Source organism: Janthinobacterium sp. GW822-FHT07A03, assembly GCF_058798815.1.
The window spans coordinates 230,687-459,367 of record NZ_JBXAKW010000003.1; the positions used below are offsets into that span (position 1 = coordinate 230,687).

The following is a 228,681-nucleotide window of genomic DNA, read 5'->3' on the forward strand; positions in this document are numbered from 1 at the left end:
GCCCGTCACCTCTTGCGGCGCGGCCTTGCTCCAGGGTTTATACGGGTCCGGCCCGCGCAGGGTGGAAAACACCTTGACGACGGAATTTTCCAGGGCGGAAGCACTGGCGGTCGCCGTAGCGGCGGTCTCGGCGGCAAGCGCCCGCAGCGTCATCAAGGGGGAAAAAGAAAGGGCCAGCGCCAGGAAGGCGCGGCCCATCAGGGTGATGCACGGACGAGTTTTCATTGAGCTTTTTGGCAATGGAAGGGAAGCAAAATTATATATTGAATAATTGCAACTTCATTACACTTTGTCCATCTTTTCCCGAAGAACTATTCTAATCGGGCAAAGGCGTGACGCCCAAGGCCGGCACGGCCGTCTGCGCCCCATTCATCACCATGGCCAGGAAGGTGTAATAGCCATTGATGCCCATCAAGTCGACCACGCCGTGCTCGCCAAACAGCGCCAGCGCCCGTGCATACGTCGCGTCGCCGACGCGCTTGTTTTGCTGCAACTCGATGCAAAAATCATGCACGGCTTGTTCATCTTCCTTCAGGGCAAGCGGCAGGCGCCGCGCGGCGATGGCGTCCACGGCCGCTTGCGCGATACCGTTCTGCACGGCCAGCGGCGCGTGGATGGCCCACTCGACCTGCTGGTCCCACTGGCGCGCCGTCACCAGGATCGCCAGTTCCGACAGGCGCGTGCCGATGGCACTGCGGTAGCGCAAATATTCGCCCATGCGCTGCGCCGTTTCCATCAGCTCGGGGCTGCGGATCAGGGGCACGAAGGGGCCGTACAGGGCACCGCGCGGACCATCGATGATGGCTTGCGCGGCGGCGCGCTGCTGCGGGTCCAGCCGGTCCAGCGGCAGCGCGGGCAAACGGTCGATATCGCTACCGGCCATCAGGCAGTCCAGGCGACGACGTCCTGCTGCTGTTCGCCCAGGCCGGCGATGCCCAGGCGCAGGCTGTCGCCTTTTTTGAGGAAGCGCTGCGGCTTGCGGCCCTGGCCCACGCCCGGCGGCGTGCCCGTGGCGATCACGTCGCCCGGTTCCAGAGTCATGAATTGCGACAGGTAGCTGACGATCTGCGCCACCGTGAAGATCATGGTTTGCGTATTGCCAGTCTGCATGCGCTTGCCGTTGACTTCCAGGTACAGGTCCAGGTCTTGCTCGTCGATAACTTCATCGCGCGTCACCAGCCACGGGCCGACAGGGCCGAAGGTGTCGCAGCCCTTGCCCTTGTCCCATTGGCCGCCCCGCTCCAGCTGGAACGAGCGCTCGGAAATATCGTTGACGACGCAATAGCCGGCCACGTATTTCAGCGCGTCCTCTTCGCTCACGTACTGCGCGCGCGTGCCGATGATCACGCCCAGCTCGACTTCCCAGTCCGTCTTTTTCGAGCCTTTCGGCAGCACGACATTGTCATCCGGACCGTTCAGGCAAGTGATTGCCTTCATGAACACGATCGGTTCGGCCGGGATCGGCATGCCCGATTCGGCCGCGTGGTCCGCGTAGTTCAGGCCGATGCCGATGAACTTGCCGACCTTGGCCACCGGCACGCCGAAGCGCGGGTTGCCGCGCACCAGGGGCAAGGTCTTTTCGTCGAGCTTGGCCAGCTTGCGCAAGGCCTTGTCGGACAGTTGCGCGCCGTCAATATCGGCAATCACGCCGGACAGGTCGCGCAGTTTGCCTTCTTCATCGATCAGGCCCGGTTTTTCCTTGCCTGGACGTCCATAACGAACGAGTTTCATAGTCTTCCTTGGAGTTGATCATTGCCGCTGTGCAGGCTGCCATTTTACCGGATGGCCCGGCACGCCTGTAGCGGTTGATGAAAAACATCGCAAGTCCCGGCAGTTGCAAGGCCGCCAGCACGCCAAACGCCACCTGATACGCCTGCGGCGGGTACTGCTGCTGGCTATTCAGGGGCCAGCAGCCGAGGATCAGGCCAAAACCCGCCTGCACCAGGAAGGCGCCCGTAAAAATGAGCAAATTCAAACAGGTGGCCGCCCTGCCCGTCAGGCTGGCGGGCATGCTTTGCGCGACGATCGCATACTCGAGACCCGTCACCGTGCCCAGCAAGGTAAACAGCACGGACAGCAAAGGCAGGCCGGGCACCACATTGCACGCCATCGCCACTTGCACGGCGACAAACAGGACGATGCCGGCGGCCGCCACTTGCATGGGTGCAATGCCACGCCGCCCTGCCCATTCCGTCAGCATGCCCATGCCGATGGCGCCGAAGATGACGGCTGCCATGCCCAGGTACAGCAAATACGCCACGTTGTCATCGGACAAGCCGCCCACGTCGGCCAGCCAGCGCCCCACCCACAAGCCCTGCACGCCAAAGAACACCGTGTGCGGCAGCAGGATCAGCGCAATGGTGCGGCGAAAGCCGGGATCGAGGTACACGCTCCAGACGCTGACCTTGCTCACCTTGTGCATGCCTGCGGCAGGCGCGGGCATGGCCGACGACAGCAGGCGGATCAACAAGCCGATGGCCAGCGCCGCCAGCGCCAGCCCCAGGAACACGCCGCGCCAGTCCGTGTAGTGCAGGGCCAGCTTGACGGGCATGGTGGCCGTGGCCGCGCCCAGGCCGCCCACGGCGATCAGGTAGCCATGCACGGAGGGCAGGCGCGACGGCGCGATGGCGCACGAGATCGCTTTCACGGCGGCCATGAAACAGCCGCCCAGCCCGGCGCCCATGATGGCGCGCGCCCACATCAGTTCGGCAAAGCTGTGGCCCCGGCTGAACAGCCACACGCCCAGGGCCGCCAGCGCCAGCAGCCACAGTTGCACCGTGCGGGGGCCGTAACGGTCGAGCGCCATGCCGACTGGCAATTGCACCAGCGCAAAGGCGAGAAAAAAGGCGCTGGTCAGCAGGCCCAGCTGGGCCGGCGTCAGGGCGATGGCGCCCAGCAATTCGGCCGTCAGCACGGCATTCACGCCGCGCAGCAGGCACGACAGGTAATGCCCGAGCGCGAACGGCAGGAACACCAGGCAAAACACGGCCACGCCGGAACGGGCAGGCGCACCGACGGCATGCATGCTCAGGCAGCCTGCGCCAGGCGGATGATTTTGTGCGGCAGCTGCGGCACAGGTTCATCCGTCTCGAAGAAGAATTTATCGTGGCCGAACGCGGGCTTCAAATCGTCCATCCACGTCGCTTCCGCATCGAACTTCGCATAAAACGGCCGGCGCACCCAGTCCGGGTTGCGCGCCTGCAAAAATTGCAGGGCAAACAGTTTTTCGCCATTGATGGTGACGATGCCGTCGATGACGACCTTGCCGGGGAAGGCGCTCATGGACGGCCCCCGTACCGTGCGCGACAGGCCCGACACCATCTGGTAGGCGGCTTGGAAAATCTCGTGCGCCTTCGCCAGGGGCAACTCGAAATAGCCGCGCGGCCCCGTGTCCCGTTCGACAAACATGTAATACGGAATCGCCCCCAGGCGCGTGCCCGTCTGCCACAGCTCGGCCCAGCTTGCCGGGTCTTCGTTGATATGGCGAATCAGCGGCCCCTGCATGCGCAAGGTGGCGCCCGTGGAAACGATGCGTTTCACGGCTTGCTGCGCGATATCCTGGCGCAACTCGACGGCATGGCTGTAATGGCCCATCACGGCCAGGTTCTTGCCCGCCTTGACGATGCGCTCGAACAGGCGCATCAAGTCATCCGCATCGCGGTCCGAGACAAAGCGCTGCGGCCAATACGCCACCGCCTTGGTGCCGATGCGAATGTTCTGGATGTGTTCCAGGCCTGGCGCCAGCAGCGGCTCCAGGTAGGAGGCCAGTTGCCGCGTGTTCATGATCATCGGATCGCCGCCCGTGATCAGCACGTCCGTCACTTCCGGATGCAGTTTCAGGTAGGCGGCCAGCTCGTTCGATTCGCGCGCATCGAACTTCATGTCGTCCATGCCGACGAACTGGGGCCAGCGGAAACAGAAAGTGCAATACGCGTGGCACGTCTGGCCGGCGCTGGGGAAAAACAGCACCGTCTGCGCATATTTATGCTGCAGGCCGCGCACGGGCGCATCGTTGACCCGCGGCACGTTATGCGTCATCTGCCCGGCCGGATGGGGATTCATTCCCAGGCGCAAGCCATGCACATAGGCATCGATGGCGGCCTTGTCCTGCTTGACCAGCACCAAGTCGCGCAGATGCGCGTACTGCTCGGGCGGCAGCATATCGCGGTGGGGAAACACGAGGCGGTAGATGGGGTCGTCAGGGATGTTGTTCCAGTCGATCAGCTGATCGAGCACATATTCATTGGTGCGAAACGGCAAGACGTGCGAGACCACTTGCACGGCTTCGCGCTGCTCTTCCGGCAGCCATTCCCACTGCCGCGCCTGTTGAATGGTTTGCCGCGTATACGGCTTGAACTTGGGTGAAAACGGCTCGGTAATGAGTGCGGACACGATCGGCTCCTTGCCTGTAAATAGCGATAACTTTCATGAAATCAGCCCATGTCGGCCAATTCCAGCCTCTTCCCCCACATGCCATGTCCATCTCGGCATGCTGTGAAAGTCATCATAGTTCTTGCTACCAGGAACCAAATTGCTACATATCAACAAGCCTCCCGATACGTTGCACGCTGCCTACAAGCAACACCTTAGTTTGTTCCATCGCAATTTGATGGCGCCGCCAGCGACGTAAATTACGACTTGGCAACACATCCCTCGATATCACAAGGAGCTTTCATGAAACGCTTATTCACGGGTAGCCTGCTGTGCCTGGCATTTGCCGGCGGCAGCGTCAGTGCCGCGGTCGAACCAACGGAAAAAGACGCCATCGCCATGGCCGAACGGGGTGCCGCCTTCATGAAGGCGCATGGCAAGGAAGAAATGATGAAGAAAATCACGGCGAAAGACCCGGACTTCGTGCAGGGCTCGCTGTATGTGGACATGCGCGACATCAAGACGGGCATCGTGCTGGCCCACCCCATCAATCCTTCCATCGTGGGCAAGGATTTGACGGATGTACCGGATGCGAATGGCAAGAAATATCGGCGTGAAATCATTGAGCTGGCGCAAAAACAGGGCAAGGGCTGGGTCGATTACCAGTACAAGAATCCCACCAGCGGCAAGATCGAACCGAAGACCACGTACATCCTGCGCGTCAACGATGTGGTGCTGGAAGCGGGTATCTACAAAAAATAAGGCAGGGGCGGCGCGCAGGAACGCCGCGCGCCGCCTGCGGTTTGAACAGCCATAGCCAGGAGTCAAGCATGCTCAATCAATTACGCATCGGACCAAAATTATTGCTGGCGCCCACCCTGGTCTTGCTGCTGCTGATACTCAGCTCGACCGGTGCCTGGTATGGCATGGTGCGGCAAAATGCCTCGCTGGAAAACATGGTGCTGGTGCGCATCGCGCATTTGAAGGCGGCCGCCGATGTCGTCGGCGAGGCCAAGCATGTGCATGGCAATATGTACCAGTTGCTGTCGTGGACGAATGGCAGCTTCGCCAAGGCCCGCCTCGATGCGCTGGAGCAACAGATCAAGGCGCGCCACGCGGCCATCGGCACCCAGCTGGCCACGCTGCGCTCCACGGCCACGGGTGCCGAGCGCACCCTGGTCGATGCGGCCATCACGGCCCTGGCCGGTTATCGCAAGGCCGTGCTGGAAACCATGGAAATGGCGCAGATGGACCAGTCGATCGCCACCAATTCCATGCTCAAGGCGGAAACGCAATTCGTCCAGTTCAATACGCAGCTGGCGCAACTGTCTGCCCTGGAAACAAAGCTCAGCAGCCAGGCCCATACGACGGCCAGCGCCGAGTTCCGCAGCCTGGGCTGGAGCCTGCTGCTGACCGTCCTGCTGTCGATCCTCGCCTCCATCGTGGTGACCATGCTGGTACGCCGCGCCATGCTGGTGGAAATCCGCGGCATTGCCGACGCCGTGCAAGACTTGGCGGCGGGCAAGCTGATGGCCGGCGCACCCAAGCAGGGCAATGACGAAATCGCCGCCACGTCGCGCGTGCTGGACCAGACCATCGCCCACCTGAACCAGACCTTGCGCACCATCATGGGCGCCGTGCAATCGATCGACACGGCCTCGCGTGAAATTGCCACCGGCAATCTGGATTTGTCGGCGCGCACGGAAATGCAAGCCAGTTCGCTGGAAGAAACGTCGAGCGCCATGGAAACCTTGACGGAAGCCGTCAACAACAATGCCGACAACGCCCAGCTGGCCTGCGACCTGGCGGGGCAAGCCTCCACCCTGGCCATGCAAGGGGGGGAGTCGATGCAGCAAGCGGTGGCGACGATGGCGACGATACGCGCCAATTCGCGCCAGATCGTGGATATTATCGGCGTGATCGACGGCATTTCCTTCCAGACCAATATCCTCGCGCTGAATGCGGCGGTGGAAGCGGCGCGCGCGGGCGAGCAAGGCCGCGGCTTTGCCGTGGTGGCGTCGGAAGTGCGTACCCTGGCGCAGCGCTCGGCGCAGGCGGCCAAGGAAATCAAGACCCTGATCGCCACCTCCGTCACCACCATCGATGGCGGCAGCGTGGCCGTGCAGCAAGCGGGCGACAGCATGGGCGCCATCGTGGCGTCGGTGCAGCAAGTCAACGAGATCATCCAGCGCGTGAAAGAGGCCAGCGCGGAGCAGGCCTCGGGCATCACGGAAGTCAACCATGCCGTGGCGCAAATGGATGGCGTCACCCAGCAAAACGCGGCCCTGGTGGAGCAGGCGGCGGCAGCGGCGGCCAGTTTGCAGGACCAGGCCGTCAAACTGTCGGCGGCGGTCAACGTCTTTACCCTGGATCAAGCGGCGCCGGCAACGCCCGCCAGCGCGGACGACGACGCCTTTCAAGACCCCGCCAGGATGCCCGCCCAGGAACGGCGCGCACTGCACAGCCCGCTACGCGGCATGCCCGGCATGCGTGGCGCGAAGGATGCGCCCCGGCGCCGGCGCGGCTAGCGAGGTAACTCAATGACAGGCGTGTGCATCGGTTTGCTCAGATAGCGCGAACCGGCCAGCACAAAGCGCCATGGCGTCTCCATCGCCCTGGAAATGCCGATGCGCGGCCCCGCCTGTACGGCAACCTCTTCCTCGCGCGCCAGCAGCATGAAGGGCGGCGCATCGAGCGCCAGGCGGTTCTGCCTATGCGTGACACCGAGCGCCTGGCACACCTTGCCCGGCCCCGAACACAGCAGCCGCGCATCCTCGACACCGCGCCGCTCGCGCATAGCATCGATGCCCGCCAGCGGTTCGATGGCACGGATCAGCACGCCTGCGCCATGCCCCGCTTCGCGGCAGACAAAGTTCAGGCACCAGTGAATGCCGTACGAGCGGTAGACATAGGCGTGCGCGGGCGGGCCGAACATGGCCGCATTGCGCGGCGTCAAGCCGCCATACGTGTGCGAAGCGGGGTCCAGCCGGTCATACGCCTCCGTTTCCACGATGCGCCCGCCCACGCCGTCGACCAGCACGGTCACGCCGATCAGCTGGCGCGCCACGCTGCTGGAATCGTCCGCAAAATCGATACCCGCGAGGATTTTTTTCATCCGGCAATTGTAATGCCACGCGCTCCGCCGCACGCCTTGTCTCGCCTTAAAAACAAATAAAACTTGATGTTTTTATCATTAATATCGGGATGGGCAGCGTCGCAAAATGCGGAAAATAGGGCGTGGACCAGGCCAAAACGGGGATTTTTTCCAGAATAGTTTGCACAGATGAACTATTGCCACGCATAAACAGCGATAATCGTCGGCACCGCGCCGGGCGCTCACGAGGCGGATGGCGGCAGCGCAACAAGATAACAACCAGGCAAGACAATGATGATGAGAGCGGCAGCGCAAAAGCAGGTAGTGCAGGAAGATCCGGTTGACGCCTTGATGCGTTCCATCCGTATCCCGCCGCGTCCCAGCCTGCTGGTCGACCTGCAGCGCGAACTGGCGGAAGACGACCCGTCGCCGCGCCGCATCGCGCGCATCATCGCCGACGATGTCGGCATGTCCGGCGCGCTGCTGAAATTGGCGAATTCGCCGTTCTATGGCGCCGCGCGCAAGGCCAAGTCCGTCGAGCAAGGCATCAACTTTCTCGGCATCAATCAATGCAGCGCCATGATGACGGGCTTGCTGGCGCGCCAGGCGCTGGAAGCGGAAGGCGTGGAACTGACCAACTTCTGGGATGTGTCGGCCAAGCGCGCACGCGCCTTGGTATTTACCTCGCGCAAGCTGCGCATCGCCCCGCCCGATATCGCGCATACCTTCGGCCTGTTCTGCGACATCGGCGTGCCCCTGCTGATGAACCGTTTCCCCGACTACGTCAACACCTATGCGGCGGCGGCCAACGATGCGCACAACTGTTTTACGGCCTTGGAAGACGCGCGCCACCAGACCAACCACGCGGCCATCGGCTGCTTGCTGGCGCGCAACTGGGGCCTGTCCTCCGACGTTTCCTGGGCGATTTTGCACCACCACGACTACAAGGTGCTGGCGGACCCGTCCACGGACGACGCCATCCGCTCGCTCGTCGCCCTGTCGCTGCTGGCCGAAAAGGGCATTCAGCGCTACCATGGCAACAGTACTTCGCTGGAGTGGGACAAGGGCGGCGAACTTGCTTGCCAGCATCTTGGCCTGTCGCAGGAAGAAGCCGCCGACCTACTCGACGAGCTGCACGAGATGTTCGATACCGACCATTGAGGTATCAGGCGGCCGCGTCCGCCTGTATGATCCGTCCCGGCGCCTGGCAAAGCCCTGGCGCCCGTTTCCGTTTGCCTGACCGTATTTCTTAACCTGTTGATCGCCATGCCCAAAAATAAGCGCCCTGTCCCCCGTAAATCCGCCAACACGCCTGAAGACAAGGATGAGTCCGTTACACGCATGCTGTGCACGATGGCCCTGAACCTGGCGGAGCAGGAAGACAGCGAATCGCAGGGCACGGTGCTGGCCGAGCAAGCCGTCGAGTTCGGCCGCCTGATCCGCAAGGCCCTGAATCAAAAGAAGGATGAAATCCTGTACGACGCCATCGAGCGTTCCAAGTACGAGGACGTGGGCGCCTACCAGTACCTGCGCGGCCATATCGAGGAAGCGGCGTCCATTTCCGTGATCCGCCGCGAAAACGCCCCGGCCATGGAAATCAACGCCTTCGTCGTGCCCCTGCTGGTGCAAAGCACGGGCGGCCTGAAGGAAGCGGACAGCTTCCAGGACCAGGACGCTTTCGAAGCGCTGGTGAAGAGTTTCCAGCAGGCACAACTGGAAAGCGCCAAGGCCAAGGTGGTCCTGATGAGCCATGCCTACGACCTCGATGAAATCGACCGCATCACCTACAGCCATTTGCACGATATGGTGCGCGATGCCTACTCGTCGATGACGGACAAGAAGATCGTCGCCACGCCGGGCCTGGAAAGCAGCATCGTCGGCTGGAGCGAGACGGCCTTCGGCCCGCAGGACACGGCCGTCGAACTGCGCTTCCTGCTGGGCTTTGCCCTGAAGCGCGTGGACGACCCTTTCTATGCGGAACCAAAGGATGAAGCGGCGCTCGACGCCTGGTTCGACGCGCGCATGGCCCGCTACCAGCAGTGGACGACGGAAGTGGGCGACCTGGTGAAACGCTGCCTGGCGCCGGCCGGCAGTGCCCTGGAAGTGAGTTTTCTGTACCAGGATCTGTTCCACGGTGGCAAGGAGCAAGGCATGAGCGAGTATGCGATGCTGCAGATGATGTCCGGCATCAACCATGCCTTGGCGGAAAACAACGTGGACGCTGCGGATGTCTCGGTGGTCGTCGGCCCGGCCGATGAGCATGGCGAAATGCTGTTGCGCGTCAACGTCAGCACGGCGGACGGCGCACTGCTGCACAGCGCCGACAAGCCGCTGGACCTGGCCGCCGACCTGCAGGACGAAGTCGACGACATCTGCGACGCGCTGGCCACCATCGGCGTCACCAACTTGTCCGTGGCGCTGAAATTCGATGCCAAGGGGCAGCCGGTGGAAGCGCAGCCGTACGCGCCTGCCTGAGTTTGCCCCTGCCGCCCGCCATCTCGACAGGCGGTAGTTATCAAGATACCATCTCCCGTTAGCGTGCGACCAGCCAGGCGCACCGTCCGGAGATGCGCATGCCCCAGCCGCAACTGATCAATATTGCCACCCATGTGCTGACCGGCAGCGCCGCCATCGGCCTGGGCTTGTTCCTGCTTGCGACCGCCAAGGGCACGCCGCAGCACCGTCGCCGCGGCAGGCTGTTCGCCTGGCTGACCTTGCTGGTCTGCGCCACGGCCGCCCTCGGCAACCTGCTGTTTGACTATCGCCCCGTCTTTGCCGTGCTGACCGTGCTGGTGCTGTACCAGCTGCTGAGCGGCTGGCGCACCGTCTACACGCGCGATGCCGGTCCGCAAGCCGTTGATGGCGCCATGACGGCGCTTGCGCTGATGGCGGGCGGGCTGATCCTGCTGCGCCTGCAGCACGATGCTTCCGGACAACAAGCCATCGTCGTGCTGTCATCGCTGGGCGGCTTGGCCGCCATCCTCGTCTACGACGGCGCGCGCTGGGCCTTTCCCCGCCGCTGGCATGGCGTGCTGTGGCGCTATGAACATATCTACAAACTGCTCGCCTCGCTGTTCGCCATGCTCTCGGCCGCCGCGGGCAACCTGCTGCGCATGGGCCAGCCTTGGACGCAGTTGGCGCCATCCGTGCTGGGCTTGATCTGCATCGCGTGGTTCTGGCGGCGCCAGTACCGGCAGGAGCAGGCGCGGCGCCACATGCTCAAGCTTGCCACCTGACATCAGCGGCGCAAAGACAGCCACGCCTGCAATTTCTGCGCATACGCCAAGGTATAGGCCGGGCTGCTCGACGGCAAGCTGACGATGCGGTAACGCTGCGCGTGTTCGCCCAGCACCTTGACGCCCAGCTTCGCGGCCGTGCCGCCGTTGAAGGCGATCGTGTGCAGCCGCGGCAGGCTGGCGGCCAGGGCCACCAGGTCGTTGTCGTCGCGGGCGCGGATATTGCTGTCCAGGCTGCCCGTGCGCTGCGCCTGCGCCACCACGTCCCACAAGCCCACGCCGTGCGCCAGCAAGCTGGCCAGACGCGCCTCATAGGGCAGGCTGGTCAAATCCACGCCCAGCACTTCTCCCAGCAGCATCCAGAACTTGTTTTGCGGATGCGCATAGTACTGGCTGTCCGCCAGCGATTTTTCGCCGGGCAGGCTGCCCAGTATCAGCAAGCGCGTGCCGGCGTCGACGACGGGATCGAAACAGCGCTTGCGCGCATCGGCAGCATGGTCTGGCAGGAAGGCTGGGCTGTTCAAATCAGATATCCGGAAGGGAAGACGAAGGAGCATTTTACCCGGCCACGCGACGGTGTAGAATTCCCGCACACCCCTCCCTCTACAAGAGACCGCCCATGCGCACCATCGACACCCTGCTGGCCCAGTATGGCGAAAGCCACCGCAACCACGTCAATGAATGGGTGCACATCGTGTGCGTGCCGCTGATCGTTTTCAGCCTGCTGGGGCTGCTGTGGAGCGTGCATCCCAGCGTGGCGCTGCTCGGCAGTATTCTGGCCTTATACTATTACTACAAGCTGTCGCGCCCGTTTGCGGCGGGTATGCTGGCGATGCTGGCCGTCATGCTGGGCCTGCTGCTGCTCATGCCGCCGCTGACTATTTTGCCCGCGTCGCTGGCACTGTTCGTGCTGGCCTGGATAGGCCAGTTCATCGGCCACCAGATCGAAGGCAAGAAACCGTCGTTTCTCGACGACTTGCGCTTTTTGCTGGTGGGTCCGCTGTTCGTGCTGGGATTTTTGTACCGGCGCCTGCGGCTGGCGTATTGAGCGGCAGGTGGTCCCTTGGTCACGCGGGACCGGTAACAGATTTTTACTATTCGCAACTAGTTATATGCGGCAAGTGTCCTTATGATAAGTCATCATCTGCCGGTCGACGCAATCGGCAACCAACTTTTGTCCAAGGGAGTCCTACATGAAAGCACCAATTATTGCAGTGGCATTGCTCGCCACCCTGGCCGGCTGCGCCGTACAACCGAACTCGGCGAATGTGTACAACGCGCGCCAGGCACAGAATGAACAATCGGTTCGCATGGGCACGGTGGAATCCGTGCGCCAGGTAACCATCGACAAGGGCGAAACGGGCACGGGCGTGCTGGCTGGCGCGGCGCTGGGCGGCGTGGCCGGCTCGACAGTCGGAGGCGGCAAGGGCGCCATCGCGGCCAGCATCCTCGGCGCGGTAGCCGGCGGCATGGCCGGCAAGAGCATCGAAGCGAATGCCTCGAACAAGCCCGGCCTGGAAATCACCGTGCGCCTGGACAATGGCGACATGCGCGCCATCGTGCAAGACGCGGACGAACTGTTCCGTCCGGGCGAGCGCGTGCGCCTGCTGTCGGATGGCCGCAAGACCCGCGTCACCCACTGATCTGCTTGCCGGCGCATGCGCTCAGCCGAATGCGCCGGCAGCGATGAGCAAAGTCGAGGGCGACATGCCCTCATGCAGCCAGACGGCAATCCATGTTGCCACGATGACATACACAAGCACGCTCCATATTTTGATCTGCAGTGAGGCTGGCATGGCGGTCTCCGTTCAAAGATGCAATTCAGAAAACATTTACTTGATATTAAAGTAAATATTTTCATAAATTCAACATTCTCCAGAAGCACTGCGCTGGCTCAATACTGGAGTGTCTCCTCCTGCGCATGCCGCCCATCCAGATGGCAAGCTCGACCGGGAGACGCGATGCCCGTATACTTGCGCGATGTCCTCTCCTCTCCTGTTCATCATTGCCTGCCTGATCTGGGGCTCCACTTTCTGGGCCATCACCTTGCAGCTGGGCGATGTCGCCCCCGCCGTGTCCGTCGTCTACCGCTTCGGCCTCGCGTCCGCCACCCTGTTTGCCTGGTGCGCCTTGCGCGGCGACCGCCTGCGCCTGCCCTGGCGCGCGCAAAAATGGATGCTGCTGCAGGGCCTGGCCTCGTTCGCCCTCAGCTATGTGTGCACCTACAGTTCGGAGCAATACCTGGTCTCGGCCCTCGTCAGCGTGCTGTTCGCGCTGATGGTGTTCTGGACGCCCTTGCTCAACCGCATCGCCTTCGGCACCCCCATCACCTGGAGCACCTGCTGCGCCGCGTTTGTCGCCATCTGCGGCATCGTGCTGCTGTTTTACCAGTCCATCGGCGCGGCGCTGCACGATATGCTCGGCGGCGGCAATGGCCATTTCCTGCTCGGTTTCATGCTGGCCCTGGTGGCCACCGTGTCGAGCACGGTGGGCAATGCCCTCGTCATGAAAGTGCGCGAACAATCCGGCAACGTGATGCTGACCATGGCCTGGACCATGCTGTGGGGCACCTTGATGGTCGCCGCCTGGGCCATCGCCACGGGCCAGTCCTGGCAATTGCCTACGCGCACCAGTTACTGGATGGGATTGCTGTACCTGGCCATCTTCGGCTCGGTGATCGCCTTCAGCGCGTATTTCACTTTAATCGCACGCATCGGCACGCAAAAGACCGTGTATATCGGCGTCGTCACGCCCGTCATTTCCGTGCTGCTGTCGGTGCAGTTCGAACATTACCGGCCCGCCCCCATCGAATGGGTAGGCATGGTGCTATGCCTGTCCAGCGTGGCTTGGGCCCTGACGTCGGGCGCGCGCAAGACGGCTGCCGCATCCTCTCTTTCCACCACTCCATCCGCAAAGGCAACATGAGCACCTCTTCCTCCCTCGCCATCCGTCCCGCGACCGCATCCGACGTGGCTGCCATCTTCGGCATGATCCACGAACTGGCCGTGTTTGAAAAACTCGAGCACATGATGATCGCCAAGGAATCCATGCTGCACGACAGCCTGTTCGGCAAGCACCCCGCGTGCGAAGCGCTGGTGGGCGAGGAAGACGGCACGGTCGTGACCTTCGCCTTGTTCTTCCACAACTTTTCCACCTTCCTGTGCCGCAAGGGGCTGTACCTGGAAGACCTGTATGTGAAGCAATCGGTGCGCGGCAAGGGCTATGGCAAGCAGATGCTCGTGGCACTGGCGCAACTGGCCGTCGAACGCGATTGCGGCCGCTTCGAATGGTCGGTGCTGGACTGGAATGACAACGCGATCAACTTCTACAAGGGCATGGGCGCGGACGTGATGCCGGACTGGCGCATCTGCCGCGTGGCTGGCGATGCCTTGACGCAATTGTCGGCGGGCACGCCGAAAGCGGCCTGATTGGAATTGTAGCGAGGCAACTGACAATGTAAGTTCCCCAAAAAAAATCCCCGCGGGCTAGCGGCACCGCGGGGTGAACCCATTGTCAAGTGGGAGGGGGAGAATGCAATCAACGGTTATCAATATAAACGCTACGACTGGTCACCGCGCCGACCTTTACATTTGCTTACCGGGCCTTACATTTTCCTTAAAGCTGACACCTAACTGTCCACCATTTGCGACAGTTTATTTCCGTGGTTCAATCAATGTGCCGTGCAAGCCGATATGTTGTTGCGCAACGCCACTGCCACCCTGCGCATTTTTATAGATTTGGTACACTGTCAGGCAGGCGATGCAGCCAGCAACCACGGCAAAAATGACCATGCGACGCTCCTTGAATATGCTTGAAGGTATCAGGGGGATCCAAGCCTGCGGCCGATGATGGCCAGACAGGGAAGATTCAGTTTGGCATCTTCTGCTGGTGGGGCATTGCGGAATATCAAACGCGTCAAAATGACGGCGCGCTGGCGTTTGATGCGACGCAAAATGGCGGCAATGCGCTCACACACAATGAACGAATCAATGAACGAATCGTTACGCATACGGGAGCCACATCATGAATGTCTCTGCCAAACCGCTCGTCATGAAAATCTACCGCGCCTACCTGCGTTCCCGCCTGGAACGCTACACGCGCGACTTGCAAGCCATCGCCGAACAGCGCGAGAACGACTTCCAGGCTGAACGCATCCTGCACCAGGCCGTCGTCTCGGTGCGCTCGAAACTGCACTCGCTGTAACCGTGATGCGGTCAGTGCTGCCGGCCGGCCACGGCCCAGCGCTCCACCAGCTCGAACAGGCCCTGCGTCAGCAGGGCCAGCACGGCTGCGGGGATCGCGCCGGCCAGCAGCATGTCGTTGTCGTTCAGCGCCAGGCCGATGGTGATGCGTTCGCCATAGCCGCCCGCGCCGATGAAGGCGGCGATGGTGGCCGTGCCCACGCTCATCACGGCCGCCGTTTTCACGCCCGCCAGCATGACGGGCAAGGCCAGCGGCAAGTCCACGTGCAGCAGGCGGTCGCGCCGGCTCAAACCCAGCGCCAGCGCCGCCATGCGCAAGCCTTGCGGCACCTGCAAGATGCCCGTGCACGTGTTGCGCACGATGGGCAGCAAGGCGTACACGAATAGCGCTACCAGCGCCGGCACGGTGCCGATCATGCCCAGCACGGGAATCAATATCGCCAGCAGGGCCAGCGACGGCACCGTCTGCAGCACGCCGACGAAAGCCAGCACCGTTTGCCGCAGCGGCGCCGAAAACGCCGCCAGCACGCCCAGCGGAATGCCGATCAGGCACGCCAGCGCGACCGACAGCAGCACCAGGGTCAGGTGCTGGCGCGTCAGGGTCCACAGATCGTCGCCGATGATTTTATCGAGCAGGGTACTGCGCGCGGCGGCCGGCTTATTTGCCCGCGTGCCGGACGCCAGCCACTGCCGCGCCACGCCGGCAAAGCTCTTGCCGTCGATTTCCACGGCTGCATTCATGGTGATCATGTCGGCCTCGCTGATGCGCCCCTGCAGCGCCTGCAAGGCTTGCCAGGCGGCGGGAAAGCGCTGCGGCACGTCGAGCCGGTACAGCAGCATGGCGTCGTAGCGGGGAAAATACTGCTGCGTGTCGGCCAGCACGCGCAAGCCGTACTGGCGGATCTTCGCATCCGTCGAATAGATGTCGATCACGTCCACCTGGCGCTGCGCCAGCGCTTCATACGCAATGCCGTGATCGAGGCCGCGCGGGCGCTGCGGCAAGCCATAGCGCGCGGCCAGGCCCGGCCAGCCATCGACCCTGCCGATGAATTCATGCGACAGGCCGAATTTCAGGGCCGGGTGCTGGGCCAGCTGCGCCAGGCTGGCGATGGATTGTTCATCGCCGCGCATGGCCAGCGCATAGGTATTGTTAAAGCCCAGCGGCACGGCCACGCCCAGCCCCAGCGCCGCCAGCTCGCGCCGCATCTGATCCAGATCAATCGGTTTGTCGTGCTTGAGGATTTCGCCGGCGATGGTGCCCATGTATTCGGCATACACGTCGATGCTGCCCGCCTGCAGCGCGGCCAGCACGATGGCCGTGTTGCCCAGGCCCTGGCGGTGCTGCGCCGCAACGTGCGGCGCGGCGCTCTGCTGGATGATCTCTCCGAGGATGTACGATTCCGTGAAGCGCTTCGAACCCACCTTCAAGGTGCCGCCATCCATGGCAAGGGAGGACATGGGCGCGGCGGCGAAGACAAGTAACAACAGCAAGTAAAACGGCAAATAAGCAGCACGCACGCGGCGCTCCAGGACGGATGATCAATCCGGCAAGCTTACCACCGGCGCGCGCCAGACACCGCCATGCACCACGCCCGCGCACGGGTTCAGGCCCAGCGCATATGCCAGGTCGGCCGGGCGCGCGATGCGCCACAGGGCGAAATCGGCGCGCTTGCCCACCGCCAGGCTGCCCGTTTCCTGCTGCAGGCCCAGCGCGCGCGCCGCGTGGCACGTGGCACCGGCCAGCGCTTCCTGCGGCGTCAGGCGCCACAGGGTGCACGCCATGTTCATCGCCAGCAGCAATGACGTCATGGGCGAGGTGCCCGGGTTGCAATCGGTGGACACTGCCATCGGCACGCCCGCCGCGCGCAAGGCCGCGACAGGCGGCGGCTGCGTCTCGCGCAAAAAGTAATATGCACCCGGCAGCAGCACGGCCACCGTGCCGTGTTTTGCCATGGCGGCGACGCCCTCCTGCGACAGGAATTCCAAATGGTCGGCCGACAGGCCGCCATGGCGCGCCACCAGCGCCGCGCCGCCCAGGTCCGACAGCTGCTCCGCATGCAGTTTTACAGGTAAACCCAGGCCTTGCGCCGCGTCAAACATGCGCTGCGTTTGCGCCGGCGTAAAGCCGATGCGCTCGCAAAACGCGTCGACGGCGTCCACCAGGCCATCGCCAGCCAGCCGGGGCAGCATCTGCGCGCACAGCAGGTCGATATAAGAGTCGGCCTGGCCCGCGTATTCGGGCGGCAGCGCGTGCGCGCCGAGAAACGTGGTGCGCACGGTGACCGGAAGCTGCTTCCCTATCCTGCGCGCCACGCGCAGCATCTTCGCCTCGCTGTCCGCATCCAGACCGTAGCCGGACTTGATTTCCAGCGTAGTCACGCCTTCGGCCAGCAGCGCCAGCACGCGGGGCAGGCTTTGCCGCAGCAATTCGTCGTCGCTGGCCGCGCGCGTGGCGCGCACGGTGGACATGATGCCGCCGCCGGCGCGGCTGATGTCTTCATAGCTGGCGCCATTCAGGCGCGCCTCGAATTCGTCGCTGCGGTTGCCCGCGTGGACGATGTGCGTATGGCAGTCGATCAGGCCGGGCGTCAGCCAGCAGCCCTGGCCGTCAATCAGCACCGCACCGCTGGCCGGCAGCTCGTCGCCGGGGCCGAACCAGGCGATACGACCATCCTTGACGGCGATGGCCGCGTCCAGCAGTTCGCCATAGCCGTGCTCCATGGTGGCCAGGTGGACGTTGTGGATGACCATGTCCCAGTCTTGCATCGCTTTTCTCTCCTAGATGAACAGGTCGACGCGGAACACGGCCGTGCGCTGCAAGGCGTCGAGCCGCCATTCCTGCGCATCGTCGACGTCCAGCAGCAGCGCGTCATGGCGGGCCAGCGCAAACTGCTGGTCGCCACCGCGCGCCAGCACGGCCCCCTCGCCGGCGACAAACAGCAGGGTGGCCGCGCTGCGCCGTACCAGCTTGCCCGGCGCCGTGATTTTTCCCAGCTGGTGGCGGCAGCGGTCGCGCCGCGTCATCACATTGAAGTCCGTCGTCGGCCCCTTGACTTGCGCCTCCACGGCGGCCTCGCCGGGAAACCACAGCATCGGTTGTGCCGCGTTCAAGGTCACCTTGCGCGTGCCGTCGAGCGTCAGCTGCACGCTGTCGCCATCGACCAGCATCAGGCTGCGGTCGATGCCGGGAAAGCTGGAAAACGGCCCGCTGGCCGTGATCGTCGCCAGGCTGATACGCCAGTCAAAATCGTCGAAACCGGCGCCCGGGGGAGAAATGGCGATTTCCGTCGTGCTGCCGCCGCCGTTTTTCCACGGCGCGGCGCGCAGGTATTCCTGTGGGATGAAGGTCGCCATCAGAGCGCCCTCAGTTGCGCCAGGGTGCGCTTGTAGGCGGTGGCGATGGCATCCTGCGCCACGTGGCGCCCATCGCGCACCTGCCACTGGCCGCCGCACAGCACGTCGCGCACCAGCCTGTCGTTGCCGCAGAAGATAAAACTGCCCAGCACATCGGCGATGGCCACGCCGCACAGGTTCACATGCGCGTCGTCGAGCACCAGCACGTCGGCGCGGCAGCCCGGCGCCAGGGCACCGAGCCTGCGTCCGGACGCCTGCGCGCCCCCCTGCAAGGCCGCCTGCCACAGATAGTCGCCCACATGGCGCTGCTCCGGCGTGGCGGCCACGTTGCGCTGCTGCCGCTGCAGGCGCTGGCCATATTCGAGCCAGCGCAATTCCTCCACCGGCGACTGCGACACGTGGCTGTCGCTGCCGACGCCAAAACGCCCGCCGGCGGCGATGAATTCGGCCAGCGGAAACAGGCCGTCGCCCAGGTTCGCTTCCGTCGTCGGGCACAGGCCCGCCACGGCGCCGCTGGCGGCCATCAGCGCCACTTCATCGGGCTGCACATGCGTGGCATGCACGAGGCACCAGCGCGCATCGACGTCGACCTGGTCGTACAAATACTGCACCGGGCGCCGGCCGCTGTAGTCCAGGCACTGGCGCACCTCGCCCTGCTGCTCGGCGATGTGGATGTGGATCGGGCGGCCCGCAGGCAGCGCTTGCGCCACTTCGCGGATCTGCGCCACACCGGCCGCGCGCAGCGAATGGGGCGCAAAGCCCACTTCCACCTGCCCGCCCCGCTGCGGCGCCAGCGCCTCGACGATGCGCAAGACATCGTCCGCCCCCGTGCGGAAACGCGCCTGCTCGGGTTTGAGGGACTGCTCGCCGAAGCCCGCATGGCTGTACAGCACGGGCAGCATGGTCATGCCGATGCCGCTGACGCGCGCCGCGGCCAGCACCCGTTCGGCCGTTTCGGCGGGACGCGCATACAGCGCGCCGCCCGCATCGCGCTGCAGGTAGTGGAATTCGCAGACGGACGTGTAGCCATGGCGCAGGCATTCGGCAAACAGCTGCGCGGCGATGGCCTCCATCTGCTCCGGCGTGATGTGGCGCGCGAAACGGTACATCAGCTCGCGCCAGGTCCAGAAGCTGTCCGGCGCATCGCCAGCGCCATCGCCGGCGACTTCCGTCATGCCGCCCAGCGCCCGCTGGAAGGCATGCGAATGCAGGTTGACCATGCCGGGCAAGACATATTCGGCCACTTCCACGCCTGACGGCGGCGTGGCGCCCTCCTTGACGTGCGTCAAGTCGCCGGCCGCATCCCATTCCAGCAGCACGTCGCGGCGCCAGCCTTGCGGCAGCAGCGCGTGGCGCGCGAACAGACAGGTACTCAATGCGCCACCCACGCCACGGCCGCTTCCATCATCTGCCGCAGCAGCGGCTGCACCCGGGCTGCCAGGTCGGGCCGGTAGCCGAATGGCGCCGATTCGTCCATGCCAGGTTCATTCATGTACAGGCACTGGCACATCTCCAGCTGGATCGCATGCACGCGGCCTGCCGGCTGGCCGTAATGGCGCGTGATATGCCCGCCCTTGAAGCGGCCGTTGAGCGCCACGGTAAACTGTTCCTGCGCGCGCGCGATATCCACCACGGCGGACGTCAGGCCCGCATCGCAGCTGGCGCCATCGGCCGTGCCGAAGTTCAGGTCGGGCAGCTTGCCGTCGAAGAAGCGCGGCACATGCGAGGCGATGGAATGGGCATCCCACAGCACCACGGCGCCATGCACGCGCAGCAGCCGGTCCAGTTCCGCGCGCAGCTGCGCATGATACGGCGCCCAGTAGCGCTGCAATCGGCGCTGCACGTCGGCCGCATCGGGCTCCTTGCCGGCCAGGTACAGCGGCTCGCGGTGGAAGGTATCGTTGGGCAGCAAGCCCGTCGTATCCTGGCCCGGATACAGATTCGTGTCTTCCCGCGGGCGGTTCAAGTCGATGGTGTAGCGCGACCAGCGCGCCGACAGCACGGACGCATCCATCTCCTGCAAAAAGCCGTACAGCTCGCGCAAATGCCAGTCCGTGTCGGCCTTGACCAGGGCCTGCGGCGTCATGCGCGCGGCGATATCGTCCGGTATGTCGGTGCCCACGTGGGGCATCGACACGAGCAGCGGGATGCTGCCTTCATTAAAGCGGAAATCCATGCCTGTCTCCTTGCGCCCGCTCAAGCGTACAGCGGGGCGAACAAATTCTTGCAGGTGCTGCTCAATTCACCCTGCAGCACCATCTGCTTGGCCGCCTCGATATCGGGCGCAAAAAAGCGGTCGGCGTCGAAGAACGGCACCTTCTGGCGCAGCTGGTGATGCACGTGCTCCAGGTGCGGCGAGGTTTTCAGGGGACGGTGGAAATCGATGCCCTGCGCGGCGGCCAGCAGCTCGATGCCGACGATGACGGCCGTGTTGTGCGCCATGTCGCCCAGGCGGCGCCCGGCGAACGTGGCCATGCTCACGTGGTCTTCCTGGTTGGCGGACGTGGGCAGGCTGTCGACGCTGGCCGGATGGGCGAGCGACTTGTTTTCCGACGCCAGTGCGGCGGCCGTCACGTGGGCGATCATGAAGCCGGAATTGACGCCCGGGTCGCGCACGAGGAACGGTGGCAGGCCGGAGAGCGTCGCATCGATCAGCAGCGCGATGCGGCGCTCGGCCAGCGCGCCGATTTCGGAAATCGCCAGCGCCAGGGTGTCGGCGGCAAACGCCACCGGCTCGGCATGGAAATTGCCCCCCGAGACGATTTCCGCCTGCCCGTTGTGGCCATCCTGGAAAATCAGCGGATTATCCGTGACGGCATTGGCTTCGATCAGCAGGGTGCGGCCAACGTTGCCGATCAAATCGAGGCAGGCGCCCATGACTTGCGGCTGGCAACGCAGGCTGTACGGGTCCTGCACGCGCTCGTCGCCCTCCAGGTGCGAGGCGCGGATGGCGCTGTTGGCCACCAGCTGGCGGTACATCTGTGCGGCCAGGATCTGCCCCGGCTGGCCCCGCACGGCGTGCACGCGCGCGTCGAACGGCGCATCGCTGCCCTTGGCCGCGTCCAGCGACAGCGCGCCCGTGACCATGGCCGCTTCCAGCAGGCGCTCGGCCATGAACAGCCCGTGCAGCGCCAGCGCGTTCGACACCTGCGTGCCGTTGATCAGCGCCAGCCCTTCTTTTGCCGCCAGCACGACGGGCGCGATGCCCGCCTGCGCCAGCGCCTCGGGCGCCGGCATCAGTTCGCCGTTGACGCGCACGTCGCCCACGCCCAGCATGGCCAGGGTCATATGCGACAGGGGCGCCAGGTCGCCCGAGGCACCGACGGAGCCCTTGGCGGGAATGGCCGGCATGATGCCCGCGTTGTACAGGGCGATCAGGGTGTCGACGATCAGCGGACGCACGCCGGAAAAGCCGCGCGCCAGGCTGCCGATCTTCATCAGCATGATCAGGCGCACGACGGCGTCCGACAGCAGCTCTCCCGTGCCGACGGAATGCGACAGGATCAGGTTGCGCTGCAATTGCTCGAGTTTTTCATCGGGGATGCGCGTCTTGGCGAGCAGGCCGAAACCCGTGTTGATGCCGTAGGCCGCATCGCCCTTGGCGACGATGGCTTGCACGGCGGCGGCCGACGCCTCGATGACGGGATAGGCCTCGGCGGCGAGGATCAGTTTCGCGGGCGCGGCCCAGACGGCGCGCAGGTCGCCCAGGGTCATCGCGCCCGGTTTCAGGGTCCAACTTTTGGAGTGCTGTGTCATAGTCATTCGCGTCTAAGTCTCAAGGAAGCATGGGAAGAATCAGGCCGTTGCGCTTGGCGCAGGCGGCCGCGGTTTCATAGCCGGCATCGGCATGGCGCATGACGCCCGAGCCGCTGTCGTTGACCAGCACCCGGGCCAGGCGTTTCGCCGCCGCTTCGCTGCCGTCGGCCACGATGACCATGCCCGCATGCTGAGAATACCCCATTCCCACGCCGCCGCCATGGTGCAGCGAGACCCAGGTGGCGCCGCCGGCCGTGTTGAGCATGGCGTTGAGCAGCGGCCAGTCGGAGACGGCGTCCGTGCCGTCCTTCATGCTTTCCGTCTCGCGGTTCGGGCTGGCGACGGAACCCGTGTCCAGGTGGTCGCGGCCGATGACGATGGGCGCCTTCAGTTCGCCCGTGCGCACCATCTCGTTGAAGGCCAGGCCGGCGATGTGGCGCTCGCCCAGTCCCAGCCAGCAGATGCGCGCCGGCAGGCCCTGGAAGGCAATGCGCTCGCGCGCCATGTCCAGCCAGTGGTGCACCTGCTTGTGGTGCGGGAACAGCTCCTTGATCTTCGCATCCGTTTTATAGATGTCTTCCGGGTCGCCCGACAGGGCCACCCAGCGGAACGGCCCCCGCCCTTCGCAAAATTGCGGGCGAATATACGCGGGCACGAAGCCGGGGAAGTCGAAGGCGTTCTGCACGCCCTGGTCGAACGCCACCTGGCGGATGTTGTTGCCGTAATCGACCGTGTGCACGCCCATGGCGTGGAAATCGAGCATGGCCTGCACGTGGGCGGCGCAGGAATCGGCGGCGGCCACCGTCAGGCGCGCGTGGCGCTGCGGGTCCTGCTGCGCCGCCTTCCAGTCCGACACGCTCCAGCCGCGCGGCAGATAGCCGTTGACCAGGTCGTGCGCGGACGTCTGGTCCGTCACCAGGTCCGGCACCAGGCCGCCCGCCTTGGCGCGGCGCACCAGTTCCGGCAGCACTTCGGCCGCGTTGCCCAGGAGGCCGATGGAAATGGCTTCCTTGCGCTCGGTATGGTATTTGACCAGCGTCAAAGCTTCGTCCAGGCTGGCCGCCTGCTTGTCCAGGTAGCGCGTGCGCAAACGGAAGTCGATGCTGCTTTGCTGGCATTCGATATTGAGCGAAACGGCACCGGCCATGGTGGCGGCCAGCGGCTGCGCGCCACCCATGCCGCCCAGGCCCGCCGTCAGGATCCAGCGCCCGCCCCAGTCGCCGCCGAAATGCTGGCGTCCCGCCTCGGCGAAGGTTTCATACGTGCCCTGCACGATGCCCTGCGTGCCGATGTAGATCCAGCTGCCGGCCGTCATCTGGCCGTACATGAACAGGCCCTGGCGATCGAGTTCGTTGAAGTGTTCCCAGTTGGCCCATTTCGGCACCAGATTGGAGTTCGCGATCAGCACGCGCGGCGCGTCCGCGTGGGTCTGGAACACGCCCACCGGCTTGCCGGACTGGATCAGGAGAGTCTGGTCGTCTTCCAGCTCGCGCAGCGAGGCGAGGATCTGGTCGAAACAGGCCCAGTTGCGGGCGGCGCGGCCGATGCCGCCGTAGACGACCAGGTGCTGCGGATTTTCCGCCACTTCCGGGTCCAGGTTGTTTTGCAACATGCGGTAGGCCGCCTCGGCCTGCCAACTCTTGCAAGCCATGACCGTGCCGCGCGGGGCGCGGATGGTACGGCTGGCATCAAAGCGTGGATCGGTGTCCATTGTGCTGTTCATGCTGTCTCCTCGTAGGGTGCGAGCGGACATGCGTGGTCCGCTCTGGTACTCCCAGCATAGGTTGTCTATACAACCAAGTCAACAGGTTTTTGCAAGCGCAAACTGCCTATTTTTTCTCGAACACGCGCTTGCCCGCCACCCACGTCTGCAGCACCTGCGTCTTGCCGATGGCCGCTGGCGCGACGGTAAACAGGTCCTGGTCGACGACGATAAAATCCGCCCATTTGCCCGCTTCCAGCGTGCCGATGACCTTTTCCTGATGCGCCGCCCAGGCCGCGTCCAAGGTGAAGCAGCGCAGCGCCTCGGTGACCGTCATGGCTTGCTGCGGATACCAGCCGCCGGCCGGGAACCCCTCGCTGTTTTGCCGCGTGACGGCCGCGTGAATGCCCTCGAACGGGTTCGGCGACTCGATGGGGAAGTCGGAGCCGCAGGCGATGCGCGAACCCTGCTTGAGGAAGGTGCGCCACGCATATGCGCCCTTGATGCGTTCGTGGCCCACGCGCTGCTCCGCCATGTTCTGGTCGGACGTCGCGTGCGTGGGCTGCATCGACGGCACGATGCCCAGCGCCTTGAAACGGGGGATGTCGGACAATTGCACCACCTGCGCGTGCTCCATGCGGTGGCGCAGGCCCACGCTATGGTATTGCGCGATCAAGGCCTGGTAGCCGTCGAGGATTTGATGGTTGCCCGCGTCGCCGATGGCGTGCACGTTCACCTGGTAGCCGGCACGCATGGCTTTTTCCATCTTCGCGCGCATGGCGGCGTCCTTGTAGAACAGCAGGCCGCTGGTAGAAGGATCGTCGCTGTACGGCGCCAGCAGGGCCGCGCCGCGGCTGCCCAGGGCGCCGTCGGACAGCAGTTTGACGGCGCGCAAGGCGTACATGTCGCGCGCATAGCTTTTTAATGGGCCGTTTTTCGACAGCGCGTCGAAGTCGTCCGTCGTGTCGGCAATCATGCCGTAGACGCGCACCGTCAGCTTGCCGTGGTCCGCGTAGTCGCGGAACAGCCGGTCCTGCATCTGGCCGATGCCCGCATCGTGCACGCTGGTCAAGCCCGCCTGCGACAGCTGCGCCAGCGCGCCATCGAGGGCGGCGCGGTTTTCCACGTCGCCCGGCTTGGGCAGCACGGCATCCATCAAGTCCATGGCATTGTCGACCAGCACGCCGGTGGCATTGCCGTCCGCATCGCGGACTATCTTGCCGCCGGCCGGATCCGGCGTGGCGGGCGTGATGCCGGCCAGCGCCAGCGCGCGGCTGTTGGCCCAGCCCGCGTGGCCATCGACCCGGCGCAGCCACACGGGCCGCGCGCTTTCCGCCGCATCGAGTTCTGCGGCCGTGGGAAAGCGCCCCAGCTTCCAGATTTCCTGGTTCCAGCCGCTGCCGACGATCCAATTGCGCTCGGGATGCGCGCGGGCGAAGTCGCCCACGGCCTGCACGGCGGCCTGCAGCGACGACGAACCGTACAGCATCACGCCGCTGGCGATCGTCCCCAGGCCGAACACGTGGCCGTGCGCGTCGATCAGGCCCGGCAACACGGTCTTGCCCTGCACGTCGATGTGCGTGGCGCCCCTGGCCGCCTTGCGCTTCACCTGCGCGGCGCTGCCGACGGCGAGCAGCTTGCCCCCGTCGTCAAAGGCCAGCGCCGTGAAGCGGACCACCTTGCCGGCAGCATTGAGCGTGTAGCCGTTGGCATTGTCGATGACGGTATCGGCGTGAACGTGGCCAAGGGCGCCCAGGCAGGCGAGCGTGAGCAGGGTACGGCGCAAGGGCAAGGTCGGCATTTCCATCTCCAGGTCTTTTAATTTAAGTCAATGAGCGAAAAGACGAGTGTATAGAAATTGGCAAAATGGTCAATCAGGCAGCAGCGGGTTGCCGCAGCAGCAGCCAGTAATCGCAGCCCGTGACGGCTTCCGCGTAACGCCCCGCCACCACGAAGCCCAGGCGGGCATAAAACGGCAGGCTGCGCTCATTGTAGGTCTCCAGGAAGCACGCGGCGCCCGCCGCATCGACGGCGGCCAGGCCCGGCGCCAGCACGGATGCACCCAGTCCCCGGCCCTGCGCGTCCGGGGCGATGCCGGCGATCGACAGATACCACGCGTCCTGCAGACCATGCGGCGCCAGCGCGTGCTCCATGTTTTCGACGATGGCCGTGAAATGGGCGTAGCCCTGCTCTCCCAGCAGCACGCGCAAGGCAGCCGCGCGCTGCGCGTAGGCGGCCTGGCGCCGGGCTGCCGGCGTGTCCGTCGTCCAGATGGCGGCGCCATTGCCCGCCTCATTGCACCCATCGCCAGCCAGGTCGACGCGGCCCGCCTGCCAGCCTTCGTCCAGCGCCAGCGCGAAGTACGCTTCCAGCATGGCCAGCCGCGCCGCTTCGTCGTCGCCGCAGGCCACCGTGACGGCGCGGTAGAACGGGTCGCCGATCAGGGCGGCGGCCAGGCTGCGGGCGGCTTGCGATGCTTCATTATGGGGGGCGCTGGACATGGGTTCTCTTTCTTCTCATCGTAACGGGGAAACGCCGGGCATCTTAACGCAAGCGCCCAAGCCTTGCGCTCGGTCAATACCTCCCCGCCACCGCTGGCCTACGCTGGCGTTTTATCGCGGAGGTTCCATGGCCAGGCACCATGTCATCAGCACCACCGCGTGCGACGTGTTCTTCAAGCTCGTGGCCCACCAAAAGAAAAGCCTGGGCGCGCGCTTCGACAGCATGATCGTCACCTTCAGCGCCGACGGCCGATCCGTGCTGGGCGCGACCCTGCGCAACGCGACAAGCGGCTGCGAACTGCACCGCTTGGCCGGCCAGCCCGACGAATGCTGGTGCTGCGGCTACGACGAACAGCTGGAATTCGTCTCGCAAAACAAGGTGCCGCTGGCGCACGCCGACTACCGGCTCACCTTGAGCAATGGCGAAACGTGGACGGGCACGACGGATGCGAAGGGACGCACGGGGCGCGTCACCAGCAAGCGGGAAGAGCAAATTACCCAGGCCGAATTCCTGCCGCACGCGGACAAATCGCCATGCTGCGCCGCCGCGCCCAAACACGCGGCGCCAGCCGTCAAGATCGTCCTGCTGGAAGGCATCAAGACGACCGACAAGGACGTCGGTTCGTCCGTCAAACAGGTGAAAGTGAAGGACAAGGTTCGCCCGCTGACCAGGGGCGAGATCGACATGGCGTGGATGCTGTTCCAGGATGCGATCGACTACGGCAAGGTCAAGGTGCATGGCGAACCATATCTATGGTTTGGTTTGCAACCAAAGGATGTGGCCATGACGCCGGATGGGGAGATTTATTTTCATGAGTCGGAGTATCAAGAGGATTTTTCCATAGCTCAGCCAATAGACAAAAACTGGTTCATGCATGAAATGGTCCATGTCTGGCAGTATCAATTGGGCTATCCGGTTGCATTGCGTGGGGCGATCCGTTTCGGATTGAATTACACGTATTTTTTAAAGCGAGGAAAAAAACTATCTGACTTCAACATGGAGGCACAGGGCAACTTACTGGCAGATTATTTCGGACTAAGGTATTTGAAAACACCAAAAGCTATGAATCAAAAAGAATACCGGAACTCCCTGATTCTCTACGAAGAGGTGATCAATGAATTTCTTAAAAATAGAAAAAGCAAGACCAATCTTCCTGGAAATGACATTGACCATGAGCCTTTGTTTGACATGCCGTGACGCGTACCCGATGTCCCGCATGGCCGAAGCCGAGATTAGCGCTTTCAAAGGCATACCATGCTTTACCATTTCAAAAAAAGAAGAAAGCCGCAATGGAACACCAATGCTGGGCGCACTCATGGTTTACGATATCTCCATAAAGCCGCCTGTAGAGGTCTGGTCCTTCATTCTCCCTGGAGCGACGACCCTACCCATGCATGCAAAAACCTGCTATTTGTATGGCCAAGTACCAGCAGGAGCCGAATCGACTGCCGCGACGATGTTGAAAAAAGGCAGGATGTACAGCGTCTTCTTGAATGGCAGGCCGGATGACCCGTCTGACTCGACCCGTGGCTATAAAGGGAAATTCTGTCTCATCGCGACAGCTAACGGTGGTCAACAGGTCACTCCCATCAAGCGCGATATGCCGGCCTGGATAGATGAAATTTGCCCAGCAAACATCCCAGCACAAAAAGGCCAATAATGCCCATCTGCCACAAGAGCCTATTGGTACCTATGGCTACATGGGAAAGTTTTGCATAGTAGCCACGGCCACTGGTGAACGAAAAATCATCGCCATTGGCAGCGACACGCCAGCGTGGAAACAGGATAGTTGCCCGGAGCATTCGCTCATCAGATAGTGCAAAGATCGCCATGCCATATCGTCACACACTGTTATTCCTGCTTGCCGCCTTGACGAGCATCAATGCCTCGGCGTGGTCGCGCATGGGCACCGCCGCCGTCATGACTGAGGCGGGCCTTCCCTGCTTCAAAATTGCCAGCGAAGAGGAACGCTCAAGGGGGCCAGTCAGCCTGAAGATGCTGACGATCAGCACACCTGGGCCGAATGGCTGGAAAGATGTATGGACGGTCATGTTTCCCAATGCCTCGTTTGGCGATCCCAGCTATCGCCTGCCAAGCAAGGGATGCGTGCGCTATGGCAAGGCACCCGAGGGGGCCGAGAGCAGCGATACCGCGCCGCTGCTTGCGGGAAAAGTGTATGGCGTATCCTTCCTGGGAAGGCCACCTTCCGCATCCGATCCTACTTCGCGCTACTCGGCAGATTTTTGCCTGCTCACGGCACCCGCCGGGGGTTTCCAGGTGATTCAGCTGACAAATGGCAAGAATACCTGCGCTCCCGAAGAAAAACCAAGATAGCGCGTGCCATTGCATACGTCACGCACAGACCACGCCTCGCGCTCAAGACTTGGGCGGAACCACCTCAATCGATTCCTCCCCCCGCTTCGCCGGCGCCCTGAACCATTCACCGGGCGGCACCACGTGCGATTCTTTCGGGTCGTCGATGTAGTGCGGCGAGGTGATCTGCACGTCGAATTCGTTGAAGACGTCGATGATGTTCTGGTGCAAGCGGTTCAGCACTTCGGCGCGCTGGCGGGGGACTTCGGCGCTGGCGTAGGCGACGAGGCGGTATTGCACGTAGTAATCCTGCAGCGCCAGCTGCATCACGTACGGTTTCGGCGCAGTCGACAGCTCCGGCGTGCGGGCAGCGGCCAGTTCCAGCATGGCGTGCACCTGGCGCCAGGGCGTGGCGTAGCCGATGGTGACGGTGGAGTCGAGCACGAAGCCGCCGCCGGGCTGGGCGCGCGAATAGTTCTTTGTCGTTTGCGACATCACCCAGGCGTTCGGCAAGGCAACTTCCTCGCCCAGGCCCGTGCGCAGGCGCGTCTCGAACATGCCGACGTCAACCACCGTGCCCTCGCTGTCGCCCACGCGCACGTATTCTCCCTTGCGCAGGGCGCGCGTGTACATCAGGATCAGGCCGCTGGCGCCCTGGCCCACGATGCTCGACGCGCCGATCGACACCATCAGGCCCACCAGCACGGACAGGCCCTGGAAGGCGGCCGTGTGCGAGCCGGGCAAATACGGGTACGCCATGGCCAGCGCGAACAGCCAGATCACCACGCTGGCGATGCGGCGCGTGGGCAGGGCCGTGTCCTTGTCCAGCCAGCCGATCTGCAATTCGCCGCTTTCCACGCGCTTGAACAGCGAGGCGGCGGTGGCGGCGATCAGGCGCGCGATGGCGAAGATCACGCACACCAGCACCAGCCCCGGCAAAGCGCCGATGATGGCGTGGAAGACGTCGGCCGCCACGTCGAACAGATAGCCGCTCAGGCTTTCGCCCCAGGAACGCGTGTAGGGCAGGCGGCCCAGCACGAAGGCGGCCCACAGATAGGTGGCCATCAGGCGCAAACCCCACAGCACGGCGCTGAGCAGTTGATACGCGAAGGCGATGTAGTGTTCGGCGTCGAGCACGCGCACGTTTTTCAGGCGCACGTCGCGCAGGCGCGAGGCCAGCAGGATGCCGCTGCGGCGCTTGGCCCAGCGGTACAAGCGCGTCAAGCCCATCCACACCAGCCAGAAAACGAGGGTGGCGGCCGCGCACACGGCGGCGGCAATCGACAGGTAGCGCCAGCTGCCCTGTTCGCGATAGTCAAACACGGCCTTGCTCAACTCGCTGGCGGCCGTTTTCGCCACGCTTTCCGTCGTGTCGCCGGCCAGCAAGTTGACGTCGCCAGGCACGACGACGAACAGTTGCACGCCGTCGAGCAGCACCTGCGTGCCCTCGGGAATCATGCGCGTGCTCGCCTGAAGCGGGCCGTTTTTCGCCAGCACGCCTTCCAGGCGGCGCTGCGCGCCGATGGCCCGTTCATCGGGCGGATAGCCGGCCAGCGCGGCGCGGAAGACGAATACCTTGCGGTTGGCAAACATCAGCGGCGCCGTCTTGACAACGGCGACCTGTGACGGCGCGATGGCGGTCGCGGCTTCCGCAACGAGCGAGGATGCGCCCTCGTCCGCGTGGGCTGCGGGCAGCAGGAAGATCGTCAACAGGCACAACAGGCGGAGCAACGCGGACATGGCAGAAATGAAAGAGTGACAAGGAGCAGCCATCATGCCATGTAATTGCGGAAACTCAAGCGCCGCAGCTAGCGTTCAGCTCGCATCATGAAAAATGATGCCCAGGGTATGGCGCAAGCCCGAACGCAGGCGCGACACGCCATGGCGCATGTTGACGCGGTAACTGCCGCGCGTGCCATTCACGGGGCGCTGCGCCACGGGAAAGATGACGGCGTCGCCCTGCGCCAGCGGCACCACCTCGGCACGCGACTGCATGCGCGGGCGCTGCTCCGTCAGCACGAACTCGCCACCCGTGAAATCGTCTTGCGGGCGCGACAGCAGCACGGCCAGCTGCAACGGAAACACGTGCTCGCCATACAGGTCCTGGTGCAGGCAGTTGTAATCGTCCTTGCGGTAGCGCAAGAGCAAGGGAGTGGGCCGCGTCTGCCCCGCCGCATGGCAGCGCGCCAGGAAATCGGCGTGGCGGGACGGAAAGCGCGCTTCCAGGCCCATGCTGGCGTGCCAGCGGTTGGCAATCGCCACCAGCGGCCCGTACAACTGTTCGCGCAAGGCGGCCACCACGTCCGGCAGCGGATGCGCCCAATACTGGTACTCGCCCTGTCCAAAACCGTGGCGCTGCATCACCACCTTGCTGCGAAAGCGCGATGCATCGTCGTATTGCGCTGCCAGCGCCCCGCACTGCGCGGGATTGAGCAAGCCCGGCACGACGGCGCAACCGTATTGATTCAGCTCATCCTCGATCTGCCGCCAGTCCAGCGCCATCATGCCTTCCCTTCGCGTTCGAGCAGCGCCTGCTTGCGTTCCACGCCCCAGCGGTAGCCGGACAGCGCGCCATCGTTGCGCACCACGCGGTGGCAGGGAATGGCGACGGCCAGCGCATTGGCGGCGCAGGCGCCCGCCACGGCGCGCGCGCCTTGCGGGGCGCCGATGCGCCGCGCCAGCTCGGCATAGCTGACCGTGCTGCCGGCAGGAATCTCGCGCAGGGCTTGCCACACGCGTTGCTGGAACACGGTGCCGCGCACGTCGAGCGGCAAGTCCAGGCCGATAGCGGGCGCCTCGACCAGGCCCACCACCTGCGCCACCGTCTGTTCATAGTCAGGCTCGGCGCCGCGCAGCTCGGCTTGCGGAAAGCGGTCCTGCAAGTCGCGCAGCAGCACTTCCGGGTCGTCGTCGATCAGAATCGCGCAGATGCCCTTCTCCGTGCTGGCCACGAGGATGGCGCCCAGCGAACAGGCGCCGATGGCAAAGCGGATCACGGCGCCGCTGCCGCCGGCACGGAATGCGCCCGGCGTCATGCCCAGCAAGCCGGGCGTGGCGGCGTACAGGCGGCCGCTGGAATTGAAGCCGGCCGCATATAACGTTTCCGTGACGTTCGCCGCGCCCTGCAAGCCGGCCTTCAGGCGCTCGCCGCGCCGCGCCGCCGCATAGGCTTTCGGCGTGATGCCCGTGTGCGCCTTGAAGACGCGGTGAAAGTGAAAGCGGCTCATGCCGGCGGCGCTGGCAAGGCTGTCGAGGTCAGGCAGCTCGTCGCTGGCGTCGATCAGCCGGCAGATATCGGCCACGATGGCCGCCTGGCGCTGGGCCAGGGGCGGCAAGTTCGGTTTGCAGCGCAGGCAGGGGCGGAAACCGGCCGCCTCCGCCTGCTCACACGTGGCGTGGAAAGCCACGTTGCGGCGCAAGGCGGGGCGCGCCGCGCAGGAAGGGCGGCAATACACGCCCGTCGTGCGCACCGAGTAATAAAAGACGCCGTCGGCATCGGGCGCGCGCCGCTGCAGGGCATCCCAGCGTTCATCGTCAGTCAGGTAAGCGTGTTCCATGGCGAACTCCGTGCAAGTCAATAGTAAGTCACCAGCATAGCCAGCGCCAGGGCGCGCCACACTCCGGCGCTTGCTTTTGAATTCAAAAAAAGGCTGGCGGCAGGCATCGCGCTCGGTGCTAAAATCGGCCATCGCGCCTCCAGCCGGCGGCGCGTCCTGCCCGCGCCCCGGAGAAACCGCATTGGACGATCATACTACCCAGGAAAATACGCCCATTTTCCAGCGCATCAAGGATTTTCTGCTGGCCGGCATTGCCGCCGGCCGCTGGAAGGAGGGCGATGTGATTCCCTCCGAGCAAGCCCTGGTGAAGCAGTTCGGCGTCTCGCGCATGACGGTCAACCGCGCCGTGCGCGAACTGACCAGCGAACAGGTGCTGACGCGGCGCCAGGGATCGGGCACCTATGTGGCACAGCAAAAATATCAGGCGACTTTGTTGGAAATCAAGAGTATCGCCGATGAAGTGCGCGCGCGCGGGCATATCCACCGCAGCAGCCTGCAATTGCTGGAACGCACCAAAGCCTCGGATTTGCTGGCCAAGCAATTCGGCCTGCCGCCGGAACACCCGCTGTTTCATTCGCTGATCGTGCATTTTGAAAACGGCGTGCCGATCCAGGTGGAAGACCGCTGGGTCAACCCCGAGTGCGCGCCCGACTACATGACGCAGGATTTTTCCAGCATCACGCCGAACGAATACCTGATGGCCGCCGCGCCCCTGCAAGGGGCCACCTACAGCATCGAGGCGCTGTCGGCGCCGCGCGACATCGCCGAAATGCTGGCCATCGACACGAAACAGGCATGCCTGGTGCTGCGCCGCCAGACGCGCTCGGGCGGCAAGATTGCCTCGATCGCCACCATGTGGCATCCCGGACACCGCTATCAGTTTGCCGGCAGTTTCACTTAAAGGCTATCGCCTCGATTGAGTAGCACGATTTCGCGCCAACTTTCTCTCAGATTCTCACCAAATCGCAAAAAAAACAGCCATTCCGGGGCAAAAAAAATCCCGTTCTGGCTGTTTCAGAACTTAACTACTCCGACTAAATATTCGATGCTATAGTTGCCGCCAGAAAGCGCCGCAGGCGTTTATTTGAGCGCGCATCATGCACTGCCAGCCCAGTCCAATCACGCCCCAGAAAGGGATGCATTTGTCGTATTGCAGCCACACGAGTTTCAGCGCACCACGCCGACGGCGCCCTGCGCTGCGCCGGCTCGCTCGTACGATGCTGGCGGCAGGCATGGCATTCTCGCTGCCGGCGCAGGCGGCGGCACACGGCATGGCGCCGGCACTGCTGTGGCCATACGCTGCGGCCAGCGCCACCGCCCTGGCGGGAGTGGCTTGCTGGCAAGCCTGGCGGCTGCGGCAACAGTTGCGCCGCCTGCTGCTGCCCGCGCATGCCCTGGCGGAACAGGATGCCGGGCAAGCCTTGCGCGGCGCGGCCATGGCTGGCTGGACCTGGCGGCGCCAGTCCGACCGGCTGCTGTTCGCCCCCCAGTACCAGGACGTGCTGGGCGACAAGGGCGCCAGGCTCGACCATGCCCTGGCCGACTGGCTGGCCGAAGTGCACCGCGACGACCGCGCGCGCCTGAGCCTGGCCTTTCGCCAGCATCTGGATGGCCAGGCGCCCGGCACCTTCAATTGCGAATTCCGCTTGCGCCACAGCGACGGCCACTGGCGCTGGCTGCTGGCGCGCGGCGCCGTGCTGACACGCGCCTCGGATGGCGCCGCCACGCAGGCCAGCGGCATCGTCTGCGATATCAGCGAGCGCAAGCAGGACGAGCAATCGCGCATGCGCTCGATGCTGGAAGCGGCGCCCGAAGCCATGCTGGTGGCCGACGTCGAGGGCAAGGTGCATTACGCCAACCAGATCGGCGCGCGCTGCTTCGGCTATCCGCTGGCCGAATTAACGGGCATGTCGCTGGAACAATTGGTACCGGAAAGCACGGCCAGCCAGTCCGTGGGTGACCCGCAAGCGCGGCACAGCCTGCCAGGCCGGGTGATGATGGCGCGCCGCCGCGACGGCACGCACTTCCCCGCCAAGGTCAGCCTGTCGCCGCTGCGCATGGCCGGGCAATTGTTTTCCATCGTCTCGCTGCGCGACATGACGCAGCGGCAACGCGCCGAGGAAGCCCTGCACGCCAGCTCGGAACGCTACCGCCTGATCGTACAGACGGCCGCCGAAGGCATCTGGATGACGGATGCGGACGGCAAGACCACCTTCGTCAACCCGAAGATGGCGCACATGCTGGGCTACACGGTGCAGGAAATGCTGGGCCGGCCCCTGCTCGACTTCATGGACCGCGACAGCCAGCTGCTGATGCAGCGCCGCCTGGCCAGCCACGGCAGTGCCGCCAGCCAGCCGGACCAGGTCGATTTCCGCTTCTTCCGCAAGGATCAGTCCAGCCTGTGGGGCTTGCTGTCGAGCACCAGCATCCAGTCGGACAACGGCGAGCCGGGCGGCACCCTGGCGATGATCACCGACATCACGGAACGGCGCCAGGCGTCGATCGCCCTGTCGAATTCGAGCCAGCGCATGGCGTCCGTCTTCGGCGCCGTGACGAATGGCCTGGTGGTGCAGGACAGCCACGGTCACATTCTGGAAAGCAACGCCGCCGCCGAGCGCATGCTGGCGGCCAGCCCGGCCGGCAACAGCCTGTGGCAAGCCATCCGCGAAGACGGCTCCGCCTTCGACCAGCGCAGCCATCCCGTGCACATCACCCTGTCGACGGGCGAGGCCATGCGCGACGTGCTGATGGGCGTGCAGCAACCCGACGGCAGCCTGTCGTGGCTGTCCGTGAATACCGAGGCCATCCGCGATGAATACGGCAAGGTGGGCATGGTGGTGGCCAGCCTGACGGACATCACGTATCACAAGCGCAGCGAGAGCGCCTTGCGCGAACTCAATGAACATCTGGAAGAGCGCGTGGCGCAGCGCACGGAGCAGCTGGACCAGGCCAAGCAGGTGGCCGAAGAAGCCAGCCTGGCGAAGGGACAATTCCTGGCCAACATGAGCCATGAAATCCGCACGCCCATGAATGGCGTGATCGGCATGGCCTATCTGGCCCTGAAAACGGATTTGGAACCGCGCCAGCGCGATTACCTGGAAAAAATCCGTTTTGCCGGAGAGCACTTGCTGGGCATCATCGACGACATTCTCGACATCTCGAAGATCGAGGCGGGCAAGCTGGAAATCGAGCGCGTCAACTTCAGTTTCGACCACGTCGTGCAAACGCTGATGACGGTGGTGGCGCCGCGCGCCGCCGGCAAGAACCTGGAGCTGCTGTTCGAAATCGACCCGCAACTGCCGGCCGTGCTCGTGGGCGACCCGCTGCGCCTGGGACAAGTGCTGATCAACTACGCCAATAACGCCATCAAGTTCAGCGAACAGGGCAGCATCACCGTGAAAGTGCGCAAGGTGGTGGCGGACGCCAGGCACTGCCTGGTGCGCTTCGAAGTGTGCGACCACGGCATCGGCCTGTCACAGGATGAAATGAGCAAACTGTTCCAGTCCTTCCAGCAAGCCGACACCTCCACCACGCGCGAATATGGCGGCACGGGCCTGGGCCTGGCCATCTGCAAGCAGCTGGCCCAGCTGATGGGCGGCGACGTGGGCGTCGACAGCCGTCCCGGCGCCGGCAGCACCTTCTGGTTCACGGCCAACCTGGGCATTTCCGACCAGGCGGCGCCCGCCATGCTCGACAGCATGGTGCAGACGGCGGCGGCCATGCGCGCCAGCGCCGACGCGGCCCTGGTGATGCGCACGCTCAAGCATGCGCGCATCCTGCTGGTGGAAGACAACACGTTTAATCAGCAGGTGGCGCTGGAATTGCTGGAGGAAGCGGGCGCCTCCGTCTGCCTGGCCAACAATGGCGAGGAAGCGCTCGATTTGCTGCGCCAGACCCAGTTCGACTGCGTGCTGATGGACGTGCAGATGCCGCTGATGGATGGCTTGCAGGCGACGCGCCACATCCGCGCCGACCCGCAGCTGGCGCACCTGCGCGTGCTGGCCATGACGGCCACGGCCACCAGCGAAGACCGCGTGCGCTGCCTGGACGCGGGCATGGACGATTTCATTTCCAAGCCCATCCAGCCGGCCATGATGTACCAGACCATCGCCAGCTGGCTGCCGGCGCGCGAAACGCCGCCGCCACCGGCGCGCAGCCGCGCCGCGCCCGCCTTCAAGACCACGCTGGCGGGCGACCCGCAGGTGATCGACCTGTCGATCCTCGCCAAGTTGCTGGGCTACAACCCGGAAAAGGTGCGCAAATTCGCCTTCAAGTTCCTGCAGACGACGCAGGATGGCTTTGGCGACATCGATGCGGCCCTGGCGCGCGGCGACGTGCACCAGGTGCGGGAACTGGGGCACCGCATCAAGTCGTCGGCGCGCACCGTGGGGGCCCTGGGGCTGGCCGAGCTGTGCCACAACCTGGAAACCCTGGCGCCGGGCGAACCGGCCGACGAGGCGGAGCGGGCGCAGCACATCGTCGCGCGCCTGTGGCCCCTGCTGGAACAGATTACCGAACAAATCATGAATAACACCAGCTTTGCCAATGACGATTAGCTACCGCCAAATTCCTTTGAGGCAAGGTATCGGCATCGACAGCGATGCGCATATCAATAGAAAGACAGGACGATGACTACTGTATCAAACCAAGCAAGCCGGGAACACAGCGAAGCAGGCCTGGCGCCATTGCGCGTATTGCTGCTGGACGACGACGTGTTCATGCTCGACGTGCTCAGCGACATGCTCGAGCAGATGGGCCAGTTCGACATCCGCTGCGAGTCGCACAGCGAACAGGCGCTGGCCACCCTGAAGCAGCACCAGCCCGATCTGCTGATCTGCGACCTGTCCATGCCCGACATCGACGGCATCGAATTCTTGCGCATGGCGGCTGAAAACGGCTTCCGCGGCGGCGTGGTCCTGCTGTCGGGCCTGCATTCGGCCGTGCGCCTGGCGGCCGAACGCCTGGCCATGGCCAACGGACTGCATATATTAGGCACCTTCCGCAAGCCGATGGAAAGCGCGGAACTGCAGCTCATGGTGAACTTGCAGCTGCAGCACACGGCGCGTCAGGCCAGCGCGCAAGCCTGATCGCACAGCCAGGCCGGGAGGGCGGACACGGCGCTGCAGGCCAGCAGACATGCGGCTTTGCCGCCCTGCCCGCACGCGCAGGGACGATATGCTGGTGATATGCCTCAAGTTTTTCTGCAATAATCGCCACGCTTTGAAAAAATGGGTTATTATTTCAGCCATCCCCGCCTGCATACCTCTGGTCGCACCTTCCAAGAACATTGAATTTGTGCCCATTGCCCCCATCTTCTCACTGCATTCCAGGAAGCATGGATGGCGAACCAGCGTATGGTTAATTCCAGGCATTATTGATCCCACCCTCATTTGAGGAAAATATGAGCGAAAATATCAAACACATTAGCGATGCATCTTTTGAAGCAGACGTCCTGAAATCCGAGTTGCCAGTACTGGTCGACTTCTGGGCAGAATGGTGCGGTCCCTGCAAGGCCATCGCTCCGATCCTGGAAGAAGTGGCCAAGGAATACGCCGGCCGCATCGTGATCGCCAAGATGGACGTGGACGCCAACCAGGCAGTGCCTGCCAAGTTCGGCATCCGCGGCATCCCGACCCTGATCCTGTTCAAGGATGGTGTTGCAGCTGCTCAAAAAGTGGGCGCCATGGCCAAGGGCCAGTTGACCGCTTTCGTCGACAGCAACATTTAATGTATGATGGGCAGCGCTGCGCCCGCAGCGCCGCCTGACTGGATAGACCGGGAAGCGGCTTTGCCTCATTCGTGCACAGCCTTCCCCAATAATTAATCAACGCCACGCAGTCCCCTCCCCTACCTTTACATCCCGTCTCGGGACACTCAACACATATGCATTTATCCGAACTAAAGGCCCTACACGTATCCGCCCTGCTTGAGATGGCGATCGGTCTTGACATTGACAACGCAGCCCGCTTGCGCAAACAGGAGCTGATGTTCGCTATCCTGAAGAAACGCGCCAAGTCCGGCGAACAGATTTTTGGCGACGGCGCCCTGGAAGTGCTGCCTGACGGCTTCGGCTTCCTGCGCTCGCCTGACGCCAGCTACATGGCGTCCACCGACGATATTTACATCTCCCCTTCGCAAATCCGCCGCTTCAATCTGCACACCGGCGATTCGATCGAAGGCGAGGTACGGACCCCGAAAGATGGCGAACGCTATTTCGCACTGGTCAAAGTCGACAAGGTCAACGGCGAATCGCCGGAGATGTCGAAACACCGCATCCTGTTTGAAAACCTGACGCCGCTGCACCCGAACGAGCCGCTGCGCCTGGAACGTGAAATGAATGGCCAGGAAAACATCACCGGCCGCATCATCGACCTGATCGCCCCGATCGGCAAAGGCCAGCGCGGCTTGCTGGTGGCGTCGCCGAAATCCGGCAAATCCGTGATCCTGCAGCACATCGCGCATGCGATCACGGCCAATCACCCGGACATCACCCTGATCGTGCTGCTGATCGACGAACGTCCGGAAGAAGTTACCGAAATGCAACGTTCGGTCCGCGGCGAAGTCGTCGCCTCGACCTTCGACGAGCCGGCCACGCGCCACGTGCAAGTGGCCGAGATGGTGCTGGAAAAAGCCAAGCGCCTGGTCGAAATGAAAAAAGACGTGGTCATCCTGCTCGACTCGATCACCCGCCTGGCGCGTGCCTACAACACCGTCATCCCTGCCTCGGGCAAGGTCCTGACCGGCGGTGTCGACGCGAACGCGCTGCAACGTCCAAAACGCTTCTTCGGCGCCGCGCGCAATATCGAAGAAGGCGGCTCGCTGACCATCATCGCCACGGCGCTGATCGAAACGGGTTCGCGCATGGATGACGTGATCTTTGAAGAATTCAAGGGTACCGGCAACATGGAAGTGCATCTGGAACGCCGTTTGGCCGAAAAACGTGTCTATCCGGCAATTAACCTGAACAAATCAGGTACCCGCCGCGAAGAACTGCTGATCAAGCCGAACGAGCTGCAGAAAATCTGGATCCTGCGCAAGTTGCTGTACTCGATGGACGAGATCGAGGCGATGGAGTTCATTCTGGACAAGATGAAGGCCACGAAGAACAACGCCGAGTTCTTCGACATGATGCGCCGAGGGGGGTAAACCTACTGCGCGTCCCGCTCTACGGCCTGTGTTGCTCGCTGTACCTTCGTACAGCTGCGCTACTCGGCCGTATATCGGGCCTGCTCGCTACGGTTTCCCTCCCCTCGGTGGCGTCATATCAATGCGCTACCGGCCCAAGCCGCTCCTGGAGCGGCTTTTTTATTGCCGCCGGCCCGAAAGCGCTATATAATCGACGGTTGCATTATTTTAAACCCTGGCAAGTGATCGGCAATCGGGTCAAGAAGCAGGACGACCGACGAAGTGCTGTTTGGCTACCAAACTAGAGAGAAGACCATGAAAGTCGATACCCATCCAGAATACCGCGAAGTTGTTTTCCACGATCTGTCGTGCGATTTCAAATTCGTTACCCGCTCGACCATCCAAACCCGCGAAAAAATCACCCACGACGGTAAAGAATACCCACTGGTGAAGATCGAGGTTTCGGCTGAATCGCACCCATTCTTCACGGGCAAGCACAAAATCGTCGATACCGCTGGTCGCGTCGAGAAGTTCCGTCAGAAGTTCGGTTCGGTTGGTTCGAAAACCGCAGTCGCAGCAGGCTGATTTTTGCCGCTTTGCGGCAAAACAGGGCAGCTTCGGCTGCCAGAGAAAAGGCAGCCACGGCTGCCTTTTTTGTCTTTGGCCGCTTTACTTTATACTCGCGCATACCCGACGCCATTCGTCGCGTCTTGCCACTATTCTGATACCGATTATCGATGAAGCCAGTCCGCCTTCCCGCCGCTGCCACACTCGCGCTGCCACGATGGGCCTTGTTTGCGCTCGGCCTGCTGTACATCCTGCCTGGCCTGATCGGCCGCGAACCGTGGAAGAACGATGACGCCGCCAGTTTCGGCATCATGTGGACCATGGCGCATGGCGGCCTGAACGACTGGCTGTGGCCCAACGTGGCCGGCCTGTCGCTGCCCGATGAAGGCCCGCTGACCTTCTGGCTGGGCGCCATCTTCATCAAGCTGTTCGGCTGGATCGACGGCGACGTCTTCGGCGCGCGCATGTCGACCATCGGCATCTTCGTCGTCAGCACCCTGTCCGTCTGGTACACCGCCTTCAACCTGGGCCGCCGCAACGACGCCCAGCCGCTGCGCCTGGCCTTCGGCGGCCAGCCCGAGCCAGACGATTTCGGCCGCACCCTGGCCGATGCCGCCGTGCTCATCTATCTGGGCTGCCTGGGCCTGCTGCAGCACAGCCACGACATCACGGCCGAAGCGCTGTACGTGTCCCTGATGGCCTATCTGCTGTACCGCGCCGTGCGCTACATGGAAGGCCCGTCCGTGCGCAATGCCGCCCTGCTGGGCCTGGCGCTGGGCGGCCTGACCCTCACGCGCGGCTGGATCACGCCGGCGGCGCTGAGCATCGCCCTGCTGCTGTGCACCGTCTTCCTGCGCCTGCCGCTGCTGCGCAGCGTGCGCCACCTGGCGCTGGCCATCCTGATCGGCGCCGCGCTGACCCTGCTCTGGCTGCTGCCGGGCGAATGGCTGCAGCCGTACGGCCATTCGCCGATGCAGGCATGGATGGAATGGAATTGCCGCCAGTTCAGCGCCCCGAGCCTGAAAAGCGTGCAGTACTTCTTGCGCGTCGGCATCTGGTTCTTCTGGCCCGCGTGGCCGTTCGCCGCCTGGGCCGTGTATGCCTGGCGCCGCCAGCACCACGTGCTGCACATCGTCGTGCCGCTGACCTTTGTTGCCATGCTGGCCATTTTGGGCCTGTGCCATCCCGATCCCGACCCGAGCCAGCTGCTGCCGCTGCTGCCGCCGCTGGCCGTGATGGCCGCGTTCGGCCTGCTGACCATGAAACGGGGCGCCATCAACGCCATCGACTGGTTCTCCGTGATGGTGCTGACCATCTGCGCCCTCGCGCTGTGGCTGTTCTGGTTCGCCATCCTGACCGGCTGGCCGCCGAAACTGTCGCATAATGCTCTGAAACTCATGCCCGGCTTCAAGCCCGAGCTGGACTTGCTGGCCTTCTTCGTCGCCGCCTGCGCCAGCGCGGGCTGGGTGGCGCTGGTGCACTGGCGCATCTCGCGCCAGCCGGCCGTGCTGTGGCGCGCCGTGGTGCTGTCGTCCGGCGGGCTGATCCTGATCTGGGTGCTGATCATGACCCTGTTCCTGCCGCCGCTGAACTACAGCAAGAGCTACGCCAGCGTGGCGCACCAGATTTCAGTCCACCTGCCGCCGGGCACTACTTGCATCAACAGCAATGTCGGCGCCGCCCAGCGCGCCTCGTTCGCCTACTACGGCCACCTGCCGTTTGCCACGGTGGGGCAGCAGCAATGCGATGTGTTCTTGTTGCAAGACAGCATCAAAGTTCCCGACAACAAGGAAAAGCTGCCGGAACACCACGGTGCGGACTGGATCAAGCTGTGGGAAGGGCGCCGCCCCACGGATGACGTGGAACGCTTCCGCCTGTACCAGCGCGTCAGGTAAGCAGCAAAAAAAACCGGGCCAGCCCCGGTTTTTTTACGTCCGGCAGAGAATAATTGCCGCCAGGAAAAGTGTTGTCTTAAAATATAGTTAATTACCTAAATTGAACTAACATTGTTTTTTAGATTATAATAGCGGACTGCGCGATGGCGGTGTCTTGCTTTCCCGCCCGAATCGTCCCCCAATTCACTATGAGATTGTCCATGAAATTATTTACCACACGCACCTTGCCGCTCATCAGCGCCGCCCTGTTCGCCTTCTCCTTCAGCGCTTCGGCGCAAGCGACCGTGGTCGACCTGGGCGTTGCCAATGGCTACTCGGCCTTTATCTTCGGCAACATCGGCAGCAGCGGCTCCAGCGGCTTTACCAGCGTCGGTGGCAGCATTGCCGCTGGCGGCAATATCTACCTGGACAACTACAGCGTTGGCACGAATAAAAAGCCAGGCAGCGCCATCAATTCGGTCGTTGCTGGCGGCAACCTGAACACGGGCTGGGGCACGCTCAGCGGTTCGGCCGTGTACGGCGTCAGCAACCCTAACGCCACCCTGACGGCGCCGCAATGGTTCCCAACGAACAACATCAGCAAAGGCAATGCGTCCACCCTGGACTTCGCGGGCGCCAAGCAGCAACTGACGACCCTGTCGGGCGACGTGGCCAAGCTGCAATCGAACGGTACCGTGATTTCGCAGTACGGCAACATGACCCTGGTGGGCAATGTCAACGCCGACGTGAATATTTTCAACATCGATGCGTCGAACCTGCATAACCTGACCCTGGACCTGTCCTCGCTGAAAAGCACGGCCAGCATCATCATCAACGGCACGGCCACCAACATCACCATGAGCGGCGGCTTCGACAATTTCGCCAGTTTCGCCAACCGCACGTTGTTCAACTTCGCCAACGCCACCACCACCAGCCTGCAGAACGTCGGCATCAACGGCAGCATCCTGGCGCCGAACAGCGCGTTCTCGGGCTCCGGCGACATGAATGGCACCCTGATCGCCAATTCGGTCAGCTCGATCAATTATGGCCATGTTGCGATGAACGGCTCCGGCTTCAACACGGTCAACGTCTCGGCCGTACCTGAGCCAGGCACCTACGCCATGCTGCTGGCCGGCCTGGGCTTGCTGGCCTTCATGCGCCGCCGCACGCCAGCGCGCGCACCGCAAGCCGCGATGGCCTAAGCTTTACGCTACATCAATAAAAAACACCGGGCCGCGCGAGCGTCCCGGTGTTTTTTTATGTGCTGGCGAAAAACTAATCCGCGCTCAGCCCCAGATCCGTCGCCACCTGCTTGCGCAATAAGTATTTCTGGATCTTGCCCGTCACCGTCATGGGGAATTCCTCGACGAAGCGCACATAGCGGGGAATCTTGTAATAGGCGATCTGCCCATCGCAAAAGGCGCGGATATCCTCGCTGGTGGCCTGCGTGCCCGGGCGCAAGATGATGCAGGCGCACAGTTCTTCACCATACTTGGCGTCCGGCACGCCCACGCATTGCACGTCGAGCACGCTCGGGTGGCGGTACAGGAATTCCTCGACTTCGCGCGGGTAGATGTTTTCGCCGCCGCGTATCACCATGTCCTTCGAGCGGCCGACGATGCTGCAAAAGCCGTAGTCGTCGATGACGGCCAGGTCGCCCGTGTGCATCCAGCGCGCCGTGTCGATGGCTTCGCTGGTTTTTTCAGGATCGCCCCAGTAGCCCTGCATCACGGAATAGCCGCGCGTGAGCAATTCGCCCTTTTCGCCGCGCGGCACGATGCGCCCTTCCGCATCGATGATTTTCACTTCCAGGTGCGGGTGGACGCGGCCGATGGACGAGACGCGCATCTCGCGCGGGTCGTCGATCGACGTCTGGAAGCTGACGGGCGACGTTTCCGTCATGCCATACGCAATCGTGATTTCCGCCATGTGCATCAATTCGATGACCCTCGTCATGACTTCCATCGGGCATGGCGAGCCGGCCATGATGCCGGTGCGCAAGTTCGACAGATCGTATTGCTTGAAATCAGGATGGTCGAGGATGGCGATGAACATGGTGGGCACGCCATGCAAGCCCGTGCAGCGCTCGGCCTGCACCGTTTCCAGCACGGCTTTCGGATCGAAGCCTTCGCCAGGGAACACCATGGCCGCGCCATGCGTGACGCAGGCCAGGTTGCCCAGCACCATGCCGAAGCAGTGGTACAGGGGCACGGGGATGCACAAGCGGTCCCGTTGCGTCAGGCGCATGGCTTCGCCGATGAAAAAGCCATTGTTCAGGATATTGTGGTGCGTCAAGGTGGCGCCCTTCGGCGCGCCCGTGGTGCCGGACGTGAACTGAATGTTGACGGCGTCGTCAAACTGCAAGCCAGCGCTCACTTCGGCCAGCTGCGCCAGGTCGGCGTCCGTGATGCCGTCCATCACCGCGTCGAAATTGTGCATGCCCGGCGTGGCGGCCGCGCCCAGGCGGATGACGTGGCGCAATTGCGGCAGGCGCGGCGACTGCAGGGCGCCGGCGCGCGAACGGGCGATTTCCGGCACCACGTCTTGCACGATGGCCAGGTAATCGCTGGACTTGAAGCTGGGCGACAGGATCAGCGCGCTGCATTGCACCTTGTCGAGCACGTATTCGAGTTCCGAGCGGCGGTAGGCGGGGTTGATGTTGACCATGATCAAGCCAGCTTTCGCCGTGGCAAACTGGGTCAGCACCCATTCGGCGCAGTTTTGCGACCAGATGCCGACCCGGTCGCCCGGCTGCAAGCCCAGTTTCAACAGGCCGGCGGCCAGCTTGTGAACGCGCTGCTGGAATTCAAGATACGTCCAGCGCACGTTCTGGTGCGCTACGATCAGGGCATCGTGCTGGCCATAGCGGGCGGCGATGCCGTCCAGGTAGGCGCCTATCGTTTCGCCGATCAACGGCGTCTCGTGGGCGCCGTGTACATAACTCATTGCTTGCATGCTGTCTCCAGGGTGTGTGGCGCGGCGCGCTCTTGTTATCGTCTTCGATGCAGAAAATTATAGCCGCAACCGCCCCCGCCCTGCGTCAGCTTGCTGTAATGTGCAGGCCAGCACAGCAGATACTCACGGCACCATGACAGGCAACGCGCAGCACCCGCCCGAACAGGGCTTCATTTTGACCCGCCACTGGCGCGACACGCCCGCCGGCACGGAGGTCGATTTCTGGCTGGCAACGGATGCCGGGCCCCGCCACGTGCGCCTGCCACTGCAGACGGCCGTCGCCTTCCTTCCCATGGAGCAGCAGGAACAGGCGCAACAGCTGCTGCGCGGCGAGCGCCACGCGGAGCTGCGGCCCCTGTCGCTGTGCGATTTCCACCACCGCCCCGTGCTGGGGCTGTACTGCAAGCAATACCGGCATTTGCTGAAGCTGGAAAAGCAGCTGCGCGCCCACGGCGTCGACGTGTACGAAGCGGACATCCGCCCGCCCGAGCGCTACCTGATGGAGCGCTTCATTACGGCACCCGTATCGTTCAGCGGGGATACGGCGCAGGATGTGCAGCTGAAACCGGCGCCCGGCTACCGGCCAAGCTTGAAACTGGCATCGCTCGATATCGAGACGACGGCGCATGGCGAGCTGTATTCGCTGGCCCTGGAAGGCTGCGGCCAGCGCCAGGTCTACATGCTGGGGCCGCAAAACGGCGGCGATGAGCTACTCGACTTCGACCTCGAATACTGCGACACGCGCGCGCAGATCCTCGAGCGCCTGAACACGTGGATGGAGCGGCACGACCCGGACGCCATCATCGGCTGGAACCTGGTGCAGTTCGACTTGCGCGTGCTCAAGGAACATGCTGAGCGTTATCAAGTGTCCTTGAAACTGGGACGCGGCGGCGCCGTGATGGAATGGCGCGAGCACGGCGGCAAGCAGGAACACTATTTTGCCGCTGCGGCCGGCCGCCTGATCATCGATGGCATCGAAGCGCTCCGGTCGGCGACGTGGAATTTTTCTTCGTTCAGCCTGGAAAACGTGGCACAGACCTTGCTGGGCGAAGGCAAGTCCATCGACAATCCCTACCAGCGCATGGCCGAGATCGACCGGCGCTTCCGCGAAGACAAGCCCGCGCTGGCCCGCTACAACCTCAAGGATTGCGAGCTGGTCACGCGCATCTTCGCGAAAACCGAACTGCTGACCTTCCTGCTGGAGCGGGCCAGCGTGACGGGGCTGGCGGCCGACCGCAGCGGCGGCTCCGTGGCCGCCTTCGAACACCTGTACTTGCCGCTGATGCACCGGCAGGGTTACGTGGCGCCCAACCTGGGCGATATCTCCGGCGAAAACAGCCCGGGCGGCTTCGTCATGGATTCGCAGTCGGGCCTGTACGATTCCGTGCTGGTGCTCGACTATAAAAGCCTGTACCCGTCCATCATCCGCACTTTCCTGATCGACCCCGTGGGGCTGGTGGTGGGCACCAGCGGCGACGAGGCCGATACCGTGCCCGGCTACCGGGGCGCGCAGTTTTCGCGTGTAAAACATTGCCTGCCTGCCATCGTGAAACAGGTGTGGCAAGGGCGCGAGACGGCCAAGCGCGAGCGCAACGCGCCGCTGTCGCAAGCGTTAAAGATCATCATGAACGCGTTCTACGGCGTGCTGGGCTCCAGCGGCTGCCGCTTTTTCGATCCGCGCCTGGCCTCGTCGATCACCCTGCGCGGCCACGACATCATGCACCGCACGCGCGAGCTGATCACCGAGCAGGGTTATCAGGTGATCTATGGCGACACGGATTCCACGTTTGTGTGGCTGAAGACGGCGCATAGCGACGAAGAGGCGGGCAAGATCGGCCGCGCCCTGGTGGCGCATGTGAACGCCTGGTGGGACGCCCATCTGCGCGAGGAATTCGGCCTGGAAAATGCGCTGGAACTGGAATTCGAGACGCATTACCGGCGTTTCCTGATGCCCACCATCCGCGGCTCGGAAGAAGGCAGCAAGAAGCGCTACGCGGGCCTGGTCGGCAAACCCGACGGCAGCGAACAGATGGTCTACAAGGGCTTGGAAACGGTGCGCAGCGACTGGACGCCGCTGGCGCAGCAATTCCAGCAAGCCTTGTACCTGCGCATCTTCCAGCGCGCCGCCTACCAGGACTATGTGCGCGACTACGTGGCGCGCACGGTGCGCGGCGAATTCGACGCTTTATTGGTCTACCGCAAGCGCTTGCGCCGCCCGCTCGACGATTACCAGCGCAACGTGCCGCCCCACGTGCGCGCGGCGCGCACGGCCGACGCCTACAACCTGGCGCAGGGCCGGCCGCTGCAATACCAGAACGGCGGCTGGATCAGCTATGTCATCACGGTGGCGGGGCCGGAACCGCTGGAAACGCAGCGCTCGCCCATCGACTACCAGCATTACCTGACGCGCCAGCTGCAGCCGGTCGCGGACGCCATCTTGCCCTTCCTGGGCGACGATTTTTCGCGCCTCGTGTCCGGTCAGCAGGATTTGTTTTAGATCAATTTTGCTGACCGGCACAGCCAAGCTGAGGTAATATCGGCGCCTGCCGGGCCAGTCCGCGGGCGCTGTGCGCCGGGGCAGCGTAAAATACGCCTTGGCGAAAGAATAAGAGCTGCATGAAGAAGATGCCATTCCAGACGAGAATCATTCGCAAGAAGATTTTCCCCGCTGAAATGGCGCATAATTTCACACTATGTTGAACCAGCGGGCAGCAGCACCAGCCATCTGCCCTGCTAATTTTTGAATGAATTGACACCATGACCGAGATCACGTCCCTGAGAGACATCCCGCAAAAAAATATCTTCCGCAAGGGCGACACCTTTGTGCTGTTCGGCGAGCTGTTCGGCCGCGGCTATGTGAATGGCTTGCTGGACGAAGCGCGCAAGGCGGGCATGAATATCGTCGGCATGACGGTCGGCCGCCGCGATGAAAACATGGCGCTGCGCCCCCTGAACGCGGAAGAGCTGGCGGAAGCCGAAGCCAACCTGGGTGGCCGCATCATCAATGTGCCGCTGATGGCCGGTTTCGACCTCGACGCGCCCGCCGGCGAACCGACGCCGACGGCCCTGCTGGCCGACATGACCCTGAAAAGCTGGCAGGAAGACAAGCTGGACTGGGCGCAGATCGAACGCTGCCGCGAAGCCGGCATCGCCCGCTTCAGCACGTCCGTGGCCAAAGCCATGGCCGAACTGGACAGCCTGATTCCTGACGGCAGCAATGTGTATTTCGCCCACACCATGGCGGGCGGCATTCCAAAGGTCAAGGTCTTCCTGGCGATCGCCAACCGCATCTACAAAGGCCGTGGCGAGCGCTTCATGTCTTCGCGCGCCCTGCTCGACAGCGACCTGGGCAAGTTGATCCTGATGAACTTTGACGAAGTCACGGCCAACACCCTGCAGCACCTGATCGACGGCAGCGCCGCCATCCGCGCCCGCATCGAGCAAACGGGCGGCCAGGTGCGCTACAGCGCCTACGGCTACCACGGTACCGAGATCTTGATCGACGGCAAATACCAGTGGCAAACCTACAGCAACTACACGCAAGGCCTGGCCAAGATGCGCCTGGAAAACGTGGCCAAGGCCGCGTGGGAAAAAGGCATCAAGGCGACCGTCTTCAATTGCCCGGAAATCCGCACGAATTCATCCGACATTTTCGTCGGCGTGGAACTGTCGCTGTTCCCCCTGCTCGACGCGCTGAAAAAAGAAGGCGGCGCTGCCTGGGCCGAAGAGCAATGGGAAACCTGCCAGGGCTTGCTGGAAGACGGCGTGTCGCTGCAAGACTTGCTCGACCGTATCGCCGCCTACAACGGCGACGCCACCAGCGTGCAGTTCCGCAACTTCGCTGCCTGGCCGATGGACAACACGCCGGAGCTGGCCGAAGTCATGATCGGTACCTCGGACGACATCACCAAGCTGCACAAGGACCGCAAGGAACTGATCACCGACCACCTGAGCTCGCTGGTGCTGGAAGGCACGGGCCCGCTGATGTTCCACGCCATGTCGGAGCCGCAAGCGCCCGTCGTCTGGCTCAACCACGACATCATCGCGCGCCAGCTGAACTCGGTTCACAACTGAGCTTGAAACTGAACTTGATGTAGCAACACACCACCGACGGCCCGGCTCATCCCCGGGCCGTCGGCGTTTCTGCGCGTGCCTTATGCGCGCACGATGGACACGCCGCCGTCGGCCAGCAGCGCCGTGCCGGTGGTGAAGCTCGATGCATCGGAGGCCAGGTACAGCGCCGAGCGGGCGATCTCGTCCGGCGTAGCCAGACGTTTCAAGGCATGCAAGCCCGCCACGAAGGCCAGCGCTTCGGGCGTATTCGCCACTGCCCGCCCCATGGGCGTATCGGTGCCGCCCGGCAGCAGGGCATTCACGCGCACGCCCGCCGCGCCATACTCGGCCGCCAGGGCCTTGGTCAAGCCGATCACGCCCGCCTTGCTGGCCGCATACGCGGCCATGCCGGCCATGCCCAGCGTATGCCCGACAAAGGTCGAGGTAAAAATCAGCGAACCGCCGCCGCGCGCCGCCATGGCGGGCAGCTGATATTTTGCCGCCAGGAAGGCACTGGTGAGATTGGTATCGACCGCCGCCCGCCAGTCGTCCAGGGCAAGCTCGGGCGTGGGTCCCATGGGCCCCAGGGTGCCCGCATTATTGAAGGCGATATCGAGGCCGCCAAAGCGTTGCAGCGCCAGCGCCACGGCCCCTTGCGCGCACGCCGCGTCGGCCACATCGCCGGCGCAGGCCACGGCTTGCGCGCCGCCGTCCGCCAGCTGCGCCACCAGCGCCTCGAGCTCCTTCTGCCGCCGCGCCACCAGCACCAGCCGCGCGCCATGGCGGGCAAACAGCCGCGCCGCCGCATGGCCGATGCCCGAGCTGGCACCCGTGATGATGGCGACCTTATTTTCCAGTTGCAACATTTGATTTCCTTTCAAGTGATTGAAAGGAAAAAGATAGGCCGGCAAGCCCGGTGCGGCACTCCGCTTCTTGCGCTGGAATCGCCGCCGTCAACGATTCTGCATGCTTGTGCAAAACACACGCCAAGCATAAAACTTGCCAGATTGTGACAAATCAGTGATAATGCGTCTCGCGTTGCCGGGATGGCGGAATAGGTAGACGCACGGGACTCAAAATCCCGCGCTGGAAACAGCGTGCCGGTTCGATTCCGGCTCCCGGCACCACAGAACACTTTAGTTGTACCTGATCAAACCCGCCCATCGCCAGATGCTGCGGGTTTTTTTATTGGCTGCCCGTCGCTTTACAAATCGCATACATTATTGAATTTAGCGATATGACCCAGTACTTCTTTCTAGAGCGCGGAGCCCCCCCCCCCCCCCGACGGGAAATGGCGATGGCGCAAGCCAACCTCGATGAAGTGTTGGGTGAGCACCTCGACCTCATCGAGCACTAACTGACACATGCAGTCATCGATCCCAACTGGCGGGCCTGCAACCGCACTGGGCCCCTACCGGCCAGAAAGCAAATGATGCAGTGCTGCGAAAATTACTCGAATGAGATACGGAATGGAGTTCCGAGAAAGCCGAGAAATTTGCAGGAATCAAATCCATGATAAAAGAAACTAAAGGGACACGAATTAGCCTCTTGGGCAGTTACTCTCCACTAGAAGTGACGCACGCATCGCTCTGACTCTGTCGCTAGTTATTGCTATGCTGAATCACTGCCTCATTGAACGTACCTCCCTGAAGATCGCATTGCGCCCTTAGCCAGAACGATGAGCTTCCGTGAGTATCAAATAATCCAGTCATCGTCACAATCTCTGAATCACTGAAACTACCTGATGCTTGATTCCAGTTGCGAAGCGTGCCATAGGATGTGTTTCCCGGTGGAGAAATCTTTCTTTGGACATCAACCCGACATAGCTCAAGCAGCTCAGCCTTCTTGAGAGGTCTTGCTAGCTCAACTTGACTAATGACACACTGGCGGGTCCTTTGGATTTCGTCCACAACATCCTTGCGCCCAGTGTCAGACTTCAAATCCGTTTGCTTTAACAGAATACCAATCTGCGTATCCACTGCTTCAGACACCTCGCTACCAAATGAGACAGAGCCTTTTTTGTTTGCGAAATCCACGGCAGCCTTGTATACGTCGGCAGACTTGGTATCAATACCAAGTCCACAAAGCTTCAGCGCTCTGTTTATCGGATCATCAGAAGAAACACGCTGCCCAGCACAGCCGCCGAGAATCGTTCCGAGAAGAAGCAAGACAAGTATTTTACGCATAGACATCCCTTAAAAACTGAATCAAATATTTCCTTGAGGAATAACGAATTTCCATGTGGACTGGTTGACATGATTGATATACAGCAAGAAAAACCTTTCTTTCGGCTTACCTCGAATGCCGTGCGCATAAGCGTGAGGGTTCTGCTACTGCGTAAATTTCTTTACCGTTATGGATCACGCGAATGCCTATGTTATTGCTCGTGATGATCCTCCTGAACCTTGATCCGCTCGTGCGGTGTCCACGCAGATCAACGTTCCTCGCGATAGTAGTCGCAGCCTTCAAACGTGGTGCGCAGCGCCTGTTGCAGCTGGGCGTAGCGCTCAGGGGTCAGGTTGAAACGCACGTCGATCTGGCCGTCGTCATCCATCTGCATGGCCGCCTCGGCATCCATCTGCACGGACAGGCGGTTCGGATGCAGGATCACGGCGTGCATGTGGCCATACCAGGCAAATTCCTGGCCGCAATATTCAATATACGGTTCGTCCATGCCCATGGCCACGTCCTGCTCGTCGTATTCATCGGCGCGCTGCAGCATCAGGTAGACGGGCTCGCCTTTGCCGGCTGGCGCGGCCAGGGTGGTGATCAGGGCGTCGTCTTCATTGATGACGGACAACTCGGTGGCGGTAAATCCTGCGGACATGGCGTGCTTTCAACAAATGATTGGATGACGCCACCATAGCGCAAAAGCGCCGCGGACGACATAGCGCGCGGCGAATAAAGCGTGCCGCCCCCGGCCGCGCTCGCCGCCTATAATGGCCATTCCATCCATATTGCACAGGAGACCGTCTTGACCGCAGCATCGCCCTACACCACCCGCCTGGCCATTCCCTCCATCGCCACCTACCAGCAGCTGCGCGTCGCCGCCGGCCTGAGTGCGAAAAGCACGGCGGCGGCGGCCAAGGGCTTGCCGAATTCCCTGTTTGCCGTGCAAGTGCTGCATGGCGACGAGGTCGTCGGCATGGGCAGGGTCATCGGCGATGGCGGCTGCTTCTTCCAGGTCACCGATATCGCCGTGCTGCCGGCCCACCAAGGCAAGGGCCTGGGCAAGCTGATCATGCGCGAGATCATGCGCTTCATCGAGACGGGCGTGCCGGAAAGCGCGTACGTCAGCCTGATCGCCGATGGCCAGGCGCAAGACCTGTATGTGCAATTCGGTTTCCAGCACACGGCGCCCGCCTCGGTCGGCATGGCGCTGAAGCGCTAGGCGCCCGATGCCTGCCTGGCTGCTATGCAGCATGGCGCTGGCGCTGCTGTTGAGCGCTGCCGCCTGGCGCGCCGAGCGCGCGCGGCAGCGGCGCGGGCGCACGACACGCTGGCTGTGGCTGGCGGCCATCGCCGCGTCCGTCACCTTGCCCCTGGCATGGCTGCCCGGCGTACTGGCGGCCATGCCGGCGGAGCAGGCACAGCTGAAACTGGGCTGGTTTGTCTTATCGAGCGGCATGCTCTTGCTGCTGGCGCTGCGCAGCGTCTGGCTGCTGTCGCACCAGCGGCGCTGGCAGAAAACATCGTTGCTGGGCACGCCCGTGTACTTGAGCGGCGGCATCGGCCCCTGCGTGGCGGGACTGCTGCGGCCGCGCATCGTGATGCCCGTCTGGCTGCAACTGATTCCTCCGCAGCAACAGGCGCTGCTGCTGGCGCACGCACAATGCCGGCTGGCCGCGCGCGACCCGCAGTTGCTGGCCCTGGCCTACACATTGATGATTATCATGCCGTGGAATGTGCCCCTGTGGTGGCAGCTGCACCGGCTGCGCTTTGCCATCGAGGTCGATTGCGATGCGCGCATGCTGGCGCACGGCCACGCGCTGCGCGACTATGCCGCCGTCCTGCGCCGGCACGGCCAGTATTATTCGGGCTTGACGGGCGCCTCGCCCATCGTGCTGAACGATCCGCTGGCATTGCGCCGGCGACGGCGGATCATGGCCAGATTTACCCGGGACCGGGCGGCGAACTTGCTATAGTAGCGGCAACGCCGCGCGGCACGCCCGCGCCCCTGGCTCCCCCCTTAGAAATCAGAGAGATACCATGCTTTACCTGCTTGCCATCGTGATCGTCATCGCCCTGCTGTACTACGTCTTCAGCGGCCGCACGCCCGTCAAACCGCTGCACAAGCCGCTCCTCTCCGTGCGCCAGTACGTGCCGGCGATCCCTGCGGGCGCACCCGCGCACCACTGGAGCGACGAGGGGCGCTTTGCATCGGAAGTGGAAAACGAAGCGATGTACCAGCCCGCCATCGCCAAGCTGGCTGGCGAGCACGGCCCCGGCAACGCGGAAGAAAAATGCCTGGCCCTGCTCGTCTGCGACGATGCCAACCCGTTCCAGGACAAGGCCATCGCCGTCTTCATCGATAGCCTGCTGGTGGGCTACCTGTCGCACAACGACGCCCTGCGCCTGCGCCGCAACCTGGGCCGCCAGGACCTGGTGGGCCAGCTGACCTCGTGCGACGCCGTCATCCGCGGCGGCGGCCTGTGGAACGGCAAGCGCCTGTCGTATGCCGTGTGGCTGGACTTGCAGCCGTACAATTAATGACCGCTATAGCGCGCGCGCCAGCCTGACGGCCCGCGTGGCAATAAAGCTGGGCAGGAATTTTTCAATTTCAAAGCGCGGGTGGGGATGCATTTCCTCGTGGTAACCCGCCAGCACGAAGCCCGCCGCCAGCTGGCCGCCAATCTGGCTGTCCAGGCCGTGGCCGAAGACCAGCGCCTCGCCCTTTTCCATGCGCGCCGCCAGCGCATCGGCATCCATATCCTCCACATCCGAATACGGCAGCACGAAACGGGGGCGTATCAAGCCCTGCTGTGCCCATTGCGGATCGCGGTCGCCGATGAACACGGCCGGGTTGAAGAAACTGCTCAGCAGCACGCCGCCATCGGCCAGCACGCGCGCGCATTCGCGCCACACGGGGGCGATATCGGGCACGTACTGGTTCGACACGGGGTGGATGATGACATCGAAGCTGGCGTCGGCAAAGCGGGCCAGGTCGCGCATGTCGCCCTGGACGGTGGCCAGTTGCAAGCCGTCGCGTTCGGCCACCATGCGGTCTTGCGCCAGTTGCTGTTCAGACAGGTCGAAGACGGTGACGTGCGCGCCGGCGGCAGCCAGCACGGGCGCCTGCTGCCCGCCGGCACCGGCCAGGCACAGGATGCGCTTGCCGCGCACCTCGTCCAGCCAGCCGGCCGGAAAGGGACCTGGTGTCAGATGGATTTGCCACTGCCCGGCACGGGCCGCGGCGATGGTGGCGCTGTCGACGGGCTGCGACCACGGGCTGTTCCGTGCAGCCTGGGCATCCCAGGCTTGCTGATTGTGCCGCAAGAAGTTGTTACCTAAAGGCATCCTCATCCTTTCAGAAAAAAACAGGACACGAATGTAGCATGACTCCAGGCAAGGCGCCGCACTGCGCGTGCTGGCCGAAAAAGAATACGAGAAGGCATGGAAGCCCGAGAAGTGAACTCCCGCCACGGCCAGCGTTGTTGCGTCACACAAGGAAGTGCCGGACAGATGGCGCCGGCGCCGATGCAGACCACTGGAAGGGCAAGGAGTTCGATGCCATTATCGCCTGCAGGGGGCCAGGCATTTTGATGCACATCAAATAGATCGACATTTCCTGGCTTTGGCCTTGCGAAAGGTCATGGCTCGTATTTTTTTGACCCACGTCAAGTTCCGCATAAGAAAACTGCCCGCCGGCACGGCAATGCTGGACTTGCCCGTGTTGCCGTTCTAGCCTTGTTGCCATCCTGACTAGCGAATGACACCATGGCTTACAAATCCATCCTCGTCCACGCCGACCTGTCGCGCCATGCGCCGCAGCGCATCGCCATCGCGGCACGGCTGGCGCACGCGTACCAGGCGCACCTGATCGGCGCCGCCATGACGGGCGTGTCGCGCTTTACCCTGGAAAACAACCGCGGCATGCGCGGCGGCGCCGTGGCGGCGCAGATCAATGCCCTGCACGGGCAGGCGGAACAGGCGCTGGCCCAGTTTGAAACGCTGGCGCGCCAGGCCGGCGCCGTCTCGCTCGAGCGGCGCCTGATCGAAGACGATGAAGATGGCGGCATGGCCGTCAGCGCCCGCTACAGCGACTTGACCGTGCTCAGCCAGCACGACGACAGCGAAGCGCTGCCCGGCGCCATGAGCGACCTGGTGCCCTACGTCATGCTGAACGCGGCCCGGCCCGTGCTGATCGTGCCGCGCAGCGGTCAATTCATGGAACTGAACCACACGGTGGTGGTGGCCTGGGATGGCAGCATGGAAGCGACGCGCGCCATCGGCCACGCCCTGCCCCTGTTGCGCGCGGCGCGCCTGGTGGTGCTGGCCCTGCTGCATCCGCCCGCCGGCCACGCGCAGCCGGCCCGCCATCCGGGCGCCGACATCGCCGCCTACCTGAGCCGCCATGGCGTGCCCGTCGAGGTGCGGCCCGCCATCACCACGGGCGACATCGGCGCAGCGCTGCTGGCCATGGCCGCCGAAGTGCATGCGAACCTGCTCGTGATGGGCGGCTACGGCCACGCGCGCTTCCGCGAAATCCTGCTGGGCGGCGTGACGGAAACCGTGCTGCGCCAGATGACCTTGCCCGTGCTGATGGCGCACTGAGGTCCCGCGCGCCACGTTTTGTTGCACAATGGCTATACTTGCCTGATTTTTCATATCAAGGCAATGTAGATGAAGCAACAACTGATCAATTGGGGCAGCGCCCTGGCGCCGTTCGGCAGCGACCTGCTGTGGACCGTCCTGCCGTGGATGCTGCTGTATGGCGTGATCGGCTTTGTGCTGGCGCTCGGCATCTGCCACCAGCTGGCCAGAAAATGCCTGCTGGTGCGCCGTCCGCCCGCCTGGCACGTGGCGGCCAAGCTCAGCTATGTGTTGATCCTGCTCGCGCTGCCGCTCCTCGGCGGCGGGCTTGGCGCCGTGCACAGCGTGCACCGCGTGGTCAACCAGGCCCTCGAGCGCGACCTGCAGCCGGTGGTCGAAGCGCAGATGCCGGCGCTGCGCGTCTACCTGGAACAGCAGGCCAGGCTGATCGCCCCGGGCCAGCCGGTCAGCATGCGCAGCCTGCTCGAGCCCTTCGTGCAAGACCTGTATTACCGGCCCACCTCGGACGGTTACTGGGAACGCAGCAAGGCGCGCTGGATCAATGAATTCATCCTGCGCCGCGGCAGCGTGCTGCTGACGCAGGTGCTGCAGGAACAGCTGATCGCCAGGGTCGGCCTGCTGGGCGAAGCGCTCAAGGGCGCCAACTTCCGTGGCCAGGCGACGGGCGAGCTGGCCAGCCTGGGCACCGACCTGGCCGTGCGGCTGACCACCGATGTGGCGCGCCAGGCCGACTTCAGCAAACTCGATAAATCCGTGCCGATGATCTTCATCGACGCCATCAAACGCCAGGCCGGCGCGTATTTCAATTCGCTCAAGATCACGCTGGGCCTGTTCGCGCTGCTAACGCTGCTGCTGGTGTGGGGCGAGATCATGCTGTACCGCCACTATTACCTGCGCCGCCAGCCGGCCGCCACGGCCCTGCCCGTGCCACCGACGTAAAAAAAGCCGCCCCTCCTTGCGGACGGGGCGGCTTTTCATGCGCGGCTAACGCTTAGACTTTACGCTGGGCAACTGCGTCGACCACGCACAGGGCCGTCATGTTGACGATGCGGCGCACGGTGGCCGATGGCGTCAGGATGTGCACGGGCTTGGCGCAGCCGAGCAGGATCGGGCCCACGGCGATGCCGTTGCCGGCGGCCGTCTTCACCAGGTTGTAGGCGATGTTGGCCGATTCGATGTTCGGCATGACGAGCAGGTTGGCGTCGTTCTTCAGTGCCGAATTCGGCATGAGTTTTTGACGCAGCTTGCTGTCGAGGGCCGTATCGCCGTGCATTTCGCCGTCGATTTCCAGGTCCGGCGCGCGTTCCTTGATGATGGCCAGCGCGGCGCGCATCTTTTGCGCCGAGGCGCTGTCGCTGGAACCGAAGTTCGAGTGCGACAGCAGGGCCGCGCGCGGCGACAGGCCGAAACGAGTCATCTCTTCGGCGGCCATGATGGTGATCTCGGCCAATTGCTCGGCGTCCGGGTTTTCATTGACGTGCGTGTCGACCATCACCAGCTGGCGTTCAGGCATGATCAGCACGTTCATGGCGGCGTAGACATTGCTGCCGGCGCGCTTGCCCAGCACCTGGTCGATGTATTTCAGGTGCAGCTGGGTGGTGCCGAAGGTGCCGCAGATCATGCCGTCGGCATCGCCCTTGTGGATCATCATCGAACCGATCAGGGTGTGGCGGCGGCGCATTTCCAGTTTAGCGTATTCCTCGGTGACGCCCTTGCGGCTGGTCATGGCGTAGTACGTATTCCAGTAATCGCGATAGCGCTCGTCGAAGTCCGGGTTGATGACGTCGAAATCGACGCCTTGCTTGAGGCGCAGGCCGAACTTCTGGATGCGCGCTTCGAGCACGGGCGGACGGCCCACCAGGATGGGACGCGCCAGTTTTTCATCGACCACCACTTGCACGGCGCGCAGCACGCGCTCTTCTTCGCCTTCGGCGTAGACGATGCGCTTCAGTTCGGCAGGCGTGGATTTGGCCATCAGGAACAGCGGCTTCATGAAGGTGCCGCTGCGGTAGACGAATTGCTGCAGGCTGTCCGCGTACGCCTGCAAGTCCTTGATCGGACGCGTGGCGACGCCCGAATCCTCGGCTGCCTTGGCGACGGCCGGCGCAATCTTGATCAAGAGGCGGGGATCGAACGGCATCGGAATCAGGTATTCAGGGCCGAACGACAGGTTGCTGATGCCGTAGGTGGTGGCGACGATGTCCGACTGCTCGGCATGCGCCAGGTCGGCGATCGCGTGCACGACGGCGATTTCCATCTCGCGCGTGATGGTGGTTGCGCCGCAATCGAGGGCGCCGCGGAAGATGTAGGGGAAGCACAGCACGTTGTTGACCTGGTTCGGATAGTCCGAACGGCCCGTGGCGATGATGGCGTCGCTGCGCACGGCCTTGACTTCTTCCGGCAGGATTTCCGGATTCGGGTTGGCCAGCGCCAAAATCAATGGATTGGGCGCCATCTTGCGCACCATGTCCTGCTTCAGCACGCCGCCGGCGGAAACGCCGAGGAAGATGTCGGCGTCCGGGATGATCTCGGCCAGGGTACGCAGCGGCGTGTCTTGCGCGAAGCGTTCCTTGTCCGGGTCCATCAGTTCCGTGCGGCCCTTGTAGACCACGCCGGCCAGATCGGTGACGTAGATGTTTTTCAGGGGAAAGCCCAGGTCGACGATCAGGTCCAGGCAGGCCAGCGCCGCGGCGCCCGCGCCCGAGACGACCAGCTTGCAGTCCTCGATCTGCTTGCCGACGGCTTTCAGGCCGTTCAGGATGGCCGCGCCGACGATGATGGCGGTGCCGTGCTGGTCGTCATGGAAGACGGGAATCTTCATGCGGTCGCGCAGCTGGCGCTCGATGTAGAAGCACTCGGGCGCCTTGATGTCTTCCAGGTTCACGCCGCCGAAGGTCGGTTCCAGCGACGCGATGATGTCGACCAGTTTATCCGGGTCCGATTCGTTGATTTCGATGTCGAAGACGTCGATGCCGGCGAATTTCTTGAACAGCACGCCCTTGCCTTCCATCACCGGCTTGGCGGCCAGCGGGCCGATATTGCCCAGTCCCAGCACGGCCGTGCCGTTCGTGATGACGGCCACCAGGTTGCCGCGCGCCGTATATTTATAGGCATTGGCCGGATCGATGACGATTTCTTCACAGGGAGCGGCCACGCCTGGCGAGTAGGCCAGCGCCAGGTCGCGCTGGTTGGTCAGTTGTTTGGTCGGCGTCACGCTGATTTTGCCGGGGCGCGGGCACTCGTGATACTCGAGTGCGGCCAAGCGCAATTGTTGACGCAATTCTTCTTTTTTATCAGATGACGAATCCATGCTGTGCTGCCTTCCTGTTTGGTCGATCGGGTGTTCCGGATTTTATCAGACCGATTCTTTCAATTAGCTAGGTATTTTCCGCTAGCCACAGTCTGATATCACGAAAACGCATAACCTAGCATTGTAAGGCCGTCCGGCGGCACAAACGTCCTCAGCAGGAAAAACTATCAAATTTTAGATTTCAATTAGTTTTCATGATGATGCATCAGGGGCACGCCATAGCGGCAGCGCGGCGACGGCGCGCTCGATATCGTCCATCTCGTCGTCGCCCAGGCTGGTGTCGAATGGCGCGGACAGGATGCGGCGCATCAGCGCCAGGCGCGTCGTCGCCTGCTGTGCGTCGATGAAGCACGTCGTCTCCGCGCAATACTGCGCGCGGCGCAGCACATCGGCGCCGTCATCGTCGCCGTCGGGATAAAAATGGCGGCCGATATTATTGAGCGATATCAACAAAAATTCGATCTCGCGCAAGATACGCAGCGCATCCTCGCCGGACAGCACGATGCGGCGGTTGGCGGGCAGCAGGGATGGCGGCGCGGCCCGCTTATTCGAAATTGTCATCGATCAGGAAGCCGTAGTCCTCATCGATCAGCATCTGCAGATACGCATCGAAACTGTCGGCGATGACCTGGTAGTTGTCGGGGTCGTGCAGGAAGCGCACGACCTGCCCCACCTTGCCCGATGCCGTGGGCGTGAAATCGACATACAGCCGCGAGGAGCCGCCATTGTTCATGCAATGCGAAAAACACAGGCGCTGGCCCTGCTGGATGCCCGCGTCGATGCGGGTATCGACGATGCCGGGGTCGTCTTCCAGGTAATGGCCGTAGATATCGGCGATGCTGCGCTGGTTCGCCTGCCGGTCTTCCAGGATATGTTCGACGGAGCTCAGGTAATACGGATATTCGAACACGTCCGAGCCCAGCATGTACACCAGCACCATGCCGCCCGCATATTTCTGGTAATAGGTGCCGTTGTAGCGGCCCAGCAGGCGCAGCAGGCTGTCCGGGCACAGCGGATACGCCTGGCGCAAGCTGTCCAGTTGCGCCGCGCTGGCGCCGCTGGCCAGCGCCAGCTCCGCCAGCGGCTCGGGCGGCATGGCCTGGCGCAAGCCGGCTAAATAGTGGTCGACGATGTTCATGACCGAAATATATCAGCTGGCCGATCCGCCATGCGCACGCTAGCGCGCACCGGCCAGCCGCGCCCCCGGCGCGAAGCGCACGGCGATCAGCAGCAACAGCACCACGCCGCCCGCCATCACCATCCACGCCTGCGCCAGGCTGGACGAATGCTGGCGGATCAGCCCGGCGATGAAAGGCATGCTGCTGGCGATGATGTAGCCGCCGCCCTGCACGAAACCGAGCAAGGCGCCGGCGCCGGCAGGGTCACGCACGTGATCCATGCTGACGATCAGCGACAGGGGAAACAGGGCGCCGATGCCGCAACCGAGCAATATTACGGCGGGAATGGCCAGTTGCGCGGGCGCCACGATCAGGCAAGCCAGGCCGGCCAGCACGGCCAACAGTACCGACAGCAGCAGGATGCGGCGGTCGGGGAAGCGGTGGATGACGCTGGAAATCACCAGCCCCGCCAGCACTTCCACCAGGGTCAGGCCACCGAGCAGCAAGCCGCTGTCGGCCGCGCTCCAGCCCAGTTCCGTGTAAAACGGCGGCAGCCAGGCCAGCACCAGCGTGTACGCCCCCGTGCCGATGCCAAAGAACACCATCAGCAGCCAGGCGCGGCCACTGGCCACGGGCAGGCTGGCGCCCGCGCCGCCGGACACGTCCACGCGCGAGGTGGCGGCGCGGCGCCACAGCAGCGCGGCGGCCACGGCGGGCAGCGCCCACAGGGCCAGCAGCGCGTTCCAGCCCCAGCTTTGCGCCAAGGGTGAGGCGGACGCGGCCGCAATGGCCGCGCCGCCCATGATGCCCGTCGTATAAAAACCCATCAGCTGGCCCGCCCGTTCGGGGAAATGGCGCTTGATGAAGGCCGGCAGCAAGGCTTGCACCAGCGCGATGCCCAGGCCGCCCAGGGCCGCCGTGGCGATCAGGCCGCCGCTGCCGTGCAAGGGCCAGCGCAGCGCGCAGGCGGCAGCGATGATGGCGATGCCGATGCCGATGCCGCGCGCCACGCCCAGCCGGCGCTGCAGCTGCGCGCCCGCCAGCGCGCACACGCCCATGGCGAACACGGGCACAGTGGTCAGCAAGCCCGCGTCGGCATTGCTGAGGCCCGTGCTGGCCTGGATGCTGTCGAGCAAGGGGCCGATGGCGGCCAGGATGGGGCGCAGGTTCAGGCCCAGCAGGATGATGGCGGCCACCAGCAGGGCGGACGAGGGCAGCGGGGAAGATACGGGGCGTTCAACAGGCATGGCAGAGTAGTCCTTGCCTCGCAGGGAGGCACATGGTTTAATGCGTGACATAATCACTTAATGAAAAGTATCTTAGCATAAAGATAGAAATCTATCTTGACGTCGAGATAAATACATACACCATGACAGATACCCCGCAAGAACACACGCGCGCGCAATTTGCGGCAAAACAATGGCAGCGCGAGCTGCCGCAGATGGATACCGCCGCCATGCAGCTGGTGGGCCAGCTGGGCACGGTGGCGCAGCTGATGGCGCGCGACTGGCTCAATCCTCTGTTTGCCGAACACGGTTTGCAGCCGGGCGAATTCGACGTGCTGGCGACCTTGCGCCGCTCGGGCGCGCCCTACAGCCTGACGCCGACGGCCCTGTACGAGGCGGCCATGCTGTCCTCGGGCGGCATGACCAACCGCATCGACCGGCTGGAAGCGGCCGGCCTGATCGAACGGCAGAAGCACCCGACGGACCGGCGCGGCGTGCTGGTGGCCCTCACGCCCCAAGGGCTGGCCCTGATCGAACGGCTGGTGCTGCTGCACGTGGAGAACGAGCGCGCCATGCTGTCGCCGTTGAACGCGGACGAGCAGCGCCAGCTCGACCAGTTGCTGGCCAAGCTGCTGCACGGCATGGCGCAGGCGAAGAAAGTCTAGGAAAGCAGCTGCGCCAGCTCGCGCAACGCCGCACTGCCGCGCCGGGCCAGGCGCTGCAGGTCGGCAGGATCGCGGCTGTCGTACAGGGCCTGGACATGCCCCACGCTGGCGGCGCGCAAGTCGATATCGCTGTCACGGTCCGCAAGCTCGGCGTCGGCCACGTGGCCCTCGACCAGGGTCAGATAGTAATGGCGGGGCTTGCCGCGCAAATTGGCGGCAAACTGCAGCACCAGGCCGCTGTCGAACAGCAGGGCGCCGCTGCGGCCGCCCTGCTCCAGCAGCACGCGAAACGCCGGCAGGGGCTGCCGCGCGGCGCGCAGGAAACCGGCCAGGTGCACCTGGTAACCAAGGTCCAGGCCATTCGCGCCCAGCTGGCCGCGCTGCAGATACGCCTTGAACGACGCCTGCACGGGCCGCTTGCCCCTGCGAAACATACGCTCATCCTCGTACAGGCACAGCTGACCGCCGTCGCTGATGGCGTCGAAGCCGCGCGCCGCCAGCTCCTGCGCCTCGAAGGTGTTCAAGCCGACGGCTTGCGGGTCGCGCAGCCAGCCGTGGTCGAGCCAGGATTGCAGTAAGACGTGAATATCGGAAAGGGGCATGGCAAGTTGCTCGGCAGTGACAAAGGCCTGTATTGTAGGCCAGCCTATAATAGCCGGGCCACACCATCATTCAACGAACAGACCACGCCATGGCCCCACACGACGCGCTTTCCGAATTCGACCTGATCAAACACTATTTCGTGCGCCAGCGCCCCGGCCGCGCCACCCTGGGCATCGGCGACGATTGCGCGCTGATGACGCCAGCGGCCGGCAAGCAGATCGCCATCTCGTCGGACATGCTGGTCGAGGACCGGCACTTCTTTGCCGGCGCCGACGCCCGCATGCTCGGCCACAAAAGCCTGGCCGTGAACCTGTCCGACCTGGCCGCCATGGGCGCGCGCCCCGTGGCATTCACGTTGGCCCTGGCCCTGCCGCAAGCGGAACGCGCCTGGCTGGCCGGCTTTGCCGAAGGCCTGTTCGCGCTGGCCGACGCCTTTGATTGCGAACTGATCGGCGGCGACACCACCAAAGGCCCCCTGAATATCTGCATCACCGTGTTCGGCGAACTGGCGCCGGGCCAGGCCCTGCGCCGCAGCGCGGCCGTGGCGGGCGACGATATCTGGGTCAGCGGCACCCTGGGCGACGCGCGCCTGGCGCTGGCCGGCTACCGCATGGAACAGGAACTGTCCCCCGCCGACCTGCTGACGGCCGCCGTGCACATGCACACGCCGACGCCGCGCGTGGCGCTCGGCTGCGCGCTGGCCGAAGCGGGCCTGGCGCATGCGGCCATCGACATCTCGGACGGCCTGGCGGGCGACCTGGGACACATCTTGAAAGCGTCGCAAGTGGGCGCCACCCTGGACGTCGACGCCCTGCCGGCCGGGCCCGTGCTGGCGCGGCAGGAAACAGGACTGCGCCGCCGCTACACGGCCGCCGGCGGCGACGACTATGAACTGTGCTTCACGGCGCCCGCATCGTCGCGCGAGGCCATCGCCGCGCTGGCGGTCAGCTGCGGCACGCCCGCCACGCGCGTGGGCCGCATCGAGGCGCAAGCAGGCTTGCGGCTGGTGGACGCGCAGGGACAGCCGCTCGATCTGCAGTTATCGTCATTCGACCACTTCAGCGACTGAGCTAGCGCACCGCCACGCGCGCCAATCCCGGCTGGTTCACCATCCAGTAGTGCTGGAAAGCCAGGCGGATATTGTCGCGCAGCTGGGTGTCATCCCACGGTTTCGTATAAAAACGATAGATGGCGCCCCGGTTGATCGAGTCGAGCACCGCTTCCAGGCCCGTGTAGCCGGACAGGATGATGCGGATGGTTTCCGGGTACAGCTCCTTGACCTTGCTCAAGAACTCGGTGCCGCTCATGCTGGGCATGCGCTGGTCGCAGACGATGACATGGACCCTGTGCAGGGCCAGCATCTCGAATCCTTCGGCCGGCGTGCTGGCCGTGAGAATCTGGTAGCCCTCGGGGCGGAACAACCGGTGCAGCGACGACAGCACGTTGACGTCGTCGTCGACGATGAGCAGGGTTTGCGCCGGCTGGGCGGCCGGGTCGTGGCCGGGCGGCAGGCCGGCGCCGGCGGCGATCATCTGCCCCAGTTCCAGCGCCGGCAGGGCGCGGCTGAAATAGAAGCCCTGGATTTCATCGCAGCGGTTGCGCCGCAGGTATTCGAGCTGCGGGCGCGATTCCACGCCCTCGGCCACCACGCTCAGTTTCAGGCTGTGCGCCATGCTGACGATGGCCAGTGCGATGGCCGCGTCGTTCGGGTTGCTGGTGATATTGCGCACGAAGGCGATGTCGATTTTCAGCTTGTCGATGGGGAAGCGCTGCAGATACGCCAGGCTCGAGTAGCCGGTGCCGAAATCGTCGATGGCCACCTTCACGCCGATCTTCTTCAATTTGCCCAGCACGACGATGGTGCGCTCGGCGTTCGACATCAGCGCCGTTTCCGTCAATTCCAGCTCCAGCAATTCCGGCGCCACCCCGTGCTGCGCCAGCGCGCGCGTCACTTCGCCTTCCAGGTCGCCTTCGGCAAACTGGCGGCTCGACACGTTCACGGCCACGTGCACGGGTCCCACCTCGCTGTCGCGCCATTCGGCGATCTGGCGGCAGGCAGCCTGGATCACCCAGGCGCCCACGCGCACGATCAGGCCCGTGTCTTCCAGCACGGGCACGAATTCGGCCGGCGCCACCAGGCCGTAGCCGGGACGGCGCCAGCGCAGCAGCGCTTCCACGCCGCTGATGCGGCCCGTGCGCAAGTCCACCTTCGGCTGGTAGTACAGGATGAACTGCTCGTGTTCCAGTGCATGGCGCAGCGCCAGTTCCAGGTCCAGGCGCGCCAGCACCTGCACGTTCATGCCGGCCGTGAAAAAGCGGTAGCCGTCGCGGCCGGCCTGCTTGGCGCCGCCCATGGCCGTATTCGCGTATTTGATCAGGGTTTCCGGGTCGGTGGCGTCGTCCGGATACATGGCGATGCCGATGCTGGCCGTCAGGGTGGCCGCGTGGCCGCGCAAGTCGAACGGCGCCCTCAAGGCTTCGCGCACCTGGTTGGCCACGGCCACGGCTTCCTGCTGGTTGCGGCTCATGGTGAGTATCAGCGCGAATTCGTCGTTGCCCAGGCGCCCCACCGTGTCGCGCAGGCGCACGCATTCGACCAGGCGGTTGCTGAACTGGCGCAGCAGTTCGTCGCCCAGCGCCGCGCCCAGGGTGTCGTTGATGCTTTTGAAGCGGTCCAGCGCGATGAACAGCACCACGATGCGCCAGCTTTTTTCCTGCGCCAGTTCGACGGCCTGGGCCAGCGTCTGGTAAAACAGGCTGCGGTTCGGCAGTCCCGTCAAGCCGTCGTAATGGGCCAGGTGCTTCAGGCGCTCCTGCGCCTGGCGCCGCTCGCTGATGTCGCGCGCCACGGCGATCAGCAGCAGGCCGCCCGCGCCCTGCCCACCGCCCGCCACGGGCGCCTGCGCATACCAGTGCCAGCCCAGTTCCACGGGTACCAGGCTCAGGTCGCGCCGCACCAGCTCGCATTCCGTCACTTCCGTGGCCAGGTGGGCCGGGCCGCCCGGCAGCGCGGCCAGGGGCGGCGCCGGCGGCGAAGGCAGCAGGGTGCCGGGCGACAGCGCCAGCAGTTCTGCGCGGGCATAGCCGAGCAGGCGGCACGCGCCGTCGTTGACGTCGACCAGGGTCATGCCCAGCACGTCGACGAGGAAGATGGCGTCGGTGGTGGCGTCCATGGCGCCGCGAAAGCGCTGCAGTTCGGCCGTGCGCTGGCCCACCGTGCGTTCGAGCAAGGTGTTGTAGTGGCGCGCGGCGCGGTGCAGCAGCCGCACTTCGAGCATGTTGCGGATGCGCGTGAGCACTTCGAGCGCGTCGAACGGCTTGCTGATGAAGTCGCGCGCGCCCGCTTCCAGTGCCGCCAGCTTGGCGTCCGGGTCGGCGGCGATCACCAGCACGGGCAGGTAGCCTTCCAGTTCCAGCGGGCGCAAGGTATCCATCACCTCATAGCCGCTCATGCCGGGCATCACCAGGTCGAGGATGATCAGGTCGAACTGGTGGCGCTGGTGCAGACCGGCCACGGCGCGCGCGTCGAGGGTGCTGGTGACGGCCGTGTAGCCGCCGCTGTGCAGCAAATGCTCGAGCAGGCGCAAATTGACGTCCTGGTCGTCGACGATGAGGATTTTCGCCGCATAGATATCGGCCTGGCTGATCATGGCGCGCCTGTTCCCTTCTGCCGGCGCTGCTGCGCCACATAGGCCAGGGTGCTGTTGATCGCCTCGGTAAATTCATCGAGGTTGATCGGCTTGGTCAGATAGCGGTAAAAGCCCAGCGCCATGCTGCGCTCGACGTCGCCCGGCATGGCGTTGGCCGTCAGGGCGATGACGGGAATGTGCGCCGTGCGCGGGTCGGCGCGCAGCAGCTTCAGCGCGTCCGTGCCATTCACGTGCGGCAGGTTGATATCCATCAAGATCAGCTGCGGCAGGTGCGTGCGCGCCATTTCCACGCCCAGACGGCCATCCGTGGCCGTCAGCAGCTGCAATTGCGGGCAGTAGCGGACGATTTCCTCGACCAGGGTCAGGTTGGCGGGATTGTCTTCCACGTACAGCAAGGTCACGGGAGCGCTGTGATCGAGCAGCGCGCCGGCCAGGTCCGGCCGAGGCAAGGCCAGCAGGTCGGGGGCGGGCAAGGCGTCGACCACGCGCAGCTCGATCCAGAACGTGCTGCCCTCGCCGGGCGCGCTGGAAACGCCGATGCTGCCATCCATCAGCTCCACCAGGCGCTTGGTGACCACCAGGCCGATGCCGCTGCCTTCTTCCGTGCCGCCCTCCTGCCCCAGCCGGTTGAAGGGCTGGAACAGCAGCGCCACCTGTTCGCCGTCGAGGCCTATGCCCGTGTCGCGCACGCTGATGCGTACCCGGCCGGCCGCCTGCGGCGCGCAATCGATGGTCACCCGCCCCTGCTCGCGGTTGTACTTGAGCGCATTCGACAGCAGGTTCAACAAAATCTGCTTGAGGCGCGTGCGGTCGGCCAGCACGTTCAGGGGGCAGGCGTCGGGGAAGGTCATGCCGATGCCGCGCTGGCTGGCCAGCGGCGCGATCATGTCGCGGCATTCCTGCAGGATGGCGTCCAGGGCCACCGGTTCGAGCGACAGGCTGACCGTGCCCGACTCCACCTTGGCCAGGTCGAGGATTTCATTGATCAATGTCAACAAATGGCGTCCCGATTTCAGGATATGCCCGGCGAACTCCTTCTTTTGCTCCAGGGTCGAGGGCAGGCGGTCGGAACTGAGGATTTGCGCGAAGCCCAGGATGGCGTTCAGGGGCGTGCGCAATTCATGGCTCATCGACGACAGGAAGGCCGATTTGGCATAGTTGGCGCTGCGCGCCTCTTCCATCGCCATGGCCAGTTCGCCGTTCGTCATTTCCAGCTGCATCGTGCGCTCGTGCACGCGCACTTCCAGTTCCTGGTTCAGGCGCATGACTTCCTGCTGCGCCTGGGTGCGCTGCTCGCCCTCGCGCGCCAATTCGCCGTTCGAGCGCTCCAGCGCCTGCGTGCGCAGCTCGATCTCGGCCAGCATCTTGTTGAAGGAATCGACCAGCTGCGCCACTTCGTCGACGCTGAGCTTGCGTGCGCGGCGCGAGTAGTCGCCCGTCTCGATCACTTCGCGCGCCACGTCGGCGATATCGAGGATGGGCTGCGTGATGACGAAATCGAGGCGGCGCAGCAGCAGCAAGGCCACCAGCAGCGCCAGCACCGTCACGCCCAGCGCGATGGCCAGGTAATCGGCCGTGCGGCCGGCCAGCTCGTAATCGGCGCGCAGATACACGGTGCCCAGCAGTTCGCCATTGTCGACGATGGGCTTGAACAGCTCCACCGAGTTGCCCTGGATGGTTTCGCCTTCCTTGCCCACCTTCGCCGGCAGCTCGCCCACGTGCTCGTTCGCGCGGTAACTGGCGAACAGGCTGCCGTCGGCCTTGTACAGGGCGCCGGCCGTCACGCGCGGGCGGATGCGCATCAGGTTGAGGTTTTCCAGCGCCAGGCGTTCGTCGTCGAAGGCCAGCGCGGCCGAACTCATGTGCCCCAGCAGTTCGGCCTGGGTACTGATGTCGGCCACCAGGTTGCGGTGGTAGGCGCGCAAGTCGTAGGCGACGATGGTGCCCAGCGAAATGACGAGCGCCACCAGGGTGGTCAGCAAGACCACCGACATCAGTTTGTGGCGGATGGAACGCAGTCGTATCATCTAGGCGCCTCCCGTCTGCACGCGATAGGCGGCCAGCAGCATGCGCGCGCTGATGCGGATATGCGCCTGCGCCACGGGTTTCAGGGCCACGTCGAAGCGCACCTTGTCTTCAGCCATCACAAAATTGATCATGCTGCCCATCGCGTAGACCTCATCCGAATCGGACACCGTCAGCAACGCCAGGCTACGGCTGGCGGCCAGCATCTCCTGCAGCGCCGTTTTATCCAGCGCGCCCAGGTACAGCACGTGCAGCCCGGCCAGCGCTTCGCCACGGCGCACTTTTTTCACCTGCACGGCGCGGCCGTTGACGCTGTGCCCGGCCACGCTCAGTTCGAGCTGCTCGGCCAGCGCGTCGGCGCCCGCCACGCCGATCACCAGCGGAGAGTCGGACCGGGCAAAGCTGCCGTCAGGCCACTCGACATAGCCGGCAAACTTGTACAGATACGCGGCCTTGACCTGGCGCTCCAGGTCGCCCGGCACCTGCGCCCGCGCCTCGGCGCACAGCGCGCCCAGGAGCAGCAATAGCCAGCCCCAGCGAAGGGAGCGATGGCCGCCGCGCACGGGGCGGCGCAGGGGGCCAGGATGACGCCACCAGGTCCAGTTCAGAATTGCCATGACAACCGAGTAAAGATAATGCATACGAAGGCGCGGCACCATGCCGCTTGCCTGTTCGAGCGATGCGCACCAGGGTAGCGCAGCGACAGAGCGCCTGCCGGCCCGAAGTGGTAGCAAATGTATAAAAGAGTGTACGCATTTTCGCTGTTACCGGGGAAAGTTTCTTTTACCGTGGGCCATGCTACAGTCTTGCCACCATTTTCACCGCACACAGGAGCCATCCATGAGCAAGGAACTCGTCCCCCTCTCCACCGCCGTCGGCCTGGCCTTGCAGGCAAAAGGCCTGCTGCTGGCCACGGCCGAATCGTGCACGGGCGGCGGCGTGGCGCAGGCCGTCACCGATATCTCAGGCTCGAGCGCCTGGTTCGAGCGGGGCTTCGTCACCTATTCCAACGGCGCCAAGAGCGGCATGCTGGGCGTGCCCGCCGGGCTGATCGCCGCCCACGGCGCCGTCAGCGAGGAAGTGGCCGCCGCCATGGCGCAAGGCACCCTGGCCCACAGCGAGGCCCAGGTGGCCGTCTCGACCACGGGCATCGCCGGCCCCACGGGCGGCGTACCGGGCAAGCCCGTCGGCACCGTCTGCTTCGGCTGGGCCATGGACGGGCGCGTGCAGACGCAGCGGCTGGTGTTTGCCGGCGACCGCCAGGCCGTGCGCGAGCAGGCGGTGGCGCACGCCCTGCGCGAGCTGCTGCGCTTTATTCAGTAGCGTCGGCGATGCAGGCCCGGTCGCGTCCTGCCTGCTTGGCCGCGTACAGGGCGCTGTCGGCGCGCATCAGCAATTCGTGGCGGCCGGCGCCGTGGCGCGGATATTCGGCGATGCCGGCGGAAAAGGTGCAGCCGGACAGGCTGTGCGGCGCCTGCTGGATCAGCAACTGGCGGTAGCGCGCGGCGATATCGTCGATCTTGTGCGCGGCGATGACGCTGTCGGCCTCGCGCAACAGCAGGCAGAATTCCTCGCCGCCATAGCGGCACACCATGTCGGTGCCGCGCAGCTGGCCTTCCACCAGGCGGGCGAACTGGATCAGCACTTCGTCGCCAAAATTGTGCCCGTAGGTGTCGTTGACGCGCTTGAAGAAATCCAGGTCGATGATGGCGATGGCCACGGGCGCATCCGCAGCGGCTTCGTGCAGGATGGCATTCAAACAGGTTTCAAAATGGCGGCGGTTGTACAGGCCCGTCAGGTGGTCGCGCATGGCCTGCTCCTTCAGGCTGTCCTGCAGCGAATTGACATGCAGGATCTGGTGCGCCAGTTCGCGGTTCAGGTGTTCGAGCTTGACGTTTTCCGATTCGCGCGCCGCCTGCAGCTCCAGCGCCTTGTCGCGCTCGGCCTTCAGGCTGTGCATTTCCTTTTCCAGGTTGCGCATCAGGCTGCGCGAGGCGCGCGCCGACTTGCTGCTGGCCTCGTACGCGGCCTGGTATTGCTGCAAAAAGCCGTACGCGGCTTGCCATTGGCCCAGCTGGGCATTGATATCGGACAAACCGCGCAGGATCTGCTGCTGATGAAACGGATTGCGCGTCCAGCTCAGCAGGCTGTGCGCCTGCGTCAGCGAGGCCAGCGCCTGCGCCGTCTGGCCCGCGTGCAAGTCCAGCTTGCCGCGCACCAGCCACGCGTGCATCTGCTCTTCCAGGTCCTGGCCGCGGCGCGCATACTCTTCGGCCCGCAACAGCAATTGCAAGGCGCTGTCGGGCCGCTGCAGCAGGATGGCGGCGTGGGCGGCAATGCAGAACAGGAAGGCGCGCACGGCCAGGTCTTCTTCCGGCCACTCGTAAAACGGTTCCACCAGCGCCAGCGCCTCGGCCGGCTTGCCGGTGGCTAATAAACACATGGCCAGGTTGGCCGAAACGATGGTTTGCTGGTATTTGAGCTTTTGCGTGCCGATGATCTCCAGCGCCTCGACCAGCAGGGGAATGGCGTCTTCATCGTTGCCCAGGTCATGCTGCGACGACGCCAGGTTCGACAGGCTGTTGACCCGGTGCGCGGGGCTGCCGAAACGCTCGGCGATGTCGAGCGCCAGCAGGAAGTTGCGCGGGCCGTCCTGCGTATCGCCACGGTTCAGGGCATCGACGCCCAGGCGCGCGTACAGCATGAACTTGTGCAGGGAATCGGGTATCTGCGCGGCCTGGCTGCGTGCCTGCAGGAAATGCTGCTCGGCATCGGCAAAGTCGCCGCGCCGGCTCGCATACGCGCCCTGCAGGGCCGCCACTTCCATGCCCCCTTCCAGGTCGTCGCTGTGCTGGAAATACGCGCGCAGGCGCTCGCACGATGGTTCCGTTTCGCCCGCATAATAGGACAGCCAGCAATGATTGAGTTCCGCATACGCGCCGCCGCGCGCATACTGTTGCCGTTGCGCCGCCGCCAGCGCCATCTGCGCCAGCCGGCGCGCCTGGCGGCGGTTGCCGACCAGGCAAGACAGGGCTTGCTGATTCAAACGGTCAATGTCGGCTTTATCGAGACTGGAGATCGGCACTGCGTCCTCGTTCACACTCTGGGGTGCATTTTCCACACAAAACTTGCTCTGTATCAATGGTATCCTGATTAACATCATAACCAGATTCGCTCCCGCGCATGGCATCTTTGCAAAGGATTGTGGTAAAAATGCCAGTCGTGGCCTGGCCGGGCGCCAGCGCCGCTGTCACGGATCTTTGATTGTCACTGACGCAACAACTTGGAGTAGTCGCAATGCAAAACACGGTACATTTCATCCTGCAGGGCAAGGGCGGCATCGGCAAGACCCTCGTCTCGACCCTGCTGGCCCAGTGGATAGGCGGCAAGGACGACACGCCTTTGCGCTGTTATGACACCGACCAGGAAAACGCCACCTTTTCGCGCTACAAGGCGATGAACGTCAAGCATGTGCCCGTGATGACGGATGCGCGCAACATCGACCCGAAACGCTTCGACGCGCTGATGATCGACATCCTCGACACGGACGGCAACTGCGTGGTCGACAATGGCGCGAACACGTTTTCGCCGCTGATGGGCTACCTGCTGGAAAACGACTGTTTCTCTCTGCTGGAAGAATCGGGCCGCAAGGTGTACATCCACACCATCGTCGGCGGCGGCGACACCCTGCACGACACGGCCACGGGTTTTGTCGCCACGGCCCAAGCGACGAAGGTGCCGCTGGTGCTGTGGCAAAACGAACACTTCGGCCTGCTGCAATCGGCGTCCGGCAAGCAGTTCGTCGAATCGCAATCGTATGCCGACAACCGCGCGCGCGTGAAAGGCAGCATCACCTTGAGCCAGCGCAACCCCGACACCTTCGGCGCCGACGTCAAGAAAATGAACACGGCGCGCCTGACGATGCAGGAAGTGTTGCAGAACGACAAGTTCAACATCATGGAAAAGCAGCGCATCAAGGTCGTCTACCGCGACATCTTCGAACAGCTCGACAAGGTGCAGTGGTAGATGGACCCGCACAAACTGCGCAGCCACGTGTTCGACAAGACGGGCATCAAGGTCGACGTCGACGACCCGATATTCGCCCTGGTGGCCTTGAACGAAGCGGTGCTGGCGGACACCGTCGAGCGCCAGCTGGCCCTGCTGGACGCCGCCACCCTGGCGCTGGCGGCGCAGGCGCGCGCCACGGGCGGCTTGCCGCCCGAACCGGCCGCAGCCATGCCGCAGCCCATGCAGCAAGCGCCCGGGCCTGCCCCCCTTTTTACGCCGCGCGAATGGCGTTTGCTGGGCGCGGCGGCCATCGTCTCGCTCGCCTGCGCGCTGCTGGTGCTGGGCGGCGCAGCCCTGCTGTATAAACTGTAGCACCGACCGTAGCACCATCGCGCTGCGCCAGCCACGAGCGGGCAGCAGCGTCTTCCCTCACCCTAGCCTGGAAGCATGCATGAAACCGATCAAATTGCTGGCCATTCCCGCCCTGATGCTGTCGCTGTACGGCGCCCCGCTCACGCTCGCCCATGCCGCCGGCGCCGCTGCCGCGACGGCAGCCACGGCCGTGCCAAATGTTGCCTACGAAAAATACACGCTGCCGAACGGCCTCGACGTGATCCTCGTGGAAGACCATAAATTGCCCGTCACGGCCGTCAACATCTGGTACCACGTGGGACCGGCAAATGAAGCGCCGGGCTTGACGGGCTTTGCGCATCTGTTCGAGCACATGATGTTTGCCGCCACCAAGCACGTGCCGCGCGGCATGGCCGACCAGCTGCTGGAAGGCGCGGGCGCCACCGATTCGAACGGCAGCACGGATTTCGACCGCACCAATTATTTCGACACGGTGCCGTCGAACCAGCTGGAACTGGCCCTGTGGGCCCATTCGGACCGCATGGGCTATCTGCTGGACGTGCTCGACCAGACGGCGCTGACGAACCAGCAGGACGTGGTGCGCAACGAACGCCGCCAGAGCGTGGAAAACGCACCCTACGGCATCGTGCAGGAAGCCCTGTACCACCAGCTGTTCCCGAAGAGCCACCCGTATTACGCCAGCGTCATCGGTTCGCACGCAGACATCCAGAACGCGAAACTGGCCGACATCAAGGAATTCTTCACCAAATACTATGGTCCCAACAATGCCAGCCTGGTGATCGCGGGCGACATCGACAAGGCCAAGACCAAGGAGCTGGTCAACCAATACTTCGGCAGCTTCAAGAGCGGCCCCGCCGTGGCCAAGCCCGACGTCGTGACGCCGCCCATCACGCAGGAACGCCGCATCGTGGTGCAGGACCGGGTCGAACTGCCGCGCGTCTTCATGGCCTGGCTCACGCCGTCCGCCTACGCCCCTGACGATGCGGAACTGTCGATGGCGGCGCAGATCCTGGCCGGCGGCAAGTCCAGCCGCCTGTATAAGTCCCTCGTGTACGACAAGCAGATCGCGCAGGACGTGGGCGCCAACCAGAGTTCGAACGCCCTTACCTCCGTGTTCACCCTCGACGTGACGGCCCGCCCCGGCCATCAGCCCGAGGAAATCGAGCAAGCCATGCAGGCGGAACTGGAACAGTTGCGCGCCCAGGGGCCCAGCGAGAAGGAACTCGAGCGGGCCCGCAACAGCATCGAGACGAGCATGCTGAGCCAAGTGGAAAAAGTGGGCGGCAATGCCAACATGATGAACCAGTACAACCAGTACCTGGGCGACCCCGGCTACCTGGGCAAGGATATCGAACGCTACCGCCAGGTGACGGCGGCCGGCGTGCAGCGCGCCGTCGACACCTACCTGAAAAACCAGGCGCGCGTGGTCGTGTATGGCGTACCGGGCAAGCCGGACCTGGGTCCGGAAGTGGCGACACCGGCGCCGGGCAAGGTCAAGCCGGCGCCAGGCACGGCCATCAATGCGGACGAGCCATGGCGTAACGCGGTGCCGAAGGCCGGTCCCGCGCCGAAGATCGTGCTGCCGCAAGCGACCTCCTTCACCTTGAGCAATGGCTTGACCGTGATCCACAACTACAACCCGGCCGTGCCGCTCGTGTCCAGCCAGCTGGTCGTCAAAAGCGGTTCGGGTGCCAATCCGCTGGCGCAGCCGGGCTTGTCGGGCTTTACGGCGCAATTGCTGCAGGAAGGGACCAGTACGCGCAGCGCGCCGCAGATCGCCGATGACGTGGCGCAACTCGGCGCTTTCCTCGGCACGGGTTCCGGCGCGGACGCCTCGTTCGCCCAGCTGACGTCGCTGAAAACCACCTTCCCGCAGGCGCTCGACGTGCTGGCCGACGTGGTGCAGCATCCGCAATTCCCGCAAGATGAAGTGGAGCGCCAGCGCGCCAGCCGCATCGGCGAACTGGCGCAGCAGCGCGAAAACGCGGGGGCCGTGGCGGCCCGCGTGGAAGCGGCGGCCCTGTACGGTCCGCAACATCCGTACGGCTATATCCAACTGGGCACGGAAGCGGCCCTGAAAGCCACCAGCCGCGCCGACCTGCAGGCGTTCTGGCAGCAGCATTATGTGCCCAACAATGCGGCCCTGATCGTCTCGGGCGACATCGGCGCGGCGGAATTGAAGAGCCTGGCCGAAGCCAAGTTCGGCAGCTGGAAGGCGGGCGCGGTGGCGCCGTCCGTGACGGCGGCGCCGGCCACGACGAAAGCCAGGCTGATCCTCGTCGACAAGCCGGGCGCGCCGCAGACGGCCGTGCGCCTGTCGACCATCGCCGTGGCCCGCGCGACGCCCGACTATGCGCCGCTGCAAGTGATGAACGCGGCGCTGGGCGGCTTGTTTACGAGTCGGCTGAGCAATAACCTGCGTGAAGAGAAGGGCTACACGTATGGCGTGCGCTCGCAATTCCAGTACCGCAGCCAGCCGGGACCGTTCTCGATTGCCGCCGGCGTGCGCACCGACGTGACGGGCGCGGCCGTGTCGGAAACCTTCAAGGAAATCCGCGCCATGATCGCCAAGCCGTTAAGCGCCAAGGAATTGTCGAATGCGCGCAATTCGCAGGTGCTGTCGCTGCCGGGCCAGTTCGAGACGAATGCCAGCATCAGCGCCAGCATGGCCAACACGTATATCTATGGCCTGGGTCTCGACTACTACGCGACCTTGCCGCAGCGCTTTGCCGGCGTGACGGACAAGCAGGTGCAGCAGGTGGCGAAGAAATACCTGCAGCCGGAAAAGCTGATCGTCATCGGCGTGGGCGACAAGGCGAAGATCGCCCCGCAGTTGAGCAAGCTCAAACTGGCGCCCGTGGAATTGCGCGATGCCGAGGGGAACGTGAAGTAAGGACTAGCGGCGCTTGAACAGCGCCAGCTTGTCGATGAACGCCGCCACGGCCACCCCGGCCGTGTAGGCGATCAAATCGCCCCAGCCGAAGGTGGAACCGAGCACCAGGTGCCCCAGCGGATGCGCGCGCAGCGCGACGAGCCAGGGCGTCTGGAGCAGCTGGCCGAATTCGACGGCAAAGCAGATCAGCAGCGCAGTCAGCGCCAGCTGCCACGTGCGCATGCGCGTGGCGAAGATGCCCAACGCAAAGACGATCATCATGGCCCACAGGGCGTCGCCCGGATACTTGCCGAGCGCGGCGGGGAGGAATTGGGGATAGGCGCGCGAGGCCAGGCCCAGCGCGATGACAGCCACGGTTGCGCCCACCTGCAGCAGGCGGCGGCGTTCAGGTTTTACCAGGAACATATTTCCATTCAAAGGCACAATACGGGCCGAACCATTGCGGCCCGTCCGATATTGTACTGCGCGGCCGCGTCCGGCTGCAGCCTAATCGCCTGAACACGCTCAGTCCAGCGCGACGTGCTGCGCCAGGAAGTCGAGAAAGACGCGCACGCGCAGCGGCACATGCCCGCCCTGCCCCACGAAGACGGCATGCACGTCTTCGCTGTCGCCCGGATTGAACGCTTCCAGCACGGCCTGCAAGCGGCCTGCCGCGATATCGGCGCGCACTTGGAAGGCGGCCAGGCGCGCCAGTCCCAGCCCCGCCAGCGCCAATTGCCGCAAGGCTTCGCCATCGCTGGCCTGCGCATTGCCAACGACAGGCACGACGACATCGCCCTCGGGCAGGCGCAGCGGCCAGCCCGAGCGGGCGCGCGCGTAATTGGCGTCGAGCAGATTGTGCGACGCCAGTTCGGCCGCTGCCAGCGGCGTGCCGCGCCGCGCCAGGTAGGCGGGCGATGCCACGATCGCCATGCGCGTCTGGCCCAGCTTGCGCGCCAGCAAGTTGGAACTTTTCAGGGGGCCGGCCCGCACGGCCACGTCCGTGCGCTGTTCGAGGATATCGACGACTTCATCGGTGAGCACGATGTCGAGCGTCACCTCGGGATAGCATTCCAGGAACAGCGGTGCCAGCGGCAGCAGAAAGTGCTGGCCGAACGGCACGTTCGCATTCACCCTGATCTTGCCGCGCGGGACATCCTGCACGCCCGCGCAGCGCTCGGCCTCGTCCAGCGCCGCCAGCACCTGCCTGCCCCGTTCATACAGGCCGCAGCCTTCGGCCGTCAGTTGCAGCTGGCGCGTGGAGCGGTTCAGCAGGCGCGCGCCCAGGCGCTCTTCCAGCCGAGACACGAGCTTGCTGACGGCCGACGGCGTCATGCCGCAGGCGCGCGCGGCGGCGGAAAAGCCGCCCAGCTCGACTACGCGCACGAACACTTCCAGCTCGCCGGAACGGTTCACTTCCAGTCTGGCCATTGTGAATTCAACTCATAAATGTTCTTCGATGAGATAGTCTAGTGCATAAATGGCTTTGCTTTCATCATGCGCACATTCCCCTTGATAAAGCGAGCCGCCATGCAACGACATTCCCTCCTCCCCGCCGCCCTGCTGAGCCTGGCATTGGCTACCAGCCCTGCCCTGGCCGCCAACGCCGAAGCTGCCCACGGCTGGCTGGCCAGCTGGACGGCCAGTCCGCAAGCCGTATGGGGCAGCGACTTTGTGCTTCCCGCCAACGTGCCCGCCGTGCTGCACGGGCAAACCGTGCGCCAGGTGGCGCGCCTCAGCGTGGGCGGCCCGCGCGTGCGCATCGTACTGTCGAATGCGTATGGCAAGGTACCGCTGCGCATCGGCGCGGCCAGCGTAGCCCTGGCGGCGAACGGCTCGGCCATCGCGCCCGCCAGCCTGCGCACGCTGACGTTTGCCGGCCAGCCCTCGGCCACCATGGCGCCGGGCGCGCCGCTCGTCAGCGACCCCGTCGACCTGTCCGTGCCGGACCTGGCGCGCCTGACGGTGAGCGTCCACCTGCCGCAAGCCAGTCCCGTCGCCACGTTTCACTGGGATGGGCGCGAGACGGCGTGGATCGCGCCGCACGACCAGACGCGGGCAGTGAGCATTGACGAGGCGCAAACGGGCGTGCAGACCGCCACGGCGCGCATCTTGCTCAGCGCCATCGAGGTGGCAGCGGCGCCGGGAGCGCAAGCGGTGGCCATCCTCGGCGATTCGATCACCGATGGCGCCAGCGCCAGCCTGGGGATGGATGCGCGCTGGCCCGATTTCCTGGCACGGCGCCTGGTGCCGCAGGGCGTGGCCGTGATCAATGCGGGCATTTCCGGTGGACGGCTATTGTCCGACGGCATGGGAGAGAGCGCCCTGGACCGTTTCGGGCGCGACGTGCTGGCGCAGCCTGGCGTGCGCACGGTGGTCGTCTTGTTGGGGATCAATGACATCAGCTGGCCCGGCACGGCGTTTGCGCCACAGGCACAAAGACCCACCCTGGAGGAATTAACGGCCGGCTACGCGCAGCTGGTGGCCCAGGCCCACAGCCGCGGCGTGCGCGTCGTCGGCGCCACTTTGACGCCGTTCGCAGGCGCCCTGCCCGGCACGCCCCTGAGCGACTATTATCAAAAGGAAAAAGATGCGCTGCGCCAGCAATTGAATGCATGGATACGCGCCAGCGGCCTGTTTGACGCCGTGCTCGACTTCGACGCACTGGCGCGCGACCCGGCCCATCCGCTGCGCCTGCTGCCCGCCTACGACTCGGGCGACCATCTGCACCCGGGCGACGCAGGCAACCGGGCGCTGGCCGAGGCGATCGACGTGTCCTTACTGTTGCCAGCGCGGCAGCCGTAACTGGCTTTACAACGCCGAACAAAACCGTAGCGAGCGGAAGGAAGTTGTGGTCGAGAAGCGCAACTGTACGAAGGTACAGTGAGCATCGCAGGCCGCAAATTACGACGCGCAGCAGGTTTGGTTCGGCGTTCCTAGTCGCCCAGGCCAGCGTACAAGGCCGTGCTCAGGTAGCGCTCGCCGAACGACGGGATGATGGTGACGATGGTCTTGCCCGCGTTTTCCGGACGGCGCGCCACCTGCAGGGCGGCCCACAGGGCGGCGCCCGACGAGATGCCGACCAACAAGCCTTCGTCGCTGGCGGCCAGGCGCGCGGTGGCAAAGGCATCGTCGTTCTTCACGCAAATAATTTCGTCGTAGATGGCCGTGTTCAGGATCTGCGGCACGAAACCGGCGCCGATGCCCTGGATCGGATGCGGTCCCTTGGTGCCTTTCGACAGCATCGGCGACGCTTCCGGTTCCACGGCGATCACTTGCAGGCCGGGCTTGCGCTCCTTCAACACTTCACCGATGCCGGTAATCGTGCCGCCCGTGCCCACGCCGGCGACGACGATGTCGACTTGCCCATCCGTGTCGCGCCAGATTTCCTCGGCCGTCGTGGCGCGGTGGATGGCGGGATTGGCGGGATTGTTGAATTGCTGCAGCATCAGATAGCGCGGGTCGGCCGCCACCAGCTCTTCGGCCTTGCGGATGGCACCCAGCATGCCTTCGCTGCCCGGCGTAAGCACCAGCTCGGCGCCGTAGGCGCGCAGCAGGATGCGCCGTTCGCGGCTCATGGTGTCGGGCATGACGAGGGTGCAACGGTAGCCGCGCGCGGCGCAGACCATGGCCAGCGCAATGCCCGTGTTGCCGCTGGTGGGCTCGACGATGACGGTATCGGGATGGATCTTGCCTGCGGCTTCCGCGGCGACGATCATGGACAGGCCGATGCGGTCCTTGACGCTGTGCGCGGGATTGTAGAATTCGAGTTTGGCCAGGATGGTGGCCACACTGCCGGCGGCGATGCGGTTGATGCGCACCAGGGGGGTGTTGCCGATCAGTTCAGTGACGTCGTTGGCGATGTTCATGGGAGTCTCCACAGCAATTACAGAAGAATCCAGTCTACCGCGTTTTGGCGGCGGCGCGAGCATGCGCCGCCGCCAAACTGAACAATTACTTAACGTCCAGCAGTTCCACGTCGAAGATCAGTGCCGAGTTCGGCGGAATGTCGCCATTGCCGGCGCCGCGCGGGCCGTAGGCCAGTTCGCCTGGAATGATCAGGGTGCGCTTGCCGCCCACTTTCATGCCAGCCACGCCCTGGTCCCAGCCCTTGATGACCATGCCCTTGCCCAGCGGGAAGTCGAACGGGCCACGGCCCACGGAGCTGTCGAACTTCTTGCCGCGCGAATCTTTCGCCAGGGGACGGTACAGCCAGCCCGTGTAATGCACGGTGACGTTGCTGCCGGCGGACGCTTCCTTGCCCGTGCCGACCTTGTTGTCGATCAGAATCAATTTATCGGCGACAGGGCCAGGGCTCAGCGAGACGGCGGAGGCGGGAACAGGCGCTGGCGCCTGTGCCTGCGCCAGCGACGCGGCGACGGAGCAGATCAGGGCAAACAAAACGGAGCTACGCGTCATGATGTATTCTTTCAGTGAGTTTCGGTGAGATCCCTGCCAATGCAAGAGGCAGGGAACGCCAATCATAGCAAACCGCCGCAACGATAGGAAAAACTTGTCGCCCGATACACACGCTCCCCGCCTGTTTTACGCGCTGTGGCCCGATGCGGCCACGCGCGCGGCGTTGGCCGCCTGGCAGGCGCGCCTGCCAGGCAAGCCCGTGCGCGTGGACAAGCTGCACCTGACCCTGGCCTTCCTGGGCCAGCACCCGGTCAGCGACCTGTCGGCCCTGCTGGCTATCCTGGAACAATTGCCGGCGCGCCCCATGCCCTTGCTGTTCGACCACGCCAGCCACTTCACGCAGCTGGCGCTGGCCTGGGCCGCCCTGGCGCAGCCCTCGCCGGCCCTGCTGGACTTGCGCGCGGCCTGCATGCATGCGCTGGCGCAACAGGGCCTGGCGCCCCGCTTCGAGCACGACCGCTTTACGCCGCACGTGACCCTGGCGCGCCAGGCGCCACCGCCGGCAAGCCAGGACTTCGCGCCCATCGCCTGGCAGGCGGACGAACTGGTGCTGGTGGAATCGCTGAAAAGCAGCGGCGACTACCGCATCCTGGCCAGCCGCAAGCTGACTTAGGCGGTGAACTTAAGCAGCGTCCGGCACTGGCACTGAAGCAAGTTTGTCCTGGCGCAAGCTTTTCAGCGCATGGGCGGCCGCCACCATGCCGAAGCTGGCCGTCACCACCACGCTGGAGCCGAAGCCGGCACAGTTCAGGCCCGTGACGCCGGCGGGCGTGCTGCCATCGATGGCGCACGCTTCCGCGCTCTCTGGCGTGCTCAACGGCTCCATGGAAAACACGGCATCGACATTGAATTTGTTTTTCACGCCACGGGGGAAACCATATTCGGTACGCAACAGTTTGCGCACGCGCTTGAGCAGCGGCTCCTGCTCCGTTTTCGACAGGTCGCGCACGGCGATCAGGGTCGGGTCCGTCTGCCCGCCCGCGCTGCCGATGGTCAACATGGGGATATTGCGCGCGCGGCAATACGCGATCACGGCCGCCTTGGCCTTGGCATTGTCGATGGCGTCGACCAGGTAGTCGAAATCGCGCCCGCCCAGCAACTGCTCCAGATTATCGGGGGTGATGAAATCCTCGATCTGCGTGACCTGGCAAAACGGGTTGATCAGTTCGATGCGTTCGGCCAGGGCCGTGATCTTGGCCTTGCCGATGGTGTCGCTCATGGCCTGGATCTGGCGGTTGATGTTCGATTCGGCAACATTATCGAGGTCGATCAGGGTCAGGCGGCCGACGGCGCTGCGCGCCAGCGCTTCGACGATCCAGGAACCGACGCCGCCCACGCCGATCACACACACGTGGGCCGCGCGAAAGCGTGCCAAAGCGGGGGCGCCGTACAGGCGGGCTATGCCGCCGAAACGCCGTTCAAAATCGATCTCGGTCAAGTCCATGGAAATTAGTTCATTGGTGGAGGTATGCATGGCGCCATTTTAACGGACACTGCGCTGGCGGATATTCTAAAATAGCCGGATTGACACAGCGACAAGCTCCGTTTGTCGCCGCGTCCCCACACCGTTCACCACGAGAACTCGCCATGACCGCTCCCCTGTTCGACTCCGTTCCCGGCTTTGACCAGCCCATCGCCGTGCTCAAGCATTGCCACGACAAGATCCGCAAGCAACTGACGACCCTGCAAAACCTGCTGGCCCACCTGGTGCAGCACGGCAACACGGCGGATGCGCAGCAGGCGGCCAAGGCGGTGTTGCAATACTTCAATAAAGCCGCCCATCTGCACCATGACGATGAAGAGCAAGACCTGATGCCCATGCTGCAGGCCACCGCCACGGGCGACGATGCGGCCCTGCTGGCGACCCTGGTGCCGGAAATCCTGGCCGACCACCAGCGCATGGACCAGGCCTGGCTGGCCCTGCGCCCGGAACTGGACGCCATCGCCGCCGGCACGGGCGTGCAGCTGTCCGCCCATGGCGTGCGCGACTATGTCGCCGCCTACCAGGCCCACATGAGCAAGGAAGAGGGCCAGCTGGCACCGATGGCCAAGCGCCTGTTCAGCGCGCAGCAGATGGAGCAGCTGGGCACGGCCATGCAGCGCCGCCGCGGCATCGCGCCCGAAGCACCCGCCGCAGCCCAGCCGGACGCAGCCGCCGTGCTGGCGGCCATGCGCACCGATTACGTGCAGTCGAGCCTGAGCGAGACCGATGTGCTGGCCGATCCCGTCGCCCAGTTCCAGAAATGGTTTGCCGAGGCCGTCAAGGCCCAGGTGCTGGAACCGAACGCCATGAGCTTGTCCACCGTCAGTCCCGAAGGCAAGCCCAGCTCGCGCATCGTGCTGATCAAGCAGTTCGACGAGCGTGGCTTTACCTGGTACACGAATTATCAGAGCGACAAGGGCCAGCAGCTCGAACACAACCCGCACGCCGCCCTGCTGTTCTTCTGGGGCGAGCTGGAGCGGCAAGTGCGCATCGAGGGCACGGTGGTGAAAACCACTGCCGCCGAGAGCGATGAATATTTCAATGTGCGCCCCGTGCAAAGCCGCTTGTCGGCGATTGCCTCGCAGCAAAGCGCGCCCATCGCCGACCGTGCCGCGCTGGAAAGCAATTACGCGGCCGTGGCCGCCGCCGTCGGCGATGCGCAGCCGCCACGCCCGGCCCACTGGGGCGGCTACCGCTTGCAGCCGGAACGCATCGAATTCTGGCAGGGACGCCGTTCGCGCTTCCACGACCGCATCGTGTTTACACGTGGTGCGGACGGGCAATGGAGCATGCAACGCCTGCAACCTTGAGCGCATAGTCAAGGCGGCGCAAAGCAAGCTGGTCAATATAGGTGTAGGCTATGAGGGTAGAAGTTACTAAATGACATTGTTTCTCAATTTGCGGGCGCAACGGCGGCCGCTTCATTGGAGGCCATTTTGTTTGTACAAAACCAACTCAAGTCCTGGATTGCCAGCATCCGCAGCAAGACCGCCTTGCCGCTGCGCATAGAATTGTGGAATGGCCAGCATGTCGACCTGTCCAGCGAAGCGCCGCGTGTCACCATCCGCCTGCCGACCGTCGCCTCGGCCCGCTATCTGCTGAACCCGTCGCTGGCCAACCTGGGTTCGGCCTATGTGGAAGGCAATATCGAAGTCAAGGGCACGGCCCAGGACATGATTTCCATCTGCAATGCCCTGGCGCGCAACACCTTGAAACCGGAAGGCAAGCTGGCCCGCATCGTGCGCAGCTTTACGCACGACAAGAGCAAGGATGCCGAAGCCATCCGCTATCACTACGATGTGTCGAACGCCTTCTACGAGCAATTCCTCGACCCCGCCCTCGTGTATTCCTGCGCCTATTTCGAACACGGCGATGAAACGCTGGCGCAGGCGCAGGTCAAGAAGATCGACCATATCCTGAAGAAAATCCAGCTGCAGCCGGGCCAGACCCTGCTCGACATCGGCTGCGGCTGGGGCGCGCTCGTCATTCGTGCTGCACAGCAATATGGCGCCCGCTGCGTGGGCGTGACCCTGTCGGAAAACCAGTACGCGCTGGCGCGCGAGCGCGTGGCGGCGGCCGGCCTGGCGCACCTGATCGACATCCGCCTGCAAGACTACCGCGACGTCACGGGCCAGTTCGACCGCATCACCAGCGTGGGCATGTTCGAACACGTGGGCCTCAAGCATTTGCCCGAGTATTTCGGCATCATCAACAAGCTGCTGGCACCGGACGGCATGGCGATGAACCACGGCATCACCTCGACCGACCCGGAGAATGGCGAAACGCCGTATGGGGGCGGGGAATTCATCGAAAAATATGTGTTTCCGCACGGCGAGCTGGCGCACATCGGCAATGTGCTCAAGACCATGCAGCAAGGGGGGCTGGAAGTGCTGGACGTGGAAAACCTGCGGCGCCACTATGCGCGCACCTGCGCCCTGTGGACGGAAAATTTCGAAGCCAACGCCGAGCAGATCCGTCCGCTGGCGGGCGAGCGGCGCTTCCGCATCTGGCACGTCTACCTGGCCGGCTGCGCCTATGCCTTCGAGCAAGATTTGATCAGCCTGTACCAGATCGTCTGCGTGAAGGCGGGCCGGCGCTCTTCCGTCCTGCCCTGGTCGCGCAACTACATGTATGCGCAGGACGCCAGGCCGGCGCCCCTGCTGGCGACCTGATCCTGATGCGCGCACGGGGCGCTTACTTCAGGCGCCCCGCGTACATGGCGCGGAATTTCTCCACCTTGGGCACGACGACGAGGGCGCAATAGCCCTGCAAGGGATGCTGCTCGACGTAATTCTGGTGGTAATCCTCGGCCGGATAAAAGACCGATGCCGGTTCCAGCCGCGTGACGATCGGCGCATCCCACACGCCGGCCATCTCGGCGAGCACCTTGCGCGCCACGGTTTCCTGTTCCGCCGACTGGTAATAGATAACGGAGCGAAATTGCGTGCCGATATCGTTGCCCTGCCGGTTCAGGGTGGTGGGGTCGTGCAGCGTGAAAAAGATTTCCAGCAAGTCGTGATAGCTGATGACGGCGGGATCGAATTCCAGACGCACCACTTCCGCGTGGCCCGTGTCGCCCGTGCACACCTGTTCATAGTTGGGGTTGGGCACGCTGCCGCCCGTGTAGCCAGACTCGACGCGCGTCACGCCGCGCACTTCCCCATACACGGCGGCCAGGCACCAGAAACAGCCGCCGCCCAGTACCGCCACTTCCATCTGTTGATTCATGATGCCCTCCCGCAACGCCTCTGCGACGTATCATTTGATGACTGTAACGCAAAGCGCCATGGCCTGCAGGGCCGCTTGAAACGGCGCGTGGTGCACCGCACATAAGGAGCATGCCGGCCACGATTGCGCTGGCACTGCCGATTTTTGGCATAATGTCAGCAAATAGACAGGTCACCCATGAACACACGCTCTCCCCGCGCGCCAGCGCAAGAATTCGATACGACACATTTCCGCCAGGCATTGTCGCAGTTTGCCACCGGCGTGACGGTCATCACCACGCGCCTGGCCGACGGCAGTTTCCGCGGCTTGACGGCCAGTTCCTTCAATTCCGTCTCGCTGTCGCCGCCCCTGGTGCTGTGGAGCCTCGGTTCCGTGGCGAACAGCATGCCCATCTTCAGTGGCAACTCGCATTACGTCATCAACGTGCTGGGCGCCGAGCAGGCGGAACTGGCGCAGCGCTTCGCGCGCCGTACGCCGAATCCCTTCGACGACGTCGAGTATGAGCTGTCGCGCACGGGCCAGCCCATCCTGAAAGGCGCCTCGGCCTGGTTCGAATGCCACAACCGCAGCCGCTATCCCGAAGGCGACCACGTCATTTTCGTGGGCGAAGTAGAACAATGCGCGTTTACCGCACAGCCGCCCTTGATCTTCCACAATGGAAAGTTCAATACACCGCCAGCCTGAGCGGGACAAAAAAAAATCCGCCGAGGCGGATTTTTTATTTTACAGGGTAAATTTATACCCGATACTGACACTCACGGCGAGCGGGTCGAGCTTGATATCCTGCGTCTGCCCCGTCGAGAATTTCGCCCTGGTTTTCAGGAACGTCTTGACCACGGCCACATCGGCAAACCAGCGCTCGTTGAAGGACAGGGTGCTGCCGACCACCAGGCTGCCTGCCAGCTTGTTATCCATGCGGTAAGTGACGGGCGCTCCACCCGGATCCAGCAAGGCCGTCATCTGGCCCGAACCTTTTTCCTTCTGGAAATAGGCATACGTCAAGCCCGCGCCCACGTAGGGGCGGATCATCGCATTGGGCTGGAAGAAACGGTACTGGATGAAGGCCGTCGGCGGCAAGGCTTCCGCCGTCCCCAGCTTGCCCGTGCCCTTGATGGAGCCATCGCCGATCAAGTCATGCTTGTACGGCACGCCCAGGATCATTTCAGCGGAAATATTGTCCGTGAACATGTATGCAAAGGTCAGGATGGGCTTGGTATCCGCCTTGACGTCGGCCTTCGTGCCCGGCAGTGCCGGCGCGGAAATATCGCCACTGTCCACGTGCGGCGTGATCTTGTTGACGCCGACCTTGGCCATCCAGGTGCCCGCGCTTTGCGCCGAAGCGCCCGTCGCCATGGCCATCGCGGCGGCGGCGGCCAGCACGCGTACAGCGGTATTCAAACGATTTTTCATCTTGTCTCCTGATCATTATGTGCGGATAGCCCAGCTATCCAGTCTTGTCGCAGCCAGCGCCAGCCACGCCCCGGGGACGCGGCTGGCGCGGCGATTCCTTACAGCCAGCCCCGCACGACCATGTCCTTGGCCACATAACGGGCCAGCAACAGGTTGTTGAACGGCGTAGGGTGCACATCGTCGGCATACGAGTAGTGGCTGACGTCGCCCGCTTTCAGGTTCGCGCCATTGCAGACCAGCGAGCTGCCCAGAAAATTCTTCGCTGGCGTCAGGTCGCACGCCGTCTCGCTGACGTTGGTCAAGCCATACGGGCCAGGATTGACGCCCTGGTCATGGCTGACGGCAAACACGTCGACCAGCAAGACTTTCGCATTGCCGCTCAGGCCGCCGCTCAGTTCGCCATTGAAGGCGCTGACCATGGCATTGATGAGCGCCTTGGTATTGGCATCCTTGCTCAGGCCCGATGGCGTACCGGCCACGTCAGGCAGGTTGTTGACCACCACATAATTGGCACCCTTGGCGATGATCTGGTCCTTGACCAGCGCCACCAGTTCGGTGCCAGCTTGTTTCATGGAGGCAACCAGCAACGGTCCCTGGGCCGCGGCATAATCGGCACCGGCCTTGGCGCCGGCAGCATTGCCCGTCACCGTCGCATCGGCTTGCGCCTTGGCGACCAGCGGGCCATATACGGTGGGCGAGGCAACGGCCGTATTGCCCGCGATGACAGCAGCTTGCACGGCGGCACCGACGATGGTCGCCGACGTGGCGCCAGGCGCCGCGCTGGCCGTCTTGATGGCGGCGCCAATGGAGGCGGCCGCCGTGGCGGGATTGGGCGCGCCAGCGGCCAGGGCCATGGTCAGGTTGGTAGCGAAAGCCTGGGCGCCCGCATCGGCACCGGCTTTCGTGCCTGCGGCCGTCGCGCCTGCCTGCAATGCGCCCAGCTGGAACAGCACGTCATTGCCGCCCGCCATCACGAAAACGGCTTCCGTGCCGCTGAACTTGCCGCCGGAAACGGCCAGGTGGTTCGCGATCTGCGTCACCACGGGCACGGTCAGGGCGCCCAGCGCGCTGCCCGTCAACTTGTTGTTCGGACCGACGGGGTTGGTGACGCGCGAACCGCCCATGGCATAGCCGAAGCAGCCGGCGTGCTTGACGCGCGGGGCCTGCAGGGTCGGTACGTTGCCTTCCAGGCCCGTCTCGGCAGCGCATGGCGCCGGCAAGCCGAATTGCGCGGCCAGGTGCTCGGTCCAGTTCTTGCCCGTCAGCTCAGGATTGATCTTGGTATTGTCGCCATTGATGGTGAACTTGCCGCCACCGGCGGCAGCCACGCCGGCCACGGCATATGAACCGACATCGGACAGGCTGTCGCCGAACGACACCTGCGCCGTGTATTTGACTTTCAAGGTTTGATCACCGCCACTGGCGCCGCCGCAACCTGCCAGGACAGCCGCAGCCAGCACGGCCAGCGCGAATTTTGTTTGATGCATTTTGTCTCCTCGGTCTTTTTTCTGGTTTCTAAACGAACGGGCGTGCTATTCGCTACCCAACTAATATGCCATCGTTCCTCAGGCTTGTATAGAAAATATGCTTTAAAAATCAACGAAATAACAACACCGCCAGCGCCCCGTCATGACGGGGCGATCCGCTGAATTATGGAGGATTTAGTATGTTTCGTGGCAAGCATCGCTATTGCGCTGCATCAAGAAAAAGCCCCTTGCGGGGCTTTTTATGATGCGGATAGAAATTGCTGCAAGATACCACTTGAGCCGAACGCGGCACGCCGCAAACGGTCGTTGACGCCCAGCCACGCGGGGCCGGTGGGCGGTGCTTCGACGAGTATCAGCTCGGCGCCGACCTGGTCCATCGTGCGCAGCGAGGCATACAGCGCATGCGCGTAATTTTCCGGGCTGACCGCCAGGCGCACGCTGGCGCTGGCCGGCGGCAGATCCGAGTAGTGGATCAGGGCCACGCGGCGCCCGTCGTTGAGCAGGCGGTTCAAGGTGGCGCGCACGTCGTCGCTGTGCTGCATCGCAACAGGCGTATGTGGCGCGTAGTGCGATTCCAGGGTGCCCGAGGCGCGTGGCGCGGTCGCGTCCGCCACGGCCGGTGCGCGGCCGATGACGGCGGCGATCTGCTCGCTGCTGATATGGCCGGGACGCAAGAGTACGGGACCGTGCGTGGCCAGGCGCGACAGGTCGACGATGGTCGACTCGATGCCCACGTCGCTCTGGCCGCCGTCGAGTACCAGGCCCAGCAGGCCGCTGTCGAGTTCCGCCGCGAATTCATCGCGCACGTGCTGCGCCGTGGTGGGGCTGACGTTGCCGAACTTGTTCGCCGACGGCGCCGCCAGGCCACCGTTGCCGCCCTTGAAAGTGCGTAGCAGTTCGATAGCCACCGGATGCGACGGACAGCGCAAGCCCACCGTATCCTGGCCGCCGGAAACGGCGTCGGGAATGTGCGCGGCGCGCTTGACGATCAGGGTCAGCGGACCGGGCCAGAAGGCGGCCACCAGTTGCTGCGCCTCGACTGGAATATCATCGGACCAGTGCGCCAGGTCGGCGCCGGGCGCCACGTGCACGATCACGGGATGGTCCGAGGGGCGGCCCTTGGCTTCATAGATGCGCGCCACGGCGGCCGGGTTTTCCGCATCGGCGCCCAGGCCGTACACCGTTTCCGTGGGGAAAGCGACGAGGCCGCCCGCTTCCAGCACGGCGGCGGCCGCCGCCAGATCTTGTGCGGGCACGCTCACGGCGCGATTCCCAGGATCAGGCAAGCGTCGCGCAGGCGCTGCTGCGCCTCCGGCAAGGTGGCGGCGATGAAGGTCAAGTGACCCATCTTGCGGCCACGGCGCGGATCGTCCTTGCCATACAGGTGCAAACAGGCGCCCGGCAAGGCCAGGATGCGGTCCCAGGCCGGTTCGCAGGCGACATCGCTGCCGTCGGCAAACCAGGCGTCACCGAGGAGGTTGAGCATCACGGCCGGCGAATGCTGGCGCACCTCGCCCAGCGGCAGCCGCGCCATGGCGCGCACCTGCTGCGCGAACTGGCTGGTGACGCAGGCATCCATCGTGTAGTGGCCGCTGTTGTGCGGACGGGGCGCCATTTCGTTGACCACCAGGCTGCCATCTTCCAGCACGAAAAATTCGATGCACAGCACGCCGACATAGCCGAGCTCGGCAACCATGGCCTGCGCCGCCCGCTGCGCCCTGGCGGCGCAGTCGTCCGACACGTTCGGGCCCGGCACCGTGGTGGTAAACAGCACGCCGTCGCGGTGCACGTTTTCGGCGATCGGATACACGACCGATGCACCGTCCACGCCGCGCGCCGTCAGCACGGATACTTCATACGCCAGCGGCAGCATCTTTTCCAACAGGCAAGTTACTTCGCCCATTTCCGCGAAGGCGGCGCGCACGTCGTCGCGCGTGCGCACGCGGAACTGGCCCTTGCCGTCATAGCCCATGCGCACAGTTTTCAGTATGCCTGGCAGCAAGTCGTCGGCGATGCTGTCGATGTCAAGCTGCGTGGCGATCACCACGTGCGGCGCCGGCAGCACGCCGGATTTCGCGGCACAGGCGACAAAGAAACGCTTTTCCGCGATGCGGTCTTGCGCCACCGACACGCCATGGGCATCGGGCGCCACGAACACGCGTTCGGCCAGGCGCGACAGACTGTCGGCCGGCACATTCTCGAATTCGGTGGTGACGGCCAGGCATTGGGCGGCCAGGGCGTCGAGGCCGGCTGCATCGCTGTAGCCGGCATTGACCAGGCGCTGCGCCACCTGCCCCGCAGGGCAGGCGTCCGATGGTTCCAGCACAGCCACCTGGTAGCCCATGCCTTGGGCGGCCTGGGCAAACATGCGGCCGAGCTGGCCGCCGCCCATCACGCCCAGCCACGCCGGTGGATGGGCGGCGGGCAGCAATGGGGAAGTCGATTTACTATTCATTATTTTTCAAACACATTATTCAGGCAAGACCATGGCCTTGGCGGCGGCCGTTTGCGTGGCACGGAAGGCTTCCAGGCGGTCGGCCAGGCCGTCGTCGTTGGCGGCAAGCATCGCCACCGCCGTCAGCGCCGCATTCGCCGCGCCCGCTTCGCCGATGGCGAAGGTGGCTACGGGCACGCCCTTGGGCATTTGCAGGATGGACAGCATGGAATCTTCGCCGCGCAAGTATTTCGATGGCACGGGCACGCCCAGCACGGGCACGATAGTCATCGCCGCCACCATGCCAGGCAGGTGGGCGGCGCCGCCGGCGCCGGCGATGATGGCGCGCAAGCCGCGCGCGCGCGCGCTTTTCGCATACGCATACATCTCGTCGGGCATGCGGTGCGCGGATATGACTTGCGCTTCGTATGGCACGCCAAACTGTTTCAGCATGGCAACTGCGTTCTGCATCACGTCCCAGTCCGAGGACGAGCCCATGATGACGCCGACCAGCGGCTTATTCTGCTCGCTCATCTCAGGCCTTCAGCTTCTCGCCCGTCAGGCGTTCGATGGCTTCGAAATACTTGGCCTGGGTTTTTTCGATGACGTCGGCCGGCAGCGCAGGCGCCGGTGCGGTTTTGCCCCAGGTCAACGTTTCCAGATAGTCGCGCACGAATTGCTTGTCGAACGACGGCGGCGAAATGCCAGGCTGATACGAATCGGCGGGCCAGAAGCGCGAGGAGTCGGCCGTCAGCACTTCATCCATCAGATGCATGACGCCGTTGTCGTCCAGGCCGAATTCAAACTTGGTGTCAGCGATGATGATGCCGCGCGTGGCCGCGTACTCGGCGGCCGTCTTGTACAGGGCAATGGCGACGTCGCGCATCTTGGCGGCCAGGTCGGCACCGATACGCTCTTCCATTTCCGCAAAGCTGATGTTTTCGTCATGTTCGCCCAGCTCGGCCTTGGCCGCCGGGGTGAAGATCGGTTCCGGCAGCTTTTCCGCCTGTTGCAGGCCGGCTGGCAGCTTGATGCCGCAGATGCTGCCCGTGTCCTGGTAATCTTTCCAGCCCGAACCAATGATGTAGCCGCGCACGACCGCCTCGACCATGATCGGCTTCAGGCGCTTGGCCACCACGGCGCGGCCCTTGACTTGCTCCACTTCCTCGGGCGCCACCACGGATTCCGGCGCCACGCCGGTCAGGTGGTTCGGCACGATATGGCCCAGTTTCTCGAACCAGAAGTCGCTCATCTGGTTGAGGACCTTGCCCTTGCCGGGGATAGGCTCGTTCATGACGACATCGAAGGCCGACAGGCGGTCCGTGGTGACGATCAGGATCTTGTCGTCGCCAACGGCGTAGTTGTCGCGGACCTTGCCGTGGCCCAGCAATGGCAGGGAGTGGATGGAAGTCTGATAGAGGCTGTTCATAGCGGGGGAATAGTTGGATGAAACGAAACCGGCAGGCAGGGAAGGCGCCCGCCGGTCGAGAAAATCGGGCACGGAGATGCGGCTTCCGGCCCGTTCCAGACAGAATTTTACTTCACAATTTGCGACAGCTCGCCGGCCTTGTAACGCTCGGCCATTTTTTCCAGTGGCATGGCCTTGATTTTCGACGCCTGGCCTTCGCAGCCGAATGCCTGCATGCGGGCGCGTACGATTTGCTCTGCAGCAAGACGGGCTGGCTTCAGGTAGTCGCGCGGGTCGAATTTCGATGGATTTTCAAACAGGTACTTGCGGATCGCGGCCGTCATCGCCAGGCGGATATCGGTGTCGATGTTGATCTTGCGCACGCCGTGACGGATGCCTTCCTGGATTTCTTCCACTGGCACGCCGTAGGTTTCCTTCATGTCGCCGCCGAATTCGCGGATGATGGCCAGCAATTCCTGCGGTACCGACGAGGAACCGTGCATCACCAGGTGGGTGTTCGGGATGCGCGCGTGGATTTCCTTGATGCGGTCGATGGCCAGGATGTCGCCCGTCGGCTTGCGCGTGAATTTATAGGCGCCGTGCGAGGTGCCGATGGCGATCGCCAGGGCGTCGCACTGGGTGCGCTGCACGAAGTCGGCCGCTTGCGCCACGTCCGTCAGCAGTTGCTCGCGCGTCATGGTGCCGTCGGCGCCGTGGCCGTCTTCCTTGTCGCCCTTCATGGTTTCCAGCGAACCGAGCACGCCCAGTTCCGCTTCCACCGTCACGCCGATGGCGTGCGAGAATTTCACCACTTCACGCGACACTTCCACGTTGTATTCGTAGGAAGCGACCGACTTGCCGTCCGCTTCCAGCGAACCGTCCATCATCACGGAAGTAAAACCCGAGCGGATGGCGGCCATGCAGACGGCCGGCGACTGGCCGTGATCCTGGTGCATGACGACGGGAATGTGCGGATACGCTTCGACGGCGGCGTCGATCAGGTGGCGCAGGAAGGCTTCACCGGCGTACTTGCGCGCGCCAGCGGATGCCTGCATGATCACCGGGCTGTTGAGCGCATCGGCGGCGGCCATGATGGCCTGCACTTGTTCCAGGTTGTTGACGTTGAAAGCAGGAATGCCATAACCGTTTTCGGCGGCATGGTCCAACAGTTGACGCATGGATACGAGAGACATGGTAATACTCCAGATAACAATAGAAACCGTTGCGGCGCTTCGCGGTCGATGACCGCGCCGGCGCCTGAATTCTTTACCTCAGATCAGCACGGCATCGAGGTCGCCAACCTTGACGATTTTCAATGCATTCGTGCCACCCACCTGGCCCATCGGCTCGCCCCAGGTGACGACGATCATGTCGCCCTTCCTGACGATGCCCTGTTCCACGAGTAAATCTTCCGCCAGCTTCAGCACTTGCGCGCTGGGGGCGTTCTGCATCAGATGATACGCCCGAACATTGCGGTACAGCGCGGCTTTGCGCAAAGTCGTGACGCTCGGCGTGAGCGCATAAATCGGCGTGTCGATGCTGTGGCGGCTCATCCACAAGGCGGTGGAGCCCGATTCCGTCAGCGCCACGATGGCTTTCACGCGCAAATGGTGGGCCGTGAACAGGGCGCCGTAGGCGATCGACTGGTCGATGCGGGTAAACGTGACGTTGAGGAAATCGGCATCGAGCTTGTTGTATTCGGACTGTTCCGCTTCGACGCAGATGGCGGCCATCATTTCCACCGTCTCGATCGGGTACTTGCCCGAGGCCGTCTCGGCCGACGTCATGACGGCATCCGTGCCATCGAGCACGGCATTGGCCACGTCGGACACTTCCGCGCGGGTCGGCACGGCGTTGACGATCATCGATTCCATCATCTGCGTTGCCGTAATAGCAAGTTTATTCGATGCGCGCGCCATCTTGATCATGCGCTTCTGCAGGGCCGGCACGGCTGCATTGCCCACCTCGACGGCCAGGTCGCCGCGCGCCACCATGATGCCGTCGGAGGCGTCGAGGATTTCTTGCAGGGCAGGAATGGCTTCCGCCCGCTCGATCTTGGCGATCATCATCGGCTTGTGGTGGTACGGTTCGCCCGCGATATTGGCCAGCTGGCGCGCCATTTCCATGTCCGTCGCGCATTTCGGGAAGGAAATGGCCAGATAATCGGCCTGGAAACTCATGGCCGTCTTGATATCTTCCATATCCTTGGCCGTCAGCGCGGGCGCGGACAAGCCGCCGCCCTGGCGGTTGATGCCCTTGTTGTTCGACAACTCACCGCCGATCTTGACGGTGGTATGGATTTCGCTGCCGTGGATGCGCTCGACGATCAGCACGATGAGGCCGTCATTCAGCAGCAGCACGTCGCCCTTGTGCAGGTCGCGCGGCAGGGCCTTGTAGTCGAGGCCGACCCGTTCCTGATTGCCCAGCTCGCCGTTTTCTCCCCACTTGGCGTCGAGGATGAAGCGCTCGCCCGCTTCCAGCTGGATGCGGGTGTTTTCAAACTTGCCGACACGAATCTTCGGCCCTTGCATGTCGGCCATGATGGCCACTTCGCGGCCGCACTCGGCTGCCGCCAGGCGCACCAGCGCCGCGCGGTCGATATGGTCCTGCGCCTTGCCGTGGGAAAAATTCAAGCGCACCACGTCAACGCCCGCACGTATCATTTTGACCAGAATATCGAAGTCAGTGGAGGCGGGGCCGATTGTTGCTACGATTTTTGTACCACGTGGCATAGGAATCCTTGTGCGCGAGCGAAGGTGAGCAAGGCCGGTTTGAGACAGCCGCCGGCAAGGTAAAAGCGCAGCGGTCAGGCTGCGCTTGGTCTATTCATCATTCCACAGTCTCGAACATCTGAGAAAACCGTAGCGAGCGGCAATGAGTTGTGGCCGAGACGCGGAGCTGTGCGCATGCACAGTGAGCATCGGAGGCCGCAAATCATGACGCGCAGTAGGTTTAATCAGGTGTTCTTAGCCTGCGCGTTGCATCAGGATCTCTACGGCAGGCAAAGTCTTGCCTTCCAGGAACTCCAGGAAAGCGCCGCCGCCCGTCGAGATATAGCTGATTTTATCGGTAATGTCGTATTTGGCAATCGCCGCCAGGGTGTCGCCACCGCCGGCGATCGAGAATGCTTTCGACTCGGCAATGGCCAGGGCCAGGGTCTTGGTGCCGTTGCCGAACTGGTCGAATTCAAACACGCCAACGGGGCCGTTCCACACGATGGTGCCGGCGGCGGCGATCTGCTGCGCCAGCAGGGCGGCCGTTTTCGGGCCGATATCGAGGATCATGTCGTCGTCCGCCACGTCGGCCACGTCCTTGACGGTGGCGGCGGCTGTCGGCGAAAACTCCTTGGCGCACACGACGTCGACGGGAATCGGCACTTGCGCGCCGCGCTTGGCCATGATGTCGATGATGGCACGGGCTTCGTCGACGAGTTCCGCTTCCACCAGCGACTTGCCGACATTCAAGCCAACGGCCTTCATGAAGGTGTTGGCGATGCCGCCGCCGACGATCAGGTTATCGACCTTGTCGGACAGGGCTTTCAGGATGGTCAGCTTGCTCGATACTTTCGAACCAGCAACAATTGCCAGCAATGGACGGGCCGGCGCGTGCAAGGCTTTGCCCAGTGCATCGAGTTCGGCGGCCAGCAGCGGGCCGGCGCAGGCGACAGGGGCGAACTTGGCGATGCCGTGCGTCGACGCCTCGGCGCGGTGGGCCGTGCCGAACGCGTCATTGACGTAGATATCGCACAATTTCGCCATTTTTTGCGCCAGCTCATCGCTGTTTTTCTTTTCGCCCTTGTTGACGCGCACGTTTTCCAGCAGGACCACCTGGCCGGCGGCCAGGTTTTCCAGGCCGGCGCCATCGACCCAGTTTTGTTTCAGTGCAACTTCTTGGCCCAGCAGCTCGGACAGGCGGGCCGCCACGGGCGCCAGGCTGTCGGCCGGCTTGAACTCGCCTTCCGTCGGACGGCCCAGGTGCGACGTCACCATGACGGCGGCGCCAGCGTCGAGGGCGGCGCGGATGGCCGGCACCGAAGCGCGGATGCGCGTATCTTCGGTGATCTTGCCACTGTCATCTTGCGGGACGTTCAGGTCGGCGCGGATAAACACGCGCTTGCCTTGCAGTGCATTTTGGGCGATCAAATCTTGCAGACGGATGAAGTTGAGAACAGCTGACATGGCGATCCAGATGACGAGTGGAAGGAAGTGCGCTATTTTACCGCAATGACCAGAGCAAATCGCCGATTTGTCCTGCTTTACTGAAAAACGTGCAACAGTCGCAAGCCCGTGAAAACCAGCATGCCGAAGACGATGGTTTGCAGCATATTGCGGCGGATCACGAAAAAGAGCGTGGCGGCAATACCCGACAAGAGTTTCAGATTCGACAACTCCAAGTGGATTTGCTGCCCCTCCATCAGCATGTCGGGCGCGATGATGGCCGCCAGCGCGCAGGCCGGCGCATAGCGCAGCATCTCGCCCACGCGGCGCGGAATGGTGATGTGATGGCCGATCAGCCAGAAGGTGCTGCGCGTGGCGGCTGTCGCCACCACCAGCACGGCGATGGCGATCCACACGTCGCTCCTGCCCCAGGCTATGCCGTCAAACATGGCGTTTTGTCCATTTTTCTGTCAATTCTTCCACGGCCATGGCGCTGACCATGCCCACCACGACGGCCACCAGCAAGCCCAGCTTATAGGGCAGGCTGAAGGCCAGCACGGCCACCGTGCCCGCCACCAGCACGCCGCACAGGGCGGCGCGGCTGAGGATCAGCGGCACCGTCACGCACAGGATCGCCAGGGTGCCCGCAAAACCCAGCCCCCATTCGGCCGGCACGACGGCGCCCAGCACGATGCCGATGAAGGAACCGGTTTGCCAGGCCAGCCAGTTGGGGTAGATCAAGCCTTTCAGGAAAGGCAGCTTGGCCGGGTCCGGCGTTTCATGCGGGTAACGCTGCAGGAACAGGCCCACGGTGATGTCGCCGGCCACATAGCCGAGCGCAAAGCGCTGGCGCCACGGCAGATGCGCGAAATGGGGGGCCAGCAGCACGGAAAAGATGACAAAACGCAAATTGACGACGAGGGCCGTGGCAAAGATCACCCACACGGGCGCTTGCGCGGCCAGCAGGGGCAAGGACGCGAGCTGGGCCGAGCCGGCAAAGACAAACAGGGTCATGGCCCCCGCCTGCGCCACGGTCAGGCCGCTTTTCACCATGGCCACGCCCACCACCATGCCCCAGGCGGCGATGCCCAGCAAGGTGGGCGCGCCCAGGTTCAGGCCGGCGCGCCAGGCATCTTTCAGCAAGGCATCGTCGCTGGTGGCCGGGACGGCGTTCACGCGGCGCTCCGGCAGGCGCACTGTGGTAACTGCACAACAATGGTGCGCGGAGGTCGGCTCCGCAACGGTGATACCGGCAAGGCAAATCCAGTCAGTGTGGCGCTGCAGCTGCCATATTTCCGCGAAAACCCGCGCCGCAGCCGAAGATGATAAAGCCGCCATTTTAGCCATGATTTTTGCTGTCTGCCTGAATCCGTTAAAATCGTGGTTTTGGCAGCAGCCGACTTCCATCCATACAGCCTCACGGAGCATGACAAGATGACAAAAACCACCCAGCCAGCGGTCGAACTCGACGGTAAAGACTTGCCAGCCCACTGCCCTAACCCGGCCATGCCGCTGTGGTCGTCGCATCCGCGCGTGTTTCTGGAATTCAACAAAGACGGTATCGCCAAGTGCCCGTACTGCGGCACGGCCTACACCCTGAAGGAAGGCGCCAGCGCCGGCCATCATTAAACTGCCCAGCGGCGCGCTCCCAGCGCGCCGTTTTTATGTGCACCAGCCCGGAGTCGTCATGAAACGTCTGAAAGAACTCAATGGCAGCGCCGCGGAAGTCGAAGCGGCGTTCTACGATGCCTTGCACCGCGCCGACCTCGAAGCGCTGATGGCGCTATGGGCCGACGATGAAGAGATCGTCTGCATCCACCCGGGCGGCGCGCGCCTGATCGGCCATGCCGCCATCCGCGCCTCGTGGGAAGCCATCCTGGCGGGCGGCGGCCTGCACATCGTGCCCGCACAGCTGCATGAAACGCACAATCTGATGAGCTCAGTGCACACGGTCATCGAAGGCGTGACCCAGGAAGAAGGCGGCCCGGCGCATCTGCTGGCGACGAATGTGTACGTGAAAACGCCGCGCGGCTGGCGCATCGTGCTGCACCACGCCTCCATCGCCCCCGGCGGTGCGCCGGCCGACGCCACGGGAACGCAGATACTGCACTGATGTCTTTGCCTCTTATTGACAACGCCCCCTACACCGCCCCGCTGTGGCTGCCTGGCGGCCACGCGCAGACGATCTATCCCGCCGTGTGCCTCGCCAAGCCGGCCGTGGCCTTCCGCCGCGAACGCTGGCAAGCGCCCGATGGCGACTTCGTCGACGTCGACCTGGTCGACGGCCAGCCGGGCCAGCCCTTCGTGGTGCTGTTCCACGGCCTGGAAGGCTCATCGAACAGCCATTACGCGCGCGCCCTGATGGCCGAGGTGGCCGCGCGCGGCTGGTCGGGCGCCGTGCCGCATTTTCGCGGCTGCTCGGGTGAAGCGAACGTGGCGCCCCGCTTTTACCATTCGGGCGATGCGCAGGAAGTGGACTGGATCGTGCAGCGCCTGCGCCCGCGCGCCACAGGAAAATTCTACGCGGCGGGCGTCTCGCTGGGCGGCAACGCCCTGCTGTGCTGGCTGGGCCAGTCGCAGCACCAGGCCGATTTCATCGATGCGGCCGCCGCCGTGTCGGCTCCTCTTGATCTGGCGCAAGGGGGCAAGGCCCTGTCATCGGGCGCCAACCGGCTCTACACGCGCATGTTCCTGAACACGCTCAAACCGAAATGCCTGGCCAAGCTGGAACAGTTTCCCGGTCTGTTTGCGCGCGACGCCATGCTGGCCGCGCGCGACTTGCACGCCTTCGACGATGTCGTCACGGCGCCCCTGCACGGCTACCGCGACGCCGACGATTACTGGCACCGCGCCAGCGCCAAGCACGTCTTGCAGGACATCACCGTGCCGACCCTGGTGCTGAATGCGCAGAACGACCCTTTCCTGCCCGGGCGCTTCCTGCCGCGCAGCGCCGCGCCGACGGTCACGCTCGAGTATCCGCGCCACGGCGGCCACGTCGGCTTTGCGGCAGGTAAGTTGCCGGGAAGCACACGCTGGCTGCCGCAGCGCCTGCTCCATTTTTTTGAAGGCGGCAACACGGCGCCATCGGCAGCGCAAACCTGTCACGCTGGCGCTGCGCGCACTCATACGGAAAACGCTAAACATGGATGAACTCGTCAAGCAGGCCCTGGCCAAATGGCCGAACGTACCGCACTGCTACGGCTGGCTGGGCCTGGACGCGCGCGGCAACTGGCGCATGCGCGACCAGCAGGCGCAACAGCAACAACTGCCTGGCGACAAGATCGCCCATGTGGCCCTGTTGAGCTTTATCAACCGCAATTACGGCCACGACGAACGCGGCTGCTGGTTCTTCCAGAATGGCCCGCAGCGCGTCTACCTGAACCTGGAGGCGACGCCGTACATCGCCCGCAGCGATCCGCGGCACGGTTTTGTCTTGCAGACGGGCGCGCCGCTGGCAGCCATCGATGCTGCCTGGCTGTGCGACAACGGCGCCTTGATCCTGCGCAACGATCATATCGTGGCGCAGGTCGATGACCGCGACATGGCGCAGGTGCTGGCGTCGCTGCGCCTTGATGGCCAGCTTGCCGGCGACGAGGCCCTGCTGGCCTGGCTGGAAGGGGGACAAGGAAGCTTGACTTTATTGCATGACGACAAGGAAATTGCCGTGCAGCCGTTGCGCTACGATGCCGTGCCGCAGACCTTCGGCTTCCAGCGCGCGCCGCAAGCCGAATAAGGCTTATCCCTTCTGCTCCTTGATCTGTTCGCGGCGCTTTTCCTGCAATTCGCGCTCGCGCGCATCGATCACGGCCTGGTCATAGAAGGTCGCGTCCGTCGATTTGCGGGCGATCGTCAGCTGGTCCAGCGCGGCCATGGTGGCGCCCTGCAGCACGTAGGATTCGGCCAGCGCCATGTGCTGCAAGGTCATCTTGCCCTGGTCCGCATAGGCTTTCGCCAGTAAATCGTACAGTTCCGGCTCTTCCTTGTAGAGCTGCACCTGCTCGCGCAGGTACAAGGTGGCCTGCTCCAGCTTGCCGGCAGCCATCAGCGCTTCCGCATACTGGTGGGCAATGCCGCGCGAGAGGGGAAACTGCTGGCGCGCCGCATCGGCCGCCTTCAAAGCCTGTGGCGCCACTTCCTTCTTTTGCGCCGGCATCAGCAGCACTTCCAGCCCCATCGCCGCCAGCAGGGAATTGGGAGCCTGCGTGCCGCCCGAGGTAAACACATTCGGCCCGGCCGGCTGGTGCAGGGCCGCATTGGCCGCATCGAGTTCCTTTTGCGCCTCCGCCGGCTTGCCCTGCTTGACGGCGACAAAGGACAATCCGTAATGGGCGGCCGTCACCTGGAAGCGGCTTTGCTGCTCCAGCTGCGTCTTGAAGACGGCCTTGGCATTCAGCAGGCCTTGCACGCTTTCATCCTGCAGCACGCGGGCGCGCGCCCGGGCCAGGTGGAAACTCAGGCTGTCCGCACGCTGCTTGTACGGCTGCTCGCGGATGCGCGCCTGGATGTCGGCGATGCGTTCCGTCGTCAGCGGGTGGGTCTGCAGATAGGCGGGCATCAGGTCGCTGTACGAACGGCTGGCCGCCTGCATGCGGCCGAAAAAGGCCACCATGCCGGTGGTGTCGAAACCGGCTTCCCCCATGATCTGGAAACCGATGCGGTCCGCCTCGCGTTCGGCGTCGCGGCCGAAATTGAGCTGGCGCTGGATGGCCAGGCCCTGGCCGGCGGCAAACACGCCCATGGCCACGTCGCCGCCCGCGCGCGAAGCGAGCGCCGCCAGCAGCATGGCCGCCAGCGGCATCAGGGCATCCTGGCGCTGCTGGCCCAGCATGCGCGCGATATGGCGCTGCGCCACGTGGCCGATCTCGTGCGACAGCACGGAAGCGAGTTCCGCCTCCGTTTGCGCCGCCAGCACCAGGGCCGAGTGCACGCCGATGAAGCCGCCCGGCAAGGCAAACGCGTTCAATTGGGGATCGCGCACGGCAAAGAAGAAATAGTCGTAATTCGTTTCGCCGCGCACGCTGGGGCGCGCCGCCACGAGGGCGTTGCCGAAGGTATTCAGGTATTCGAGCAAGGGCGCGTCGTCGAGATAATCGCGGTCGCCGCGGATGCCGCGCATGATTTCCTCGCCGATCTTGCGCTCCATCGCCGGCGACAGGTCTTCGCGCGAGGTATCGCCCAGGTTCGGCAGGTTCGGCGCCGGCGGCACGGCCAGCGGCGTCCAGTTGCCGGCAGGCTTGGCCGCCGCGCCGGCGGCCGGCGCCGCTGGCGCGGACGTATAGGTTTGCGCCAGCGCAAACGGCGCCGCCAGCCACAATGCCGCCAGCATGGATGTGCGCAAAGAGCCGCGCAGCCATGCCGTGCCGGCGTTCTCAGGGACGATCGGAAGGGGGGTTTTTGAATTCACGGGTGCTATCATACCTTGTTAGCGGCGCCCATTCCCACGCGCCATGCCAGTGGCATGGCGTCGTGAATCGGCCTGCCGCGTCCCCGTTCCTCACCTATTTTGACGCCATGACAACAGCAGACAAGCAAGCCCCCGCCGGGGAACTGACCCATTTCGACGCCACGGGCCAGGCCCATATGGTCGACGTGGGCAGCAAGGAAGACACGCGCCGCAGCGCCGTGGCCGCCGGCACCATCCGCATGCAGCCCGCCACCCTGGCATTGATCATTTCCGGCAATGCGAAAAAGGGCGACGTGCTGGGCATCGCCCGCATCGCCGCCATCATGGGCGCCAAGCGCACCAGCGACCTGATTCCCCTGTGCCACCCGCTGGCGCTGACGCGCGTCACCGTCGACTTCGACGTGGATGAAGCGGCCAACAGCGTGCACTGCCGCGCCCAGGTCGACACCACGGGCAAGACGGGCGTGGAGATGGAAGCGCTGACGTCCGTGCAGATCGGCTTGCTGACGATCTACGACATGTGCAAGGCCGTCGACCGGGGCATGGTCATGACCAACGTGCGCGTGCTGGAAAAGCATGGCGGCAAGTCCGGCGATTGGCACGCGGAAGTGTAACTATGCCGCCTGGCGCGCAAGATGGAGCTTGACGCGGCGCAAGTCGCACAGCAGCCAGACGGCGCAGCCCAGGCACAGCACGATGAGGGCCACGGACAGGGGCAAGTGGAACTGTTCCTGCCCTGCCAGTGCAAAGCCCGCGTGGATCAGGCAAGTACCCACGCCGAGCGCGGCGCAGACGCCCGCGTAAAACGGCGCCCGCTCGGTGCCGAGCAGCACGTGCCGGTAGCCTTGCAGCACCACGGCAATCGCCGCCAGGTTAAACACCAGAAAACCCTGCACGCCGCCCGGCACGTGAAACATCTCCCACTCTTTCCAGTAGGCAGCATCGATCTGATGCAGGATCAGGCACAACATGGTCCAGAAGTAGCTGCGCGGCATAAAATTTACATTCGTCAATATTGACGCAATTGTAAAGCCTGTACTGCGCAGCGGGACCTGTCCATGGCATTTTTCAGTGCGAATATGAATTTCATTGATATAAATGCTTTTTCATCAAGAAATCATGCATACTGCGAGTCGACAATATCCAGATGAGTCTCGCATGACAAGCAACAAGCCCGCCGCCGAAAGCAAGCTCCAGGACTTCGAATTCGAAGCCATGAATCTGCAGGTGGGGGGACGCATTCAGTTCATCACGCACCGCACCATCAAGCCCATCCAGCATTTCTCGACCGTGATCGGCTATGTGAAAGACGAGTACCTGATCGTCAAGATTCCCATGGAGAACGGCGCCTCCATCGTGCTCAACGAGGGCGACAAGCTGACCATCCGCGTGTTTTCCGGCGTCACCGTCTGTTCGTTTTCCTGCAGCGTGCTGCGCATCTTTGGCCGGCCGCTCAATTATGTGCACCTGAGCTTTCCCGACACCATCCAAGGCACCAGCCTGCGCACGGCCATGCGCGTGAAAGTGGAGATTCCGGCGCAGCTGAGCTACCGCGACGTGGCGGCCGTGCCCGTGTTCATCGTCAACCTCAGCGTGTCGGGCGCGCTGATCGAGGCACCCGGCATGCTCACGCCCGATGACGAGGGCGTAGCGCTCAGCTTTACCCTGCTGGTGCAGCCGAACAAGCACCAGATGCGCGTCAATACGCGCGCCCGCATCCAGAACGTCAGCGTGGGCAAGCCCTCGAATGGCCACGCCGCCGATGTCGCCGAAATCTATACATATGGCGTGCAATTCATCGACCTGGAACCGACCCACTACACCCTGCTGCAAAATCTTACCTATGAAGCACTGATCGCGGACCGGCAAAAAATCGTCTGATACAGGCGCAGCAGGCGCCGCTCACTGCGTCGCCACCACCTCGGGAATGTTGTTTTTGGTAATCGCTTCCTTCGCCGCCGGATTCGTCACGGTGGTGCTGTTGAACCAGCTCAGGCTGCTGGTTCCCGGCTTCATGGTCATCGTCACGCTTTGTCCACCGATCCCCGTGCCCAGGTCGGCAGCGAGGGTCAGCACGATATTCCCCTTGTCCACTGTGGCGCTCGCCACTTCGCGCGTGGCACTGAACACGGGAATGGAGCTGGGAACGGCCTCGGTGGGGGTGCTGCAGGCGGTAGCCAGCCCACCGTTTTCCTGCACGCACAGGGCCACGGCCGTTTTCAAGGGCGCGGCAGCGGCCAGCACGTTGCTGACCTTGGCCCGCATCGTATAGTCGCCGTACTGGGGAATGGCCACGGCCGCCAGGATGCCGGCGATGGCCACCACGATCATCAGTTCTATCAGGGTAAATCCGCTCTGCGCGCGCATCGCATCCTCCCGGAGTGCAGTTGGTCACGCCCTGCACGGTGCAAGCGCCATGCCAGCGGCATGCCCGGGCAGCGGCGGCACAGGTGGAAAGAAAAGCGACACTTTTTGGCAGCTTCGGACCGGCGTCGTCGGCCCAGGCCGGAAATCGCCGTGTCGCGCGGACACAAAAAAAGGAGCCGAAGCTCCTTTTTTGTCCTGCATCAATACCGGGCTGAAATTACAGCATGGCTTTCAGCAGACGCGCCATTTCCGACGGGTTCTTGGTCACGGTGATGCCGCAAGCTTCCATGATTTCCAGCTTGGCTTGCGCCGTATCGGCACCGCCCGAGATCAGCGCGCCGGCGTGGCCCATGCGCTTGCCTGGAGGAGCGGTCACGCCAGCGATGAAGCCGACGACCGGTTTTTTCATGTTGTCTTTGATCCAATAAGCCGCGTTGGCTTCGTCTGGACCGCCGATTTCGCCGATCATGATGACCGCGTCGGTATCCGGATCGTCATTGAACATCTTCATGATGTCGATGTGCTTCAGACCGTTGATCGGGTCGCCGCCGATGCCGACTGCCGACGATTGGCCCAGGCCCAGTGCGGTCAGCTGACCCACTGCTTCATAGGTCAGGGTACCCGAACGCGAAACGACGCCGATACGGCCCTTCTTGTGGATGTGGCCTGGCATGATGCCGATCTTGATTTCGTCTGGCGTGATCAAGCCTGGGCAGTTAGGGCCCAGCAGCAAGGTTTTGCTGTTGGCTTTAGCCATGCGGTCTTTCAGGGCCATCATGTCACGGACAGGAATGCCTTCGGTGATGCAAATGGCCAGATCCATTTCAGCTTCGACAGCTTCCCAGATCGCCGCTGCCGCGCCTGCTGGCGGCACGTAGATCACGGAAACGTTGGCGCCGGTTTCTTTTTTCGCTTCGGTAACGTTAGCGAAAATAGGAATGCCTTCGAAATCTTCGCCGGCTTTCTTCGGGTTCACGCCTGCCACGAAGGCAGCTTTGCCGTTCGCGTAGTCGCGGCAACCGCGGGTGTGGAACTGGCCGGTCTTGCCGGTAATCCCTTGGGTAACGACTTTGGTATCTTTATTGATCAGAATGGACATGTTGATTCCTTAATTAAGCTTGACCGGCAGCAGCGGCAACGACGCTCTTGGCTGCATCTTCCATGGTGTCGGCTGCGATGATAGGCAGACCGGAATCGGCCAGCATCTTTTTGCCCAGGTCTTCGTTGGTGCCCTTCATGCGCACGACCAGCGGTACGTTCAGCGAAACGGCTTTCACTGCAGCGATCACGCCTTCAGCGATCACGTCGCAACGCATGATGCCGCCGAAAATGTTCACCAGGATGGCTTTCAGGCCTGGGTTTTTCAGCATGATCTTGAACGCTTCGGTCACTTTTTCTGCCGTGGCGCCGCCGCCGACGTCCAGGAAGTTGGCTGGCTCGCCGCCGAACAGCTTGATGGTGTCCATGGTGGCCATGGCCAGGCCGGCGCCGTTCACCAGGCAACCGATGTTGCCGTCGAGCGAAATGTAGGCCAGGTCGAATTTCGACGCTTCGATTTCAGCTGGATCTTCTTCGTCCAGGTCGCGCAGGGCGACGATTTCCGGATGACGGAACAGGGCGTTCGGGTCAAAGTTGAACTTGGCGTCCAGGGCGATGACCTTGCCGCTGCCGGTGACGATCAGCGGGTTGATCTCGGCCAGCGAGCAGTCGGTTTCCCAGTAGGCTTTGTACAGGCCTTGCAGGTTGGCGCGGGCGTCGGCGATGGAACCGGCAGGCACGCCGATTTTGGCGGCGATGTCGTCTGCCTGGGCATCGGTCAGGCCAACGCCCGGATCGATGGTCACGTGGTGGATCTTCTCAGGGTGGCTCTCGGCCACTTCTTCGATGTCCATGCCGCCTTCGGACGATGCCATCAGGACGATTTTCTGGGTAACGCGGTCGGTGACCAGCGAAACGTACAGTTCCTGTTTGATGTCGGCGCCTTCTTCCACCAGCAGGCGGTTGACTTTCTGGCCTTCGGCGCTGGTCTGGTGCGTGATCAGCTGCATGCCCATGATCTGGTCAGCGTATTCCTTGACCTGTTCCATCGATTTGGCCACTTTCACGCCGCCGCCCTTGCCGCGGCCACCTGCGTGGATCTGCGCCTTGACAACCCACACCGGGCCGCCCAGGGTTTCCGCAGCCTTGACGGCTTCTTCGACGGACATGCACGGAATACCGCGTGGTACCGTCACTCCGTGCTGCCGGAGGATTTCTTTGGCTTGATACTCATGGATTTTCATGCTGGCTTCCCTTCTGATACTGATTTGTAAAAATACGGTTAGTGGTGCAAAAAAAACAGGAAAAACAGAGCGCCGGGGTCACGCTTTGGCTACCCAGCGCGGGTAATACTGTGCAACCGCCCCGCCATCGGTGCGCAGGGCGTGGCATTTGTCGAGTTGAAACGGCTTTTCATGCGACACGTCAGCATTCGCACCGTCACGGGTCGACCAGACATCGCCGGCAAATGCCTGAACCGTCGCAGTCGGCAAGACTTGCGCCAGTTCGGTCAAATGGGTACAGCCAGCGATTCCCGCCAGGCGCTGTTTCAAGTCGCGGCGGAAATTCTTCAATAGGTTCAAACCGATCAGCGCCCTGTAGGCGGGGCCGATGGTATCGCAAAAACCGGGATAGGGCACGGCATCGGAGGCGGCTTCGGCCTCGACAATGGTCAGCTCGCGATCGACGGTAATGCGTAAATGGAGGTCATGCAGAGGGGCGCCGGCGGGACGGGGGCCGGAGGCCAGGGTCGCGTCATAGCTTTTGATATCGGTGATATGGGCGTCAATATCCCACAGGCCGTCGTCGCGCATATACGCTTGGACGTCGATAACGCGGGAGTGCCGTAGGGCGCGCCGGGATACGGGAGTTGACAGGGGCATAAGACCGATGCCGCTTGCGCGGCCATAATTTAGTAAGCAGCCATGTGCCTAAAGCACTCTGTTCGCAGCTTCTACGAACAGCAACCGCACCTGCGGCGCCGCAAAAACCCTAAAAGTGTAGCACAGTAGGCGCCGGTTGCGCCGCAACATAATTTTTCATTGCTTTGATAAAAACATTTCAAAGCATAAAGAATTCACATGGAAATTGACGCTGTTATCACGGACGGTGATGATAGATATGGCCGATGAGCGCCACAGAATACATGAAATGACCGCGCCAGCCCGGCCCACGACGGCACGGGCTGGCCCGGCCCCACGCAGCGCAACAATTTGCCTGCCGATCGGCAGGCTGGCAGCGAGGAAAGTGAACTTACCAGTTCAACAATGATCTGGAGCAAGGCTGCCAGTCAGGCAAGGGACAGGGCAGCGACGAACTGTTGCAGAAGGAACACAGCGGGGCCGGGACCAGCGGGACGACCAGCGGCGCGCGCCTAGTCGTCTTCCGGCTCCAGCCCCTTCAAGGCTACCTGCACGGCGCGCTGGGAAAAACCGCGCTGCATCAAAAAACGCATCTGCTTGTTGCGCTGCTCCGCATCCTGCGCCACTTGCCCGAATTTACGGCGCCACACCTCGCAGGCGCGCGCCACTTCCCCTTCGGCCAGGCCCGCCTTGAGTTCCTGCAGCGCTTCGCCGCCTATGCCGTGGCTTTGCAGCTCCGCCATGATGCGGCTGTTGCCGAAGCGGGCCGAGCGGCGGTGGATCAGCGACTCGGAAAAGCGCTCCTGCGACAGCCAGTTGGCCTGCTCCAGGCTGTCGAGCAAGGCTTCCACATCATCGCCCTCCTGCGCATGGCGCTGCAGCTTGCGCCGCAATTCCATGCGGCTGTGTTCGCGCATCGACAAAAAGCGTAGCGCCCTGCCCTTCAGGCTTAGTTGTACTGCGGCCATACCCCCACCTTGTCTTTCATTCCACGATCACATCACCCAAACACAATCGCCGCCCGGCGCAACAGCGCGGGACGGCGATCATGGTCACACCTTGCAGCAAGCCATGCGTAGGTCGGATTAGGCCCCTTGGGCCGTAATCCGACAACATTGTTGACGTCTGTGGTGTTGTCGGATTACGCGCGGCTTTGCCGCGCTAATCCGACCTACTCTGCCTTGGCTTCCGCAGCCTTGGCAGCCTTGTCGGCGGCTTTATCCGCTTTTTCCGGCTTTTCAGCAGCCAGCGGCGGCAGTTCGCGCACGCCCAGCGAAGCGCGGACCTTGTTTTCGATCTCGCGGGCCAACGCCGGACGCTCTTGCAGGAAGGCGCGGGCGTTGTCCTTGCCCTGGCCGATGCGTTCGCCGTTGTAGCTGTACCACGAACCGGATTTTTCCACGATCTTGGCATCCGAACCCAGGTCCAGGATTTCGCCTTCGCGCGAGGTGCCGGCGCCGTACAGGATATCGAAGTGCGCTTCCTTGAACGGCGGCGCGATCTTGTTCTTGACGACCTTGACCTTGGTTTCGTTGCCGATGACTTCATCGCCGGACTTGATCGAGCCCGTACGGCGGATGTCCAGGCGCACGGAGGCGTAGAATTTCAGCGCATTGCCGCCCGTGGTCGTTTCCGGGCTGCCGAACATCACGCCGATCTTCATGCGGATCTGGTTGATGAAGATGACCAGGGTATTCGTGCGGTTGATGGAGCCGGTCAGCTTGCGCAGGGCTTGCGACATCAGACGCGCTTGCAAACCTGGCAGGGAATCGCCCATGTCGCCTTCGATCTCGGCACGTGGCGTCAGTGCGGCCACGGAGTCGATGACGACGAGGTCGACGCTGCCCGAACGCACGAGGGCGTCGCAGATTTCCAGTGCCTGCTCGCCCGTATCCGGTTGCGAGATCAGCAATTCATGCAGGTTCACGCCCAGCTTTTGCGCGTAACCGACGTCCAGCGCGTGCTCGGCATCGATAAAGGCGCAGGTGCCGCCCAGTTTTTGCATTTCAGCAATGGTTTGCAGGGTCAGCGTGGTTTTACCCGACGATTCAGGACCATAGATTTCCACCACGCGGCCGCGCGGCAAGCCGCCCACGCCCAGCGCGATATCGAGGCCGAGCGAACCGGTCGACACGACTTGCACTTCTTCGATCGGTGCGCTGGCATCCATGCGCATGACCGAACCTTTGCCAAACTGCTTCTCGATCTGCGCCAGTGCGGCGGCGAGCGCCTTGGCTTTTTCCGATGCGGGTACTACAGCTTTTTTATCGTCCATATGTTCTTTCAGCCGTTCTACAGTTGCGGACTCAATGGAATCCGGCAGCCTGCGATAGCGCCAGTGGGTTAAATTCTTTACACAGACAGTACTGTATAAAAAAACAGTGATCAATGCAAGCGGAACGTGGATTTGTTTTGAAACAGATCAATACAAGCCTGGTTTCTCACAAAAACTCGCCACCTTGCGGAAAATGAAACACAATACAATCCTCTACCGCCGCAAGCATAGGAAGTGCACCATGCGTATTTTACTTGCCGAAGATGACAGCGTGCTGGCCGATGGCCTGACCCGTTCGCTGCGCCAGTCCGGTTATGCGATCGACTACGTCAAGACCGGGCAGGAAGCCGATACGGCCCTGTCCACCCAGGAATTCGACCTGCTGATCCTCGATCTGGGCCTGCCGAAGATGTCCGGCCTGGAAGTGCTGCGCCGCCTGCGCGCGCGCGCCTCGCTGCTGCCCGTGCTGATCCTGACGGCCGCCGATTCCATCGAACAACGCGTGAATGGCCTCGACCTCGGTGCCGATGATTATATGGCCAAGCCGTTCGCCCTGTCGGAACTGGAGGCAAGAGTGCGCGCCCTGACGCGCCGCGGCGCCGGCGGCGGCGCCACCATCATCAAGCACGGCCCCCTCAGCTACGACCAGGTAGGACGCAGCGCCTACATCAACGACCAGATGCTCGACCTGTCGGCGCGCGAACTGGGCCTGCTGGAAATATTGCTGGGCCGCACCGGCCGCCTCGTCTCGAAAGAACAGCTGGTCGACCACCTGTGCGAATGGGGCGAAGAAGTATCGAACAACGCCATCGAAGTATATGTGCACCGCCTGCGCAAGAAAATCGAGGTAGGCGGCGTGCGCATCGCCACCGTGCGCGGCCTCGGCTATTGCCTGGAAAAATACTCGGAAGCGGCGCGCCTGAATGCCGAAGCGGGCGAGTCGGCAAGCCCGGCCAGCGGGCCCGCCAGCAAGTGAAGGCGCGCGAGGCGCCAGCGGACGAGGCGGACGACGACGACTGGTTCGAGCCGCCCACCACGGAGCAGGATGACACCATCGAGCATTCGCTGTTCGGCGAAATCCTCGACTGGATGCTGGCGCCCCTGCTGCTGCTGTGGCCGATGAGCATCGCCATCACCTATCTGGTGGCCAAAGGCATCGCCAATCAGCCGTTCGACCATGCGCTGGAAGACAGCGTGACGGTGCTGACGCAACAGGTCAAGCAGGCCGATGGCGCGCTGCTGCGCCGCGCGCCGGAAAAGAACAGCAGCGGCCGCGACTTCCTGCGCGGCGACGATATCGACACCCTGTATTACCTGGTGGTGGGTCCGCGCGGCGAATACCTCGACGGCGACCGCGACTTGCCGCCACCGCAAGACCCCGACAAATACCGCAGCGGCATGGTGCTGTTTCGCAACGACACCATCCACGGCACGCCCGTGCGCGTGGCGTTCAGCTATCTCGACATTCCTTCCGGCAACGACGATGAGCCGCACCGCGCGCTGGTGCAGGTGGCCGAAACCCTGGAAAAGCGCGCCCAGCTGGCCAATGAAATCATCAAGGGCGTGATTTTGCCTCAGTTCATCATCCTGCCCGTGATCCTGGCCCTGGTCTGGTTTGCCCTGGCGCGCGGCCTGTCGCCGCTGGCGCAATTGCAGGAACGCATACGCGCCCGGCCGCCCGACGACCTCTCTCCCATCGAATCGGGCCAGGTGCCCGAGGAAATCACGCCGCTGGTCGGTTCGCTCAACGAGATGCTGGCGCGCCTGTCGCTGTCGATCGACATGCAGAAACGCTTCATCGCCGACGCGGCGCACCAGATGAAGACACCGCTGGCCGGCATGCGCATGCAATCGGAGCTGGCCCTGCGCCAGACCGATCACGACGAGATCCACCGCTCGCTGCTGCAGCTGGCGAAAAGCTCGGAAGCGGCCACGCGCCTGGTCAACCAGCTGCTGGCCCTGGCGCGCGCGGAAAACCAGCCGCAGGCGGGCACGGCATTCGAGCCGATCGAACTGAGCGAACTGGCGCGCGGCGTGGTGCAGGACTGGGTGCAAGCCTCGTTTGCCCAGCATATCGACCTGGGCTTCGAACAGCCCGCCTATTCGATCATGATTTCCGGCAATGCCATGATGCTGCGCGAGCTGCTGAGCAATCTGATCGACAATGCCCTGCGCTACACGCCGTCGGGCGGCAGCGTCACGGTGCGCGTGCGCAGCACCCTGGAACTGGCCATCCTGGAAGTGGAAGATACGGGCCCCGGCATTGCGCCGGCCGAGCGGGCGCACGTGTTCGAACGCTTTTACCGCATTCTTGGCAGCAATGTCGACGGCAGCGGCCTGGGCCTGGCCATCGTGCGCGAGATTGCGCAGCAGCACGGCGCCGAAGTCGATATTTTTAACAATCCGCGCGCCACGTCGCCGAAGTTGCCAGGCACCCTGCTGCGCCTGAGCATCGCCCTGCTGTTGCCGGAAGCGCCAGAAGAGGATGACATCACGTATGGATAAGCCCAGCCTTTCCACGGCGCCGCTGCAGCCGGCGCGCACGCCCGGCCCCGAACTGCAGGCGCGCCGCGATGTGCACTGGCGCAAGACGCGGCGCCTGACGGCCATCCTGCTGCTGGTCTGGCTGCTGACGGGCTTCCTGACCGTGTTCTATGCGCGCGAGCTGTTGCATCTGAACCTGTTCGGCTGGCCCCTGCCCTTCTACATGGCGGCCCAGGGCGCCTCGCTCGTGTACCTGGCCATCATCGCCTTCTATGCCTGGCGCATGCGGCGCCTCGACCGGGCTTTTCATGCCGAGGAGCAAGCATGAGCGGCCAGCGCAGCTTCTTTGCGCGCCTGTGCCGCTACTACCTGCTGTTTACCGCCGGTTTCGCCGCCTTCCTGCTGGCCCTGTCGGTGCTGGAACAGGAAGGCATGCCGCGCGCGTGGATCGGCTACCTGTTCATGCTCGTCACCATCACGCTGTACGCCACCATCGGCGTCATCAGCCGCACCTCGAACGTCACCGAATACTATGTGGCGGGGCGCCGGGTGCCGGCCATGTTCAACGGCATGGCCACGGCCGCCGACTGGATTTCGGCCGCCAGCTTCATCAGCCTGGCGGGCGGCCTGTACCTGAACGGCTTCGATGGCCTGGCCTTCATCATGGGCTGGACAGGCGGCTATTGCCTGGTGGCGCTATTGATCGCCCCCTACCTGCGCAAGTTCAGCCAATACACGATTCCCGACTTCCTCGCCGCGCGCTACGGCAGCGGCACCGACAAACGGGGCGCCAGCGTGCGCGTGGTGGCCGTGGCCGCCACCATCATCGTGTCGTTCACCTATGTCGTGGCGCAGATCTACGCCGTCGGCCTGATCGCCTCGCGCTTCACGGGCGTGGATTTTTCCGTCGGCATCTTCCTGGGCCTGGCCAGCATCCTCGTCTGCTCCTTTCTGGGCGGCATGCGCGCCATCACCTGGACGCAGGTGGCGCAGTACATCATCATCCTCGTCGCCTTTCTGATTCCCGCCATGTGGCTGTCGGTCAAGCATGCGGACAATCCCGTGCCGCAGATCGCCTACGGCAAGGTGTTGCCGCAACTGAGCGCGCGCGAACACGTGCTGGAAACGGACCCGAAAGAAAACAAAGTGCGCGCCATCTTCCGCCAGCGCGCGCAAAGCTATCAGGCGCGCATCGACGGCTTGCCTGGTTCCTGGGAGCAAGGCCGCCTGACGGCACAGCGCCAGCTCGATAGTTTGCGCCAGCGCAATACCTCGCTGTTCGATATCCGTAACGCGGAACGCTACCTGATCGCCTATCCCAAGAGCCCGGACGAGGCACGCGTGCTGTGGCAGGCGGCGCAGGCGCAGAATCAGAAACGCGCCGAGCCGATCATTCCGCACGCGCAGCCGTTTCCCGCCGCCGACCGGGAGCAGTCCGACATCAAACGCAACAATTTCCTGGCCCTCGTGTTTTGCATGATGCTGGGCACGGCCGCCCTGCCCCACATCCTCATGCGATCGTACACCACGCCGTCCGTGCACGAAACGCGCGTGTCCGTGTTCTGGACCCTGTTCTTCATCTTGTTGATCTACCTCACGATTCCCGCGCTGGCGGTGCTGGTCAAGTACGATATCTACTCGGCACTGGTGGGCACGCAATACGCGAACCTGCCCACCTGGGTGTCGTACTGGGCCAATGTGGACAAGCTCAGTCCCCTGATCAGCATCGTCGACGTCAACCGCGACGGCATCGTGCAACTGGCGGAAATTTCCATCGACGCCGACGTGCTGGTGCTGGCCACGCCCGAGATCGCCGGCCTGCCCTACGTGATTTCCGGCCTGGTGGCGGCTGGCGGCCTGGCTGCCGCCCTGTCGACGGCCGACGGCTTGCTGCTGGCCATCTCCAACGCCCTGTCGCACGACATCTATTACAAGGTGGTCGATCCCAGCGCCTCGACGCAAAAGCGCGTGACGATTTCCAAACTGCTGCTGCTGGCCGTGGCCTTCATCGCCGCCTATGCGGCCTCGCAAAAGCCGGCCGACATCCTGTCGCTGGTGGGCGTGGCCTTTTCCCTGGCCGCCTCGACCCTGTTCCCGCCGCTGGTGCTCGGCGTCTTCTGGCAACGCGCCAATTACCAGGGCGCGCTGGCCGGCATGCTGACGGGCTTTGGCGTGTGCCTGTACTACATGCTGCACACCAGCACAATGCTGGGCGGAAATGCCAGCGGACAATGGTTTCATATCGCGCCCATTTCCGCCGGCATCTTCGGCGTACCGGCCGGCCTGGCCGCCGCCATCCTGGTCAGCTGGCTGACACCGGCGCCGGGACGGCGCAGCAGGGGACTGGTCGAGCACATCCGGGCGCCGGAATGAGCTTCCATCTTTCAATTTTCTTTCCAGGTTAACCCACACCATGCTTCAGGTTCTCTTGCGTCTGCTCCATATCCTGGCCGCCTGCGCCAGCCTATTGGCCATCTCCGCACAGGCGCACACCGCCGTCGCACCGCCCCTGTCGGCCTTCTTCGCCAACCCGGAATTCAGCGGCCCCCAGCTGTCGCCCGATGCGCGTCACCTGGCCGTGAAAGTGAGCGGCGCGAACAATCGCGAACGGCTGGCCATCGTCAACCTGCTCGATAACAGCATCAAGGTCGTGGCGCAATTCAGCGATGTCGACGTGGGCGACGTCGAATGGGTCAGCAACGAGCGCCTGATCCTGAACACGCGCGACCGTCAGACGGCGCCCGGCGACATGCGTTTCGGGCCGGGCCTGTTTGCCGTCAACCGCGACGGCAGCAACTTTCGCCAGCTGGCCGCCCGCAGCACCATGCCCGATGCCTCCACCTCGATCTATAAACTGCTGCCCTGGCATACCTACCTGACGGGCCAGCGCGGTGCGCAGGATTCGGCTGCCGTGTATGTGCGCAGTACCGTGTACGCCTCGACGGGCGAAGTCGACTATGAGGGCTTGCGGCAGCTCGATACGCTGACGGGCCGCAGCACGAACGTCAAGCCGCCCGGCAAGGTGCGCCGCTGGCTGCTCGACCAGCATGGCGAACCGCGCCTGGCCGTCACCCGGGAGCGCAATATCGAAAGCATCATGTACCGGGAACCTGACGGAGGCGCCTGGCGCACGCTGGCGCAGTTCGACGCCTACCTCGGCGGCTCCAACGCCTTCACCCCGCTATCCTTCGGTCCGGACGGCACCTTGTACGTGAGCGCTCGCATGGGCAGCGATACGCTGTCCGTGCATGCCTACGACCTGGCCAGCAGCAGCATCAGGCCCACGCCCATCATCTCGCTCGACGGTTATGATTTCAGCGGCAATCTGATCGTCCGGCAAGGCAAGCTGCTGGGCGTGCACCACCTCAGCGATGCGCGTGCCACGCGCTGGTTCGATCCCGCCATGACGGCGACCCAGGCGCGCATCGATGCCCTGTTGCCGTCGACCATCAACCTGGTCTCGCTGGCGGCCCGCCCCGCCACGCCCTTCATGCTGGTGACCTCGTATTCCGACCGGCAGCCGGGCAAATTCTCGCTGTTCAATAGCGATACGGGCAAGCTGAGCATCATCGGCGAGACGCAGCCGCTCATCCAGCCGGCGCAGATGAGCGAGCAGCAGCTGGTGCGCTACACGGCGCGCGATGGCCTGGCCATTCCAGCCTGGCTCACCGTGCCCGCCACGAGTTCTGGCAAGCAACTACCGCTTGTCGTACTCGTGCACGGCGGCCCGTATGTGCGCGGCAACTCCTGGCAATGGAATGCCGAAGTGCAATTTCTTGCCTCGCGTGGCTATGCCGTGCTGCAACCGGAATTTCGCGGCAGCACAGGCTTTGGCGCCAAGCATTTTCGGGCTGGCTGGAAACAATGGGGCTTGAAGATGCAGGACGATCTCGCCGACGGCGCGCGCTGGGCCATCGCGGAGGGGATAGCCGATCCGCGCCGCATCTGTATCGCTGGCGCCAGCTATGGCGGCTATGCTGCCCTGATGGGCCTGGTCAACGATCCCGACCTGTTCCGCTGTGCCATCGACTGGGTGGGCGTGACCGACATTAACCTGATGTATAGCGGCCACTGGAGCTTCAAGTCCGACCTCGGCGACGACTGGAAACAGTACGGCATGCCCGAGCTGATTGGCGAACGGACGGCGAACGCGGCGCAATTCCAGGCCACCTCGCCCATCGCCCAGGCGGCGCGCATCACCCAGCCTCTGCTGCTGGCGTACGGCGCTGCCGACCAGCGGGTGCCGCTGTACCACGGCAAACAATTCTACGCGGCCGTCAAACAGCACAACCGCGATGTCGAATGGGTGGTATACGATGAGGAAGGTCATGGCTGGACACTGCCGAAGAACCGCATCGACTTCTGGGGCCGGGTGGAGAAATTCCTCGACAGAAATATCGGAAAAGACAGCGCCCCGCTAAAAAAGGAGTAGGCTGGAGGGCCGCTTTACTTACGAGGAGATCCCATGCCGTCTGGAAAAATTCTTGTTGCCCAGGGAGGCGGCCCCACCGCCGTCATCAACCAGTCGCTGGTGGGCGTGGTGCTCGAATCGCGGCGTTTTCAGCACGTCACGCGCGTATACGGCGCGCTGCACGGCGTGCGCGGCATCATCAATGAAGAGTTTGTTGATCTGACGCAGGAAACCAGCCACAACCTGGAACTGGTGGCCGCCACGCCGTCTTCGGCGCTCGGTTCCACGCGCGACAAACCGGACATCGCCTACTGCCAGCAAATCTTCGAGGTACTGCGCGCGCACGAGATCGAGCATTTCTTTTACATCGGCGGCAATGACTCGTCCGATACGGTGCGCATCGTCAGCGAGGAAGCGCACAAGGCCGGCTATCCGCTGCGCTGCATCCACATCCCGAAAACCATCGACAACGACCTCGTCGGCAGCGACCACACGCCGGGCTTTCCCTCGGCCGCGCGCTTCGTCGCGCAAGCGTTCGCCGGCGCCAACCTCGACAACGCGGCCTTGCCCGGCGTCTATGTGGGCGTGGTGATGGGCCGCCACGCGGGCTTTTTGACGGCCGCCTCGGCGCTGGGCAAGAAGTTCCCTGACGACGGCCCGCATCTGATCTATGTGCCCGAGCGCGTCTTTGCGCTGGATCAATTCCTCGCCGACGTGAAGGCCACCTATGCGAAGTACGGCCGCTGCGTAATCGCCGTCTCGGAAGGCATCCACGACGCGTCGGGCGAGCCGATCGCCAGCCTGCTGGCCAAGGAAGTGGAGCGCGATGCGCATGGCAACGTGCAATTGTCCGGCACGGGCGCGCTGGCCGACCTGCTGTGTGACGAAATCAAGGCCAAGCTCGGCATCAAGCGCGTGCGCGGCGATACCTTCGGCTATCTGCAGCGTTCCTTCATCGGCTGTGTTTCTGATGTAGATCAACGCGAAGCCCGCGAAGTGGGAGAGAAGGCAGTGCAGTTCGCCATGTGGGGCGACCGCGACGGCTCTGTTGCCATCAAGCGCACGGGCTTTTATTCCGTCGATTACGAACTGCTGCCGCTGACCGACGTGGCGGGCAAGACGCGGACAATGGAAGACGAGTTCATCAGCGCCAGCGGCACGGACGTGACCGATGCCTTCCGCCTGTATCTGCGTCCGCTGCTGGGCTCCGGCATGCCCGATGCGTTCCGCCTGCGCGCGGCCAAGGTGGCGAAGGTCCTGAAACCCTAGCTGCTTTCTGCCAGCAGCAGCGGCCGCAGCTTGACGGCCGCTTCTTTTAATTGCGGCACGTGTTGCAGTAGTTGCTCCACGGACTTTCTCGCCACGGGCGCGTGGCAGGCGACGGCCGCCACGATGCGCCCGTCGGCCGCGCAGATGGGCACAGCCACGGCCACCATGCCGTGCACGAATTCCTCGTCGTCAATGCCGATGCCCAGCCGGGCGATGCGCACGATCTCGCGCTCGAGCAGCACGGGGTCGGTGATGCTTTTCGGCGTGCGCGCCTGCAGGGTCAGCATGGCCAGCAAGGCGCGCCGTTCCAGCAAACTCATGTGCGCCAAAAAAAGCTTGCCGCTGGCCGTGCAATGCATGGGCGCGCGCGTGCCCAGCACCAGGTGCAGGCGCAGCGGTTCCTGCGTTTCCACCCGGTCCACGTAGACGACGGCATTGCCCTCGGGAATGGCCAGATTGCAGGTCTCGCCCGTGGCCGCCACCAGGCTGCCCAGGATGCTGCGGCTCACGCGGATCAGGGCATTGTTGCGCAAGGTCGCCAGCGCCAGGTTCGTAGACGCGGCACCCGGCACATAGCCGCGCCCCACGGGCGTGCGCAGCACATAACCGTGTTGCTCCAGGGTATCGAGCAGACGCATCATGCTGGCCTTGGGCACCTGCATGCGCGCGGCCAGCTGCGACAAGGTCAAGGGCTGGCTGGCGCTGGCCAGGTGCTCGATCAGGCGCAGCACGCGCAAACCGCGCGCTTCGTCGCCATGGCTTGCCGCCGTGCCGGCCCCAACCGCACCGCCCGCCGAACTGTCTTCCTCGGCCCCGGCCGGCCGTTTTTGAAACGCATCATGCATGTTCTGTTTCACCTCTCGCGTATGCGGCTATTTCCGCTTGTCCCGGTGCTGCACGTCTTTTATAAATGGAACCAGACGTTCCAAAAATAACCAATAAAGACCAGTGTATCGCAAAAAACGCCCGCCGAGGCAAGCCGATACCGCAACGCAGGAGACAAGCACCATGTTGCAAAAACACTATGATTACATCGTTGTCGGCGCCGGTTCCGCCGGCTGCGTGCTGGCCAACCGCCTGTCGCACGACAGCAACCACCAGGTATTGCTGCTGGAAGCTGGCGGCAAGGACAACAATCCCTGGATACACGTGCCGGTCGGCTATTTCAAGACCATGCACGACCCAAAGCTGGACTGGTGCTACCGCACGGAAGCGGACGCCGGCATCGCCGGGCGCCAGCTGCAATGGCCGCGCGGCAAGGTCTTGGGCGGCTCCAGCTCGCTCAACGGCTTGCTGTACGTGCGTGGACAGAAAGAAGACTACGACCGCTGGTCCGAACTGGGCAACGCAGGCTGGAGCTATGCCGAGGTGCTGCCCTACTTTAAAAAATCGGAAGACCAGGAGCGCGGTGCCAGCGATTACCACGGCGTCGGCGGCCCCTTGAAAGTGTCGGACCTGCGGCTACGCCGTCCCATCGCCGAACATTTTATTGCCGGCGCCACGGAAAGCGGCATCCCCTTCAATGCCGACTACAACGGCGCCACGCAGGAGGGCGTCGGCTACTTCCAGCAGACGGCCAGCAAGGGCCTGCGCTGGAGCACGGCGAAAGCCTTTCTGCGCCCCGCCCGCAAGCGCGCCAACCTGCGCGTGGAAGTGCGCGCGCAAATCACGCGCGTGCTGTTCGAGGGCAAGCGCGCCGTCGGCATCGAATTCCGGCAAGATGGCCAGTTGCGCCAGGCGCGCGCCAGCGGCGAAGTGATTTTATGCGCGGGCGCCATCGGCTCGCCGCAAATCCTGCAATGCTCGGGCGTCGGACCGCGCGCCCTGCTCGCGGAAGTGGGCGTGCCGCTCGTGCACGACTTGCCCGGCGTGGGACAGAACCTGCAAGACCACCTGCAAATCCGCCTCGTCTTCAAGACGCGGCTGAAAACCCTGAACGATGAAGTCAACAGCCTGTGGGGCAAGCTGTGGGTGGGCATGCAATATGTGTTTTCCCGCTCCGGACCACTCACCTTGGCGGCCAGCCAGGTGACGGTGTTTACCAAGTCCTCGCCCGAGGTGGAGCGGCCCGACATCCAGTTCCACATGCAGCCCTTGAGCGCCGACAAGCCGGGCGAAGGCGCGCATCCGTTTTCCGCCTTCACGTCATCCGTGTGCCAGCTGCGCCCGCACAGCCGGGGCCATGTGTCGATCAAGTCCGCCGATCCCCTCGCCTATCCGGGCATCTACCCGAACTACCTGTCCGACACGCGCGATCAGCAGACGGCGATTGCCGCCCTGCGCGTGGCGCGCAGGATCGCCGCCGCGCCGTCGCTGGCGCCGCACATCATTTCAGAGTTCGTGCCCGGCCCGCAGTTCCAGAGCGATGAAGAACTGCTCGATGCGGCGCGGCGCTTCAGCCAGTCCATCTACCACCCCAGCGGCACCTGCAAGATGGGCCACGACGACATGGCCGTCGTCGACGACCGCCTGCGCGTGCACGGCATGCAGAACCTGCGCGTGGTCGACGCGTCGATCATGCCGGAAATCGTCTCGGGCAATACGAACGCGCCCACCATCATGATCGCCGAAAAAGCGGCCGACATGATCCTGGCGGACGCCGTGCGGCTGCCGCAGGCGGCCTGACCCACCCATTCCATTCCCGGCAAGGAGGATGTCAGCGGCGGGCAGACGGCCCCGCCTCCAATGACCCGGCGACAAGCCAGGCATCAAAAAAACACATAATCGATATCGATTGGAGACTAGATATTATGGATAACAATCCGAATCATCCGAAAAAAGCCCAAGAGCTGCGGAAAGTCGTGATGGCCAGCGTGATCGGCGCCACCATCGAGTGGTACGACTTCTTTTTATACGGCGTCGTCGCTGGCATCGTGTTCAGCAAGCTGTATTTCCCGGGCGGCGATCCGCTCGTCTCGACCATGCTGGCCTACGGCACCTTCGCCGTGGGCTTTCTGTCGCGCCCCATCGGCGGCGTGATCTTCGGCCACTTCGGCGACAAGATCGGCCGCAAGAGCATGCTGGTGATGACCCTGATGATCATGGGCATCTCCACTTTCCTGATCGGCGTGCTGCCCACGTATGACCACATCGGCTACTGGGCGCCGGGCCTGCTGCTGTTCCTGCGCGTGCTGCAAGGTATCGGCCTCGGTGGCGAATGGGGCGGCGCTGTGCTGATGGCGTATGAATATGCGCCGCCGAAGGAGCGCGGCTTCTATGCCAGCCTGCCGCAGATCGGCCTGGCCATCGGCCTGTGCCTCGCTTCCGGCGTGGTGGCGATCCTGTCGTACAGCTTGAGCGACGCGCAATTTCTCGCGTGGGGCTGGCGCGTGGCCTTCATCCTGTCGGCGGCCCTCGTCTTCATCGGCATGTGGATACGCCTGAACGTGATGGAAACGCCGGAATTCCAGGCCGTCAAGGAAAAGAACGCGGAGACGCAGATTCCGTTCTTCGACCTCTTGAAACGCTATCCGGGCAATGTCCTGAAGGGCATGGGCGCGCGCTATATCGACGGCGTATTCTTCAATATCTTTGGCGTCTTTTCCATCACTTATCTGACCAACACCATCAAGATAGCCCGCACGGAAGCGCTGATGGGCGTGATGGCGTCGGCCGTCGTGATGTGCTTCTGCATCCCCTTCTTTGGCCGCCTGTCGGACCGCATCGGCCGCACCAAGGTGTTCTTCTGGGGCTCCTTGATCACGGGCGTGTCATCGATTCCCGCCTTCTGGATCATGCTGCACCACGCCGACAATCCGCTGCTGCTGTGGTGTTCCGTGATCATCCCGCTGGGCGTACTGTATTCGGCCGTGTACGGCCCGGAAGCGGCCCTGTTCTGCGACCTGTTCGACGCCAAGGTGCGCTACACGGGCATCTCCTTCGTGTACCAGTTCTCCGGCATCTTCGCCAGCGGCCTGACGCCCATCATCGCCACCTACCTGCTCAAGACGGGCAAGGGCGAGCCATGGCACATCGTCGGCTACATCCTGTTCGCCTCCCTCGTCTCGGCCGTCAGCGTGGCCATGATCGGCAAGGGAGGCTCGCAGCCGGACGGCCGCATGAAGACGGCGCACGCGCGGTAAGACATCCGGGCGTAAAAAAGGCAGGCCTCTCGCGAGCGCCTGCCTTTTCCATGCGTGCTGAAACTTAGATCACGATCGTCTGATGCTCGTCGCCTACGCGGGCGCGGATGGTGCCGATGCGCGAGACGGTTTCGCCGGCCGCCTGCAATTGCGCGATGGCGGCGTCCGCGTTTTCCTGCGAAACGATGACGGTCATGCCGATGCCGCAGTTGAAGACGCGGTGCATTTCGGCGTCAGCCACGCCGCCGTGCTGTTGCAGCCACGTGAACAGCGGCGGCATGGTCCATGCCTTCGAGTCCAGTTCGGCCACCAGGCCAGGCTGCAGCACGCGCGGGATGTTTTCCACCAGGCCGCCGCCGGTGATGTGCACCATGCCCTTGACTTCCATGGCGTCCATCAGCGCCAGCAGCGGCTTGACGTAGATGCGCGTCGGCTGCATCAGCACGTCGGCCAGTTTACGGCCATGGAAGTCGCCTTCCAGGTCCGGCTTCGCCACTTCGATGATCTTGCGCACCAGCGAGTAACCGTTCGAGTGCACGCCCGACGAGGCCAGGCCCAGCACCACGTCGCCCGGGGCGATCTTGGTGCCGTCGATGATTTTCGATTTTTCCACGGCGCCGACGGCAAAACCTGCCAGGTCGTATTCGCCGGCCGGGTACATGCTCGGCATTTCCGCCGTTTCGCCGCCGATCAGCGCACAGCCCGCTTGTTCGCAACCCTGGGCGATGCCCTTGATGACGTCGGTGGCGATGGCCACGTCCAGCTTGCCGCAGGCAAAATAGTCGAGGAAGAACAGCGGTTCGGCGCCTTGCACGAGGATGTCGTTGACGCTCATGGCGACGAGGTCGATGCCGACCGTGTCATGGCGGTTCAGTTCGAACGCCAGGCGCAATTTCGTGCCGACGCCGTCAGTGCCGGAGACCAGCACCGGTTCCTTGTACTTCTTGCTGATTTCAAACATGGCGCCAAAACCGCCCAGGCCGCCCATCACGCCTTCGCGCAGGGTGCGCTTGGCAAACGGCTTGATTGCTTCGACTAAAGCGTCGCCTGCGTCGATATCGACGCCAGCGTCACGGTAGGAAAGGGAAACATTAGAAGTCTGGTTCATGGTGTGGTGGCAGCGGAGGCGGTAAAATAGAAGGCGGATACCCGCCGGCACGCGCGCGCAAGCATGTTCTTCAACATCATGCGGCAGGGCGCCAGCGGGTGAATTCGGTCGATCAAGACGCTATTTTATCAAACTGCCCCGCCATTTCGTAATTAACTGCCTTTTTTTAACGCAACAGCACAAACCACATGCCATTCGCCATCACCGCCGAACAGAAGCAAACAGCATTTTGGATCGCGGTCTGGCTGGCATTCTTGCTGCTGCTCGTCAGCCTGGGCCCCATCCTGACGCCCTTCCTGGCCGCCGCCATCCTCGCCTACGTGCTCAATCCCGGCGTCGACCGCTTGCAGCGCCTGCATTACCGGCGTTTTTACGTGCCCCGTCCGCTGGCCGTGCTGGTCGTCGTAGTGTTGTTTTTCCTCGCCATCACGGCGCTGGTGCTGATCGTCGTGCCTGTGCTGCAAAAGGAAATCCCACTGCTGCAGGCGCAAATCCCGCAGTTTCTCAGCAAGGCGAACGAGTTCCTGGCGCCGAAACTGCGCGACCTGGGCATCCGCGTGCGCCTGGACGGCACGGGCATCAAACGCATGCTGAGCCAGCAGATGGCCACCAGCGGCGATGAAATCTGGAGCACCGTGCTGGCCTCGGCCCGCATCGGCGGTACGGCCGTGCTGGGCTGGCTGGCCACCGTGGTCTTGATTCCCGTGGTGCTGTTCTACCTGTTGCTGGACTGGCATCCGATGCTGGCGCGCATCGCCGCCGCCGTGCCGCGCCGCTGGGTCGGCCGCACGGTGGGCATGGCGCAGGAAGTCGACACCCTGCTGGCGCAATACCTGCGCGGCCAGCTGCTCGTCATGCTGGTGCTGGCCACGTATTACTCGGTGGCGCTGGCCATCGCCGGTTTTGAAGTCGCATTGCCTGTGGGCATCATCACGGGTTTGCTGGTGTTCATCCCCTACCTTGGCTTCGGCCTGGGCCTGATGCTGGCGCTGATCGCCGCCCTGCTGCAGTTTGCCGACTGGAGCGGCGTCATCGCCGTGGCCGTCATCTATGGCTGCGGCCAGGTCATCGAAGGCTTTTTCCTCACGCCGCGCCTGGTCGGCGAGCGCATCGGCCTGAACCCGCTGGCCGTGATCTTCGCCCTATTGGCGTTCGGACAATTGTTCGGTTTCGTCGGCGTTTTGCTCGCTTTACCCGCTTCTGCCGTCCTGATGGTCGCTTTTAAGCATCTAAGACGCCACTACCTGTCCAGCAGCTTCTATAATACCTAGTAAAAGCGGATATCATATCAACCTGGCAATACCACGATGCACATGCAGTAATGAAAAACAGGACAAGGCGTACGCCATGAAACAACTGGTGCTCGATTTAGGCACAGACCAGGCGCACAGCCTCGATACCTTCGAGGTGGGACAGAATGCCGAAGTGGCGCAGCTGATGCGCCAGTTCGCCGCGCGCACTTCGCGCGAACATTTTGCCTACCTATGGGGCGAACTGGCCGCCGGCAAGAGCCACCTGCTCAAGGCCCTGGCCAGCACCGAGCGCGCGCGCTACATTTCGCCGTTCTCGATCGAGTCCGAATTCGTGTATTCGCCTGACGTGGACCTGTACCTGCTCGACGACTGCGAAAAACTGTCGCCGCTGGCGCAGATCGACGCCTTTGCCCTGTTCAATGAAATCCGCGCCAACAAGGCGTTCATGGTCTGCAGCGGCGCCGTGCCGCCCGCCGTGCTGCCCGTGCGCGAAGACTTGCGCACGCGCATGGGCTGGGGCCTGATCTACCAGATCCACGGCTTGACGGACGATGAAAAAATCGCCGCCCTGACCCAGGCGGCCACCACCCGCGGCTTGACCTTGTCGCCGGGCGTGTTACCCTATCTGCTGTCCCATTTCCGGCGCGACATGCGTTCGCTGTCGACGATGCTGGACTCTCTCGACCTCTACTCCCTTGAAACCCAACGCCCGATCACCTTGCCATTGTTGCGCGAGTTGCTGCAGGCGGAAGCGAAAGAATGATGAATCTGGCCCTGTTTGACCTCGACCACACCCTGCTGCCCATCGACTCGGATCACGAGTGGGGCGAATTCCTGGTACGCATCGGTGCCGTGGACGCCGCCGAATTCACCCGCCGCAACGACGAATTTTTCGCGCAATACCAGGCCGGCACGCTCGATCCGGTGGAATACCTGGAATTCTCGCTCGGCACCCTGGCGCAATTCCCGCGCGAACGCCTGGAAGCGCTGCACCGCCAATTCATGGCCGAAGTGGTCTTGCCGGTCATCCGCCCGGAAGTCGTGGCGCTGATCAAGCAGCACCAGGACGCGGGCGACCTGCTGGCCATCGTCACGGCCACCAACCATTTCATCACCAAACCCATCGCCGATGCGCTGGGCGTCGAACACCTGCTGGCCGCCATGCCCGAATATGACGACGAAGGCAATGTCACGGGCAAGCTGGTAGGCACGCCGACCCTGGGCGCGGGCAAGCTGACCCACACCCATGCCTGGCTGGAAAGGATGGGCAAGGAACTGGGGCAGTTCGAGCGCAGCTATTTTTACAGCGATTCGCACAACGACATTCCCCTGCTGTCGGTCGTGACCCACCCGGTCGCGACCAACCCCAACACCGCTTTGAGCGCACACGCATCCCTCCACGGCTGGCCATCACTCCACTTATTCAATGATTAAAAAATTCATCCGCAAGATCCTCGGCGTTAAAAAAGAGGCAGCGCGCGACACCACGGCACCCATTGTGCTCGGTCCTGCGCAACACGGAATCGACCCGAAACTGGTATCGTCGAATGCCATACGCGTCACCAGCAGCCTGCAGGAAGCAGGCTTCGCGGCCTTTGTCGTCGGCGGCGCCGTGCGCGACCTGCTGCTGGGCGTGAAACCCAAGGACTTCGACATCGCCACCAACGCCACGCCGGAACAGGTCAAGCGCTTGTTCCGCCGCGCCTTCATCATCGGCAAGCGCTTCCAGATCGTGCACGTGATGTTCGGCCAGGATTTGCTGGAAGTGACGACCTTCCGCGGCGCCGGCGCCGATTCGGCGCCCAAGGATGAACATGGCCGCGTCCTGCGCGACAACACCTTCGGTTTGCAGCATGAAGACGCGCTGCGCCGCGACTTCACCATCAACGCCATGTACTACAACCCGGCCACGCAGGAAGTGCTCGATTACCACGGCGGCGTGGAAGACATCCGCGCCAAGACCTTGCGCATGATCGGCAAGCCGGAAGAACGCTACCGCGAAGACCCCGTGCGCATGCTGCGCGTGGTGCGCTTCGCCGCCAAGCTGAAATTCACCATCGAACCGCATACGGCCGCGCCGATTCCCGTCATGGCGCCGCTGATCAACAACGTGCCGGCGCCGCGCGTATTTGACGAAATGCTCAAACTGCTGATGAGCGGTCATGCGCTGGCCTGCCTGCAGCAGCTGCGCAAGGAAGGCTTGCATCATGGCCTGCTGCCGCTGCTCGACGTGGTGCTGGAACAGCCGCTGGGCGCGAAATTCGTCACCCTGGCGCTGGATGCGACTGACCAGCGCATCGCCGCCGGCAAGACCGTCTCGCCGGGCTTTTTGTTTGCCTCGCTGCTGTGGCACCAGGTGCTGGAAAAATGGACGGCCTACCGCGCAGCCGGCGAGTCGACCATCCCCGCGCTGCACCTGGCGGCCGACGACGTGCTCGATTCGCAGACGGAAAAACTGGCCTTGCAGCGCAAGATCGGTTCCGACATGCGCGACATCTGGTCGATGCAGCCCCGCTTCGAGCGCCGCGTCGGCAAGGCGCCGTACAAACTGCTCGAGCACCTGCGCTTCCGCGCCGGCTACGATTTCCTGCTGCTGCGCTGCGCCTCGGGCGAAATCGACATGGACATCGGCGAATGGTGGACGGCCTTTTATGAAGGCGACGAGGAAACGCGCGAAGCGCTGCTCGTCAGCGCCAATGCCGCGCCGGGCGCCGTCAAGAAGAAGCGCCCGCCACGCCGCAGCACGCGCAGCAAGACGGGTACAGGCGGCGGAAGCACCACCACCGGCAGCAGCAGCGGCGAATAATGTCAGTGATCGCTTACATCGGCATCGGGGCGAACTTGGGCGACGCGCGCGCCAACGTGCAGGATGCGATCGCGCGCCTGGCGCGCCTGCCCGGCGCCAGCTTGCTGGACGCCTCGGCCAGCTACCGCACGGCGCCCATCGATTCGAGTGGCGACGACTACATCAACGCCGTGGCGCGCATCGCGACCACCCTGCCTGCGGAGGAACTGCTGCAGGCCCTGCACGCCATCGAGGCGGCGCACGGACGCGAACGGCCTTACCGCAATGCCCCGCGCACGCTGGACCTGGACTTGCTGCTGTACGGCGATAAACAGATCGCCAGCGCCACCTTGACGGTGCCCCATCCGCGTCTCACCGAGCGGGCCTTCGTGCTGGTGCCGCTGCTGGCCCTGGCGCCGGCCATTTCGGTGCCCGGACTCGGGCCGGCGCAAGGCTACCTGGCGGGCGTGGCCGACCAGGCGATCAGCCAGCTCTGAGCGCCACGCGGTATTGCTCTACAATGCCGCCCCTGCACGCCGCCATATAAAGTACTACACTAGCGGCGTCGCAATAGCATCACCCCCCATTCACTCTAGAGAATACCTATGTCCGCTTATTTGCAAGGAACAGATCTGGCCGCAAAAGACAACAAGGCCGCCACACCGGCGCCGGCGCCATCCAAGCCTGTCGCCAACAAGGCCGTGACCATCCACACCCTGGCCACGCTGCGCGCCGCCGGCGAAAAGATCACCATGCTGACCTGCTATGACGCCAGCTTCGCGTCGCTGATGGACCGCTGCGGCGTGGAGATCCTGCTGATCGGCGATTCGCTCGGCATGGTCTGCAACGGCCTGAACTCCACCCTGCCCGTCACCGTGGCCGAACTGGCCTACCACACGGCGTCCGTGGCGCGCGGCAGCAAGTCGGCCATGATCCTGTCCGACCTGCCGTTCGGCGCGTACGGCACGCCTGAAACGGCCTATGCCAACGCCGTCATCCTGATGCAGGCGGGCGCGCACATGATCAAGATCGAAGGCGGCGCCTGGCTGGCCGAGACCGTCCGTTTCCTCACCGAGCGCGGCATCCCCATCTGCGCCCACATCGGCCTGACGCCGCAATTCGTGCACCAGCTGGGCGGTTATAAAGTCCAGGGCAAGAGCACGGAAAGCGCCGCAGAATTGAAAAACGACGCGCTGGTGCTGCAAAACGCGGGCGCCGCCATCGTGCTGATGGAAGCCATGCCGTCGCAGCTGGGCAAGGAAGTGACCGACATGCTGACGATCCCCACCATCGGCATCGGCGCCGGTCCCGACTGCTCGGGCCAGGTCCTCGTCATGCACGACATGCTGGGCGTGTTCCCAGGCCGCAAGGCGCGCTTCGTGCGCAACTTCATGGAAGGTGCGGCCAGCATCGACGACGCCGTCACCGGCTATGTGAAGGCCGTCAAGGACGGCAGCTTCCCGGCGCTGGAACACTGCTTCTGATGTAGTTTGTTTTACGTCCAAGTCGGCTTGCGCGCTGCGCGCCAAGCCGACCTACGAGACTTCTGATCGGGGTCAGACCCGACGGGTCTGACCCCAGCCCTACCCCACCTGTATCCACGTCGTCTTCAACTCCGTGTACTTGTCCAGCGCGTGCAATGACTTGTCGCGCCCGTTGCCCGACTGCTTGTAGCCGCCGAACGGCACGGTGATATCGTCGCCGTCGTACTGGTTGACGTGCACGGTGCCCGCGCGCAGGGCGCGCGAGGTCTGGATGGCCTTGCTGATGTCCGAGGTCCACACGGCCGCCTGCAGGCCGTAGGGCGTGGCATTGGCCTGCTTTACCGCCTCGGCGATATCCGTAAAGCCCAGCACGGACAACACGGGGCCGAAGATCTCTTCGCGCGCGATCGTCATGCCGGCATCCACGCCGAAGATGGTGGGCTGCACGTAGTAGCCGCCCGTATCAAGGCGCACGGCCTCGCCGCCGCCGAGCAGCTGCGCGCCTTCGCTCTTGCCGGACGCGATATAGCCCATCACCGTTTGCATTTGCGTGGCGTCGACGATGGCGCCCATGACGGTGGCTTCATCGAGCGGATCGCCCGGCTGGAAGCGGGGCAGCATGGCCAGCGCCTTGGCGACAAATTCTTCCCTGATCGATTCTTCCACGAACAATCGCGAAGGCGCATTGCAGCTTTCGCCCTGGTTGAAGAAGATGGAGCCGACGGCGGCCGCCACGGCCTTGTCCAGGTCCGGGCAATCGGCGCAGACGATGTTGGCGGACTTGCCGCCCAGTTCCGTCCACGCCCGTTTCAGATTCGACTGGCCCGCCATCTGCACGATCAGTTTCCCCGTGCGAGTGGAACCCGTAAAGCCGATGCAATCGACGTCCATGTGCAGCGCCAGCGCGGCGCCCGCCTCGTTGCCGTAGCCGGGCAGCACGTTGAACACGCCCGCCGGCACGCCCGCTTCCAGCGCGATGTCGGCCAGGCGCAGCGCCGTCAATGGCGATTTTTCCGACGGTTTCAATATCACGCTGTTGCCGGCCGCGAGGGCGGGCGCGATCTTCCAGGCAGCCATGATCATCGGGTAATTCCACGGCACGATAGCGGCGACGACGCCCACCGGTTCGCGCGTGATCAAGGCCAGGCTGTTGGCCGGCGTGGGCGCAATCTCATCGTAGACCTTGTCGATCGCCTCGCCGTACCAGCGCAGGCAGTTGGCCGTGGCGCCCACGTCCACGCTCTGGCTGTACTTGATCGGCTTACCCATGTCCAGGGTTTCCAGCAGGGCCAGTTCGGGACCGTATTTCTGCACCAGGTCGGCAAACTTGATCAGTATCCGCTTGCGCTGCGCGGGCGACTTGCCGGCCCAGCGGCGGTCGTCAAAAGCGGCGCGCGCGGCCTGTACGGCAGCCTCCACGTCGGCGCCGTTGCAGCGAGCCACCTGCCCCAGCAGGCGCCCGTCGATGGGCGACAGATTGTCGAAGGTCTGGCCGGACCCGGCCCAGGCGCGCTCGCCGTTGATGAAGGCGCGCCCATCGATCTTGATCTCTGCGGCCCGTGCATGCCAGCTGGTGTTTTCCGTCATGGTCGTCTCCTGTGTCAGTTTACAAGCAGCTTACTCCTGGTCCGCCGAATACGCCGCGGACATCTGTTTGCGGCGTCTGCGGTCGGCGCGCGCCAGCATCACGGCATACGCGATCACGGCGAGCGTCACGACGAGGATGGTCAGCGCGGCGATGGCATTGACGCGCGGATCGAGCCCCAGGCGCGCGCGCGAGAAGATCACCAGCGGCATCGTCGTCGAACCGGGGCCGGACAGGAAAGCGGAGAGCACCACGTCGTCCAGCGACAGGGTGAACGTCAGCAGCCAGGCCGAGGCCAGGGCCTGCGTGATGTTCGGCAGGGTCACGAGGAAGAACACCTGATGCGCGCGGCAGCCCAGGTCCATGGCCGCTTCGGCCAGAGATTTACTCATTTCCTGCAGGCGCGACTGCACCACCACGGCCGCATACGCCATGCCCAGCAGGGTGTGGCCGAGCCAGATGGTCAGCACGCCCCGCTCGGGAAAACCGAAGACCTTTTGCATGGACACCAGCATCAGCAGCAGCGACAGGCCGATGATCACTTCCGGCATCACCAAAGGCGCGCTGACCATGGCGGAAAACACCGTGCGGCCACGGAAGCGCTGGTAGCTGGTCAAGGCGAAGGCGGCAAACGTGCCGAGGATGACGGAAGACGTCGCCGACATGAAGGCGATCTTCAGGGATAAACCGAAGCCCGAGATGATTTCCGCATCGTTCATCAACTCGCTGTACCAGCGCAGCGAAAAGCCGCTCCACACCATGTCCTGGCGCGAGCTGTTGAACGAGAAGACGATCAGCACGATGATGGGCAGGTAGAGGAACAAATAGCCCAGCGAGAGCCAGCCGCGCCCGAACCAGCGCTGCAGGAAGGTACGTCCGTTCATGTGCGCTCCTCCGCGTCCTGGTCGGTCTTGTATTTGTTAAAAATGGCCATCGGCACGAGGATCAGCAGGATCACCAGCACCGTCACCGACGAAGCCATGGCCCAGTCGTTATTGGTGAAGTATTCATCCCACAGCACGCGGCCTATCATCAGGGTTTCCGGTCCGCCCAGCAGCTCGGGAATCACGTATTCGCCGACGGACGGGATGAACACCAGCATGGCGCCGGCGATGATGCCCGACTTCGACAGGGGCACGGTGATGCGCCAGAACGCCTGCAAGGGCGTGGCGCCCAGGTCGGCCGCCGCTTCCAGGAAGCGCACGTCCATTTTGACCAGATTGGCGTACAGGGGCAGGATCATGAACGGCAGATAGGCATACACCATGCCGACGACCAGCGAGAACGAGGTGTTCATCATGTGCAGCGGTTCGCTCACCACGCCCAGCGCGATCAAGAGATCGTTGAGCAAGCCGTGGTTGGCCAGGATGCCCTTCCACGCATATACGCGCAGCAGAAACGAGGTCCAGAACGGCAGCATCACCAGCATCATCAGGACGGGGCGGATGGATGGCCTGGCACGCGCCATGAAGTAGGCGAACGGGTAGCCGATGAACAGGCAAATGGCCGTGGTGATGGCCGCGTATTTGATGGAACTGAGGTAGGTGAGCAGATACAGTTCGTCGGCGGCGATGAACAGGTAGTTGGCGATTTTCACCTTCAGCACGACGATGCCGTCGACATACGACAGCAGGCCGCCGAACGGGCTGCCCGCCGTGTCCATGTCGGACAGGCTGATGCGCAACACGATCAGGAACGGTACCAAAAAGGCGGCCGTCAGGAACAGCGCGGGCACGGCGATGACGGCGTTACGCCCAGTAACCCAACGCAGGGTGACGAGCTTGCGCAGCGATTGCAGAATGGACGTCATGATGGCCTCAGCTGGTCAGCACGACGATGTCGGCGCCATCCCACCACACCCACACGCGCTGTTCGCGCTCGAGGCGCGCGGCGTCGTGGCGGGCCGCGTTGGTGCGCGAGACTTTCACCACCGTGCCGCTGTCGAGGCGCACGTGGTAGCTGGTTTCATTGCCAAAATACGCCATGGCGACGATCACGCCCTGGGCGCAGTTGTAGCCGTGTTCCGCCGGCGAAGCGCGCTCTTCCAAGGCGGGAGGTTCGGTCTGGATGCCGATCTTTTCGGGGCGCACGGCCACCGAGACATCCATGCCCAGGTTGCCCGTGATGCCATGCGCGACATAGTGGCGGCCGTCGGGCGTGTCGATGACCACGTGATCGGGTTCGTCTTCCGTGATGCGGCCGTCGAACAGGTTGACGCTGCCGATGAAGTCGGCGACGAAGCGGCAATTGGGCGTCTCGTAGATTTCACCCGGTGCGCCCACCTGCAGGATGCGCCCTTCGCTCATGACGGCGATGCGTGTGGCCATGCTCATCGCCTCGTCCTGGTCGTGCGTGACCATCACGCACGTGACGCCCACCTGCTCGATGATGTTGACCAGTTCCATCTGCGTGCGTTCGCGCAGTTTTTTATCCAGCGCGCCCAGCGGCTCATCGAGCAGCAGCAATTGCGGACGCTTGGCCAGGCTGCGTGCCAGTGCCACACGCTGCTGCTGGCCGCCCGACAGTTGGTGCGGCTTGCGCTTCGCGTATTGGCCCAGCTGCACCAGCGCCAGCATCTGCTCGACCCGCGCTGCCACTTCCACTTTCGGCAAGCCGTCGCGGCGCAGGCCGAAGGCGATGTTGTCCCACACGGACAGGTGCGGGAACAGCGCGTATGACTGGAACATCATGTTGATGGGCCGCTGGTGCGGCGGCACGTCGACGATGCTGTTACCCGCCAGGGCGATGCGCCCCGAGGTCGGCGTCTCGAAACCGGCCAGCATGCGCAGCAGGGTCGACTTGCCGCAACCTGAACTGCCCAGCAGGGCGAATATCTCACCCTTGTTGATCGTCACGGAAATGCCATCGACGGCGCGCACGCCATCGAATTCCTTGACCAGCTGATCAATCAGCAAGAAAGGCGCTTGGGCGTCGCTGGCCGACGCGGCAGGTGTTGCTATCGTCATGTGTGGGTAGCTTCTGGGTAAAAGGGTGTCAAAATGAAAAACTGGCCACTACAGGAGCGGCCAGGATGGAAGTTTAGCGGAACTGCCGCCATTGCGGTCCAAAAAATGCGCAGATGGCGACAAAATGGAGCAAAAACCTACACCCAGCCCTTCGCTTTCACGTCCGCATACGTCTTGTCCAGGCACAGCCTTATCAAGCCCACCATTTCATCGATCTGCGCCCGCGTCATGACCAGGGGCGGGGCGACGATCATGCGCTCGCCCACGGCGCGCATGATGACGCCGTTATCGAACATGTGGCCGCGGCAGATCATGCCCACGCCCTGGCCCTCGTCGAACAGTTCGTTGTCATGCACGGTGGCGCCCTTCCTGCGCACCAGGTTCAGGCCTGCAACCAGGCCGCAGCTGTCCGCATAGCCGACCAGCGGATGCTCGCCCAGGCTGGCGAAGCACTGCTTCAGATACGGCCCCGTGTCCTCGGCCACTTTCGTCACCAGTTGCTCTTCCTCGATGATGCGGATGTTTTCCAGCGCGGCCGCGCAGGCCACGGGGTGACCGGAATAGGTAAAACCGTGCGTGAATTCGCCGCCCTGCTCGATTAATACCTTGGCCACCCTGTCGCCCACCAGCACGCCGCCCAGGGGCACGTAGCCCGAGGTGACGCCCTTGGCAAAGGTGATCAGGTCGGGCTTGATGCCGAACAGCTCGGAGCCGAACCAGCGCCCCAGTCGGCCGAAGCCGCAGATGACTTCATCGGCGATGAGCAAGATGCCGTATTTGTCGCAGATGCGCTGAATTTCGGGCCAGTAGGTCGAAGGCGGGATGATGACGCCGCCCGCACCCTGCACCGGTTCGCCGATGAAGGCGGCCACCTTGTCGGCGCCGATTTCCAGGATCTTGTCTTCCAGCCAGCCAGCCGCCTTCAAGCCGAAGGCTTCCGGAGACAAGCCATGGCCCGACTCCAGGTAATTGGGCTGGCCGATATGCGCGATGCCCGGGATCGGCAAGCCGCCCTGCGCATGCATGCCGTCCATGCCGCCCAGCGACGCTCCCGCCACCGTGCTGCCGTGATACGCGTTATGGCGGCTGATGATGGTGTGGCGCTCCTTGTAGCCGAGGATATCCCAGTAGCGGCGCACCATGCGCAAATTCGTGTCGTTGCCTTCGGAGCCGGAACTGGTGAAGAACACATGCTGGAACTGCGGCGGCGAGATCTGCGCCAGCTTGGCCGCCAGCTGCGCGGCCGGCACGTTCGTCGTGCCAAAGAAGCTGTTATAGAAGGGCAGCGTCTCCATCTGCCTGTACACGGCTTGCGAAATCGACGTGCGGCCGTAGCCCACGTTGACGCACCACAGGCCCGACATGCCGTCGACGATCTTCTTGCCCTGGCTATCCCAAAGGTAGACGCCGTCGCCGCGCACCATCACCCTGGCGCCCTTGCTTGCCAGGTCCTGGAAATCGGTAAACGGATGCAGGTAGTGCGCCGAGTCCATTTTCTGGATGGCGGCCGTGTCGTACACCTGCGGCGCCGGGTTCTTTTGCGCCACGGACGATACAAAAGCGGCGCTCGGCGCCAGCGGATTGTTTGTTGTGCTCATGCGTATTCCTTTTAAACGTGTAATAACAGGTGTTCGCGCTCCCACGGACTGATGACGGTCATGAATTCCTGGTGCTCGAGGTCCTTGATGGCCGCATACACGTCGATGAAACGCTCGCCCAGCACCGTGCGCAGCTTGTCTTCCGCGCGCAGCAGCTGCAGGGCCTCTGGCAAGCCTTGCGGCAGTTCGAACTTCATGTCGTAGGCGCTGCCCACCATCATCGGCGTCGCTTCCAGCTGCTCCGTCATGCCGAGGTATCCGCAGGCCAGGGTCACGGCCAGGGCCAGGTAGGGATTCGCGTCGGCGCCGATGATGCGGTTTTCCACGCGCCGGTCCTGCACGCCCGACTCTGGCACGCGGAAGCCCACCGTGCGGTTGTCCAGGCCCCACTGGATGTTGATGGGTGCGGCCGTGTGGCGCACGATGCGGCGGTAGGAGTTCACGTAGGGCGCGACGATGGCCATGGCCGACGGCATGTAGCGCTGCAGGCCCGCGATGTAATGCTTGAAGATGGGCGCGGCCGAACCGTCCTCGTTGCTGAAGATGTTCAGGCCCGTCTTCGCATCCGTCACGCTCTGGTGCACATGCATGGCGGAACCCGGCTCACCGGCCATGGGCTTGGCCATGAAGGTTGCGTACATATCGTGTTTTAACGCTGCTTCACGCAGGGTGCGCTTGAAGAAGAAGACCTTGTCGGCCAGGCCCAGCGGATCGCCGTGCAGGAAGTTGATTTCCATCTGCCCCGCGCCGATTTCGTGGATCAGCGTATCGACGTCAAGGTTCATCAGTTCGCAGTAATCGTAGATATCCTCGAACAGCGGGTCGAATTCATTGACGGCGTCGATGCTGTACACCTGGCGGCTCGTCTCGGCCCGGCCGCTGCGCCCGATGGGCGGCTTCAATGGCAAGTCGGGGTCAGTATTTTTCGCCGTCAGGTAGAACTCCAGCTCCGGCGCCACCACGGGTTTCCAGCCCTTGTCCGCATACAGTTTCAGCACGCGCCGCAGCACGGAGCGGGGAGCGAAATCGACCAGCGCGCCATCGGCAAAATAGCAGTCGTGGATGACTTGCGCGGTGGGGTCCGTAGCCCACGGTACCATGGTGATGGTGGTGGGATCGGCCTTTAAAATCATGTCGCGGTCGGTGCTGGAAATGGCGCGGTCATAGCCGCCATCGTCGACCGGGTAATTGCCCGTCACCGTCATGCCCAATACCGCTTCCGGGATGCGCATGCCGCGCTCCTGGGTGAATTTTCCGCGCGGCAGGATCTTCCCCCGCGCCACGCCCGTCAAGTCGGGTACCAGGCATTCGATTTCCGTGACGCGCTTTTCATTGAGCCACAAATCCATATCCGTATAGGTGAAATTTTCGCGTATTGCCATGTTTCCCTCTCGCTGGTCTTGATCAAACACCGCGTACTGCGGGCGGTGCGCCTGTCATTCTGTCTTTCTGTGCTGCTCCTGGTAATCGCGGCAAGCCTGGCCAAAGGCGCCGAACAGCCGCATGGACTGCGGATTGTCCTCGACCTGCCATTCCGGATGCCATTGCACGGCCAGCGCAAAGCCGGCGGCGCTGGCCACCGTGTACGCTTCCACCAGGCCGTCGTCGGCCAGCGCTTCCACCAGCAAGCCATCGGCCAGCCGGGCGATACCCTGGCCATGCAGGGAATTGACCATCATTTCGCTCTCGCCGCCCAGCAACCGTGACAGCACGCCGTCGGGCATCAGCTTGATGCGGTGCGCGGGCGCGTACTGGCGCGCCAACGGATCGAGCACGTTCTCACGGTGATCCATCATGCCCGGCACCGTCTGCACGGCCTGGTGCAAGCTGCCGCCCAGGGCCACGTTGACTTCCTGGAAGCCGCGACAGATGGCCAGCAGCGGCAGCTGGCGCGCCAGTGCGGCGCGGATCAGGGGCAAGGTGGTGGCGTCGCGCGCAGGGTCCTGCGGCAGGTCGGGATGCAGGATCTCTTCGCCATACAGGCGCGCGTCGACGTTCGAGGCGGAACCGGTCAGCATGACGCCGTCGGCGATCTGCAGCGCCGCTTCCAGGTCGGCATCGGCGCCCAGGGCCGGCAGCAGCAGCGGCATGCAGCCGGCGCCGCGCAGCACGGCGTGCAGGTATTTATCCTGTGCCATGTGCCAGGCGTGGCTGCCCAGTTGGCGCTGGCAGGCGGGAACGAGAACGATGGGATGGCGCATGGTGCTACCTCGCTGGCGTGACGATCCAATGACAGCGCTATGACTGCGCTGCCGCTCGCTTCACTGTACAGCAGAGCCGGTAGAGTCGGCCACACCGATGGACGTGGCCACTGGCGGCGCACATCGCCTACACTACGGCTTTGCAATATTGCCTTTATTAAAATCATCATATGCCCGTCCGGCGCCAAACACCAGCGCCGCGGGCACAGTTGCCTACTTTCCCATGCATCCACACCGTTTTCCCGCCCTCCCGAACACCTTTTCCACCGTGCGGGGGCAGCCATGAAGCACATGCCGTGGCGCGACTTCTTCGCCCTCGTGGTCAGCATCGGCGTGGTCGGCCTGGGCCTGGGCGCCACCATGCCGCTCACCGCCCTGACCCTGCACCAGCGCGGCGTGGGCACGGACATCATCGGCATGATCACGGCCGTCAGCGCCCTCGGCATCCTGGCCGCCTCGCCGTTCGTCTCGGGCTGGGTGGGGCGTTTCGGCGCGCGCGCCACCATGCTGGGCGCCGTCTGGGTGGCCTCGCTGGCGACGATCGCCATGCAGTTCAGCGACCACCTGCTGGCGTGGAGCGTGCTGCGCTTCCTGTTCGGCGGCGCCATGGGCGTGCTGTTTACCATCGGCGAAGCGTGGGTCAACCGCCTGGCGCCCGACAATTCGCGCGGCCGCGTGGTGGCCATGTACACCACCAGTTTTACCTTCTTCCAGCTGATCGGCCCCGCCCTCGTGGCCCTCTTCAACGACAAGATTACGTGGAGCTTCGCCGCCTGCGGCCTGCTGTTCTTGCTGGCCGTGCCGGGCCTGATGCTGATCTCGAACAGCGGCCCGGGAAAGGAGCCGGAAGAACACGGCGTGAAATGGACCCTGATCCTGCCGCGCATGCCGATGATCGTGCTCGGTGCCGCCTTCTTCGCCCTGTTCGACACCCTGGCATTGAGTCTCCTGCCCCTGTATGCAATGGAGCACGGCATCGGCACCGACCTGGCCCTGCTGTCGGCCACCGTGGTGCTGGTGGGCGATACGGGCCTGCAATTCGCGCTGGGATGGATGGCCGACCGTTTCGGCCGTGCCAGGGTGCACGCGGGCTGCGGCGTGGCCGTCTGCCTGCTGCTGCCGCTGCTGCCGTTTGCCGTCGGCACGCCGTGGCTGTGGTGGACCTTGCTGCTGTTGCTGGGCGCGGCGGCGGGCGGCATCTACATGCTGGCGCTGGTGGCCTGCGGCGAGCGGTTTACGGGGCTGTCGCTGACCAGCGCCAGCGCCATCGTCAACGCCACCTGGGGCGTGACCAGCGGCGGCGGCCCCCTGCTGACGGGCGTCCTGATGCAATCGGCGGGCGTAAACGCCCTGCCGGCCGTGATATGGGTATGCGCCGCCATTTTCGTCGGCAGCGCCGTGTGGGAGCGCAGGAAGGGGATCGTCTAGCGTCTTTTACTTCTTTTCCAGCCGCTGCCGCAGCTCCTCGGCCACCGGATAGTCGGGATACGCTTGCCGGAACGCCGTCCATTCCTCGCGCGCCAGCGCGCCTTCGCCCGCCTTGAGCAGGGCGTCGATCTTCACCAGCCACACGGAAGCATCGAGCTTTGCCGGCGGCGGCAGCGGAGCGGAGCGGGCCGCCACGGGCGCGGGCATGGCCAGCGCGCGCTGAATGGGTGCCTGGCGCTGCATGCTGGCCTCGACCTGCATGGCGGCTTGCTGCTCCATTGCCGCAGCAGGCGCCGGCGGAGGCGGCGGCGCAGGGGGAGCCACGGGTACTGACACATGTGCTGGTACTGGCTCGGCTTGCGCCGGCGGCCTCGGTGCCGCCTTGGCCATGGCGCGCGGTGCTGGCGGCGGTGGCGCGGACTCCGTCGCAGGGGCAGCGGCCGGTGCGGCTTCCCGCATCACCTCCTGCGTGAGCGGTTCCCCGACCACGGGAAATTGCGCCGGCTTCGAGCCGAACCAGTCCACGCCGATCAGGTTTACCGTCAGCAGCACGGCAGCGGCCAGCCCCAGCGGAACGCGCCAGCGCTGCAGGTAGTCCGGTGATTTCTTGGCCGGCAGAGTGCGCAGCACGCCATCGGCGCTGTCGTTGGCCGCTGCCGGCTGGTGCAAGGCCTTTTCCGCGTCGGCCAGGATGGCCGCATCGAGCGCGCTGGAAGGCGCCGGCTGCGGCAGGCTGGCCAGCAGCGCGTTCAATTCCTCGTCATTCGGTTCGTCGTGATTGTGCGTATTCATGCCTGTCCTCCCGCGCCAGCGGCGCTGTCCAAGCCCGCGCGCAATTTCTGCATGGCGTAGCGCAGCCGGCTCTTGACGGTTTCCGCTTCCGCCCCCGTCACTGCGGCGATCTCGAGAATGCTCATGCCGCTGAACTGCTGCAGCACCAGCGCTTCCTTCTGTTCCGACGGCAGCGCGGCGATGGCCGCATGCAGCCGCGCATGCTGCTGTTTCTGCTCCAGCGACTGCGGCGGCGATGCGCCCTCGTCCGCCAGTTCGCCCGCGTCGCCGTGGTCCTGTCCTTCCCGCTGGCGCAGGAGGTCGATCAGGCGGTTGCGCGCGATCTGGTACAGATAGGTGCGAAACGCCGCCTGCGGCTGGTAGCCGGCGCGCGCCGCATGCAGGCTGGCCCAGGCATCCTGCACGATCTCGTCCACCCACGCGTGGCGCGGCGAACGCCAGGCCACGAAGCGGTACAGGCCCTGGCTGTGGCGCCGGTACAACTCGCGAAACGACGGCAGGTCGCCGGCGCTGTAGCGCAGCATCAGGTCTTCATCCGTCGCGGTCAATAAAGTGTCGGGCATGCGGACCAGTGTAGCCGAACTACGCGAAGGCGACAATTTCCCTGCGCCTTCAGCGTAAAGTGGACGCGATGGGCGCATAGCTGACGCGGCGCACTTCGCGGATCTGTCCCTCCCTGAGCGCCCCTTCCACCAGTTCATAGCCGAGCAGGGCGAAGACGCGGCCCTGCAGGAACAAAGGACGCGCATTGCCGTACCAGTCCACGCAGGACGCGCGGCAGCCATCGTCCGGCGCCGGACCGGGCCGCGCCGCCAGCGCGCCCAGTTCCGTCAACTGCAAGCCGCTGTTGCGCAGATAGAGAACGGAGGCGGCTGGCTTGTTGAGGCCAGGCCGCTCGTCCGCGCCCAGGATGGGCAGGCCGATCAGGCCCTCGCCGGCCGCTTGCGGCTTGTAGAAAAAGCCGTGGCTGCGCGACTCGCCCTGCGCCGCGTCGGCGCGGATGTAGCGCGCGGCGACCGCCGCCTGCGCCCCCAGGCCGATGGTGCTGAAGTGCAGGTCCCTGCCCTGCGCACCGATCACCACGGCGTCATTGCCCAGCACCTCGATGCGCTCCACGCCGTGCGGCAGGGACAATGCTTGCACGCTGCCCGCATCGGCCCAGCGCACGGCATACAGGGGCTGGCGGGGCCAGGCCTGGTCAGCCTTGCGGCGTCCGGGATTGCCCGGATTGCCGTATAGCAGATACGGACCCACGTAGCGGTTCTGCAGGCCGTAGCCGCCACCGCCGGGCAGCGGCTTGTAGCTGCCGGCCGGCGCACTGTCGCGGCCATCGGAAAACGTGGCCAATGGCACGCGCAGCAGGGCCATGTCGCCCCGGCCCCGCGCGCCATCCCACATCGCGTCGCCCTGGCCCTCGGCGCGCAGCAGGACGTTCAGGTGGCCATCGGCGCTTTCCAGGAACGAAAACTGGTCGACGGGCGCCCCCGCCACCTTCAGGGCGCTGGGCGCCGAGCCGTCAAGGGGAATGCGGAACACGCCCGAGTCGCTGCCCCGGCGCGTGGTCCACACGAAAACGGATTCGCCCGACACATAAAACACGCGCCCCTGCGGCCCCATCACGGCCGTCGCTTCGCAGCGCATGTCGCCCTGCGCCAGGTCGCACACGGTGACCGTATGCAGGGTCAGACCAAAGCCTGGTTCGGGTTCTTCATCGGTGCGGTAGATGCGCGTGGCCGGGGCGATGCGCTTGAAGTCGGACGGCACGGCGTCGGGACGCCAGCGGCGCAGCGCGGGAAAGCCGCCGAACGGGTCGCCCCGGCGCAGGTTCAGCGACAGGGGCGAATAGAACACCAGCTTGCTGCCGATCAGGCGGCTGGCGTAATTGCGCGAGGAATAATAATCGTTGGAGCGCAAATGATACGTGGCGCGGTAGGCCAGCTTGCCGTCCGCACCGATGTCGAACAGGCCGATCTCCGTGCCGCCACGGCTGTAGCTGTACCCGATCACCACCACCGTGTCGCCATCGATCAGCATTTCGTCATACCAGCTGCCCGACGGGTCGCTGCCCGGCGCGAACGCGTCGAGCGAGGCGACGGGCTGCAGGGCATTGCCGCCCACCTGCACGGTGAACAGCTTGCCGCGCCGGAGCATCACCAGGTGCTTGCCGTGCAGCTTGACGATGCCGCCTTCGTCCACGCCCGCCGTCTGCACATTGGTGACCGATTCGGCCGCTTCTGCCGATGCCGCCGGCGCCGCTTTCGCCGCCATCGGCGCTGGAGTAGCGGGAGGGGCCGGCGCTGGCACTGCCATGTACTGCGCCGAATACTGCGCCGTGGCGCGCTGCAGTTTCTGCTGCTCCCGCAGCAAGGCCGCCTGGCGCGCCTGCAGCTGCTGCAGGTAGCTGCTCAAGGCTTGCTCGCTGGCGAACGGCGCCAGGGTCTTGCGCGGCGCCGTGCCGGCGGCGTGGCTGCCTGCCGACAGCAGCAGGGACAGTATCAATGTGATCTTGAGGGCGCTGGACATCGCTTCTTCTCCGGTTGGCTGGGGTGTCCAACATGAAACGCAGCGGCGGAGAAAAAAGGGTTAAATATGCGCAAAAATATTCACGCGGCTGCCGCCTTACTCAAAACCCCGTATGCGGTCGCCGTTGAAATTCGGCAGGCGCCACTCGAAGTGCAAGGCCAGGAAGCGGAACAGAAAGCCCGCACCGATGGACGCCAGCTGCGCCACCGAGCTGTCGACCTTGAAGTGCAGCAGGCCGACATACAGGGCGCCCGTGAACAGGGCCACGGTGGCATACACTTCGCGCTGCAGCACGAGGGGAATCTGGTTGCACAGGATATCGCGCAGCAGGCCGCCGAAGACGCCCGTGATCATCCCCGCCAGCACGACGATGGCCGGGTGCATCTTGGCCGACATGGCGATGTCGCAGCCGATCACGCAAAACGCCACCAGGCCCAGGCCGTCGACCAGCAAAAAGATGGCGCGCAGATGGTGCAGATAGCGCGCGACAAAGGCCGTGACGACGGCCGCGCCGATGGTAAACAGCAGGTATTCGGGATGCGCGATCCAGCCCAGCGGATAGTGCCCCAGCAGCACGTCGCGCACGGTGCCGCCACCGAGCGCCGTGACGGTGCCGATCATGCAGATGCCGAACAAGTCCATGCCGCGCCGCATGCCCATGATGGCGCCGGACATCGCTTCGGCGACAATCGCCACCAGGTAGATCGTATATAACAGCATGGTCTTACTCTTCCGAAAATGATTTGAGAATTTGTTCGCGTTCGCGCGCTTCGCTCAGGGTGCGCGCCTCGCTCGTACCCGTGCCGGAGCCGCCATTGCCGCCAGCGCCAGCTTCACCGTGCGCCATGCGCGTATCGGCACCGGCGCTGCCGCAGCCGACGCTGCTGTGGATAAAGGCGAAGTTATCCTTCAGGCAGTCGCCGGCCAGGTATTCGGCATACACGTAGTCGCCGTCGAGCAGGGCCAGGCCAGGCGGTTCGGCCAGCACCTGTTCGCGGCGGCCCTGCACGGCTACCTGCATGTAATCGCGCCAGACGGGCAGCGCCAGGGTGCCCCCGGTGGCGTTGCCCAGGCTTTTCGGCTGGTCGTAGCCTAGCCAGACGACGGACACCAGGCCCGAGGAATAGCCGGCGAACCAAGCGTCGTACGCGTTATTCGATGTCCCCGTCTTGCCGGCCGCGTCGCCCCGTCCCAACGCCAGCGCGCCGCGCCCGGTGCCGCTCTTGACGACGTCGCGCAGCATGCTGTCCATGACGTAGGCGTTGCGCGTGGAGATCACCTGCGTGCCCGGTGCCGGCGCGCCCTTGGCGCGTGGCGCCGCGTCGGAAAACAGCACTTCTCCGCTGCGGCTGCGCACTTCCTTGATCAGTTTTGGCGGCATCTGCATGCCGCCGTTGGCAAACACGGCATACGATTGCGCCAGCTGCAGCGGCGTGACGGCGCCCGCGCCCAGCGCCAGCGGCAGGGAGACGGGATTGCGCGCGCCCTCGAAGCCGAAGCGCGTGGCGTAGTGCTGCACGTAGCCGGGGCCGGCCGCCTGCATCAGGCTGACGGCCACGAGGTTTTTCGAGCGCACCAGGCCGCGCCGCACGCTGATGAAGCCTTCATAGTTGTTGCCGTAATTGCGCGGACGCCACGGCTGCGCGCCCGTTTCCCGCGGCAGCAGCAGGCGCTGCGTGTCGTCCACGGCCGTGCCGGGAAAATATCCCTTTTCCAGCGCCGCCGAATACACGAAGGGCTTGAAGCTGGAACCGGGCTGGCGGTAGGCCTGCATGGCGTGGTTGTAGTGGTTGCGGTAGAAATCGAAGCCGCCCGCCATGGCGACGATTTCGCCGCTGTGCGCCTCGACGGAAATGAGCGCGCCTTCCATCTCGGGCAGCTGGCTCACGAGCCAGCGCTTCTTTGCCGCGTCGTGCACCACGCGGATGACGCTGCCCTCGACGATGGCGCGCTTGCCATCCCACTGCAGTTTGCCGCCCAGGCGCGCATCCGACGCCGCCAAGGTGATCTCATCGCCATTGCGCAGCTGCGCCGTCAGCTGGCGCTTGCCTCCGCTCTCCACCTTGCGCACCAGCGCGGCGCGCAACTCTCCGCTGTCCGGGTAGGCGGCCAGCTGGCGCGCTACGCTGTCTTCCGAGGCGGCCAGGCGCGCTTCCGGGCCGCGGTAGCCGCGCCGCGCCTGCGCGTTCAATAGCCCATCGCGCAGCGACTTGTCGGCCGCGCGTTGCGGCGCCATGCGGATGGTGGTGGTCACGTCCAGGCCCATGCTGTAGGCGCCTTCGGGATAGCTTTGCACGATCAGCTGACGCGCTTCCTCGACCGCATATGCGGCCGCGTGCACGGAGCTGTTGCGGTCCTTGTTCAGGGCCAGTTTTTCCGCCACGGCGGCCGTGTATTCGGCAGGCGTGATGTAGCCGAGTTCGCGCATGCGCTGCAGGATGTAATGCTGACGCACGGCGGCGCGCTGCGGATTGGCGACGGGGTTATAGGCCGACGGCGCTTTCGGCAGGCCGGCCAGCATGGCCGCTTCGGCGATGCTGACGTCGGCCAGCGGCTTGTCGAAATAGATGTTCGAGGCGGCGGAAAAGCCGTAGGAACGCTCGCCCAGGTAAATCTGGTTCATGTACAGTTCCAGCAGCTTGTCCTTGCCGTAGTGCTGTTCCAGCTTGTAGGCGAGCAGCATCTCCGTCAGCTTGCGCTGCACCGTCTTTTCGCGCGACAGGAAAAAGTCGCGCGCCACCTGCATGGTGATGGTGCTGGCGCCCTGCGCGTGGTGACCCGTGACGACGTTGGCCAGGGTGGCGCGCGTCAAGCCGTAAAAATCCACGGCGCCATGCTCGTAGAAGCGGGCATCCTCGATGGCCAGCAGGGCCTGGCGCATGCGCAGCGGGATCTCCTTCAACGGCAGGAACTCGCGGCGCTCTTCGCCGTACTCGGCCAGCAGCTCGCCTTCGCTGGAGAAAATGCGCAGCGGCAGCGCGGGCTTGTACTGGGCCAGGTGCTCGACGGCCGGCAAGTCCTGCCACGCCTGGCGTAGCCACCAGCCGCCCGCCAGGGCTGCGGACAAACCCAGGCCCAGGGTCAATCCCAGGCCGAATTTCAGCTTGCGCGCCAGCTTAGACTGCGGCTTGCGGGGGGTGTGGTCGTTCGCTTGTGCTTCCATGGTGATATTCCCTTGCTGCCAGGAGGCCGCGCGCGGCGCTCCATCAAAGAGGCATTGTGCACTGCAACACACCCATCCTTATGAAAAGTAAGTATTATTTAGTATTGATAAATTTTTCTTATGTTAGGCAGTGGTCATGGATCTCAATCCCAAGCACACGGAAGCGTTCCGCGCCGTCGTCGAAACGGGCAGTTTCGAGCAGGCGGCGCTGCGGCTGCACCTGACGTCGCCCGCCATTTCCCAGAGGGTGCGGGCGCTGGAAAGCCAGCTCGGCAATGCGCTGATCGTGCGCAGCCGTCCCGCGCGCGCCACGCGCATGGGCCAGCGGCTGATGCAGTATCTGAAGCGGGCCAAATTGCTGGAAGCGGACTTGCAGGCGGAACTGGCGGTGCAGCAGGATGCCCCGCTGACCCTGGTGCTGGCGCTGAATGCGGACTCGATGGGCACGTGGTTTTTTCCGGCCCTGTCCGAGGTGCTGATACGCGAACGCGTGCTGCTGGACCTGACCGTGGAAGACCAGGACCACACCTATACTTTGCTGGAGACGGGCATGGCGATCGGCTGCATCAGCACGGAGCCGAAACCCATGCGCGGCTGCACGGCCGAACCGCTGGGCGTGATGCGCTACTGGCTGGTGGCCACACAAGCGTTCCGTCAGCAGTGGTTTGCGCACGGCCTGACGCGCAAGGCGGCGCGCACAGCGCCCGTGGTTGCCTACACGCGCAAGGACACCCTGCAGTCGTCGTTCCTGCAAGAGGCGCTGGGGCTGCCCGAAGGGGCCTACCCCTGCCATTACGTGCCGGGCGCCACCTCGCACTTCAACGCCATCCGTTACGGCCTCGGCTACGGCATGGTGCCGGAATTGTTGCTGAAAGCGAATACGGATGGCGAACTCGTGGAAATGCTCACGCCCAAGACGCCGGCCGACGTGGCCCTGTACTGGCACACGTGGAAGGTGCAGTCGCCGCGCATGGAGCAACTGTCGCGGCAAATCGTCGCGGCGGCGCGCAAGATGTTGAAATAATTATGGTGAGATAACTACCGCTGCATGCCCCAGCGTTTCAAAGTGACGCGCTCCAGGGTGCGAAAGCCGATGTTTTCCACGATTAAACCGATGACGATGACGGCCGCCAGGCCGGCAAACACCTTGTCCGTGTACAGCTCGTTGCGGTTCTGGAAGATGTACCAGCCCAGGCCGCCCTGCCCCGACGTCGTGCCGAACACCAGCTCGGCCGCAATCAGGGTGCGCCAGGCAAACGCCCAGCCTATCTTCAGGCCCGAGACGATGGAGGGCAAGGCACCCGGCACGAGAATGTGCAGCACCAGGCGCAAGCCGCTCAGCCCGTAGTTGCGGCCCGCCATGCGCAGGGTCTCGGGCACGCCCTGGAAGCCCGCATAGGTATTCAGGGCCAGCGGCCACATCACGGAATGGACGATGACAAAGATCAAACTGGCGCGCCCCAGGCCGAACCACAGCAAGGCCAGCGGCAGCAGGGCAATCGCCGGCAAGGGATTGAGCATGGCCGTCAGGGTTTCCAGCAGGTCGCGCCCGATGCGGCTCGACACGGCCAGCAAAGTCAGCACGAAGGCGGCCAGCACGCCCACCGCATAGCCCTGCAGCAACACGACAAGGGAGGCGGCCGTGCGCGTGAGCAATTCTCCGCTGGCTATGCCGCCGATAAACGCCTGCGCCGTCTGGATAAAACTGGGCAACAATAAATCGTTGTGCGTCCAGCGCGACGCCCCTTCCCACAGCAGGGCCAGGCCGAGCAAAATCAAGGCCTTGCGCCACAGCGCGTGCTGGCTCCAGCGCTGCCAGCGCGACAATGGCCGCTCGACGGTGACGCCGGCGGGCGGTGGCGCGGCGTAGACGAATTCCTGGCGGATGGGCGGCTCCAGCAGCGTGCTCATACGGCCTCCCGCTGCGCCGTATCCGCTTGTTGAGCAGGATCAACATCTTCATCGAACAGCAAACCATGGATGCGGCTGCTGGCGGCCTGGAATTCCGCACTGCCCGCGCTGTGCAAACCGAACTGATGGCTGTTGAGTTCGGCGCGCACCCGGCCCGGATGGGGCGACAGCAGCAGGATGCGGTTGCCGACAACCAAGGCTTCCTCGATCGAATGCGTGACGAAGACAAGGGTAAAGCGCAGCTCTTCCCACAGGCGGCTCAGCTCTTCCTGCATCTTGCGCCGCGTCAAGGCGTCGAGGGCGGCAAACGGCTCGTCCATCAGCAGCACTTCCGGCTGCATGGCCAGGGCGCGCGCGATGGCTACCCGCTGCTTCATGCCGCCCGACAAGGTATGCGGATGGGCGTCTTCAAAGCCGGCCAGGCCCACCTTGGCGATCCAGTGATGGGCACGCTCGCGGGCCGCCTGCTTGTCCAGCCGCTTGCTGGCCAGCAAGGGGAACATGACGTTTTCCAGCACGGTCTTCCATGGCGGCAACTGGTCGAATTCCTGGAACACGACGACACGGTCCGGCCCCGGTTGATGAATGGGCTGGCCCTGCGTGGCGATGCTGCCGGCACGCGGCGCGACGAAGCCGGCCACGGCTTTCAGCAAGGACGACTTGCCGCAGCCCGATGGCCCCAGCAGCACGAAACGGTCGCCGCGGAACACGTCGAAACTGACATCGTGCGTGGCGCGCACGGTGCGCTGTTCCGTGCGGTATTCCAGGCTGACATGTTTGACGCTGAGCAATGGCTCCAGCGCAACCGGAGCGCGTACCAGATGAAAAGCGGGCGCGTTCATGTCAGCCTCCTTGCGTGATGGCAGGGTCGTCAAAAAAGTAATCGCGCCAGCTGTCGGGCAAGTTGCGGATGGCGTTCACACGGTGCAGGAATTGCGCCAGGCCATAGGTATTTTGCGGCGCGATCTTGAATTGCACTTGCGGATTGGCAAAGATTTTCAGCAGCAGATTGCGGTCCACCTTGCTCTTGTTCACCTTGATGTAGATGTCGGCCGCGCCCTGCGGATTGCTGCTCGCGTACTGCGCCGCTTCGGCCAGGGCGGCGATGAAGGCGCGGTAGGTTTTCGGATTGTCCTTGCGGTACTTTTCCGTCGCATACAGCAGGGTCGACGAACTGGGTCCGCCTTGCACGTCATACGAGTTCAGGATGATGTGGGCGTTCGGATTCTGCGCCAGTTCCTGCTCCTGGAACGGCGAATTGCCGAAATGGCCGCTCAATTCCGTGCCGCCGGCGATGATGGCCGCCGCCGCATCCGGATGCGGCAGGGTTTGCGTGATTTTATCGAGACGGGCAAATTCCTTGTCGCCCCACTGCTTCGCCACGGCCATCTGCAATATCCTCGCCTGGACGGAAACGGAGACGGCGGGCAAGGCGATGCGGTCCTTGTCCGTCAAGTCGGCCAGGGTTTTCACCTTGGGGTTGTTGCTGATCAAGTAGTAGGGAAAATTACCGAGCGAAGCCACGCCGCGCACGTTCTGCCGTCCCTTGGTGCGGTCCCAGATCGTCAGCAGCGGCCCCAGGCCCGCGCCCGCGATATCGATATTGCCCGACAACAAAGCGTCATTGATGGCCGGGCCGCCGGACAGGGTGATCCACTCGACTTTGACGTCGACGCCCTGCTGCTTGCCATGCTTTTCGATCAGCTTTTGTTCTTGCGCAATGTTGAGCAGCAAGAAGGTGATGCCATGCTGGCCCGCGATGCGGATCTGGCCTTCGGCCCGGGCCATGGGCGCGGTCATGCATGCGGCACACAACATGGCGATGGCAGCAAGAAAACGGCGCGGGCGGGAAAAGGTAAAGATCGGCAACATGGACACTCCTTGAGTCAGATCAACAGTCAAAAATCAGTACGGCGCATCGCCTTCGATGGTGGTGCGGTACAGTTTGCGGCGCTGCTCGGGCGGGCACCCCGTCGCCAGGTGCATCAGGGAACGGTTGTCCCAGAACACCAGGTCGTGCGGCTGCCAGCAGTGCACATACAGGTGTTCCGGGCGCACGCTGTGGGCGAACAGTTCGTCGAGCAGGGCGCGGCTTTCATCCTCGGGCAAGCCGACGATGCGCGTGGTGAAGTGCTCGCTGACAAACAGGGCACGGTGTCCCGTTTCCGGATGCACGCGTACCACGGGGTGCGTCACGGGTGTGACTTCATCGATCTGCGCCTGCGTCAGCGCGGGGCGCCATGGGTTGCGCCGGCGCAACTCCTCATACTGGCTCAAATAGCTGTGTTCGGCGCGGGCGCCGCGCACGGCGTGGCGCAGCGCGGCCGGCAAGCTTTCCCACGCCAGGTGCATGTTGGCAAACACGGTATCCCCGCCCTCGTCCGGCAACTCTTGCGCGTGCAGCATGGAACCGAGGCTGGGCACTTCCTTGTACGACAGGTCGGAATGCCAGAAATGACCCGCGTCGCCCAGGCCGATGGGCTGGCCGTCTTCGACGATGTTCGAGATGATCAGCACTTCCGGCTGCGTGGGCAGCTGGAACTGGCGCAGCACGTGGATTTGCAGGGGACCGAAGCGGCGGCTGAAATCGACTTGCTGCTGCGGCGTGATGCGCTGGTCGCGGAACACCAGCACATGATGGTCGAGGTGGGCGTGGTGCAGGCGCTGGAAGTCGCCCAGCGACAGCGGCTGCGCCAGGTCCAGCCCCAGCACTTGCGCGCCCAGCGGCGCGTCGAACGTTTCGATACGGAAATGACTAGCGGAATGCGCGGGTTTCAGGACGGCCGACATGATGGCTTCATCAGTGAACAAGGGAAGTCCACTGTATGCCGGCCTGCGTTCCTTGCAAACGAAGCATTTACTATATGGATATGCGCGGCGCGTTGCGCCACGGGGCAACAGGCACTGTCACGTAATGCCGCAGTAACAGCGCGCTGGCCCCTGTGCAGGGCTAGCACGAAACTTGCTTATCTACCAATTTTCAACGCATAGACAGGAACGCCATGCCCACCCTCGCCCTCTTGCTCGCTCTGCTGCTCGCTGCACCCTCCCATGCCCAGGATAGCCAGGATGAAGGCGATCTCAGCTACAAAGCCTATGTACACAGCGACAAGCGCATCAAGTGCTTGTACGGCTATGCGGCCGACAAGACGGGCGACCATGCGGCAGCCGTCGCCATCTTTGAAGACTGCATCCGGCGCTGGAACGATGTGTATTCGATGATTTGGCTGGCCCAGCTGTATGAAACGGGCATCGGCGTCCCCAGGGACCTGGAGCAGGCGACGGCGCTGATGCGGCGCGGCGCCCATACCAACGATGACGCCGCGTATGCGCGGCTGGCGCGCTATCACTATGGCGTGGCGCTGGCCGAAGGCCGGGGCACGCCGCAGGACATTCCCCAGGCCAAAACCTGGCTGCGCCAGGCGGCGCAGGAAGGCGTGCGGGAGGCGGCCGATTACCTGGACCGCCTGGAAGGCGCCGCGCCATAGACGCGGCGCCAGCGCCGCTTACGCGATTGCTTCGTAGCGGGCCAGGCGGGTCGCCATGCGCGGCGCCAGCTCGTGGCCGGCCGTGACCGTCACTTCCAGGTCGTTCAGCAAGCCATCCTTCAAGCCATACACCCAGCCATGGACGCTGAGTTCCTGGCCCCGTTCCCACGCATCTTGCACCACGGTGGTCTGGCACACGTTCAACACCTGCTCGACCACGTTGAGTTCGCACAGGCGGTCGCCGCGCTGGCGGCTGGTCAATACGTCGCCCAGGTAGCGTTCGTGCTTCTGGCCCACGTCCTGCACGTGGCGCAGCCAGTTGTCGACCAGGCCGATGCGCGTGCCCGTCATGGCCGCATGCACGCCCTTGCAGCCGTAATGGCCGACGATGATGATATGTTTGACTTTCAGCACGTCCACGGCAAATTGCAGGACGGACAGGCAATTGAGGTCGGAATGCACGACCACATTGGCAATATTACGGTGCACAAACACGTCGCCAGGCGCCATGCCCAGCAATTCGTTGGCGGGAACGCGGCTATCGGAACAGCCAATCCACAGGTATTCGGGCGACGTCTGCGCTTCCAGATTCTTGAAGAAGTTCGGGTCTTTCGCCACCATCGAGTCGGCCCAGCGGCGGTTACGCTGCAGCAGTTCCGCCAGGGCCGGGCCATTTTTCTGTTCGGTCATATCGCTCCCATTGTGTGCGTACGACTGAATTGGCCGCAGATCGCGCCCATAGGCCGGCGATGCGCGCACATTTTTCAGTCGTGATGAAAAAAACGCCGGGATGTTGAAGCATCCCGGCGCATGGTATTACGTGTGCTTACTCAAAAAAATCCTTGACCTTGTCTTTCCAGGTCTTGCTTTGCGGACTGTGCTTGGCACCGCCCTCGGTCGTCGACTTTTCAAAGTCGCGCAGCAGGTCTTTCTGTTTTTCCGTCAGTTTCACGGGTGTTTCGATGGCCACGTGGCAGAACAGGTCGCCCGCGTAACCGGAACGCACGCCCTTGATGCCCTTGCCTTTCAGGCGGAAGGTCTTGCCCGACTGGGTGCCTTCCGGGATCGTGAACGACACTTTGCCGTTCAGGGTAGGCACTTCGATTTCGCCGCCCAGGGCCGCCTTGGTGAACGAGATCGGCATTTCGCAATGCAGGTCGTCGCCTTCGCGCTGGAACACGGCGTGCGGCTTGATGTGGATTTCCACATACAGGTCGCCCGACGGGCCGCCATTCGTGCCCGGTTCGCCGTTGCCGGACGAACGGATACGCATGCCGTTGTCGATACCGACTGGAATCTTGACTTCCAGGGTCTTGTTGCGCTTGATGCGACCGGCGCCGCCGCATGGCGTGCAGGGGTCGGTGATGACCTTGCCGCTGCCATGGCATTTCGGGCAGGTTTGCTGGATGCTGAAGAAACCTTGCTGCATGCGCACCTGGCCGTGGCCACCGCAAGTGCCGCAGGTGGTGGGCGAGGTGCCAGGCTTGGCGCCGCTGCCGTGGCAAGTGTCGCACTTGTCCCAGCTCGGCACGCGGATGGTCGTGTCGAAGCCGTGAGCAGCTTGCTCCAGTGTAATTTCCAGGTTGTAGCGCAAGTCGGCGCCACGGTACACCTGTGGTCCCGCATTGCGGCTGCGTCCACCGCCACCGCCAAAGATGTCGCCGAAGATATCGCCGAAGCTGTCGGCAAAGCCGCCCGCACCGCCGCCGAAGCCGCCACCGCCGCCCATGTTCGGGTCCACGCCGGCGTGACCATAACGGTCATACGCATCGCGCTTTTCCGGATTGGTCAGCATCTCGTAGGCTTCTTTGACTTCCTTAAACTTTTCTTCCGATTCCTTGCTATCCGGATTGCGGTCCGGATGGTATTTCATCGCCAGTTTACGGTAAGACTTTTTGATCTCTTCTTCCGAAGCATTTTTTGCGACACCGAGTGTCTCGTAAAAATCACGCTTTGCCATGTTGTCGGCACCTTGCAGTCTATCTACTGATGTAAAAATTACACGAAAAAGCCGAGTCGAGTGCTGCGCTAGGTGCAGCGACTCGGCTCGGCCGGTCTTCGCGGCTAATCCCGCGATGTAGCGTTCAGCCCGGCTGCCCCCAGTTCATGGGAGCGCAAGACAATTACTTGCTGTCTTTGACTTCTTTGAAGTCAGCGTCGACAACGTCGTCCTGCTTGGCGCCTGCGTCCGATGCGCCAGCAGCTTGCTGTGCACCTTCCGCGCCGCCGGCAGCTTGCTGCGCTTGCATGTCGGCATACATTTTTTCGCCCAGTTTCTGCGATGCGCTCGACAGTGCTTCCACCTTGGCGTCGATCTCAGCCTTGTCACCGGCCTTGATGCTTGCTTCCAGGTCGGTGATCGCCGCTTCAATCTTCTCTTTCTCGCCCGCATCCAGCTTGTCGCCGTATTCGGTCAAGGATTTCCGGGTCGAGTGTACCAGAGCATCGGCCTGGTTGCGCGACTCGGCCAATTCTTTGACCTTCTTGTCTTCTTCCGCGTTCAGCTCGGCGTCTTTCACCATCTTCTGGATTTCAGCCTCGGTCAAGCCGGAATTGGCCTTGATCGTGATCTTGTTTTCCTTGCCGGTGGCCTTGTCTTTCGCGCCGACGTGCAAGATGCCGTTGGCGTCGATGTCGAAGGTCACTTCGATCTGTGGCGTACCGCGCGATGCTGGCGGGATGCCTTCCAGATTGAATTCGCCCAGACCCTTGTTGCCGGCGGCGATTTCGCGCTCACCCTGGAAGACCTTGATGGTCACCGCAGGCTGGTTGTCGTCGGCCGTCGAGAAGACCTGGCTGAACTTGGTCGGAATCGTCGTGTTTTTGTGAATCATCTTGGTCATCACGCCGCCCAGGGTTTCGATACCCAGGGACAGAGGGGTGACGTCCAGCAACAGCAAGTCCTTGCGTTCGCCCGACAGGACCGAACCTTGAATCGCTGCGCCCACGGCGACGGCTTCGTCCGGGTTCACGTCCTTGCGTGGATCCTTGCCGAAGAATTCCTTCACTTTTTCCTGCACCTTCGGCATACGGGTCATACCGCCGACCAGGATGATGTCATCGATGTCCGACACTTTCACGCCAGCATCTTTGATAGCGGTGCGGCATGGTTCCATCGTGGCCGTGATCAGCTCTTCCACCAGCGATTCCAGCTTGGCGCGGGTCATCTTCAGGTTCAAGTGGACCGGTGCGCCGTTCGCCATGGCGATGTACGGCTCGTTGATTTCGGTTTGCTGCGACGACGATAATTCGATCTTCGCGCGCTCGGCCGAAGCCTTGATGCGCTGCAGGGCGATCGGATCTTTTTTCAGATCGATGCCGTTGATCTTCTTGAACTCGTCGATGATGTAATCGATGACGCGCTGGTCGAAGTCTTCGCCGCCCAGGAAGGTGTCTCCGTTGGTCGACAGCACTTCAAATTGTTTCTCGCCATCAACATCTGCGATTTCGATGATCGACACGTCGAACGTACCGCCACCCAGGTCATACACGGCGATTTTACGGTCGCCTTTTTCGGTCTTGTCCAGGCCGAAAGCCAGCGCTGCCGCGGTTGGCTCGTTGATGATGCGCTTGACGTCCAGGCCAGCGATACGGCCGGCATCCTTGGTGGCTTGACGCTGCGAGTCGTTGAAGTATGCAGGCACGGTGATGACGGCTTCGGTGACTTCTTCACCGAGGTAATCTTCTGCCGTTTTCTTCATCTTGCGCAGGACTTCAGCCGAAATTTGCGGCGGCGCCAGTTTTTTGTCGCGTACGCCGATCCATGCATCGCCGTTGTCGGCTTTCATGATTTGGTACGGCATCAGCGCGATGTCTTTTTGCACTTCTTTTTCGTCGAACTTGCGACCGATCAAACGTTTGACTGCGTACAGCGTGTTTTTCGGATTGGTCACGGCCTGGCGTTTCGCCGGCGCGCCGACGAGAATTTCGCCATCTTCTTGATAAGCAATAATCGACGGCGTCGTGCGTGCGCCTTCAGCGTTTTCGATTACCTTTGGTTGACCGTTTTCCATGATGGAAACGCAGGAATTCGTGGTTCCCAGATCGATACCGATAATTCTACCCATGATTTTTTTCCTTTTATTTGCTAGATTTCAGATGGTTCTTATATGTGGCAAAGCGGCATGGTTTCAAGGCTTGCTTGATGCCGCCCTCTGATTATTTTGCTTGCGCGGTCGTGACAATGGCTGGACGCAGCAGGCGGTCCGCAATCATATAGCCCTTTTGCAGGACGGATACGATGGTATTGGCTTCCTGCTCCGCTGGCACCACGGCAACGGCCTGGTGTTTCATCGGATCGAGTTTCTCGCCCTGCACTGGCAAGACTTCCACCAGGCGGTTGCGCTCGAACGCTGCATTCAATTGCTTCAGAGTCATCTCGACGCCTTCTTTCAGCGATTCGATGGTCGGTGCTTCCACCGTCAGCGCCGTTTCCAGGCTGTCTTTCACCGGCACCATGGCTTCGGCAAAGCTTTCCACTGCGAATTTATGCGCTTTAGCAACATCTTCCTGCGCACGGCGGCGAATATTTTCGCCATCGGCCTTGGCGCGCATGAAGGCATCGTGCATCTCTGCAAGACGCGCTTCGGTACTCGCCAGCTGCTCTTCCAAAGTAGGCTCTGCGGGAGTCGATGGGGCAGTCGCCGCGGCGTCCGCTTGCGGATTAGGTACAGCTTGGTTTTCCTGATCTTGCATCTAGAAAGCTCCTACAATCAATGACTTAAATGAGTTAGTCTAACTATCTTTACAACACTAACGGGCAGATGGGGCTATATCCTATTGTTTCAAGGGGTATGCGTGGCAAAACCAGGATTACATCGATCCATGTTACAGCTTATTACAAAGCGCTTCCCATTTCGGCCAGCGATCCGTGCGCGCCCCCCTTGATTTTCCAGGCTTCCCCCGGCAAAGCGGGCATTCTACCAGCCCCGCCACGGCCATCGCCACTGGCGACGTTGCTATCTGGATAGTACTTTTGTCGCGCCAGACATGACAAAGCCGCGCAAGCGCGGCTTTTGATTGCAAAAAAATCAATTATCTTCAGTTCGACGCGCCCAGTGCCAAGGCTGCCGCACGCGCCTGCTCGCCCGCCCTCTTGTCCGCGTCGCGCTGCGGCGCCGTCTTCATCGTCGGCCAGCCGATCATGTGCTGCTCGGCAATTTCCGCCATGCCCGCGATCCAGGCCGGCGTCTCATTCAGGCAAGCAATGTAGTGAAACTGCTGGCCGCCGGCCGCCTCGAAATCATGCTTGGCTTCCATGGCGATCTCTTCCAGGGTTTCCAGGCAATCGCTGGTAAAGCCCGGACACAGCAGGTCGACGCGCTTGACGCCCTGTTGCGCCAGCGCCACGAGGGTGGGTGCCGTGTACGGCTGCAGCCATTCGGCCTTGCCGAAGCGCGACTGGAAAGTCACCACGTATTGCTCTTTAGTTAATTTCAACTTTTCCGCCAGCAGACGCGCCGTTTTCAGGCATTGGCAGTGGTAGGGATCACCGAGCAGCAAAGTACGCTTGGGTACACCATGAAAGCTCATCACCAGTTTTTCCGGACGGCCATGCGCTTCCCAATGGTTCAGCACGGAATCGCGCAAGGCGTCGATATACGTGTCGTGCTCGTGGTATTGCTTGATAAAACGCAACTCCGGCACATTGCGCACCGTGGCGTAATGGGCGAATACGGCGTCGTAGATGGACCCCGTCGTCGTGCCCGAGTATTGCGGATAGGCCGGCAAGATGGCGATCCGTTCGCAGCCTTCGCTTTTCAGCTTGGCCAGCACGTCGGGCAAGGAAGGCGAACCGTAGCGCATGGCCATGGCGACCGTGACGCCGTCATGGCCCCGCTCGGTTAGGGCGCCGGCCAGCAGTTTCGCCTGCTTTTGCGTGTGCACTTTCAGGGGCGAGCCCTCGCGCGTCCAGATCGACGCGTATTTCTTGGCCGACTGGCCCGAGCGGAAGGGCAAAATAATCAGGTTCAAAATGAACCACCAGACAATGCGGGGAATCTCCACCACGCGCGGGTCCGACAAGAATTGCTTCAGGTAACGCCGCACAGCCGACGAGGTCGGCGCATCGGGCGTGCCCAGGTTGACCAGCACCACGGCGCTGCGGTCCATGCTGCCATGCGTATACGGCGGTTCTGTTTGAAATGACATGAAGGCTCTTCAAAGGCGTTGGATGGATTAGCCGACCATTATAGTTACATTGCGTCAACATCGGGAATACTGCCAGGCGATGGCAGCACGCCCGTCACATCCAGGTCAAATCGCCAGCAATTCGCGGGCATGCTTGCGCGTGGTGGCCGTGATTTCCAGGCCGCCCAGCATGCGCGCCACTTCTTCCACGCGGGCCTTGGCGTCGAGCATGTCGATGCGCGATGCCGTCTTGCCATTGTCCAGGGTGCTTTTTGCCACCTGGAAATGCTGATTCGCCTGGCTGGCCACTTGCGGCAAATGGGTCACGCACAGCACTTGCCGTCCCTGCCCCAGGCGTTTCAACAGGCGCCCCACCACTTCGGCGACGGCGCCGCCGATGCCGCTGTCGACCTCGTCGAAGATCAGGGTCGGCGTGGTGGTGGCGTGCGAGGTGATGACGGAGATGGCCAGCGCAATGCGCGCCAGTTCGCCGCCGGACGCCACCTTGGCCAGCGAGCGGGGCGCCGTGCCCGCGTGGCCGGCGACGAGGAATTCCACTTGCTCGAGGCCGTGCGCGGCCGGTTCGCACGGGTGCAGCGCGATTTCGAAGCTGCCGCCCGTCATGCTCAGTTCCTGCATGGCGCGCGTGACGGCTTGCCCCAGTTCCAGGGCGGCGGCGCGGCGCGTGGCGGACAGGCGCTCGGCCACGCCGCGGTACTCGGCCTCGATCTTTGCTTCCTGGCGCAGCAAGCCCTCGATATCGGAAGCGTCGGCCAGGTGCTGCAGCTTTTCCGACAGTTTGGCGTGTTCCTCCGGCAACTCTTCGGGCGTGACGCGGAATTTGCGGGCCGTGCTGTGCATGGCTTCCATGCGCGCATCGAGCTGGTGCAAACGCTCCGGGTCCAGCTCCACGCGGTCCAGGTAATTGTTCAGCGCGTACACGGATTCCTGCAGCTGGATGCGCGACGATTCGATCAGGTCGATGATCGGCTGCAATTCCGCATCGACGGACACCAGCTTGCCCAGCTTCTGGTTCAGGGCCGACAGTTGCGACACGATGGGATGATCTTCCTGTTCGGAAATGATCGCCAGCGCTTCCTGCGCCCCTTCGAGCAGGCTGGCCGCGTGCGACAGGCGGCTGTGCTCGTTCGTGATGTCCGTCCATTCGCCGGGCTTGGCGGCCAGCTTTTCCAGTTCGCCCACTTGCCATTCCAGCCGTTCGCGCTCGTACAGCACGTTGGCGGCATTCGTTTCGAATTCCTCGCGCTGGCGCACGAGGGCGCGCCAGCGCTTGTGCAGCGCCGCCACTTGCCGCGCATCCTGCTCCGCGCCCGCTTCGCGCGCCGTCGCCTGGCCGTCGAGCAAGGCCCGCTGCGCTTCGCTTTTCAGCAAGGACTGGTGCGCGTGCTGGCCGTGGATATCGACCAGCATGTCGCCGAGTTCGCGCAGCTGCGCGGCCGTGGCGGGGATGCCGTTGATATACGCCTTCGAGCGGCCCGCATTGTCGATCACGCGGCGCAGCAGCGCGCCGCCATCGTCGTTGGCGAATTCATGCGCCACCAGCCAGGCCTGCGCCACTTCGCTGACGGAAAAATCGGCCGTGATGTCGGCCTTGGCCGCGCCTTCGCGCACCACGCTGGCGTCGCCGCGCCCGCCCAGCGCCAGGGTCAGCGCATCGATGAGGATGGACTTGCCGGCGCCCGTCTCGCCCGTCAGCACGCTGAAGCCGGCGGAAAATTCCAGTTCAATGGTATCGACAATGACAAAATCGCGAATGGACAGTGTATGGAGCATGGCTTCTGTGGTTAGGCGGCGCGCCGCGGGTTGACGTGGAGAAACTTGTTAACTGAGCTTGCCCTCGCCCGACGGGTACTCGTTCCAGTGCAGTTTTTCACGCAGGGTGTTGTAGTAACTCCACCCTTCCGGATGCAGGAAGGTAATCGTATGCGGCGAACGGCGGATGAGGATGCGGTCTTGCTGGACCAGGCTGGCAAAGGTCTGCATGTCGAAATTGACGCTGATATCGCGTCCGCGCACGATTTCCACGACGATCTGGCTGGAATCGGGCAAGACGATGGGGCGGTTCGACAGCGCATGCGGGGCGATCGGCACGAGCACGATGCCGCCCAGGGTCGGATGCAGCAAGGGACCGCCGGCCGACAGCGAATATGCGGTCGAACCCGTGGGCGTGGAAATGATCAAGCCATCCGAACGCTGGTTGTACATGAAGTGGCCGTCGACCTCGACGCGCAATTCCGCCATGCCGGCACCGCCGCCGCGCGAGACGACGACATCGTTGACGGCCATGCCCACGTGAATCGACTCGCCGTCGCGCAGCACGCTACCTTCAAGCAAGGTACGGCGTTCGGCCTTGAAACGGCCGCCGAGAATCTGCGCCAATACAGGCAGCATACGCTCGAGCGGGATATCCGTCATGAAACCCAGGCGTCCCTGATTGATACCGATCAAAGGTACGTCGAATGGCGCCAGCTGGCGCGCAATGCCGAGCATGGTGCCATCGCCGCCCATGACGATGGCGCAATCGGCGGCGGCGCCGATCTCGGCCGGCGACATGGCGCGCACGCCAGGAAACGCCAGGTTCAGATGCGCAGCCGTCTCCGCCTCGAAGACCACCGTGTGGCCCAGCACTTGCAGGAAATCGACGATGCTTTTCACGGGCTCGGCAATGCCATCCGTATTCTGGCGCACGACCAGGGCGATGGTCTTGGCGCCCAGGTTGAAGCGCTCGCCCGGGGCTGGCAAGGTCGCGGCTGGCTGTTCGGCTCGCTGGTCGGCGTAGTTATCGACGGGCATAAAAATCTCGGTAGTGAATTCGGTGGCAAACCGCCCCTGGCTGTCGCGTCGCACGCCGGCATCGCATGATACTGTATATATGCACAGTATAGTGCGGCTGTCGTGTGCCCGCAAGGGGCGTTCCTGGTGTTGCACGCAGTGTAGCGCAGAAAAAGAATCGTCCATGCGTGCGCCAGCGCTCCATCGCCGGACAAATCCGCTTGCGTGGTTCCGGCGGCGGCGGGACACTGGCTGGACATCATTCCTTCCTTCAGGAGGCCATATGGTTGCCCAGCATAGCGAGCGCAAGATCAATACCGATGAAAAGGTCAAGAATGACGGTGTCGACCGCCTGCCGCACGAGCGCGACGAGTCGCCCGACGCGCAGAACGTGCGGCCGCGCAAGATCATGCAACAGGCGGCCAGCGATCTGGAGCAAGGCCTGGTCGATACGGACCGGCACGCGCAACCCGGCGTGGAAAAGGTCAAGCCCGCCGCGCCGCAGCAAGCCCGTCCCGACGCGCAGCTGGAACCAAAGAAGGCGCGCTGACTCCAACCGTCACGCTCTGCTGCTCGCACTGCTCATGCGCACTGGTCATATTACGGAGTACGCCATGCACCGTTACGCCTTTTCCTTCCTGCTGGCCGCTGCCTGCGGCGCCCATCTCGCCCATGCCCAGGCGCCCGCCATGCCCGTTGGCTTCGGCCCCCAGCCCGTGCTGCCCGCGCCGGACAAGCAATTGATTCCCACCGTCAACGTCGCCCCCGTGCAGCGCTGGACGGCGACGCAGCACCCCGCCGTCGCGGCCGACCTGGCCATCCAGGCGTATGCACGCGACCTCGACCATCCGCGCTGGCTGTACGTCTTGCCAAATGGCGACGTGCTCGTGGCGGAAACGAATGCCCCGCCGAAACCGGACGACGGCAAGGGCATCAAGGGCGCCATCATGCAGATGCAAATGAAAAAAGCGGGCGCCGCCACGCCCAGCGCCAACCGCATCACCCTGCTGCGCGGCGTCGACGCGAATGGCGTGGCGCACACGCGCAGCGTGTTCCTGCAGGGACTGAACTCGCCATTCGGCATGGCCCTGGTGGGCAACGAGCTGTACATCGCCAATGCCGACGCCTTGATGCGCTTTCCCTACGTCAGCGGGCAAACGGCCATCACGGCGCCGGGCGTGAAGGTGCTGGATTTGCCAGGCGGGCCCATCAATCATCACTGGACCAAGAACGTCATCGCCAGCCCCGACGGCAAATTTCTCTATGTTTCCGTCGGTTCCAACAGCAATGTGGGCGAAAACGGCATGGCGGCCGAAGAGGGCCGCGCCGCCATCTGGCAATTCGCGCGCGCCACGGGCAAGGCGCGCGTGTATGCCACGGGCTTGCGCAATCCCGTCGGCCTGGCCTGGCAGCCCAGGACGGGCGCCCTGTGGACGGCCGTCAATGAACGCGACGAGCTGGGCAACGACCTGGTGCCCGACTACATGACCTCCGTCAAGGACGGCGCCTTCTATGGCTGGCCCTACAGTTATTTCGGCCAGCACGTCGATGCGCGGGTCCAGCCGCCCCGTCCCGAACTGGTGGCCACGGCTGTTGCGCCCGATTATGCGCTCGGTGCGCACACGGCCTCGCTGGGACTGGCGTTTTATGACGCCACCCTGCTGCCCGAACGCTACCGGGGCGGCGCCTTCATCGGCCAGCACGGTTCGTGGAACCGCAAGCCCTTCAGCGGCTATAAAGTCATCTTCGTGCCCTTCGCCGACGGCGCGCCCAGCGGGCCGCCGCAGGACGTCATCGCCGGTTTCCTCGACAACAATGGCAAGGCGCAGGGACGCCCCGTGGGCGTGGCCGTCGACAAGGCGGGCGCGCTGCTGGTGGCGGACGACGTGGGCAATGTCATCTGGCGCGTCACGCCGGCGCCGTGAAGGCATTCGCGCCGCGCATGCGCCCCCTGTGTGGCGCAACGAACGGAAGCGCAGGGGTGGGACGCGCATGATGGACCTTCGAACCACGCAAGGAGTACATCATGAAAAAAACAGGATCAGCCGTCTGGAGTGGCGGCCTTAAAGATGGCAAAGGATTCATTTCCACCGAAAGCGGCGCGCTCGACAATGTGGCATACGGCTTCAACACGCGCTTCGAAGACGGTCCCGGCAGCAATCCGGAAGAACTGATCGGCGCCGCCCATGCGGCCTGCTTCACCATGGCCTTGTCCGGCCAGCTGGGCGAGGCGGGCTTGCGCGCCACGGCCCTGAAAACCACGGCCGAGGTCAGCCTGGAAAAGATCGATGGCAGCTATGCCATCACGGCCGTCCACCTGACCCTGGTAGCCACCATTCCCGGCGCCACCGACGAAGCGTTCCAGGATGCGGCCCTGCGCGCCAAGCTTGGTTGCCCCGTATCGAAGTTGCTGGCCACGGAAATCACGCTGGATGCCCGTCTGGAGTAAATCCGGAGGCATTGACGTCACCGCCCGCAGCTGTCCTGCACCGGGGCAGCCGGGGCGGTCTCGGCAAGAAAGCCGTAAAACGCATAAAATCCTGCCATTCCCCTATTCATATCAAGGATTTACGATGCGTATTTTGCACACCATGTTACGGGTCGGCGACCTGCAGCGCTCCATCGATTTTTACACGAAGGTCCTGGGCATGAAATTGCTGCGCACCAGCGACAACCCGGAATACCAGTACACGCTGGCCTTCGTGGGCTACGGTTCGAACCCCGACCACGCGGAACTGGAACTGACGTATAACTATGGCACCACCAGCTACGAGCTGGGCACGGCGTATGGCCACATCGCCATCTCGGCCGACGATATCGTCGCCGCTTGCGATGCGGCACGCGCGAATGGCGGCAACGTCACGCGCGAACCGGGCCCAGTGAAAGGCGGCAACACGGTGATCGCCTTCATCACCGACCCGGACGGCTACAAGATCGAATTGATCGAGCGCAAGTTCGACGGCCAGGGCGGCGGCCTGTAATACCTCAGCCTGGTTCGGCGGCCCTGGCAATGGCCGCACGCAGCCAGGCGATGCCCGCATCGCCGTCCGTGCGGCGGTGCCGTATCACTTCAAACGCAAACGGCGCGATGGCAAACGGCGCGGAGTACTGCGCCAGCCCTTGCGCCACGCTGCCGTGCAAGGCGCGCCGCGCCACCGTCAGGATCAAATCCGTCCCCATCACGACCTCCGGTGCGACCGTCCAGTACGGCACGCGCACGGCGATACGGCGCGCCTGGCCCAGCTGCGCCAGCGCCGCATCGACTTCAGCCGCCATGCCGCCTTCGCCGGATGCCACCAGCACGTGCGGGCGCGCCAGATAGGTCTGCAAGCTCAAGCTCTCTCCTTGCGCCAGGCTGGCCGGGTCCAGCGCGCACACGAACGTTTCCTCGAATAAGGTTTCCCTGTGTAACTGTTCGGGCAGTTGCGGGAACACGCCCAGCGCCAGGTCGATCTCGCCATCCTGCACGCCCGCCACCACGGCTGGACGGCTGGCATAGCTGACGGCCAGGTCGATGCCGGGCGCTTCCACGCGCAAGCGCCGCAGCAAAGCAGGCAAGATCAATGCCGCGCCGTAATCCGACATGGCCAGGCAAAACACGCGCTGCGCCGTGGCCGCCTCGAAGACGGCGCCGCCGAGCACGGAGCGCACGCTTTGCAAGGCTTCGGCCAGCGGCCGCGCCAATTCCAGGGCGCGCGCCGTGGGCTGGAAGCCGCCCTTGCCGCGCAGCAGCAGCGGATCGTCGAGCAAGTGGCGCAAGCGTGCCAGCGCATGGCTGACGGCAGGCTGGCTCATGTGCAAGCGTTCCGCCGCGCGCGACAGATGGCGTTCGCTGAGCAGCGCATCCAGGATCACCAGCAGATTCAAATCGACGGCGCGCAGATTATTCATTTGGTGCATAGTTAACTGACAAACTACGAATTGGATTTAATGATGACAGCATAATACGATGGCTCCATCAACTCAACTGTGGAGTCAGACATGCATGGATGGATCACCTTGTTTGCCCCGCTGGCCATGCTGGCCGGCGCCGTCGTCCCGTTCCAGGCGGGCGCGAACGCCGCGCTGGGCCGTAACCTGGGCCACCCGCTGTGGGCCACCCTCGCCTCGCTGGCCGTCAGCGCCGTGCTTGCTTTACTGGTGATGCTGGCCTGGCGGGTGCCCGCGCCCGATTTGCACCTTGCCGTGCGCGGGCCGGGCTGGTCCTGGCTCGGCGGCGCGGCCGGCGTGTTTTATATTACGGCCGCGCTGATGCTGGCGCCGCGCATGGGGTCCGGGCCCTTCATGGCGGCCGTCATCGGCGGACAGATGCTGGCCGCGCTGGCCATCGACCGCTACGGCTTGCTGGGCTTTGCCGTCAAGCATATTTCCCCGCTGCACTGGGCCGGCGCGGGCCTGGTGGTGGCCGGTGTCGTGCTGACCCAGTTCGCCAACAGCCGCGCCGTCTGACAACACCGCCAGACGAAAAAAAACCAGCGCCGTTGCCGGGGCTGGTTTTAATGTAGAGCAAGAGCGCGCTTACTTGACGAGCAAGGCGTTGACGGGCATCAAGTCCGTTTCCTTCAGGGTGCCGGCCGCGGCCTTCAGGCGCAAGCCGTTCATGATGGTGTCATAGCGGGCTTTCGACAGGTCTTTTTGCGTCGAGAACAATTGTTTCTGCGCATTCAAGACGTCGATATTGATGCGCACGCCCACTTGATAGCCGAGCTGGTTCGACTCCAGCGCCGACTTGCTCGACACTTCCGCCGCTTCCAGCGCCTTGACTTGCGCCAGGCCGCTATTGACGCCGAGGAAAGCCTGGCGCGCGCCTTGCGATGCCGTGCGGCGTGCCGTTTCCAGGTCGTTGCGGGCCTTGTTTTCCAGTGCGATCGATTCGCGCACCTTGCTCGTCACGGCAAAGCCGCTGAAGATGGGGATGCTCCACTGCACGCCGATGGCGTTGTTGTTATTGCCGCTGCCATTGCCGCCACCCGAGGTGTAGGTATGGCCCGTGTTGGCGATCAGGTCCAGGGTCGGGTAGTGACCGGCGCGGTTGCGGCCGATGTCGCGCTTGGCCGATTCCACGTTGAACTGGGCCGTGACGACGCCGTAGTTCTGCTCTTCCGCCGAGCTCACCCACGGCTCGATGGCGGCCGGTTCCGGCGCGCTGATGACGACGCCCGTGCGCATCGGCGCCAGCGAGGTCGGCGCTTCGCCGATAATGGTTTGCAGGGCGCTGCGCTTGTTGGCCAGGTCATTGATGGCGGCAAACTCTTGCGCCACCACCAGGTCGTAGGCCGCTTGTGCTTCGTGCGTGTCGGTAATCGTTTGCGTGCCGACTTCGAAGTTGCGCTTGGCCGATGCCAGCTGCTCCGTCGTGGCGACTTTTTGCGCCTGCGTGGCGCCCAGGTTGTCCTGCGCACTGAGCACGTCGAAATACGCCTGCGCCACGCGCGTGATCAGGTCTTGTTGCACCTGTGCAAATTGCGCTTCAGCAATCGCCTGCGCCAGCTTGCTTTGCTGGTAGGTTTCCCAGCGATCCCAGCGGAACAGCGGTTGCGCCAGGGTCAGGTTGTAGCTGTTCGTGCGCACGTTCACGGATGGCGAGGTGATCTTGTTGCCGCCGTTGTTCTGGATGATCTGTTCCTGATTGCCACGCGTATTGCTGCCCGAGGCGGACACTTGCGGCAGCAAGCCTGCCAGGCCCTGCGGAACCCGCTCCATCCCGGCCGACAGGGCCGCGCGCGCGCTGGCGTACTGCGCGTCATTGGCCAGTGCCTGCTGGTACACCTGGATGAGATCGGCCGCCTGTGCTTGCAGCGAGCATGTCATCGAGACAAAGGCGCTGGTCATCAGCACGGCGATAAGGGGTTTCCGCATTGCATTTCTCCGTTGGAGTCGTCAAAAGTTGATGGAATCAAAAATCTGCTACCGCTTGCCTTGCGCCCGCCGGATCAGCGGGGTACAGGCCTCCGCAGGCATGCAGGAAAACATGCCTGGGTGCATCTACTGCAAAATAACTTAGTATTTAGGCATTGCGCTGTCGACTTGCAGCGCCCAGGCATGCACGCCGCCCGTCAAATTACTGATCTTGCCAAACCCATTGCGCTCCAGGAAGGCCGCCACTTGCATGCTGCGCATGCCGTGATGGCAGATGCAGACGATCTCGGCGTCTTCATCGAGGTCATCGATGCGCGCGGGAATCGAGTTCATCTGCATCAAGGTGGCACCGTCGAGGTGGCACAGGTCAAACTCCCACTGTTCCCGCACGTCCAGCAGGAACGGACGCGGGCGGGAAGGGTCAGCCAGCCAGGCGGCCAGCTGCGGTGCACTCAAATGCTCCATCGAATCGGTCGCCTCAGAACTGGAAATGCGACGGTGCAACGGCTTGCAGCGGCGTGACATTGGTTTCAAACAGCTTGCGCGTGTCGTAGGCCTTGTCCGAGCTGCGCGTGATCAAATGCGCCGACATGATCGGCGCTTCGCCGATGATGGCCAGGATGCGGCCGCCGACTTTCACTTGTTGCAACAGTACTTCCGGCAACACGGCCAAGGCACCCGACACGACGATCACGTCATATGGTGCGCCCTTGCTCCAGCCCTGGGCGCCGTCGCCCAGTTCCACGGTCACGTTGGTCACGCCGTTGGCGGCCAGGTTCTGCTCGGCCAGGGTTTTCAATTGGGGAACGATTTCCACGCTCGTCACATGACGCGCCTTGTGCGCCAGCAAAGCGGCCATGTAACCGCTGCCGGTACCGATTTCCAGTACATTTTCATGCTTCTTGACGGCTACGTCCTGCAAAATGCGCGCTTCCAGCTTCGGCGTGAACATGCATTCGCCGCCACCCAGTGGGATTTCCGTATCGACGAAGGCCAGGTTTTTATAGGCGGCAGGCACGAAATCTTCACGTTTGACCACGTTCAACAGCTCCAGCACGTCGATATCCAGTACGTCCCATGGACGGATCTGCTGTTCGATCATATTGAAGCGGGCTTGTTCGATATTCATCTTTGGACTCGGTAAGTGAAGTAATAATCCGCCATTTTATCGTTGAACTGGCTGAAAGCACATGTTAACTATAAAGGCGGGGAATGGAGGAAATTTGCGACGATCTGCAGATTTGGGGGGGCGAACCTTGGAAAAGGGGTAACTGAACGGTAGTAGCCAGGCCCGGTGCATCAGCTTTTCCCGGGCGCCTCCGCCTGCAGACTGCGCAAGCTCATGTCGATAAAGGCATCCATATAGGCGAGCGGATCGATATCCTTGACCTCGCACGGCACGAAAGAGTGCGTCCACATCATGAGCATGGTGACGGGCGCGCTGAGGATGGTGCTGACCAGCACGGGATCGATCTGGCGGAATTCGCCGCGCTGCATGCCCCGTTCCAGCAGGCTGACGATCAGCCCGTTGCCGCGCGTGACGACTTCTTCGTTGTAAAACTGCGCCAGTTCCGGGAAATTGTTCGCTTCGGCCAGCATCAGCTTGGTCAAACCGGCCAGTTTGGTGGCACCGAATTCCTCCCACCACTGCATCATCACCTTGCGCAACAATTCGGCGCTGGTGCTGTCCGAAGCGGCCATGCTGTCTTCCGCCTCGCCGATCGACTGCACGATATTGTCGCGCACCACGGCCTTGAACAGCTCTTGTTTATTCTCAAAGTACAGGTACAGGGTGCCTTTCGACACGCCGGCCCGCTTGGCCACATCCTCCAGGCGCGTCGATGCAAACCCCCGTTCGACAAACAGGTCGAGGGCGGCAGCGAGTAATTCCTGCGGGCGGGCATCCTTGCGCCGCTCCCAGCGGGGCTTGGTATCAATCGGGGCTTGCATGTGTCTTTCCAAGTAACTTACTTTTGAGTCATTAATAGTAGCCCTGTCTACGGGCAAGGTCAAGCACGGGCGACGCGGGGCACCGCCCAGTATGCTGAACACGGGTATTGTACGCTCCGTGCCGGCGTTAGCGACACCTCCTCTGGCGCCTGACCTGTGGCGCTGGGTGAACCAGAATGCGTTTCAGCCCCCGTTTTGCGCAGTTCATCGCATTTGCATTCAGCAAAGACAGTCCCTTTGCTATCTTGACATCGACAGCACGGCAGCCGCGGCGCGGCAGCCGGCTTTTTTCTTGTCCTGAACTAAAACAATCATAAAGGAAACACCATGCGTACCTTGCTGGCCCTGTGCTGTGCCGTTGCCCTCGGCGGTTGCGCCATCGTCATCAACCCCAACGATGGCGAAGTGCGCCACGCGGACTCGGGCGGCAATGCCATCCAGGGCAACGAGCAAGTGAGCCGCGACGTGCGCCAGGTCAGCAACATCAACACGCTCGACATCGACAGCATGAAGCGCATCGATCTCAAGATCGACGTGCGCGTGGGGCCGGCAACATCGCTGGTGATCGAAGCGGACAGCAATCTGCAGCCGCGCATCCATAGCGAAGTGAGCGGCAATACCCTGCGCATCTGGAGCGATACGAACATTCGCAGCAGCAATGGCATCCACGTCATCTACACGACGCCGCAATTGAGGAAGATCAACATCTCCGGCTCGGGCCGCCTGGTGGCCAGCGGTTTCAATGGCGAGGATTTCAGCCTGGAGCAGCGCGGTTCGATGAAGAGCGAATTGTCGGGCACGGTGGGACGCTTCGACGTGGCCAACAATGGCTCGGGCAGCGTCAACGCGGCGGCCCTCGCCAGCGGCAACACGGACGCGGTGCAAAACGGTTCGGGCAATATCCAGCTGGGCGGCGTGCGCGGCGAACGCATCAATGTGGCCGTCAACGGCTCGGGCAGCATCAGCGCCAGCGGCGCCGTGCAGCGTCTCGATGCCAACGTGAATGGCTCGGGCGACATTAACCTGGCCGCCCTGCGCAGCGACGTCGCGTATCTGGCGAGCAACGGTTCCGGCGACATCGACGTCACCGTCCAGAATGAAGTCAATGCCCGCGCCAGCGGTTCCGGCCGCATCACCGTGCATGGCGCCCCGGCCCGCCGCACCCTGTCGGGCAAGCGCGTCAGCATCGTGCGCTGAACGCCCCTCTGGCGACGCATGGGGGCCGGCTTGCTATACTGTCGGCCCTCGACCCTTTTCCAGCCCGCTGCCATGCCGTCCCCCGCCGTTTCCCTGGCATGCCGCCCATCCTGCGGCGCCTGCTGCACCGCACCGTCCATCACCAGCCCCATTCCCGGCATGCCAGACGGAAAACCGGCGGGCGTGCGCTGCATCCAGCTGGCCGACGACAACCGCTGCAAGATCTTTGGCCAGCCGGAGCGTCCCGCGTTTTGCGGCGGCTTGCAGCCCTCGGCAGACATGTGCGGCGACAGCCGCGAGCATGCCATCCACTGGCTGGCCGAGCTGGAACGGCTGACGGCGCCCTGAGCGGCGGCAACGCTTTAGTCTGCGGCCTTGGTCCGCACCGAGGCACGCTCCTCATCACGCAAGCGTTTGTATTCCAGCAGCAGGGAAACGACCAGATAGGCCAACAGCACGAACAGGGAAGCGCGCGCATCGCTCCAGTCCAGCGTGCCGTGGCGCTTCCAATGCAGCGCATTGAAGACAATCAGCATGGCCACGACACCCCACCCGCTACGGCGCATGACGCGGCCCAGCAAGGTTGCCATTAATAATTTATTGGAGAACATGGTTTCCTTATTCCATTTTTCCCAACTGTACGCACTTCATATTCCTACGGCAATACCGGCACGCGCGCAAAAGTCACCTTGACTCGATTTGCACGTTTGAGTATATTCATGCACATTCCTGCACGCTTATAAGTTCACATGTCCGCTACCCTGCTCCTCAAACAACGCCACGCCCTGATCCAGCAACAATTGCACGCCGATGGCCGCGTGCTGGCGCTGGACCTGGCGCGCCAGCTCGACGTCTCCGAAGATACGATACGGCGCGACCTGCGCGAAATGGCGGCGGCGGGCCTCTGCCAGCGCGTGTATGGCGGCGCCCTGCCGCTGGCGCCCGCCGCCGGCACCAGTCTGAGCCAGCGCAAGCAGGAAGCGCCCGAACGCAAGGCGCGCCTGGCGCAGGCCGCCGTGTCGCTCGTGCGCGCGGGCCAGGTGCTGTTTCTCGACGCGGGCTCGACCAACCTGGCTATCGCCGGCGCCTTGCCGGAGCTGGCGCTCACTGTCATCACCAATGCCCCCGCGATCGCCATGGCGCTCATGGAGCGTCCCGAGATCGAGCTGATCATGGCTGGCGGCCGGGTCGACCGCCGCGCCGGTGCCAGCCTGGGACCGCAGGCGCTGCGCACGGTCGAGCGCATGCATCCCGACCTGTGCTTCCTCGGTGCCTGCGGTGCCGATGCGGAGGCGGGCGTGACGGCGTTCAACTATGACGAGGCCGAGTTCAAGCGCAGCATCGCCGGCGCCAGCAAGGCGGTCGTCGTGGCCGTCACCAGCGACAAGCTGGGCACGGCCGCGCCTTTCGGCGTGCTGGCCACGGGCTTGCTGCAGCACCTGGTGCTCGAAGCCGATGCCGATGCCGAGCACGCGGCTGCCTTTGAACGGCTGGGCGTGCAAGTGTTGCGCGCCCGCGCCTGATTTTATCCACCCCGACTCTTGAAAAGCTCCCCCATGCATCTCACCGGCACCTTGCAACAACGCGCCACGCGCCTGGTTTTCTTCGCGGCCGGCCTCGGCATGGCCGCCTGGGCCCCGCTGGTTCCCTACGCCAAATCGCGCCTGGGCCTCGATGAAGCCACCCTCGGCGTCTTGCTGCTGTGCCTGGGCGCCGGCTCGCTGTGCGCAATGCCGTTTACGGGCATGCTCACAGCCCGCTTCGGCTGCCGCAAGGTCATCGCCGCCGCCGGCCTGCTCTTGACCGCCATCCTGCCCGGCCTGGCGCTGGCCGCCACGCCGCTGCAACTGGGCCTGGTGCTGCTGGTGTTCGGCGCGGCCATGGGCACCTTCGACGTGGCCATCAACATCCAGGCCGTGATCATCGAAAAAGCCAACGGCGGCGCCATGATGTCGGGTTTTCACGCCCTGTTCAGCGTGGGCGGCTTCGCCGGCGCGGCCTGCATGGCGCTGCTGCTGTGGCTGGGCCTGTCGCCGGCCTGGTCCTGCGCGGTGATGATGCTGCTGCTGTGCGGCGTGCTGGGCGCGGCGCAAGGCCATCTGCTGCCGACGGCGTCCGCCTCCGGCGAAAAAACGCCGCTATTCGTCATGCCGCACGGCGCCGTCATTTTCATCGGGTTACTGTGCTTTATCGTCTTCCTGGCCGAAGGCGCGATTCTCGACTGGAGCGCCCTGTTCCTCACCACCACGCGCGGCGTGGAAGAAGCCAAGGGTGGTCTAGGCTACGCCGCCTTCGCCATCGCCATGACGATAGGCCGCTTCACGGGTGACAAGGTGGTCAGCCGCTTTGGCGGCAAGCGTGTGCTTACTTTCGGCGGCTTGTGCGCGGCCAGCGGCTTCTTCCTGGCCGTGCTGGCGCCGCACGCCGGTGTCGCCATGGCCGGCTTCGTGCTGATCGGCCTGGGTGCCGCGAACATCGTGCCCATCCTGTTCACGGCGGCGGGCAACCAGCATGCCATGCCGGCCAGCCTGGCGGTGGCAGCCATCACCACCATCGGCTATGCGGGCATCCTGGCCGGTCCGGCCGTCATCGGCTTCGTGGCGCACGCCACCAGCCTGAATATCGCCTTCGCCATGCTGGGCGCCGCCCTGCTGCTGGTGGCGGCCAGCGCGCGCCTCGTGGCGCCGGCAAAGCAAGCATCCTGATCGCCCCTCCTGCCTGGTGGACGGCGCTAAAAAAGCGCCGCCCGACAGCGCCCAAATAAGGTCCGCAGGCCTGCGGCGTGGTAAGCTTCGACCCCGCGCACATTGCTGGCGCCATGCAGTCACCCCATCCTGTCAATTACACCCTTGTATACATCTATGGATCTCATTCTTGCGTTAAAAGCCATCATCATGGGGCTGGTCGAAGGTTTCACCGAATTCTTGCCGATTTCGTCCACGGGACATCTGATCCTGGCCGGCAGCCTGCTCGACTTTACCAAGGATGTCTCGAAAGAAGTCATGGATGTCTTCGAGATCGCCATCCAGGCCGGCGCCATCCTGGCCGTCTGCTGGGAATACCGCCAGCGCATCGGCAGCGTGCTGTCCACCTTCAGCACCGAGGTCAAGTCGCGCAAGTTCGTGCTGAACGTGGCCATCGCCTTTATCCCGCTGGCCGTCATCGGACTGGCGATTGGGAAGATGATCAAGCATGCGCTGTTCAAGCCAGTACCGGTCGCCATGGCCTTCATCATCGGCGGCATCGTGATTTTGCTGGTGGAGCGCCGCGCGCGCACCAACCCCGTCACCGTGCGCGTCAACTCGGTCGATGAAATGACGCCGTTCGACGCCTTGAAAGTGGGCTGCGCGCAGGCGTTCGCGCTGATTCCCGGCACCAGCCGCTCCGGTTCGACCATCATCGGCGGCATGCTGCTGGGCCTGTCGCGCAAGACGGCCACCGAATTTTCGTTCTTCCTGGCCATCCCGACGTTGCTGGCCGCCACCGCCTATTCTTTGTACAAAGCGCGCGACATCCTGTCGGCCACCGACGTGCCCCTGTTCGGCCTGGGCACCGTGGCCGCCTTCATCTCCGCCTTCCTGTGCGTGCGCTGGCTGCTGCGCTACATCAGCTCGCACGACTTCACGTTTTTTGCCTGGTACCGCATCGTGTTCGGTTTGCTGGTCCTGGCCAGCGCCCACTACGGCTGGGTTGTTTGGGCAGAATAAGGTACTATGAATCAAGATCTTAACCAGCGCGCGCTGCACCTGCTGCAAACCGTTTTCGGCTACCCGGCCTTCCGCGGCCAGCAAGCCGACATCGTCGATCACGTCAGCCATGGCGGCGACGCGCTGGTGCTGATGCCCACGGGCGGCGGCAAGTCGCTGTGCTACCAGATTCCTGCCCTGCTGCGCGATGGCGTCGGCGTCGTCGTCTCGCCGCTGATCGCGCTGATGCAGGACCAGGTCGACGCTCTGGAAGAAGTCGGCGTGCGCGCCGCCTTCCTCAATTCCACGCAAACCTACGAAGAAGCGAGCCGCATCGAGCGCCTGGTGCGCACGGGCGGTATCGACGTCGTCTACGTGGCGCCCGAGCGCCTGATGACGCAGCGCTGCCTGGACCTGTTCCAGGCCTCGAAGATCTCCCTCTTCGCCATCGACGAGGCGCATTGCGTGGCCCAGTGGGGCCACGACTTCCGTCCCGAATACATCAAGCTGTCGGTGCTGCACGAGCAGTTCCCGGACGTGCCGCGCATCGCGCTCACGGCCACGGCCGACCCGCAGACGCGCGCTGAAATTGCCCTGCGTTTGCAGCTGGAAGACGCGCGCCAGTTCGTCTCGTCCTTCGACCGCCCGAACATCCGCTACCAGATCGTGGAAAAGGCGAATGGCCGCAAGCAGCTGCTCGACTTCATCAACACGGAACACGCGGGCGACTGCGGCATCGTGTACTGCCTGTCGCGCAAAAAAGTCGAAGAGACTGCGGAATTCTTGAACCAGAGCGGCATCCGCGCCCTGCCGTATCACGCCGGCATGGAGTACGCCAAGCGCAGCGCCAACCAGGCGCGTTTCCTGCGCGAGGAAAACATCGTCATGGTCGCCACCATCGCCTTCGGCATGGGCATCGACAAGCCCGACGTGCGCTTTGTGGCCCACCTCGACCTGCCAAAAAGCATCGAGGGCTATTATCAGGAAACGGGGCGCGCGGGCCGCGACGGCATGGCCGCCAGCGCCTGGATGGCGTACGGCTTGCAGGACGTGGTGCTGCAGCGGCGCATGATCGACGAATCGGAAGCGGACGACACCTTCAAGCGCGTGCTGGGCGTCAAACTCGACGCCATGCTGGGCCTGTGCGAAACGCTCAGCTGCCGCCGCATGCGCTTGCTCGAATACTTCGGCGAACCGGCTTCGCCGTGTGGCAATTGCGATACCTGCCTGGTGCCGCCCGTGTCCTTCGACGGCACGGTACCCGTGCAAAAACTGCTGTCGGCCATCTACCGCGTCGACCAGCGCTTCGCCGGCGGCCACGTGATCGACGTGCTGCGCGGCGTGGAGTCGGAACGCATCAAGACCTGGCACCACGATTCGCTGTCGGTCTTCGGCATCGGCTCGGACCTGGGCGAAGCGGAATGGAAATCGATTTTGCGCCAGGCCATCGCGCTCGGTCTCGTCTCGGTCGACCATGAACAATACAGCTCGCTGAAGCTGACCGACGCCTCGCGCCCCGTGCTCAAGGGCGGCCAGAAGGTCCAGCTGCGCCAGTACCAGAAACCGGTGAAAACCAGCAAGCGCAGCACCAGCGTGGCGAAGGGCTATGTCGAGACGGATTTGTCCACCAGCGAGCAGGCGATCTTCGACAAGCTGCGCTGGTGGCGCGTGGAGACGGCGCGCACGCACAACGTGCCCGCCTACGTGATTTTCGTCGACGCCACCCTGCGCGAAATCGCCAAGGCCAAGCCTACCTCGCTCGAGCAGATGCGCGGCGTGAGCGGCGTGGGCGAGAAAAAACTGGCCTCGTACGGCGACGAAATCGTCGCCATGATCCTGGAGATGATTTGATGGAAGCACTCTCTTCCGACCTGATCTATCAGGCCGTAAAAATCCTCGGCGCCCAGCCTGACGCAGAAGACGCGGTGGAAGCGCAAGTACGTGTCCTGGTGCAGGACGACCTCACCGTGCGCCGCCTGGCCGACGTCGTGCCGGAAGCTTTTGGCCTGGTGCTGGCGTCGCACCTTCCCGGTGCCGAAAACATGACCCTGCCCGACACCTTTTGCGCCCAGGACGAAGACGGCGAGTGGGTGGAGTTCCCCCTGCGCCGGGAGCCGATCTTTGTCGTCGCTGCGGATATCGCCCAGCATACTTTCCACAACGGCCCGCGCGCCCTGATAAAAAATCTCGCCGACCGCAGCTCCTTGCTGTCGGCCATCAACAAGGCCTTGAACGCGGGTGGCTCGCTCGAAGGCACGACCCTGGGCCCGCCATCCTTCTTCGGCCTGCCCGCCGCCCTGTACCAGGCGGCGGCCGCACCCGATACGCCCTGACCACCTCACCTTGCCTCTGCCCTTGATAACGGAACGCTGCCGCGATGGAAACCAAATGGCTGGAAGACTTCATCTCGCTCGCTGAAACGCATAATTTCAGCCGTTCCGCGGCCCTGCGCCACGTCACCCAGCCGGCGTTCTCGCGGCGCATCCAGTCGCTGGAAAACTGGCTCGGCATTGACCTGGTCGACCGCACCTCGTACCCGACGCGGCTGACGCCCGCTGGCGCCGTGTTCTACGAGCAGGCGCTGGAAATGCTGGGGCAGATCAACGGCGTACGCGCCCTGTTGCGCGGCAAGCGCGCGGCCACGCAAACGAGCGTCGACTTCGCCGTTCCGCACACCCTGTCGCTGACCTTCATGCCGAAATGGCTGACGGCGCTGGAAGAAGGTTTTGCGCCGATCAACAGCCGTCTGATGGCCCTGAACGTGCATGACGCCGTGCTGCAGCTGGTCGATGGCGGCTGCGACCTGCTGCTGTGCTATCACCATCCGCGCCAGCCGGTGCAGCTGGACCCGGGCCGCTACGACATGCTGGTGATGGGCCGCGAAACCCTGCGCGCATATGCGCGCTGCGGCCAGGACAAGGTGCCGGACTTCGTCCTGCCCGGCAGCGCCAAGGAGCCCCTGCCCTTCCTCTCCTACACCAGCAACGCCTACCTGGGTCGCATGGTGGAACTGCTGCTGGCCGACGCCAAGGCGCCCCTGTTTCTGGAAACCTGCTACGAAACGGACATGGCCGAAGGCTTGAAAATGATGGCGCTGGAGGGGCGCGGCATCGCCTTCCTGCCAGAATCGGCCGTCATGCGCGACGTCAAGTACAAGCACCTGGCGCGCGCCGACGGCGGCGCGCCAGGCTGGGAAATCGAGCTGGAAATCCGCTTGTACCGCGAACGCCCGTCCAGCCTGCGCCCCGGAAAACAGATCGTCGAAAGCCTGTGGCAATACCTGCTGCAGGCGCAGGACGGCAAGGCGCGCGCCGGCAAGCGCCGCAAGCGCACCACCGGGACAGCTCTCTCCTGACTGGCAATCCTGTCAATACAACTATGCATTAAATGCATAACCGGATGCGCACAAAGCATTGGCCGGGGCATGAGGCTATCGCCTACGATGCGGTTCCGCTGCGCGCAGCCTAAAGGTGCGCCTATCACAGCATTTTTGAACGCCAGAAAAAATCATCGCGATGCTCTGCAGATTTTTCGGCGTTACACCACCGTTTTGTCCAGGAGCTTATCAAGCATGACCAGCAAGCACGCACTTCCTTCTTACCTCAATTCCGAAGATCTGGGCCCATGGGGCGTCTACCTCGAGCAGATCGACCGCGTTACGCCTTACCTGGGCAACCTGTCACGCTGGGTGGAAACGCTGAAGCGTCCAAAGCGCATCCTGACGGTCGACGTGCCTATCGAGCGCGATGACGGCACCATTGCTCACTACGAAGGCTACCGCGTGCAGCACAACCTGTCGCGCGGCCCGGGCAAGGGCGGCGTACGCTTCCACCAGGACGTGACCCTGTCGGAAGTGATGGCGCTATCGGCCTGGATGACGGTCAAGAATGCAGCGGTCAACGTGCCATACGGCGGCGCCAAGGGCGGTATCCGTGTCGATCCGAAGACCCTGTCGCGCAACGAACTGCAACGCCTGACCCGCCGCTACACGAGCGAGATCAGCATGATCATCGGACCGAACAAGGATATCCCGGCGCCGGACGTCAACACGAATGAACAAGTCATGGCGTGGATGATGGACAGCTACGCCATGATCGGCGGCAATATGTCGACCGGCGTGGTGACGGGCAAGCCAATTTCGCTGGGCGGCAGCCTGGGCCGCCGCGATGCGACGGGCCGCGGCGTATTCGTCGTCGGTTGCGATGCGGCCGCCAAGGTCGGCATGTCGCTCGAAGGCGCGAAAGTCATCGTGCAAGGTTTCGGCAACGTGGGCGGCGTCGCTGCACGCATGTTCGCTGAAGCCGGCTCGAAAGTGGTCGCGGTACAAGACCACAAGACCACCGTCGTGCATTCCGGCGGCTTGAACATCCCGCAATTGCTGGCACACGTGGCCGAAGTGGGCAGCGTCGAAGGCTTCCCGGGCGCCGAGGCATTCGTGCCGCGCGAAGATTTCTGGGGCATCGATTGCGACATTCTGATCCCGGCCGCGCTGGAACAGCAAATCACGGCCGAGCGCGCACAAGTCATCCGCGCCAAGATCATCTTGGAAGGCGCCAATGGCCCGACCCTGCCGGCAGCGGACGACATCCTGACCGACCGCGGCGTGCTGATCGTGCCGGACGTGCTGGCCAACGCCGGCGGCGTGACCGTCAGCTACTTCGAGTGGGCACAGAACTTCTCGAGCTTCTTCTGGACGGAAGAAGAAATCAACAGCCGCCTGACCCGCATCATGCGCGAAGCGTTCGACGCGGTATGGCAAGTGTCGCAAGAGAAGAAAGTGTCGATGCGTACCGCCACCTTCATCCTGGCGTGCACGCGCGTGCTGCAGGCTCGCGAAGTACGCGGCCTGTATCCATAATGGCTGCCTGAGAAAATGCCTGGGGCGTTGTTGCTTCGCCTCGCCGTACTAGCGTACTGTCTTCGGCTTTGCGCCTGGCCCCAGACATTTTTCAGGCGCCATTGGGTTGCTGACGCTCTAAAAAAATCCCGCCACACTTGCGTGTGAGCGGGATTTTTTGTATGGACAGCGCATGGCAATGCTTACCAGATAATGCACTGAAAAACGAGCGGGCTCTTCACTCAATCCAGCCGCCTTCAGGCATACTATTGACACCAATATAAACAGGAATATTCATGAGCCGAATTTTAATATCCGGAAGAACTGGCCAGGTTGGCTATGAGCTCGAGCGCAGCCTGCAAGGCCTGGGAGAAATCATCGCGCTTGATCGCAGTCAAATGGATTTGAGTAATCTGCAACAGGTGCGGGACGTCATTCGCAGTGTGAAGCCTACGCTGATCGTCAACCCTGCCGCCTATACTGCAGTTGACCAGGCGGAACGCGAACCGGAACTTGCACTGCGCATCAACGGCGAAGCCCCTGGCGTCATGGCTGAGGAAGCCAAAAAGCTTGGCGCCACACTGATACATTACAGTACCGACTATGTGTTCGACGGGAGCAAGGACAGTGCCTATCTGGAAACTGATCCTACCTGTCCAGTGAATGTTTACGGCAGCAGCAAGCTGGCGGGCGAACAAGCCATTCAAGCCACGGGCGTCGCCCACCTTATCCTACGCACCAGCTGGGTATATAGCACGCATGGCAAAAATTTTCTGCTCACCATGCGCCGCCTGGCCCAGGAGCGCGATGCGCTCAATATCGTATCGGATCAATTCGGCGCCCCGACCTGGAGCCGTACGATTGCCGACACCACCGCGCACATTGTCGCGCAAAGCCTGGCCACCGCCGACCAGCAAGCGTGGTGGGATGAGCATTCCGGGCTCTACCATTTGACGGCACAAGGAAAAACCACGTGGTTTGGCTTCGCCGAAGCGATCATGGCCCATGCATCGGTCACGAAAAAGCCGCAGCTGACACCCATACTGGCATCCGAGTACCCGGTCCCGGCACAGCGACCTGCCAATTCGGTATTGTCGTCGCAGAAACTGATGGAGACTTTCTGCGGCCTGCCCAACTGGCATGATGCATTACTGCTGTGCCAAAACTAAATACATCGGCCCTCTCTCAGGCAAGATAGCCTTGCGGATTCTGGTGCTGCCAGCGCCAGTGGTCGCGGCACATGTCGTCGATGTTTTTCTGCGCTTGCCAGCCCAGCAATTGCTTCGCCTTGTCGGCCGAGGCGTAGCAGCTGGCGATGTCGCCGGGACGGCGCGGTACGATGTCGTACGGGACCTTGCGGCCGCTGGCGGCCTCGAAGGCGCGCACGGTATCGAGCACGCTGTAGCCGTGGCCCGTGCCCAGGTTGACGGTAAAGCCGCCCTCGGTGGAGAACAGGCGGTTCAGCGCGACCACATGGCCCAGCGCCAGGTCGACCACGTGAATGTAGTCGCGCACGCCCGTGCCATCCGGCGTATCGTAATCATTGCCGAAGACGGCCAGGCGCTCGCGGCGGCCCACGGCCACCTGGGCGATGAAAGGCATCAGGTTGTTCGGGATGCCACCCGGATCCTCACCGATCAAGCCGCTGGCATGTGCACCGACCGGGTTGAAATAGCGCAACACACCAACCTGCCACTGCGCATCGGCGTGCACGAGATCGGCCAGGATCTGCTCGACCATCAGCTTGGAGCGGCCATAGGGGTTGGTCACGGACAGGCGCGACGATTCCAGGATCGGCAAGGCTTCCGGATCGCCATACACGGTGGCCGACGAACTGAACACAAAACGCTTCACATTCGCCGCCGCCAGCACTTCCAGCAGCGCCACGGTGCCTGACACATTGTTGTCCATGTACATCAGCGGCTGGGCCACGGACTCCCCCACGGCTTTCAAGCCCGCGAAATGGATCACCGCGTCAACAGCGTGCTCGCGCAAGACAGCCGCCATGGCCGTGCGGTCGCGCACATCCGCTTCGTAGAACGGCACGCTTTTGCCGGAGATGCGCTCCACGCGCACCATCGCCTCGCGCGCGCTATTGCACAGATTATCCACCGCGACCACCTCAAAACCGGCAGCCAGCAATTCGACACAGGTATGCGAACCGATGAAACCGGATGCGCCGGTCACGAGTATTTTCTTGGACATAATATCAATCAATGCAAAAAAGATAAGGCTATCGTATTTTACCCGCCTTGCCTAGCCAGCACACGATAGCGTGCATATGAAAAAAGCCTGCGGCGTGGCTGCGGCAGGCTTTTTTTCATGCAAACGGTCCAGATGGGCCACATTTATTTCTTGATAAACACCAGATCCCACACGCCGTGGCCCAGCTTCAAGCCGCGGTTTTCAAACTTGGTCAGCGGACGATACGCAGGCTGCGGCGCATAAGCATCGGCGCTATTGCGCAACTGCGGCTCGGCGCCCAGCACTTCGAGCATTTGCACCGCGTAATCCTCCCAATCGGTGGCGCAATGCAGATAGCCGCCCGGCGCCAGGCGATCGGTCAATTGCTTGACGAACGGCGACTGGATCAGCCGGCGCTTGTTGTGGCGCGCCTTGTGCCATGGATCAGGAAAGAACACATGGATGCCGGCCAGCGAATTGGCGGGAATCATGTGCGTCAGCACTTCCACGGCATCGTGCTGGAGCAGGCGCAGATTCGTCAGCGACTCTTCGCCGATCAGCTTCAACAGGCTGCCAACACCGGGCGTATGCACTTCCACGCCGATGAAATCCTTTTCCGGCATGGCTTTGGCGATATGCGCCGTCGTCGCGCCCATACCGAAACCGATTTCCAGGATGACGGGCGCCTTGCGGCCGAACACCTGCCCGAAGTCCATGGACTCCTTAGCGAAAGGCAACAGGAACTGCGGCCCCAAGGTCTCAAGCGCGCGCGCCTGCGCGACAGACAGCCGTCCCGCGCGAGTCACGAAGCTGCGGATGCGGTGTTCGGTCGGATCGTACATCATCGGCCGCGCCGGGCCGTTTGCTGGGGTATCAGAGGACATGGGAATGAAGAAAATAGTGGCCGCGCCGCACAAAGCCAGGCGCCAGCGGAAAATGGAGCGGGTGAAGGGAATCGAACCCTCGTCGTAAGCTTGGGAAGCTTCTGCTCTACCATTGAGCTACACCCGCGAAGCCTGCATTTTACGCGGGATGGGAAGGACTTGGCAAACTTGCGAAGCGCCATCTGATATCGTAACGTACCATCCAGTAACCGTGTACATCGGATAGACGCATAACGAATATGTCAACTCAGAACAACATCATGAGGAAAAAAACAAGAAAATGCTTTAATATGAAGCTGAAATACCGTTAATTATTGTCATCATGATGTGTGCAACACAGACCAGCAGGAGAAATGTTGCTACAATCGCGTGACAGCTTTAACATTTCCCTGTTTAACCTAAAGGATATCCCATGAAAAAAATTCTGATCGCTTCGGCAATCCTCTGCTTCGCTTCCGCGCAAGCAATGGCTCAATCCACGCCAGCCCCAGCACCAGCTGCCGCCCCAGCAGCTGGCGCTGCCGCTGGCACCACCGTTGCAGGTCTGAGCGTCAGCACCATGATCGCAATCGGCGCAGCCGTTGCCGTTGTAGCCGGTGCAGCCAGCTCGGATTCGACCACCGCGCACACCACCCCAACCCACCATTAATACCTGGCTGCCCAGGCAGCGACAGGTAAGTCCAGCCTGCAGCTTGATGTTGAGCCGAAAGGTGAAGGCTTGGTGCAGTAATAGTTGACATAGTCAAATATGTTGACTATTGCAAAAAAGCCCTTTTCATTTGAAAATGGGCTTTTTTACTTTTTATTAAACATCAAAAAGATTGGCAGCAATCTTTCTGCTGTGGGCGAATGATGTTATATCGTTGGGCCACGCCTGCGATCCTCATCTATTCATTAAGAGATCCGCTTTCATGCCATTGAAATATCCTGCAACATCCCTTCAGTTACCATGAAGAATCAGCCTTTCTTCAAGCGCATGGGATTTGCCCTGCAGGGGATGAGCGCTGCTTTCCGCATGGAATCTAGCTTCCGTCTGCAATGTCTGGCTGCGCTGATGGTACTCATAGTGCTCTCCTGGTGCAAACCTGCCTTGATATGGTGGGCACTACTATTGCTCAATTGTGGCATGGTCCTGGCTGCGGAATTGTTTAATACCGCGCTGGAACACCTGATCGACCACCTTCATCCAGCCCTGCATCCGAGCGTCAAGATTGCCAAGGACTGCGCAGCAGCAGCAGTGTTGCTCCTCAGCATGACTGCCATATGCGTGTTTGTTGCTTTTTTGCTTGAAAACGTTGCGTGCTAAGTAGGAATACAGGACTAGCAAACTACAATAGAGGACGAGCTAACGTACGTGCGTCTCCGGGTCTATAAAGTAGAGAAAAAATACAAAATCTCTAGTTGATTAAAATATTGCCCCAGTTTGCGCTATTGACTTTTTGCCAGCACGTACGCCGCTGTACAAGAGCGCGACAAGCCGGGCAAGTTTTAATACATGACGAATTATTCCGCTCTATACAATATTAAATTTACATTGAAGCATAAATGACTATCCCTCTCTTACCAGTGATTCTTTGCGGCGGTTCTGGCACACGTTTATGGCCACTTTCGCGCGAGGCATTCCCAAAGCAGTTTCTGCGCTTGTCGAATCAGGGCAGCATGCTGCAACAAACACTGCAGCGTCTGGCCGGGATCGACACTGTTTCGCCAGCACTGCTGGTATGCAACGAATCCTCGCGTTTTATTGTCGCCGAGCAAGTGCGCGAGATCGGCCTGGAAAATAGCCGCATGCTACTTGAACCCATGCGCCGCAATACGGCACCGGCGATCGCCTCAGCCGCCTTGCATGCAATGGAAAATGGCGAAGATCCGCTCCTGCTGGTGCTGCCATCGGACCACGTCATTTTGGATACCCCGGCTTTCCATCGCGCAATCTCACTGGCGCGTACTGCCGCAGAGGCGGGTCATTTGCTGACGTTCGGCATCACGCCAACGGGACCGGAAACAGGGTACGGTTATATCCGCGCCGAAGGCGCTGCAAGCGGGCAAGTCCAGCGCGTACTTGAATTCGTGGAAAAGCCGGCCTTGGCGCTGGCAGAACAATATATCGCCAGCGGCGATTACTTCTGGAACAGCGGCATGTTCCTGTTCCGCGCCAGCCGCTACCTAGAAGAGCTGGAGCGCTTCCAGCCCGCCGTCCTAGCCGCGTGCCGCGCTGCCATCACCGCTGCGAAGAGCGACCTCGACTTCATTCGCCTGGACAAGGATGCCTACGCCGCCAGTCCCGATATCGCCGTCGACTACGCCGTCATGGAGCGCACCAGCCATGCGGCTACCATCGCCCTTGATGCCGGCTGGAATGATATCGGCTCCTGGAAAGCCGTACTCGACGTGGCGGAAAAGGATGCCAGCCAGAATAGCACCCAAGGTGACGTGCTGATCCAGGATTGCAACGATTGCCTGGTGCACAGCAGTAGCCGCATGGTCACCGCCATCGGCATGCGCAATACCGTTATCGTGGAAACCGCCGACGCCGTGCTGGTCATGGATGTGGACCAGGCACAACAGACGAAAACCTTGGTCGCACAATTGGTCGCCAGGGAGCGTCCCGAAGCCACCATGCACCGTGAAGTCTTCCGTCCGTGGGGCTCCTATGATTCCATCGGCAATGGCGACCGCTTCCAGGTCAAGCGCATCATCGTCAAGCCGGGCGCCAAGCTGTCCCTGCAAATGCACCATCACCGCGCCGAGCATTGGATTGTTGTCTCCGGTACCGCCCAAATCACCAACGGCGACAAGGAATACCTGTTGACGGAAAACCAGTCCACCTATATTCCGCTTGGGGTGGTGCACTCACTGGCCAATCCAGGCAAAGTACCACTGGAACTCATTGAAATCCAGTCTGGCAGCTACTTGGGTGAAGATGACATCGTGCGGTTTGAAGACCGCTACGGCCGGGTTTAAGCAGGCACGTCAAGGGATATGGCCTTGCCATACCCCTTACTGAAATCGAGCTTGAAAAATGATCCCCCTATCACTTCAATGGAATACTAGGGTACTCAGATAGATTATTACCTGAAGACAACCTTGGGGTGACCCGCGGCAGTAAGGCAGCGGCAAGTGCGGTGCTGCTCCGGATACGCGGTTGTATCTTGATGTATTGCATGTCAAGGTTAGGTGTCTATAAATGACATTGTCATCTGTTTAAACCGTGAAACAAATCTTCCGTCAAATATTTAATAATTCCCAAGCAAGAAAAGGATAACAGCATGATTTTAGTTACTGGTGGCGCCGGTTTCATCGGATCCAATTTTGTACGTGACTGGCTGGTGCTCAATCAAGAACCCGTCGTAACCCTTGATAAACTGACCTACGCGGGCAATCTCAGCAATCTGGCAAGCCTGGAGCAAGACCCACGGCACATCTTCGTGCGCGGCGACATTTGCGATACCGCCCACATTTCCCGCCTGCTGGCCGAACACAAGCCACGCGCCATCGTACATTTTGCTGCGGAAAGCCATGTCGATCGTTCGATCCATAGCCCCGGCGAATTCATTTCGACCAACGTCAACGGCACCTTCAGCCTGCTCGAAGCAGCACGCGCCTATTGGTCCGCACTAGACGGTGATGACAAGAATGGCTTCCGCTTCCTGCACGTCTCGACGGATGAGGTGTATGGCACCCTGGGACCGAATGACCCACCATTCACGGAAACGACGCCGTATGCGCCAAACAGCCCGTACTCGGCATCGAAAGCGGCGTCTGACCACTTGGTGCGTGCCTACTTCCATACCTATGGCATGCCGGTGCTCACGACCAACTGTTCGAACAATTATGGTTCCTTCCATTTCCCGGAAAAACTGATTCCGCTCATCATCAGCAATGCCCGTGCCGGCAAAGCCTTGCCTATCTATGGCGATGGCATGCAAGTGCGCGACTGGCTTTACGTGGGCGACCATTGCTCGGCGATCCGCCGCGTCCTGGAAGCAGGACGCTTGGGCGAGGTTTACAATGTGGGCGGCTGGAATGAAATGGCCAATCTGGAAGTCGTGCATACCTTGTGCGACATCCTCGACACGCTCGATCCTAAGGCATCGGGCAGCTATCGCGAACAAATCACCTATGTGCAGGATCGCCCCGGCCACGACCGCCGCTATGCCATCGATGCGCGCAAGATCGAGCGAGAACTGGGCTGGAAGCCGGCCGAAACGTTTGAAACCGGTATCCGCAAGACGGTCCAATGGTATCTCGACAACCAAGCATGGGTACGCGACGTGCAATCGGGTGACTACCTGAAATGGGTGGAAAAGAATTATGCAGCACGCGATACGGAACAGGAGGCAGATTGATGAGCACGGCGATCAAACGTAAAGGCATCATCCTGGCCGGCGGTTCCGGCACGCGCCTGTATCCAGTCACCATGGCGGTATCAAAGCAACTGCTGCCAGTGTATGACAAGCCGATGATTTACTATCCGCTGACCACACTGATGCTGGCTGGCATACGCGATATCCTGATCATCTCGACGCCTCAGGATACGCCACGCTTCCAGGAGTTGCTGGGCGATGGTAGCCAGTGGGGTATCAGCCTGACCTATGCCATACAGCCGTCTCCTGATGGCTTGGCACAGGCGTTCATCATCGGCAAGGAGTTCGTCGGTGACGCGCCATCCGCCTTGATCCTAGGCGATAATATTTATTACGGTCACGACTTTGAGACGCAATTGCGCGAAGCGTCAGCGCGTACCAGCGGCTCCACCGTGTTCGCTTATCACGTGCACGATCCAGAACGCTATGGCGTGGTCGACTTCGATCAACAACGGCGCGCTGTCAGCATTGAAGAAAAGCCACTTAAGCCAAAATCGAACTACGCCGTCACCGGCCTGTACTTCTATGACAACCAGGTATGCGACATCGCAGCAGGCATCGCGCCTTCGCCGCGTGGCGAACTGGAGATTACCGACGTCAACCGTGTCTACTTGGAACGCGGAGAGCTGAATGTGGAACTGATGGGCAGAGGCATGGCATGGCTCGATACCGGCACTCATGAATCGCTGCTAGAAGCAGGTCAATTTATCGCTACCATCGAGAATCGCCAAGGTCTGAAAGTCGCTTGCCCGGAAGAGATAGCCTATCGCAAAGGCTACATCGACGCTGCCAAACTGGAACAACTGGCACAACCGTTGAAGAAGAATGCGTATGGCCAATACCTGTTGCGTTTGCTCGACGACAAGATATTCTGAGGCGCCCCGCGCCATCCACTTAGTTCATACCATACTAATAAATCATGCAAATTCAGACCACAGACATACCTGGCGTATTGATACTCGAACCCACCGTATTTGGTGACGACCGCGGCTTTTTTTATGAGAGCTTCAACAAAAACCGCTTCGCCGAACTGACCGGCGTGAAACGCGAATTTCTGCAGGATAACCACTCCAAATCCGCCAAGGGGGTATTGCGTGGTCTGCATTATCAAATCCAGCAGCCACAAGGCAAACTGGTGCGCGTCACCGCAGGTGAAGTATTCGACGTCGTCGTTGACCTTCGTAAAAGCTCGCCCACGTTCGGAAAATGGGTCGGCGTCGTACTGTCGGCTGCGAACAAACGTCAGTTGTGGGTGCCGGAAGGTTTTGCACACGGCTTCATGGTGACCAGCGACAGTGCGGAGTTCCTCTACAAGACTACCGATTACTGGGCACCGGAATTCGAGCGCTGTGTCTTGTGGAACGACCCCGCGATCGGCATCAACTGGCCATTGGAGGGTGAGCCGTTGCTGTCAGGCAAAGACAAAGCCGCCCCCCTTCTGGCCAACGCCGACCTCTTCGTCTAACCCTCACACCTGCGGTACAGCATCAGGCATCTTTGACCTTAGGTGGAGCGTGGAATCAAGGCGTATTGCGTAATCCACCGTACCGCGGCGGCTTTATTCCAGGCACCGTCCGTACACTCAAGAACAATAGGTGAACGCAAAACCGATGCCTGTACCGCCTTGCGGCGCCCCAGCAAAAAAACTCACAAAACACCCGCACATTTACCGATCTATCTTAAAAAAACATCATGCTACATTTTATGATTGTTCATCGCTTTAATTTACGCTTGAATTAATCGATGAAAACAAAATTTCTGAATCTCTCGCGCTTTCACAAACAAGTGGTCGCAGCGGCAGCCGATGCTATCTGCATTCCATTGACTTTTATTATTGCGATTGCACTGCATCTGAACACGGTGAATGTGACGTCCCTGAGTGCATATGCGGTGCTCATAGTTGCCGCACCGCTCATTTCGATACCGATCTTCGTCCGCATGGGCCTGTACCGTGCGGTCATCCGCTATATCGACCACCAGATTGTGCTGATGGTAATCACCGGGGCGGCCCTGTCTGTTATTACTGTGGCACTCGTGAGCCTCGTCCTCCCCAACCTCACATTTTCCGTGACCCCGTATCTGATCTTTACCGCCTTGCTGATCATTTATCTGCTGGTAAGCCGGTTCTCCGCGCGCGGATTTTTCCTCGGTGACCGGCGTGGGCCACAGCGCATGCGCGTGGCAGTCTACGGCGCAGGGAGGGCAGGCATACAGCTGGCAAATGCCCTGCGCCTTAGTGCGGAGTATCTTCCCATCATCTTCCTGGACGACAATCCTCAACTGCATGGGGCCAGTATTGCCGGGATCAAGGTCTGGTGCCCGACCCGCCTCGATGCCATCCTGCAAAAATATCAAATCAGCGCAATACTGCTGGCTATGCCTGGACTTAACCATGCCCAACAGCGCGCCATCATCGACCGCCTCACACCGCTGAAGATCAAAATCAAGGTTACCCCTCCCATCCAGAGCCTGGTAAAAGGCTCGTTACGGGTGGAAGATGTCCGCGAGATAGAAATCGAAGACCTGCTCAGTCGCGACCCGGTTGCCCCCAACAGTTCCCTGCTGTCGGTCTGCATCACTGGAAAATCGGTAGCGGTGAGCGGTGCCGGCGGCTCCATTGGTTCCGAACTGTGCCGTCAGATCGTCATGCTGGCGCCAAGCCGCCTGGTGCTCATTGAAATGTCCGAGTATGGCCTGTATGCCATCGATCAGGAACTGCGGGCCATGGCCTTAGCGAACGGCATTGAAGTCGAATTGATTCCATTCCTGGGCTCGGTACTCGACACAAAAAAATGCGAAAACATTTTCACGCAATTCAAAGTGGAAACCGTGTATCACGCTGCAGCCTACAAACATGTGCCACTGGTAGAACAAAACCCGATCGAAGGCATCCGAAACAACACCTTCGGTACGCTCAGTCTGGCACGCGCCGCAGTAGCTGCCAAAGTAAAACGCTTTGTCCTCGTCTCCACCGACAAGGCAGTGCGGCCAACCAACGTCATGGGTTCCACCAAGCGCCTGGCCGAGCTGATATTGCAGGCATTCTCGCGCCAACATACGCAGACACGCTTTTGCATGGTGCGATTTGGCAATGTACTGGGTTCGTCCGGTTCCGTCGTGCCGCTGTTCAGGCGCCAGATCGCCGCTGGTGGCCCCGTCACTCTGACACATCCGGAAATCACACGCTATTTCATGACCATTCCCGAAGCGGCGCAGCTGGTGCTGCAAGCTGGCGCAATGGGGCGTGGCGGCGACGTGTTCGTTCTTGATATGGGAGAGCCAGTCAAGATTGCCGACCTGGCCAGGAAAATGATTTACCTGAGCGGACATGAAGTCCGCGGCGATGCTGCCCGGGGCGGCATTGAAATTCGCTATGTTGGCTTGCGGCCGGGCGAAAAGCTGTATGAAGAATTGCTCATCGGCGACAATGTCACCGGCACCGAGCATCCGCTCATCATGCGCGCGCAAGAGGCGGAAATTGTCTGGCCCGTGCTGGAGCAAATGCTCAAACAGCTCGAGCGGGCATGCGAGCAGGGAGACCACGAAGCCATCCGCGATCAGTTACGAAAAATCGTTCCAGAGTTCACACCGTCATCGGATATCGATGACCATCTGTGGAAGGGTTGGCTTGCGACCGTAGCGGCGAACCTGGTTCCGCCCTCGCACAGCGATATGACTGTCTGAGCATTGCCGCTCGCAGCGATGCCGGCCATCGTTGCGCTGGCTTTACGCTTACCCTCCAGGGGCAATTGGTCCGCGTCAATTGTCAGCATTATCGCTGCAGAGGTCGCAGCTGCAGGGGCTGCGGCACGTTGCGCCTTCAGGAGCCGGTTCGGGCAGCGTAACCGGGCGCTGCAATAACAAGTCAGCAAACTGCTTGCGTCAGGCCAAAAAATGATTGGCGTTGACGTTGAACTCGCAGGCAACCCACGAAGCCGAGCCACCTGCGGCCAGTGACGTGACTGCAACGACGCGATTGAATTCGGCGATATGCCAGGGTCCGCTTAGGCAACGCAACAACTGGTTGAATTTGGCTATGTCACCGTCAAATGTGGGAACTCTCCTAGTGTTGCCTTCAATAATGTTTCTGGGGAGCGGATGCGCCCGGCGTCCAGTATCCAGTGCCATCCCAGGTAATTCGGCAGATAACGGCTGGCCACGCCATGGAAGATGCGCAGCCAGCCGCGCAAGCGGCTGTGATACGCGTTGACGTTCTGCACATGGGTGGCGCCCTGCACGCGGATGCCGGCACGCAAGTTGACGGCCTGGTGACTGATGCCCGCTTCACGCGCGAAGGCGCGATAGGCAGCGTGGCCGTCGGTCATCAGCAAGACGTCCTTGTCGATCACGGGTGGCAGGCAAGCATGCAGCTGCGCCTTGGTCAGCGCCCCTTTTCCCGCGACGAAATCGAGGGTTTGTCCCGTGCGGTCGCGCGCCACCAGGATGCAGACTTGTTCACTGGAAATGCCGCGCCTGTAGGCATGGCCGCCACGGCGGCGCGCCGGACGCGTCAGATGCCGCGCGCCCTTTTCTGACTCCAGCACATACAGCTCGTCCGCTTCGGCGATGCCATGCAGGCAATGGGGCCGGTCCGTCCTGGCCAGGCTTAAAAACCGGTGGCGCCAGCGAAAGGCGGTGTTGCGGTGCACGCCCAGCTGGCTTGCTGCCTTGCGCACGGAAGCCGACTCGAGCAGGCAGCCGGCGTAGGCTAGCCATAAGGTCTTGTGGCGCAAGCGGGCCAGCGGCGTGCCGGTGAGCGCATTGAAGGTACGCCCGCACGGCACGCAGCGGTAGCGCTGCAGTCCATGCGCATGACCGTGCCGGTGCGCATGGCTGCTGTTGCAGGCGGGACAGTGTAGCCGCTGCCGGGCCACGCTTTCGACCAGTGCCACGGCGGCATTCTGCGATCCTGCCCCGCGCAGCAGAGCAGTGCTCGCCAAACGCTGGCGACGGCTCAGTGCGGCAAACTGGGCGATGAAGGTTTTCCATTCGGCTGGCTGCATGGAAGGCTCCCGTTTGTCTGATATGTACCGTCAGACAGCCGGGGCTGGGGAAGATTCCTTGAGTTCCCCTATTTGCCGGGGACAGAGCATTGAATTTCTGTGTCCATAATTGAATCTGTGGAGACAACTCATTTCACTCCCTCTTCAATCATGCAAGCATCGGATCAAATCATACAGACGTAACTGGGAACACGCTTATTGTCGCTCCCACCATGACATCGAAGCGCGGCAGCGCATCCCACGCAACACAACTTGCCACCAACACCATCATCGCGACTTTCTTGCTGAACTTAATGAGTGATGCCGTCCCGGCGCACCACCTTCAATGCCGTCAGCGCGATGACCTTGATATCGAAGGCCAGCGACTGGCGCTGCAAGTACTCAAGGTCAAGCTTGACCTTTTCGTCGATTGGCAATTCATCACGGCCATTAATCTGAGCCCAACCTGTCAAGCCCGGACGGATCTTGTGCACGCCATTCTCGGTACGCATATCAATCAGGTTCTGCTGGTTGAACAGGGCCGGCCGTGGACCGACGATACTCATGTCGCCACGCAAGATACACCACAGCTGCGGGATCTCATCGAGGCTGGACTTGCGAAGGAAGCCGCCAATCGGCGTCAGGAACTGGTCAGGGTTGGCCAGCAAATGCGTAGCCACGACCGGAGTGTCGACCCGCATGGTACGCAGTTTCGGCATGGAAAACAGGTGGTTGTAGCATCCGACCCGATTCGACCAATACAAGGCCGGTCCTTTTGATGTCAGCTTGACTAACGCGATCAACAATAGGAGAGGGATTAAAAATATGATCGAGGCCAACAGCCCCAAGAAAAAATCCAAAAAACGCTTCATCAGGTGCATTACCTTTTCGATACCATATTATTGACTACGACCATTGCATTGAGGCAAGGGTGGGTTGCTATTTTAACCTTTCTGTTCGGCTCTTAATACTTACGTTAACAAGAGAAAATTATTACGATTCTTATGCAACAGTTTTTCTGGCAACGCTGCATCGCTACAGGGTGCCGCCTTAACGCTCCGCATACCAGCGCCCGGTGCGCTTCAGGCCTTCGGCCAAGCTCACTGGCGGTGTCCAGCCCAGTACGACGTGAGCGCGACTCGCATCCACGGTCAGGGCGCCGCCGAGCTTGTCGAACATGGCGCCCTTGCCTGCCATGCCGGCCAATGCCGCCAGCCAGCCAGGTGGGACTGAGAACAACGGTGCAGAACGGCCCATACCGCGCGCCAATCCGCGCAGCAGGTCCGGCAGCGTGACATCTTCCAAATCAGAAATCAGAAACACATGGCCTGCGGCCTTATCATGGACCAGGCAGGTGGCAAGAAAATCGGCCAGATTCCAGATGCCGACGAAACTGCGCTTGTTGCGCATCGCCGCGAAAGGTAAGGGAACGCGGGTCGATAACAATTTCAGCAGGCGCAGGAAGTTACCCGGGCAACCTGGGCCATATACGAGCGGTGGGCGCACGATCACAAGTTCCATCGCCCCGCTGACCGTATCGGCCTGTAAGGCACGCTCTGCTTCGAACTTGGAGACGGCATAGGGTTCGGCCGGCAACGGCGCATCCTCTTCGGTAAATGGCTGCTCACTCTGATTGCCATTCACTCCCACTGAACTGACGAAGACAAACCTGGCTACACCCGCACGCGCAGCGCAGCGCGCCAATTGCAAAGTGCCAGCCACATTGATCGCCCGGAACGCAGCCAACGGATCGGCCACCTCGTCGTTCAGAATATGCGCCCGCGCCGCCAGGTGAATCACGCCTGCGCATCCCGCCAATGCCGTATCCCAGTTGGTGTCACCATCGACATTGCCGACACTGACAAGGCGCAGACCGGCACTGTTCATGTCCGCACCCGCAGGTGCGTTACGCACCGCAGCAGTGACTTCAAAGCCGCGTGCCAGCAATTCAGCACAGACCATTTTTCCAACAAACCCATTGGCGCCGGTAACAAGTATTCTCTGCATGATCACGCCAGGTGGCAAGCTTGGGCGAAGCGCTGATTGATCGCGTCCCAGCTGTGGTTCTTTTTCACGTAGTCATAGCCCGCACTACCGACCTGCTCGCGCAACGCGGCCGACTGCAGCAGGGAGATGACATCTTTCGCAAATTCGGCGGTACTATCACGCACCAGAATATCAGTGCCGGCCACACAGCCGATATCGCCCTGCCCTATCGTCGTCGCCACTACCGGCACGCCGCACGCCATCGCTTCCAGAATTTTAAATTGCATGCCCGAACCGGAGCGCATCGGCGCCACGGCAACAGCGGCAGTCTTAATGACTTCAGCGACCGACGGCACGCGGCCCATCACCTCAATGGCGGGGTCAGCCTTGCCCAGTGCGACCAAGCTCGGCTGCGGGCGATTACCCACTACCATCACGCGCACGCCAGGTACCGCGGCTTTTATCGCGGGCCAGCAGTGTTCGGCGAACCACAGCATGGCATCCACGTTCGGTTGATAAAACATATTGCCCGTGAAAGCGATCAGCGGCGCTGTCACTGCGGCGGCAGAACGGTTGAAGCGCGTGATATCGATACCGAGCGGCAGTACGCTGACATGGTCAGAACCGATCGCCTGCTGATCGATGCCAGACACCACAAAACAGCGTTCCGCGCGTTGCGCAACCTGCTTTTCGTAAGCGGCGACACGGCGCGCTTCGATGCCGAGTAGCCAGCCCTTGAGACCCTTTTCCATGCCGGCGCGGCGGCCAAAATTCAATCCCATTGAATCGACCAGGTCGACAAACAGACGGCCACGGTAGTCCTGCGCATTCGGCAATACCCGGATCATGACCGCGTACAGCGCCTCGGGCGCGAAGCGAGCGGATACCGTCTTGTACACCTTCTGGAACTGACGCGAACGGAAATACGCGCACTGGAACGGCATACCCGCACATGGAATAGCCTGTAATACCTGCAGCGCCGCGCTGTACTTGTTCCAAGGCACAAGATGCACCACGATACCTAGCGCCTCCAGGGCCAGCGTAGCAGCGCGATCATCGGGCTGGTCGCGGCTGCCGAAACAAATCAGCTCAACCGTGTTGTTGCGCGCCAGGTGGCTTAGGCGGAAATACGATATGACTTGGTCACCGTTCCTGTCGACTGCAGGAATACGGCCGGAAATGGCAAGAAGCTTCATTGGAGTTTAGGTTGACTGAGGCAAGCCTCGTAAATGGCGAAGGTCTGTCGTGCAGTTTCTTCCCAGGTGAATTGGCGGGCACGGGCGTAGCCTTTTTGTACCAGCGAAGCGCGCAGCGCGTCGTCCTGGAGTACTTTCAGCATGGTGGTCTTGATCTGGTCGACCGACAGTGGATCGATGCACAATGCCGCATCCCCGGCCACTTCCGGAATCGAGGTGACGTTAGACGCGATGACCGGACAGCCGGAAGAAAACGCTTCCAGCAGGGGAATGCCGAAGCCTTCATACAGCGACGGATAGACGAACAGAGCCGCATTACGGTACAACGCGACCAATTCCTGGATGTCGATAAATCCGAGGAATTTCACGCGCTCCGCGGCGCCGGCATCCTTGACTATCTGGTATGCCTCGCTCTGCTCCCAGCCGGCGTAGCCACTGATGACGAGATCGTGCTCGGTGCCATGTTCCTTCAGCAGCGCGAGGTAGGCAGTCACCAGGCGCACCGTATTCTTGCGTGGATCGTTGGCGCCGAGCGTGAAAATATAAGGGCGCTGGCCGCCGGCGGCCGGCCGCGGCGCTGGTTCCGTGCTGCGCTGGTGCTGGAACACGGCGTCGCAGGAAAGGAACGTGACATGCACCCGGGCCGGATCCAACCCTGGGATCAGGTCGAGGATATCCTTGCGCGAGAAGTCCGAAATCGTGATCACATGGTCGGCCGCGCGCGCGCAGCGCGGCGACACGAAGCGTCGGTAGTGACGCCCCCAGGCCTGGTAGCGGTTAGTGGGTTTCGGCACGAATTCACCGGTCTGCAGGAACATCACATCCATCAGCGACAGCACCATGTGGACGTTGGCCGGCACGAACATCGGCGCGGTATTGCCTAAACCGTGCAGGATATCGAGCCGGTCTGCGCGCGCCGCACGCGGCAGGGCCACTTGCTCCCACAACGGGTAGGCCGGCATTTTCAGCTGGCGCACGGTAACATTCGGCCCGCTCGGCAGGATGCCTTCGCTGTCCGGAATGGCGATATACAAAAAGAACTGCACTGCGGGGTACAGCTTGACCAGCGCGGTGACGACATGCAGCGAATAATTGCCGATGCCGCGGCGCGGGTGGCGCGTGATGAAGCGCGCGTCGATACCGACTCTCATGACAACGCCTTGCTCAAATCGGGACAGCTGCCCGCGTATGAGCGGAAGAGGTTATTGAATAAAAAAATCATCATCGGAACATATCATTAATTAGGATTTGCACGACTCAAGCAATGCAGATCGGCCTCGCTGGCAGAGTTAATCAACGCGTCATTGGTGCGAAAAACGAACAGCCCTCGAGGTTCGCCAGGCAAGCAGGCAAATATTACCGCCAGCAGCGGCGCATCACCCGTAGGGCGATCGTCGCCTACATAGAGCTCTTGTAAAAAGTGGGATTTTACTTACGGCCACCCAGTTTTGGCGTATAGCCCAAGAAGTTTCTGGCAAAATTAATCAATTTCTCAACTCGGCCGGCACCAAAGATCAAGATGAGATAGTAATACACATGGAACATTGGAAACGATTTCAATCCCATATCACCTAAGGTCGAATAATATTTCTTGAAGATTCCATATTTCTTATCAGCATGATATGAAAGCCAAGGAAATGAGTAATTTGCGATGTCTCGCAAAATCCCAGCGAGTGCTCCCTTATGGGTTTTATCAATAGCTTTGGCAATAGTAACGATGCCCGTCATCATATGGATACGCGCATCGATGGTGTATTCGCCAGGTGTATATTTTCCTTTTTCGGCGCTGGAATGACCAAAATCAGGAGCCTCATCAGCACGGCACAAGGCAATAATCTCTGGGGTAAATACACCGTTGTGTTTCAGGATAATATTACCAACCAGATGCAGTTGATAAAACAGCGATCCATCGAATTCCGATGTTTCAAGTTCAAGGGCTGGCTTCCTAGCTATTGTCAATCCAGCCAACACACAAGCACGTCGGAAGAAAAAAGACAAGCTATCCAAGCCGGCTGGCATAAAACGTTCTTCAGCAAAATATTTTACAGTTTGCACGACGTTATCCGGAGCTCCGTTAAACCAGCCATACCCACGCAGGATGACGCCAACATCCTTATTACGATTAATGACATCAGCTAAATTTTTCAAGGCACCAGGGCAAAGAACGTCATCATTGCCAAGAAATACACAATAATCACCACTAGCTGTTTTTATCAGCTGACGCAAGTTACGGTCAAATCCCAAATTTGTGACGTTTTCATGATAAACAATCATGTCGCCATATTTTTCCTGATATTCATGCGCTATTTCTCCAATTTCTTGACGTTGAGGGGAGACATCCTCGCAAATGACGATCTCAAACAAGTATTCCTTCTGACTTATCACTGAATCGAGAACCTGTCTCAGATATTTCGCCCTATTATAAGCAGGTATGCAAACAGATAAACTAGGTATTTTCATATATCATTCCAAAAAAAATTCCACAGCCATTAAAAAAACGGCATCAAATGATAAAAATCAGAAATTATGCATTTGACGTCGTCCGCATGGCCATCTTGCTATACAGTATATCTTAATTATCTCTTTCGGCCGACGTAAACCATGGCAACCAATTTTTTAACTCTTATCATGATGCCGGCGTAACAATAGGTTCAACACGCTTAGTATAGGCTGGCAGAAAAACCATCGCAGCTATGACTATAAAAATAGTGGAGGACAAAACAATATCATTAATTGCATGATCCGGCCCGAGAATGAACATAAAAGATTTATAGTAAAAGAATACAATAACGATAAAGCGCAGGCCTAGTTTTTTACAACGATGCAATGCACGGTTGAGCAAACCAATGATTGCACCAACAACAAATGACAGTATGACGGTCAGAGTTGGGCTTTTAGTCAAAAGAAGCCATAGGACGTTATAGCGAAAAGTGGGGCCGAACAGCAAATCATTTTTATTGACTACCTCGTTGATCGCATAACCATAATTGAGCGGTGCAGCATCCCAGCTAACTACGCGGAACGAAGCCAACAAAGAACCAAAAAGCTGATAGAAAAATCCTTGAGGTGGCAAAAGATCGATCGTATCGTTCACAAATGCCATGTAATACACGTCACCAGAAGCAAGTAATCGTGTCAACAAAGCTGGCACAACCTGAGCTACTTCAGTTGTGTCTAGTACCACCGCGAACATCCCCAGCATTAAAATAGTTGCACCTATGCCAAAGAGCATTTTTTTCTTTAAGGGAATCGGTGGCGTGCGACCCATGGTAAAAAAATAAACAAATATATAAAACAGAAAAAATGCCTTGTATCCGCTAAGCAGACCAAAAAGGATACTGATCAAAAATAACAGACGCTCTATTTTTGAATTGGGAATGCCAGTGATTTTTTTCTTGACGTAATAGAAGAGCACGAATAACGCCGTGGCAACTTGTGACACGCGCAACAAGATACCAAAGCCGCCCGCGTTTGCGTCATTGCGGCTTTCCAGCAGCAAAGGAATACCGCGATTAACGTAAATCATCAAATTTGCGGCAATGGCGATCGTCATAGTTAGCAATATGCCAAATTTTAATTTCTTAACGAAATCGGCTGATGGCATCTGAGGCGGTAGCACGGGTTGCGGACGTGCAAATACCAAAATTCCGATAATCAGAGCGGCTTCGGAAAAGAGATAGGTCAGCGTGTAATATAATTTTATTTCATTATAGACAGCAAGAAAGATGACATTAGCCGTGCAAATCGAATTGGTGAAAATGACAAAAAAATAAAGTGGATCTGCAATCGATTGAACCGTTTTCCAGAATACCAGCCGATACAGTACAAATAGTGCCAGCCACAGCACTAGATAAGTCTCCATGTGCTGGAGAGCCAGCAGAGAAAATTCGAGGGTTGTCATGTCAATATAAGGTCGCTGCCTTGCCTATGCGATTTTAACGCGGCCGTAACGCGGGTTTCTACCCGTCGTTGATTGACTGCGCATGCGTAGATAAGAATCTTTTAAGTAGCCGTGCATCACATCAGAGACCATCCGAATTCGTCCGTACGAAGGCTGAGTTGCATAATGATCAGCAGGCGCGCAGATTGACGATAACTTCCGGCTTAACATGATTAAACTTTCTTCCATAAATTCAGTTCGTCATCAAATTGCTTGACTACCTTTGCAGGTGCACCGACTACCATGCAGGATGCGGGCACATCGCCGCTGATAACGGAATTGGCTCCCACTATTGCGCCGGCACTTATTCGTACCGGGCCAAGGATAATAACGTTGTCGCCAATCCAGACATTGTCTTCAATAATCACGGCGCCGCGAATAGCCAGTTCACGTTCAGCCGGCGGCTGCTGCGGATGACTTTGACCGGGGCCAACATAGCGCCCGTGGTTATGATCGGATACGTGGACACGGCTACCAAACAAGACGCCATTACCAATCTCAATTTTTTCCACGCAGGTAATATGCACGTCCAGCGAAAATGACACGTTATCGCCAACGATGATTCTCGGAGTAAAGGACTGTTGCCGGTAGTGTTGGACCGCTTCCAGCCACAGCCCACCATAAATGGAAACACCGCTTCCCATCGTGATGCACTGGGTACCGCGTATGGAGCAGCGCGGGCCTACATTCAGACCCGGGGCCTTCAACAAGCGTGAATACATCGCACTGCGCAATTTTGCAATGCCCCAAGTACCTAGCATGTAAAGTGCCCAAGGCAAAGGCTCGGACGTAAACAGCTTGATCCGGCGCGCCAGCTTGCCACGGCTTGCTTTTGGCAGTTGGGATGATTCAGACATTCCGCGCCTGCCCCAGCACCTTGGTACGATAAAAGTCGTAGGCGATGCGCGCGCTCAGGATACCGGCATACGCTGCTGCTACCATCGGCAGCGACAGGCGCGCACACAAGCCCGTTCCCCAGCGATGGTAGGTAAAGGCCTGCATACCGACGATGGCACGGCGCCAGGTTGGCATATCCATCATGGCGTGCCTGCGCGATTGATAAATATTCTTTCTTAATCTTGCAACATTGCTTTGCGTATGTGAGGTATTCGTTCCATGCACACGGTATTTAGCCACCGGCTCATTCAGGTAACGCAATGCACCGCGAGAAGCCATCAGATAATACAGTTGCATATCCTCACTGAATACGTCCAGATTCAGCACCGAGCTACCGTCAGACTTGAGTACCCCCTCTCGGCGACACATCAATACTGAGCCATAAACATTCCAGCGGAAGATCAACTCCCAAGGCAGCGTACGCGGATCAAGCAGCGCCGCGCGCGAACTCGGTTGGCCCAGTTCGCCAATCGCGCTGCTGCCAGTTGCCTTGCCTTCAGAGTTGACCGGAATTGCGTCGCCAAACACGGCCATCACCCCCGGCTCACGCAGCAGACGCAAGCGATTCGTGACTGAACCTGGCAGTAACACATCGTCGCTGGCAACGATGAGGAGAACGCTACCGGTACTCTTGCGCATGAGGCGGTCAAAAGTTTGCGTAATGCCCGCATTCACTTGTCGCTCAAATTCTACGCGCGCAAATAGCCCACCATGTTCATCTTTCCAACGCTGAGCTATGGAAAAGCCATCGTCCGATGAGCCATCATCGATCAGCAGGAGTTCGATGTTCGCCGGATCCTGCTCCAAAATACTATCAAGGCACTCGATAATATAAAGGGCATGGTTGTACAGAGGAATTAACACCGACGTTAGTGGTTGCTTGCAGTTCGAATTCAGACTAGGCATGCGTTGCTTCCATTTTTTTCATTTCATTTTTAACAAGTAATGCCATTACGATCCAATACACCAGATAGTTTCCAGCATAGGCCATCGCCACACCCTGCAAGCCGTAGACAGAGACAAACGCCACGGTCAATCCATAAAACGACAAGGAAAAGAGTACCTCGGTAAGTATGAAGGTGCGGACCATCGCACGTCCCAGCATGATATAACTCAGAATCCAGGAGCCGATCTTCAGCACATCCCCGGTCAACTGCCACATGAACAGCTCGCGCATCGGTGCAAAATCACGCGAAAACAAGCGTTCAATAATAAAATCGCGCAAGACATACATCGTAATGGCGCCAAGCACCACCATCGGCAGCACCAGGCTATAAACCTTGACGATCTCTTTGCCGAGTTCAGCACGCATCTTGATCTCAGCCAAACGTGGCAAGTAGTACATCGACAGGGTCAGCGTCACCAGCATCAGATAAATTTCACTGATCTTCCACGAAGCCTGCCAGAAACCGGCAGCATTCAATCCCAAGGTCGCCGATAAATGGTTACGGATAAACATATAGGCCAGCGGTGACATGACTGCCGAAGTAAGGCCCATCAATCCAAAACCGGATAACTCACGCACCGTTTTACGGTCAACTTTACCCCATAAAAACGTTACCTTGAACCATTCGCGATGCGACACCAGCGCACCAGTGGCCAACAATAATGCAGCGGGACTGATCGCAATCGCTAGCAATGCGCCATACAAGCCCCATATGGACGTGAGGGCACCGACCACCAATAAACTGAGCAAGCTGCCGATGATATTCGCGCTGACGTAGGTCGACACGTCCTTCTTGCCATTGATAATCGCTAATAACAAGTTATTCACGGCGATCGCTGGCAGTGCCAGTCCCAAGCCGATAAATACCGTGCCCATGTCGTGTCGCTCCAACAACCGAACTGACAACCACTGGTTGGCGCCAATGAAAGTCAGACTTGCCAACAAGGTTGCAGCGAGCGTCAGCTTGATCGCGGTTTGCCATACGGCGTGCTGTTGTGCACGATTATCAAAATGCTGAGCAGTTCCCTTGGTAACACCCGGCCCCATCACCCCCCCACCAAGGCTGAGCGCCACAGCGAGTACATTCTGAAACTGGCCAATCAATGCATACCCGGATGGGCCAACATATACGGCGAGAACCTTATTCAGGATCATTGCTGCACCAACTTTTACTGCAACTGCAATGCCGTTCAGCAGGCTAGATCGGACCAGACTCATCGATTCAACGCACGTACGACCGTAGCAAGCTCTTCAGTTTCTAGCTGGGGACCGATCGGCAAGCTCAACACCTGTTCGGCCATCTGCTCGGCAAGCGGGAAGGCACCAGCCTTCCAACCGAGCTCTGCGTAGCATTGCTGCAGGTGCGGCGGAATCGGGTAGTGGATCAGCGTGGTCACGCCAGCGGCGGTTAATTGTTGCTGCAGGGCTGCGCGGTCAGGCACAGTCACGACAAAGAGGTGCCAGGCGGGAGCCGCCCACTCCGGTACGAATGGCAAGCCCAAGCCACTATCGTGCAACTGCTCCAGGTAGTGTGCAGCGATAGCGCTCCGACGGCTATTCCACACATCGAGATGAGCCAATTTGACGCGCAGAATCGCCGCCTGCAGCGGATCGAGGCGGCTGTTATAGCCTTGGAATTCATTCACGTATTTCACGCGTGAACCGTAATTGCGCAACACGCGGATGCGGTCCGCCAGCACCGGATCGTCGGTCGTGATGGCGCCACCGTCGCCAATCGCGCCCAGGTTCTTGCCGGGATAGAAACTCCACGCCACGATATCGCCATGCGCACCAATCCGCTTGCCCTTGTAGCGAGAACCATGCGCTTGCGCACCATCTTCCAGCACGCGCAGACCATGTTTGCGAGCGATCGTCAGGATCGGATCCAGGTCGGCAGGCTGACCATACAGATGGACCGGCAAAATAACTTTGGTGCGGGATGTAATTGCCGCCTCAATCAAGGCTGGATCGATATTGAAAGTGCGCGCATCCGGCTCGACCGGAACCACCGTCGCACCGCACTGGCTGACGGCCAGCCACGTAGCGATATAGGTGTTGCTAGGTACGATGACTTCATCGCCAGGGCCCACATCCATCGCCCGCAGCGCTAAATGTAAGGCATCAAGGCCGTTGGCCAATCCGACGCACTCCTTCACACCGCAGAATTGCGCAAACTCGGCCTCGAACGAGTCTACCTCAGGACCACCGATGTAATAGCCACTGTGTAGCACGCGCTGTACCGCAGCGTCGATGTCGGCCTGGCACTCGAGGTAAGCCGCCTTCAAATCTAAAAAAGGAACATTCATTTTGGTACCCCTGCTGCTTTCAGAAAATCGCCATAATCGCGGAAATAATCATCTTCATCGTAACGGTTCGATGCTAGTACCATGCATACAGAACCGGATGAAAAATTATCGAGTTCACGCCAGATCATAGGGCACACATACAGTCCGTTATAAGAACGGCTCAGATGCACGCGCTTCTTGTTGAAACCGTCATCAAGCACCACATCGAAGCTGCCCGACATCGCGATGATCAATTGGTGCAATCCCTTGTGTGCATGACCGCCGCGCTCGGCACCGCCGGGAACGTCATACAAGTAGTACACGCGCTGGATATCGAACGGGACATGCCGACCGCCTTCAATGGAAGTCAGATTACCGCGCGGATCCGATATCTTCGGCAGCGTAATGATCGAACAGGTGTCGATGTTAAATTCTTTATTTTTGCTAATTATCATATTATGAATTCAGTTGGTGAATACGAGCGGGGTTACCAATCACGGTGACACCAGCAGGAACATTTTTAGTCACCACGGCACCGGCACCAACGATCGCGTTCGCTCCGATATGAATACCAGGCAAAATCGTCGCACCTGCGCCAATCGAAGCACCCTCTTCGACTATAGTCTCGAGACAGTCGAAATCCCGATTGCCGCTTTTCGGAAACTTATCGTTGCTAAACGATACGTTAGGGCCGATAAAAACATCATTCGCAATACGCAGTCCATTCCAGATTTGTACGCCGTTTTTTATCGTGACACGGTCACCAATCACGACGTCGCTCTCAATCAGGCAATGCGAGCAAATATTGCAGTCGCGGCCAATCCGCGCATTCGCGAGAACAACCACGAATTGCCAGATGCGGCTTCCAATACCAATGTTGGTCGTATGCACATCAGCAAGCGGATGGACGAAAAACTCATTTATGTTCACTACTATTTTCTCCCGCCTCAACGGCAAGTCATTGCTTACAGAAAATCGATGCATTACCAACCAGCGCAGATCCGACCCATCACAGAAAAATGACTACGTGCGCGATGTACTGTGACTAGCCTCTGCCTGCGCCGAATATGCGCTTTCAGCGGCGGTGAGCATATGGCGCAAAGTCTCTTCCAGGCTGCGCGTGGGTGGCCGTCCCCCGGTTGGTACCGGCAAGGAGTGCAGTCGGGCCGGACTGCCGCAGAGGCGATGTACCTCGCCGATGCGGACAAACGCCGGATTAACTGTCACATCGATGTGATGCCCAGTAATCCGGGACAGCAACTCAATCACGTGCTGCAAGGTATAAGCATTACCGGAGCAGATATTATAGGTTTCTCCCGACTGGCCGAACTCGAGCAATTGAAGATACGCAGCACATACCATGGCGACATCATTGAATTCCCGCTCGACATGCAGATTACCCAGTTCAATGCCAGGCACACGGCGCGCAAAATGATTCACCAGCTTGGGAATCAGGAACTTATTATCTTGTCCGACCCCCGTGTAATTGAACGGACGGGTGAAAACCAGCGAGAGTCGGTCACCAAGCGTACGCGCCATATGTTCCATCGCCAGTTTGCTGGTGGCGTAATGGTTCATTGGTGCCGGCGGTTGGTTTTCCGTTATCGGCGACGCATCGCAGTTGCCGTACACATTCGCACTGCTGGCCAGCAACACCCGCCGCGGCGCTTGCGGTAAGGCCAGCAAGGCGTCGAGCAGGTTCATGGTACCGACCACATTGACCGCGTAGAACGCGTTGTCGTCGGCTTGGCCGACGAAACTGATCGCTGCCAGGTGCACAACATTGTCAGGCGCTGCCGCCAATACCTGCTGACGTAACGCCGCCTTGTCACCCAGGTCACACGTGAGCGCCACCACTTCATGGCCCGCCGCGCGGGCCATTTCGGCAAACGGTCGTCCAGTAAAACCGGATGCGCCTGTCAGCAGGATCTTCAAAACGAGAAACCCTGTTTGTTACGTACGAAGTCAGCGTCATACATCAGCTTGCACAACGTTTCGAGCGTCGTCTCAGGCTTCCAGTCCAGCACGCGTTCGGCTTTCGCCGGATCGCCGATGAGCAATTCCACTTCCGCCGGACGGTAGAATTTCGGATTGATGCGTACAATCGTCTTGCCAGTGGCGGTATCGACAGCAAACTCGTTTTCCGCCGCGCCTTGCCATTCCAGGGTGATGTCGGCGGCTTTGCAGGTCATGGTGACAAAGTCGCGCACCGTCTCGGTACGGTTGGTGGCAAGCACGAAGGTATCTGGCTCGTCGACCTGCAGCATCTGGTGCATGCCTTCCACATATTCCTTGGCAAAACCCCAGTCGCGCTTGGCGTCGATATTGCCCAGTTCGAGGCAATCGAGCTGGCCGAGAACGATCTTGGCAATGCTGTCGGTAATTTTACGCGTGACGAATTCGCGCCCACGCAGAGGCGACTCGTGATTGAACAAGATGCCGCTGGCGCCGAAGATGCCATACGATTCGCGGTAATTGATCGTCATCCAATGGGCATACAGCTTGGCCACACCATATGGACTGCGCGGGTAAAAAGGTGTCGTTTCCAGTTGCGGAATCTCTTGCACCTTGCCGAACATTTCAGACGTCGATGCTTGGTAAAACTTGATTTTTGGATTAACGAAACGGATCGCCTCAAGCAAATACAGCGCGCCCAAGCCGGTGATATTTGCCGTGGTGGCTGGCTGGTCGAACGATACGCCGACAAAGCTTTGTGCGGCCAAATTGTAAATCTCATCCGGTTGAACACGGTCAACCAGGCGCAACACCCCGCTCTGGTCGGTCAGATCAAACTCGACCAGATGCAAATCCGGATGGTTCTCTACACCGAGTTCGGCCAGACGCCAGAAATTGGTCGAGCTGGTACGGCGGAAAGTACCATACACGGTATAGTCAAGCGCCAGTAAATGCTTGGTCAAGTAGGCGCCGTCCTGGCCGGTGATTCCTGTGATGAGGGCAATTCTTTTGGTCATTTTCTTTATATACTCGGTTTAGAATTAATACGCTCCGGCTCTGCCGAAGTTGCTCTGTAATTGCATAATGCTGCTTTCGCTGAGGTGGCTGCCGGATTGGAATTCGGTCAATTTCGACCTTTCCTGAACTGGCGTTGCGACAACACAGGTCAGCGTGGTATTACAATTCACTTGGCCTTTGATCGGGCCAACAACTTGAATTGATCCCATTGCGCTTTACCGTCGGGATCAGCAAGAATTTTTTTCCGTGCCTCTGCCATAAATGCCCAGGCAACTGCAGCAAAGAATGCCAGTATGGTCGAGAACAAAATCAACGCCGAGCGTTTCGGCTTGAATTTACGCTCCGGCTCCACTGCAGGGTCAAGCACTTGAATCACCGCAGTATCTTTTGCCTCATCGAGGCGAGCCACTTCATACTGCTTCGCCAACAACTCATACAGCATTTGATAATATTTAACGTCGCGCAGGATCTTTATATTTTCAAGGCCCACTTGCTTGCCCGGATCAGCGGTGGCATCACCGGCAAGGGCAGGACGGCCATTCTCCAGCTTCGACAGTTCGGCGCGCAGACTGATCAACTCTTCTTGCGCACGTTTGTACTCCGGATTGTTGGTCGTGACAAATGCTTTCATCGCACTAATCTCAATGTCCTTGGCCGAAATCTTGGCACGCAAACGGCCAACGGTTTCAACGATGGCGCGGCTGTCCGCATCAACGCTGATCACGCCGCGCGTATCGAGGGCGCCTTTCAGTGCCATTTCGGCTTTCGCCAGATTATCCTTGGACTGCTCGAGTTGACGCTCAAAAAACATCCGGCGCTGCGAGGCCTCTGTCACGGCTAGCACTTTGGTCAATGACACCAGTTCGCTCACATAGCCATTGGCCATTTGGGCTACCAGCTTCTTGTCCTCGCCCTCGACGTCGATCGAGATCAAGCCGTCTTTTCCAGCAACGATATTACTGTTCGCTTCCAGAATAGCGCGGGTCTTTTCCATCGTCTCCACATCGTAGACCTTTTGCAAATCGAACTTTGCAATCAACTTATCGGCAACGGTGCGACTCTTGAGCATTCCAATATATAAGTCATTGGGATTTTTCAGCCCTGCGGCCCCGGCAAGAGCACCTGCAGCGCCGCCGAGCTGAGACAGTAGCGCAGAAGCGCCGGACTGGGACTGTTGAGGCGGCAACAACTTGGCATTCGCTTTATACACATTAGGCAGGGCAAAACTGATTGCTGCGGAGGTAATCGCCGCAATGACAGGCAACCAAATGATGAGTTTTTTGTGCTTCGCCATGACGATGAGAATATCGAGAACGCTGAATTCACGTTCACCTGCGTCCAGGTTCGGCGGTAAAGCTGTTGATTGCATCTGATTCATACTTATGAGCCGCTTATTTTTTAATACCAGATAGGAAAGATTCAAGTTTAATTTCAGGCCAGGCTGGCCTGAAACCTTTAATCACGCAGCGTCTTGAAAGCTGCGGCGCCCAGTCCAAAGTTGGCCAAAATTTGCGTCCACTCACGCGCTCCGGTCATGAATTTCGTCCATCGTGTTTCCTTGTCAAACTTCTCCGGGACCACAATGCTGTCGCCTGGCATAACTTCGGTTCCGCCAAAGCCACCCGACAGCCAGCTGCCCGAATCACGCGATACAATGCTGCCGTCGACACGCAACAAGAAGATATTATCTTCGTCCGCTTCGGAAGTGAGGCCAGCCCTCTTCAAATAATCGCTAACGCGATCACCCGGACGCCACAATGGCGACGACTCGACATTGACGGCACCGAATACATAGATAAATTCAGGCCGCGCAGGAACAACCAAGCGATCGCCGTTTTCCAGTTTCAGTTGGGGCAAGGTCGCAAAGCGCTTTTCGCGCGGGTCGAGCCCGAAAGCGATGCGCCCGGTAGGTTTCAGCTGACGTATGCGCGCAATGGCCTGATTTGCTGCTACCATCTCCGCCTGCCTCCGTGCTTCAACCAGCTGTCCATCCGTTGAGGAGCGAACATTCGCAACCGAACGGGTTTGATCGGCGCGTGCCTGGTTTTCCAAGCGGTTAGCCAGCTTCTCCAAATTCAGTTCCTGCTGCTTGCGCACTTGCTCGCGATAAAAAGCGGTACCAAACAAATAGGCATTGCTGGTCGTGCCACCGGCCTTGGACAACATCGACTGCAGGGTTTCGCCTGCCGTCATCTGATACACGCCTGGAACGTTCACTTCGCCTTCAACACGGACAAAAATGCGGCGCTTGTCCATTGGTACCGCGACGTCCTGTTGCGAGAAAATCGTCACTGTGTCGCCCGGCTGCAATTGAACATTGTCGGGACCGGAGGGATTAGTGAAGACATTACCCAAATTGAAGGGCACCAAGCTCACGCTCAGGTCGGCACGATTGATGCGCTCCACAACAGCGTAGTCCCAGTTGATTTCATCGACCAGGCCACCAATACGGGAAGCGATATTGTCAGCCGCCTCGTTGGTCTGGCGCTCTTCATCGACATTCACCACGCCATTCTGACGCTTGATCGAATTGCGCGTGATGAGGTACTGGCGGCTAGGGATCAAGTCACTGACACGCATACCTGCTTTGAACGGCGCGCGTACTGCCTGGTCGACATTGCCGCGCAAAACAACCGCGTTTGAAAAATCAGGGGTAATCGAAGTCACGTTAAGCACATCGCCATTCTTGAGCGTGCGCTTCAGTCCCTCACCGCTCAAAGCAAACTGTTCTACACTGCGCGGCTGGTTTTTGTTGGCATCAATGCGTTCGAGGAACGCACGACGCGGGTCGGCCACGACCGGCATACCACCGGCATAGTCGAGCAAGGATTCGACCGTATCGCTGGCGGTTTTCAGCTCATAGATGGCAGGAGTATTTACCTTGCCAACCAGCGCAACATGGCCAACTGCGGTAGGAATGAAAATCGTGTCGCCATCCTGCAGCTTCATGTCGGTCGACTTGTCGCCTTTGCCAATGAAGGAATACAAATCCAGTTCCGCGGCCACTTTACCGCCACGCTTGATCTGCACATGGCGCATGCTGCCATTGGCATTCGGACCACCACTGGCGAACAAGGCCGTCACGAGAGTAGACAGGCTCGACACATTATAGGTGCCTGGACGGCTGGCCTGCCCCACCACATACACGGTAATGGAGCGCAAGCGGCCAAAATTGACATTGACCGTCACGCCTTTGTATAACTGGCCTACAGCATTGCGAATAACACCTTCCGCGTCTCCCGCGCGCACTCCAGCCAAGGCAACCGATCCGATGGTCGGAATTGAAATCAAACCATTCCGGTCGATCGTGGCACGGTAATCGATATCGATACTCCCCCAGCCACGAATCATCAATTCATCGCCAGGACCGAGCGCATAATCGGCTACTACCGGCGCATTGGCGACGGGAGAAAAGGTGGACGGCGCGTTGGCAAAAAATTCCGAACCAAAGATCGGTACGTTGGTGCCAATACTATCAAAAACAAATTTCTGGAATTCACTTGGGATGCTGGAGCGGGCATTACGCACGGTCTCCGTACTGGAGCGAATACCGCGTGCGGTCTCAGTGCTGGAACGAGTACCGCGCGCGGACTCGTTTCCTGTGCGCTGCCGCGGCACAGCCGCCACTTCGCTCTCTTCAGCTTGATCGGCCGCCACCGGCCGATTGGTGATGCTCACGCGCTTTGGCGCGGCTACAGGAGCTACCGATTCCAGAACCGGGTCCTGACCCAAGAGATCGTTCTGGTTTTGATAACTTTGCGCTGACACGGCCATGGAAGCCGATGCCAGAGCAACGGCTATGAAACAATTTGTGAGTTTTAACATTAAGCTTAAGTGTAAATAGTGGTCCGCAGGGAGCATGCTTCTTGAGTCAGCCATATTACCGCAGTTCCTCAAACGTTAGAAATACCTGAAGGAAAATACGACACATCCGTGACATTATCACTTCGCAAATATTTGGTCCTTCGCCTTATCTTCTCGTTTGATACAGCAATGTAAATCGACTACCGTCATGCGCTAAAAAATAAACTACTATGAGATTGGACAGGTTCATACACCGGCACTACGGCAAAAATCATCGCTCCACGTGCTAGTGCCTACGCAGTTACTCTCAAACAGGCATTCGATTAGCATGGCCATATTAAGCTAGGCACATCCATGCCAGTAAAATGGAATTCTTCACATTAATATTTGGTTTGCCAGGTCACGCTGATTTCTTTCGGTCCGGGATTGATCGACAGGCCCGATTTGCTCTGGTCGCGCTGCGCGTGCCACAGCCAGCTGCCCATGGCGTAGCCCAGGATGCCGCCGGCGACCGTGTCGGACACCCAGTGCTTGCGGCCAAACACGCGGCCGGCGGAACCCACGGCGGCCACGCTGTACAACCATGGCGCATCATATTCCTTGGCAAATGGCGTCACGGCGGCAAAGCCGATCGCGGCATGCGCGGATGGAAATGAGGAATTCGAGCGGGAACTGCCAGCGCCGACGCGACTCCACGCTCCGAGGTCCTCCTCAGGACGGGCGCGGCCAAACGCATATTTACCCACCACTGCCAAGCCGGTAGCGGCCGCCACCGACTGCATGGAAATGAGCCCGATATTTTGCAAGCGCTCATCGCCAAACGCAAACGCCGCCCCAGCCGCACCCACCAGCGCATACGGCATGGCTTTGCCCAGCTTGTCCCAGTTGCGGTAGACCTTGGAATCTTCATGTTTCTTGACGAAACGGTCGACCGGTTTGTCGGCCAGCGCGGAAGCCACTACCACCCCCCCAACCAACGCCGTCGCCTTGAGCCATTCAGGGGCGTTCGGCGTAGCAGATGCGGACTGTTCCAGGCGCGCGCGCATGGCGGGCCATGGGCTGACAAACGGCCGCTCCGGTGGATTGACGGCGGGCAGGCCCTGCTCGTCGAGGCGCTCGGCAAAATTACCCAGGCCATCATAGCTTTGCATGTCGGCGCGCGGGCGCTCGAACATGTCATACAGGTCGCTAGGCGAAGCCACCATCTGGCCCACGTCGCGCGTCCACGGTGATATCGCGAAGCCGGCCGTCGACTGCGTATCCATTGGCAACATGCTATTCAGCGGCACGGACAGGAAGATGCCGCGATCCTGGTATGGCTTCGCTGGTGTACCCGGGTTAGTGATATCGTTGCCGTTCGTATGCGTGTACCAGGCGCCGACTTCAATGCCGGACTGGAAGCGGCGCTTGAATTCCATCCGTACGCCCGTGTCTTTGGCCAAGAAGCGGCCAGCGCGTGCCGTCACGGTAATGTCGTGCGGCAAGCGGTAATGCAGGGAGGCGATCGCCGTCACCGTCTTGTAGTCGCGCGAATCGAGCAAGCCCTTGAATCCACGCTGCTGCAAGGCATCAACGGCCACGTCGGCCGCCCACCGGGTATCTTTCGGCAGGTACAGCACTTGGCCGCCCACACCGCGGAACATGTCTTCATACAGACCGGCCGACATGCGGGTATACACACGCTCTGCCGGATTGTCATATTTGTTCAGCAAGACGCGGCTCAGCGAAAAACGCCCGCCGCGCAAATATTCCGCCACATCGGTACGCACATGCGGCAAGTTGCTGTTCGATGGCTGCTTTACGCCCGATACCGTTTCCAGCAACTGCAGGCTGGCGGCAGTATTCAGGTACAGGCCGTCGCCCAGGCGGCGGTCATAGTTGGCAACCGCCGAAATCGAATAGCGGAAGGCGCCGCTCGGGTCATTGAAGAAGAAGCCGACCTTGGGAGCGATCTTGAAACGGTTCGCCTCCCGGTCCAGCGATTTGATCTGCACCACGTCGCCATCGACGCCGACACCGACGGCCAATTTGCCATCGTCCTTGAGGACATCGGCGGCCTTGGCGGGAGCAGCTGCGGAAACGGCGGGCGCCGGTGCGGTGGCAAGCGCGGGAGCCGCGGCAAGTACCGGCGCGGGCGCCGGTGCTGGTGAAAGCGCAGGTGCGGCGGCAACGACGGGCGCCGGCTTGTCGAGGAATTCCTGCAGCCAGCCTTGCTGATCATCCCGGATGACGTCGCTTTTCTCCGGATAGCGCAGCAGCACGACGTCGAGGAAAGCCTTGCGGTCGATCTTGCCTGCCAAATAGTCATTCAGTTTGGGCAAATCAAAGAATTCGTAGGTGGCGATCGGCTGGTCCAGCTTGGTATACGTGATGCGCAGGGTCGTCACGCCCTTCGGCGTGAAGGCGACCGCCGTGCGCGCGGCACGGCCAACGGCGCGGCCCATGTTGGAAATACGGCTATTGGTCAGGCTCAGGCTGAGGACATTGCCCTCTTGCTCGACACGGATATTCTTGTAGTCCTGTTTTACCAAGGCATTGACCAGGTCGGCGCCATACACGGGATCGCGGTGCCATTCTTCCTTGCTCGGCAGCGGCGGCGGATTCTTGTCGTCGACGAAGAACGGCGGTTCGTACACCTTGGGAATGAACTCGCGTTCGCCAAATGGAATACTGACAAAAGCGTTCACGCTGAACTGGTCGCGGCTGCGTGCCGCTTGCAGGGCAAGCCAGCCCCAGCGGTATTCCAGGCCCACGGAAGCACCCTTGCGGCGCTTGTCCGCTCCGGTTTCGATGGCACGGATATCGCGCTGATAATTCGTCGCATCATATTCAGCCACCATCGACCAGCGCGGCAATGCCGCCGGCGTCCAGCGCACGCCCGCAAACACGCCATCCGGGCGCCTGTGGGCATAGCCCAGGCTTGCTTCGATATTCTTGCTGGCACCAAAAGTCTTGGTGGCAACCACATATTGTCCCTTGAACAGCTCAGTACCAAACAGATCCGTCATGCCGACAGCGACAGACGGCATCCACTCCGTTTCTGTCCACAGGCGCAATTTCCCGTCGACAACCTTATCTTTATAGCGACCGTATCCTTTGCCATATTCTGGATCGCTGTTTCCAAATGCAGGAATGCCCGTTATCGATACATAACGTCCTGTCATTTGCAGGAAAGGCAGGATATTCGCTGTGGCCCATAACTGGCCATACGGGCTGTCGTAGCTGTAGCCGACGCTGAAGGTGCCGTCCGTTTCCACCACGGCGCTGGGCATATTGATATAGCCGGATTGACCACCATGATTCGGTGTCGCGGCCATCGCCGACGGCGCGCCAAGCACTAAGCAGCCACACCAGGTATATTTAATTGATTTTCTGAGTACGCTTAACAAATCCGGCTACCTAAAATATCCTGCACCTGGAATTCCTGACAATGTATTCAGAAAATCAATGAGCTTGGGGAAACGTGAATAAAACGAAAAAAGGCCAACCTGCGGGCATTTAGCAATGCCACGCATCAGTTCGCCACTAAAACTGGGCACCCCGGGGCAGTTGATTGTTGCTTAACCATGCCTCAGCAATGTATGTCGCAGAATTTTAACATTGTTTTCTTGTAGCAAATGCTTAACTTGTTTCCCTTACGCCACACCTGTCAATGCCGCGCAAAGGCCGCCAGCGTTCCTGAGATACGCTGGGACAGTTATTTCAAACTGCCAAACACTTTACCGATAATCTTGCTGCCATAGGCCAGCGGATTGCTGCGGATGGCTTTTTCTTCCTCGCCGATCATCAGGTACAAGCCGTCAAGCGCACGGTCCGTGACGTAGCCTTCCACCGTCGATTGCTGCTGCGGCACCAGTCCCGTCTTGCCGATCTGGCTCATGGTGCTGTTGTATTTGCCGGCTAGGCCGGAGCGGTCGGTGACGGATTTCACGATGGGCAGGAACTTGACGGCCAGGGGCGCTGATGTTTTCTGACGGAAAAAGTCCGTCACCGATGTGTCGCCACCGGAGAGGATATTTTTCGCATCGGTCACGCTCATCGACTTGACCGCGTCGAGCAGCAAGGGCTTGGCCATGGGTACGGCCGACTCGGCGGCGCGGTTCATCGACACCACCAGATCGTCCAGCTGCTGGCCGCGGCCCGTCATTTTCAGCAAGGGTTTGGCTTGCTCCAGGATGCCAGGCAATTTGATCTTGACCTTGTCGTTGTTCAGGAAACCATTTTCGACACCCAGTTTCGATACGGCGGCAGCGGAGCCGGCTTCCAGCGCCGCTTTCAAGCCATTGCTGGCATCTTGGTTGCTAAGGGCATCGAGGGGACCGGCTGTGCCTGCGCCGGACGACAGCAGCGCCAGCGCACACAGGATGGCGGCGGGACGGCCAGGGAAAGGGTTCAGGCGCATGGTTTTCCTTTTTAAAAGAATAGACAGTCCACCTTCTTCTGGCACCTTAGCACATCAAAACCGCCAATACTGCAGCATTTTTTTGCACCAGGGGAAAACAAGGGGGCCACAGATGGCGAAGGGAAAGGACTATACAGCACCGACTGTTGTATCCGCGCACGCTAACGCGCGCGGCGCAGCTTAGCCTGCTATTGCCGCCAACTGTTCGCGCACCCGCGCCAGATCCGTTTCACGCAAGCGCGCCGCCGTCTGGCGCAGCGATTTTTCCGCGCCGGCCACGCCGGCCGCCGCCGCCATCGACAGCCAGATATACGCCTGCTGCAAATCGAGTGGACTACCCTGGCCGCTGGCTGCCATCAGGCCCAGATTCATTTGTGCCCGCGCATGGCCCTGGCGCGCGGCCAGCGCATACCAGTCCCAGGCGGCGGCATAGTCCTGCGGTACGTCCTGGCCGTTATCATGCCGCAGGCCCAGCGCGAACTGGGCCAGGCTATGACCCTGCGCGGCGGCGCGGCAATAGCAGGCGCAGGCCTGCTGGCTGTCGGGCGCCGGACCATCGTCGCGGTCGTGCAACACGCCCTGCATGTATTGCGCGGGTGCGTAATCCTGCTCCGCGGCGCGGCGGTACCATTCCAGCGCCAGCGACAGATCCTGCGGCACGCCCTGGCCATGTTCATAACGCAGGCCCAGGTCGAACTGCGCCCGCACATGTCCCTGGTCGGCCGCCTTGCGGTACCAGAAGATGGCTTCCTGCACATCGGCAGGCATGCCCTGCCCATGCTCGTACAGGAGTCCCAGCTGATACTGCGCGGCGGGAAAGCCCTGCCCTGCCGCCTGGCGGTAGAACACCTGCGCCCGGGCATAGTCCTGCGCGCCATGCTCATGGTGCAGGCCCAGGTTGTGCTGGGCCGCCGCATGGCCCAACCCCGCCGCCTTGACATACCATTCCAGCGCCGCCTGTTTATCGCAGGGCACACCCTGGCCATTGTCATAGATCAGGCCCAGGTTGAACTGCGAACTGGCGTGACCCTGCTCGGCCGCGCGCCGGTACCAGCTGATCGCCTGCCGGCTGTCCTGCGGCAGCACATCGCCATTTTCATAGCGCAGCGCCAGGTTGAACTGGGCCGGCGCATAGCCCTGCTCGGCCGCCTTGCGCATCCAGGCCGTCGCCTGCTGGCGGTCCTGCCGCACGCCCTGGCCATTTTCGTAGCGCAGGCCCAGGTTGAACTGCGCGCGCGCATAGCCCTGTTCGGCCGCCTTGCGGTACCAGGCGATGGCTTGCACGAAATCCTGCGGCACGCCCTTGCCATTGTCATACATCATGCCCAGATTATTCTGCGCGCCGGCGTCGCCCTGTTCCGCCGCGCGGCTGAACCACAGCATGGCTTGCCCGCTATCTTGCGCGATGCCCTGGCCCTTGGCATACAGCCAGCCCAGGTTGTATTGTGCCGCCGCGTAGCCCTGCTCAGCCGCCTGCTGGTACCAGTGCGCCGCCTGCGCAAAGTCCTGCGGTACGCCCTGCCCCTTCTGGCACATCACGCCCAGGTTGTATTGCGCATGCTCGAGTCCCTGCGCGGCAGCCAGGCCATACCAGTGCAGCGCCAGCGCATAGCTTTGCTCGACGCCCTGGCCATTGAAATACATGAAACCCAGGCTGTGCTGGGCGTTCGCATTGCCCTTCTCGGCCAGGCCTTTCAGGCGCAGGTAGTCAGCCGTGTAATGCGCAGCCGTGTAACGGGGATCGGCGAGCGACATGGATCAAGCCTCGATGGCCAGCGTCTGCGGCAGCGCGGAGGCGGCATCGGCGATCAGGCGGTTCTGCTCCTGCAGCACGCCGATGAAGCTACCCAGCGATATGGGGCGGTGGTACAGATAGCCCTGCATCGTGGTGCAGCCCTTGTCCTGCAGGTAGCGCGCCTGGCCTTCCGTCTCCACGCCCTCGGCGATCAGGTGCAGGCCCAGGCCGCGCGCAATCGAGATGATGGCCAGGATGACGGGGTAGTGTCCGTGCTCGTCGTGAATCTCCTTGACGAAGGACTGGTCGATCTTGATGGTGTGGATGGGGAAGCGATGCAGGTACGACAGCGACGAATAGCCGGTGCCGAAATCGTCGATGGCCACCGACACGCCCAGCTGGCACAGCTTGTTCAACTGCTCGATCGCATACTGCGGGTTGCGGATGCAGATGTTTTCCGTGATTTCCACTTCGATCTTTTCCGGCGCGATGCCGTAGCGCGTCAGCGCGCCGCGCATCTTCTCGAAAAAGTCGCCCCGGTCCAGGTATTGCGGCGACAAATTGAGCGACAGGCGCACGGCCTCGCCGCCGGCCGCGTTCCACTGCACCAGGTCGCGGCACAGGGCGCCCAGCATCCAGTCCGAGATCGGCAGCATCAAGCCGTTTTCCTCGGCGAACGGCAGGAATTCGCCGGCCGTCAGCAAGCCCCGCTGCGGATGGTTCCAGCGCATCAGGCCTTCGGCGCCGACGATGCGGCCCGTCATCACGTCCACCTGCGGCTGGTAATACATCTCCAGCTGGTTCAGCTCCAGCGCCTTGCGCAGGCTTTGCTCGAGCGCGATCTTCTGGTGCGACACGTCGAGCATGGACTCGTGATAGAAACTGTGGCCGTTCTTGCCCAGCGCCTTGACCTGGTACATGGCGATGTCGGCGTGGCGCAGCAGCTCGTCGATGGTCTCGCCGTCGCCCGGATAGATGGCGATGCCGATGGACGCGGAAATATGCACCTGGTTGCCATCGAGGTCGAAGGGCTGGTGCAGGCATTCGAGGAATTTGTCGGCGATCAGGCGCGCATCCTGGCGGTCGCGCAGTTCCGGCAGCACGATGGTGAATTCATCGCCGCCCTGGCGCGCCAGGGTGTCGCCACGGCGCAGGCAATCCTTCAGGCGCAGCGCCACCTGCTGCAGCAGCTCGTCGCCCTTCACGTGGCCCAGGGTGTCGTTGACCAGCTTGAAACGATCGAGGTCGATGAACATCACGGCCAGCTCCGTCAGCTTGCGCCGCGCCTGGATCACGGCCAGCCCCAGGCGGTCCTTGAACAGCATGCGGTTCGGCAGGTCCGTCAGGATGTCGTGGTAGGCCTGGTAGGAGATGACTTCCTCGGCGCGCTTGCGGTCGGTGATGTCGCGTGCCACGCCGTAGGTGCCGAAATACTCCTGCTTTTTCGCTTCGTGATCGTGGCCGTGCATGCCGATGGAATTGAGCGGAATCGTCATCAGCGTGTTGCTGAAAGTCCGGTCGCTGCCGCTGCCGCTATGGCACTTCAGGCGCAGTTCCACGTTGCGCGAGGCGCGCTCGTCGAGGCGGCGCTCATTGAAGGCATAGCGCGCCCGCTCCTGGTCTTCATCGTGCACGAGGATCGAATAATGGCTGCCGATCAGCTCTTCGCGGCTAAAGCCCAGCAACTGGTGCACCCTGTCGTTGATGAAGGTGATGCGGCCTTCGTGGTTCAGGGTATAGATGATGTCGGGCGAGCTGTCGACCAGGTAGCGGTACATCTTTTCCGAGTTTTCCAGCTGCAGCGCGATGCGCTCGTTCTCCAGCGCCAGCTTGCGCTTTTGCAGCGCATTCTCCACCGTCTTGAGCAGTTCCTCGCGGCTGTACGGCTTGCGCAGGTAATCGTAGGCGCCGCGTTTCAGGGCGCCGATGGCCGCCTCGATGCCGACGTCGCCGCTCATGACGATCACGTCGCCCTCGATGCCGCGCCGGTTGATGTGGTCCATGATTTCATGGCCGCTCATGTCGGGCAGGCGCAAGTCGAGCAGGATCAGGTCGAAGCGCAGTTTCGACAGCTGCGCCAGCGCCTCGCTGCCGCAGGTGGCCGTGTACAGCTGGTAGCCGCGGTCCTTGAGCAATTCGTGGAGAGAGGCGAGCAAACGGGGCTCGTCGTCGACCAGCAGGATGCGCGGACTGTTTTCCAGGTCAAAGGGAATGGCGGAGGAGTTCATGGACGTTACGAAGACAAGGCGGTATCGCCGGGCGCGGGCAGCGCGGCTGCGGCGCTCGCCGGCAAGGGAATGGGCAGCAAGATTTCAAACGACGTGCCGGACTTGCTGCTGCGGCAGCCGATCACGCCATGCAGGCGGGTGACCAGGTCATGCACGATGGACAAGCCCAGGCCGTGGTGTGCCCCTTCCTTGCTGCTGCGCACGGGGGAAAACAGATTGGCCAGCACGTCCGGCGCCAGGCCGGCGCCATTGTCGCTGACGCACAGTTCCAGGTACAGGCGGCGGTCGCGGTTGACGTGGCCACGGTTCGCCACTTCGATGCGCCCGCCATCGGGCAAGGCTTCGACGGCGTTTTTCAGCAGATTAAGCAGAATTTGCTTGAGCATGTCGGCATCGGCCTCCACCTCGCATGGCGCGTCCTGCATGCGCGTGACCACCTCGATCTTCGGCGGCAGGAAGTCGGTGGCACGGAACAGGCGCAGCACGTCGTCGACAACGCGCGCGCAATCGGTCACGCCGCTGGCGGCCACCGGCTGCAGATCGGCCAGGCCGCCGATCAACTGGCCGACCCTGTCGATTTCCTCGTTCAGGATAGCCATCTCGCCCGTGACCGGCTCCTGCTTCTCCAGCTTGTGATCGAGCACGCTCAGGTAGTTCTTGATGATGGACAGCGGGTTATTCACTTCATGCACGACGCGACGCGACGCGGCACGGTATTCCTCGGCCACGTGATCGAGCTGGCGCCGTGCCAGGCCGCGCGCGCTGATGGCCGCTTCCAGCGCCGTGGCGGCCTGGTTGGCATAGGCGCGCAGGAAACCCTCGCGCTTCTGGCAGGCGGGAATCTGCCAGGCCGCCACGCCGCCGATCAGCACGCCCAGGCTGCGCTGGCCCGCCACCAAAGGCACGCAGACCAGACTGTCGGTACCGAGAATGCGGAACAGCTGTTCCTCGACGATGCCCAGCGCCGGCATGTCGCGTTTTAAAAAGGCCAGCTGACACTCCAGCGCCGAAGCGGCCAGGGGCCCGCCCTTGGCCAGCGGGACCGAGAAACCGGCCAGGCGCTGCTGATGTTCGCCCGCCGCCACGCCCACCAGCGCATGACCGGTGGGGTTTTGCAGCAGGATGACGGACGTGTCGAAATCGAACAGGATGCGCGCCGAACGCGTGATGGCTTCGAGCAGGCTGCTCTCGCCCTGTTGCCGGGCGAAGGTCTGGCCCACTTCCGACACCAGCACCATGTTGCGTACTTCGTCGGACAGGCGCTGCTGCACCGGATCGACGGCTGGCGGCGCATAGGCGGGCGGCGTGGCGATATCGTCCGCGCCGGCCAGGTCGATGCCCAGGTGCTGCGCGGCCTGCGCCACCTGGCGCGCGACGCTGCCGGCCAGGTCTTCCAGTACCTCGACGTCCAGCGCGCACAGGCTTGCCGCCTGCGTGATCGACTCCGCGTCGTCGGCATGGCAGCACAGCAGGTGCGCCAGGCGCACGATGCGGATCAGGGGATGGCTCGCTTCCAGGCGCGCCAGCGGTTCATGGTGATACAGCACGCTGTCGGCCAGGAAGGAATCGAGATGCCAGCGCTCGATCAGCCACGCGCCCGCTTCGGCATGCGTGATCTGTAATGTGCGCTGCTCCACCGCGCACAGGGCGGCATCGTCGCGCGCCGTAAAGTTGAATGCGTATTCCTTCGGCGCCGTGGCCAGCAAGGCCAGGCGGCCCACATTGTGCAGCAAGCCCGCCAGATACGCTTCCTCGACGTGCGGATACGCCATGGCCTTGGCCAGCGCGCGCGCCATGACGGCCGCCGACAGCGAGCTTTTCCAGAAGGCGCGCAGATCCGTGCTGCCGGAATGGGGAAAACTGTTAAAAGTCTGGAAGACGGATTCGCTGATGACCAGGGTCTTGATCATGTCCGTGCCCAGCGACACGAGCGATTGCTCCAGGCTGACGACCTTGCCCTGGCGATGGTAGGCGGAGCTGTTGGCCACGCCGAGGATCTTGCTGGTCATGCCCGCATCCTTGGCGATCAGGGCGGCCAGCTCCGGCATGCCGGCATCGTCGGCCTGCAGGTGGGCGATCAGCTTGATGAGGATCTGCGGCATGGCCGGCAGGCGGGCAATCAGCAGGCGATTGCGAATATCTTGATCAGATTGATGCATCGTATCAGGCATTGCCGGTTCGAAAAGGAAGAGCGCTCAGCAGCGAAGCGCGGCCACGTTCAGAGGAATCCTCCACTCCTGTAACCCAAAAAATGTCGCCTGAGAGGATGCCGGGAAAAGAGCTCATCTTATCATAAGCGCCGGATATTACTTGCAATATAGAAAATTAAGTTGAAATAAATCCAGCGTTCTGCAGTGGAAACTTATGCCCTGAAGGAACCCAGCAAACGGTGGCGGAAGCGCCGCGATATCAGCCACAACGTCAGCGCCAGTCCCGTAAACGCCAGCTGGCCCGACGCCAGCCACAGCACGGAACCGGACAGCAGCGGCGAAATCACGCCGGCCACCACGGCGCCCAGCAAGGTGCTGGCAAACGACTGGCACGAGGCCACCGTGCCGCGGATATGCGGGAACAGGTCCAGCGCCAGCAGGGTCGCGCCCGGCCCCACCAGCGACATGCCGAAGGTGTAGAAGAACAGGGGCAGCACCGACCAGGGCAAGGATGGCGGCAGGAACAGGTGATACACGACATTGACGCTGGCGGCACACAGCAGGAAGGCAAAGCCGATGCCGATCTGGCGTGCGAACGTGACCTTGCCGGCGATGCGGTTGGCCGCCGCGGCGCCCATGAAGATGCCGCTCACGCAGGGAATGAACAGCCAGGCGAATTGCGATGGCCCCAAGCCCAGCTGCTTGGGCAGCATTTCCGGCGCGGCCGTGATGAACAGGAACAGGCCCGCGAAATTGAGGGCGACGATGCCGGCCTTGATGTGGAACAGGGGCGAGCGCAGGATCTGGCCGTAGCTCGACGCCAGGAAGCGGGGATTGAAGGGCTGGCGCTTTTCCATCGGCAGCGTTTCGGGCAGGCGCCAGTAGCAGAACGCCAGCAGCACCACCGTGTAAAAGGCGAGGAACAGGAAGATCGAGCGCCAGTCGAACCAGATGACGATCCAGCCGCCCAGAATCGGCGCCACGGCCGGCGCGATGGAAAAGATCATCGTCACCAGCGACAGCAGCCGCGCCGCCGCCGCATCGGCATACAGGTCACGGATGATGGCGCGGCTGATCACCACGCCTGCGCCGGCCGAGACGCCCTGCATGATGCGGAAGAACCACAGGTAGTGCACCGTGTGCGCCGAAGCGCAGCCGAGCGAGCCGATGGCAAACATCAGCAGCGACACGAGAATGACGTTGCGCCGGCCGAAGGTATCCGAGATCGCGCCATGCCACAGCACCATGCCGGCAAAGGCCAGCATGTAGAACGTCAGCGACTGCTGCACTTCCAGCGGCGAGGCCTGCAGCGAACCCTGGATCGCGCCAAACGCGGGCAGATAGGTATCGATCGACAGGGGCCCCAGCATCGACAGCCCGGCCAGCATCATCGCCAGCGCACCGCGGCTCAGCGGCGCCATGTGGCTTGGTGTGGGAGGCGGAACGGGCGTGACCGGGTCGGGCGGCACATCGGCCGGAGGGGTGGGAAACATGGCGGGTCCAAAGTGGCGCACGGACCGGTCGGTCCGCGCGAGATACTGCGTTACTACAAACGTCTACAGACTCCAAAATAGCTGATAAAACCGTCGCGAGCGGAAGGGAGAGGTGGCCGAGAAGCGCAGCCGTACACTAGTACGGCGAGCATCACAGGCCGCCTATCCCGACGCGCAGCAGGTTTGATCAGTTATTTTTTGGTTTCGCTTCTTCACGGCGGTTGTATCCCGCCACCATATCGAAACGGAACAAACGGCATTCCAGCGCGCCGTTGAAGAAAGGCGTCTTGCGCGCTTCCTTCAGACGCAGCAGCTTGGGCAGGCCCAGGTCGGCCGTGAACAGGAACACGGTCCAGCCGGCGAAACGCTGCTTCAGGGTCGTGCCCATGGCCGAATAGAACGACGTCGACAGTTCATCTTCGGGGATGGTGCTGTCGCCGCGCACGCCGATACGCTCGCCGTACGGCGGGTTGGTCAGCATGATGCCCGGCACGTCGCTTGGCGGCTTGACTTCCTGCGCCTCGATCTGTTTCAGGGGCACGTCGAAGCGCACGCCGGCGCAACGCAGATTATGGCGCGTCATGGCGACCATGTCGCCCGAAATGTCGCTGCCGAAAATGGTCGGTTCGGCCGGCAGCGGATTGACCTTGATGGCATTTTTCATGGCATTCCACGGCGCCGGATCGAAGTCGTGGAAGTTTTCAAACGCAAACTGGCGCGAGGCGCCCGGTGGTATCCCCTGCAGCATCTGCGCCGCTTCGGCCAGGATGGTGCCGGAACCGCACATCGGGTCGAACAGCACCATGCCAGGCTTCCAGCCCGACACGCGCAGCAGGCCGGCGGCCAGGTTTTCGCGCAGCGGCGCGTCGCCCGTCTCTTCGCGCCAACCGCGCTTGAACAGGGCTTCGCCCGAAGTGTCGAGGTAGACGGTGAAGGTATGCGCGTCGAGGAAGCCGACGATGCGCATGTCCGGCGTCTTGGTGTTGACCGATGGACGCTCGTTGAACTGGTCGCGGAAGCGGTCGCAGATCGCATCCTTGATTTTCAATGTCGTGAATTCCAGGCTGCGCAGCGGCGATTTGACGGCCGTGACGTCAACGCGGATCGTGTGGTGCACGCCGAACCAGTCTTCCCAGGATTGCGCCAGGGTCAGGTCGTAAATATCGTTTTCCGTCTTGTAGCCGGAATGGGCCATGCGCATCAGTACGCGCGAAGCGATGCGAGAATGCAGGTTGATGCGGTAGGAATCGAGCAGGTCGCCCGAGCAGTGGACACCGCCCGGCACCTGGTTGTGGACCTTCATGGTCGCACTATCCTGAGCGATCTCGCCCAGTTCCTCGGCCAGCGCCGCTTCCATGCCGCGCGGGCATGGGCAAAAATATGAAGCCATGGTGTACCTTTTATCCGTTGAAAAACAATTAACTAAAAATCTGAAATATCACGTAGGTCGGCTTAGCCCGCAGGGCGTAAGCCGACATAAGCCGACATGCCGCACACTGTGCTTGTCGGATTACGCGCGGCTTTGCCACGCTAATCCGACCTACCACTCTCTAAAAAACTACTTCTCCAGCGCGCGCTCGACAAAATCGAGGCGGTCCTGACCCCAGAACCCTTCGCCATCGACGATATACCACGGCGAGCCGAAGACGCTGGCGGCGGTGGCCGCTTCCGTATTGGCATCGTATTCGGCCTGCACGCTGGCCGTTTCCGACGTTTTCAGCAACTGGCGGCCATCGAAGCCGGCATCGAGTGCAATCTGTACCAGGGTTTCCTCGTCGCCGATGTTGCGCTCCTCAGCCCACAGGCCGCGCATGATGGCGTGCGCCAGGTTCAGCGACGCTTCCACGCCATGCGCCAGGCGCGTGGCGATGATCAGCTTGGCCGACGCTTCCGGCGAGACGGGGAAGAACTTCGGCTGCAGGGTCAGTGGCACTTGCAAAAAGGCCGACCAGCGCGCCAGTTCGGCCAGGCGGTACGCCTGGCGCTGCGGTGCGCGCTTGGCCAGCGGCAGGCCGCCCGAGACGCTGAAGACCTTGCCCAGGTCAAAGGGACGCACGTCGATCTGTGCGCCCGTCTTGGCGGCGATGGCCATCAGGCGCGCGTGTCCCAGGTAGGTCCATGGCGAGTGGGGCGCAAAAAAATACTGCACGACTTTGCTCTGGCTTGCACTCATCTCGACTCCCTTAGAAAGGCTTGACCACGACCAGCACGACGACGGCCAGCAGCATCACCACCGGCACTTCATTAAACCAGCGGAACCAGGTGTGGCTGCGCTTGTTGAGACCTTTTTCAAACTTGCGCAGGATGGAACCGCAGGCGTGGTGATAGCCGAGCAGCAGCACCACGAACGTCAGCTTGGCATGCATCCAGCCCGGCATCTTCATGCGGCCTTCGCCCCCGCCGTACAGCATCCACATCAACGCCAGCCCCAGCACCATCGCCGGCAGCGCCAGCAGGGACATGAAGCGGTACAGCTTGCGCGCCATCAGCAGCAGGCGCTCGGTGGCCACTGTTTCCGTCTCCATCGCCAGGTTCACGAAGATGCGCGGCAAGTAAAACAGGCCGGCGAACCAGGACATGACGAAGATGATATGGAAGGCTTTGGTCCAGAGAAAGAGCATGGGGTTTCCAGTGTCGGAGGTGGAAAGAATGAGAGCACGGGCCGCTTGGTGGGTAGCCCGCAAAAGAGACTATTTGCGGACTTCGCCGTGGCCAAAGACCACGTACTTGAGCGAGGTCAGGCCTTCCAGGCCCACCGGGCCGCGCGCGTGCAGCTTGTCGTTCGAGATGCCGATCTCGGCGCCCAGGCCGTATTCGAAGCCGTCGGCGAAACGCGTCGACGCATTCACCATCACCGAGGCGGAATCGACTTCGCGCAGGAAGCGCAGCGCATCGCTGTAGTCTTCCGTGATGATGGACTCCGTGTGCTTCGACGAATACTGGTTGATATGGTCCATCGCTTCGTCGATGCCGTCGACCACCTTCACCGACAGGATCGCCGCCAGGTATTCGGTGCGCCAGTCTTCCTCGGTGGCGTGCACCAGGTGCGGATAAGCGGCGGCGGCCAGGATCGCATGACTCTCCGGATCGGCGCGCAGCTCCACCTGCTTGGTCAGGTACAGTTCGGCCAGCTGCGGCAGCACGGTGGCGGCGATGGCGCGCGACACGAGCAGGGTTTCCATGGTGTTGCAGGTGCCGTAGCGGTGGCACTTCGCGTTGAAGCCGATATCGAGCGCTTTTTTCAGGTCCGCCTTGGCGTCGATATAGACGTGGCAGATGCCGTCGAGGTGCTTGATCATCGGCACGGTGGCCTCGTTCATCAGGCGCGCGATCAGGCCCTTGCCGCCGCGCGGCACGATGACGTCCACATACTGCGGCATGGTGATCAGGGCACCGACGGCGGCGCGGTCGGTGGTGTCGATCACTTGCACGGCATCAGCCGGCAGGCCTGCTCCCAGCAAGCCCTCAGCCACCAGCTTGGCCAGCGCGCGGTTGCAGTGAATCGCTTCCGAGCCGCCGCGCAAGATCGTCGCGTTGCCGCTCTTGATGCACAGGCCGGCAGCGTCCACCGTCACGTTCGGACGGGCTTCATAGATGATGCCGATGACGCCCAGCGGCACGCGCATCTGGCCCACCTGGATGCCCGTCGGGCGGAATTTCATGTTCGAGATCTCGCCGATCGGGTCGGCCAGCGACACGATTTGCGTCAAGCCTTCGACCATGGTGGCGATGGCGGCATCGGACAGGGTCAGGCGGTCGAGCATGGCTGGCGCCAGGCCGGCGGCGGCTGCCGCATCGAGGTCGCGCTGGTTGGCCGCGCGCAGCAGGTCGGCATCGCGCACGATGGCGGCGGCGATCAGGCTCAAGGCGCGGTTGCGCGTGGCGCTGTCGGCACGCGCCATGGCGCGCGAAGCGGCGCGCGCGCGCGCGCCCACGTCCTGCATATATTCTGTGATGTCCATGCTCGTATCCATATAGTAAAAAACTAGCCTCGGGCGATCTTCAGTCCCAGCTGCAGCATGGCGTCCCAGGCATCGCCCGCGTAGCCCTTGGCGCGCAAGCCCTTGATCATCTTGTCCACCTGCGCCGCCTGCTGCAGCGCCGCTTCCAGCACGGGCAGCGAAATGCGCCGCAGAGCCGGTTCCATCAGCCGCTCGCGCGGACCCCAGATGCGGTATTCCTTCAGCAGCGCGCCCAACGGACGCCCTTGCGCCATGCCGGCCTTCAATTTTAACAGCGTGCGGATTTCTTCGGAGACGGCCCACAAGACCAGCGGCAGCGCCTCGCCCTCGCCTTTCAAGCCTTCGAGCATGCGCACCAGGCGCGCCGGATCGCCGGCCAGCATGGCTTCGGACAGCTTGAAGACATCGTAGCGGGCCACGTTCAGCACCGCGTCCTGCACTTGTTCGTACGTCAGCTTGCCCGCAGCATGCAGCAAGCCCAATTTCTGGATTTCCTGGTGCGCCGCCAGCAAATTGCCCTCCACCCGTTCGGCGATGAAGTCGATGCTGGCACGCTCGGCGCTTTGCCCCTGCGCGGCCAGGCGCTGGGATATCCACGCCGGCAACTGTGCCCGTTCCACATTCGGAATGTCGATGTACACGGCCGCCTGCTGCAGGCCGGCGACCCAGGCCGCCTTTTGCGTGGCCCAGTCCAGCTTGGGCAAGGTGATCAGGGTCAGGTTGTCGGGACTGAGGTTCTTCGCGTAGCTTTGCAGCGCCGCGCCGCCATCCTTGCCCGGCTTGCCGGTGGGGATGCGCAGCTCGATCAGTTTTTTATCGCCGAACAGCGACAGCTCCTGGTTCGCCGCCAGCAGTTCGCCCCATTTGAAGCTGCGCTCCACCGTCAGCACGTCGCGCTCGGAGTATCCCTGCGCGCGCGCCGAGCGGCGGATCTTGTCGGCCGCTTCCAGCGCCAGCAGGTGTTCGTCGCTGGTGATCACATACAGCTGCGCCAGCGGCTTGGCCACATGCCCATCGAGCGCGTCTATCCGCAATTGCATGGCGTCCCCGTTACTGCTGCGGGGCGACCGGCGTCACGGGCGCCACTGGCGCCACCGACATGGCCGGCAGCACCGGCTTGATGGCGGCCAGGCGGCGCATGATCTGCTGCACCATGTCGTTGCGCATGTCGCGGTACAACGCCGCTTCCTCGGTTTCCTTGGCCAGTACCTGCGATTCATCGAAGGTGATCGGACGCACCAGGCTGATGGCCGTCGGGGCCAGCAACTGGTTGCCGGCCTTGTCCAGCACGCGGAAATTGATTGAATAGCCGAGCTGGTACTCTTGTACGCGGCCATTTTTGTTCAGCGACAAAATGGTCTTGGTACGATTCCTCTCCGGATCGGTGAGCACTTCAAGGACGGCATCGGCGCCATCCTTGGTACTGACCACTTCCGTGCTGCCGATGGCGCGGATATAGCGCTTCAGGCCGATCGCCAGCGGCGACGTGTCGGGCAAGCCGATGTACATCGTCGCGAACGGCAGCATGAAACTGCCGTTCGAACCGCGCAAATGAAAGCCGCAGGCCGACAGCAGGACGGTCAGGCCCAACGCCAGCACGGCACGGCGGCCCAACAGCGATACTTGAGAGGAAGTCGTCATGATTACACCACGATGCTGATTAACTTACCTGGCACGACGATGATCTTCTTCGGCGTGGTTTCGACGTACTTTTGCACACTTTCGCACGCCAGCGCGGCCGCTTCGATGCTGGCCTTGTCCGCATCCTTGGCCACCGTGATCGAGCCGCGCAGCTTGCCGTTCACCTGGATCATCATCTCGATCTCGGACTGCTCCAGCGCTTGCGGGTCGACTTGCGGCCATGCGACGTTCAGCAGGTCGCCATGCACGCCGGCATAGCCCAGCTCTTCCCACAGCACGTGGGTGATGTGCGGCGCGACGGGATTGAGCAGGCGCAGGAAGATGGAGAAGCCTTCGGCGATCAGGGCCTTCGACTGGGCGCTATCGTCCAGCTTGGCCGATTCCAGCGTATTGAGCATCTTCATGCAGGCCGACACCACGGTGTTGTACTGGATGCGCTTCAAGTCGTAATCGGCTTGCTGCAGCAGCTTGTGCAATTCGCGGCGCAGGTTTTTCTGCGCGTCGCCCGTGGCCGGTGCGGCGCCGCCAGCCAGTGCGGCCTGGATCGTTGCCGACTGGGCGTAGCCGAAGTTCCACACGCGGCGCAGGAAGCGGTTCGCGCCTTCGACGCCGCTGCCGGACCATTCCAGCGTCTGTTCCGGCGGCGAGGCGAACATGGTGAACAGGCGGGCCGTGTCGGCGCCATACTGCTCGATCTGCGCTTGCGGGTCGATGCCGTTGTTCTTCGACTTCGACATTTTTTCCGTGCCGCCGATTTCCACCGGCTGGCCGTCGGCCACCAGGACGGCGGACTGCGGACGGCCCTTGTCGTCCAGCGACAGGCGCACGTCGTCCGGATTGAACCAGGTGGTCTTGCCCGCGGCGTCCTTGCGATAATATGTTTCGTTGAGCACCATGCCCTGCGTCAGCAGGTTGACGAATGGCTCGTCGAACTTGACCAGGCCGAAGTCGCGCATGATCTTGGTCCAGAAGCGCGCGTACAGCAAGTGCATGACGGCGTGTTCGATGCCGCCGATGTACTGGTCCATCGGCATCCAGTAATCATTGCGCGCGTCGACCATGGCGTCGTTCGAGCCTGGCGAGGTATAGCGCATGTAGTACCACGACGAATCGACGAAGGTATCCATGGTGTCCGTCTCGCGGCGCGCCGGCTTGCCGCACTGCGGGCAGTCGCACTGCAAAAAGGCTTCATATTTGTTCAGCGGGTTGCCCGTGCCGTCCGGCACGCAGTCTTCCGGCAGCACCACCGGCAGGTCTTTTTCCGGCACCGGTACCACGCCGCAGTCGGCGCAATGGATCATCGGGATCGGCGTGCCCCAGTAGCGCTGGCGCGAAATGCCCCAGTCGCGCAGGCGGAACGTGGTTTTCTTCTCGCCCAGACCCAATTCAGCCAGGTCGGCGGCCACCGCATCGACGGCGGACGCGAAATGCAGGCCATCGTATTTGCCGGAAGCGACACAGACGCCGTCCTTGCTGCCATACGATTCCTGCCAGGCGTCCGTCGAGAATTCCTGGCCCTTGACTTCGATCACTTGCTTGATCGGCAGATTGTATTTCTTGGCAAAGCCGAAATCGCGTTCATCGTGCGCCGGCACGCCCATCACGGCGCCGTCGCCGTAGGTGATCAGCACGTAGTTGCCGACCCACACTTCCACTTGCGCGCCCGTCAGCGGATGGGTGACGAACAGGCCGGTCGGCATGCCCTTCTTTTCCATCGTCGCCATATCCGCTTCGATCACTGAACCGAGCTTGCATTCGGCGTTGAAGGCGGCCAGTGCAGGATTGGTTTGCGCGGCGTGGATGGCCAGCGGGTGTTCGGCAGCCACGGCGCAGAAGGTCACGCCCATGACGGTGTCCGGACGGGTGGTGAAGACGTACAGCTTGCCGTCGCCGATCAGGGCGCCGTTCGCGTCCTTGATCTGGTGCGGGAAGGCGAAGCGCACGCCAGTCGACTTGCCGATCCAGTTGGTCTGCATGATGCGCACGCGCTCGGGCCAGCCCGGCAGCTTGTCATCGACATAGGCCAGCAGCTCTTCCGCGTAATCGGTGATACGCGCGTAGTACATGGGGATTTCGCGCTTTTCGATCAGCGCGCCGGAACGCCAGCCCTTGCCGTCGACCACTTGTTCGTTGGCCAGCACGGTCTGGTCGATCGGGTCCCAGTTTACGGTACCGGTCTTCTTGTAGATGATGCCTTTTTCCAGCATCTTGAGGAACATCCACTGGTTCCATTTGTAATATTCGGGCTTGCAGGCGGTCATTTCGCGCGACCAGTCGATGGCCAGGCCCATCGATTCCATCTGCTGCTTCATGTGGGCGATGTTCGAATACGTCCATTGCGCGGGCGGCACGTTGTTGGCCATGGCCGCGTTTTCCGCCGGCATGCCGAACGCATCCCAGCCCATCGGCATGAGCACGTTGTAGCCATTCATGCGCAGGTAGCGGTACATCACATCATTGATCGTATAGTTGCGAACGTGACCCATGTGCAGCTTGCCCGAAGGGTAAGGCAGCATCGAGCAGGCAAAATACTTGCCTTTTGGGAAACGCGGGTCGTGTTCGACGGCTTTATAGGCGTCGATCGCCTTCCAGTGCGATTGGGCGGCTTGTTCGACGTCGGCGGGACTATATTTATCTTGCATAATGGATGTGCGACCAGCGTGGCCCGGCCAATAGTGGATATGAACCGAGCATTATACTGGTTGTCGCCGCCCGATAGCACGGCGCGCTGGCAGCCCGGTCTGGCAAATTTTGGCAGGCGCACAATTATGCTGTGTCATATGCCACAATCTTGTTCTTTGCATCAAAGCCGGCCATGATCGTCTATCAGGAATATCTGCCCATCCCCGCCTTGCGGCCGTGGCTGGACTGCGTCTGGACCTGCCGCGTGCAGACGGACGCCACGCCCCTGACGCACCAGGTCTTGCCCGACAATTGCATCGATATTTTGTGCCAGGACCAGCAGGACGCCAGCTTTGCTGTGGGCATGATGACGGCGCCGATTACCGTCGTCAGCCACGGTCTCGTGCAGACGGTGGCGGCCCGCTTCAAGCCGGGCGCGGCGGCACGCTTCTTCCAGCCGCCCTTGTGCGAACTCAGCGATGGCCGCACGGGATTGCAGCAGCTGTGGGGCCGCGAGCTGGCGGCGCGCCTGGGTGACGCCCTGTGGAGCGAGCCCTTGTCCAACGCACAAAGAATTGCCATTTTGCAAGATTATCTGCTGCTGCGCCTGCGCGCCGCGCCGCCACGGCGCCAGGCCGGCGCGGCCGAACACGCCATCGCCGCCATCAAAGGCGCGCACGGCATGCTGCGCGTGGATGGCCTGGCGCGGCAGCTGGGCGTGTCGCGCCAGCACCTGGCGCTGCAATTTCGCCAGCAAGTGGGCATCAGCCCGAAGCTGTTTGCCCGCATCTGCCGTTTCCGGGCCGCCAGCGCCGGCTTGAAAAACCTGCCGCAGCAGCCGGATTGGGCGCAAGTGGCCTTGCAATACGGTTATTTCGACCAGTCTCACCTGATCCACGACTTCCAGGAATTCGCCCGCAGTTCGCCCGAGGCGTGGCTGACGGACCGGCGCGCGTGAGACCTTCCATTTTTACAATCGCCACGCGCGCGCCGGTGGCATGATGGCGTTATTCTTCATTCACCAGGAGCAAAACATGATCAAGGGCTTGCGCACCGTCACCTATCCCGTCCCCGACCTGAACAAGGCCAAGGCCTGGTACAGCCAGGTGTTCGGCACGGCACCGTATTTCGACCAGCCGTTCTATGTCGGCTTTGCCATCGGCGGCTTCGAGCTGGGCTTGCTGCCGGACGGCCAGCCTGGCACGCAGGGCAGCGTGACGTACTGGGGCGTGGACGGCATCGAGCAGGAAGTCGAACGCATCGTTGCGTTGGGCGGCAGCCTGCATCACCCGATCACGGACGTGGGCGACGGCATCCGCACGGTGGAATTGCTCGACCCGTTCGGCAACCAGATCGGCCTGATCGACAATCCCCACTTCGATACGGCCAAGGTCGTCTAGGCCGCCTCGCCTTGCAGCCATAGCCTGAACTGCTGCAAGGCCAGTTTTTCATGCGCCGCCTCGGGCGTGATCAGGTAATACGCGCGCTGGCCGCGCAGTGGGCGCTCGCATGCGATGCGCAGCTCGCCGCGCGCCAGTTCCGCCTCCACCAGCATACGGGGCAGCAAGACCACGCCCTGCCCCTGCACGGCCGCCATGGCCAGCATGGAAAACAGCTCATAGCGCGCGCCGTAGCGCGCCCCTTCTCCATCGACCTGCATGGCGTCAAACCACTGGCGCCAGGCGCCCGGGCGCGTGCTTTGTTGCAACAACGTCAGTTCCAGCAAATCCTGCGGCTGCCAGGCGCTACGTGCTGCCAGCAGGCGGGGGCTGGCGACGGGCACGATTTCTTCATGCATGAGCAAGGTGGCGCGCGTGCCGGGCCAGCGCGCCAGCTGCTCTGGCGTGCCTGCGTACAGGGCGCCGTCGTATTCCGTATCGGCAAACATGAACGGTTTCGTGTAGGCATCGATATGCACGACGATGTCCGGGTGCAAGCCCGCCAGCGACGACAGCCGCGGCATCAGCCAGCGCGTGGCAAACGTGGGGACGGACGCCAGCTGCAAGGCCCCGCCGCCGCCCTGGCGCGCCATGGTGTCGAGCGTGTCGCGCTCCAGGCCGTCGAGGCGGGCGGCGATCTGCCGCGCATACGCAGCGCCGGCGCTGGTCAGCAGCACGCCGTGGCGCGTGCGCTGGAACAATTGCACGCCAAGAAAGCTTTCCAACGATGAAATCTGGCGCGACACGGCGCTTTGCGTCAGCGACAGTTCGCGCGCCGCGTGCGTGTAGCTCTGGTGGCGCGCGGCCGCCTCGAAACAATTTAGCGCCTGCAGCATGGGGATTTTGCGTGACATGGGGTATCCGGCTGGTGAAATGCTTCTAGTATGCCGCAAGATATGCGTAACACGCATGTCTGGGTGCGAAAAAATCGTTTGCGCAAGGTAAAGCAAAAATCTACCATGAGCCATATTCAATCTTGCGCCGATCACCGGCGCTCACCTGCGAGGCCTGTGATGAGCAAAACCGTATTCGACTGGAATTCCCCCCTGCTGCTGGAAGAACAACTGACGGGCGACGAACGTGCCGTGCTGGAAGCGGCGCGCGACTATTGCCAGGGCAGCCTGGTGCCGCGCGTGCTCGAATCGTTCCGCCATGGCCGCACCGACGCCGCCATCTTCCGCGAAATGGGAGAGCTGGGCTTGCTGGGCACGACGATACCCGAAGAATACGGCGGCGCCGGCCTGAACTATGTCTGCTACGGCCTGGCCGCGCGCGAAGTCGAGCGCGTCGATTCGGGCTACCGCTCGATGATGAGCGTGCAATCGTC

General features: G+C 62.2%; 212 protein-coding genes and 2 tRNA genes (2 of these 214 only partly in view). 88 read left to right on the plus strand and 126 right to left on the minus strand.

What is annotated here, in order from left to right; translation table 11 throughout:
* The 5 genes from AC1RJW_RS10605 to AC1RJW_RS10625 form a co-directional block, all read right to left on the minus strand.
* Window positions 1-225, minus strand: partial view of a S1C family serine protease gene (locus AC1RJW_RS10605; protein WP_493044881.1) — the beginning only. It extends 1,335 nt beyond the left edge of the window; 225 of the gene's 1,560 nt are visible here — the first part of the coding sequence; it begins with the start codon at window positions 223-225; its stop codon lies off the left edge, out of view.
* A 91-nt stretch (window positions 226-316) separates the two neighbouring features.
* Window positions 317-883, minus strand: coding sequence for a carboxymuconolactone decarboxylase family protein (locus AC1RJW_RS10610; RefSeq protein WP_493044883.1), 567 nt, complete (start codon window positions 881-883; stop codon window positions 317-319).
* Entirely contained in the window at window positions 883-1,731 is an 849-nt protein-coding gene (locus tag AC1RJW_RS10615) for a fumarylacetoacetate hydrolase family protein (protein WP_493044884.1), read from the minus strand. The genes AC1RJW_RS10610 and AC1RJW_RS10615 overlap by 1 nt, the downstream gene beginning before the upstream one ends.
* Window positions 1,676-3,025: an MFS transporter gene (locus AC1RJW_RS10620; RefSeq protein WP_493044885.1), complete on the minus strand. Its 1,350-nt coding sequence runs from the start codon at window positions 3,023-3,025 to the stop codon at window positions 1,676-1,678. Before AC1RJW_RS10620 ends, AC1RJW_RS10615 begins: the two co-directional genes overlap by 56 nt.
* Before the next feature lie 2 nt (window positions 3,026-3,027).
* Window positions 3,028-4,392: a KamA family radical SAM protein gene (locus tag AC1RJW_RS10625; RefSeq protein WP_493044886.1), complete on the minus strand. Its 1,365-nt coding sequence runs from the start codon at window positions 4,390-4,392 to the stop codon at window positions 3,028-3,030.
* Between the two features lie 282 nt (window positions 4,393-4,674).
* Between AC1RJW_RS10625 and AC1RJW_RS10630 the strand changes: the two genes are divergently transcribed.
* Together AC1RJW_RS10630 and AC1RJW_RS10635 are read left to right on the plus strand one after the other, a co-directional pair.
* Window positions 4,675-5,133: a cache domain-containing protein gene (locus tag AC1RJW_RS10630; RefSeq protein WP_034780434.1), complete on the plus strand. Its 459-nt coding sequence runs from the start codon at window positions 4,675-4,677 to the stop codon at window positions 5,131-5,133.
* 68 nt (window positions 5,134-5,201) lie between these two features.
* Window positions 5,202-6,899 carry a methyl-accepting chemotaxis protein gene (locus AC1RJW_RS10635; RefSeq protein WP_493044887.1) on the plus strand — a complete coding sequence of 566 codons (1,698 nt, stop codon included), beginning with the start codon at window positions 5,202-5,204 and terminating at the stop codon, window positions 6,897-6,899.
* On the opposite strand, the gene AC1RJW_RS10640 is transcribed toward AC1RJW_RS10635, so the two are convergent.
* Window positions 6,896-7,486, minus strand: coding sequence for a DNA-3-methyladenine glycosylase (locus AC1RJW_RS10640; protein ID WP_493044888.1), 591 nt, complete (start codon window positions 7,484-7,486; stop codon window positions 6,896-6,898). The two genes, AC1RJW_RS10635 and AC1RJW_RS10640, sit on opposite strands and share 4 nt — an antisense overlap.
* A gap of 273 nt (window positions 7,487-7,759) precedes the next feature.
* On the opposite strand from AC1RJW_RS10640, the gene AC1RJW_RS10645 reads away from it, so the two are divergent.
* From AC1RJW_RS10645 to AC1RJW_RS10655, 3 genes are all read left to right on the plus strand, one after another.
* On the plus strand, window positions 7,760-8,626 hold the full coding sequence (locus AC1RJW_RS10645; RefSeq protein WP_493045154.1) for an HDOD domain-containing protein: 867 nt from the start codon (window positions 7,760-7,762) through the stop codon (window positions 8,624-8,626).
* A gap of 105 nt (window positions 8,627-8,731) precedes the next feature.
* Window positions 8,732-9,940 carry a hypothetical protein gene (locus AC1RJW_RS10650; protein ID WP_493044889.1) on the plus strand — a complete coding sequence of 403 codons (1,209 nt, stop codon included), beginning with the start codon at window positions 8,732-8,734 and terminating at the stop codon, window positions 9,938-9,940.
* Between the two features lie 98 nt (window positions 9,941-10,038).
* Window positions 10,039-10,701, plus strand: a complete 663-nt coding sequence (locus AC1RJW_RS10655) for a DUF2306 domain-containing protein (protein ID WP_493044890.1) — start codon at window positions 10,039-10,041, stop codon at window positions 10,699-10,701.
* A gap of 2 nt (window positions 10,702-10,703) precedes the next feature.
* Here the strand turns inward: AC1RJW_RS10655 and AC1RJW_RS10660 are convergent, their stop codons facing one another.
* Window positions 10,704-11,225, minus strand: coding sequence for a DNA-deoxyinosine glycosylase (locus AC1RJW_RS10660; protein WP_493044891.1), 522 nt, complete (start codon window positions 11,223-11,225; stop codon window positions 10,704-10,706).
* 95 nt (window positions 11,226-11,320) lie between these two features.
* Here AC1RJW_RS10660 and AC1RJW_RS10665 point away from each other — a divergent pair, with 95 nt between their 5' ends.
* On the plus strand, window positions 11,321-11,749 hold the full coding sequence (locus tag AC1RJW_RS10665; protein ID WP_493044892.1) for an Mpo1 family 2-hydroxy fatty acid dioxygenase: 429 nt from the start codon (window positions 11,321-11,323) through the stop codon (window positions 11,747-11,749).
* Between the two features lie 145 nt (window positions 11,750-11,894).
* Complete coding sequence (locus AC1RJW_RS10670) at window positions 11,895-12,344, plus strand: outer membrane lipoprotein (protein WP_034780449.1); 450 nt, start codon at window positions 11,895-11,897, stop codon at window positions 12,342-12,344.
* Between the two features lie 21 nt (window positions 12,345-12,365).
* Here the strand turns inward: AC1RJW_RS10670 and AC1RJW_RS10675 are convergent, their stop codons facing one another.
* Entirely contained in the window at window positions 12,366-12,497 is a 132-nt protein-coding gene (locus AC1RJW_RS10675) for a hypothetical protein (protein WP_326456461.1), read from the minus strand.
* Window positions 12,498-12,681: 184 nt separating this feature from the next.
* On the opposite strand from AC1RJW_RS10675, the gene AC1RJW_RS10680 reads away from it, so the two are divergent.
* Complete coding sequence (locus AC1RJW_RS10680) at window positions 12,682-13,626, plus strand: DMT family transporter (protein ID WP_493044893.1); 945 nt, start codon at window positions 12,682-12,684, stop codon at window positions 13,624-13,626.
* A complete protein-coding gene (locus AC1RJW_RS10685; RefSeq protein WP_493044894.1) occupies window positions 13,623-14,129 on the plus strand; it encodes a GNAT family N-acetyltransferase in 507 nt (168 codons plus the stop codon). The genes AC1RJW_RS10680 and AC1RJW_RS10685 overlap by 4 nt, the downstream gene beginning before the upstream one ends.
* A 225-nt stretch (window positions 14,130-14,354) precedes the next feature.
* Here the strand turns inward: AC1RJW_RS10685 and AC1RJW_RS10690 are convergent, their stop codons facing one another.
* Both AC1RJW_RS10690 and AC1RJW_RS10695 read right to left on the minus strand, forming a co-directional pair.
* Window positions 14,355-14,492 (minus strand): hypothetical protein, encoded by a 138-nt coding sequence (locus AC1RJW_RS10690; protein ID WP_157751284.1) that lies wholly within the window; start codon window positions 14,490-14,492, stop codon window positions 14,355-14,357.
* 29 nt (window positions 14,493-14,521) lie between these two features.
* A complete protein-coding gene (locus AC1RJW_RS10695) occupies window positions 14,522-14,710 on the minus strand; it encodes a hypothetical protein (protein WP_493044895.1) in 189 nt (62 codons plus the stop codon).
* A gap of 14 nt (window positions 14,711-14,724) precedes the next feature.
* On the opposite strand from AC1RJW_RS10695, the gene AC1RJW_RS10700 reads away from it, so the two are divergent.
* Window positions 14,725-14,904, plus strand: coding sequence for a hypothetical protein (locus AC1RJW_RS10700; RefSeq protein ID WP_034746290.1), 180 nt, complete (start codon window positions 14,725-14,727; stop codon window positions 14,902-14,904).
* A gap of 11 nt (window positions 14,905-14,915) precedes the next feature.
* Here AC1RJW_RS10700 and AC1RJW_RS10705 read toward each other — a convergent pair whose 3' ends face one another.
* From AC1RJW_RS10705 to AC1RJW_RS10745, 9 genes are all read right to left on the minus strand, one after another.
* Entirely contained in the window at window positions 14,916-16,361 is a 1,446-nt protein-coding gene (locus AC1RJW_RS10705; protein ID WP_493045155.1) for a glycine betaine ABC transporter substrate-binding protein, read from the minus strand.
* Window positions 16,362-16,442: 81 nt separating this feature from the next.
* Window positions 16,443-17,669: an imidazolonepropionase gene (hutI, locus tag AC1RJW_RS10710; RefSeq protein ID WP_493044896.1), complete on the minus strand. Its 1,227-nt coding sequence runs from the start codon at window positions 17,667-17,669 to the stop codon at window positions 16,443-16,445.
* Window positions 17,670-17,681: 12 nt separating this feature from the next.
* On the minus strand, window positions 17,682-18,257 hold the full coding sequence (locus tag AC1RJW_RS10715) for a HutD/Ves family protein (RefSeq protein WP_493044897.1): 576 nt from the start codon (window positions 18,255-18,257) through the stop codon (window positions 17,682-17,684).
* Window positions 18,257-19,633: a formimidoylglutamate deiminase gene (locus AC1RJW_RS10720; protein ID WP_493044898.1), complete on the minus strand. Its 1,377-nt coding sequence runs from the start codon at window positions 19,631-19,633 to the stop codon at window positions 18,257-18,259. The genes AC1RJW_RS10715 and AC1RJW_RS10720 overlap by 1 nt, the downstream gene beginning before the upstream one ends.
* Window positions 19,630-20,433, minus strand: coding sequence for an N-formylglutamate deformylase (gene hutG / locus AC1RJW_RS10725; protein ID WP_493044899.1), 804 nt, complete (start codon window positions 20,431-20,433; stop codon window positions 19,630-19,632). The genes AC1RJW_RS10720 and hutG overlap by 4 nt, the downstream gene beginning before the upstream one ends.
* A 20-nt stretch (window positions 20,434-20,453) precedes the next feature.
* On the minus strand, window positions 20,454-22,013 hold the full coding sequence (gene hutH, locus AC1RJW_RS10730) for a histidine ammonia-lyase (protein ID WP_493044900.1): 1,560 nt from the start codon (window positions 22,011-22,013) through the stop codon (window positions 20,454-20,456).
* A gap of 19 nt (window positions 22,014-22,032) precedes the next feature.
* Window positions 22,033-23,736 carry a urocanate hydratase gene (hutU, locus tag AC1RJW_RS10735; RefSeq protein ID WP_493044901.1) on the minus strand — a complete coding sequence of 568 codons (1,704 nt, stop codon included), beginning with the start codon at window positions 23,734-23,736 and terminating at the stop codon, window positions 22,033-22,035.
* A 106-nt stretch (window positions 23,737-23,842) separates the two neighbouring features.
* Window positions 23,843-25,516, minus strand: coding sequence for an amidohydrolase (locus AC1RJW_RS10740; protein WP_493044902.1), 1,674 nt, complete (start codon window positions 25,514-25,516; stop codon window positions 23,843-23,845).
* A gap of 73 nt (window positions 25,517-25,589) precedes the next feature.
* A complete protein-coding gene (locus AC1RJW_RS10745) occupies window positions 25,590-26,216 on the minus strand; it encodes a GNAT family N-acetyltransferase (protein WP_493044903.1) in 627 nt (208 codons plus the stop codon).
* Window positions 26,217-26,343: 127 nt separating this feature from the next.
* Between AC1RJW_RS10745 and AC1RJW_RS10750 the strand changes: the two genes are divergently transcribed.
* The 3 genes from AC1RJW_RS10750 to AC1RJW_RS10760 all read left to right on the plus strand — a co-directional run bounded on the left by AC1RJW_RS10750 (window position 26,344) and on the right by AC1RJW_RS10760 (window position 28,551).
* Window positions 26,344-27,414, plus strand: coding sequence for a hypothetical protein (locus AC1RJW_RS10750; protein ID WP_493044904.1), 1,071 nt, complete (start codon window positions 26,344-26,346; stop codon window positions 27,412-27,414).
* A gap of 19 nt (window positions 27,415-27,433) precedes the next feature.
* Window positions 27,434-27,877: a hypothetical protein gene (locus AC1RJW_RS10755; RefSeq protein WP_493044905.1), complete on the plus strand. Its 444-nt coding sequence runs from the start codon at window positions 27,434-27,436 to the stop codon at window positions 27,875-27,877.
* A gap of 170 nt (window positions 27,878-28,047) precedes the next feature.
* Window positions 28,048-28,551 carry a hypothetical protein gene (locus AC1RJW_RS10760; protein ID WP_493044906.1) on the plus strand — a complete coding sequence of 168 codons (504 nt, stop codon included), beginning with the start codon at window positions 28,048-28,050 and terminating at the stop codon, window positions 28,549-28,551.
* Between the two features lie 42 nt (window positions 28,552-28,593).
* On the opposite strand, the gene AC1RJW_RS10765 is transcribed toward AC1RJW_RS10760, so the two are convergent.
* The 3 genes from AC1RJW_RS10765 to ada all read right to left on the minus strand — a co-directional run bounded on the left by AC1RJW_RS10765 (window position 28,594) and on the right by ada (window position 32,087).
* Window positions 28,594-30,270, minus strand: coding sequence for a mechanosensitive ion channel family protein (locus AC1RJW_RS10765; protein ID WP_493044907.1), 1,677 nt, complete (start codon window positions 30,268-30,270; stop codon window positions 28,594-28,596).
* A 75-nt stretch (window positions 30,271-30,345) separates the two neighbouring features.
* Complete coding sequence (locus AC1RJW_RS10770; RefSeq protein WP_493044908.1) at window positions 30,346-31,035, minus strand: 2OG-Fe(II) oxygenase; 690 nt, start codon at window positions 31,033-31,035, stop codon at window positions 30,346-30,348.
* Window positions 31,032-32,087: a bifunctional DNA-binding transcriptional regulator/O6-methylguanine-DNA methyltransferase Ada gene (gene ada, locus AC1RJW_RS10775; protein WP_493044909.1), complete on the minus strand. Its 1,056-nt coding sequence runs from the start codon at window positions 32,085-32,087 to the stop codon at window positions 31,032-31,034. Before ada ends, AC1RJW_RS10770 begins: the two co-directional genes overlap by 4 nt.
* Before the next feature lie 181 nt (window positions 32,088-32,268).
* Here ada and hutC point away from each other — a divergent pair, with 181 nt between their 5' ends.
* The 8 genes from hutC to AC1RJW_RS10815 all read left to right on the plus strand — a co-directional run bounded on the left by hutC (window position 32,269) and on the right by AC1RJW_RS10815 (window position 42,855).
* On the plus strand, window positions 32,269-32,988 hold the full coding sequence (hutC, locus tag AC1RJW_RS10780) for a histidine utilization transcriptional repressor HutC (protein WP_070224202.1): 720 nt from the start codon (window positions 32,269-32,271) through the stop codon (window positions 32,986-32,988).
* Between the two features lie 331 nt (window positions 32,989-33,319).
* A complete protein-coding gene (locus AC1RJW_RS10785) occupies window positions 33,320-36,643 on the plus strand; it encodes a PAS domain S-box protein (RefSeq protein ID WP_493044910.1) in 3,324 nt (1,107 codons plus the stop codon).
* A 72-nt stretch (window positions 36,644-36,715) separates the two neighbouring features.
* Window positions 36,716-37,174 (plus strand): response regulator, encoded by a 459-nt coding sequence (locus AC1RJW_RS10790; RefSeq protein WP_493044911.1) that lies wholly within the window; start codon window positions 36,716-36,718, stop codon window positions 37,172-37,174.
* A gap of 314 nt (window positions 37,175-37,488) precedes the next feature.
* A complete protein-coding gene (gene trxA / locus AC1RJW_RS10795; protein WP_086137203.1) occupies window positions 37,489-37,815 on the plus strand; it encodes a thioredoxin TrxA in 327 nt (108 codons plus the stop codon).
* 155 nt (window positions 37,816-37,970) lie between these two features.
* Window positions 37,971-39,233 carry a transcription termination factor Rho gene (rho, locus tag AC1RJW_RS10800; protein WP_034746249.1) on the plus strand — a complete coding sequence of 421 codons (1,263 nt, stop codon included), beginning with the start codon at window positions 37,971-37,973 and terminating at the stop codon, window positions 39,231-39,233.
* Window positions 39,234-39,527: 294 nt separating this feature from the next.
* Window positions 39,528-39,797: a type B 50S ribosomal protein L31 gene (locus tag AC1RJW_RS10805; RefSeq protein WP_034746247.1), complete on the plus strand. Its 270-nt coding sequence runs from the start codon at window positions 39,528-39,530 to the stop codon at window positions 39,795-39,797.
* Between the two features lie 152 nt (window positions 39,798-39,949).
* A complete protein-coding gene (locus AC1RJW_RS10810; RefSeq protein ID WP_493044912.1) occupies window positions 39,950-41,674 on the plus strand; it encodes an ArnT family glycosyltransferase in 1,725 nt (574 codons plus the stop codon).
* A gap of 200 nt (window positions 41,675-41,874) precedes the next feature.
* Window positions 41,875-42,855 (plus strand): choice-of-anchor A family protein, encoded by a 981-nt coding sequence (locus tag AC1RJW_RS10815; RefSeq protein WP_493044913.1) that lies wholly within the window; start codon window positions 41,875-41,877, stop codon window positions 42,853-42,855.
* 73 nt (window positions 42,856-42,928) lie between these two features.
* Here the strand turns inward: AC1RJW_RS10815 and AC1RJW_RS10820 are convergent, their stop codons facing one another.
* Entirely contained in the window at window positions 42,929-44,608 is a 1,680-nt protein-coding gene (locus tag AC1RJW_RS10820; protein WP_493044914.1) for an AMP-binding protein, read from the minus strand.
* Window positions 44,609-44,741: 133 nt separating this feature from the next.
* On the opposite strand from AC1RJW_RS10820, the gene AC1RJW_RS10825 reads away from it, so the two are divergent.
* Both AC1RJW_RS10825 and AC1RJW_RS10830 read left to right on the plus strand, forming a co-directional pair.
* A complete protein-coding gene (locus AC1RJW_RS10825) occupies window positions 44,742-47,105 on the plus strand; it encodes a DNA polymerase II (RefSeq protein WP_493044915.1) in 2,364 nt (787 codons plus the stop codon).
* A 260-nt stretch (window positions 47,106-47,365) separates the two neighbouring features.
* Complete coding sequence (locus AC1RJW_RS10830) at window positions 47,366-48,682, plus strand: enoyl ACP reductase FabMG family protein (RefSeq protein ID WP_493044916.1); 1,317 nt, start codon at window positions 47,366-47,368, stop codon at window positions 48,680-48,682.
* Between the two features lie 80 nt (window positions 48,683-48,762).
* Here the strand turns inward: AC1RJW_RS10830 and AC1RJW_RS10835 are convergent, their stop codons facing one another.
* Entirely contained in the window at window positions 48,763-49,527 is a 765-nt protein-coding gene (locus AC1RJW_RS10835) for an SDR family oxidoreductase (protein WP_493044918.1), read from the minus strand.
* 174 nt (window positions 49,528-49,701) lie between these two features.
* Between AC1RJW_RS10835 and AC1RJW_RS10840 the strand changes: the two genes are divergently transcribed.
* Window positions 49,702-49,788, plus strand: a tRNA-Leu gene (locus AC1RJW_RS10840).
* A 474-nt stretch (window positions 49,789-50,262) separates the two neighbouring features.
* Here the strand turns inward: AC1RJW_RS10840 and AC1RJW_RS10845 are convergent.
* A complete protein-coding gene (locus AC1RJW_RS10845; protein WP_493044919.1) occupies window positions 50,263-50,847 on the minus strand; it encodes a hypothetical protein in 585 nt (194 codons plus the stop codon).
* A 248-nt stretch (window positions 50,848-51,095) separates the two neighbouring features.
* Complete coding sequence (locus AC1RJW_RS10850; RefSeq protein WP_052140012.1) at window positions 51,096-51,488, minus strand: Imm10 family immunity protein; 393 nt, start codon at window positions 51,486-51,488, stop codon at window positions 51,096-51,098.
* Between the two features lie 147 nt (window positions 51,489-51,635).
* Between AC1RJW_RS10850 and AC1RJW_RS10855 the strand changes: the two genes are divergently transcribed.
* The 3 genes from AC1RJW_RS10855 (at window position 51,636) to AC1RJW_RS10865 (ending at window position 53,371) form a co-directional block, all read left to right on the plus strand.
* Complete coding sequence (locus tag AC1RJW_RS10855) at window positions 51,636-52,052, plus strand: GNAT family N-acetyltransferase (protein ID WP_493044920.1); 417 nt, start codon at window positions 51,636-51,638, stop codon at window positions 52,050-52,052.
* A 7-nt stretch (window positions 52,053-52,059) separates the two neighbouring features.
* A complete protein-coding gene (locus AC1RJW_RS10860; protein ID WP_493044921.1) occupies window positions 52,060-52,806 on the plus strand; it encodes a M56 family metallopeptidase in 747 nt (248 codons plus the stop codon).
* Window positions 52,807-52,870: 64 nt separating this feature from the next.
* Window positions 52,871-53,371, plus strand: coding sequence for a hypothetical protein (locus tag AC1RJW_RS10865; protein WP_493044922.1), 501 nt, complete (start codon window positions 52,871-52,873; stop codon window positions 53,369-53,371).
* Between the two features lie 6 nt (window positions 53,372-53,377).
* Here AC1RJW_RS10865 and AC1RJW_RS10870 read toward each other — a convergent pair whose 3' ends face one another.
* Entirely contained in the window at window positions 53,378-54,178 is an 801-nt protein-coding gene (locus AC1RJW_RS10870; RefSeq protein WP_493044923.1) for a class I SAM-dependent methyltransferase, read from the minus strand.
* Between the two features lie 420 nt (window positions 54,179-54,598).
* On the opposite strand from AC1RJW_RS10870, the gene AC1RJW_RS10875 reads away from it, so the two are divergent.
* Both AC1RJW_RS10875 and AC1RJW_RS10880 read left to right on the plus strand, forming a co-directional pair.
* Window positions 54,599-55,435, plus strand: coding sequence for a universal stress protein (locus tag AC1RJW_RS10875; protein ID WP_493044924.1), 837 nt, complete (start codon window positions 54,599-54,601; stop codon window positions 55,433-55,435).
* A 69-nt stretch (window positions 55,436-55,504) separates the two neighbouring features.
* On the plus strand, window positions 55,505-56,374 hold the full coding sequence (locus tag AC1RJW_RS10880; protein ID WP_493044925.1) for a hypothetical protein: 870 nt from the start codon (window positions 55,505-55,507) through the stop codon (window positions 56,372-56,374).
* A 52-nt stretch (window positions 56,375-56,426) separates the two neighbouring features.
* Here the strand turns inward: AC1RJW_RS10880 and AC1RJW_RS10885 are convergent, their stop codons facing one another.
* The 4 genes from AC1RJW_RS10885 to AC1RJW_RS10900 form a co-directional block, all read right to left on the minus strand.
* Entirely contained in the window at window positions 56,427-58,745 is a 2,319-nt protein-coding gene (locus tag AC1RJW_RS10885) for an NADP-dependent malic enzyme (protein ID WP_493044926.1), read from the minus strand.
* Between the two features lie 192 nt (window positions 58,746-58,937).
* Window positions 58,938-59,306, minus strand: coding sequence for a hypothetical protein (locus AC1RJW_RS10890; protein WP_493044927.1), 369 nt, complete (start codon window positions 59,304-59,306; stop codon window positions 58,938-58,940).
* A complete protein-coding gene (locus AC1RJW_RS10895; RefSeq protein ID WP_493044928.1) occupies window positions 59,290-59,883 on the minus strand; it encodes an SMI1/KNR4 family protein in 594 nt (197 codons plus the stop codon). The genes AC1RJW_RS10890 and AC1RJW_RS10895 overlap by 17 nt, the downstream gene beginning before the upstream one ends.
* Before the next feature lie 39 nt (window positions 59,884-59,922).
* Window positions 59,923-61,110: an MFS transporter gene (locus AC1RJW_RS10900; protein WP_493044929.1), complete on the minus strand. Its 1,188-nt coding sequence runs from the start codon at window positions 61,108-61,110 to the stop codon at window positions 59,923-59,925.
* 122 nt (window positions 61,111-61,232) lie between these two features.
* Here AC1RJW_RS10900 and AC1RJW_RS10905 point away from each other — a divergent pair, with 122 nt between their 5' ends.
* The gene (locus AC1RJW_RS10905; protein ID WP_493044930.1) at window positions 61,233-61,754 is read left to right on the plus strand and encodes a MarR family winged helix-turn-helix transcriptional regulator; all 522 of its coding nucleotides are present in this window, start codon (window positions 61,233-61,235) and stop codon (window positions 61,752-61,754) included.
* Here AC1RJW_RS10905 and AC1RJW_RS10910 read toward each other — a convergent pair.
* Window positions 61,751-62,356: a hypothetical protein gene (locus AC1RJW_RS10910; protein WP_493044931.1), complete on the minus strand. Its 606-nt coding sequence runs from the start codon at window positions 62,354-62,356 to the stop codon at window positions 61,751-61,753. The two genes, AC1RJW_RS10905 and AC1RJW_RS10910, sit on opposite strands and share 4 nt — an antisense overlap.
* Window positions 62,357-62,445: 89 nt before the next feature.
* Here AC1RJW_RS10910 and thiL point away from each other — a divergent pair, with 89 nt between their 5' ends.
* On the plus strand, window positions 62,446-63,426 hold the full coding sequence (gene thiL, locus AC1RJW_RS10915; protein WP_493044932.1) for a thiamine-phosphate kinase: 981 nt from the start codon (window positions 62,446-62,448) through the stop codon (window positions 63,424-63,426).
* Between the two features lies 1 nt (window position 63,427).
* Here the strand turns inward: thiL and AC1RJW_RS10920 are convergent, their stop codons facing one another.
* From AC1RJW_RS10920 to AC1RJW_RS10930, 3 genes are read right to left on the minus strand one after another with little or no spacing between them, the layout of a single operon-like run.
* Window positions 63,428-66,007, minus strand: a complete 2,580-nt coding sequence (locus tag AC1RJW_RS10920; RefSeq protein ID WP_493044933.1) for an EAL domain-containing protein — start codon at window positions 66,005-66,007, stop codon at window positions 63,428-63,430.
* A complete protein-coding gene (locus AC1RJW_RS10925) occupies window positions 66,004-68,034 on the minus strand; it encodes a sensor histidine kinase, YfiR-like protein-associated (protein ID WP_493044934.1) in 2,031 nt (676 codons plus the stop codon). Before AC1RJW_RS10925 ends, AC1RJW_RS10920 begins: the two co-directional genes overlap by 4 nt.
* On the minus strand, window positions 68,035-68,649 hold the full coding sequence (locus AC1RJW_RS10930; protein WP_493044935.1) for a TOL_0243 family YfiR-like periplasmic protein: 615 nt from the start codon (window positions 68,647-68,649) through the stop codon (window positions 68,035-68,037).
* A gap of 223 nt (window positions 68,650-68,872) precedes the next feature.
* Between AC1RJW_RS10930 and AC1RJW_RS10935 the strand changes: the two genes are divergently transcribed.
* Window positions 68,873-69,355, plus strand: a complete 483-nt coding sequence (locus AC1RJW_RS10935) for a CinA family protein (protein WP_493044936.1) — start codon at window positions 68,873-68,875, stop codon at window positions 69,353-69,355.
* Here the strand turns inward: AC1RJW_RS10935 and AC1RJW_RS10940 are convergent.
* Entirely contained in the window at window positions 69,345-71,117 is a 1,773-nt protein-coding gene (locus AC1RJW_RS10940; RefSeq protein WP_493044937.1) for a GGDEF domain-containing protein, read from the minus strand. The genes AC1RJW_RS10935 and AC1RJW_RS10940 overlap by 11 nt on opposite strands.
* A 212-nt stretch (window positions 71,118-71,329) precedes the next feature.
* Between AC1RJW_RS10940 and AC1RJW_RS10945 the strand changes: the two genes are divergently transcribed.
* The 3 genes from AC1RJW_RS10945 to AC1RJW_RS10955 all read left to right on the plus strand — a co-directional run bounded on the left by AC1RJW_RS10945 (window position 71,330) and on the right by AC1RJW_RS10955 (window position 75,305).
* Complete coding sequence (locus AC1RJW_RS10945; RefSeq protein WP_101482913.1) at window positions 71,330-72,058, plus strand: P-loop NTPase family protein; 729 nt, start codon at window positions 71,330-71,332, stop codon at window positions 72,056-72,058.
* A complete protein-coding gene (locus AC1RJW_RS10950; RefSeq protein WP_493044938.1) occupies window positions 72,059-72,412 on the plus strand; it encodes a hypothetical protein in 354 nt (117 codons plus the stop codon). It abuts the gene before it with no gap.
* Window positions 72,413-72,491: 79 nt separating this feature from the next.
* Complete coding sequence (locus AC1RJW_RS10955) at window positions 72,492-75,305, plus strand: M16 family metallopeptidase (protein WP_493044939.1); 2,814 nt, start codon at window positions 72,492-72,494, stop codon at window positions 75,303-75,305.
* Between the two features lie 3 nt (window positions 75,306-75,308).
* Here the strand turns inward: AC1RJW_RS10955 and AC1RJW_RS10960 are convergent, their stop codons facing one another.
* Both AC1RJW_RS10960 and AC1RJW_RS10965 read right to left on the minus strand, forming a co-directional pair.
* Complete coding sequence (locus tag AC1RJW_RS10960) at window positions 75,309-75,710, minus strand: ribosomal maturation YjgA family protein (protein ID WP_474293017.1); 402 nt, start codon at window positions 75,708-75,710, stop codon at window positions 75,309-75,311.
* A 99-nt stretch (window positions 75,711-75,809) separates the two neighbouring features.
* Entirely contained in the window at window positions 75,810-76,715 is a 906-nt protein-coding gene (locus AC1RJW_RS10965) for a LysR family transcriptional regulator (RefSeq protein ID WP_493044940.1), read from the minus strand.
* 99 nt (window positions 76,716-76,814) lie between these two features.
* Between AC1RJW_RS10965 and AC1RJW_RS10970 the strand changes: the two genes are divergently transcribed.
* Window positions 76,815-78,089: an SGNH/GDSL hydrolase family protein gene (locus tag AC1RJW_RS10970; protein WP_493044941.1), complete on the plus strand. Its 1,275-nt coding sequence runs from the start codon at window positions 76,815-76,817 to the stop codon at window positions 78,087-78,089.
* Window positions 78,090-78,220: 131 nt separating this feature from the next.
* On the opposite strand, the gene cysK is transcribed toward AC1RJW_RS10970, so the two are convergent.
* Window positions 78,221-79,153, minus strand: a complete 933-nt coding sequence (gene cysK / locus AC1RJW_RS10975; RefSeq protein WP_230539053.1) for a cysteine synthase A — start codon at window positions 79,151-79,153, stop codon at window positions 78,221-78,223.
* A gap of 85 nt (window positions 79,154-79,238) precedes the next feature.
* Window positions 79,239-79,703 (minus strand): FKBP-type peptidyl-prolyl cis-trans isomerase, encoded by a 465-nt coding sequence (locus tag AC1RJW_RS10980; protein WP_034780576.1) that lies wholly within the window; start codon window positions 79,701-79,703, stop codon window positions 79,239-79,241.
* A 94-nt stretch (window positions 79,704-79,797) separates the two neighbouring features.
* On the opposite strand from AC1RJW_RS10980, the gene thpR reads away from it, so the two are divergent.
* Window positions 79,798-80,316 (plus strand): RNA 2',3'-cyclic phosphodiesterase, encoded by a 519-nt coding sequence (gene thpR, locus AC1RJW_RS10985; RefSeq protein WP_493044942.1) that lies wholly within the window; start codon window positions 79,798-79,800, stop codon window positions 80,314-80,316.
* 9 nt (window positions 80,317-80,325) lie between these two features.
* On the opposite strand, the gene tcdA is transcribed toward thpR, so the two are convergent.
* The gene (gene tcdA / locus AC1RJW_RS10990) at window positions 80,326-81,177 is read right to left on the minus strand and encodes a tRNA cyclic N6-threonylcarbamoyladenosine(37) synthase TcdA (RefSeq protein ID WP_493044943.1); all 852 of its coding nucleotides are present in this window, start codon (window positions 81,175-81,177) and stop codon (window positions 80,326-80,328) included.
* A 113-nt stretch (window positions 81,178-81,290) separates the two neighbouring features.
* Between tcdA and pdxH the strand changes: the two genes are divergently transcribed.
* Window positions 81,291-82,496: a pyridoxamine 5'-phosphate oxidase gene (gene pdxH, locus AC1RJW_RS10995; RefSeq protein WP_493044944.1), complete on the plus strand. Its 1,206-nt coding sequence runs from the start codon at window positions 81,291-81,293 to the stop codon at window positions 82,494-82,496.
* A 126-nt stretch (window positions 82,497-82,622) separates the two neighbouring features.
* On the plus strand, window positions 82,623-83,858 hold the full coding sequence (locus AC1RJW_RS11000) for a class I SAM-dependent methyltransferase (RefSeq protein ID WP_493044945.1): 1,236 nt from the start codon (window positions 82,623-82,625) through the stop codon (window positions 83,856-83,858).
* Window positions 83,859-83,880: 22 nt separating this feature from the next.
* On the opposite strand, the gene msrA is transcribed toward AC1RJW_RS11000, so the two are convergent.
* Window positions 83,881-84,414, minus strand: a complete 534-nt coding sequence (gene msrA / locus AC1RJW_RS11005; RefSeq protein ID WP_493044947.1) for a peptide-methionine (S)-S-oxide reductase MsrA — start codon at window positions 84,412-84,414, stop codon at window positions 83,881-83,883.
* Between the two features lie 177 nt (window positions 84,415-84,591).
* On the opposite strand from msrA, the gene AC1RJW_RS11010 reads away from it, so the two are divergent.
* Window positions 84,592-85,098 carry a flavin reductase family protein gene (locus AC1RJW_RS11010; protein WP_326458725.1) on the plus strand — a complete coding sequence of 169 codons (507 nt, stop codon included), beginning with the start codon at window positions 84,592-84,594 and terminating at the stop codon, window positions 85,096-85,098.
* 39 nt (window positions 85,099-85,137) lie between these two features.
* On the opposite strand, the gene AC1RJW_RS11015 is transcribed toward AC1RJW_RS11010, so the two are convergent.
* From AC1RJW_RS11015 to AC1RJW_RS11065, 11 genes are all read right to left on the minus strand, one after another.
* Complete coding sequence (locus AC1RJW_RS11015) at window positions 85,138-85,824, minus strand: OmpW/AlkL family protein (protein WP_493044948.1); 687 nt, start codon at window positions 85,822-85,824, stop codon at window positions 85,138-85,140.
* A 98-nt stretch (window positions 85,825-85,922) separates the two neighbouring features.
* Complete coding sequence (locus AC1RJW_RS11020) at window positions 85,923-87,311, minus strand: SGNH/GDSL hydrolase family protein (RefSeq protein ID WP_493044949.1); 1,389 nt, start codon at window positions 87,309-87,311, stop codon at window positions 85,923-85,925.
* 239 nt (window positions 87,312-87,550) lie between these two features.
* Complete coding sequence (locus AC1RJW_RS11025; RefSeq protein WP_493044950.1) at window positions 87,551-88,573, minus strand: L-threonylcarbamoyladenylate synthase; 1,023 nt, start codon at window positions 88,571-88,573, stop codon at window positions 87,551-87,553.
* Complete coding sequence (locus tag AC1RJW_RS11030) at window positions 88,570-89,766, minus strand: 5-(carboxyamino)imidazole ribonucleotide synthase (RefSeq protein WP_493044951.1); 1,197 nt, start codon at window positions 89,764-89,766, stop codon at window positions 88,570-88,572. The genes AC1RJW_RS11025 and AC1RJW_RS11030 overlap by 4 nt, the downstream gene beginning before the upstream one ends.
* Before the next feature lie 15 nt (window positions 89,767-89,781).
* Window positions 89,782-90,279 (minus strand): 5-(carboxyamino)imidazole ribonucleotide mutase, encoded by a 498-nt coding sequence (purE, locus tag AC1RJW_RS11035; protein WP_493044952.1) that lies wholly within the window; start codon window positions 90,277-90,279, stop codon window positions 89,782-89,784.
* Window position 90,280: 1 nt separating this feature from the next.
* Window positions 90,281-91,174: a phosphoribosylaminoimidazolesuccinocarboxamide synthase gene (locus AC1RJW_RS11040; RefSeq protein WP_436541375.1), complete on the minus strand. Its 894-nt coding sequence runs from the start codon at window positions 91,172-91,174 to the stop codon at window positions 90,281-90,283.
* A gap of 107 nt (window positions 91,175-91,281) precedes the next feature.
* Window positions 91,282-92,346, minus strand: coding sequence for a class II fructose-bisphosphate aldolase (fba, locus tag AC1RJW_RS11045; protein WP_034746119.1), 1,065 nt, complete (start codon window positions 92,344-92,346; stop codon window positions 91,282-91,284).
* A 78-nt stretch (window positions 92,347-92,424) separates the two neighbouring features.
* A complete protein-coding gene (gene pyk, locus AC1RJW_RS11050; protein WP_475417901.1) occupies window positions 92,425-93,885 on the minus strand; it encodes a pyruvate kinase in 1,461 nt (486 codons plus the stop codon).
* Window positions 93,886-94,119: 234 nt separating this feature from the next.
* Window positions 94,120-95,331, minus strand: coding sequence for a phosphoglycerate kinase (locus tag AC1RJW_RS11055; protein WP_326458732.1), 1,212 nt, complete (start codon window positions 95,329-95,331; stop codon window positions 94,120-94,122).
* A gap of 77 nt (window positions 95,332-95,408) precedes the next feature.
* Entirely contained in the window at window positions 95,409-95,759 is a 351-nt protein-coding gene (locus AC1RJW_RS11060; RefSeq protein WP_326458733.1) for an AzlD domain-containing protein, read from the minus strand.
* On the minus strand, window positions 95,752-96,486 hold the full coding sequence (locus AC1RJW_RS11065; RefSeq protein ID WP_493044954.1) for an AzlC family ABC transporter permease: 735 nt from the start codon (window positions 96,484-96,486) through the stop codon (window positions 95,752-95,754). Before AC1RJW_RS11065 ends, AC1RJW_RS11060 begins: the two co-directional genes overlap by 8 nt.
* Window positions 96,487-96,744: 258 nt before the next feature.
* Here AC1RJW_RS11065 and AC1RJW_RS11070 point away from each other — a divergent pair, with 258 nt between their 5' ends.
* The 4 genes from AC1RJW_RS11070 to AC1RJW_RS11085 are packed head-to-tail and all read left to right on the plus strand — an operon-like array spanning window position 96,745 to window position 99,043.
* On the plus strand, window positions 96,745-96,939 hold the full coding sequence (locus AC1RJW_RS11070) for a zinc-finger domain-containing protein (RefSeq protein ID WP_070220739.1): 195 nt from the start codon (window positions 96,745-96,747) through the stop codon (window positions 96,937-96,939).
* A gap of 58 nt (window positions 96,940-96,997) precedes the next feature.
* Window positions 96,998-97,423, plus strand: a complete 426-nt coding sequence (locus AC1RJW_RS11075; RefSeq protein ID WP_493044955.1) for a YybH family protein — start codon at window positions 96,998-97,000, stop codon at window positions 97,421-97,423.
* Entirely contained in the window at window positions 97,423-98,460 is a 1,038-nt protein-coding gene (locus tag AC1RJW_RS11080; RefSeq protein WP_493044956.1) for a YheT family hydrolase, read from the plus strand. Before AC1RJW_RS11075 ends, AC1RJW_RS11080 begins: the two co-directional genes overlap by 1 nt.
* The gene (locus AC1RJW_RS11085; RefSeq protein WP_493044957.1) at window positions 98,453-99,043 is read left to right on the plus strand and encodes a DUF2946 family protein; all 591 of its coding nucleotides are present in this window, start codon (window positions 98,453-98,455) and stop codon (window positions 99,041-99,043) included. The genes AC1RJW_RS11080 and AC1RJW_RS11085 overlap by 8 nt, the downstream gene beginning before the upstream one ends.
* Before the next feature lie 3 nt (window positions 99,044-99,046).
* On the opposite strand, the gene AC1RJW_RS11090 is transcribed toward AC1RJW_RS11085, so the two are convergent.
* Complete coding sequence (locus AC1RJW_RS11090) at window positions 99,047-100,636, minus strand: M48 family metallopeptidase (RefSeq protein ID WP_493045156.1); 1,590 nt, start codon at window positions 100,634-100,636, stop codon at window positions 99,047-99,049.
* 185 nt (window positions 100,637-100,821) lie between these two features.
* Between AC1RJW_RS11090 and moaC the strand changes: the two genes are divergently transcribed.
* Window positions 100,822-101,328: a cyclic pyranopterin monophosphate synthase MoaC gene (gene moaC, locus AC1RJW_RS11095; protein WP_070220374.1), complete on the plus strand. Its 507-nt coding sequence runs from the start codon at window positions 100,822-100,824 to the stop codon at window positions 101,326-101,328.
* Here the strand turns inward: moaC and AC1RJW_RS11100 are convergent, their stop codons facing one another.
* Window positions 101,329-101,709 carry a DUF6713 family protein gene (locus tag AC1RJW_RS11100; RefSeq protein ID WP_493044958.1) on the minus strand — a complete coding sequence of 127 codons (381 nt, stop codon included), beginning with the start codon at window positions 101,707-101,709 and terminating at the stop codon, window positions 101,329-101,331.
* A 163-nt stretch (window positions 101,710-101,872) separates the two neighbouring features.
* Between AC1RJW_RS11100 and AC1RJW_RS11105 the strand changes: the two genes are divergently transcribed.
* Window positions 101,873-102,595, plus strand: a complete 723-nt coding sequence (locus tag AC1RJW_RS11105) for a flagellar brake protein (protein WP_493044959.1) — start codon at window positions 101,873-101,875, stop codon at window positions 102,593-102,595.
* A 21-nt stretch (window positions 102,596-102,616) separates the two neighbouring features.
* On the opposite strand, the gene AC1RJW_RS11110 is transcribed toward AC1RJW_RS11105, so the two are convergent.
* The 6 genes from AC1RJW_RS11110 to recA all read right to left on the minus strand — a co-directional run bounded on the left by AC1RJW_RS11110 (window position 102,617) and on the right by recA (window position 108,256).
* A complete protein-coding gene (locus tag AC1RJW_RS11110; protein ID WP_493044960.1) occupies window positions 102,617-103,081 on the minus strand; it encodes a pilin in 465 nt (154 codons plus the stop codon).
* A 217-nt stretch (window positions 103,082-103,298) separates the two neighbouring features.
* A complete protein-coding gene (gene sucD / locus AC1RJW_RS11115) occupies window positions 103,299-104,180 on the minus strand; it encodes a succinate--CoA ligase subunit alpha (protein WP_034746085.1) in 882 nt (293 codons plus the stop codon).
* A gap of 13 nt (window positions 104,181-104,193) precedes the next feature.
* Window positions 104,194-105,363, minus strand: a complete 1,170-nt coding sequence (gene sucC / locus AC1RJW_RS11120; protein ID WP_070220383.1) for an ADP-forming succinate--CoA ligase subunit beta — start codon at window positions 105,361-105,363, stop codon at window positions 104,194-104,196.
* Window positions 105,364-105,441: 78 nt separating this feature from the next.
* Window positions 105,442-106,002 carry a DUF2889 domain-containing protein gene (locus tag AC1RJW_RS11125; RefSeq protein ID WP_436541385.1) on the minus strand — a complete coding sequence of 187 codons (561 nt, stop codon included), beginning with the start codon at window positions 106,000-106,002 and terminating at the stop codon, window positions 105,442-105,444.
* A gap of 491 nt (window positions 106,003-106,493) precedes the next feature.
* Window positions 106,494-106,949 (minus strand): recombination regulator RecX, encoded by a 456-nt coding sequence (gene recX, locus AC1RJW_RS11130; RefSeq protein ID WP_211548375.1) that lies wholly within the window; start codon window positions 106,947-106,949, stop codon window positions 106,494-106,496.
* A 203-nt stretch (window positions 106,950-107,152) separates the two neighbouring features.
* Entirely contained in the window at window positions 107,153-108,256 is a 1,104-nt protein-coding gene (recA, locus tag AC1RJW_RS11135) for a recombinase RecA (protein WP_076565922.1), read from the minus strand.
* A gap of 241 nt (window positions 108,257-108,497) precedes the next feature.
* Here recA and AC1RJW_RS11140 point away from each other — a divergent pair, with 241 nt between their 5' ends.
* The 6 genes from AC1RJW_RS11140 to AC1RJW_RS11165 are packed head-to-tail and all read left to right on the plus strand — an operon-like array spanning window position 108,498 to window position 116,420.
* Window positions 108,498-109,232: a response regulator gene (locus AC1RJW_RS11140; RefSeq protein ID WP_034746066.1), complete on the plus strand. Its 735-nt coding sequence runs from the start codon at window positions 108,498-108,500 to the stop codon at window positions 109,230-109,232.
* Window positions 109,229-110,761: a sensor histidine kinase gene (locus AC1RJW_RS11145; RefSeq protein ID WP_493044961.1), complete on the plus strand. Its 1,533-nt coding sequence runs from the start codon at window positions 109,229-109,231 to the stop codon at window positions 110,759-110,761. The genes AC1RJW_RS11140 and AC1RJW_RS11145 overlap by 4 nt, the downstream gene beginning before the upstream one ends.
* Window positions 110,754-111,068, plus strand: a complete 315-nt coding sequence (locus tag AC1RJW_RS11150) for a DUF4212 domain-containing protein (RefSeq protein ID WP_493044962.1) — start codon at window positions 110,754-110,756, stop codon at window positions 111,066-111,068. The genes AC1RJW_RS11145 and AC1RJW_RS11150 overlap by 8 nt, the downstream gene beginning before the upstream one ends.
* Window positions 111,065-113,113, plus strand: a complete 2,049-nt coding sequence (locus AC1RJW_RS11155; RefSeq protein ID WP_493044963.1) for a sodium:solute symporter family protein — start codon at window positions 111,065-111,067, stop codon at window positions 113,111-113,113. Before AC1RJW_RS11150 ends, AC1RJW_RS11155 begins: the two co-directional genes overlap by 4 nt.
* Before the next feature lie 40 nt (window positions 113,114-113,153).
* Window positions 113,154-115,172 carry an alpha/beta hydrolase family protein gene (locus AC1RJW_RS11160; protein WP_493044964.1) on the plus strand — a complete coding sequence of 673 codons (2,019 nt, stop codon included), beginning with the start codon at window positions 113,154-113,156 and terminating at the stop codon, window positions 115,170-115,172.
* 33 nt (window positions 115,173-115,205) lie between these two features.
* Entirely contained in the window at window positions 115,206-116,420 is a 1,215-nt protein-coding gene (locus AC1RJW_RS11165) for a 6-phosphofructokinase (RefSeq protein ID WP_493044965.1), read from the plus strand.
* Here AC1RJW_RS11165 and AC1RJW_RS11170 read toward each other — a convergent pair.
* Window positions 116,417-117,265: an IclR family transcriptional regulator gene (locus AC1RJW_RS11170; protein WP_493044966.1), complete on the minus strand. Its 849-nt coding sequence runs from the start codon at window positions 117,263-117,265 to the stop codon at window positions 116,417-116,419. The two genes, AC1RJW_RS11165 and AC1RJW_RS11170, sit on opposite strands and share 4 nt — an antisense overlap.
* 163 nt (window positions 117,266-117,428) lie before the next feature.
* Here AC1RJW_RS11170 and AC1RJW_RS11175 point away from each other — a divergent pair, with 163 nt between their 5' ends.
* Together AC1RJW_RS11175 and AC1RJW_RS11180 are read left to right on the plus strand one after the other, a co-directional pair.
* Window positions 117,429-119,045 carry a GMC family oxidoreductase gene (locus AC1RJW_RS11175; RefSeq protein ID WP_493044967.1) on the plus strand — a complete coding sequence of 539 codons (1,617 nt, stop codon included), beginning with the start codon at window positions 117,429-117,431 and terminating at the stop codon, window positions 119,043-119,045.
* Between the two features lie 125 nt (window positions 119,046-119,170).
* A complete protein-coding gene (locus AC1RJW_RS11180) occupies window positions 119,171-120,502 on the plus strand; it encodes an MFS transporter (protein ID WP_493044968.1) in 1,332 nt (443 codons plus the stop codon).
* 64 nt (window positions 120,503-120,566) lie between these two features.
* On the opposite strand, the gene purM is transcribed toward AC1RJW_RS11180, so the two are convergent.
* A complete protein-coding gene (gene purM / locus AC1RJW_RS11185; RefSeq protein WP_034788683.1) occupies window positions 120,567-121,610 on the minus strand; it encodes a phosphoribosylformylglycinamidine cyclo-ligase in 1,044 nt (347 codons plus the stop codon).
* Between the two features lie 188 nt (window positions 121,611-121,798).
* Between purM and AC1RJW_RS11190 the strand changes: the two genes are divergently transcribed.
* The 6 genes from AC1RJW_RS11190 (at window position 121,799) to panB (ending at window position 127,132) form a co-directional block, all read left to right on the plus strand.
* Window positions 121,799-122,881, plus strand: coding sequence for an AI-2E family transporter (locus AC1RJW_RS11190; protein WP_493044969.1), 1,083 nt, complete (start codon window positions 121,799-121,801; stop codon window positions 122,879-122,881).
* 76 nt (window positions 122,882-122,957) lie between these two features.
* Complete coding sequence (hda, locus tag AC1RJW_RS11195; RefSeq protein ID WP_058048421.1) at window positions 122,958-123,626, plus strand: DnaA regulatory inactivator Hda; 669 nt, start codon at window positions 122,958-122,960, stop codon at window positions 123,624-123,626.
* Entirely contained in the window at window positions 123,626-124,297 is a 672-nt protein-coding gene (locus AC1RJW_RS11200) for a histidinol-phosphatase (protein WP_493045157.1), read from the plus strand. Before hda ends, AC1RJW_RS11200 begins: the two co-directional genes overlap by 1 nt.
* On the plus strand, window positions 124,290-125,669 hold the full coding sequence (gene pcnB / locus AC1RJW_RS11205; RefSeq protein ID WP_493044970.1) for a polynucleotide adenylyltransferase PcnB: 1,380 nt from the start codon (window positions 124,290-124,292) through the stop codon (window positions 125,667-125,669). Before AC1RJW_RS11200 ends, pcnB begins: the two co-directional genes overlap by 8 nt.
* Window positions 125,669-126,145, plus strand: a complete 477-nt coding sequence (gene folK, locus AC1RJW_RS11210; RefSeq protein ID WP_493044971.1) for a 2-amino-4-hydroxy-6-hydroxymethyldihydropteridine diphosphokinase — start codon at window positions 125,669-125,671, stop codon at window positions 126,143-126,145. The genes pcnB and folK overlap by 1 nt, the downstream gene beginning before the upstream one ends.
* 108 nt (window positions 126,146-126,253) lie before the next feature.
* Window positions 126,254-127,132, plus strand: a complete 879-nt coding sequence (panB, locus tag AC1RJW_RS11215) for a 3-methyl-2-oxobutanoate hydroxymethyltransferase (protein WP_493044972.1) — start codon at window positions 126,254-126,256, stop codon at window positions 127,130-127,132.
* 99 nt (window positions 127,133-127,231) lie between these two features.
* Here panB and AC1RJW_RS11220 read toward each other — a convergent pair whose 3' ends face one another.
* From AC1RJW_RS11220 to AC1RJW_RS11250, 7 genes are all read right to left on the minus strand, one after another.
* A complete protein-coding gene (locus AC1RJW_RS11220) occupies window positions 127,232-128,719 on the minus strand; it encodes an aldehyde dehydrogenase (protein WP_493044973.1) in 1,488 nt (495 codons plus the stop codon).
* A gap of 30 nt (window positions 128,720-128,749) precedes the next feature.
* Window positions 128,750-129,601, minus strand: coding sequence for an ABC transporter permease (locus tag AC1RJW_RS11225; RefSeq protein ID WP_493044974.1), 852 nt, complete (start codon window positions 129,599-129,601; stop codon window positions 128,750-128,752).
* The gene (locus tag AC1RJW_RS11230; protein WP_493044976.1) at window positions 129,598-130,527 is read right to left on the minus strand and encodes an ABC transporter permease subunit; all 930 of its coding nucleotides are present in this window, start codon (window positions 130,525-130,527) and stop codon (window positions 129,598-129,600) included. The genes AC1RJW_RS11225 and AC1RJW_RS11230 overlap by 4 nt, the downstream gene beginning before the upstream one ends.
* A gap of 7 nt (window positions 130,528-130,534) precedes the next feature.
* Window positions 130,535-131,683 carry an ABC transporter ATP-binding protein gene (locus AC1RJW_RS11235; protein WP_493044977.1) on the minus strand — a complete coding sequence of 383 codons (1,149 nt, stop codon included), beginning with the start codon at window positions 131,681-131,683 and terminating at the stop codon, window positions 130,535-130,537.
* A 137-nt stretch (window positions 131,684-131,820) separates the two neighbouring features.
* Window positions 131,821-133,281 (minus strand): aspartate aminotransferase family protein, encoded by a 1,461-nt coding sequence (locus AC1RJW_RS11240; protein ID WP_493044978.1) that lies wholly within the window; start codon window positions 133,279-133,281, stop codon window positions 131,821-131,823.
* An 11-nt stretch (window positions 133,282-133,292) separates the two neighbouring features.
* On the minus strand, window positions 133,293-134,663 hold the full coding sequence (locus AC1RJW_RS11245) for a glutamine synthetase family protein (protein WP_076565894.1): 1,371 nt from the start codon (window positions 134,661-134,663) through the stop codon (window positions 133,293-133,295).
* 54 nt (window positions 134,664-134,717) lie between these two features.
* Entirely contained in the window at window positions 134,718-135,482 is a 765-nt protein-coding gene (locus AC1RJW_RS11250; RefSeq protein ID WP_493044979.1) for a gamma-glutamyl-gamma-aminobutyrate hydrolase family protein, read from the minus strand.
* Between the two features lie 282 nt (window positions 135,483-135,764).
* Here AC1RJW_RS11250 and AC1RJW_RS11255 point away from each other — a divergent pair, with 282 nt between their 5' ends.
* The gene (locus tag AC1RJW_RS11255) at window positions 135,765-136,910 is read left to right on the plus strand and encodes an MFS transporter (RefSeq protein ID WP_493044980.1); all 1,146 of its coding nucleotides are present in this window, start codon (window positions 135,765-135,767) and stop codon (window positions 136,908-136,910) included.
* A gap of 6 nt (window positions 136,911-136,916) precedes the next feature.
* Here the strand turns inward: AC1RJW_RS11255 and AC1RJW_RS11260 are convergent, their stop codons facing one another.
* The 5 genes from AC1RJW_RS11260 to AC1RJW_RS11280 form a co-directional block, all read right to left on the minus strand.
* Window positions 136,917-137,702, minus strand: a complete 786-nt coding sequence (locus AC1RJW_RS11260; protein WP_493044981.1) for a hypothetical protein — start codon at window positions 137,700-137,702, stop codon at window positions 136,917-136,919.
* Complete coding sequence (locus AC1RJW_RS11265) at window positions 137,699-138,265, minus strand: sigma-70 family RNA polymerase sigma factor (protein ID WP_493044982.1); 567 nt, start codon at window positions 138,263-138,265, stop codon at window positions 137,699-137,701. Before AC1RJW_RS11265 ends, AC1RJW_RS11260 begins: the two co-directional genes overlap by 4 nt.
* A gap of 49 nt (window positions 138,266-138,314) precedes the next feature.
* Window positions 138,315-140,225, minus strand: a complete 1,911-nt coding sequence (locus AC1RJW_RS11270) for a beta-propeller domain-containing protein (protein ID WP_493044983.1) — start codon at window positions 140,223-140,225, stop codon at window positions 138,315-138,317.
* Between the two features lie 96 nt (window positions 140,226-140,321).
* Entirely contained in the window at window positions 140,322-140,945 is a 624-nt protein-coding gene (locus AC1RJW_RS11275; RefSeq protein ID WP_071075300.1) for a trimeric intracellular cation channel family protein, read from the minus strand.
* A 4-nt stretch (window positions 140,946-140,949) separates the two neighbouring features.
* Window positions 140,950-143,388, minus strand: coding sequence for a penicillin-binding protein 1A (locus AC1RJW_RS11280; protein WP_493044984.1), 2,439 nt, complete (start codon window positions 143,386-143,388; stop codon window positions 140,950-140,952).
* 130 nt (window positions 143,389-143,518) lie between these two features.
* Between AC1RJW_RS11280 and AC1RJW_RS11285 the strand changes: the two genes are divergently transcribed.
* Window positions 143,519-144,412 (plus strand): HTH-type transcriptional regulator ArgP, encoded by an 894-nt coding sequence (locus tag AC1RJW_RS11285; protein ID WP_493044985.1) that lies wholly within the window; start codon window positions 143,519-143,521, stop codon window positions 144,410-144,412.
* 14 nt (window positions 144,413-144,426) lie between these two features.
* Here AC1RJW_RS11285 and AC1RJW_RS11290 read toward each other — a convergent pair whose 3' ends face one another.
* From AC1RJW_RS11290 to AC1RJW_RS11305, 4 genes are read right to left on the minus strand one after another with little or no spacing between them, the layout of a single operon-like run.
* Window positions 144,427-145,299, minus strand: a complete 873-nt coding sequence (locus AC1RJW_RS11290) for an ABC transporter permease (RefSeq protein ID WP_493044986.1) — start codon at window positions 145,297-145,299, stop codon at window positions 144,427-144,429.
* Window positions 145,296-146,141 carry an ABC transporter ATP-binding protein gene (locus tag AC1RJW_RS11295; RefSeq protein ID WP_493044987.1) on the minus strand — a complete coding sequence of 282 codons (846 nt, stop codon included), beginning with the start codon at window positions 146,139-146,141 and terminating at the stop codon, window positions 145,296-145,298. Before AC1RJW_RS11295 ends, AC1RJW_RS11290 begins: the two co-directional genes overlap by 4 nt.
* 1 nt (window position 146,142) lies before the next feature.
* Window positions 146,143-147,171, minus strand: coding sequence for an ABC transporter substrate-binding protein (locus tag AC1RJW_RS11300; protein WP_493044988.1), 1,029 nt, complete (start codon window positions 147,169-147,171; stop codon window positions 146,143-146,145).
* A gap of 33 nt (window positions 147,172-147,204) precedes the next feature.
* Entirely contained in the window at window positions 147,205-148,089 is an 885-nt protein-coding gene (locus AC1RJW_RS11305; protein ID WP_493045159.1) for a TauD/TfdA dioxygenase family protein, read from the minus strand.
* A gap of 212 nt (window positions 148,090-148,301) precedes the next feature.
* Between AC1RJW_RS11305 and AC1RJW_RS11310 the strand changes: the two genes are divergently transcribed.
* A complete protein-coding gene (locus AC1RJW_RS11310; RefSeq protein ID WP_493044989.1) occupies window positions 148,302-148,787 on the plus strand; it encodes a tetratricopeptide repeat protein in 486 nt (161 codons plus the stop codon).
* Window positions 148,788-148,805: 18 nt separating this feature from the next.
* On the opposite strand, the gene can is transcribed toward AC1RJW_RS11310, so the two are convergent.
* The 7 genes from can to AC1RJW_RS11345 all read right to left on the minus strand — a co-directional run bounded on the left by can (window position 148,806) and on the right by AC1RJW_RS11345 (window position 157,730).
* Window positions 148,806-149,477: a carbonate dehydratase gene (gene can, locus AC1RJW_RS11315; protein WP_034788731.1), complete on the minus strand. Its 672-nt coding sequence runs from the start codon at window positions 149,475-149,477 to the stop codon at window positions 148,806-148,808.
* A gap of 136 nt (window positions 149,478-149,613) precedes the next feature.
* Complete coding sequence (dnaJ, locus tag AC1RJW_RS11320) at window positions 149,614-150,747, minus strand: molecular chaperone DnaJ (RefSeq protein WP_034745985.1); 1,134 nt, start codon at window positions 150,745-150,747, stop codon at window positions 149,614-149,616.
* Between the two features lie 163 nt (window positions 150,748-150,910).
* On the minus strand, window positions 150,911-152,854 hold the full coding sequence (gene dnaK / locus AC1RJW_RS11325) for a molecular chaperone DnaK (protein WP_070290878.1): 1,944 nt from the start codon (window positions 152,852-152,854) through the stop codon (window positions 150,911-150,913).
* Between the two features lie 91 nt (window positions 152,855-152,945).
* The gene (grpE, locus tag AC1RJW_RS11330) at window positions 152,946-153,482 is read right to left on the minus strand and encodes a nucleotide exchange factor GrpE (RefSeq protein WP_034788734.1); all 537 of its coding nucleotides are present in this window, start codon (window positions 153,480-153,482) and stop codon (window positions 152,946-152,948) included.
* A 345-nt stretch (window positions 153,483-153,827) separates the two neighbouring features.
* Window positions 153,828-154,937: a ferrochelatase gene (gene hemH / locus AC1RJW_RS11335; protein WP_493044991.1), complete on the minus strand. Its 1,110-nt coding sequence runs from the start codon at window positions 154,935-154,937 to the stop codon at window positions 153,828-153,830.
* A 105-nt stretch (window positions 154,938-155,042) separates the two neighbouring features.
* The gene (recN, locus tag AC1RJW_RS11340) at window positions 155,043-156,710 is read right to left on the minus strand and encodes a DNA repair protein RecN (protein WP_493044992.1); all 1,668 of its coding nucleotides are present in this window, start codon (window positions 156,708-156,710) and stop codon (window positions 155,043-155,045) included.
* Between the two features lie 48 nt (window positions 156,711-156,758).
* Window positions 156,759-157,730 (minus strand): NAD kinase, encoded by a 972-nt coding sequence (locus AC1RJW_RS11345; protein ID WP_227742053.1) that lies wholly within the window; start codon window positions 157,728-157,730, stop codon window positions 156,759-156,761.
* A gap of 262 nt (window positions 157,731-157,992) precedes the next feature.
* On the opposite strand from AC1RJW_RS11345, the gene AC1RJW_RS11350 reads away from it, so the two are divergent.
* The 4 genes from AC1RJW_RS11350 (at window position 157,993) to gloA (ending at window position 160,690) form a co-directional block, all read left to right on the plus strand.
* A complete protein-coding gene (locus AC1RJW_RS11350; RefSeq protein WP_493044993.1) occupies window positions 157,993-158,259 on the plus strand; it encodes a hypothetical protein in 267 nt (88 codons plus the stop codon).
* A gap of 64 nt (window positions 158,260-158,323) precedes the next feature.
* The gene (locus AC1RJW_RS11355) at window positions 158,324-159,634 is read left to right on the plus strand and encodes a PQQ-dependent sugar dehydrogenase (RefSeq protein WP_493044994.1); all 1,311 of its coding nucleotides are present in this window, start codon (window positions 158,324-158,326) and stop codon (window positions 159,632-159,634) included.
* Window positions 159,635-159,735: 101 nt separating this feature from the next.
* Window positions 159,736-160,158: an OsmC family protein gene (locus AC1RJW_RS11360; RefSeq protein ID WP_493044995.1), complete on the plus strand. Its 423-nt coding sequence runs from the start codon at window positions 159,736-159,738 to the stop codon at window positions 160,156-160,158.
* 124 nt (window positions 160,159-160,282) lie between these two features.
* Entirely contained in the window at window positions 160,283-160,690 is a 408-nt protein-coding gene (gene gloA, locus AC1RJW_RS11365; protein ID WP_010401713.1) for a lactoylglutathione lyase, read from the plus strand.
* A gap of 4 nt (window positions 160,691-160,694) precedes the next feature.
* Here the strand turns inward: gloA and AC1RJW_RS11370 are convergent, their stop codons facing one another.
* Window positions 160,695-161,600 carry a LysR substrate-binding domain-containing protein gene (locus AC1RJW_RS11370; RefSeq protein ID WP_493044996.1) on the minus strand — a complete coding sequence of 302 codons (906 nt, stop codon included), beginning with the start codon at window positions 161,598-161,600 and terminating at the stop codon, window positions 160,695-160,697.
* Window positions 161,601-161,690: 90 nt separating this feature from the next.
* Here AC1RJW_RS11370 and AC1RJW_RS11375 point away from each other — a divergent pair, with 90 nt between their 5' ends.
* Entirely contained in the window at window positions 161,691-162,158 is a 468-nt protein-coding gene (locus tag AC1RJW_RS11375; protein ID WP_493044997.1) for a DMT family transporter, read from the plus strand.
* Between the two features lie 69 nt (window positions 162,159-162,227).
* On the opposite strand, the gene AC1RJW_RS11380 is transcribed toward AC1RJW_RS11375, so the two are convergent.
* The 4 genes from AC1RJW_RS11380 to AC1RJW_RS11395 all read right to left on the minus strand — a co-directional run bounded on the left by AC1RJW_RS11380 (window position 162,228) and on the right by AC1RJW_RS11395 (window position 165,518).
* Window positions 162,228-163,568 (minus strand): TolC family outer membrane protein, encoded by a 1,341-nt coding sequence (locus AC1RJW_RS11380; protein WP_493044998.1) that lies wholly within the window; start codon window positions 163,566-163,568, stop codon window positions 162,228-162,230.
* A gap of 141 nt (window positions 163,569-163,709) precedes the next feature.
* The gene (locus AC1RJW_RS11385) at window positions 163,710-164,033 is read right to left on the minus strand and encodes a rhodanese-like domain-containing protein (RefSeq protein ID WP_034788759.1); all 324 of its coding nucleotides are present in this window, start codon (window positions 164,031-164,033) and stop codon (window positions 163,710-163,712) included.
* A gap of 13 nt (window positions 164,034-164,046) precedes the next feature.
* Window positions 164,047-164,697, minus strand: coding sequence for a protein-L-isoaspartate O-methyltransferase family protein (locus AC1RJW_RS11390; RefSeq protein ID WP_493044999.1), 651 nt, complete (start codon window positions 164,695-164,697; stop codon window positions 164,047-164,049).
* 170 nt (window positions 164,698-164,867) lie between these two features.
* The gene (locus AC1RJW_RS11395) at window positions 164,868-165,518 is read right to left on the minus strand and encodes a TetR/AcrR family transcriptional regulator (RefSeq protein ID WP_493045000.1); all 651 of its coding nucleotides are present in this window, start codon (window positions 165,516-165,518) and stop codon (window positions 164,868-164,870) included.
* 327 nt (window positions 165,519-165,845) lie between these two features.
* Between AC1RJW_RS11395 and AC1RJW_RS11400 the strand changes: the two genes are divergently transcribed.
* Complete coding sequence (locus tag AC1RJW_RS11400) at window positions 165,846-166,715, plus strand: head GIN domain-containing protein (RefSeq protein ID WP_493045001.1); 870 nt, start codon at window positions 165,846-165,848, stop codon at window positions 166,713-166,715.
* A 72-nt stretch (window positions 166,716-166,787) separates the two neighbouring features.
* Window positions 166,788-167,063, plus strand: a complete 276-nt coding sequence (locus tag AC1RJW_RS11405; RefSeq protein WP_493045002.1) for a YkgJ family cysteine cluster protein — start codon at window positions 166,788-166,790, stop codon at window positions 167,061-167,063.
* 14 nt (window positions 167,064-167,077) lie between these two features.
* Here the strand turns inward: AC1RJW_RS11405 and AC1RJW_RS11410 are convergent, their stop codons facing one another.
* On the minus strand, window positions 167,078-167,326 hold the full coding sequence (locus AC1RJW_RS11410; RefSeq protein WP_493045003.1) for a hypothetical protein: 249 nt from the start codon (window positions 167,324-167,326) through the stop codon (window positions 167,078-167,080).
* Window positions 167,327-167,464: 138 nt separating this feature from the next.
* On the opposite strand from AC1RJW_RS11410, the gene AC1RJW_RS11415 reads away from it, so the two are divergent.
* From AC1RJW_RS11415 to rfbD, 8 genes are all read left to right on the plus strand, one after another.
* Complete coding sequence (locus tag AC1RJW_RS11415; RefSeq protein WP_493045004.1) at window positions 167,465-168,238, plus strand: DeoR/GlpR family DNA-binding transcription regulator; 774 nt, start codon at window positions 167,465-167,467, stop codon at window positions 168,236-168,238.
* Window positions 168,239-168,271: 33 nt separating this feature from the next.
* Window positions 168,272-169,420, plus strand: a complete 1,149-nt coding sequence (locus tag AC1RJW_RS11420; protein WP_493045005.1) for an MFS transporter — start codon at window positions 168,272-168,274, stop codon at window positions 169,418-169,420.
* Between the two features lie 156 nt (window positions 169,421-169,576).
* Window positions 169,577-170,422: an undecaprenyl-diphosphate phosphatase gene (locus tag AC1RJW_RS11425; protein ID WP_076565829.1), complete on the plus strand. Its 846-nt coding sequence runs from the start codon at window positions 169,577-169,579 to the stop codon at window positions 170,420-170,422.
* Between the two features lie 6 nt (window positions 170,423-170,428).
* Window positions 170,429-172,252 carry a DNA helicase RecQ gene (gene recQ, locus AC1RJW_RS11430; protein ID WP_493045006.1) on the plus strand — a complete coding sequence of 608 codons (1,824 nt, stop codon included), beginning with the start codon at window positions 170,429-170,431 and terminating at the stop codon, window positions 172,250-172,252.
* Window positions 172,252-172,734 (plus strand): hypothetical protein, encoded by a 483-nt coding sequence (locus AC1RJW_RS11435; RefSeq protein ID WP_493045007.1) that lies wholly within the window; start codon window positions 172,252-172,254, stop codon window positions 172,732-172,734. The genes recQ and AC1RJW_RS11435 overlap by 1 nt, the downstream gene beginning before the upstream one ends.
* Window positions 172,735-172,778: 44 nt before the next feature.
* A complete protein-coding gene (locus AC1RJW_RS11440; RefSeq protein WP_493045009.1) occupies window positions 172,779-173,756 on the plus strand; it encodes a LysR family transcriptional regulator in 978 nt (325 codons plus the stop codon).
* 216 nt (window positions 173,757-173,972) lie between these two features.
* Window positions 173,973-175,259 carry a Glu/Leu/Phe/Val family dehydrogenase gene (locus tag AC1RJW_RS11445; RefSeq protein ID WP_131373381.1) on the plus strand — a complete coding sequence of 429 codons (1,287 nt, stop codon included), beginning with the start codon at window positions 173,973-173,975 and terminating at the stop codon, window positions 175,257-175,259.
* A gap of 275 nt (window positions 175,260-175,534) precedes the next feature.
* A complete protein-coding gene (gene rfbD / locus AC1RJW_RS11450; protein WP_489629630.1) occupies window positions 175,535-176,407 on the plus strand; it encodes a dTDP-4-dehydrorhamnose reductase in 873 nt (290 codons plus the stop codon).
* A gap of 16 nt (window positions 176,408-176,423) precedes the next feature.
* On the opposite strand, the gene galE is transcribed toward rfbD, so the two are convergent.
* The 3 genes from galE to AC1RJW_RS11465 all read right to left on the minus strand — a co-directional run bounded on the left by galE (window position 176,424) and on the right by AC1RJW_RS11465 (window position 178,433).
* Window positions 176,424-177,443, minus strand: coding sequence for a UDP-glucose 4-epimerase GalE (galE, locus tag AC1RJW_RS11455; RefSeq protein WP_493045010.1), 1,020 nt, complete (start codon window positions 177,441-177,443; stop codon window positions 176,424-176,426).
* A 143-nt stretch (window positions 177,444-177,586) separates the two neighbouring features.
* Window positions 177,587-178,267, minus strand: coding sequence for a tRNA (guanosine(46)-N7)-methyltransferase TrmB (trmB, locus tag AC1RJW_RS11460; RefSeq protein WP_493045011.1), 681 nt, complete (start codon window positions 178,265-178,267; stop codon window positions 177,587-177,589).
* Window positions 178,268-178,359: 92 nt separating this feature from the next.
* Window positions 178,360-178,433: transfer RNA gene (locus AC1RJW_RS11465), tRNA-Gly, on the minus strand.
* 285 nt (window positions 178,434-178,718) lie between these two features.
* Here AC1RJW_RS11465 and AC1RJW_RS11470 point away from each other — a divergent pair.
* The 7 genes from AC1RJW_RS11470 to AC1RJW_RS11500 all read left to right on the plus strand — a co-directional run bounded on the left by AC1RJW_RS11470 (window position 178,719) and on the right by AC1RJW_RS11500 (window position 186,357).
* Window positions 178,719-178,955: a hypothetical protein gene (locus AC1RJW_RS11470; RefSeq protein ID WP_143450399.1), complete on the plus strand. Its 237-nt coding sequence runs from the start codon at window positions 178,719-178,721 to the stop codon at window positions 178,953-178,955.
* Between the two features lie 300 nt (window positions 178,956-179,255).
* Window positions 179,256-179,612: a diacylglycerol kinase gene (locus tag AC1RJW_RS11475; protein ID WP_493045012.1), complete on the plus strand. Its 357-nt coding sequence runs from the start codon at window positions 179,256-179,258 to the stop codon at window positions 179,610-179,612.
* A gap of 239 nt (window positions 179,613-179,851) precedes the next feature.
* Window positions 179,852-181,270: a mannose-1-phosphate guanylyltransferase/mannose-6-phosphate isomerase gene (locus tag AC1RJW_RS11480; RefSeq protein WP_493045013.1), complete on the plus strand. Its 1,419-nt coding sequence runs from the start codon at window positions 179,852-179,854 to the stop codon at window positions 181,268-181,270.
* A gap of 305 nt (window positions 181,271-181,575) precedes the next feature.
* Entirely contained in the window at window positions 181,576-182,655 is a 1,080-nt protein-coding gene (gene rfbB, locus AC1RJW_RS11485) for a dTDP-glucose 4,6-dehydratase (RefSeq protein WP_493045015.1), read from the plus strand.
* Window positions 182,655-183,548 (plus strand): glucose-1-phosphate thymidylyltransferase RfbA, encoded by an 894-nt coding sequence (gene rfbA / locus AC1RJW_RS11490; protein ID WP_493045016.1) that lies wholly within the window; start codon window positions 182,655-182,657, stop codon window positions 183,546-183,548. The genes rfbB and rfbA overlap by 1 nt, the downstream gene beginning before the upstream one ends.
* A 44-nt stretch (window positions 183,549-183,592) precedes the next feature.
* The gene (gene rfbC / locus AC1RJW_RS11495) at window positions 183,593-184,138 is read left to right on the plus strand and encodes a dTDP-4-dehydrorhamnose 3,5-epimerase (RefSeq protein ID WP_493045017.1); all 546 of its coding nucleotides are present in this window, start codon (window positions 183,593-183,595) and stop codon (window positions 184,136-184,138) included.
* Window positions 184,139-184,416: 278 nt separating this feature from the next.
* Window positions 184,417-186,357 carry a polysaccharide biosynthesis protein gene (locus AC1RJW_RS11500; RefSeq protein ID WP_493045018.1) on the plus strand — a complete coding sequence of 647 codons (1,941 nt, stop codon included), beginning with the start codon at window positions 184,417-184,419 and terminating at the stop codon, window positions 186,355-186,357.
* A gap of 350 nt (window positions 186,358-186,707) precedes the next feature.
* Here the strand turns inward: AC1RJW_RS11500 and AC1RJW_RS11505 are convergent, their stop codons facing one another.
* From AC1RJW_RS11505 to leuS, 30 genes are all read right to left on the minus strand, one after another.
* Entirely contained in the window at window positions 186,708-187,676 is a 969-nt protein-coding gene (locus tag AC1RJW_RS11505) for an IS1595 family transposase (RefSeq protein WP_493045019.1), read from the minus strand.
* A 290-nt stretch (window positions 187,677-187,966) separates the two neighbouring features.
* Window positions 187,967-188,527, minus strand: coding sequence for a sugar transferase (locus tag AC1RJW_RS11510; RefSeq protein ID WP_493045161.1), 561 nt, complete (start codon window positions 188,525-188,527; stop codon window positions 187,967-187,969).
* 178 nt (window positions 188,528-188,705) lie between these two features.
* Window positions 188,706-189,662 carry an NAD-dependent epimerase/dehydratase family protein gene (locus AC1RJW_RS11515; protein ID WP_493045020.1) on the minus strand — a complete coding sequence of 319 codons (957 nt, stop codon included), beginning with the start codon at window positions 189,660-189,662 and terminating at the stop codon, window positions 188,706-188,708.
* Between the two features lie 2 nt (window positions 189,663-189,664).
* A complete protein-coding gene (locus AC1RJW_RS11520) occupies window positions 189,665-190,837 on the minus strand; it encodes a glycosyltransferase (protein ID WP_493045021.1) in 1,173 nt (390 codons plus the stop codon).
* Window positions 190,834-191,988, minus strand: coding sequence for a glycosyltransferase family 4 protein (locus AC1RJW_RS11525; protein WP_493045022.1), 1,155 nt, complete (start codon window positions 191,986-191,988; stop codon window positions 190,834-190,836). The genes AC1RJW_RS11520 and AC1RJW_RS11525 overlap by 4 nt, the downstream gene beginning before the upstream one ends.
* A gap of 277 nt (window positions 191,989-192,265) precedes the next feature.
* Window positions 192,266-193,297 carry a glycosyltransferase family 2 protein gene (locus AC1RJW_RS11530; protein ID WP_493045023.1) on the minus strand — a complete coding sequence of 344 codons (1,032 nt, stop codon included), beginning with the start codon at window positions 193,295-193,297 and terminating at the stop codon, window positions 192,266-192,268.
* A 166-nt stretch (window positions 193,298-193,463) separates the two neighbouring features.
* Window positions 193,464-194,738, minus strand: coding sequence for a hypothetical protein (locus AC1RJW_RS11535; protein ID WP_493045024.1), 1,275 nt, complete (start codon window positions 194,736-194,738; stop codon window positions 193,464-193,466).
* 212 nt (window positions 194,739-194,950) lie between these two features.
* On the minus strand, window positions 194,951-195,634 hold the full coding sequence (locus AC1RJW_RS11540) for an acyltransferase (RefSeq protein WP_493045025.1): 684 nt from the start codon (window positions 195,632-195,634) through the stop codon (window positions 194,951-194,953).
* Window positions 195,627-196,580 (minus strand): glycosyltransferase, encoded by a 954-nt coding sequence (locus tag AC1RJW_RS11545; protein ID WP_493045026.1) that lies wholly within the window; start codon window positions 196,578-196,580, stop codon window positions 195,627-195,629. The genes AC1RJW_RS11540 and AC1RJW_RS11545 overlap by 8 nt, the downstream gene beginning before the upstream one ends.
* Window positions 196,573-197,838 carry an O-antigen translocase gene (locus AC1RJW_RS11550; RefSeq protein ID WP_493045027.1) on the minus strand — a complete coding sequence of 422 codons (1,266 nt, stop codon included), beginning with the start codon at window positions 197,836-197,838 and terminating at the stop codon, window positions 196,573-196,575. The genes AC1RJW_RS11545 and AC1RJW_RS11550 overlap by 8 nt, the downstream gene beginning before the upstream one ends.
* On the minus strand, window positions 197,835-198,926 hold the full coding sequence (locus AC1RJW_RS11555; protein ID WP_493045028.1) for a DegT/DnrJ/EryC1/StrS family aminotransferase: 1,092 nt from the start codon (window positions 198,924-198,926) through the stop codon (window positions 197,835-197,837). Before AC1RJW_RS11555 ends, AC1RJW_RS11550 begins: the two co-directional genes overlap by 4 nt.
* Complete coding sequence (locus tag AC1RJW_RS11560; RefSeq protein WP_493045029.1) at window positions 198,923-199,360, minus strand: sugar 3,4-ketoisomerase; 438 nt, start codon at window positions 199,358-199,360, stop codon at window positions 198,923-198,925. Before AC1RJW_RS11560 ends, AC1RJW_RS11555 begins: the two co-directional genes overlap by 4 nt.
* Before the next feature lies 1 nt (window position 199,361).
* A complete protein-coding gene (locus AC1RJW_RS11565; protein WP_493045030.1) occupies window positions 199,362-199,835 on the minus strand; it encodes an acyltransferase in 474 nt (157 codons plus the stop codon).
* Between the two features lie 93 nt (window positions 199,836-199,928).
* On the minus strand, window positions 199,929-200,840 hold the full coding sequence (locus AC1RJW_RS11570; RefSeq protein WP_493045031.1) for an NAD-dependent epimerase/dehydratase family protein: 912 nt from the start codon (window positions 200,838-200,840) through the stop codon (window positions 199,929-199,931).
* Window positions 200,837-201,877, minus strand: coding sequence for a GDP-mannose 4,6-dehydratase (gene gmd, locus AC1RJW_RS11575; RefSeq protein WP_493045032.1), 1,041 nt, complete (start codon window positions 201,875-201,877; stop codon window positions 200,837-200,839). The genes AC1RJW_RS11570 and gmd overlap by 4 nt, the downstream gene beginning before the upstream one ends.
* Before the next feature lie 167 nt (window positions 201,878-202,044).
* Window positions 202,045-203,301, minus strand: coding sequence for a GumC family protein (locus tag AC1RJW_RS11580; protein WP_493045033.1), 1,257 nt, complete (start codon window positions 203,299-203,301; stop codon window positions 202,045-202,047).
* 32 nt (window positions 203,302-203,333) lie between these two features.
* The gene (locus AC1RJW_RS11585) at window positions 203,334-205,703 is read right to left on the minus strand and encodes a polysaccharide biosynthesis/export family protein (RefSeq protein ID WP_493045034.1); all 2,370 of its coding nucleotides are present in this window, start codon (window positions 205,701-205,703) and stop codon (window positions 203,334-203,336) included.
* Window positions 205,704-206,062: 359 nt separating this feature from the next.
* A complete protein-coding gene (locus AC1RJW_RS11590) occupies window positions 206,063-208,954 on the minus strand; it encodes a YjbH domain-containing protein (RefSeq protein WP_493045035.1) in 2,892 nt (963 codons plus the stop codon).
* Window positions 208,955-209,379: 425 nt separating this feature from the next.
* Window positions 209,380-210,084, minus strand: a complete 705-nt coding sequence (locus tag AC1RJW_RS11595; protein ID WP_493045036.1) for a DUF4197 domain-containing protein — start codon at window positions 210,082-210,084, stop codon at window positions 209,380-209,382.
* Window positions 210,085-210,264: 180 nt separating this feature from the next.
* The gene (locus AC1RJW_RS11600) at window positions 210,265-211,839 is read right to left on the minus strand and encodes an SEL1-like repeat protein (protein WP_493045037.1); all 1,575 of its coding nucleotides are present in this window, start codon (window positions 211,837-211,839) and stop codon (window positions 210,265-210,267) included.
* A 3-nt stretch (window positions 211,840-211,842) separates the two neighbouring features.
* Window positions 211,843-214,047: an EAL domain-containing response regulator gene (locus AC1RJW_RS11605; protein WP_493045038.1), complete on the minus strand. Its 2,205-nt coding sequence runs from the start codon at window positions 214,045-214,047 to the stop codon at window positions 211,843-211,845.
* Window positions 214,048-214,052: 5 nt separating this feature from the next.
* On the minus strand, window positions 214,053-216,206 hold the full coding sequence (locus AC1RJW_RS11610; protein WP_493045039.1) for an HDOD domain-containing protein: 2,154 nt from the start codon (window positions 216,204-216,206) through the stop codon (window positions 214,053-214,055).
* A gap of 203 nt (window positions 216,207-216,409) precedes the next feature.
* Window positions 216,410-217,690, minus strand: a complete 1,281-nt coding sequence (locus tag AC1RJW_RS11615; RefSeq protein ID WP_493045040.1) for a multidrug effflux MFS transporter — start codon at window positions 217,688-217,690, stop codon at window positions 216,410-216,412.
* Window positions 217,691-217,877: 187 nt separating this feature from the next.
* On the minus strand, window positions 217,878-219,080 hold the full coding sequence (locus AC1RJW_RS11620; protein WP_373631582.1) for a THUMP domain-containing class I SAM-dependent RNA methyltransferase: 1,203 nt from the start codon (window positions 219,078-219,080) through the stop codon (window positions 217,878-217,880).
* 168 nt (window positions 219,081-219,248) lie between these two features.
* A complete protein-coding gene (locus AC1RJW_RS11625; RefSeq protein WP_493045041.1) occupies window positions 219,249-219,863 on the minus strand; it encodes a 2-hydroxychromene-2-carboxylate isomerase in 615 nt (204 codons plus the stop codon).
* 10 nt (window positions 219,864-219,873) lie between these two features.
* Window positions 219,874-220,311 (minus strand): CopD family protein, encoded by a 438-nt coding sequence (locus tag AC1RJW_RS11630; RefSeq protein WP_034745744.1) that lies wholly within the window; start codon window positions 220,309-220,311, stop codon window positions 219,874-219,876.
* A 69-nt stretch (window positions 220,312-220,380) separates the two neighbouring features.
* Complete coding sequence (locus tag AC1RJW_RS11635) at window positions 220,381-221,664, minus strand: glutamate-5-semialdehyde dehydrogenase (RefSeq protein WP_493045042.1); 1,284 nt, start codon at window positions 221,662-221,664, stop codon at window positions 220,381-220,383.
* Window positions 221,665-221,675: 11 nt separating this feature from the next.
* A complete protein-coding gene (holA, locus tag AC1RJW_RS11640; RefSeq protein ID WP_493045043.1) occupies window positions 221,676-222,692 on the minus strand; it encodes a DNA polymerase III subunit delta in 1,017 nt (338 codons plus the stop codon).
* 10 nt (window positions 222,693-222,702) lie between these two features.
* Window positions 222,703-223,293: an LPS-assembly lipoprotein LptE gene (locus AC1RJW_RS11645; protein WP_493045044.1), complete on the minus strand. Its 591-nt coding sequence runs from the start codon at window positions 223,291-223,293 to the stop codon at window positions 222,703-222,705.
* A gap of 2 nt (window positions 223,294-223,295) precedes the next feature.
* Entirely contained in the window at window positions 223,296-225,935 is a 2,640-nt protein-coding gene (leuS, locus tag AC1RJW_RS11650) for a leucine--tRNA ligase (RefSeq protein ID WP_493045046.1), read from the minus strand.
* A 173-nt stretch (window positions 225,936-226,108) separates the two neighbouring features.
* On the opposite strand from leuS, the gene AC1RJW_RS11655 reads away from it, so the two are divergent.
* Together AC1RJW_RS11655 and AC1RJW_RS11660 are read left to right on the plus strand one after the other, a co-directional pair.
* Window positions 226,109-226,873, plus strand: a complete 765-nt coding sequence (locus AC1RJW_RS11655) for a DUF6597 domain-containing transcriptional factor (RefSeq protein ID WP_493045047.1) — start codon at window positions 226,109-226,111, stop codon at window positions 226,871-226,873.
* 40 nt (window positions 226,874-226,913) lie between these two features.
* Window positions 226,914-227,315 (plus strand): VOC family protein, encoded by a 402-nt coding sequence (locus tag AC1RJW_RS11660; protein WP_493045048.1) that lies wholly within the window; start codon window positions 226,914-226,916, stop codon window positions 227,313-227,315.
* Here the strand turns inward: AC1RJW_RS11660 and AC1RJW_RS11665 are convergent.
* Window positions 227,312-228,208 (minus strand): LysR substrate-binding domain-containing protein, encoded by an 897-nt coding sequence (locus AC1RJW_RS11665; protein ID WP_493045049.1) that lies wholly within the window; start codon window positions 228,206-228,208, stop codon window positions 227,312-227,314. The genes AC1RJW_RS11660 and AC1RJW_RS11665 overlap by 4 nt on opposite strands.
* A 159-nt stretch (window positions 228,209-228,367) precedes the next feature.
* Between AC1RJW_RS11665 and AC1RJW_RS11670 the strand changes: the two genes are divergently transcribed.
* On the plus strand, window positions 228,368-228,681 hold the 5' end (the start) of the coding sequence (locus AC1RJW_RS11670) for an acyl-CoA dehydrogenase (RefSeq protein WP_493045050.1). Its footprint extends 868 nt past the window's final position; 314 of the gene's 1,182 nt are visible here — the first part of the coding sequence; its start codon is at window positions 228,368-228,370; its stop codon lies off the right edge, out of view.

Coding starts and splice junctions, on each gene's coding strand:
- AC1RJW_RS10610 (WP_493044883.1), bottom strand. CDS start 883: ATGGCCGGTAGCGATATCGACCGTTTGCCCGCGCTGCCGCTGGACCGG.
- AC1RJW_RS10615 (WP_493044884.1), bottom strand. CDS start 1,731: ATGAAACTCGTTCGTTATGGACGTCCAGGCAAGGAAAAACCGGGCCTG.
- AC1RJW_RS10620 (WP_493044885.1), bottom strand. CDS start 3,025: ATGCATGCCGTCGGTGCGCCTGCCCGTTCCGGCGTGGCCGTGTTTTGC.
- AC1RJW_RS10630 (WP_034780434.1), top strand. CDS start 4,675: ATGAAACGCTTATTCACGGGTAGCCTGCTGTGCCTGGCATTTGCCGGC.
- AC1RJW_RS10635 (WP_493044887.1), top strand. CDS start 5,202: ATGCTCAATCAATTACGCATCGGACCAAAATTATTGCTGGCGCCCACC.
- AC1RJW_RS10640 (WP_493044888.1), bottom strand. CDS start 7,486: ATGAAAAAAATCCTCGCGGGTATCGATTTTGCGGACGATTCCAGCAGC.
- AC1RJW_RS10645 (WP_493045154.1), top strand. CDS start 7,760: ATGATGAGAGCGGCAGCGCAAAAGCAGGTAGTGCAGGAAGATCCGGTT.
- AC1RJW_RS10650 (WP_493044889.1), top strand. CDS start 8,732: ATGCCCAAAAATAAGCGCCCTGTCCCCCGTAAATCCGCCAACACGCCT.
- AC1RJW_RS10655 (WP_493044890.1), top strand. CDS start 10,039: ATGCCCCAGCCGCAACTGATCAATATTGCCACCCATGTGCTGACCGGC.
- AC1RJW_RS10665 (WP_493044892.1), top strand. CDS start 11,321: ATGCGCACCATCGACACCCTGCTGGCCCAGTATGGCGAAAGCCACCGC.
- AC1RJW_RS10670 (WP_034780449.1), top strand. CDS start 11,895: ATGAAAGCACCAATTATTGCAGTGGCATTGCTCGCCACCCTGGCCGGC.
- AC1RJW_RS10675 (WP_326456461.1), bottom strand. CDS start 12,497: ATGCCAGCCTCACTGCAGATCAAAATATGGAGCGTGCTTGTGTATGTC.
- AC1RJW_RS10680 (WP_493044893.1), top strand. CDS start 12,682: ATGTCCTCTCCTCTCCTGTTCATCATTGCCTGCCTGATCTGGGGCTCC.
- AC1RJW_RS10685 (WP_493044894.1), top strand. CDS start 13,623: ATGAGCACCTCTTCCTCCCTCGCCATCCGTCCCGCGACCGCATCCGAC.
- AC1RJW_RS10690 (WP_157751284.1), bottom strand. CDS start 14,492: ATGGTCATTTTTGCCGTGGTTGCTGGCTGCATCGCCTGCCTGACAGTG.
- AC1RJW_RS10695 (WP_493044895.1), bottom strand. CDS start 14,710: ATGCGTAACGATTCGTTCATTGATTCGTTCATTGTGTGTGAGCGCATT.
- AC1RJW_RS10700 (WP_034746290.1), top strand. CDS start 14,725: ATGAATGTCTCTGCCAAACCGCTCGTCATGAAAATCTACCGCGCCTAC.
- AC1RJW_RS10705 (WP_493045155.1), bottom strand. CDS start 16,361: ATGTCCTCCCTTGCCATGGATGGCGGCACCTTGAAGGTGGGTTCGAAG.
- hutI (WP_493044896.1), bottom strand. CDS start 17,669: ATGCAAGACTGGGACATGGTCATCCACAACGTCCACCTGGCCACCATG.
- AC1RJW_RS10715 (WP_493044897.1), bottom strand. CDS start 18,257: ATGGCGACCTTCATCCCACAGGAATACCTGCGCGCCGCGCCGTGGAAA.
- hutG (WP_493044899.1), bottom strand. CDS start 20,433: ATGGATTTCCGCTTTAATGAAGGCAGCATCCCGCTGCTCGTGTCGATG.
- hutH (WP_493044900.1), bottom strand. CDS start 22,013: ATGACACAGCACTCCAAAAGTTGGACCCTGAAACCGGGCGCGATGACC.
- hutU (WP_493044901.1), bottom strand. CDS start 23,736: ATGAACAGCACAATGGACACCGATCCACGCTTTGATGCCAGCCGTACC.
- AC1RJW_RS10740 (WP_493044902.1), bottom strand. CDS start 25,516: ATGCCGACCTTGCCCTTGCGCCGTACCCTGCTCACGCTCGCCTGCCTG.
- AC1RJW_RS10745 (WP_493044903.1), bottom strand. CDS start 26,216: ATGTCCAGCGCCCCCCATAATGAAGCATCGCAAGCCGCCCGCAGCCTG.
- AC1RJW_RS10750 (WP_493044904.1), top strand. CDS start 26,344: ATGGCCAGGCACCATGTCATCAGCACCACCGCGTGCGACGTGTTCTTC.
- AC1RJW_RS10755 (WP_493044905.1), top strand. CDS start 27,434: ATGGCCGAAGCCGAGATTAGCGCTTTCAAAGGCATACCATGCTTTACC.
- AC1RJW_RS10760 (WP_493044906.1), top strand. CDS start 28,048: ATGCCATATCGTCACACACTGTTATTCCTGCTTGCCGCCTTGACGAGC.
- AC1RJW_RS10765 (WP_493044907.1), bottom strand. CDS start 30,270: ATGTCCGCGTTGCTCCGCCTGTTGTGCCTGTTGACGATCTTCCTGCTG.
- AC1RJW_RS10770 (WP_493044908.1), bottom strand. CDS start 31,035: ATGATGGCGCTGGACTGGCGGCAGATCGAGGATGAGCTGAATCAATAC.
- ada (WP_493044909.1), bottom strand. CDS start 32,087: ATGGAACACGCTTACCTGACTGACGATGAACGCTGGGATGCCCTGCAG.
- AC1RJW_RS10785 (WP_493044910.1), top strand. CDS start 33,320: ATGGCATTCTCGCTGCCGGCGCAGGCGGCGGCACACGGCATGGCGCCG.
- AC1RJW_RS10790 (WP_493044911.1), top strand. CDS start 36,716: ATGACTACTGTATCAAACCAAGCAAGCCGGGAACACAGCGAAGCAGGC.
- trxA (WP_086137203.1), top strand. CDS start 37,489: ATGAGCGAAAATATCAAACACATTAGCGATGCATCTTTTGAAGCAGAC.
- rho (WP_034746249.1), top strand. CDS start 37,971: ATGCATTTATCCGAACTAAAGGCCCTACACGTATCCGCCCTGCTTGAG.
- AC1RJW_RS10805 (WP_034746247.1), top strand. CDS start 39,528: ATGAAAGTCGATACCCATCCAGAATACCGCGAAGTTGTTTTCCACGAT.
- AC1RJW_RS10810 (WP_493044912.1), top strand. CDS start 39,950: ATGAAGCCAGTCCGCCTTCCCGCCGCTGCCACACTCGCGCTGCCACGA.
- AC1RJW_RS10815 (WP_493044913.1), top strand. CDS start 41,875: ATGAAATTATTTACCACACGCACCTTGCCGCTCATCAGCGCCGCCCTG.
- AC1RJW_RS10820 (WP_493044914.1), bottom strand. CDS start 44,608: ATGCAAGCAATGAGTTATGTACACGGCGCCCACGAGACGCCGTTGATC.
- AC1RJW_RS10825 (WP_493044915.1), top strand. CDS start 44,742: ATGACAGGCAACGCGCAGCACCCGCCCGAACAGGGCTTCATTTTGACC.
- AC1RJW_RS10830 (WP_493044916.1), top strand. CDS start 47,366: ATGACCGAGATCACGTCCCTGAGAGACATCCCGCAAAAAAATATCTTC.
- AC1RJW_RS10835 (WP_493044918.1), bottom strand. CDS start 49,527: ATGTTGCAACTGGAAAATAAGGTCGCCATCATCACGGGTGCCAGCTCG.
- AC1RJW_RS10845 (WP_493044919.1), bottom strand. CDS start 50,847: ATGCGTAAAATACTTGTCTTGCTTCTTCTCGGAACGATTCTCGGCGGC.
- AC1RJW_RS10850 (WP_052140012.1), bottom strand. CDS start 51,488: ATGTCCGCAGGATTTACCGCCACCGAGTTGTCCGTCATCAATGAAGAC.
- AC1RJW_RS10860 (WP_493044921.1), top strand. CDS start 52,060: ATGCCTGCCTGGCTGCTATGCAGCATGGCGCTGGCGCTGCTGTTGAGC.
- AC1RJW_RS10865 (WP_493044922.1), top strand. CDS start 52,871: ATGCTTTACCTGCTTGCCATCGTGATCGTCATCGCCCTGCTGTACTAC.
- AC1RJW_RS10870 (WP_493044923.1), bottom strand. CDS start 54,178: ATGCCTTTAGGTAACAACTTCTTGCGGCACAATCAGCAAGCCTGGGAT.
- AC1RJW_RS10875 (WP_493044924.1), top strand. CDS start 54,599: ATGGCTTACAAATCCATCCTCGTCCACGCCGACCTGTCGCGCCATGCG.
- AC1RJW_RS10880 (WP_493044925.1), top strand. CDS start 55,505: ATGAAGCAACAACTGATCAATTGGGGCAGCGCCCTGGCGCCGTTCGGC.
- AC1RJW_RS10885 (WP_493044926.1), bottom strand. CDS start 58,745: ATGGATTCGTCATCTGATAAAAAAGAAGAATTGCGTCAACAATTGCGC.
- AC1RJW_RS10890 (WP_493044927.1), bottom strand. CDS start 59,306: ATGACAATTTCGAATAAGCGGGCCGCGCCGCCATCCCTGCTGCCCGCC.
- AC1RJW_RS10895 (WP_493044928.1), bottom strand. CDS start 59,883: ATGAACATCGTCGACCACTATTTAGCCGGCTTGCGCCAGGCCATGCCG.
- AC1RJW_RS10900 (WP_493044929.1), bottom strand. CDS start 61,110: ATGCCTGTTGAACGCCCCGTATCTTCCCCGCTGCCCTCGTCCGCCCTG.
- AC1RJW_RS10905 (WP_493044930.1), top strand. CDS start 61,233: ATGACAGATACCCCGCAAGAACACACGCGCGCGCAATTTGCGGCAAAA.
- AC1RJW_RS10910 (WP_493044931.1), bottom strand. CDS start 62,356: ATGCCCCTTTCCGATATTCACGTCTTACTGCAATCCTGGCTCGACCAC.
- thiL (WP_493044932.1), top strand. CDS start 62,446: ATGGCCCCACACGACGCGCTTTCCGAATTCGACCTGATCAAACACTAT.
- AC1RJW_RS10920 (WP_493044933.1), bottom strand. CDS start 66,007: ATGATCAGCCAGGCCGATATCTATGCGGCGAAAATCCTCATCGTCGAC.
- AC1RJW_RS10925 (WP_493044934.1), bottom strand. CDS start 68,034: ATGATACGACTGCGTTCCATCCGCCACAAACTGATGTCGGTGGTCTTG.
- AC1RJW_RS10930 (WP_493044935.1), bottom strand. CDS start 68,649: ATGGCAATTCTGAACTGGACCTGGTGGCGTCATCCTGGCCCCCTGCGC.
- AC1RJW_RS10935 (WP_493044936.1), top strand. CDS start 68,873: ATGAGCAAGGAACTCGTCCCCCTCTCCACCGCCGTCGGCCTGGCCTTG.
- AC1RJW_RS10945 (WP_101482913.1), top strand. CDS start 71,330: ATGCAAAACACGGTACATTTCATCCTGCAGGGCAAGGGCGGCATCGGC.
- AC1RJW_RS10950 (WP_493044938.1), top strand. CDS start 72,059: ATGGACCCGCACAAACTGCGCAGCCACGTGTTCGACAAGACGGGCATC.
- AC1RJW_RS10955 (WP_493044939.1), top strand. CDS start 72,492: ATGAAACCGATCAAATTGCTGGCCATTCCCGCCCTGATGCTGTCGCTG.
- AC1RJW_RS10960 (WP_474293017.1), bottom strand. CDS start 75,710: ATGTTCCTGGTAAAACCTGAACGCCGCCGCCTGCTGCAGGTGGGCGCA.
- AC1RJW_RS10965 (WP_493044940.1), bottom strand. CDS start 76,715: ATGGCCAGACTGGAAGTGAACCGTTCCGGCGAGCTGGAAGTGTTCGTG.
- AC1RJW_RS10970 (WP_493044941.1), top strand. CDS start 76,815: ATGCAACGACATTCCCTCCTCCCCGCCGCCCTGCTGAGCCTGGCATTG.
- cysK (WP_230539053.1), bottom strand. CDS start 79,153: ATGAACATCGCCAACGACGTCACTGAACTGATCGGCAACACCCCCCTG.
- AC1RJW_RS10980 (WP_034780576.1), bottom strand. CDS start 79,703: ATGACGCGTAGCTCCGTTTTGTTTGCCCTGATCTGCTCCGTCGCCGCG.
- tcdA (WP_493044943.1), bottom strand. CDS start 81,177: ATGCATACCTCCACCAATGAACTAATTTCCATGGACTTGACCGAGATC.
- pdxH (WP_493044944.1), top strand. CDS start 81,291: ATGACCGCTCCCCTGTTCGACTCCGTTCCCGGCTTTGACCAGCCCATC.
- msrA (WP_493044947.1), bottom strand. CDS start 84,414: ATGAATCAACAGATGGAAGTGGCGGTACTGGGCGGCGGCTGTTTCTGG.
- AC1RJW_RS11010 (WP_326458725.1), top strand. CDS start 84,592: ATGAACACACGCTCTCCCCGCGCGCCAGCGCAAGAATTCGATACGACA.
- AC1RJW_RS11015 (WP_493044948.1), bottom strand. CDS start 85,824: ATGAAAAATCGTTTGAATACCGCTGTACGCGTGCTGGCCGCCGCCGCC.
- AC1RJW_RS11020 (WP_493044949.1), bottom strand. CDS start 87,311: ATGCATCAAACAAAATTCGCGCTGGCCGTGCTGGCTGCGGCTGTCCTG.
- AC1RJW_RS11030 (WP_493044951.1), bottom strand. CDS start 89,766: ATGAATAGTAAATCGACTTCCCCATTGCTGCCCGCCGCCCATCCACCG.
- purE (WP_493044952.1), bottom strand. CDS start 90,279: ATGAGCGAGCAGAATAAGCCGCTGGTCGGCGTCATCATGGGCTCGTCC.
- AC1RJW_RS11040 (WP_436541375.1), bottom strand. CDS start 91,174: ATGAACAGCCTCTATCAGACTTCCATCCACTCCCTGCCATTGCTGGGC.
- fba (WP_034746119.1), bottom strand. CDS start 92,346: ATGTCTCTCGTATCCATGCGTCAACTGTTGGACCATGCCGCCGAAAAC.
- pyk (WP_475417901.1), bottom strand. CDS start 93,885: ATGCCACGTGGTACAAAAATCGTAGCAACAATCGGCCCCGCCTCCACT.
- AC1RJW_RS11055 (WP_326458732.1), bottom strand. CDS start 95,331: ATGTCAGCTGTTCTCAACTTCATCCGTCTGCAAGATTTGATCGCCCAA.
- AC1RJW_RS11060 (WP_326458733.1), bottom strand. CDS start 95,759: ATGTTTGACGGCATAGCCTGGGGCAGGAGCGACGTGTGGATCGCCATC.
- AC1RJW_RS11070 (WP_070220739.1), top strand. CDS start 96,745: ATGACAAAAACCACCCAGCCAGCGGTCGAACTCGACGGTAAAGACTTG.
- AC1RJW_RS11075 (WP_493044955.1), top strand. CDS start 96,998: ATGAAACGTCTGAAAGAACTCAATGGCAGCGCCGCGGAAGTCGAAGCG.
- AC1RJW_RS11080 (WP_493044956.1), top strand. CDS start 97,423: ATGTCTTTGCCTCTTATTGACAACGCCCCCTACACCGCCCCGCTGTGG.
- AC1RJW_RS11085 (WP_493044957.1), top strand. CDS start 98,453: ATGGATGAACTCGTCAAGCAGGCCCTGGCCAAATGGCCGAACGTACCG.
- AC1RJW_RS11090 (WP_493045156.1), bottom strand. CDS start 100,636: ATGCTGGCGGCATTGTGGCTGGCGGCGCCGTTTGCGCTGGCGCAAACC.
- moaC (WP_070220374.1), top strand. CDS start 100,822: ATGACAACAGCAGACAAGCAAGCCCCCGCCGGGGAACTGACCCATTTC.
- AC1RJW_RS11100 (WP_493044958.1), bottom strand. CDS start 101,709: ATGCCGCGCAGCTACTTCTGGACCATGTTGTGCCTGATCCTGCATCAG.
- AC1RJW_RS11105 (WP_493044959.1), top strand. CDS start 101,873: ATGACAAGCAACAAGCCCGCCGCCGAAAGCAAGCTCCAGGACTTCGAA.
- AC1RJW_RS11110 (WP_493044960.1), bottom strand. CDS start 103,081: ATGCGCGCGCAGAGCGGATTTACCCTGATAGAACTGATGATCGTGGTG.
- sucD (WP_034746085.1), bottom strand. CDS start 104,180: ATGTCCATTCTGATCAATAAAGATACCAAAGTCGTTACCCAAGGGATT.
- sucC (WP_070220383.1), bottom strand. CDS start 105,363: ATGAAAATCCATGAGTATCAAGCCAAAGAAATCCTCCGGCAGCACGGA.
- AC1RJW_RS11125 (WP_436541385.1), bottom strand. CDS start 106,002: ATGCCCCTGTCAACTCCCGTATCCCGGCGCGCCCTACGGCACTCCCGC.
- recX (WP_211548375.1), bottom strand. CDS start 106,949: ATGGCCGCAGTACAACTAAGCCTGAAGGGCAGGGCGCTACGCTTTTTG.
- recA (WP_076565922.1), bottom strand. CDS start 108,256: ATGGACGATAAAAAAGCTGTAGTACCCGCATCGGAAAAAGCCAAGGCG.
- AC1RJW_RS11140 (WP_034746066.1), top strand. CDS start 108,498: ATGCGTATTTTACTTGCCGAAGATGACAGCGTGCTGGCCGATGGCCTG.
- AC1RJW_RS11150 (WP_493044962.1), top strand. CDS start 110,754: ATGGATAAGCCCAGCCTTTCCACGGCGCCGCTGCAGCCGGCGCGCACG.
- AC1RJW_RS11155 (WP_493044963.1), top strand. CDS start 111,065: ATGAGCGGCCAGCGCAGCTTCTTTGCGCGCCTGTGCCGCTACTACCTG.
- AC1RJW_RS11160 (WP_493044964.1), top strand. CDS start 113,154: ATGCTTCAGGTTCTCTTGCGTCTGCTCCATATCCTGGCCGCCTGCGCC.
- AC1RJW_RS11165 (WP_493044965.1), top strand. CDS start 115,206: ATGCCGTCTGGAAAAATTCTTGTTGCCCAGGGAGGCGGCCCCACCGCC.
- AC1RJW_RS11170 (WP_493044966.1), bottom strand. CDS start 117,265: ATGCATGATGCGTTTCAAAAACGGCCGGCCGGGGCCGAGGAAGACAGT.
- AC1RJW_RS11175 (WP_493044967.1), top strand. CDS start 117,429: ATGTTGCAAAAACACTATGATTACATCGTTGTCGGCGCCGGTTCCGCC.
- AC1RJW_RS11180 (WP_493044968.1), top strand. CDS start 119,171: ATGGATAACAATCCGAATCATCCGAAAAAAGCCCAAGAGCTGCGGAAA.
- purM (WP_034788683.1), bottom strand. CDS start 121,610: ATGAACCAGACTTCTAATGTTTCCCTTTCCTACCGTGACGCTGGCGTC.
- AC1RJW_RS11190 (WP_493044969.1), top strand. CDS start 121,799: ATGCCATTCGCCATCACCGCCGAACAGAAGCAAACAGCATTTTGGATC.
- hda (WP_058048421.1), top strand. CDS start 122,958: ATGAAACAACTGGTGCTCGATTTAGGCACAGACCAGGCGCACAGCCTC.
- AC1RJW_RS11200 (WP_493045157.1), top strand. CDS start 123,626: ATGAATCTGGCCCTGTTTGACCTCGACCACACCCTGCTGCCCATCGAC.
- pcnB (WP_493044970.1), top strand. CDS start 124,290: ATGATTAAAAAATTCATCCGCAAGATCCTCGGCGTTAAAAAAGAGGCA.
- folK (WP_493044971.1), top strand. CDS start 125,669: ATGTCAGTGATCGCTTACATCGGCATCGGGGCGAACTTGGGCGACGCG.
- panB (WP_493044972.1), top strand. CDS start 126,254: ATGTCCGCTTATTTGCAAGGAACAGATCTGGCCGCAAAAGACAACAAG.
- AC1RJW_RS11220 (WP_493044973.1), bottom strand. CDS start 128,719: ATGACGGAAAACACCAGCTGGCATGCACGGGCCGCAGAGATCAAGATC.
- AC1RJW_RS11225 (WP_493044974.1), bottom strand. CDS start 129,601: ATGAACGGACGTACCTTCCTGCAGCGCTGGTTCGGGCGCGGCTGGCTC.
- AC1RJW_RS11230 (WP_493044976.1), bottom strand. CDS start 130,527: ATGACGTCCATTCTGCAATCGCTGCGCAAGCTCGTCACCCTGCGTTGG.
- AC1RJW_RS11235 (WP_493044977.1), bottom strand. CDS start 131,683: ATGACGATAGCAACACCTGCCGCGTCGGCCAGCGACGCCCAAGCGCCT.
- AC1RJW_RS11240 (WP_493044978.1), bottom strand. CDS start 133,281: ATGAGCACAACAAACAATCCGCTGGCGCCGAGCGCCGCTTTTGTATCG.
- AC1RJW_RS11245 (WP_076565894.1), bottom strand. CDS start 134,663: ATGGCAATACGCGAAAATTTCACCTATACGGATATGGATTTGTGGCTC.
- AC1RJW_RS11250 (WP_493044979.1), bottom strand. CDS start 135,482: ATGCGCCATCCCATCGTTCTCGTTCCCGCCTGCCAGCGCCAACTGGGC.
- AC1RJW_RS11255 (WP_493044980.1), top strand. CDS start 135,765: ATGAAGCACATGCCGTGGCGCGACTTCTTCGCCCTCGTGGTCAGCATC.
- AC1RJW_RS11260 (WP_493044981.1), bottom strand. CDS start 137,702: ATGAATACGCACAATCACGACGAACCGAATGACGAGGAATTGAACGCG.
- AC1RJW_RS11265 (WP_493044982.1), bottom strand. CDS start 138,265: ATGCCCGACACTTTATTGACCGCGACGGATGAAGACCTGATGCTGCGC.
- AC1RJW_RS11270 (WP_493044983.1), bottom strand. CDS start 140,225: ATGTCCAGCGCCCTCAAGATCACATTGATACTGTCCCTGCTGCTGTCG.
- AC1RJW_RS11275 (WP_071075300.1), bottom strand. CDS start 140,945: ATGCTGTTATATACGATCTACCTGGTGGCGATTGTCGCCGAAGCGATG.
- AC1RJW_RS11280 (WP_493044984.1), bottom strand. CDS start 143,388: ATGGAAGCACAAGCGAACGACCACACCCCCCGCAAGCCGCAGTCTAAG.
- AC1RJW_RS11290 (WP_493044986.1), bottom strand. CDS start 145,299: ATGAGCACGCTGCTGGAGCCGCCCATCCGCCAGGAATTCGTCTACGCC.
- AC1RJW_RS11295 (WP_493044987.1), bottom strand. CDS start 146,141: ATGAACGCGCCCGCTTTTCATCTGGTACGCGCTCCGGTTGCGCTGGAG.
- AC1RJW_RS11300 (WP_493044988.1), bottom strand. CDS start 147,171: ATGTTGCCGATCTTTACCTTTTCCCGCCCGCGCCGTTTTCTTGCTGCC.
- AC1RJW_RS11305 (WP_493045159.1), bottom strand. CDS start 148,089: ATGTCGGCCGTCCTGAAACCCGCGCATTCCGCTAGTCATTTCCGTATC.
- AC1RJW_RS11310 (WP_493044989.1), top strand. CDS start 148,302: ATGCCCACCCTCGCCCTCTTGCTCGCTCTGCTGCTCGCTGCACCCTCC.
- can (WP_034788731.1), bottom strand. CDS start 149,477: ATGACCGAACAGAAAAATGGCCCGGCCCTGGCGGAACTGCTGCAGCGT.
- dnaJ (WP_034745985.1), bottom strand. CDS start 150,747: ATGGCAAAGCGTGATTTTTACGAGACACTCGGTGTCGCAAAAAATGCT.
- dnaK (WP_070290878.1), bottom strand. CDS start 152,854: ATGGGTAGAATTATCGGTATCGATCTGGGAACCACGAATTCCTGCGTT.
- grpE (WP_034788734.1), bottom strand. CDS start 153,482: ATGCAAGATCAGGAAAACCAAGCTGTACCTAATCCGCAAGCGGACGCC.
- hemH (WP_493044991.1), bottom strand. CDS start 154,937: ATGTCATTTCAAACAGAACCGCCGTATACGCATGGCAGCATGGACCGC.
- recN (WP_493044992.1), bottom strand. CDS start 156,710: ATGCTCCATACACTGTCCATTCGCGATTTTGTCATTGTCGATACCATT.
- AC1RJW_RS11345 (WP_227742053.1), bottom strand. CDS start 157,730: ATGCCCGTCGATAACTACGCCGACCAGCGAGCCGAACAGCCAGCCGCG.
- AC1RJW_RS11350 (WP_493044993.1), top strand. CDS start 157,993: ATGGTTGCCCAGCATAGCGAGCGCAAGATCAATACCGATGAAAAGGTC.
- AC1RJW_RS11355 (WP_493044994.1), top strand. CDS start 158,324: ATGCACCGTTACGCCTTTTCCTTCCTGCTGGCCGCTGCCTGCGGCGCC.
- AC1RJW_RS11360 (WP_493044995.1), top strand. CDS start 159,736: ATGAAAAAAACAGGATCAGCCGTCTGGAGTGGCGGCCTTAAAGATGGC.
- gloA (WP_010401713.1), top strand. CDS start 160,283: ATGCGTATTTTGCACACCATGTTACGGGTCGGCGACCTGCAGCGCTCC.
- AC1RJW_RS11370 (WP_493044996.1), bottom strand. CDS start 161,600: ATGAATAATCTGCGCGCCGTCGATTTGAATCTGCTGGTGATCCTGGAT.
- AC1RJW_RS11375 (WP_493044997.1), top strand. CDS start 161,691: ATGCATGGATGGATCACCTTGTTTGCCCCGCTGGCCATGCTGGCCGGC.
- AC1RJW_RS11380 (WP_493044998.1), bottom strand. CDS start 163,568: ATGCGGAAACCCCTTATCGCCGTGCTGATGACCAGCGCCTTTGTCTCG.
- AC1RJW_RS11385 (WP_034788759.1), bottom strand. CDS start 164,033: ATGGAGCATTTGAGTGCACCGCAGCTGGCCGCCTGGCTGGCTGACCCT.
- AC1RJW_RS11390 (WP_493044999.1), bottom strand. CDS start 164,697: ATGAATATCGAACAAGCCCGCTTCAATATGATCGAACAGCAGATCCGT.
- AC1RJW_RS11395 (WP_493045000.1), bottom strand. CDS start 165,518: ATGCAAGCCCCGATTGATACCAAGCCCCGCTGGGAGCGGCGCAAGGAT.
- AC1RJW_RS11400 (WP_493045001.1), top strand. CDS start 165,846: ATGCGTACCTTGCTGGCCCTGTGCTGTGCCGTTGCCCTCGGCGGTTGC.
- AC1RJW_RS11405 (WP_493045002.1), top strand. CDS start 166,788: ATGCCGTCCCCCGCCGTTTCCCTGGCATGCCGCCCATCCTGCGGCGCC.
- AC1RJW_RS11410 (WP_493045003.1), bottom strand. CDS start 167,326: ATGTTCTCCAATAAATTATTAATGGCAACCTTGCTGGGCCGCGTCATG.
- AC1RJW_RS11415 (WP_493045004.1), top strand. CDS start 167,465: ATGTCCGCTACCCTGCTCCTCAAACAACGCCACGCCCTGATCCAGCAA.
- AC1RJW_RS11420 (WP_493045005.1), top strand. CDS start 168,272: ATGCATCTCACCGGCACCTTGCAACAACGCGCCACGCGCCTGGTTTTC.
- AC1RJW_RS11425 (WP_076565829.1), top strand. CDS start 169,577: ATGGATCTCATTCTTGCGTTAAAAGCCATCATCATGGGGCTGGTCGAA.
- recQ (WP_493045006.1), top strand. CDS start 170,429: ATGAATCAAGATCTTAACCAGCGCGCGCTGCACCTGCTGCAAACCGTT.
- AC1RJW_RS11435 (WP_493045007.1), top strand. CDS start 172,252: ATGGAAGCACTCTCTTCCGACCTGATCTATCAGGCCGTAAAAATCCTC.
- AC1RJW_RS11440 (WP_493045009.1), top strand. CDS start 172,779: ATGGAAACCAAATGGCTGGAAGACTTCATCTCGCTCGCTGAAACGCAT.
- AC1RJW_RS11445 (WP_131373381.1), top strand. CDS start 173,973: ATGACCAGCAAGCACGCACTTCCTTCTTACCTCAATTCCGAAGATCTG.
- rfbD (WP_489629630.1), top strand. CDS start 175,535: ATGAGCCGAATTTTAATATCCGGAAGAACTGGCCAGGTTGGCTATGAG.
- galE (WP_493045010.1), bottom strand. CDS start 177,443: ATGTCCAAGAAAATACTCGTGACCGGCGCATCCGGTTTCATCGGTTCG.
- trmB (WP_493045011.1), bottom strand. CDS start 178,267: ATGATGTACGATCCGACCGAACACCGCATCCGCAGCTTCGTGACTCGC.
- AC1RJW_RS11470 (WP_143450399.1), top strand. CDS start 178,719: ATGAAAAAAATTCTGATCGCTTCGGCAATCCTCTGCTTCGCTTCCGCG.
- AC1RJW_RS11475 (WP_493045012.1), top strand. CDS start 179,256: ATGAAGAATCAGCCTTTCTTCAAGCGCATGGGATTTGCCCTGCAGGGG.
- AC1RJW_RS11480 (WP_493045013.1), top strand. CDS start 179,852: ATGACTATCCCTCTCTTACCAGTGATTCTTTGCGGCGGTTCTGGCACA.
- rfbB (WP_493045015.1), top strand. CDS start 181,576: ATGATTTTAGTTACTGGTGGCGCCGGTTTCATCGGATCCAATTTTGTA.
- rfbA (WP_493045016.1), top strand. CDS start 182,655: ATGAGCACGGCGATCAAACGTAAAGGCATCATCCTGGCCGGCGGTTCC.
- rfbC (WP_493045017.1), top strand. CDS start 183,593: ATGCAAATTCAGACCACAGACATACCTGGCGTATTGATACTCGAACCC.
- AC1RJW_RS11500 (WP_493045018.1), top strand. CDS start 184,417: ATGAAAACAAAATTTCTGAATCTCTCGCGCTTTCACAAACAAGTGGTC.
- AC1RJW_RS11505 (WP_493045019.1), bottom strand. CDS start 187,676: ATGCAGCCAGCCGAATGGAAAACCTTCATCGCCCAGTTTGCCGCACTG.
- AC1RJW_RS11510 (WP_493045161.1), bottom strand. CDS start 188,527: ATGAAGCGTTTTTTGGATTTTTTCTTGGGGCTGTTGGCCTCGATCATA.
- AC1RJW_RS11515 (WP_493045020.1), bottom strand. CDS start 189,662: ATGCAGAGAATACTTGTTACCGGCGCCAATGGGTTTGTTGGAAAAATG.
- AC1RJW_RS11520 (WP_493045021.1), bottom strand. CDS start 190,837: ATGAAGCTTCTTGCCATTTCCGGCCGTATTCCTGCAGTCGACAGGAAC.
- AC1RJW_RS11525 (WP_493045022.1), bottom strand. CDS start 191,988: ATGAGAGTCGGTATCGACGCGCGCTTCATCACGCGCCACCCGCGCCGC.
- AC1RJW_RS11530 (WP_493045023.1), bottom strand. CDS start 193,297: ATGAAAATACCTAGTTTATCTGTTTGCATACCTGCTTATAATAGGGCG.
- AC1RJW_RS11535 (WP_493045024.1), bottom strand. CDS start 194,738: ATGACAACCCTCGAATTTTCTCTGCTGGCTCTCCAGCACATGGAGACT.
- AC1RJW_RS11540 (WP_493045025.1), bottom strand. CDS start 195,634: ATGTCTGAATCATCCCAACTGCCAAAAGCAAGCCGTGGCAAGCTGGCG.
- AC1RJW_RS11545 (WP_493045026.1), bottom strand. CDS start 196,580: ATGCCTAGTCTGAATTCGAACTGCAAGCAACCACTAACGTCGGTGTTA.
- AC1RJW_RS11550 (WP_493045027.1), bottom strand. CDS start 197,838: ATGAGTCTGGTCCGATCTAGCCTGCTGAACGGCATTGCAGTTGCAGTA.
- AC1RJW_RS11555 (WP_493045028.1), bottom strand. CDS start 198,926: ATGAATGTTCCTTTTTTAGATTTGAAGGCGGCTTACCTCGAGTGCCAG.
- AC1RJW_RS11560 (WP_493045029.1), bottom strand. CDS start 199,360: ATGATAATTAGCAAAAATAAAGAATTTAACATCGACACCTGTTCGATC.
- gmd (WP_493045032.1), bottom strand. CDS start 201,877: ATGACCAAAAGAATTGCCCTCATCACAGGAATCACCGGCCAGGACGGC.
- AC1RJW_RS11585 (WP_493045034.1), bottom strand. CDS start 205,703: ATGTTAAAACTCACAAATTGTTTCATAGCCGTTGCTCTGGCATCGGCT.
- AC1RJW_RS11590 (WP_493045035.1), bottom strand. CDS start 208,954: ATGCCCAGCGCCGTGGTGGAAACGGACGGCACCTTCAGCGTCGGCTAC.
- AC1RJW_RS11595 (WP_493045036.1), bottom strand. CDS start 210,084: ATGCGCCTGAACCCTTTCCCTGGCCGTCCCGCCGCCATCCTGTGTGCG.
- AC1RJW_RS11600 (WP_493045037.1), bottom strand. CDS start 211,839: ATGTCGCTCGCCGATCCCCGTTACACGGCTGCGCATTACACGGCTGAC.
- AC1RJW_RS11605 (WP_493045038.1), bottom strand. CDS start 214,047: ATGAACTCCTCCGCCATTCCCTTTGACCTGGAAAACAGTCCGCGCATC.
- AC1RJW_RS11610 (WP_493045039.1), bottom strand. CDS start 216,206: ATGCATCAATCTGATCAAGATATTCGCAATCGCCTGCTGATTGCCCGC.
- AC1RJW_RS11615 (WP_493045040.1), bottom strand. CDS start 217,690: ATGTTTCCCACCCCTCCGGCCGATGTGCCGCCCGACCCGGTCACGCCC.
- AC1RJW_RS11620 (WP_373631582.1), bottom strand. CDS start 219,080: ATGGCTTCATATTTTTGCCCATGCCCGCGCGGCATGGAAGCGGCGCTG.
- AC1RJW_RS11625 (WP_493045041.1), bottom strand. CDS start 219,863: ATGAGTGCAAGCCAGAGCAAAGTCGTGCAGTATTTTTTTGCGCCCCAC.
- AC1RJW_RS11630 (WP_034745744.1), bottom strand. CDS start 220,311: ATGCTCTTTCTCTGGACCAAAGCCTTCCATATCATCTTCGTCATGTCC.
- AC1RJW_RS11635 (WP_493045042.1), bottom strand. CDS start 221,664: ATGGATACGAGCATGGACATCACAGAATATATGCAGGACGTGGGCGCG.
- holA (WP_493045043.1), bottom strand. CDS start 222,692: ATGCAATTGCGGATAGACGCGCTCGATGGGCATGTGGCCAAGCCGCTG.
- AC1RJW_RS11645 (WP_493045044.1), bottom strand. CDS start 223,293: ATGACGACTTCCTCTCAAGTATCGCTGTTGGGCCGCCGTGCCGTGCTG.
- leuS (WP_493045046.1), bottom strand. CDS start 225,935: ATGCAAGATAAATATAGTCCCGCCGACGTCGAACAAGCCGCCCAATCG.
- AC1RJW_RS11655 (WP_493045047.1), top strand. CDS start 226,109: ATGATCGTCTATCAGGAATATCTGCCCATCCCCGCCTTGCGGCCGTGG.
- AC1RJW_RS11660 (WP_493045048.1), top strand. CDS start 226,914: ATGATGGCGTTATTCTTCATTCACCAGGAGCAAAACATGATCAAGGGC.
- AC1RJW_RS11665 (WP_493045049.1), bottom strand. CDS start 228,208: ATGTCACGCAAAATCCCCATGCTGCAGGCGCTAAATTGTTTCGAGGCG.